At 37.4% G+C, this 230,686-nt stretch carries 234 protein-coding genes, 2 tRNA genes, 1 other RNA gene, 3 pseudogenes and 3 riboswitches; of the genes and pseudogenes, 112 read left to right on the top strand and 128 right to left on the bottom strand.

Features of this window, described 5'->3' with window-relative positions; all coding sequences use genetic code 11:
• Window position 1 precedes the first annotated feature (1 nt).
• Window positions 2-967, top strand: coding sequence for a metal ABC transporter solute-binding protein, Zn/Mn family (locus IEX29_RS10135; protein ID WP_188734336.1), 966 nt, complete (start codon window positions 2-4; stop codon window positions 965-967).
• Window positions 968-1,077: 110 nt separating this feature from the next.
• Here the strand turns inward: IEX29_RS10135 and IEX29_RS10130 are convergent, their stop codons facing one another.
• A complete protein-coding gene (locus IEX29_RS10130) occupies window positions 1,078-3,081 on the bottom strand; it encodes a S9 family peptidase (protein ID WP_188734335.1) in 2,004 nt (667 codons plus the stop codon).
• 422 nt (window positions 3,082-3,503) lie between these two features.
• Between IEX29_RS10130 and IEX29_RS10125 the strand changes: the two genes are divergently transcribed.
• Window positions 3,504-4,220, top strand: a complete 717-nt coding sequence (locus IEX29_RS10125; RefSeq protein ID WP_188734334.1) for a dihydropteridine reductase — start codon at window positions 3,504-3,506, stop codon at window positions 4,218-4,220.
• 166 nt (window positions 4,221-4,386) lie between these two features.
• Here the strand turns inward: IEX29_RS10125 and IEX29_RS10120 are convergent, their stop codons facing one another.
• Window positions 4,387-4,986 (bottom strand): TetR/AcrR family transcriptional regulator C-terminal domain-containing protein, encoded by a 600-nt coding sequence (locus tag IEX29_RS10120; protein WP_188734333.1) that lies wholly within the window; start codon window positions 4,984-4,986, stop codon window positions 4,387-4,389.
• Window positions 4,987-5,104: 118 nt separating this feature from the next.
• On the opposite strand from IEX29_RS10120, the gene IEX29_RS10115 reads away from it, so the two are divergent.
• From IEX29_RS10115 to IEX29_RS10095, 5 genes are all read left to right on the top strand, one after another.
• Window positions 5,105-6,073: a quinone oxidoreductase family protein gene (locus tag IEX29_RS10115; RefSeq protein ID WP_188734332.1), complete on the top strand. Its 969-nt coding sequence runs from the start codon at window positions 5,105-5,107 to the stop codon at window positions 6,071-6,073.
• A 203-nt stretch (window positions 6,074-6,276) separates the two neighbouring features.
• Entirely contained in the window at window positions 6,277-7,581 is a 1,305-nt protein-coding gene (locus IEX29_RS10110) for a Y-family DNA polymerase (RefSeq protein ID WP_229720161.1), read from the top strand.
• Between the two features lies 1 nt (window position 7,582).
• Window positions 7,583-7,987, top strand: coding sequence for a hypothetical protein (locus IEX29_RS10105; protein ID WP_188734331.1), 405 nt, complete (start codon window positions 7,583-7,585; stop codon window positions 7,985-7,987).
• Between the two features lie 237 nt (window positions 7,988-8,224).
• Window positions 8,225-9,769 carry a multicopper oxidase family protein gene (locus IEX29_RS10100; protein ID WP_188734330.1) on the top strand — a complete coding sequence of 515 codons (1,545 nt, stop codon included), beginning with the start codon at window positions 8,225-8,227 and terminating at the stop codon, window positions 9,767-9,769.
• Between the two features lie 214 nt (window positions 9,770-9,983).
• Entirely contained in the window at window positions 9,984-10,187 is a 204-nt protein-coding gene (locus tag IEX29_RS10095) for a hypothetical protein (RefSeq protein ID WP_188734329.1), read from the top strand.
• Between the two features lie 154 nt (window positions 10,188-10,341).
• Here the strand turns inward: IEX29_RS10095 and IEX29_RS10090 are convergent, their stop codons facing one another.
• Window positions 10,342-11,217, bottom strand: coding sequence for a LysR family transcriptional regulator (locus tag IEX29_RS10090; RefSeq protein WP_188734328.1), 876 nt, complete (start codon window positions 11,215-11,217; stop codon window positions 10,342-10,344).
• A gap of 229 nt (window positions 11,218-11,446) precedes the next feature.
• On the opposite strand from IEX29_RS10090, the gene IEX29_RS10085 reads away from it, so the two are divergent.
• From IEX29_RS10085 to IEX29_RS10055, 7 genes are all read left to right on the top strand, one after another.
• Complete coding sequence (locus tag IEX29_RS10085) at window positions 11,447-12,037, top strand: ankyrin repeat domain-containing protein (protein WP_188734440.1); 591 nt, start codon at window positions 11,447-11,449, stop codon at window positions 12,035-12,037.
• Between the two features lie 37 nt (window positions 12,038-12,074).
• Entirely contained in the window at window positions 12,075-12,470 is a 396-nt protein-coding gene (locus IEX29_RS10080; RefSeq protein WP_188734327.1) for a nucleoside deaminase, read from the top strand.
• Window positions 12,471-12,598: 128 nt separating this feature from the next.
• A complete protein-coding gene (locus IEX29_RS10075; protein ID WP_188734326.1) occupies window positions 12,599-13,075 on the top strand; it encodes a nucleoside deaminase in 477 nt (158 codons plus the stop codon).
• Between the two features lie 25 nt (window positions 13,076-13,100).
• Window positions 13,101-14,330, top strand: a complete 1,230-nt coding sequence (locus IEX29_RS10070; protein ID WP_188734325.1) for an amidohydrolase — start codon at window positions 13,101-13,103, stop codon at window positions 14,328-14,330.
• Between the two features lie 480 nt (window positions 14,331-14,810).
• Window positions 14,811-16,247, top strand: a complete 1,437-nt coding sequence (locus IEX29_RS10065; RefSeq protein ID WP_188734324.1) for a DHA2 family efflux MFS transporter permease subunit — start codon at window positions 14,811-14,813, stop codon at window positions 16,245-16,247.
• A gap of 90 nt (window positions 16,248-16,337) precedes the next feature.
• Window positions 16,338-17,585, top strand: a complete 1,248-nt coding sequence (locus tag IEX29_RS10060; protein ID WP_188734323.1) for an amidohydrolase — start codon at window positions 16,338-16,340, stop codon at window positions 17,583-17,585.
• Window positions 17,582-18,796, top strand: coding sequence for an amidohydrolase (locus IEX29_RS10055; protein ID WP_188734322.1), 1,215 nt, complete (start codon window positions 17,582-17,584; stop codon window positions 18,794-18,796). The genes IEX29_RS10060 and IEX29_RS10055 overlap by 4 nt, the downstream gene beginning before the upstream one ends.
• 218 nt (window positions 18,797-19,014) lie before the next feature.
• On the opposite strand, the gene IEX29_RS10050 is transcribed toward IEX29_RS10055, so the two are convergent.
• The gene (locus IEX29_RS10050; RefSeq protein WP_188734321.1) at window positions 19,015-20,694 is read right to left on the bottom strand and encodes a PucR family transcriptional regulator; all 1,680 of its coding nucleotides are present in this window, start codon (window positions 20,692-20,694) and stop codon (window positions 19,015-19,017) included.
• Between the two features lie 140 nt (window positions 20,695-20,834).
• Here IEX29_RS10050 and IEX29_RS26645 point away from each other — a divergent pair, with 140 nt between their 5' ends.
• The 9 genes from IEX29_RS26645 (at window position 20,835) to IEX29_RS10005 (ending at window position 30,000) form a co-directional block, all read left to right on the top strand.
• Window positions 20,835-21,677, top strand: a complete 843-nt coding sequence (locus IEX29_RS26645; RefSeq protein WP_204799042.1) for an oxamate carbamoyltransferase subunit AllH family protein — start codon at window positions 20,835-20,837, stop codon at window positions 21,675-21,677.
• A complete protein-coding gene (gene fdrA / locus IEX29_RS10040; protein ID WP_188734320.1) occupies window positions 21,667-23,214 on the top strand; it encodes an acyl-CoA synthetase FdrA in 1,548 nt (515 codons plus the stop codon). The genes IEX29_RS26645 and fdrA overlap by 11 nt, the downstream gene beginning before the upstream one ends.
• 4 nt (window positions 23,215-23,218) lie before the next feature.
• Window positions 23,219-24,649, top strand: coding sequence for a YlbE family protein (locus IEX29_RS10035; RefSeq protein WP_188734319.1), 1,431 nt, complete (start codon window positions 23,219-23,221; stop codon window positions 24,647-24,649).
• Between the two features lie 57 nt (window positions 24,650-24,706).
• Window positions 24,707-25,876 (top strand): hypothetical protein, encoded by a 1,170-nt coding sequence (locus IEX29_RS10030; protein WP_188734318.1) that lies wholly within the window; start codon window positions 24,707-24,709, stop codon window positions 25,874-25,876.
• Window positions 25,877-25,918: 42 nt separating this feature from the next.
• Entirely contained in the window at window positions 25,919-26,863 is a 945-nt protein-coding gene (arcC, locus tag IEX29_RS10025) for a carbamate kinase (protein ID WP_188734317.1), read from the top strand.
• Window positions 26,864-27,447: 584 nt separating this feature from the next.
• Window positions 27,448-27,927, top strand: coding sequence for a PaaI family thioesterase (locus tag IEX29_RS10020; RefSeq protein ID WP_188734438.1), 480 nt, complete (start codon window positions 27,448-27,450; stop codon window positions 27,925-27,927).
• Between the two features lie 99 nt (window positions 27,928-28,026).
• The gene (locus IEX29_RS10015) at window positions 28,027-28,362 is read left to right on the top strand and encodes a hypothetical protein (protein WP_373290669.1); all 336 of its coding nucleotides are present in this window, start codon (window positions 28,027-28,029) and stop codon (window positions 28,360-28,362) included.
• A 239-nt stretch (window positions 28,363-28,601) separates the two neighbouring features.
• On the top strand, window positions 28,602-29,189 hold the full coding sequence (locus IEX29_RS10010) for a TetR/AcrR family transcriptional regulator (RefSeq protein ID WP_188734315.1): 588 nt from the start codon (window positions 28,602-28,604) through the stop codon (window positions 29,187-29,189).
• Window positions 29,190-29,364: 175 nt separating this feature from the next.
• Window positions 29,365-30,000 (top strand): NAD(P)-dependent oxidoreductase, encoded by a 636-nt coding sequence (locus tag IEX29_RS10005; protein WP_188734314.1) that lies wholly within the window; start codon window positions 29,365-29,367, stop codon window positions 29,998-30,000.
• 179 nt (window positions 30,001-30,179) lie between these two features.
• On the opposite strand, the gene IEX29_RS10000 is transcribed toward IEX29_RS10005, so the two are convergent.
• Complete coding sequence (locus IEX29_RS10000) at window positions 30,180-31,442, bottom strand: SLC13 family permease (protein WP_188734313.1); 1,263 nt, start codon at window positions 31,440-31,442, stop codon at window positions 30,180-30,182.
• Between the two features lie 571 nt (window positions 31,443-32,013).
• Between IEX29_RS10000 and IEX29_RS09995 the strand changes: the two genes are divergently transcribed.
• The 7 genes from IEX29_RS09995 to IEX29_RS09965 all read left to right on the top strand — a co-directional run bounded on the left by IEX29_RS09995 (window position 32,014) and on the right by IEX29_RS09965 (window position 39,336).
• On the top strand, window positions 32,014-32,889 hold the full coding sequence (locus tag IEX29_RS09995) for an ABC transporter ATP-binding protein (protein WP_188734312.1): 876 nt from the start codon (window positions 32,014-32,016) through the stop codon (window positions 32,887-32,889).
• Entirely contained in the window at window positions 32,886-35,066 is a 2,181-nt protein-coding gene (locus tag IEX29_RS09990; RefSeq protein WP_188734311.1) for an ABC transporter permease, read from the top strand. Before IEX29_RS09995 ends, IEX29_RS09990 begins: the two co-directional genes overlap by 4 nt.
• Window positions 35,063-35,752 (top strand): hypothetical protein, encoded by a 690-nt coding sequence (locus IEX29_RS09985; protein ID WP_188734310.1) that lies wholly within the window; start codon window positions 35,063-35,065, stop codon window positions 35,750-35,752. The genes IEX29_RS09990 and IEX29_RS09985 overlap by 4 nt, the downstream gene beginning before the upstream one ends.
• A 14-nt stretch (window positions 35,753-35,766) precedes the next feature.
• A complete protein-coding gene (locus IEX29_RS09980; protein ID WP_188734309.1) occupies window positions 35,767-36,318 on the top strand; it encodes an RNA polymerase sigma factor in 552 nt (183 codons plus the stop codon).
• Window positions 36,311-37,108, top strand: a complete 798-nt coding sequence (locus tag IEX29_RS09975; RefSeq protein WP_188734308.1) for a hypothetical protein — start codon at window positions 36,311-36,313, stop codon at window positions 37,106-37,108. The genes IEX29_RS09980 and IEX29_RS09975 overlap by 8 nt, the downstream gene beginning before the upstream one ends.
• Window positions 37,105-37,812 (top strand): ATP-binding cassette domain-containing protein, encoded by a 708-nt coding sequence (locus IEX29_RS09970; RefSeq protein ID WP_188734307.1) that lies wholly within the window; start codon window positions 37,105-37,107, stop codon window positions 37,810-37,812. Before IEX29_RS09975 ends, IEX29_RS09970 begins: the two co-directional genes overlap by 4 nt.
• Window positions 37,813-38,010: 198 nt before the next feature.
• Window positions 38,011-39,336 carry an MFS transporter gene (locus tag IEX29_RS09965; RefSeq protein WP_373290663.1) on the top strand — a complete coding sequence of 442 codons (1,326 nt, stop codon included), beginning with the start codon at window positions 38,011-38,013 and terminating at the stop codon, window positions 39,334-39,336.
• A 96-nt stretch (window positions 39,337-39,432) separates the two neighbouring features.
• On the opposite strand, the gene IEX29_RS09960 is transcribed toward IEX29_RS09965, so the two are convergent.
• Complete coding sequence (locus IEX29_RS09960; RefSeq protein ID WP_188734306.1) at window positions 39,433-40,821, bottom strand: aminotransferase-like domain-containing protein; 1,389 nt, start codon at window positions 40,819-40,821, stop codon at window positions 39,433-39,435.
• A 274-nt stretch (window positions 40,822-41,095) separates the two neighbouring features.
• On the opposite strand from IEX29_RS09960, the gene IEX29_RS09955 reads away from it, so the two are divergent.
• The 13 genes from IEX29_RS09955 to IEX29_RS09900 all read left to right on the top strand — a co-directional run bounded on the left by IEX29_RS09955 (window position 41,096) and on the right by IEX29_RS09900 (window position 54,543).
• On the top strand, window positions 41,096-41,494 hold the full coding sequence (locus IEX29_RS09955; protein ID WP_188734305.1) for a VOC family protein: 399 nt from the start codon (window positions 41,096-41,098) through the stop codon (window positions 41,492-41,494).
• A gap of 305 nt (window positions 41,495-41,799) precedes the next feature.
• The gene (locus IEX29_RS09950) at window positions 41,800-42,216 is read left to right on the top strand and encodes an ester cyclase (RefSeq protein WP_188734304.1); all 417 of its coding nucleotides are present in this window, start codon (window positions 41,800-41,802) and stop codon (window positions 42,214-42,216) included.
• 84 nt (window positions 42,217-42,300) lie between these two features.
• Window positions 42,301-42,621 (top strand): DUF1697 domain-containing protein, encoded by a 321-nt coding sequence (locus tag IEX29_RS09945; RefSeq protein ID WP_188734303.1) that lies wholly within the window; start codon window positions 42,301-42,303, stop codon window positions 42,619-42,621.
• Between the two features lie 30 nt (window positions 42,622-42,651).
• The gene (locus IEX29_RS26640) at window positions 42,652-42,840 is read left to right on the top strand and encodes a hypothetical protein (RefSeq protein WP_229720159.1); all 189 of its coding nucleotides are present in this window, start codon (window positions 42,652-42,654) and stop codon (window positions 42,838-42,840) included.
• Window positions 42,841-42,903: 63 nt separating this feature from the next.
• Window positions 42,904-43,006: riboswitch (TPP riboswitch) on the top strand.
• A gap of 257 nt (window positions 43,007-43,263) precedes the next feature.
• Window positions 43,264-44,985: a SulP family inorganic anion transporter gene (locus tag IEX29_RS09940; RefSeq protein WP_188734302.1), complete on the top strand. Its 1,722-nt coding sequence runs from the start codon at window positions 43,264-43,266 to the stop codon at window positions 44,983-44,985.
• Between the two features lie 127 nt (window positions 44,986-45,112).
• Window positions 45,113-45,212, top strand: a riboswitch (TPP riboswitch).
• Window positions 45,213-45,317: 105 nt separating this feature from the next.
• A riboswitch (TPP riboswitch) is annotated at window positions 45,318-45,427 on the top strand.
• Window positions 45,428-45,565: 138 nt separating this feature from the next.
• Window positions 45,566-46,339, top strand: a complete 774-nt coding sequence (locus tag IEX29_RS09935; protein ID WP_188734301.1) for an ABC transporter ATP-binding protein — start codon at window positions 45,566-45,568, stop codon at window positions 46,337-46,339.
• Between the two features lie 3 nt (window positions 46,340-46,342).
• Complete coding sequence (locus tag IEX29_RS09930) at window positions 46,343-47,083, top strand: ABC transporter permease (protein ID WP_188734300.1); 741 nt, start codon at window positions 46,343-46,345, stop codon at window positions 47,081-47,083.
• Window position 47,084: 1 nt separating this feature from the next.
• Window positions 47,085-48,086 (top strand): ABC transporter substrate-binding protein, encoded by a 1,002-nt coding sequence (locus IEX29_RS09925; protein ID WP_188734299.1) that lies wholly within the window; start codon window positions 47,085-47,087, stop codon window positions 48,084-48,086.
• Window positions 48,087-48,271: 185 nt separating this feature from the next.
• Window positions 48,272-48,592: an antibiotic biosynthesis monooxygenase gene (locus IEX29_RS09920; RefSeq protein ID WP_188734298.1), complete on the top strand. Its 321-nt coding sequence runs from the start codon at window positions 48,272-48,274 to the stop codon at window positions 48,590-48,592.
• A gap of 608 nt (window positions 48,593-49,200) precedes the next feature.
• On the top strand, window positions 49,201-49,695 hold the full coding sequence (locus tag IEX29_RS09915) for a LysM peptidoglycan-binding domain-containing protein (RefSeq protein WP_188734297.1): 495 nt from the start codon (window positions 49,201-49,203) through the stop codon (window positions 49,693-49,695).
• A gap of 337 nt (window positions 49,696-50,032) precedes the next feature.
• Complete coding sequence (locus IEX29_RS09910) at window positions 50,033-51,097, top strand: mandelate racemase/muconate lactonizing enzyme family protein (protein WP_188734296.1); 1,065 nt, start codon at window positions 50,033-50,035, stop codon at window positions 51,095-51,097.
• Window positions 51,098-51,254: 157 nt separating this feature from the next.
• On the top strand, window positions 51,255-52,424 hold the full coding sequence (locus tag IEX29_RS09905) for a DUF819 family protein (protein WP_188734295.1): 1,170 nt from the start codon (window positions 51,255-51,257) through the stop codon (window positions 52,422-52,424).
• A gap of 10 nt (window positions 52,425-52,434) precedes the next feature.
• Complete coding sequence (locus tag IEX29_RS09900) at window positions 52,435-54,543, top strand: CocE/NonD family hydrolase (protein ID WP_188734294.1); 2,109 nt, start codon at window positions 52,435-52,437, stop codon at window positions 54,541-54,543.
• A 156-nt stretch (window positions 54,544-54,699) separates the two neighbouring features.
• Here the strand turns inward: IEX29_RS09900 and IEX29_RS09895 are convergent, their stop codons facing one another.
• Entirely contained in the window at window positions 54,700-55,308 is a 609-nt protein-coding gene (locus tag IEX29_RS09895) for a class I SAM-dependent methyltransferase (protein ID WP_188734293.1), read from the bottom strand.
• A gap of 25 nt (window positions 55,309-55,333) precedes the next feature.
• Window positions 55,334-55,759: a MerR family transcriptional regulator gene (locus tag IEX29_RS09890; RefSeq protein ID WP_188734292.1), complete on the bottom strand. Its 426-nt coding sequence runs from the start codon at window positions 55,757-55,759 to the stop codon at window positions 55,334-55,336.
• A 103-nt stretch (window positions 55,760-55,862) separates the two neighbouring features.
• Here IEX29_RS09890 and IEX29_RS09885 point away from each other — a divergent pair, with 103 nt between their 5' ends.
• From IEX29_RS09885 to IEX29_RS09880, 3 genes are all read left to right on the top strand, one after another.
• Entirely contained in the window at window positions 55,863-56,873 is a 1,011-nt protein-coding gene (locus IEX29_RS09885) for an aldo/keto reductase (RefSeq protein WP_188734291.1), read from the top strand.
• Between the two features lie 24 nt (window positions 56,874-56,897).
• Window positions 56,898-57,068, top strand: coding sequence for a hypothetical protein (locus tag IEX29_RS26635; protein WP_229720158.1), 171 nt, complete (start codon window positions 56,898-56,900; stop codon window positions 57,066-57,068).
• Between the two features lie 182 nt (window positions 57,069-57,250).
• Entirely contained in the window at window positions 57,251-58,261 is a 1,011-nt protein-coding gene (locus tag IEX29_RS09880; protein WP_188734290.1) for a quinone oxidoreductase family protein, read from the top strand.
• Window positions 58,262-58,615: 354 nt separating this feature from the next.
• Here the strand turns inward: IEX29_RS09880 and IEX29_RS09875 are convergent, their stop codons facing one another.
• Window positions 58,616-59,011 (bottom strand): MerR family transcriptional regulator, encoded by a 396-nt coding sequence (locus IEX29_RS09875; RefSeq protein ID WP_188734289.1) that lies wholly within the window; start codon window positions 59,009-59,011, stop codon window positions 58,616-58,618.
• 236 nt (window positions 59,012-59,247) lie between these two features.
• On the opposite strand from IEX29_RS09875, the gene IEX29_RS09870 reads away from it, so the two are divergent.
• A complete protein-coding gene (locus tag IEX29_RS09870; protein WP_188734288.1) occupies window positions 59,248-59,970 on the top strand; it encodes a RibD family protein in 723 nt (240 codons plus the stop codon).
• A gap of 242 nt (window positions 59,971-60,212) precedes the next feature.
• Window positions 60,213-60,866 carry a helix-turn-helix transcriptional regulator gene (locus IEX29_RS09865; protein ID WP_188734287.1) on the top strand — a complete coding sequence of 218 codons (654 nt, stop codon included), beginning with the start codon at window positions 60,213-60,215 and terminating at the stop codon, window positions 60,864-60,866.
• A gap of 92 nt (window positions 60,867-60,958) precedes the next feature.
• Here the strand turns inward: IEX29_RS09865 and IEX29_RS09860 are convergent, their stop codons facing one another.
• The 3 genes from IEX29_RS09860 to IEX29_RS09850 all read right to left on the bottom strand — a co-directional run bounded on the left by IEX29_RS09860 (window position 60,959) and on the right by IEX29_RS09850 (window position 62,952).
• Window positions 60,959-61,516 carry an NADPH-dependent FMN reductase gene (locus tag IEX29_RS09860; RefSeq protein WP_188734286.1) on the bottom strand — a complete coding sequence of 186 codons (558 nt, stop codon included), beginning with the start codon at window positions 61,514-61,516 and terminating at the stop codon, window positions 60,959-60,961.
• A 124-nt stretch (window positions 61,517-61,640) separates the two neighbouring features.
• A complete protein-coding gene (locus IEX29_RS09855; protein WP_188734285.1) occupies window positions 61,641-61,880 on the bottom strand; it encodes a ferredoxin family protein in 240 nt (79 codons plus the stop codon).
• 88 nt (window positions 61,881-61,968) lie between these two features.
• A complete protein-coding gene (locus IEX29_RS09850; RefSeq protein WP_188734284.1) occupies window positions 61,969-62,952 on the bottom strand; it encodes an NAD(P)/FAD-dependent oxidoreductase in 984 nt (327 codons plus the stop codon).
• Between the two features lie 424 nt (window positions 62,953-63,376).
• Here IEX29_RS09850 and sodA point away from each other — a divergent pair, with 424 nt between their 5' ends.
• From sodA to IEX29_RS09835, 3 genes are all read left to right on the top strand, one after another.
• Window positions 63,377-63,988, top strand: coding sequence for a superoxide dismutase SodA (gene sodA / locus IEX29_RS09845; protein WP_188734283.1), 612 nt, complete (start codon window positions 63,377-63,379; stop codon window positions 63,986-63,988).
• Between the two features lie 428 nt (window positions 63,989-64,416).
• Window positions 64,417-64,938, top strand: coding sequence for a VOC family protein (locus tag IEX29_RS09840; RefSeq protein ID WP_188734282.1), 522 nt, complete (start codon window positions 64,417-64,419; stop codon window positions 64,936-64,938).
• Window positions 64,939-65,097: 159 nt separating this feature from the next.
• On the top strand, window positions 65,098-65,481 hold the full coding sequence (locus tag IEX29_RS09835) for a Rid family hydrolase (RefSeq protein WP_188734281.1): 384 nt from the start codon (window positions 65,098-65,100) through the stop codon (window positions 65,479-65,481).
• A 154-nt stretch (window positions 65,482-65,635) separates the two neighbouring features.
• Here the strand turns inward: IEX29_RS09835 and ku are convergent, their stop codons facing one another.
• Window positions 65,636-66,508, bottom strand: a complete 873-nt coding sequence (gene ku / locus IEX29_RS09830) for a non-homologous end joining protein Ku (RefSeq protein WP_188734280.1) — start codon at window positions 66,506-66,508, stop codon at window positions 65,636-65,638.
• 104 nt (window positions 66,509-66,612) lie between these two features.
• Here ku and IEX29_RS09825 point away from each other — a divergent pair, with 104 nt between their 5' ends.
• From IEX29_RS09825 to IEX29_RS09810, 5 genes are all read left to right on the top strand, one after another.
• Window positions 66,613-68,403 carry a DNA ligase D gene (locus IEX29_RS09825; protein WP_188734279.1) on the top strand — a complete coding sequence of 597 codons (1,791 nt, stop codon included), beginning with the start codon at window positions 66,613-66,615 and terminating at the stop codon, window positions 68,401-68,403.
• Window positions 68,404-68,825: 422 nt separating this feature from the next.
• On the top strand, window positions 68,826-69,050 hold the full coding sequence (locus IEX29_RS09820) for a DUF6199 family natural product biosynthesis protein (RefSeq protein WP_188734278.1): 225 nt from the start codon (window positions 68,826-68,828) through the stop codon (window positions 69,048-69,050).
• 183 nt (window positions 69,051-69,233) lie between these two features.
• Window positions 69,234-69,923: a LysE family translocator gene (locus IEX29_RS09815; RefSeq protein WP_229720157.1), complete on the top strand. Its 690-nt coding sequence runs from the start codon at window positions 69,234-69,236 to the stop codon at window positions 69,921-69,923.
• A 313-nt stretch (window positions 69,924-70,236) separates the two neighbouring features.
• Window positions 70,237-70,374, top strand: coding sequence for an RAxF-45 family protein (locus IEX29_RS27120; protein ID WP_308423638.1), 138 nt, complete (start codon window positions 70,237-70,239; stop codon window positions 70,372-70,374).
• Between the two features lie 207 nt (window positions 70,375-70,581).
• Entirely contained in the window at window positions 70,582-72,024 is a 1,443-nt protein-coding gene (locus IEX29_RS09810; protein ID WP_188734276.1) for an MDR family MFS transporter, read from the top strand.
• Between the two features lie 121 nt (window positions 72,025-72,145).
• Here the strand turns inward: IEX29_RS09810 and IEX29_RS09805 are convergent, their stop codons facing one another.
• Window positions 72,146-73,015 carry a LysR family transcriptional regulator gene (locus IEX29_RS09805; protein WP_188734275.1) on the bottom strand — a complete coding sequence of 290 codons (870 nt, stop codon included), beginning with the start codon at window positions 73,013-73,015 and terminating at the stop codon, window positions 72,146-72,148.
• Window positions 73,016-73,115: 100 nt separating this feature from the next.
• Here IEX29_RS09805 and IEX29_RS09800 point away from each other — a divergent pair, with 100 nt between their 5' ends.
• The 11 genes from IEX29_RS09800 (at window position 73,116) to IEX29_RS09755 (ending at window position 80,202) form a co-directional block, all read left to right on the top strand.
• A complete protein-coding gene (locus IEX29_RS09800; protein ID WP_188734274.1) occupies window positions 73,116-74,297 on the top strand; it encodes an MFS transporter in 1,182 nt (393 codons plus the stop codon).
• 146 nt (window positions 74,298-74,443) lie between these two features.
• Window positions 74,444-75,190 (top strand): SDR family oxidoreductase, encoded by a 747-nt coding sequence (locus IEX29_RS09795; RefSeq protein WP_188734273.1) that lies wholly within the window; start codon window positions 74,444-74,446, stop codon window positions 75,188-75,190.
• Window positions 75,191-75,301: 111 nt separating this feature from the next.
• The gene (locus IEX29_RS09790; protein WP_188734272.1) at window positions 75,302-75,697 is read left to right on the top strand and encodes a MerR family transcriptional regulator; all 396 of its coding nucleotides are present in this window, start codon (window positions 75,302-75,304) and stop codon (window positions 75,695-75,697) included.
• Window positions 75,698-75,725: 28 nt separating this feature from the next.
• The gene (locus IEX29_RS09785) at window positions 75,726-75,941 is read left to right on the top strand and encodes a hypothetical protein (protein ID WP_188734271.1); all 216 of its coding nucleotides are present in this window, start codon (window positions 75,726-75,728) and stop codon (window positions 75,939-75,941) included.
• A 99-nt stretch (window positions 75,942-76,040) separates the two neighbouring features.
• Window positions 76,041-76,169 carry a hypothetical protein gene (locus tag IEX29_RS26995; protein WP_268239037.1) on the top strand — a complete coding sequence of 43 codons (129 nt, stop codon included), beginning with the start codon at window positions 76,041-76,043 and terminating at the stop codon, window positions 76,167-76,169.
• A gap of 280 nt (window positions 76,170-76,449) precedes the next feature.
• Window positions 76,450-77,649 (top strand): alpha/beta hydrolase fold domain-containing protein, encoded by a 1,200-nt coding sequence (locus IEX29_RS09780; RefSeq protein ID WP_188734270.1) that lies wholly within the window; start codon window positions 76,450-76,452, stop codon window positions 77,647-77,649.
• A 272-nt stretch (window positions 77,650-77,921) separates the two neighbouring features.
• Window positions 77,922-78,356, top strand: coding sequence for an SdpI family protein (locus tag IEX29_RS09775; protein ID WP_188734269.1), 435 nt, complete (start codon window positions 77,922-77,924; stop codon window positions 78,354-78,356).
• Between the two features lie 2 nt (window positions 78,357-78,358).
• Window positions 78,359-78,610, top strand: coding sequence for a hypothetical protein (locus IEX29_RS09770; protein WP_188734268.1), 252 nt, complete (start codon window positions 78,359-78,361; stop codon window positions 78,608-78,610).
• Window positions 78,611-78,926: 316 nt separating this feature from the next.
• Window positions 78,927-79,052 carry a hypothetical protein gene (locus IEX29_RS26990; RefSeq protein ID WP_268239036.1) on the top strand — a complete coding sequence of 42 codons (126 nt, stop codon included), beginning with the start codon at window positions 78,927-78,929 and terminating at the stop codon, window positions 79,050-79,052.
• 119 nt (window positions 79,053-79,171) lie between these two features.
• Window positions 79,172-79,756 (top strand): TetR/AcrR family transcriptional regulator, encoded by a 585-nt coding sequence (locus IEX29_RS09760; RefSeq protein WP_188734266.1) that lies wholly within the window; start codon window positions 79,172-79,174, stop codon window positions 79,754-79,756.
• A gap of 128 nt (window positions 79,757-79,884) precedes the next feature.
• Window positions 79,885-80,202: a hypothetical protein gene (locus IEX29_RS09755; protein WP_188734265.1), complete on the top strand. Its 318-nt coding sequence runs from the start codon at window positions 79,885-79,887 to the stop codon at window positions 80,200-80,202.
• A gap of 182 nt (window positions 80,203-80,384) precedes the next feature.
• Here the strand turns inward: IEX29_RS09755 and IEX29_RS09750 are convergent.
• Window positions 80,385-80,555, bottom strand: a pseudogene (locus IEX29_RS09750) (helix-turn-helix domain-containing protein); the annotation flags it as partial.
• 333 nt (window positions 80,556-80,888) lie between these two features.
• Between IEX29_RS09750 and tnpA the strand changes: the two are divergent.
• Window positions 80,889-81,289 (top strand): annotated as a pseudogene (gene tnpA, locus IEX29_RS09745) (IS200/IS605 family transposase).
• 171 nt (window positions 81,290-81,460) lie between these two features.
• On the opposite strand, the gene IEX29_RS09740 reads toward tnpA, so the two are convergent.
• The 3 genes from IEX29_RS09740 to IEX29_RS09730 are packed head-to-tail and all read right to left on the bottom strand — an operon-like array spanning window position 81,461 to window position 83,149.
• Complete coding sequence (locus tag IEX29_RS09740) at window positions 81,461-81,817, bottom strand: DUF6220 domain-containing protein (RefSeq protein ID WP_188734264.1); 357 nt, start codon at window positions 81,815-81,817, stop codon at window positions 81,461-81,463.
• A gap of 17 nt (window positions 81,818-81,834) precedes the next feature.
• Window positions 81,835-82,659 carry an alpha/beta fold hydrolase gene (locus IEX29_RS09735; RefSeq protein ID WP_188734263.1) on the bottom strand — a complete coding sequence of 275 codons (825 nt, stop codon included), beginning with the start codon at window positions 82,657-82,659 and terminating at the stop codon, window positions 81,835-81,837.
• Between the two features lie 10 nt (window positions 82,660-82,669).
• Window positions 82,670-83,149 carry a MarR family transcriptional regulator gene (locus IEX29_RS09730; RefSeq protein WP_188734262.1) on the bottom strand — a complete coding sequence of 160 codons (480 nt, stop codon included), beginning with the start codon at window positions 83,147-83,149 and terminating at the stop codon, window positions 82,670-82,672.
• A 197-nt stretch (window positions 83,150-83,346) separates the two neighbouring features.
• On the opposite strand from IEX29_RS09730, the gene IEX29_RS09725 reads away from it, so the two are divergent.
• On the top strand, window positions 83,347-83,898 hold the full coding sequence (locus tag IEX29_RS09725) for a cupin domain-containing protein (protein WP_188734261.1): 552 nt from the start codon (window positions 83,347-83,349) through the stop codon (window positions 83,896-83,898).
• A 185-nt stretch (window positions 83,899-84,083) separates the two neighbouring features.
• On the opposite strand, the pseudogene IEX29_RS09720 reads toward IEX29_RS09725, so the two are convergent.
• From IEX29_RS09720 to IEX29_RS09710, 3 genes and pseudogenes are all read right to left on the bottom strand, one after another.
• Window positions 84,084-85,199, bottom strand: a pseudogene (locus IEX29_RS09720) (IS4 family transposase).
• A 190-nt stretch (window positions 85,200-85,389) separates the two neighbouring features.
• On the bottom strand, window positions 85,390-86,136 hold the full coding sequence (locus tag IEX29_RS09715; RefSeq protein WP_188734260.1) for a metallophosphoesterase family protein: 747 nt from the start codon (window positions 86,134-86,136) through the stop codon (window positions 85,390-85,392).
• A gap of 418 nt (window positions 86,137-86,554) precedes the next feature.
• The gene (locus IEX29_RS09710) at window positions 86,555-87,346 is read right to left on the bottom strand and encodes an alpha/beta hydrolase (RefSeq protein ID WP_188734259.1); all 792 of its coding nucleotides are present in this window, start codon (window positions 87,344-87,346) and stop codon (window positions 86,555-86,557) included.
• Between the two features lie 184 nt (window positions 87,347-87,530).
• Between IEX29_RS09710 and IEX29_RS09705 the strand changes: the two genes are divergently transcribed.
• From IEX29_RS09705 to IEX29_RS09655, 11 genes are all read left to right on the top strand, one after another.
• On the top strand, window positions 87,531-88,565 hold the full coding sequence (locus IEX29_RS09705; protein ID WP_204799041.1) for a FecCD family ABC transporter permease: 1,035 nt from the start codon (window positions 87,531-87,533) through the stop codon (window positions 88,563-88,565).
• A 14-nt stretch (window positions 88,566-88,579) separates the two neighbouring features.
• Window positions 88,580-89,344, top strand: coding sequence for an ABC transporter ATP-binding protein (locus IEX29_RS09700; protein WP_188734258.1), 765 nt, complete (start codon window positions 88,580-88,582; stop codon window positions 89,342-89,344).
• Window positions 89,345-89,362: 18 nt separating this feature from the next.
• Window positions 89,363-90,409: an ABC transporter substrate-binding protein gene (locus IEX29_RS09695; protein ID WP_188734257.1), complete on the top strand. Its 1,047-nt coding sequence runs from the start codon at window positions 89,363-89,365 to the stop codon at window positions 90,407-90,409.
• Window positions 90,410-91,412: 1,003 nt separating this feature from the next.
• Window positions 91,413-91,598 (top strand): hypothetical protein, encoded by a 186-nt coding sequence (locus IEX29_RS09690; RefSeq protein WP_188734256.1) that lies wholly within the window; start codon window positions 91,413-91,415, stop codon window positions 91,596-91,598.
• Window positions 91,595-91,963 carry a hypothetical protein gene (locus IEX29_RS09685; RefSeq protein ID WP_188734255.1) on the top strand — a complete coding sequence of 123 codons (369 nt, stop codon included), beginning with the start codon at window positions 91,595-91,597 and terminating at the stop codon, window positions 91,961-91,963. Before IEX29_RS09690 ends, IEX29_RS09685 begins: the two co-directional genes overlap by 4 nt.
• A gap of 367 nt (window positions 91,964-92,330) precedes the next feature.
• Window positions 92,331-93,002: a response regulator transcription factor gene (locus IEX29_RS09680; RefSeq protein WP_229720156.1), complete on the top strand. Its 672-nt coding sequence runs from the start codon at window positions 92,331-92,333 to the stop codon at window positions 93,000-93,002.
• A 1-nt stretch (window position 93,003) separates the two neighbouring features.
• Window positions 93,004-93,993 (top strand): sensor histidine kinase, encoded by a 990-nt coding sequence (locus tag IEX29_RS09675; protein ID WP_188734254.1) that lies wholly within the window; start codon window positions 93,004-93,006, stop codon window positions 93,991-93,993.
• Between the two features lie 117 nt (window positions 93,994-94,110).
• Window positions 94,111-94,878 carry an ABC transporter ATP-binding protein gene (locus IEX29_RS09670; protein ID WP_188734435.1) on the top strand — a complete coding sequence of 256 codons (768 nt, stop codon included), beginning with the start codon at window positions 94,111-94,113 and terminating at the stop codon, window positions 94,876-94,878.
• A complete protein-coding gene (locus tag IEX29_RS09665) occupies window positions 94,871-96,892 on the top strand; it encodes an ABC transporter permease (protein WP_188734253.1) in 2,022 nt (673 codons plus the stop codon). Before IEX29_RS09670 ends, IEX29_RS09665 begins: the two co-directional genes overlap by 8 nt.
• Window positions 96,893-97,292: 400 nt before the next feature.
• The gene (locus IEX29_RS09660; RefSeq protein ID WP_188734252.1) at window positions 97,293-97,787 is read left to right on the top strand and encodes a hypothetical protein; all 495 of its coding nucleotides are present in this window, start codon (window positions 97,293-97,295) and stop codon (window positions 97,785-97,787) included.
• A gap of 204 nt (window positions 97,788-97,991) precedes the next feature.
• Window positions 97,992-98,153, top strand: coding sequence for a hypothetical protein (locus IEX29_RS09655; protein ID WP_175297063.1), 162 nt, complete (start codon window positions 97,992-97,994; stop codon window positions 98,151-98,153).
• A gap of 80 nt (window positions 98,154-98,233) precedes the next feature.
• Here the strand turns inward: IEX29_RS09655 and ppdK are convergent, their stop codons facing one another.
• Window positions 98,234-100,840 carry a pyruvate, phosphate dikinase gene (ppdK, locus tag IEX29_RS09650; protein WP_188734251.1) on the bottom strand — a complete coding sequence of 869 codons (2,607 nt, stop codon included), beginning with the start codon at window positions 100,838-100,840 and terminating at the stop codon, window positions 98,234-98,236.
• Between the two features lie 184 nt (window positions 100,841-101,024).
• On the opposite strand from ppdK, the gene IEX29_RS09645 reads away from it, so the two are divergent.
• Together IEX29_RS09645 and IEX29_RS09640 are read left to right on the top strand one after the other, a co-directional pair.
• On the top strand, window positions 101,025-101,654 hold the full coding sequence (locus IEX29_RS09645) for a CBS domain-containing protein (protein ID WP_188734250.1): 630 nt from the start codon (window positions 101,025-101,027) through the stop codon (window positions 101,652-101,654).
• An 18-nt stretch (window positions 101,655-101,672) separates the two neighbouring features.
• The gene (locus IEX29_RS09640) at window positions 101,673-102,491 is read left to right on the top strand and encodes a pyruvate, water dikinase regulatory protein (RefSeq protein WP_188734249.1); all 819 of its coding nucleotides are present in this window, start codon (window positions 101,673-101,675) and stop codon (window positions 102,489-102,491) included.
• 117 nt (window positions 102,492-102,608) lie between these two features.
• Here the strand turns inward: IEX29_RS09640 and IEX29_RS09635 are convergent, their stop codons facing one another.
• Window positions 102,609-103,295, bottom strand: a complete 687-nt coding sequence (locus IEX29_RS09635) for an ArsR/SmtB family transcription factor (protein WP_188734248.1) — start codon at window positions 103,293-103,295, stop codon at window positions 102,609-102,611.
• Between the two features lie 117 nt (window positions 103,296-103,412).
• Between IEX29_RS09635 and IEX29_RS09630 the strand changes: the two genes are divergently transcribed.
• The 16 genes from IEX29_RS09630 (at window position 103,413) to IEX29_RS09555 (ending at window position 120,005) form a co-directional block, all read left to right on the top strand.
• Window positions 103,413-104,780: an MFS transporter gene (locus IEX29_RS09630; protein ID WP_188734247.1), complete on the top strand. Its 1,368-nt coding sequence runs from the start codon at window positions 103,413-103,415 to the stop codon at window positions 104,778-104,780.
• A gap of 204 nt (window positions 104,781-104,984) precedes the next feature.
• On the top strand, window positions 104,985-105,236 hold the full coding sequence (locus IEX29_RS09625) for a hypothetical protein (protein WP_188734246.1): 252 nt from the start codon (window positions 104,985-104,987) through the stop codon (window positions 105,234-105,236).
• Window positions 105,237-106,348: 1,112 nt separating this feature from the next.
• Window positions 106,349-106,424 (top strand) — tRNA-Thr (locus IEX29_RS09620).
• A gap of 6 nt (window positions 106,425-106,430) precedes the next feature.
• Window positions 106,431-106,520, top strand: a tRNA-Ser gene (locus tag IEX29_RS09615).
• A gap of 810 nt (window positions 106,521-107,330) precedes the next feature.
• Entirely contained in the window at window positions 107,331-108,392 is a 1,062-nt protein-coding gene (locus IEX29_RS09610) for an iron-siderophore ABC transporter substrate-binding protein (protein ID WP_229720155.1), read from the top strand.
• Window positions 108,385-109,425 carry a FecCD family ABC transporter permease gene (locus IEX29_RS09605; RefSeq protein WP_188734245.1) on the top strand — a complete coding sequence of 347 codons (1,041 nt, stop codon included), beginning with the start codon at window positions 108,385-108,387 and terminating at the stop codon, window positions 109,423-109,425. Before IEX29_RS09610 ends, IEX29_RS09605 begins: the two co-directional genes overlap by 8 nt.
• Window positions 109,422-110,453 (top strand): FecCD family ABC transporter permease, encoded by a 1,032-nt coding sequence (locus tag IEX29_RS09600; protein ID WP_188734244.1) that lies wholly within the window; start codon window positions 109,422-109,424, stop codon window positions 110,451-110,453. Before IEX29_RS09605 ends, IEX29_RS09600 begins: the two co-directional genes overlap by 4 nt.
• Window positions 110,453-111,259: an ABC transporter ATP-binding protein gene (locus IEX29_RS09595; RefSeq protein WP_188734243.1), complete on the top strand. Its 807-nt coding sequence runs from the start codon at window positions 110,453-110,455 to the stop codon at window positions 111,257-111,259. Before IEX29_RS09600 ends, IEX29_RS09595 begins: the two co-directional genes overlap by 1 nt.
• 51 nt (window positions 111,260-111,310) lie before the next feature.
• Window positions 111,311-112,231, top strand: a complete 921-nt coding sequence (locus tag IEX29_RS09590) for an alpha/beta hydrolase (protein ID WP_188734242.1) — start codon at window positions 111,311-111,313, stop codon at window positions 112,229-112,231.
• A 176-nt stretch (window positions 112,232-112,407) separates the two neighbouring features.
• Window positions 112,408-113,460, top strand: coding sequence for an NAD(P)/FAD-dependent oxidoreductase (locus tag IEX29_RS09585; RefSeq protein WP_188734241.1), 1,053 nt, complete (start codon window positions 112,408-112,410; stop codon window positions 113,458-113,460).
• A gap of 345 nt (window positions 113,461-113,805) precedes the next feature.
• Window positions 113,806-114,564: a methyltransferase domain-containing protein gene (locus IEX29_RS09580; protein WP_188734240.1), complete on the top strand. Its 759-nt coding sequence runs from the start codon at window positions 113,806-113,808 to the stop codon at window positions 114,562-114,564.
• Between the two features lie 226 nt (window positions 114,565-114,790).
• Window positions 114,791-115,408, top strand: coding sequence for a TetR/AcrR family transcriptional regulator (locus tag IEX29_RS09575; RefSeq protein WP_188734239.1), 618 nt, complete (start codon window positions 114,791-114,793; stop codon window positions 115,406-115,408).
• 28 nt (window positions 115,409-115,436) lie between these two features.
• A complete protein-coding gene (locus tag IEX29_RS09570) occupies window positions 115,437-116,630 on the top strand; it encodes an alpha/beta hydrolase family protein (protein WP_188734238.1) in 1,194 nt (397 codons plus the stop codon).
• A gap of 86 nt (window positions 116,631-116,716) precedes the next feature.
• Window positions 116,717-117,232, top strand: coding sequence for a DinB family protein (locus tag IEX29_RS09565; protein WP_188734237.1), 516 nt, complete (start codon window positions 116,717-116,719; stop codon window positions 117,230-117,232).
• A gap of 424 nt (window positions 117,233-117,656) precedes the next feature.
• Window positions 117,657-118,742 (top strand): tyrosine recombinase XerS, encoded by a 1,086-nt coding sequence (xerS, locus tag IEX29_RS09560; protein WP_188734236.1) that lies wholly within the window; start codon window positions 117,657-117,659, stop codon window positions 118,740-118,742.
• Window positions 118,743-119,129: 387 nt separating this feature from the next.
• The gene (locus IEX29_RS09555) at window positions 119,130-120,005 is read left to right on the top strand and encodes a MurR/RpiR family transcriptional regulator (RefSeq protein ID WP_188734235.1); all 876 of its coding nucleotides are present in this window, start codon (window positions 119,130-119,132) and stop codon (window positions 120,003-120,005) included.
• A 4-nt stretch (window positions 120,006-120,009) separates the two neighbouring features.
• Here IEX29_RS09555 and IEX29_RS09550 read toward each other — a convergent pair whose 3' ends face one another.
• Window positions 120,010-120,963: an NAD-dependent epimerase/dehydratase family protein gene (locus tag IEX29_RS09550; RefSeq protein WP_188734234.1), complete on the bottom strand. Its 954-nt coding sequence runs from the start codon at window positions 120,961-120,963 to the stop codon at window positions 120,010-120,012.
• Window positions 120,964-121,193: 230 nt separating this feature from the next.
• Between IEX29_RS09550 and IEX29_RS09545 the strand changes: the two genes are divergently transcribed.
• Entirely contained in the window at window positions 121,194-121,469 is a 276-nt protein-coding gene (locus IEX29_RS09545) for an acylphosphatase (protein ID WP_188734233.1), read from the top strand.
• A gap of 49 nt (window positions 121,470-121,518) precedes the next feature.
• Here the strand turns inward: IEX29_RS09545 and cls are convergent, their stop codons facing one another.
• The 12 genes from cls to IEX29_RS09485 all read right to left on the bottom strand — a co-directional run bounded on the left by cls (window position 121,519) and on the right by IEX29_RS09485 (window position 130,357).
• On the bottom strand, window positions 121,519-122,982 hold the full coding sequence (cls, locus tag IEX29_RS09540) for a cardiolipin synthase (RefSeq protein ID WP_229720154.1): 1,464 nt from the start codon (window positions 122,980-122,982) through the stop codon (window positions 121,519-121,521).
• A gap of 152 nt (window positions 122,983-123,134) precedes the next feature.
• Window positions 123,135-124,652 carry an FAD-dependent oxidoreductase gene (locus IEX29_RS09535; protein ID WP_188734232.1) on the bottom strand — a complete coding sequence of 506 codons (1,518 nt, stop codon included), beginning with the start codon at window positions 124,650-124,652 and terminating at the stop codon, window positions 123,135-123,137.
• A 138-nt stretch (window positions 124,653-124,790) separates the two neighbouring features.
• On the bottom strand, window positions 124,791-125,030 hold the full coding sequence (locus IEX29_RS09530) for a ferredoxin family protein (protein ID WP_040981312.1): 240 nt from the start codon (window positions 125,028-125,030) through the stop codon (window positions 124,791-124,793).
• Between the two features lie 189 nt (window positions 125,031-125,219).
• Window positions 125,220-125,423 carry a DUF6501 family protein gene (locus IEX29_RS09525; RefSeq protein ID WP_147207742.1) on the bottom strand — a complete coding sequence of 68 codons (204 nt, stop codon included), beginning with the start codon at window positions 125,421-125,423 and terminating at the stop codon, window positions 125,220-125,222.
• 42 nt (window positions 125,424-125,465) lie between these two features.
• Entirely contained in the window at window positions 125,466-126,425 is a 960-nt protein-coding gene (msrB, locus tag IEX29_RS09520; RefSeq protein WP_188734231.1) for a peptide-methionine (R)-S-oxide reductase MsrB, read from the bottom strand.
• A gap of 120 nt (window positions 126,426-126,545) precedes the next feature.
• Window positions 126,546-127,043, bottom strand: a complete 498-nt coding sequence (gene vrrA, locus IEX29_RS09515) for a VrrA/YqfQ family protein (RefSeq protein WP_229720153.1) — start codon at window positions 127,041-127,043, stop codon at window positions 126,546-126,548.
• A gap of 283 nt (window positions 127,044-127,326) precedes the next feature.
• Window positions 127,327-127,551: a YozE family protein gene (locus tag IEX29_RS09510; protein ID WP_188734230.1), complete on the bottom strand. Its 225-nt coding sequence runs from the start codon at window positions 127,549-127,551 to the stop codon at window positions 127,327-127,329.
• Between the two features lie 12 nt (window positions 127,552-127,563).
• Window positions 127,564-128,319: a twin-arginine translocase subunit TatC gene (tatC, locus tag IEX29_RS09505; RefSeq protein WP_188734229.1), complete on the bottom strand. Its 756-nt coding sequence runs from the start codon at window positions 128,317-128,319 to the stop codon at window positions 127,564-127,566.
• 71 nt (window positions 128,320-128,390) lie between these two features.
• Window positions 128,391-128,561: a twin-arginine translocase TatA/TatE family subunit gene (locus tag IEX29_RS09500; protein ID WP_188734431.1), complete on the bottom strand. Its 171-nt coding sequence runs from the start codon at window positions 128,559-128,561 to the stop codon at window positions 128,391-128,393.
• 30 nt (window positions 128,562-128,591) lie between these two features.
• Window positions 128,592-128,798, bottom strand: coding sequence for a twin-arginine translocase TatA/TatE family subunit (locus IEX29_RS09495; RefSeq protein ID WP_188734228.1), 207 nt, complete (start codon window positions 128,796-128,798; stop codon window positions 128,592-128,594).
• A 76-nt stretch (window positions 128,799-128,874) separates the two neighbouring features.
• On the bottom strand, window positions 128,875-129,309 hold the full coding sequence (locus IEX29_RS09490) for a dihydrofolate reductase (protein WP_373290668.1): 435 nt from the start codon (window positions 129,307-129,309) through the stop codon (window positions 128,875-128,877).
• Between the two features lie 94 nt (window positions 129,310-129,403).
• Window positions 129,404-130,357, bottom strand: coding sequence for a thymidylate synthase (locus tag IEX29_RS09485; protein ID WP_188734226.1), 954 nt, complete (start codon window positions 130,355-130,357; stop codon window positions 129,404-129,406).
• Between the two features lie 405 nt (window positions 130,358-130,762).
• Here IEX29_RS09485 and IEX29_RS09480 point away from each other — a divergent pair, with 405 nt between their 5' ends.
• The 5 genes from IEX29_RS09480 to IEX29_RS26985 all read left to right on the top strand — a co-directional run bounded on the left by IEX29_RS09480 (window position 130,763) and on the right by IEX29_RS26985 (window position 133,812).
• Entirely contained in the window at window positions 130,763-130,963 is a 201-nt protein-coding gene (locus IEX29_RS09480) for a cold-shock protein (protein WP_077602992.1), read from the top strand.
• 312 nt (window positions 130,964-131,275) lie between these two features.
• The gene (locus IEX29_RS09475) at window positions 131,276-131,386 is read left to right on the top strand and encodes a cytochrome c oxidase subunit 2A (protein WP_147207749.1); all 111 of its coding nucleotides are present in this window, start codon (window positions 131,276-131,278) and stop codon (window positions 131,384-131,386) included.
• 18 nt (window positions 131,387-131,404) lie between these two features.
• Complete coding sequence (locus tag IEX29_RS09470) at window positions 131,405-131,941, top strand: cytochrome c oxidase subunit II (RefSeq protein ID WP_188734225.1); 537 nt, start codon at window positions 131,405-131,407, stop codon at window positions 131,939-131,941.
• Complete coding sequence (locus IEX29_RS09465; RefSeq protein WP_229720173.1) at window positions 131,919-133,595, top strand: b(o/a)3-type cytochrome-c oxidase subunit 1; 1,677 nt, start codon at window positions 131,919-131,921, stop codon at window positions 133,593-133,595. Before IEX29_RS09470 ends, IEX29_RS09465 begins: the two co-directional genes overlap by 23 nt.
• A gap of 82 nt (window positions 133,596-133,677) precedes the next feature.
• Window positions 133,678-133,812 (top strand): hypothetical protein, encoded by a 135-nt coding sequence (locus tag IEX29_RS26985; protein WP_268239035.1) that lies wholly within the window; start codon window positions 133,678-133,680, stop codon window positions 133,810-133,812.
• 127 nt (window positions 133,813-133,939) lie between these two features.
• Here IEX29_RS26985 and IEX29_RS09460 read toward each other — a convergent pair whose 3' ends face one another.
• The 6 genes from IEX29_RS09460 to IEX29_RS09435 form a co-directional block, all read right to left on the bottom strand.
• Complete coding sequence (locus tag IEX29_RS09460) at window positions 133,940-135,070, bottom strand: THUMP domain-containing class I SAM-dependent RNA methyltransferase (RefSeq protein ID WP_188734223.1); 1,131 nt, start codon at window positions 135,068-135,070, stop codon at window positions 133,940-133,942.
• A gap of 134 nt (window positions 135,071-135,204) precedes the next feature.
• Window positions 135,205-135,588: RNase P RNA component class B (gene rnpB / locus IEX29_RS09455), an RNA gene on the bottom strand.
• A 57-nt stretch (window positions 135,589-135,645) separates the two neighbouring features.
• Window positions 135,646-135,957 (bottom strand): cell division regulator GpsB, encoded by a 312-nt coding sequence (gene gpsB, locus IEX29_RS09450; protein ID WP_188734222.1) that lies wholly within the window; start codon window positions 135,955-135,957, stop codon window positions 135,646-135,648.
• Window positions 135,958-136,129: 172 nt separating this feature from the next.
• The gene (locus IEX29_RS09445; RefSeq protein ID WP_188734221.1) at window positions 136,130-136,522 is read right to left on the bottom strand and encodes a cytidine deaminase; all 393 of its coding nucleotides are present in this window, start codon (window positions 136,520-136,522) and stop codon (window positions 136,130-136,132) included.
• Window positions 136,523-136,561: 39 nt separating this feature from the next.
• Window positions 136,562-136,918, bottom strand: a complete 357-nt coding sequence (locus IEX29_RS09440) for a YppE family protein (protein WP_188734220.1) — start codon at window positions 136,916-136,918, stop codon at window positions 136,562-136,564.
• A gap of 145 nt (window positions 136,919-137,063) precedes the next feature.
• Window positions 137,064-137,279: a hypothetical protein gene (locus IEX29_RS09435; RefSeq protein WP_077603002.1), complete on the bottom strand. Its 216-nt coding sequence runs from the start codon at window positions 137,277-137,279 to the stop codon at window positions 137,064-137,066.
• A 930-nt stretch (window positions 137,280-138,209) separates the two neighbouring features.
• On the opposite strand from IEX29_RS09435, the gene recU reads away from it, so the two are divergent.
• Both recU and IEX29_RS09425 read left to right on the top strand, forming a co-directional pair.
• The gene (gene recU / locus IEX29_RS09430) at window positions 138,210-138,788 is read left to right on the top strand and encodes a Holliday junction resolvase RecU (protein WP_188734219.1); all 579 of its coding nucleotides are present in this window, start codon (window positions 138,210-138,212) and stop codon (window positions 138,786-138,788) included.
• A gap of 17 nt (window positions 138,789-138,805) precedes the next feature.
• Window positions 138,806-141,706, top strand: coding sequence for a penicillin-binding protein 1A (locus tag IEX29_RS09425; protein ID WP_188734218.1), 2,901 nt, complete (start codon window positions 138,806-138,808; stop codon window positions 141,704-141,706).
• Window positions 141,707-141,776: 70 nt separating this feature from the next.
• On the opposite strand, the gene nth is transcribed toward IEX29_RS09425, so the two are convergent.
• From nth to IEX29_RS09370, 11 genes are all read right to left on the bottom strand, one after another.
• Window positions 141,777-142,427, bottom strand: coding sequence for an endonuclease III (nth, locus tag IEX29_RS09420; protein WP_188734217.1), 651 nt, complete (start codon window positions 142,425-142,427; stop codon window positions 141,777-141,779).
• 4 nt (window positions 142,428-142,431) lie between these two features.
• Window positions 142,432-143,127, bottom strand: a complete 696-nt coding sequence (locus tag IEX29_RS09415; protein ID WP_188734216.1) for a DnaD domain-containing protein — start codon at window positions 143,125-143,127, stop codon at window positions 142,432-142,434.
• 196 nt (window positions 143,128-143,323) lie between these two features.
• Window positions 143,324-144,616, bottom strand: a complete 1,293-nt coding sequence (gene asnS / locus IEX29_RS09410; RefSeq protein WP_188734215.1) for an asparagine--tRNA ligase — start codon at window positions 144,614-144,616, stop codon at window positions 143,324-143,326.
• 145 nt (window positions 144,617-144,761) lie between these two features.
• Window positions 144,762-145,277 (bottom strand): hypothetical protein, encoded by a 516-nt coding sequence (locus IEX29_RS09405; RefSeq protein WP_188734214.1) that lies wholly within the window; start codon window positions 145,275-145,277, stop codon window positions 144,762-144,764.
• Between the two features lie 587 nt (window positions 145,278-145,864).
• Entirely contained in the window at window positions 145,865-148,657 is a 2,793-nt protein-coding gene (dinG, locus tag IEX29_RS09400; protein WP_229720172.1) for an ATP-dependent DNA helicase DinG, read from the bottom strand.
• 45 nt (window positions 148,658-148,702) lie between these two features.
• The gene (locus IEX29_RS09395) at window positions 148,703-149,683 is read right to left on the bottom strand and encodes a biotin--[acetyl-CoA-carboxylase] ligase (protein ID WP_188734213.1); all 981 of its coding nucleotides are present in this window, start codon (window positions 149,681-149,683) and stop codon (window positions 148,703-148,705) included.
• Window positions 149,659-150,846 (bottom strand): CCA tRNA nucleotidyltransferase, encoded by a 1,188-nt coding sequence (locus IEX29_RS09390; protein WP_188734212.1) that lies wholly within the window; start codon window positions 150,844-150,846, stop codon window positions 149,659-149,661. The genes IEX29_RS09395 and IEX29_RS09390 overlap by 25 nt, the downstream gene beginning before the upstream one ends.
• A 6-nt stretch (window positions 150,847-150,852) precedes the next feature.
• The gene (gene bshA, locus IEX29_RS09385) at window positions 150,853-151,989 is read right to left on the bottom strand and encodes an N-acetyl-alpha-D-glucosaminyl L-malate synthase BshA (RefSeq protein WP_188734211.1); all 1,137 of its coding nucleotides are present in this window, start codon (window positions 151,987-151,989) and stop codon (window positions 150,853-150,855) included.
• Entirely contained in the window at window positions 151,986-152,396 is a 411-nt protein-coding gene (gene mgsA, locus IEX29_RS09380; RefSeq protein ID WP_188734210.1) for a methylglyoxal synthase, read from the bottom strand. Before mgsA ends, bshA begins: the two co-directional genes overlap by 4 nt.
• A gap of 29 nt (window positions 152,397-152,425) precedes the next feature.
• The gene (dapB, locus tag IEX29_RS09375; protein WP_188734209.1) at window positions 152,426-153,223 is read right to left on the bottom strand and encodes a 4-hydroxy-tetrahydrodipicolinate reductase; all 798 of its coding nucleotides are present in this window, start codon (window positions 153,221-153,223) and stop codon (window positions 152,426-152,428) included.
• A complete protein-coding gene (locus tag IEX29_RS09370) occupies window positions 153,213-153,629 on the bottom strand; it encodes a nucleotide pyrophosphohydrolase (protein ID WP_373290661.1) in 417 nt (138 codons plus the stop codon). Before IEX29_RS09370 ends, dapB begins: the two co-directional genes overlap by 11 nt.
• A 153-nt stretch (window positions 153,630-153,782) precedes the next feature.
• Between IEX29_RS09370 and IEX29_RS09365 the strand changes: the two genes are divergently transcribed.
• Window positions 153,783-154,649 carry a YitT family protein gene (locus IEX29_RS09365; RefSeq protein WP_229720152.1) on the top strand — a complete coding sequence of 289 codons (867 nt, stop codon included), beginning with the start codon at window positions 153,783-153,785 and terminating at the stop codon, window positions 154,647-154,649.
• A 1,062-nt stretch (window positions 154,650-155,711) separates the two neighbouring features.
• On the opposite strand, the gene IEX29_RS09360 is transcribed toward IEX29_RS09365, so the two are convergent.
• The 7 genes from IEX29_RS09360 to IEX29_RS09330 form a co-directional block, all read right to left on the bottom strand.
• Entirely contained in the window at window positions 155,712-156,386 is a 675-nt protein-coding gene (locus IEX29_RS09360; protein WP_077603017.1) for a zinc metallopeptidase, read from the bottom strand.
• A 55-nt stretch (window positions 156,387-156,441) separates the two neighbouring features.
• Window positions 156,442-156,696: a sporulation protein YpjB gene (locus IEX29_RS09355; RefSeq protein ID WP_188734207.1), complete on the bottom strand. Its 255-nt coding sequence runs from the start codon at window positions 156,694-156,696 to the stop codon at window positions 156,442-156,444.
• Between the two features lie 101 nt (window positions 156,697-156,797).
• Window positions 156,798-157,385, bottom strand: a complete 588-nt coding sequence (gene lhaT, locus IEX29_RS09350; RefSeq protein WP_188734206.1) for a lipoprotein heptaprenylglyceryl N-acetyltransferase LhaT — start codon at window positions 157,383-157,385, stop codon at window positions 156,798-156,800.
• Between the two features lie 95 nt (window positions 157,386-157,480).
• Entirely contained in the window at window positions 157,481-158,257 is a 777-nt protein-coding gene (locus tag IEX29_RS09345) for a menaquinol-cytochrome c reductase cytochrome b/c subunit (protein WP_188734205.1), read from the bottom strand.
• A 15-nt stretch (window positions 158,258-158,272) separates the two neighbouring features.
• The gene (gene qcrB / locus IEX29_RS09340) at window positions 158,273-158,947 is read right to left on the bottom strand and encodes a menaquinol-cytochrome c reductase cytochrome b subunit (protein ID WP_077603021.1); all 675 of its coding nucleotides are present in this window, start codon (window positions 158,945-158,947) and stop codon (window positions 158,273-158,275) included.
• Between the two features lie 5 nt (window positions 158,948-158,952).
• Complete coding sequence (locus IEX29_RS09335; protein WP_077603022.1) at window positions 158,953-159,465, bottom strand: QcrA and Rieske domain-containing protein; 513 nt, start codon at window positions 159,463-159,465, stop codon at window positions 158,953-158,955.
• Between the two features lie 863 nt (window positions 159,466-160,328).
• Entirely contained in the window at window positions 160,329-160,787 is a 459-nt protein-coding gene (locus IEX29_RS09330) for a DUF2487 family protein (protein ID WP_188734204.1), read from the bottom strand.
• Window positions 160,788-161,177: 390 nt separating this feature from the next.
• Here IEX29_RS09330 and IEX29_RS09325 point away from each other — a divergent pair, with 390 nt between their 5' ends.
• A complete protein-coding gene (locus tag IEX29_RS09325; RefSeq protein ID WP_188734203.1) occupies window positions 161,178-162,212 on the top strand; it encodes a hypothetical protein in 1,035 nt (344 codons plus the stop codon).
• 173 nt (window positions 162,213-162,385) lie between these two features.
• On the opposite strand, the gene IEX29_RS09320 is transcribed toward IEX29_RS09325, so the two are convergent.
• The 28 genes from IEX29_RS09320 to sleB form a co-directional block, all read right to left on the bottom strand.
• Window positions 162,386-162,934, bottom strand: a complete 549-nt coding sequence (locus IEX29_RS09320) for a ReoY family proteolytic degradation factor (RefSeq protein WP_077603025.1) — start codon at window positions 162,932-162,934, stop codon at window positions 162,386-162,388.
• Between the two features lie 33 nt (window positions 162,935-162,967).
• Window positions 162,968-164,227, bottom strand: a complete 1,260-nt coding sequence (locus IEX29_RS09315) for a tetratricopeptide repeat protein (protein WP_188734202.1) — start codon at window positions 164,225-164,227, stop codon at window positions 162,968-162,970.
• 676 nt (window positions 164,228-164,903) lie between these two features.
• A complete protein-coding gene (gene aroA / locus IEX29_RS09310; RefSeq protein WP_188734201.1) occupies window positions 164,904-166,193 on the bottom strand; it encodes a 3-phosphoshikimate 1-carboxyvinyltransferase in 1,290 nt (429 codons plus the stop codon).
• Between the two features lie 19 nt (window positions 166,194-166,212).
• Window positions 166,213-167,316 (bottom strand): prephenate dehydrogenase, encoded by a 1,104-nt coding sequence (locus tag IEX29_RS09305; RefSeq protein ID WP_188734200.1) that lies wholly within the window; start codon window positions 167,314-167,316, stop codon window positions 166,213-166,215.
• Window positions 167,317-167,329: 13 nt separating this feature from the next.
• Entirely contained in the window at window positions 167,330-168,424 is a 1,095-nt protein-coding gene (hisC, locus tag IEX29_RS09300; protein WP_188734199.1) for a histidinol-phosphate transaminase, read from the bottom strand.
• A 3-nt stretch (window positions 168,425-168,427) separates the two neighbouring features.
• Window positions 168,428-168,802 (bottom strand): chorismate mutase, encoded by a 375-nt coding sequence (gene aroH, locus IEX29_RS09295; RefSeq protein WP_188734198.1) that lies wholly within the window; start codon window positions 168,800-168,802, stop codon window positions 168,428-168,430.
• A complete protein-coding gene (gene aroB, locus IEX29_RS09290) occupies window positions 168,799-169,875 on the bottom strand; it encodes a 3-dehydroquinate synthase (RefSeq protein ID WP_188734197.1) in 1,077 nt (358 codons plus the stop codon). Before aroB ends, aroH begins: the two co-directional genes overlap by 4 nt.
• The gene (aroC, locus tag IEX29_RS09285; RefSeq protein WP_188734196.1) at window positions 169,876-171,045 is read right to left on the bottom strand and encodes a chorismate synthase; all 1,170 of its coding nucleotides are present in this window, start codon (window positions 171,043-171,045) and stop codon (window positions 169,876-169,878) included.
• Between the two features lie 187 nt (window positions 171,046-171,232).
• Window positions 171,233-172,006 carry a CheR family methyltransferase gene (locus tag IEX29_RS09280; protein WP_373290667.1) on the bottom strand — a complete coding sequence of 258 codons (774 nt, stop codon included), beginning with the start codon at window positions 172,004-172,006 and terminating at the stop codon, window positions 171,233-171,235.
• A gap of 70 nt (window positions 172,007-172,076) precedes the next feature.
• Complete coding sequence (ndk, locus tag IEX29_RS09275; protein WP_188734195.1) at window positions 172,077-172,523, bottom strand: nucleoside-diphosphate kinase; 447 nt, start codon at window positions 172,521-172,523, stop codon at window positions 172,077-172,079.
• A 95-nt stretch (window positions 172,524-172,618) separates the two neighbouring features.
• Window positions 172,619-173,590: a heptaprenyl diphosphate synthase component II gene (gene hepT / locus IEX29_RS09270; RefSeq protein ID WP_188734194.1), complete on the bottom strand. Its 972-nt coding sequence runs from the start codon at window positions 173,588-173,590 to the stop codon at window positions 172,619-172,621.
• Window positions 173,591-173,628: 38 nt separating this feature from the next.
• On the bottom strand, window positions 173,629-174,336 hold the full coding sequence (menG, locus tag IEX29_RS09265; protein ID WP_188734193.1) for a demethylmenaquinone methyltransferase: 708 nt from the start codon (window positions 174,334-174,336) through the stop codon (window positions 173,629-173,631).
• An 18-nt stretch (window positions 174,337-174,354) separates the two neighbouring features.
• Window positions 174,355-175,125 carry a heptaprenyl diphosphate synthase component 1 gene (locus IEX29_RS09260; RefSeq protein ID WP_229720151.1) on the bottom strand — a complete coding sequence of 257 codons (771 nt, stop codon included), beginning with the start codon at window positions 175,123-175,125 and terminating at the stop codon, window positions 174,355-174,357.
• 379 nt (window positions 175,126-175,504) lie between these two features.
• Window positions 175,505-175,726 carry a trp RNA-binding attenuation protein MtrB gene (gene mtrB, locus IEX29_RS09255; RefSeq protein WP_147207790.1) on the bottom strand — a complete coding sequence of 74 codons (222 nt, stop codon included), beginning with the start codon at window positions 175,724-175,726 and terminating at the stop codon, window positions 175,505-175,507.
• A 168-nt stretch (window positions 175,727-175,894) separates the two neighbouring features.
• The gene (hbs, locus tag IEX29_RS09250) at window positions 175,895-176,167 is read right to left on the bottom strand and encodes a non-specific DNA-binding protein Hbs (protein ID WP_147207791.1); all 273 of its coding nucleotides are present in this window, start codon (window positions 176,165-176,167) and stop codon (window positions 175,895-175,897) included.
• A 562-nt stretch (window positions 176,168-176,729) separates the two neighbouring features.
• Complete coding sequence (gene spoIVA / locus IEX29_RS09245; RefSeq protein ID WP_188734191.1) at window positions 176,730-178,208, bottom strand: stage IV sporulation protein A; 1,479 nt, start codon at window positions 178,206-178,208, stop codon at window positions 176,730-176,732.
• Window positions 178,209-178,671: 463 nt separating this feature from the next.
• Window positions 178,672-179,391 carry a YphF family lipoprotein gene (locus tag IEX29_RS09240; protein ID WP_188734190.1) on the bottom strand — a complete coding sequence of 240 codons (720 nt, stop codon included), beginning with the start codon at window positions 179,389-179,391 and terminating at the stop codon, window positions 178,672-178,674.
• A gap of 16 nt (window positions 179,392-179,407) precedes the next feature.
• Window positions 179,408-179,614: a DUF2768 domain-containing protein gene (locus IEX29_RS09235; RefSeq protein ID WP_308423640.1), complete on the bottom strand. Its 207-nt coding sequence runs from the start codon at window positions 179,612-179,614 to the stop codon at window positions 179,408-179,410.
• A gap of 290 nt (window positions 179,615-179,904) precedes the next feature.
• A complete protein-coding gene (locus IEX29_RS09230; protein ID WP_077603042.1) occupies window positions 179,905-180,165 on the bottom strand; it encodes a stage VI sporulation protein F in 261 nt (86 codons plus the stop codon).
• Window positions 180,166-180,222: 57 nt separating this feature from the next.
• Entirely contained in the window at window positions 180,223-181,263 is a 1,041-nt protein-coding gene (locus tag IEX29_RS09225; RefSeq protein ID WP_188734188.1) for an NAD(P)H-dependent glycerol-3-phosphate dehydrogenase, read from the bottom strand.
• Between the two features lie 14 nt (window positions 181,264-181,277).
• The gene (gene der, locus IEX29_RS09220; protein WP_188734187.1) at window positions 181,278-182,588 is read right to left on the bottom strand and encodes a ribosome biogenesis GTPase Der; all 1,311 of its coding nucleotides are present in this window, start codon (window positions 182,586-182,588) and stop codon (window positions 181,278-181,280) included.
• 349 nt (window positions 182,589-182,937) lie between these two features.
• Window positions 182,938-183,123: a capping complex subunit for YIEGIA gene (locus IEX29_RS09215; RefSeq protein WP_188734186.1), complete on the bottom strand. Its 186-nt coding sequence runs from the start codon at window positions 183,121-183,123 to the stop codon at window positions 182,938-182,940.
• A complete protein-coding gene (locus IEX29_RS09210; protein WP_188734185.1) occupies window positions 183,124-184,020 on the bottom strand; it encodes a YIEGIA family protein in 897 nt (298 codons plus the stop codon).
• 112 nt (window positions 184,021-184,132) lie between these two features.
• Window positions 184,133-185,266: a 30S ribosomal protein S1 gene (gene rpsA / locus IEX29_RS09205; RefSeq protein WP_188734184.1), complete on the bottom strand. Its 1,134-nt coding sequence runs from the start codon at window positions 185,264-185,266 to the stop codon at window positions 184,133-184,135.
• A 115-nt stretch (window positions 185,267-185,381) separates the two neighbouring features.
• The gene (locus IEX29_RS09200) at window positions 185,382-185,963 is read right to left on the bottom strand and encodes a lysophospholipid acyltransferase family protein (protein WP_188734183.1); all 582 of its coding nucleotides are present in this window, start codon (window positions 185,961-185,963) and stop codon (window positions 185,382-185,384) included.
• Between the two features lie 99 nt (window positions 185,964-186,062).
• Window positions 186,063-186,749, bottom strand: a complete 687-nt coding sequence (gene cmk / locus IEX29_RS09195; protein WP_373290660.1) for a (d)CMP kinase — start codon at window positions 186,747-186,749, stop codon at window positions 186,063-186,065.
• A 191-nt stretch (window positions 186,750-186,940) separates the two neighbouring features.
• Window positions 186,941-188,290: a germination protein YpeB gene (ypeB, locus tag IEX29_RS09190; protein WP_188734182.1), complete on the bottom strand. Its 1,350-nt coding sequence runs from the start codon at window positions 188,288-188,290 to the stop codon at window positions 186,941-186,943.
• A 16-nt stretch (window positions 188,291-188,306) separates the two neighbouring features.
• Window positions 188,307-189,065, bottom strand: a complete 759-nt coding sequence (gene sleB / locus IEX29_RS09185; RefSeq protein ID WP_373290666.1) for a spore cortex-lytic enzyme — start codon at window positions 189,063-189,065, stop codon at window positions 188,307-188,309.
• 201 nt (window positions 189,066-189,266) lie between these two features.
• Here sleB and IEX29_RS26980 point away from each other — a divergent pair, with 201 nt between their 5' ends.
• A complete protein-coding gene (locus IEX29_RS26980; RefSeq protein ID WP_268239032.1) occupies window positions 189,267-189,398 on the top strand; it encodes a hypothetical protein in 132 nt (43 codons plus the stop codon).
• 191 nt (window positions 189,399-189,589) lie between these two features.
• Here IEX29_RS26980 and prsW read toward each other — a convergent pair whose 3' ends face one another.
• The 23 genes from prsW to IEX29_RS09070 all read right to left on the bottom strand — a co-directional run bounded on the left by prsW (window position 189,590) and on the right by IEX29_RS09070 (window position 212,528).
• Entirely contained in the window at window positions 189,590-190,261 is a 672-nt protein-coding gene (gene prsW / locus IEX29_RS09180; RefSeq protein WP_188734180.1) for a glutamic-type intramembrane protease PrsW, read from the bottom strand.
• Between the two features lie 34 nt (window positions 190,262-190,295).
• Window positions 190,296-191,261 (bottom strand): asparaginase, encoded by a 966-nt coding sequence (locus tag IEX29_RS09175; protein ID WP_188734179.1) that lies wholly within the window; start codon window positions 191,259-191,261, stop codon window positions 190,296-190,298.
• Window positions 191,262-191,483: 222 nt separating this feature from the next.
• Entirely contained in the window at window positions 191,484-192,458 is a 975-nt protein-coding gene (locus IEX29_RS09170; RefSeq protein WP_188734178.1) for a YpdA family putative bacillithiol disulfide reductase, read from the bottom strand.
• A 346-nt stretch (window positions 192,459-192,804) separates the two neighbouring features.
• Window positions 192,805-194,085 carry a Glu/Leu/Phe/Val family dehydrogenase gene (locus IEX29_RS09165; RefSeq protein WP_188734177.1) on the bottom strand — a complete coding sequence of 427 codons (1,281 nt, stop codon included), beginning with the start codon at window positions 194,083-194,085 and terminating at the stop codon, window positions 192,805-192,807.
• Between the two features lie 306 nt (window positions 194,086-194,391).
• On the bottom strand, window positions 194,392-194,979 hold the full coding sequence (locus IEX29_RS09160; RefSeq protein ID WP_188734176.1) for a genetic competence negative regulator: 588 nt from the start codon (window positions 194,977-194,979) through the stop codon (window positions 194,392-194,394).
• A 561-nt stretch (window positions 194,980-195,540) separates the two neighbouring features.
• Window positions 195,541-195,816, bottom strand: a complete 276-nt coding sequence (locus IEX29_RS09155; RefSeq protein ID WP_188734175.1) for a hypothetical protein — start codon at window positions 195,814-195,816, stop codon at window positions 195,541-195,543.
• 10 nt (window positions 195,817-195,826) lie between these two features.
• Window positions 195,827-196,393, bottom strand: coding sequence for a CPBP family intramembrane glutamic endopeptidase (locus IEX29_RS09150; RefSeq protein WP_188734174.1), 567 nt, complete (start codon window positions 196,391-196,393; stop codon window positions 195,827-195,829).
• Between the two features lies 1 nt (window position 196,394).
• Window positions 196,395-197,933 carry a RecQ family ATP-dependent DNA helicase gene (locus IEX29_RS09145; protein ID WP_188734173.1) on the bottom strand — a complete coding sequence of 513 codons (1,539 nt, stop codon included), beginning with the start codon at window positions 197,931-197,933 and terminating at the stop codon, window positions 196,395-196,397.
• A 3-nt stretch (window positions 197,934-197,936) separates the two neighbouring features.
• On the bottom strand, window positions 197,937-198,953 hold the full coding sequence (locus IEX29_RS09140) for a YpbB family protein (protein ID WP_188734172.1): 1,017 nt from the start codon (window positions 198,951-198,953) through the stop codon (window positions 197,937-197,939).
• Complete coding sequence (locus IEX29_RS09135; protein ID WP_188734171.1) at window positions 198,932-199,087, bottom strand: hypothetical protein; 156 nt, start codon at window positions 199,085-199,087, stop codon at window positions 198,932-198,934. The genes IEX29_RS09140 and IEX29_RS09135 overlap by 22 nt, the downstream gene beginning before the upstream one ends.
• Window positions 199,088-200,272: 1,185 nt before the next feature.
• Window positions 200,273-200,782, bottom strand: coding sequence for an ECF transporter S component (locus IEX29_RS09130; RefSeq protein ID WP_188734170.1), 510 nt, complete (start codon window positions 200,780-200,782; stop codon window positions 200,273-200,275).
• A gap of 2 nt (window positions 200,783-200,784) precedes the next feature.
• Complete coding sequence (locus tag IEX29_RS09125; protein ID WP_188734169.1) at window positions 200,785-201,216, bottom strand: DUF4430 domain-containing protein; 432 nt, start codon at window positions 201,214-201,216, stop codon at window positions 200,785-200,787.
• A 289-nt stretch (window positions 201,217-201,505) separates the two neighbouring features.
• Complete coding sequence (locus tag IEX29_RS09120; protein ID WP_188734168.1) at window positions 201,506-203,260, bottom strand: ATP-binding protein; 1,755 nt, start codon at window positions 203,258-203,260, stop codon at window positions 201,506-201,508.
• Window positions 203,260-203,976 (bottom strand): response regulator transcription factor, encoded by a 717-nt coding sequence (locus tag IEX29_RS09115; protein ID WP_188734167.1) that lies wholly within the window; start codon window positions 203,974-203,976, stop codon window positions 203,260-203,262. Before IEX29_RS09115 ends, IEX29_RS09120 begins: the two co-directional genes overlap by 1 nt.
• A gap of 194 nt (window positions 203,977-204,170) precedes the next feature.
• Entirely contained in the window at window positions 204,171-205,361 is a 1,191-nt protein-coding gene (gene ccsA / locus IEX29_RS09110; RefSeq protein WP_188734166.1) for a cytochrome c biogenesis protein CcsA, read from the bottom strand.
• Window positions 205,362-205,403: 42 nt separating this feature from the next.
• Entirely contained in the window at window positions 205,404-207,047 is a 1,644-nt protein-coding gene (gene resB / locus IEX29_RS09105; protein ID WP_188734165.1) for a cytochrome c biogenesis protein ResB, read from the bottom strand.
• A 25-nt stretch (window positions 207,048-207,072) separates the two neighbouring features.
• Complete coding sequence (gene resA, locus IEX29_RS09100) at window positions 207,073-207,651, bottom strand: thiol-disulfide oxidoreductase ResA (RefSeq protein WP_188734164.1); 579 nt, start codon at window positions 207,649-207,651, stop codon at window positions 207,073-207,075.
• Window positions 207,652-207,715: 64 nt separating this feature from the next.
• Window positions 207,716-208,450, bottom strand: coding sequence for a pseudouridine synthase (locus IEX29_RS09095; RefSeq protein ID WP_188734163.1), 735 nt, complete (start codon window positions 208,448-208,450; stop codon window positions 207,716-207,718).
• A gap of 323 nt (window positions 208,451-208,773) precedes the next feature.
• Window positions 208,774-209,304 carry a spore maturation protein gene (locus IEX29_RS09090; RefSeq protein WP_188734162.1) on the bottom strand — a complete coding sequence of 177 codons (531 nt, stop codon included), beginning with the start codon at window positions 209,302-209,304 and terminating at the stop codon, window positions 208,774-208,776.
• Window positions 209,304-209,894 carry a nucleoside recognition domain-containing protein gene (locus tag IEX29_RS09085; RefSeq protein ID WP_188734161.1) on the bottom strand — a complete coding sequence of 197 codons (591 nt, stop codon included), beginning with the start codon at window positions 209,892-209,894 and terminating at the stop codon, window positions 209,304-209,306. The genes IEX29_RS09090 and IEX29_RS09085 overlap by 1 nt, the downstream gene beginning before the upstream one ends.
• Window positions 209,887-210,927, bottom strand: a complete 1,041-nt coding sequence (locus IEX29_RS09080) for a D-alanyl-D-alanine carboxypeptidase family protein (RefSeq protein ID WP_188734160.1) — start codon at window positions 210,925-210,927, stop codon at window positions 209,887-209,889. Before IEX29_RS09080 ends, IEX29_RS09085 begins: the two co-directional genes overlap by 8 nt.
• Window positions 210,928-211,206: 279 nt before the next feature.
• Window positions 211,207-211,782 (bottom strand): SMC-Scp complex subunit ScpB, encoded by a 576-nt coding sequence (gene scpB / locus IEX29_RS09075; protein WP_188734159.1) that lies wholly within the window; start codon window positions 211,780-211,782, stop codon window positions 211,207-211,209.
• 2 nt (window positions 211,783-211,784) lie between these two features.
• A complete protein-coding gene (locus IEX29_RS09070) occupies window positions 211,785-212,528 on the bottom strand; it encodes a segregation/condensation protein A (protein ID WP_188734158.1) in 744 nt (247 codons plus the stop codon).
• 221 nt (window positions 212,529-212,749) lie between these two features.
• On the opposite strand from IEX29_RS09070, the gene IEX29_RS09065 reads away from it, so the two are divergent.
• Window positions 212,750-212,842 carry a YjcZ family sporulation protein gene (locus IEX29_RS09065; RefSeq protein ID WP_077603073.1) on the top strand — a complete coding sequence of 31 codons (93 nt, stop codon included), beginning with the start codon at window positions 212,750-212,752 and terminating at the stop codon, window positions 212,840-212,842.
• Between the two features lie 98 nt (window positions 212,843-212,940).
• Here the strand turns inward: IEX29_RS09065 and IEX29_RS09060 are convergent, their stop codons facing one another.
• The 10 genes from IEX29_RS09060 to IEX29_RS09015 all read right to left on the bottom strand — a co-directional run bounded on the left by IEX29_RS09060 (window position 212,941) and on the right by IEX29_RS09015 (window position 222,010).
• Complete coding sequence (locus IEX29_RS09060; protein WP_188734157.1) at window positions 212,941-213,297, bottom strand: GNAT family N-acetyltransferase; 357 nt, start codon at window positions 213,295-213,297, stop codon at window positions 212,941-212,943.
• Window positions 213,298-213,556: 259 nt separating this feature from the next.
• The gene (locus IEX29_RS09055) at window positions 213,557-213,988 is read right to left on the bottom strand and encodes a peptidylprolyl isomerase (protein WP_188734156.1); all 432 of its coding nucleotides are present in this window, start codon (window positions 213,986-213,988) and stop codon (window positions 213,557-213,559) included.
• Between the two features lie 100 nt (window positions 213,989-214,088).
• Complete coding sequence (gene lysA, locus IEX29_RS09050) at window positions 214,089-215,423, bottom strand: diaminopimelate decarboxylase (RefSeq protein WP_188734155.1); 1,335 nt, start codon at window positions 215,421-215,423, stop codon at window positions 214,089-214,091.
• Window positions 215,424-216,338: 915 nt separating this feature from the next.
• Complete coding sequence (locus IEX29_RS09045; RefSeq protein ID WP_188734154.1) at window positions 216,339-217,811, bottom strand: spore germination protein; 1,473 nt, start codon at window positions 217,809-217,811, stop codon at window positions 216,339-216,341.
• A 114-nt stretch (window positions 217,812-217,925) separates the two neighbouring features.
• Window positions 217,926-218,354, bottom strand: a complete 429-nt coding sequence (locus IEX29_RS09040) for a stage V sporulation protein AB (RefSeq protein ID WP_188734153.1) — start codon at window positions 218,352-218,354, stop codon at window positions 217,926-217,928.
• Window positions 218,332-218,949: a stage V sporulation protein AA gene (locus IEX29_RS09035; RefSeq protein ID WP_188734152.1), complete on the bottom strand. Its 618-nt coding sequence runs from the start codon at window positions 218,947-218,949 to the stop codon at window positions 218,332-218,334. Before IEX29_RS09035 ends, IEX29_RS09040 begins: the two co-directional genes overlap by 23 nt.
• A gap of 147 nt (window positions 218,950-219,096) precedes the next feature.
• Window positions 219,097-219,852 (bottom strand): RNA polymerase sporulation sigma factor SigF, encoded by a 756-nt coding sequence (gene sigF / locus IEX29_RS09030; protein WP_188734151.1) that lies wholly within the window; start codon window positions 219,850-219,852, stop codon window positions 219,097-219,099.
• Window positions 219,853-219,859: 7 nt separating this feature from the next.
• Window positions 219,860-220,300 (bottom strand): anti-sigma F factor, encoded by a 441-nt coding sequence (gene spoIIAB, locus IEX29_RS09025; RefSeq protein ID WP_188734150.1) that lies wholly within the window; start codon window positions 220,298-220,300, stop codon window positions 219,860-219,862.
• Window positions 220,297-220,650, bottom strand: a complete 354-nt coding sequence (spoIIAA, locus tag IEX29_RS09020; RefSeq protein ID WP_147207832.1) for an anti-sigma F factor antagonist — start codon at window positions 220,648-220,650, stop codon at window positions 220,297-220,299. Before spoIIAA ends, spoIIAB begins: the two co-directional genes overlap by 4 nt.
• Window positions 220,651-220,831: 181 nt before the next feature.
• Window positions 220,832-222,010: a D-alanyl-D-alanine carboxypeptidase family protein gene (locus IEX29_RS09015; RefSeq protein ID WP_188734149.1), complete on the bottom strand. Its 1,179-nt coding sequence runs from the start codon at window positions 222,008-222,010 to the stop codon at window positions 220,832-220,834.
• A gap of 162 nt (window positions 222,011-222,172) precedes the next feature.
• On the opposite strand from IEX29_RS09015, the gene IEX29_RS09010 reads away from it, so the two are divergent.
• Window positions 222,173-222,895, top strand: coding sequence for a 3-ketoacyl-ACP reductase (locus IEX29_RS09010; RefSeq protein WP_188734148.1), 723 nt, complete (start codon window positions 222,173-222,175; stop codon window positions 222,893-222,895).
• Between the two features lie 59 nt (window positions 222,896-222,954).
• Here IEX29_RS09010 and IEX29_RS09005 read toward each other — a convergent pair whose 3' ends face one another.
• The 4 genes from IEX29_RS09005 to IEX29_RS08990 form a co-directional block, all read right to left on the bottom strand.
• Window positions 222,955-224,247, bottom strand: coding sequence for a pyrimidine-nucleoside phosphorylase (locus IEX29_RS09005; protein ID WP_188734147.1), 1,293 nt, complete (start codon window positions 224,245-224,247; stop codon window positions 222,955-222,957).
• Between the two features lie 39 nt (window positions 224,248-224,286).
• Entirely contained in the window at window positions 224,287-225,468 is a 1,182-nt protein-coding gene (gene deoB, locus IEX29_RS09000; RefSeq protein WP_188734146.1) for a phosphopentomutase, read from the bottom strand.
• 151 nt (window positions 225,469-225,619) lie between these two features.
• Window positions 225,620-226,510 (bottom strand): site-specific tyrosine recombinase XerD, encoded by an 891-nt coding sequence (xerD, locus tag IEX29_RS08995; RefSeq protein ID WP_188734145.1) that lies wholly within the window; start codon window positions 226,508-226,510, stop codon window positions 225,620-225,622.
• A gap of 2 nt (window positions 226,511-226,512) precedes the next feature.
• Window positions 226,513-226,710, bottom strand: a complete 198-nt coding sequence (locus IEX29_RS08990) for a DUF4227 family protein (RefSeq protein ID WP_188734144.1) — start codon at window positions 226,708-226,710, stop codon at window positions 226,513-226,515.
• Window positions 226,711-226,946: 236 nt separating this feature from the next.
• Here IEX29_RS08990 and IEX29_RS08985 point away from each other — a divergent pair, with 236 nt between their 5' ends.
• Window positions 226,947-227,810 (top strand): fructosamine kinase family protein, encoded by an 864-nt coding sequence (locus tag IEX29_RS08985; protein ID WP_308423636.1) that lies wholly within the window; start codon window positions 226,947-226,949, stop codon window positions 227,808-227,810.
• Window positions 227,811-227,949: 139 nt separating this feature from the next.
• Here the strand turns inward: IEX29_RS08985 and fur are convergent, their stop codons facing one another.
• From fur to IEX29_RS08970, 3 genes are all read right to left on the bottom strand, one after another.
• Window positions 227,950-228,423: a ferric iron uptake transcriptional regulator gene (gene fur / locus IEX29_RS08980; RefSeq protein WP_188734143.1), complete on the bottom strand. Its 474-nt coding sequence runs from the start codon at window positions 228,421-228,423 to the stop codon at window positions 227,950-227,952.
• Window positions 228,424-228,604: 181 nt separating this feature from the next.
• Window positions 228,605-229,249, bottom strand: coding sequence for a stage II sporulation protein M (spoIIM, locus tag IEX29_RS08975; protein ID WP_188734142.1), 645 nt, complete (start codon window positions 229,247-229,249; stop codon window positions 228,605-228,607).
• Between the two features lie 112 nt (window positions 229,250-229,361).
• Window positions 229,362-229,904 (bottom strand): NUDIX hydrolase, encoded by a 543-nt coding sequence (locus IEX29_RS08970; RefSeq protein ID WP_188734141.1) that lies wholly within the window; start codon window positions 229,902-229,904, stop codon window positions 229,362-229,364.
• Window positions 229,905-230,686: the final 782 nt, after the last annotated feature.

The following is a 230,686-nucleotide window of genomic DNA, read 5'->3' as shown; positions in this document are numbered from 1 at the left end:
AATGAGATTGAAAAAATTTTTAACATTACTTTTGACAGGCATTATGGCAACAGTTCTATTAACCGCTTGCGGCAGTAGTGGAGACAAGGATAATGAAACAGCTGACAATGATGGAAAGCTTCAAGTCGTTGGCGATTTTACCATTGTGTCTGATATTGCTGAAAAGGTAGGCGGAGACCGCGTGGATGTTTATAATGTGATTCCAAAAGGGAAAGAGCCCCATGGGTGGGACCCGTCCCCTAAAGACACGAAAAGTACGGCCGATGCAGATGTTTTTTTCTACTTTGGATGGAATCTGGAGGGCTTAGATGGTGAAAAAAATAACTGGGTCTATAAGATGCTGTATGCAGCTGATAAAGATAAAGACGACGAAAATGTCTTTGCACTCTCCGATGGAATAGAACAGTTAAAGCTTAGCACAAAGGCCTTTGCAGGAACACCTAACCCTCATGGTTTTAATACACCGAAGAATGGTATTAAAATGGTGGAAAATGCCCGGGATGCCTATATAGAAATTGATCCAGAATATAAGGATGTCTATGAAGAAAATGCGGAAAAGCTATTGAATGAGCTGAGAGACCTTGATCAGCAATATGAAGAAGAAATCGGCAGCATCCCGGAAGATGATCGTATCCTGATGAGCAGTGAAAGATCCTTTCAATATATAGCAGATCAATACGGATTAAAGGAAGGGTTTATCTGGGAGCGTGATGGGGAAAGTGAAGGTACTCCAGAGCAGATTATCAATGCTATCAATTTCGTGGAAGAAAATAAACCGAAAGCTTTGTTTGTTGAGTACACAAGTGATAAGAGACCAATGAATACGGTGTCGGATGAAACTGGAGTTCCTATTGCCGGTTCACTTTACTCAGAAGATTTGGGCGAGGAAGATAGCTATGTTGATTATCTGCGACACAACCTGATGACCATCGTGGACGGACTTAACCCAAATCATAAAGATGATTAGTTTCATCCATTCTAATAAATATTGCCAAATCAAAAACCCGGTATAAATTTCTGTGCCGGGTTTTTGACTTGGTTTATAGGTTCCTCGTCTGCTTTATGTGGAATGAAAATCTAATATATGCGATCTTCATCCGGCTGTTCATCTAAAATATGATGCGCAAACCAATCCAGATTTTGTTTAAGAATAGCACGATGAATTCCCGGCTTGTCCGCCCCATGCAGCATGTCTTTGAAAATGACCAGTTCTGTTTCTACACCGACATCCATCAAGCCGCGGTAGAGTTCATAGGCATTCGGAACAGGAACCCGGGGATCCTTTTCACCATGCTGAATCAAGGTCGGTGTGGAAGCATTATTAATATAAGTCATAGGTGATGTCTTTCGATAGATTTCCTCGTCATTCCATGGCGTATCTCCTAAATAATAGCGTGTAAAATGAGTAATATCCGTATTGACATAATAGGTCATCCAGTTGGAAATACCGGCCCCGACCGAAATAGCCTTAAACCGGTCGCTGTATGTTGCACAAAAGGCAGATATATAGCCGCCCTGGCTCCAGCCCAGAATGCCGACTTTTTCTGAATCTGCTATTTTGCTGTCAACTAAAAAGTCGACTCCGGAAATAATATCTTCATAGTCTCCCAGCCCCAGTTTTCGGAAATTTGCCGAGCGGAAGGCTTCTCCATAGCCTGCGCTGCCCCTGTAATTAGGCTCCAGAACAAGAAACCCTTTCTCTACAAATTGTTCAATTGGCTGATACCTGTTTGTAGTCGGGGTGGCTAATGATATGCCGGTAGGGCCCCCATGAACGGCAAGTACAAGCGGGTAGGTCTTCGATTCATCGTAATCTGCCGGTTTTGATAATATGCCTTCAATTTCCAGTCCATCTTCTGTTTGCCAGGAAATGATTTCTTTTTTACTTTTTGTTTTTCCTTCGTAAAGCTTATATTGTTTGGTCAGCTGGTGATTATCAAGAAATACTTCAGCAGCAGCTTGTGATGTTGCCTTCACATATGCAGTATGTTTGCCATCCGATGTAATAGCCGGGTAAGTAATCACTATGTCAGACGAATCAAAAAGCGGCGTTAATGCACCATCTTCTGTGATAAGTCCGGTAATATAATTGGTCCGTTCCAGCCAGGAAATGTGAATGCCATTTTTAGTCCAGCGAATAGGAAAAACATTTTCATCAATGTCCAGTGCAGGCTGTTTAATCAGTTTTGTTTTTAAATCATAGATTTCCAGCATGACATTTGCGTATATTTTTTTCTGCGTAAGACGAGTATAGCAAATTTTTGATCCGTCATCGGAAAATAGAACAGGTCCTGATTGTAAAGGATGAATATCTAGTTTCTCCCATTCATTTGTTTCCAGATCCAGCAAATGGGTTTCCTGATTTAACAGGTCAATAAATCTGGGAGTAGGTGCAGAGTTAAAAACAATTTTCCGGCTGTCTGGTGAAATATCAAAATAATAAATATACCTCTCCAGTGATTCCGTCAATAGCGTACTTGCCTTATCCTTGCTATCTTCGTCATTTTCAGAGGCAGTTTCCCTTAAATCTTTTGGCAGCTTGCTAAGCTCTTTGGCGTGTTGTTTCCCTTTATCAAGATCCAGAAAGTACAATGCGTTATAATGAAAATCCTGATCCACATAGGTAAATTCGCCATACATTTCACTGCGGTCTCTCAATTTATCCGGTTCAGGGAGCTTTGCAGTGTAAAAGAGGCCTTTTCCGTTTGGAGCCCACTTAAAATGTTCGATACTATGATCGGCTTGAGAAATTTGTATTGCTGCTGTATCTTCTTCAGTTTGGATAAAAATCTGCTTTGTTTTTTTGTCGCCTTCACCAGCTGTGCTGAGAAATGCAAGGGCTTGTCCATCCGGCGACCAGCTGGGATGTGTGCTTTCATTTTCACCTATTGTTAAGGGATAATTTTTATCGGTATGTTTATCATAAATCCAGATATGCTTCGGATATGTATTGTTGTCCCAGTCCGTTGTGCTTTTTACATAAGCCACACGCTGTCCATCCTCGCTGATGGCAACATCCTGAAATGTGGGTAAGGCTATTATTTCTTCTATTGATAAATAATTTGTCTGATGATTGGACATAAATATACTCCTTTCTGATTATCGTTTAATAGATTTCATTTTGAACGGATCATTCTCTGCGAATGAAGTTTGCTGTAAAAGATTTTTGGTGATTTCCCATGAATATACAGATAACTGACCAATTTTGGAAGGGTTTTCAATATATTAATAATAATCCTGTTTTTTTACAATTACAAGTATTTTAAAAATATAGACGGTTATTTTGATTCGAATATTTTATTGTCAGTTCAGTGATGAGAGAATTTTTTGCCGGAAAACCGGACTGCCAGGATATTTACTAACTCAAAATTAATCTCCGACTCATTAGTAAATTTAAATTGCATAAATTTACTAAAATAATCAATTCATTTAATTGAGAATTATTATCACTTGTTGTATAGTAGATAATAACGATAAATAATATAGAGTAAGGAGAATATGTAATGAAAATATACTGGACTAAAATAAATGAGATTATAGAGGAAACGCCAGAGGTTAAAACATATATGCTTGAATGTCCGGAAGATTATACATGGGAAGAGGGTTCACATATTCATCTCGCACTGGAAGGTTTTAATGCAGGAGAGAAACCGAACCGCAGTCTGATTCGCCATATGTCGATTTCCACTTTACCGCATGAAAATTTAATCGGTATCACAACACGTATCAAAGAGCAGTGCTCTGAATTTAAATCGATTTTAAGAAATATGGAAGTCGGCCAGGAAGTTGCTGTATTTAAAACACATACGAATGTACCGCTTAAAAGAGAAGATAAAAATGTATATCTGCTGTCAGCAGGGGTAGGACTGGCAACCTTCAGACCGCTTGTGCTTGATTATTTCGAGCGTGCAGACAATGTCAACCAAATTCATTCTCTGAACGTCGATTCATCAAGAGATTTCCTGTTCACTAATATTTTTGAACCGGCACCTGACAAGAAATTCACATCACAGTTCGTAGATAACCGTAAAGATTATTACGAAGAAGTGAAAAATCTTGCCAAAGATAAGGATGGACTCTTTTACGTTGTCGGCAGTGACGAATTTCTTGTGCAGAATATTGAAGTATTGCGTGAGCAGGGCATCAAACCGGAACAGATTATGCTCGACAAGCATGAAGGTCAGCGGGCTGAATTTTTACCATCTGATGTGTCTATTTAAGCGTAATAATTATTTTCTTGGCCAACACTAAATAAATGATCCATAAATTATAAAAACGCTGCGTTTAGTATAATACTGAATTCAGCGTTTTTTTCTGTAATTAGAAAGAAGATAGACGTTTTCTTTTTCGATAATACACACAGTATCACCATCTAAATCAAATCGATTAATCAATAATCATTCGCAATCCATCATTAAAAAGGTCATCAACTGTCTTTCCTGCTGAAAAATATTCTTCAATGCCTGCTGTCAGTGTAGGATGCTCCTGATTAAATGATTCCATGTGAAGCTCCTGCATCTCCTGTTCAGTGATCCTTGTTTGCTCTTCAATAACATGGCCGAAAGTAAAGCGGGTTGCGGTTAAAACAATCAAACGTGATCGGCGCAGGTCTACACCTGCATTCACCAGAGCTTTCATTGCAGTCTCGGATAAATCAGCCATTGTTAACGAAAGATGTGCTCCTGCAACGACACGTCCTCCATCGGTATACGCGAGCATTGCTTTGCGTAAATGATTAAACATATGAAGCAGCCAATCTTGCCAGGACTCTGCCTTTTCCCGCTCTTTCAGATCATGAAACTCCCTCTGCAGAATAGCTTCAGCCATTTCATTTACCAAAGCATGTTTATTTTTAAAATGCCAGTATAATGCAGGAGCTTGGATATCTAATCTGCTTGCCAGTTTTCTCAGCGTGACTCCTTCAAGCCCGCTTTCATTAAGCAGCTCTAAAGCTTCTGTTATAATTTGTTGTTTTTTTAGTGCCATGATGCGCTCCTTTCTTTAACAGTATATACTCTTGACAGTATATCATAAAAGGAGTATAAGTTTACTTAACACCGTTAAATTTAACGGTGTTAAGTAAACTTATACAGGAGGTTTTATCATGAAAGCAGCCGTATTACACAAATTTGGAGAAACTCCGCGTTATGAAGATTTCGCAGATCCGTCTCCAGGCAAAGATGAAGTTTTAATCCATGTAAAAGCTGTAGCATTTGAAAATGTCGATCAGATGATAGCAAGAGGGGAGCATTTTGCGAGCCGTCAATTTCTTTCCGAATTACCGGCTGTCGTCGGACTCAGAGGTGTGGGCGAGCGTCCCGACGGAAAACTGGTTGGATTTTCAGGTGCAAGATCTCCATATGGTGCTTTGGCTGAAAAAGCAGTTGTCCCAAAAGAATCTACAGTCCTGATTCCTGATGGAGTCAGCGCCGAAGAAGCAGTTGCTCTTCCGCCTGCTGCATTGACTTCACTTTTTCCGCTTAAATGGGGAGTAAAGATGAAACCTGGCGAGACCGTTCTTATAAACGGTGCTACCGGGATTGCAGGTAAGCTTGCTGTTCAAATCGCAAAACTACTTGGTGCAGGCCGTGTCATCGGTACCGGCCGGAACGAAGAATCTTTGCAGCGGATCAAGGAATTGGGTGCAGATACAGTTTTGAATCTTAAACAGTCTGAAGATAGTTTATTTGCATCCTTTCAAAAGGAGGTAGATGAGGGGATAGATATTATTTTGGATTTTTTATGGGGATATCCAACAGAAATACTCATAAAATCGATTGTACCAAAAGAAATAAGCTTAAGTGGACACCGTACTCACCTTATTCAAATAGGGGAAAAGGCAGGATCGGATCTCAAGCTTCCCGCAAGTGCTTTACGGACCTCTGGCCTTGAAATTTCTGGAGGTGCTGCAGGTATAACTCCAGCATTCATACAAGAGGGGACGAATCTGATATGGAAGTGGCTAAAAGAAGATAAACTTCATATGGACATGGAAAGAGTTTTGCTTCAAGATATTGAAAATGTCTGGAACCGTTCGGATTTTCAAGGAAAAAGGATTGTAATTAACCCTTAAGAGTTATATTAATGAGTGAGAAATAAGGAGCAAAAATACGTATTTAATTATACCAAACAGGCATATTTATTTTAGAGGCTAAAAGCATCCTTTTTTACTTTCCATATATTAACACACCTATTTCATCGTATTCATCTTGACTATACGAATATAAGTTCGTATACTTTGATTACAAACATATATTCGCATCAGGGGGGGATACGATGAAAAATATTATGATGATGGATTACTCTAATGAACCGCGCCGGGATATTATGTGCATTGATGTCAAATCTTTTTTTGCAAGCGCAGAAGCTGCTGAACGTAAGCAACACCCTTTAAAAGCACGGATTGCGGTTGTATCAAAACCGGATAATCAGGGCGGTTTAGTTTTAGCCTCATCCCCTCTGATAAAAAAAGAATATGGCGTTAAAACCGGGACCAGGATTTACGAGATCCCGCTTCACGCAAACATAGAAATTGTTGAGCCGCGTATGGCATTGTATTTGGAAAAGAACTTAGAAATATTACGTATTTTTAAACGTTACGTAGCAAAAGAAGATTTACTGGTTTATTCGATCGATGAGTCATTTCTTGATGTGACGAAATCACGTAAGCTTTTCGGCAGCACACATGAGATAGCGGAGAAAATTCAAGCCGATGTATGGAGAGAATTAGGTTTAGTGCTGACAGTGGGGATAGGAGATAATCCTCTTCTAGCAAAACTAGCACTTGATCATCAGGCAAAACATGATGAAAAACGTGGTTTTATTGGGGAGTGGCGTTACGAGGATGTGCCTCATAAAGTATGGAAAATAGAACCATTAGCTGATTTCTGGGGAATCGGGCAGAAAACAGAAGCAAATTTAAATCGGATAGGTATCCGAAATATTTATGATTTGTCACAATACAGTATTGATAAATTAAAGGAAAGATTCGGAGTCATTGGAGAACAGCTTTTTTTCCATGCACATGGGATCGACCGGTCGCTATTATCAGATAGTTACAAACCTAAAAGTACATCATTTAGCAGAAATCAGATATTAAACAGAGACTATCTGATTAAACATGATGTGGAGACGGTTATACGGGAAATGACAGACGAGAATGCAGCAAGATTAAGGAAATACAATCTAATGACCGGTGTAATAAAGCTGTCTATTGGCTATTCCAGAGATGTAGCACAGGGGGGATTTAATCATCAGATGAAGATTGAGGCGACCGATTCCTCAAAAAAATTGAAAGAGTATATGCTGCTTATCTTTCATAAGTATTATAAAGAAAACACACCTGTAAGGACTGTTAACGTTACCTTTGGAAAGTTTCAACCGAAGCAATTGTTGCAGCTGGATTTATTTGAACCGGCAGAAGAAGCGGTAGAAAATGAAGAGCTGGACAGAACGATTGATTTCGTCAGAGAAAAGTATGGTTATACTTCGTTGTTGCATGCTTCCAGCTTACTTGACGGCGGAATGGCGAGATACCGTGCTAAATTGCTTGGCGGTCACCGATCTGGAGAGGAAGAGTGATATGGAGCAGATATCGATAACACGCATCACACCTGAACAACTTGGCTATAAAGACAGAGGTATTATGAAATGGTTAGGGATGATGCTATCAGACCATTCGGAAGCACTGAAAAAAGAAGAAGCGGATGATCAGCTTATAGAAGTAAAAGCAAAAGAAAAGATGGAGGAAGAAGAAATAGCCAGTGTGCTGTATCAAGCTTTTGTCACCGATTCTCCTGTCTGCATTCAAGCAAATATTATTAGAAATGGAAACTACTATAAAGATTTAGAATGTAAGATATCCGGGTATGTTGAGAATCGGATCTATTTATTTCTAAAAGATGGGCGAGTGACCAGCTGTACACTCGAGGAAATAAGAAATGTGGAGATGATGAATCTGCTTGATTGGTACCGGAAAAGAAGATAACAAACAAAACAGAACACACTCATCTTTTGATTTAGCTTTATATCATTGCAGGAGCAGAGGTTTCATATCAACAACTAGAAATGATAACCATTTTTGTTATATTCACCCTAATTAATTTAGCTTATTAGGTACACCAGCCTTTCCTTTTTTGCATATAGTTACATTTACTACTCTTAGAGGAGGTTCAACTGGCCTTTTTGAACATGCATTCTCAGGAAAGAAATGAGGTGAATATAAATGCGTCGCAAACTAGAAAAATTTGTTGATCCGCTTCCAGAAATACGGCTTCTAAAGCCTTATAAAAAAACGAAGGATGGGGCTCATTATGAAATTACGATGAAGCAATTCAGGAAGAAGGTTCATCGGGATTTACCGCCAACGACCTTATGGGGATATAATGGTCAATTTCCGGGACCAATGATTGAAGCAAATCGGGATGAACCCGTTCACGTAACATGGCTGAATCAATTGCCAAATAAACATCTGCTTCCTGTTGATGTATCCATTCATGGACTTGATCAGCTGCCCGCTGTACGCACTGTGGTGCATCTGCATGGTGTTGAGACAAAACCAGACAGCGACGGGCATCCGGAAGCATGGTATACAAATAATTTCCGGGAAACCGGGCCTGCCTTTTCAAGAAAAACATTCACGTATCCAAACCATCAGCGTGGAAGCTTGCTTTGGTATCATGATCATGCGATGGGAATCACACGATTAAATGTATATGCGGGACTTGCAGGAATGTATATTCTGCGTGATAAACAGGAGGAAGCTTTAAACCTGCCGGCGGGGGACTATGAGATTCCACTTATGATTACAGACCGGAGCTTTAACGACGATGGTTCATTATTATATCCATCACAGCCTGATGATGCAGCCGATAATCTGCCAAACCCATCTATTTTGCCTGCCTTCAATGGAGATACGATATTAGTTAATGGAAAGATATGGCCTTACTTGGAGGTTGAACCGAGAAAATACCGTTTCCGGATTTTGAACGGTTCGAATACAAGGTCTTATCGATTACAGCTTGATTCCGAAACATTATTCCAACAAATCGGTTCTGATGGCGGTCTGCTTAGAAGCACAGTCGAAATAGAGGAAATCAGTTTTCAGCCGGCAGAACGAATTGATGTCATTATTGATTTTTCGAAAGCAGCCGGTCAATCCATCACCTTAAAAAATGATTTAGGAGAAGGTGCTGATCCAAATGACGAAACTGGGGAGATCATGCAATTTCGCGTTACGAAACCATTAAAAAATAAAGACAGCAGTCATTTGCCTTCCGCTTTATCTGTTATTCCTTCATTAAAACAAAATGACATTTCTGCCATCCGCTATTTAAAATTAGTCGGTTCTTCTGACGAATTTGACCGCCCGTTATTGCTTTTAAACAATAAACATTGGCATGATCCGGTTACAGAAAATCCGCGTCTTGGATCAACAGAGATGTGGGGTTTCATAAATACAACAAACTTTTCTCATCCGATTCACATGCATCTTGTTCAATTCCAGGTGTTGGAGCATCAGCCATTCGATCTGGACCAATATAATATAGACGGAAAAATAATATTTACAGGACCGCCCAGGCCCCCGGCAGCAAATAACCGCGGCTGGAAAGATACTATCGAGGCGCCGGCAGCTAATATTACCAGAGTAATTGCTAAATTTGCACCATATAGCGGAGAGTTTGTGTGGCACTGCCATATTTTGGAGCATGAGGATTATGATATGATGCGGCCTTATATTGTAGTAGATGAGGATGAATATGACGAGTAGTAATGCTGAATGTATAGAGAAACAAAGGTTTGAATCGCACAAGGTAACGTATATTGTTTATAGCAGGCAGAGAAATAATAAAAAGTATGTATGATCAATTTAATTATGCCGGGCTACGTATATTCAGTATAAAAACTAATAGAAGAGACTAATTAATCGTATTGCAGGAGCCGTTGTTTGTATAGGTCTAATTCTTCTAATTATTAGTGCCTTCATGTTATGGAAAGTAAGAAAGCCAAAAGGCTCTATTGGAGCACTGCTTCGTACGAAAGATAAAACAATTAGTCGTTCCGTCTTAGTGATGATGTTCATTTTAGGAATTTTGATGCCGCTTGTCGGTATTTCTATTATAGCTATGCTTTTAATCGACCGTATTATATTGGCAACGATGAAAATAAAAAGTGATACAAGGTCATAAAACAAAGGGCGCTCAACTTAGAAAGTTGAGCGTCCTTCAAAGTATCTTAACGCTTCAAAAGCTTTTGCTATAAACTTTTAAAAAAGGCATTTAAACAGAATCAAATATAAGGTATAAACGCCTATATAAAAAAACACTGTAGAAGAGAAAGCTTTTATACTTTTTGTATCATTTCAATAAAATTTTGAGCAGCTTTGGACAAGCTATGATCTTTAAGCCAAATTAATCCGACTGATCCATTCAATTCGTTTTTGCTTGATATACGATAAGCATTTATAGGATATCCTCTATATCGTTTCAATAGAGTTTCCGGAACAATAGATGCAGCAAAGTCAGAGGCAACAAGATCCATTAAAAGACTGATGTCAGAACACTCTCCGACCATATTAGGGTGCGTTTTAGATCGGGAAAACGCCTCTAATATCAAGTAGTGTACACCTAAACCCTCTGTGCTTGGAATCAGAAGCGGGTAATGTTTGATTTCATCAAGTGTTACTTCTGTATCAAATGATGTATGTTCCTTAGATGTGATGAAATAAAAAGGATCGTTACAGAGATGAAGTATAGAAAAATCGTTTAAATCCAGTGGCATGCGTATAATTGCCAGCTCTACAATTCGGTCCCTGACTAATTGAAGAAGATAGGCTGATTCATTTTGCTGAATTCTATACGTAATCTTCGGAAATTGTTTTTGAAATTGCTCGAGCGTATCGGGTAACCCGCTAACTGAAAAAGTGTTGACTCCAATTGAGAGTCTTCCGTTTACTCCTTCACCAACTTCCTTCACCTCTGCTTTTGTTTCTTCCATTAATTTAGTTATTTGTAGAGCATTTAAATAGAGAGATTTTCCCGCCTCCGTCACCTCTAAAAATTTACCACTTCTCTCGACTAATATTGAACCGAGCTCCTCTTCCATGGCTTTCAATTGCTGACTTAAGGGGGGCTGGGACATATGAAGTCTTTTAGCGGCGACAGAAATTTTCCCTTCTTCTACAATAGCAATAAAATAACGTAACTGCCTAATATCCACCTTGAACATCCTTTCTGTTGTATATGAAAAAGATAAGTAAATATAATAAAATTAATATTTTTCATATGATTATTCCCATGATAACATATTTATATCGGGGGTGCAGATCAATATGAAGCTGAAAGGAATTTTTATAAGCTTGTTTGTAATTATGCTTGCTGCGTGCAGTACAATTACAGAAACTGATGAAGGTTCTTCTACACAGCCGGAAAAAAAGGAGGAGACAAATTTGGAACAAAAGTTAATTTCTGCAGCAGCAGAAGGAGATACAAAAACTGTTTTAGAATTATTAGAAGATGGAGCAGATATTGATGCGACAGATGATTATGGAGTAACAGCAGTAATGGCTGCTTCGCAAAGAAACGATGCAGATACTGTCAAGACACTCATCGAACAGGGAGCGGACATAAACATCCGCGATAATAACCAAGATAATGTGCTTTTATATGCTGGAGCAGAAGGATTTCTGAAAATCGTAAAACTTGCTGTTGAAAATGGGGCAGATACATCATTAACAAATCGATTTGGTGGTACGGCGCTTATTCCTGCTTCAGAACGAGGGCATGTTGATGTGGTGGAGGAGCTTTTAACTAACTCTGATATAGACGTGGATCATATTAATGATTTACACTGGACGGCACTATTGGAAGCAATAATTTTAGGGAATGGCGGGGAAAACCACCAGAAGATTGTACAACTGTTGGCAGACCATGGTGCTGATGTCAACATTGGTGATAGAGATGGGGTAACCCCTTTAGAACATGCAGAGCGCCTTAATTTCAAAGAAATTGAACGTATTTTGAAAGAATCTGGAGCGTAATGGCCAAATTTGAACGTAATAAAGGAGTGAACAGCACATGATAAAAAAGGAATGGATGAAAAAAGCAATCATATTAGCTAATGAAAATGAACAGAAGCATCAAGGTGCCCCTTTTGGAGCAGTAGTTGTTAAATCAGGAAAAGTAATTGGTACCGGCGTTAACCAAGTATCAGTGATAAATGATCCAACTGCCCATGCAGAAATTCAAGCTATTCGCGAAGCCTGTCAAACCTTAAACACAACGAATCTTAAGGACTGTGAAATTTATACCAGCACAGAGCCATGTCCGATGTGTTTAAGCGCTATTTATTATACGCAAATAGACACCGTATATTTTTCTAATCTCAGTAATCCCAGCCAAGACTATGTATACAATCAGCTTTCTTTGCCGCATGATGAAAGAGACATTCATATGGTCCGTTTAAAAGAGTGATTAAAAATATAGTAGTAATTTAAAAAACATTATGGCTTTTTTCTGTATACAACGGGAAGGCTATTTGTAAACAAAGATGATATTTCTAAATAAATCAAGATAACTTAATTTAAATGAGGTGGATTGGAATGGATTTTATAAAACGAACAATCGAATTAGCGCGTGAAAATGTAGAAGCAGGAGGCCGGCCATTTGCTACGGTCATTGTGCGTGATGGGAAAATTATTGCTGAAAGCCCGAATTTGGTAGCGCAAACGAACGATCCAACTGCTCACGCTGAAATAGTCGCTATTAGAGAGGCATGTAAAAAGCTTCAAACCGAGCATTTAACCGATTGTGATATTTATATTCTTACTACACCTTGTCCAATGTGTTTAGGTGCACTTTATTATTGCAGCCCTAGAAAGGTAATTTATATTACAACCCGTGAGGAGTATGCTCCTTATTATAAAGATGACCGGAAGTATTTTGAACTGGAAACGTTTTATGATGAATATAACAAACCAGTTGAGGAACGCCGATTACCTATGGTCCAGCATTCAGATGAAGATAGTATTAAGGTGTACCAACGATGGAGTGAATTAAATCCGAAGGGAATACTTTAATAAATGATGAAAAGGAATGGTTTATATGAATTCTATTTATTGGTTAACAAATGTACGTTTAGAGACAAGCTACCAAATCAATAATGGTATAACGACAGGTACCAATACGGAATGTTTTCATTTATTGATTGAAGATGAAAAGATTGCAAAGGTGATACCGTCTTCTGAGAAGATAACAGATAACCTGCAAAAAAAAGATGCAAAACAACTGCTGGCACTTCCATCTTTTATTGAAAAACATTGTCATTTGGACAAAACATTGCTTGGTGATCGCTGGCGTCCGGTGACACCTGTTCTTAATATTTTCGAGCGTTTTGACATTGAAAAAGAGGTTCTTCCTTCTCTGAAGACCTCCACACAGGAGCGTGCGGAGCTATTGCTTGAAAAATATGTGAAACTGGGCATTACTCATGTACGTACACATGTAGATATTTATCCAGAGGTTGGATTGAAGAACTTAGAAGATGTGCAAAAAGCATTACAGACATTTGATGGGAAATTAACGTATGAAATTGTTGCCTTTCCTCAGCATGGCCTATTGCGTACAGATTCAAGGCAATTAGTAAAAGAAGCATTGCAAAAAGGAGCAAGTTTTGTAGGAGGCGTTGATCCAGCTACTGTTGACGGAGATGTAAATGCATCACTAAAAACAATGGTTGAACTAGCTGTGGAAGGAAACGCTGGAATTGACTTGCATTTACATGATCCGAATCATTTGGGGATTTTCACAATAAAGAAACTAGCCGAGTTAACAAAAGAAGCCGGCTTGCAGGGGAAAGTAGCGATTAGTCATGCTTTTGGTCTCGGAGATATTCCATTATCTCAAGCAGAAGAAATGGCAGAATTACTTGTTGATGCGGGAATCACCATTATTTCTAGTGTACCAATTGATCGGAAATTCCCACCAATGGGTTTATTGCGTGAAAAAGGTGTGCCTGTTGCTGTTGGGTGTGATAATATTTTTGATGTTTGGTCTCCTTTTGGCAACGGAGATATCTTGGAACGAGCAGGACGATTAGCTGAAATCTCCAAGTGGGTGGATGAACGTTCACTGGCACAAGCTCTTCATTATATTACTGGTGGTAAGACGCCTCTTAACCAAGAAGGAAAGCAAGTGTGGCCGAAAGCTGGTGATGAAGCAAATATTGTTTTGGTTGAAGCATCTTGTTCTGCGGAAGCTGTTGCACGAAGAGCCAAACGGGCGGCTACAATGTTCAGAGGAAAGATAGTATCAAGTTCACTTGAATCATATTAAGAGCAAGTAATTTATCCGCATTTATTTAAAAAGAGATAAATTTATCAGGAAATGGCGGAGAATAGATTGTAAAACAGGATAACTATTGAATTTGTGGAGGTCTGTCATTCATAATGCTGATTGTTGTCTTTGGATTCCAGTTATTCAACGCTAACTTTCTGTAAAAAGCTGGCCGTCAAATTATAACTAAAAATAAACAGTTGAATCATTTTGTTCTTCTCGAAAGGTTACAAGCCAAAACGTCAATAGATTAGATTGCTCACAGAATGCTTGCAAAGTTATTTGAAATAATCATTCTGTGAGCTTATTTAATCTGCCTCATTATATAAAAAAAGTAAGTGTAATTAACTTTTAAAATATTTTCTATACAATTATGCCAATGATAGACTTTATTTATAATTAATTTTGTATAAATAAAAAGATTAACAGGATAATGGAATTTTGCTCGTCAATAATCAAAGGAGTTGTATATGATAAATAATGTCTAACAATCAAAGTCAAGTGAAAATTGCACCACTAATGATCTCTTTACTCATTTGTGGTTTTATGGGCATGTTTAGTGAAACAGCTCTCAATATAGCCTTACATCGTTTAATGATAGAATTTGATGTTTCTGCTGCTACTGTACAGTGGCTAACAACTAGTTATTTACTTGTATTAGCGACCCTTATTCCTATTTCAGGTTTGTTGATTAAACGTTTTAAAACGAAAAAAATCTTTATTACCGCTCTGTTTTTTTCGATTACTGGTTTAGTACTTGCTGCCTTTTCCCCAAACTTTATTGTACTGCTGCTTGGCCGAATTATCCAAGCATGCGGAACTGGGTTAGCAACACCGATTTTATTTAATACTATTTTAGTTATTTTTCCACCACATAGGCGCGGGGTCGCCATGGGTATGGTTAGTTTAGTTATGATGTTTGCACCGGCAACTGGTCCGGCAGTATCCGGATTTATTATGGAATACCTCAGCTGGCATTGGGTATTTTTATTGCCTATTCCATTTTTATTATTTTCTTTATGCTTAGGAATGGTTTATTTAATTGATTTGTCTATCGAAAACAAACCAGCAATTGATTATGTCTCTATTGTTTTATCAACCCTAGGGTTTAGCGGAATTGTGATGGGGTTCAGTCTTGCCGGAGAGACACAGTCTATTTTACCCGTTTTACTTGCACTTTTCATCGGTGGGGGGTCCTTAATTCTGTTTGGACGGCGTCAATTAACGCTTGATGAACCAATCCTTAACATTCGTGTTTTTAAACATCCAATGTTTATGATGGGGATAGGGTTAACAATTTTAAGTAATTTCATCATCTTTTCCAGTAACTTACTATTACCAATGTATATCCAAGGAGGATTGGGTTTAACTTCGGCTGATGCAGGATTGTTGTTATTGCCTGGAGGGATTATTAATGGAATCATGGCGCTTGTTACTGGACATTTATTTGATAAATTTGGTCCAAGGCTGGTAGTCATCCCGGGCTTTGTATTAGGTGTCATTTCGGTGTTATTCTTTTCACAATTATCTGCCGCTACCCACGGGTTAATGATTATGATTTTTTATACCTCGTTAATGGTGGGGATGTCCATGATAACAACGCCATCACAAACAAATGGATTAAATCAATTGGAAAGGAGTAATTATCCTGATGGAACGGCTATAGTTAATACTACCATTCAAACCTCTGGTGCAATTGGTACGGCGATAGCGGTCAGCATACTAAATAGAAGTCAAAATGCCTTTTTAGAACGGGGAACTAATACCGGAAATGCTGATGTTCAGATAGAGGCGCTGGTTTATGGAATTCAGCATGCATATACTTTTGCTGTTATCACAGCTATTATTGGTTTAATTTGTTCCTTATTTATAAAACGTGTGCCGGTTAGCAGGTTGACACTGAAAAAGTTTTCTTGAAAAAATGAATATTCTGGGTCTAATCTTAATTAATTTTTGATATTTGTTGAATTTTGATCCTTAAAAAATTTTATAAAAGGAGAGGTTCTTTTGACTTTGTTATTAAGGAATGTGCGTTTGGAAACAGGGTATTTGTATGATCAAACATTTATCGAAGCTGCAAAAACGGAAATATTTGATGTTTTAATTGAAAATGGAAAATTTATTAAAATAGCTTCAATGATTGAAGCTGGAAATGCAAAAGTACTAGATGCTAAAATGCAACTACTTGTTCCATCATTTAAAGAAATGCATACACATATCGATAAAACTTATTTTGGCGGTGAATGGAAAGCACCGGTTCCAGCTATAGAAGGAATTGTTTCCCGTTTAAAAGAAGAAGCGATTCTATTACCCAAACAATTAGATGTAGCCGAAGAGAGAGCACATGCCATGGTTCGCCATTATATAAGAAAAGGACATACGCACATTCGTACGCATGTGAATGTTGATCTGCAAATAGAGACCAGACATATAAAAATAGCCAAGCGTGTTTTAGAAAGTTACAAGGATCAAATTACGTATGAAATTGTTGCATTTCCGCAGCATGGTATATTACGTAATGGCCCTTCTTTTTTACCAATCCTTGAAAAATCATTACAAATGGGCGGTACGCATATTGGAGGGGTGGATCCTTCTTTATTAGATCGAAACAGTGGAGAAGTTTTAAAAACAATTTTTCAATTAGCGGAAAAATATGGTGTAGGAATTGATATTCATCTACATGAACAAAATACATTGGGAGAATTTGAAATTCAACGAATTCTGAATGAAATCGACCAACGTTCTTTTAACAAAGAAGTAACTATCAGTCATGCGTACGCATTGGCAGACTTACCTCAAAAATCATTAGACAAGCTGATAGATCAAATTGCTGTAAACAAAATCAACTTGACAACAACGGTTCCAATTGGAGCTGGTCAAATTACAATTCCAGTGAAATATTTATACGACAAGGGTGTAAAAGTTGCTTTTGGACATGATAGTCTTGTTGATCACTGGTCTCCTTTTGGAAGTGGCGACATGATTCGAAAAATAAATCAATTTATAGAACGTTTCGGATACATTGATGAATGGCATATTGGACAATCCATGAAGTATGCGACAGGTGGATTAACACCATTAAATGAGATGGGAGAACAACAGTGGCCCAAAATTGGGGATACAGCCGATGGGTTACTGGTAGATGCAGTGAGTTCTGCACACCTTATTGCCAGACAATGCCCAATTTCGACAGTGATTTCAAAAGGGAAAATAATTCATGAAGAAGAAATAGAGCTAAAGGGGGAATTTCGATGAGTGCATGGCTTCGAAATGTTCGGCTGGAAACGGGCGAGATAACGCATGGAGATGGCAGTATACAAACAAAAACCGATTTGTTTCATATTAAAATTGCAAAAGAAGGAATAATCCAAACGATTGTTCCTGCATCTGATTATATATCGGATGCCGATACAATTGATATGAAAGGAAAACTAGCACTTCCTGCATTCAAGGAAATGCACAATCATTTAGATAAAACCTATCTTTCATCAGGATGGAAGGCGTGTCGTCCCGTAAATAATTTATCAGAAAGACTAGCTGTCGAAGCAGCTGAATTGGAAGAACTTTCAGAATCAGTGACAAAACGGGCTTCTACTATGATCGAGTTACACTTGAATAACGGTGTAAATCATATCCGAACACATGTCAATATTGACCCTTTTATCAGATTAAAAAATCTAGAAGGAGTAAAAAAAGCACTGCAAGCCTATAAACAGTATTTAACCTATGAAATTGTTGCCTTTCCTCAACATGGCTTACTTGCGCATGAAGAAATGCCTGGATTATTAAGACAAGCATTGGAGTCTGGCGCAACAATTTTAGGTGCACTAGATCCAGCGGGTATCGATAAAGATGTTGAACAATCTTTACAAGTCACAATGGATATAGCTAAGGAATACGAGGTAGATGTAGATATGCATCTGCATGATAGAGGGCACGCAGGTTTCTATACGATGGAAAAATGGCTGGACATGGTGAAGGAACAAGATTATAAAAGGCATACTGCATTTAGCCATGCGTTTGGTTTAAGTAAATTGTCATCTCGTGCACAAAAGCAATTTGCGAAAAAATTAAACGATTACGATGCAGAAATTATGTCTACTATTCCAATTTCCATCAATCATCAGCTGATCCCTATTGATATATTGGAAACAGAAGGTGTAAAAGTAGCCTTGGGCTGCGATGGTTTTTACGATTCTTGGAGTCCTTATTTTTCAGGAGATATTTTGGAAAAAGTGCATAATTTTTGTGATTATACCGGGAAATCAGACGAACGTTCGTTACGTCAGAGTTTAAGTTTAATCACGCAAGGAGTGACTCCATTGAATGAAAAGGGTAAACAAGAATGGCCTGCGGTTGGGGCGGAAGCAAGTTTTGTATTTGTGGATGCCAGTTGTAGTGCAGAAACAGTTGCCAGACTGCCAAAAAACAGATTATTGATGCACAAAGGGAAGTTATACAATTGAAATAAAGAAAATATCGAGACTTAATACTGGAAAGTTGATTCAATCAGTAGAAAACAATGATATATAATTAACCTAATTAACTCTTGAAGTCCTTAATTGATAAGGACTTCAAGAGTTTTTACTTTGATGATTCCATCAATATCATTTTTTCACTACTTGAAAGTAACGGGATTTGCTTCAAAGACCAAACATCTGATAGTTGAAAATTACTTAGCTAATTATGTAGGTAAATTATTTTGTAAATAATGAAAGAGTGCCAAGGTAAATTCTAATTGAAGATTATTCTTCGGATTCTCTAAATTAATATTTAATAATTCTTCAATTTTTTTTAATCGGTGAATCATAGTGTTTCGATGTATATACAAGGATTTTGCTGCTTTTGTAATGTTACGGTTCATTAAATAATAAGATTGTAATGTACTTAAAAGAACCAGTCTTTCTTCCTTGTCCAATTCAAGAATAGGGAAAATAATCCGCTTCAACAGCAGATCTTGTCCTTCTTTTGAAAAATGAGTAAGTATCGTTTTTTGAAAGAAAATATCGTCGTAAGACAAAATCTGGTGGTTATGAGTTTTATATTCATTTGTATTATACATATAAACTATTTCTAATGCTTGTTGATAAGATAAATGCAATTCGTTCAAATGGGACACAATTGGACCTATTGCAATGATACTGTTTATCTCTGTTTTTGTACTTTTTATTTGATTTTGAATGGATTTGGCAATCCTTTTTGTCTCCTCTAAATAGCCTTCATTCTCCTTAGGGGGCTCTTCCAATAATAAAATAAAGAAATGTCCATATTCAATGCTTATAATTTTTTGTTTATACCCGCTGAGTATTTGATTCAAATAATTACTTAAATATGTCATCGGAGTATTTTCTATATTGGGTTCTGAATCAAGAGACAAAATCAAAACGGAATAATAAGCATCTTTTTTTAGTTGATAATAATCAATAAATTGTTGAAGCAATTCAGGGTTTTTAGTCTGATTTGTTATCAAATTAAAAAAGAGTTCATTCTTTTGTTTGTATTCTTCAAATTTTCTAGAGTATTCCAGTTGTAATTGGAGCAATAAATATCTTGCAGCAATTTTTATTTGAATCAGATCAGTCGGTTGTAAGTCTGATAATAGATTAAAAACGACCAGATAGGATAAAATAATATTTTTCTTTTTAATGGGGAAAATTCGGACTGAAACTGTATGGGAACGGATGTCTATATCTATTTTAGCTGGTTCTTGGTAAAAACGTAAAAGCGAATCTGTTTTCTTTAAAAGCTGTTTTTCAAACAATTGCTTTTGTGTATCATTTTGAAAAATGCTTGAGATTCGGAAAGGATTTTTGGGTAAGTCATAAAAATTTAAAAAATGAAAGTTTTCATCAAGTAACAAAACAGGATTTTGGATACTTTCAGCTAATTGTTGAAGAAGATGTTCACTACCATTTCCTGCTTCTAAAACTTGGTACATTTTATTGTGCATATAAAGCTCCTGATTGTCCATAACCCCGCGATTGTGCGTCAACATTTCGTTTACGGTAAAGATAATATGTGAGAATGTGTAATTATAAGGAATAGATAAAACAGGCAGATTCATTTCATCCGCTATCTTGATTAATTCTTCCGGAACCTCGTCAAAATATCGTTGTATTTTAAAACCGAGTGCAGCGCAATTCATTTTGGACAACTCTCGAATAACTTGTTTTTGCACCCCCTTATTATCTTTAAATGCAAATCCGGTCGTCAATAAAAACTCACCAGGAATAAGCCAATCTAGCGTATCCGGATTTTCCAGGATATTTACATTGAATATCAGATTGTCCTTTTTTTTACTTCCTGCGACAAACGTTATCCCTTCCAATCCATCAGCATTTAATAAATCTGCTACTTTCAGCATTCAATAACCTCCTCTTTATTTTCTGGTTCATTGTCAAAATTGCCTACGATAATTCATTTTTTATTGTAGGAAATAGCAATTGATGTTCCTCCAGTGTAGTTTATGATTTAACTATAGAGAGAAAGCAGTAGAGATGGGGGATGAACATCAAAGTATTTACTTATGACGAGGCTATTTTTTCGGATTTAATGGAGCAACAGCTTTTTTGTCTGCAACGTTTTAATCACACTATAAACTTTGGCGTGAACAATGAAATCCTATTGACGTTAACAACCAATAAAAACGCCTTTGCTCCATACACCATTATACTAGATCAAAATAATTTAAGCTATTTTTCGGATACATCGCTTTTCGTTCATAAAGACCGCAGAATAGCGTTCGAAAATCAAGACAATATCTATTTGGAAAAAGAAAGAGGTCAACATTGTTATCCGATTGTGCATTTGGAGAAAAATGAAAGCGTTGTATTTTTTGTGGAACTTATTGAAAGTAAGATAACTGCAGAAAAAAACGATACTGGTTGTCAACCACTTGAGATCTATTCTAAACAGCGAATAAAAGAGAAAATGAACTGCTTTAAACAAGCTTGGGAAAAAGAAGATATGGATATGGCTTTAGAACAACTTACACAGATTTTAGGATTAGGCGTTGGATTAACGCCGACCGGAGATGATTTTATTACTGGACTATTTGCTAGTCTATATGCAAAATCTGCTTTTCCTGCCCATTTTTCTCAATTAGCTTGTATAGCAAAGGAAAAAACAAATCCGGTTAGCTATGCAGAAATTCGAGAAGCAATTAAAGGACGTTTTGCACAGCTTATTCAAAATATTTTTATCACTATTTTAAGGGGGAATGTCCATGAGATGTTAATAGAAATAGAACAATTGAAGGCCTTAGGGTCAACATCTGGAAAAGATATTTTATGGGGCATTGTTTTTGGATTAAACCTATTTAGAAAGGAGCCTGATTATGGCAATTAAAACAGTAATCAAAAAAAATACCTATTTTGATTCAGTTACTTTGATGACTATTTCAACACGTGCAAATGAATTGGAATCGGTGAAAACAGCAATGATTGGTATGGGGACAGATATGAATATCGAGGTAATTCGTGATGTTGGCCTTTATACAAGCGAGTTAGATGATATTACAACAGGGGACTTAATGATTGTTTTGGACATTAAAGAAGAAGAGGACACCGAGACAGTTTTAGCAGAGGTAGAGGAACTCTTCACGAAAAAGAATCAGTCCGGGACAACGGAAATCAGCTACAAAACACTTGATAGCGCTTTAAATGATAATCAGGAATCAAATATAGTAGTCATTTCTGTGAATGGTAATTTTGCTTATCGTGAGGTAAATAAAGCGCTCGATAATGATAAACATGTCATGTTATTTAGTGATAATGTGACAATTGAAGAAGAATTGGCTTTAAAACAAAAAGCACATGAAAAAGAATTATTTATGATGGGACCAGATTGTGGAACAGCGATTATCAATGGCGTTGGATTATGTTTTGCAAATGAAGTGCGTGCAGGAGATATTGGTATTGTCGGGGCTTCAGGTACTGGAAGTCAAGAGGTTAGTGTTCAAATCCACAAACATGGTTATGGTGTTTCACAATTAATCGGTACAGGAGGGAGGGACTTATCTCTCGAAATTGGCGGAATTATGATGCTAGATGGTTTGGATGCGCTTTTAAAGGATGAACAAACCGAAGCAATCCTGCTAATTTCTAAGCCGCCAGCTAAAGAAGTGGAAGAGAAAATTATAGAAAAACTGAAAAATGCAACTAAACAGATTGTTATTTACTTTATCGGAAGTGAACGGGCTGGTTCTAATTCAGAAATCGCTAATGTCACCTTTGCAAACAATTCTTTACAAGCAGTGGAACAAGTGATTCAGTATAGCCGAATGATGCCTGCCGAAACAATGTTAAATAAGAATTTAACTATAGAAGAATTGAATCATATCTCAACAAAACTAAAAGACTCGCAAAAATATATACGTGGTCTATTTTGTGGTGGAACATTATGTGATGAACTATTGTATTCACTAATGGAATTTTCGGACGAGGTCTATAGTAATATTCATAAGTCCAAAGATCGTCAATTAACAAATCCGAATAGCAGTAAAGCACATACCGTTATTGATTTTGGCGACGATAAATTCACAGAAGGCAGGCCACATCCAATGATTGATCCAACTTCACGTATTCCAAGAATTCTTCAAGAAGCAAGAGATCCAGAGGTTGCGGTAATAGCACTGGATTTTGAGTTAGGCTATGGTTCACATGAGGATCCAGCAGGTGTATTAGAAGATGTGATTAGAGAGGCAAAAGATATTGCAGAAAATGAAGGAAGAGAATTAGTTATCGTAGGGTATGTACTTGGCACAGAAATAGATCCGCAAGATGTGAACAGTCAACGTGAAAAACTAGAAAATCTAGGTGTGCTTGTTGTTGATAGTAATCATCAATTGTGTGAAGTAGCAAAATCATTCATTAAAGGAGCCTGAAAATATGAGAAAAAGAAATGAACTCTTTCATACAAATTTAAATGCGATTAATGTCGGGATTGAATTTATTAATGAGGATTTAAAAAAACAAGGAATAAAATCTCATCAAGTAAATTGGGCGCCTCCTGCAGGTGGAAACATAGAGTTATTAAAAGTGCTTGATCGTTTAAAAGAGCCTGAAATACAAGAAAAAATTGCACGGGCAAATCAAGAAGCTGCGACCCGTATTACACAGTCAAAACCTATATTGATTGGATATGATCAAGCGATTAATGTCATGCCGAATATGACGAAAAAAACAATTCTTCATGCAGGTCCTCCTATTGCTTATGAAGATATGAGCGGCCCGATGCAGGGGGCTGTACAAGGAGCTTTGGTATTTGAGGAGTTGGCAACAGATATAGATGAAGCAGATAGATTAGCCCGATCTGGCGAAATTACTTTTTCTCCATGTCATGAACATGATGCTGTCGGATCGATGGCCGGGGTCACTTCTCCAAGTATGTATGTGCACATCATCAAAAATGAAACTTATGGCAATATTGCCTATACAAACTTGAGTGAGCAGCTTGCTAAAGTGTTACGCTTTGGGGCAAACGACCAAACAGTTATCAATCGTTTACGTTGGATTCGGGATGTCATGGGGCCGATGCTGCATGATGCTATGGAGCTTTGCCCAAATGGTATTGATTTACGTTTAATGCTTTCACAGGCGCTTCATATGGGAGATGAATGTCATAATCGGAATGTTGCCGGATCAACACTGCTCATTCAAGCATTAACCCCTTATATAATACGGACAAATTTCAGCAAAGAACAAATGGAAGAAGTCTTTGAATTTACCGCTAGTTCTGACTACTTCTCGGGACCAACTTGGATGGGTGTTGCAAAATGTGCACTTGATGCTGGTCATAATGTTGAAAATAGTACAATTGTAACTACCATGTGCCGTAATGGAGTTGAATTTGGAATCCGGGTAAGTGGAATTGGCGGTAATAATTGGTTTACTGGTCCAGCACAAAGAGTTATTGGTCCCATGTTTGCCGGTTATACACAAGATGATGCAGGTCTGGATATAGGAGATAGTGCAATTACTGAAACTTATGGTATTGGTGGTTTCGCGATGGCGGCCGCTCCGGCAATTGTACCTTTGGTTGGTGGAACAGTGGAAGAAGCGTTAAATTACTCAACAGAAATGAAAGAAATTACAACGATGCCCAACCCGAATGTGACAATTCCGGTATTAGACTTTATGGGAATTCCATCAGGCATTGATGTGTTGAAAGTGATGGAAACAGGGATGTTGCCAATTATTAATACAGCTATTGCACATAAAAATCCCGGTATAGGAATGATTGGCGCAGGACTTACGAATCCTCCAGTAAATGTCTTTAACGATGCATTGATGGCTTTGTCAGAAAAAATAGTTCACTAGATTAAAGACGATCATTTGGGAACGCCACCTTTAATGGTCCATATTTGGAGAGAATAAATGGATATTAAAAAAACAAAAATCGCCCCATTTGTTGCATTTGCTGTTAAAATCACTGCGAGTCTTTTGCTTTATTTTACAATGGTTAATATTAGGAACGAGAGCACTTTTTTTCCATATAATGACGTCGTATTGAAAACAAACGAAAGTCTCTTTTATAAGACTATTTACTTTATGATGAATTTCACGGAAGGAGAATTTTATGGTGGCCTTCTTACTTCAATAATGCTAATTATTGGCGCTTTTATTGCGTGGAATCTTTATAAGAATAACTCGAAATGGCAGGGCTTTGCTATTTCTGGCGGTTCTGGTGTCTGGCCATGGGTGTTTGCTTCACAGATCATTTCCTTATTTTTAACAATATATGTATTTGATTTTGTTAAATTCTTTTCAGATGATGTTTTATGGCTGCCTACATTCATTGTGGTTGTTGGAACACCTCCGGCATTAACACTTGTTTATGGACCCGGTTTGAAAAAACTTCTGACTATTTCAGTATTAAGTGCATTATTTACGTTTCCATTTGTTCATTGGCTTAATCAGTACATCATGCCTTTACTGCATATTCCCAGTATGGTATCAAATGTAGCAACTATGGCATTTGTAGGTTTGATTGTGTCAGCGATTTGTCACCAACTGCCATGGATGAAGCGTGAAACTTCCAAAATAGCATTGGAACGGGCAAATACAACAGTCACGCAAAATACAGAAACGTTCTTTTGGTCAATCCGGCGAACATTAGCAGACTTTTCTGAAGCTTGGTTTTACGGTAATGAGCTTGTTGGTGTCTTTGTAATTGTTGGGGTTATGTTGGATTGGCTTATAAATATTGAACACATCACAAATGGTTCTGGACTTGTTCCAGAAATACTGATGGGCCAAATAGTAGCATCTTCAGTAGGCGTGTTACTTTATCGTAAACGTTTTGAAGAGCAGGGCTGGCAACCAACCTTTATGCCATTGGTAAGTACCGTTCCCGGGGTCATTTTAATGATGGGTGGAGGTATTGGAATCGCATTAATATCAGCTGTTTTATCCGGGATAATGTCTGCACCAGTTGGTGATTATATATCCAAACGATTACCAGATTATGTTCCTGGAGCAGTAGGGTTTGTTTCAGGTATGACTATTGTAACGATTCTAGTTTCTGCCGTAATGCATACTCTTTGACACTTTTAAAATAAAACGTTTTTTAGAAAGAAGGAAATAGACATGGAGAAAAAAACAATTGTTGTCGCTTTGGGAGGAAATGCCATCTTAACTGATAATCCGACAGCAGATGCACAAAAAGAGGCTATCAAAAATACCTGCGAACAATTAGTCAGCCTTTTTAAAGCTGGTCATAAGATTATTATTACGCACGGTAATGGCCCGCAAGTCGGAAATTTACTATTGCAGCAAAGTGCTGCAGATTCTGAAAAGAATTCAGCTTTACCACTTGATTCTTGTGTAGCGATGACACAAGGAAGTATCGGTTTTTGGCTTCAAAATGCATTAAGAGATACTCTCAAAAGGGAGGGGATTGAAAAAGAAGTGGTTTCACTCGTTACACAAGTGGAAGTGTCTCCAAAAGATGAGGCTTTTGAACATCCAACAAAGCCAATTGGACCATTTTTATCCCAAGAAAAAGCGGAAGAAGAGAGTCGCTCTTTAATTGATCAGTATGTTGAAGATGCTGGAAGGGGCTGGCGAAAAGTTGTTCCAAGCCCCAGACCAATTTCAATTGTCGAACATAACATCATCAAACAATTGGTGGATAATGACATATCCGTGATTGCTTGTGGAGGCGGAGGCGTACCAACCATCCAATCGGAGAAAGAGTTAGAAGGTGTGGAAGCAGTTATTGACAAAGACTTTGCAGCAGCTAAATTGGCAGAGTTAGTTCATGCGGATTATCTTGTCATTTTGACAGGTGTGGATTATGTTTATGTTGATTTTAATAAACCGACTCAACGGAGATTGGAAGAAATAACAATCGATGAACTTAAGCAATTTATGAGGGAAAACCAATTTGCAGGTGGAAGTATGTTGCCAAAAATTGAAGCGGCAATTCAATTTATGGAGGCCACTGAAAACGGAAAAACAATTATTACCTCGCTGAAAAACGCAAAAAATTTGTTTAACTCAAAATCTGTAACAACTGTTTTAATGAATTAACATTAGAAAAAAGCGATGACTAGATTGATTGCGGATTAAGAATTTTATTGAGTGGTTTAAAAATAAGTTTTCCTCATTTGTATGTATTGATAGAACAGGTGAGGGAAACTATGCTTTATTTCGATGCCAATTTTAAAGCATAGAAACTAATTTCTTATTTATTCACTAACCGAGTTTGTGACAACACGCTCAATGTTTCTTCTTGTCCTGGATTTTCTTTTATTTTCTTAACAAAAAATTTAAAGGCACTAGTTCTAGCGAAACGAATTTCAGCACCTGAATTCGTTTCTTTTACTGTATATAAAGGTAAGTAATTATATAGACATATGCTCCGTCACTACCTCATCAAATAACAATATAATTTCTCTCTGTAATCAGTTTCCTTACATCTCAAAAATTCAAATTAGAAGATAAAACTCTCTCTTGGTCAGTTGAAAAATCATTTTACAACTACTGCTTTGTTGATAATATAAAATTCAATTATAATAAAATAAAAATAGTTAAATTATTTTAAAAATTTGATTGCAGAAGAAATTTATATTACATTGGGTTTACTAAAGCTGATTATGCAAGGAGGATGAATGATGGAAGAAAAAATTGAAAAAGCGATACAGGATATCTACCCCGACGATTTCGCCTGGTGCTATGGATGCGGCAGATTGAATAAAGATGGACATCACCTGCGAACCGGGTGGCAGGGAGATAAAACGGTTACAATCTTTACACCTGAGTCAAAGTATATGGGAATTCCGGGTTTTATTTATGGAGGACTGATAGCCTCATTAATGGATTGTCATGGTTCAGGATCTGCTGCACTTGCTTTACACCGCAAGAATGGACATGAAATTGGGGATGGAACTGTTCCGCCCCGGTTTGTTACTGCGTCTCTTAACATGGAATTTCTTAAACCGACGCCGCAGGAGGTTCCATTGAAAGCAATTGGAACGGTGGAAGAAATCCATCCCAAAAGATGGAAGGTACATACAGAGATATTTGCAGATGATGTTCTCTGTGCCCGCGGTGAGGTAGAACTTGTTGTTATGCCCAGTACATTTTTAAAATAATATACTTGAAGATTGTTGGAGTCTAAGAGAGGAAGAATTATTTTGGCACAAGAGATACTTACACAGCTTAATAAACTATATCCAATTCATTTCACGAAGATGGAAGCAGTAACAGATGAGATGTTTCGATGCGTAGCTGAAGAAGAGAATTACTTTGCAAGGATTACAAACTATAAAAGCTTTGATGAACAGCTGGAGGAAGTTAATTATACGGATTTCCTATATAAGAAAGGATTGGGGGTGTCACCAGCAATATCTTCTTTCAATGGGAAGGCAGTAGAAAAACTGCCTTTATTTTTTAAATTAAAAGAGGTATTTGAATATAGCTTAATGCACATGTATTGGGATAAAGAAAGGCTGACCGAAGACCAGATAAGAATAATGAATCATTTTCGAATGCGGATTGAACAAAAGTCTTCTTTTTTTGAAATGTAATACTGCTATGGAAGCGGGAGATTAGTTAATAGAGCAGGTTGGTCGAACGGTAATGATCCAAAAAAGCAGGGGAAAGAATCCTTCATGTTAATGCTGATTGAAACATTACCGAAAACAACTGGCTTATAACTAACTTCAAATTAATACATTGACTTTATCTGCTGGGAAAGATAAAATAATAATCAATAAAATGTTAGTTGCTAATAACATACATTTTTTCAAAAAATGGAGGTGGCGTTATGCCGAAGAATAAATTAAGTACATCGGACCGGATATTACAATCCGCGCTTCAATTAATGAAGGAAAAAGGATTTCAGCTAGTGACTATTAAGGAAATTGCAGAGGCAGCTCATGTAAGTGAAATGACGGTTTTTCGCCACTTTGAAACAAAAAAAGGTGTCCTGGAGGCAGCGATTGAAAGAAATACGGTTGTTCCCGGATTCAAGCAGACACTGGATAAGGATCTTGTTTTCGATTTAGAAAAAGATTTGCTGCAGATAGCTCATTTATACCTTGATCTTATGAAGCGTTATGAATCTATTTGTTTAATTGCTGTTCAAGAAAGGGCATCGATGCCTGAATTAGTAGATTTGGTGTCTGACAACACAGAGCAATTAAAAGGATATATCACAGCATATTTTAATACCATGCAGGAGGAAGGGAAGATGAAACAAACAGATTCCTATACGCAGGCATCTATATTTTTAGCGACCTTGTTCAGTTACTTTATTTCTACTGCATTATGGAAAGAAAAATTTATCACTGTAGCAAAGGAGAAGTTTATAAAAAATAGTGTACAAACATTTTGTTATGGACTTCAACCGTAAAGGAGGTTTTTAAAATTGGCGGATTCCAATAATTCTGTTTTGGCTCTGCTTGCTTATTTTAAAACAAGTTAGCAGAGTATAGCGATAGGGAAGCCACATGAATTGTTCAACAAAAAATTTTTATAACATATGTTAGTTGTTACTAACTAACATATGTTGTTGGAAGGTGTTTAATATGAAAGTTGTAGTTTTTGGAGCCACTGGTGATACAGGAATTCCATTAGTGAAGCAATTACTTCTGAAAGGTCATGAAGTAACAGCTATCGTACGTAATCCGGAAAAGTTAGAATTATCGGGAGCACGTCTGGAAATTGTAAAAGGGGATGTTTTAAATTCAGCTTCAATAGAAGGAAAGCTGACTGGAAAAGATGCTGTTTTATCCGTCCTTGGCGGAAATCATCGTCGACCGACAACAGTTTACTCGGAAGGTATGGAAAATATAATAAAAGAAATGAAGAAGTCAGGAGTTAACCGGCTGATTTGCTTATCAGCTGAAACACTTAAATCAAAGGAAGAGTCTTCGTTTACAGAGCGTATCCTTGTTAAAGTCTTATGGAGAATATTTCACAATTTATATCGTGATATGCAGCGTATGGAAGAAGAAATTTATCAAAGTACAGTTGATTGGACTATTATTCGGCCGCCTTATTTGACGAATAGTGCTCCAAAAGGGAGTTATCAAATAAGCTTTGATAAACCTGTTAAGAAAGGAAAGGGGCGTATAACCCGGGCGGATTTGGCTAGATCGATAGCAGACCAATTGGAAAATCCAGATTCTATTCGCAGTGTTGCTTATGTGTGCACTAAATAAAATATATTTTCATTCATTTAAAAAGAAGCAAATGTGCATGAATTGGCTGCTGATTTCAAAGTATATTAATACAATCAACAGCCAATTCATGCACATGGTAAACTATATTGTCTTATTTAAGAAACACTTTATTTCAATGGTTAAAAATAAATGTCTTGGCATCTTAATATCGCCAATCCCTAATTAAATAAATTAAAAACGCCGGTAATAGCGAGTATAGAATTAATCAAAACCATAACAATCGAGAAAACAAAAAGAGACACAAATAATTTACTGGAATTGAATTCCTTGCCGTATTGATGGTCACCGATTATAGTAGACAAAATTAATCCACCAGCACTGGAAGCAGGGCTGAACGCTGCAGAGCTGGAGCCTACAATGATGGCACTTAATAAGCCGGTTTCACTTGTATTATTCCCAATAACATTAGCCAAGTCGCTAACTGTTGGAGCTAAAGTAGGAATAACTACTCCTAATGTAGATGAGAACCAAGACATAAAACCACCAATGAAGGAGCTCATACCCATAATGGTTGCATAATTGGAAAAACCTCCAATAGCTCCTACTAAAATATCAATGCCTCCTGTCTCACTAATAATATTCATAAGCACACCTACACCTGTAACCATCAAGATGGTATTCCAAGGTATGCTTTTGAATGCCTTTTTTTCATCCGAAATGCCTAATATAAGTAATAACATTGCTACAGAAATAGCCACGAGTCCTGCATCTAATCCTAGGACAATTACACAAAAAATAAAAATTAACACGCCCGCTAAGGCCACCCAATGATTTTTAGTCAGATGCTCTTTATCAACAACATCATTAGATGATTCGGGCTTCTGTATCTTATAACCTTTGAAGTAAATAAACGCGGCGATAGATAGAATAATCATACCGATGGTTACATTTAAAGTTAATGGTGTTAAAATACCTTCTATTCCTTGCTCAGACATAATATTAGAAACTACAATACCGTCTGGTGTAATTAGTGTAAAACGTCCTGATTGGCCTCCTGCAACACCAATAATCATTAGGAGTGCAGGGTTGTACCCGGAATTACGCGAAAGGGGCATAGATATCGAAATGACAAACACTAGTGCAGCGACTGCACCTGCTAATGCAGCAACAAACCATCCGACAATAAATATAAGAATGGGGATAAACCAAACTTTTTTGCCAAAACTCCTAACAATATTATTTATCAACACATCCAAACATCTATTATTGTTAATTATTCCAAATAAGAATGTCACACCGAGCAGCGTGATAAATAAAGAAGCGCCAAACCCCTCCAATATTTGTTCCGTTGTAAATTCTCCTGATGCATAGCCGATCACAACTGCAATTGCAATTGCTAACAATCCAATATTGAGCTTTTTCACAAACCCAATCATAATAACCAAAACGAGTGCAAGCAATGCAATAATACCCATATTCATGAAAAACTCATTCCTCTCTCTATCTTTAACTCACTTACATTTAAATTTCTACTAAGATGTTGGTATTTTCTATTTAGGAAAATCCTTGTCAGCATAGAACCAATCTAAGTATTCATTATGTAACATAACTATATTCGTAAAAAAATTGATAAGGCCCATTCATTCCTGCTTGCTTTAATCATTAAAAACGTACCCCTTTCATAATGTTAAGATAATTAAGACCCAATGTTATCATAATTTACGAAAAAAGTATTCATTTATTATTAGACTTTCTTATAATATAGCTGAAAATAATAGAAGGCGGCCAAAAATTATATGGAGAAGAAAAAATGGATGCAGCTACCCTGACATGAACTCATGTTAGAGAACAATGTGAAGAAGAGGAGGTTTGTAAAAATTATTAAATGAGTGAATTTCATAATTCTTAACCCTTGTGTCTCAATAAGTTCAAGATACAAAAAAAGAAGTACCTGCCCAAAAATATAATTATGAAATTCATTTATTTTTGAAACAATTCTACTCCTTTATTCGTGTTAAGAGCAGCAACATGATGATAGGGGGAAAACCATCAATGTACACAGTAAAAATAGAAAATGTCAGTAAATCATATCGTAAGTTTCAAGCATTACATCACATTGATTTACAAATTGAAAAGGGATTATATGGTTTACTGGGACCAAATGGTGCAGGGAAATCCACATTAATGAATATTATCAGTACGATTTTAACATGGGATGAAGGACGGATCTCCGTGTATGGCTATGATTTAAAAAAAGATAGTCACAAGGTACGTGAGCTATTAGGTTATTTACCACAGCATTTCCAGGCACCGGGGCAATTTACAGGCGAAGAATTCTTGCATTATGTGGCATCGATGAAAGGAATGAATAATCGCCAGAAACGAACGATAGAAGTTCAGCGCTTATTAGAACAGGTAAATTTAACAGAGCATACACATAAAAAAATAAAAGGATATTCGGGAGGGATGAAACGCCGTTTAGGCATTGCCCAAGCATTAATTGGCCAGCCAAAGCTAATTATTCTGGATGAGCCGACAGCAGGACTTGATCCATCGGAGCGAATCCGTTTCCGAAATGTTATGGAACGTTTAGGAAAGGAATATACGATTATTTTATCCACTCATATTCTAAGTGATATTGAAACAAGCTGTGAGCATGTCGGGGTTATTAATAAGGGAGAGCTGCTTTATCAGGGAGAGACGGAGAAGCTTGCATCTTTAGCCGAAGGGACAGTGTGGGAAATAAGCGTGCCCATTTCTCACTATGATGAAGTAGAACAAGCGTATACCGTACTTTCGAGCAGACGTGAGCAGGAGCAAATGGTATTTCATGTTCTGTCGAAAGCTGAGCCAAAACACAGGGCTACATGTGTGAAACCAACATTAGAAGATGGCTATATGGCATTAATTAATGGAGTGATTACATGAAGCAGCTCAAAAATAACTTTCAATACGAATGGCTTCTGCTGATTCGTAATAAATTTTTGGCTATTCCTATTGTCATTAATATCATTGCTTGGGTATATGTGCTTTATGAAAAAAGCTTACTTGGGAGTGGGACAACAGTTGAAAACCAATTTTACACATATTTTATTTGGATTCTTTTATTGAATTTATTTCTCATTGGAATTATTGCAGTTTATATCGTCAATCGGGATCGGGATTCAAAGTTTGAGCAGCTGGCAATGACCTACCAGGTGAAAAACTGGCAATGGCTGACAGGTAAATGGTTGATAGCGCAAGTATACGGGCAGATTCTAACCGTTTTAACAGTAATGATTCAAATTATCTGGTTTTTTACAGCACCCATGACTGCTGCTGAAGTGTTGAAGCAATCTATTTACACATTTGCGCAAATGGGCGGGGCATTTTTAATTATTGTTTCATTTGGCTTTCTCTGTGCAGTGCTTATTCCGAATATATTCAGTTATTTAGCGATTCCTGCGTTGATTATTGTGTCCGTATTTTTGCCATTTGATTACACGGGGATGGCATTGGAATTTGATAACCCGCGTCTTCATCTGCTGACTCCTTTTGATTTTATGTTCGTGGGAAAGCCGTATGAGGGGATATGGGGAATTGAACGAGTGTTTCAGAGTACACTTATCCACCAAATGGCTGTAATTGTTATAGCGATATTGGTTTTTGCTTTTATTTTATTTATTTTTAAAAGAAATCGCCGCAGTAAAGGAGAAAAGCAATTATTGCTTGCTCTTTTATCTATAACAACGGCAATGGCTATTGTCATTAGTTTTATTCGGTTTACAGACTATAATCAAGGGTTTAAGCAATATGTAGAAACAGGAAATTTTTATATAGACACATTACTTTCGGATTACAAGCGGGGAACAGAAGAGGAATATTACGAGGATATTAATAAGTATTATGATGAAATGCAGGATGATGAGCATTATGATTTTTCCATTGAAATATCTGATTTAGATATTTTATTAAAAGAAGATCATCAGTTAGAGGCAACAAATCAGTTGACAATAAAAAATAATGGTGAAGAAGCAGCTGATGAGGTGCTTCTTACATTAAATCATCAGCTTAATATAACAGCATGTCATAGTGAACGGGAATTAAGCTGTTCGGCAGATGGGGACTTTATTACACTTACGCTTGCGCAACCGATTCAGCCAAATGAGGAATTTGAAATGAAGCTTACCTATGGAGGGGAGATTTTACAGTACTTTGATGAAGGGAGCGGGGAGTCGGCATTTATTGATAAGCGGCGCGTATTTTTACCTAAATCCGCCGGCTGGTATCCGTTAATTGGTAAGCGTACCTTATTTCAAGTGCTGGAGGATGAACAGCTATATGTAAAATTCCAAATACGAAATACAAGATTAGTAGAGGATTTTCCAACACAGTATAATGTATCACTTCAAAGTGAAGGTGTGGAAGTGCCGTTATTGATGTCGATTCCTAAGACTGAAAATGGAAAATTTACGGGAACTACAAAGCATGGCTTAGAATTGATCGGCGGAAATATGGTAGAGCAGGAGGTAGCAGGTATCCGTGTAATTAGTCATCCGCAATTACAGGAAAGCATGTCTTCCATAGTCAATAAATATCATCAAGCCTGGGCAGGGCTGAAGGAATGGTTTGATTTAGATTTAATGCCAAAAACGATTGCCGTTTTGCCAAACAATCAATATTATAATCAGGTACAAAATATGACAGAGGATTTTTATTTATTGAATGAAGATACAGTATATGGAGAAGGGATAGAGGAGTATATTGTCAATGATTTGTACCTTCAAGTGCTGCGGTCTGGTATACCTCATCCTGAAACATTCTCTGATGGGGGCAGTTCGGAGGAAGCAGATTTCTATGATCGAATTATTTTCGATGAATTATTTAATTGGAGTATTTATTACCAAATGGAGAAAGAATCCTTCACAAAATATAACACCGATCAAGACTGGGGAACCAAGTATGATCAAAAGATAGAACGGATTAAAGAAATGGAAAAACAAGGTGATGAATACTTACTTGCATTTACACGCTATTTATATGATGCCAGCAATAAATTAGGAAATAGCAAGGAATTTAATATTGAGAGGCTTGCCGATGCATTTGAGAAGGAGATGAAGGAATGAGTGGAATGTTTTTTCGTTGCCGGCTCTTTTTCAAAAAATGGGTAAGCTCGATTTATGGAATTGCCTTACTGGCAGCTATTCCAATAGCTGCAATAATCCTTTATCATGATTTTTACTATGAAGAAACAGGAAAATTATTAAGCTTAATTTTTGAACAATTAGCACCGATTTGGCTGATACTTATTCTGCAGCGTTATTTTTCCATTGAATTTGATTCTGGCTTTTTTACACAGGTTGTCACATATCCAATTGCCAGATATAAATTTTTACTGGAACGTTTTTTATTTGCCTGCATGTTGTTTTTCATTATGCTGGGTATTATTGCATTGGTGCTTACATCAATATTCGGTGCTATTATATGGAAGGCATTCCTTTATACCCTGCCGCTTTACTTTTTTTATAGTGCAGTGATGCTTATCGGGCTTGTAATTAGTAAACGTTCACTCGGTGCTTTACTTGGAGGTATTTTTCTTTTTTTGCTTAGCTTCATTGGTGCACCATTGTTAGGGCAGGCTTTGCAAATGATTATGTTAAAGTATGGCAGTGTCATCTATTTCTTAGAGGGAAAGACTGGCTACGCCTTTGCAGATAATGATTTATATTACTATAATCGACTTATGTATATGGGATTTGGTATCATTCTATTTATTTTAGCACTTATCAAGTTTCAGAGAAAACCGGTATAGGAAGGGGAAAGAAAATGCTAGATGAACAATATATGGAAGAGTTAGCAAGTGGAAATGATTCAGCATTTGATTCCCTGGTTTTCCGCTATCATAAACCTCTTTTCGGTTATCTCTACCGCTTATTACACGATGAAAAGCAAGTGGAGGATGTTGTGCAGGAGACATTTTTGAAAATTTACCAGGAAGGAAAAAGGGGGTTTATTCCGAAGCAATTTAAGCCCTGGATGTATAAAATTGCAACGAATTGTTGTAAAGATTACTGGAAAAAAGCATCGACGAAAAGAGAGTTTGCCACAAAGGATTTATATGAAAACCCAAGCCAGATATACCATATTATCGATCATCAGATAGAAAGAAAATGGATGATGGAATCATTGAATCAGCTTTCTCTGGATTATCGGACAGCGCTCTATTTGCGCTTTTATCAGGATTTAAAATATGAGGAAATCGCTATGACGTTGGATATTCCTTTAAATACAGTTAAAACTCGTATTTCACGCGGTTTGAATCAGCTTGAAAAGATTTTGCTGGAAAACGAAGGGAAGGAGGAAAGGGAATATGAGTGAGAATAAGGAATTATATGAACTTGAGAAGGAATGGAAGAGCCGAATGGAACGCTTTACTGCACCAGAGCCTACACGAGAGCAGACATTTACATTACTGGAAAATATCCGAAACCAGGCAGCTGAAGAACAGCCGCAAAATATGCGTACTGAACTCGAACAATTACAGAAATCGCGTACCCCTTTTGAACAAATGGTTGATCTGCTAGCCTCACAATGGACATTTTATGGTATGCGCAGCTGGATTTCAACTGCAATTGTGATGCTTATATTAACTATTTCCGTATATGGAAATGATCCAGGAGAATCAAGTTTTTCAATATGGTTAAAAGGGATGAGTTTCCTGATGATTGTTCTTATCGCTTACGCATTCCGCCCGAGAAATGAAGGAAACGCTGCGCTTGAAGAGCTTAGTTATTATCCGCTCATTCAACAAATGTTTGCCCGCTTTGTGATTGTAATGGGTGTACAGCTTACTCTTGCCTTGCCATTGAGCTTTTTCTTATTAGGGTCAGCAAGTACAGCAGCCTATTTTTTCGGCACCTTTACCCCATTGTTTTTCTTTGGAACAGTTGGCTTTGTCAGCACATTTTGGCTGGGCGGAAGAGCTGGAACAATCATTACAGCCTTTCTTTGGTTCGTGCAAATGCTGTTAGATAGTCAAGTACAGGCATTATCCTTGTTCCGCTTGCCCGAAAGTGATTGGTTTGTATCAGCGAATGTATTACTTATGCTCATCTCTATTTTACTGCTTGGCTCCATTATTCTTAAACGGGAGAAGGGTGCACAATGAGATTAGCATTAAATAATGTGACTTATGAAATAAAAGGGCAACGCATATTAGACCAGCTATCATGTGAAATCACTACAGGCATCACCTATATTATCGGCAAAAATGGTTCCGGGAAAAGCACATTGCTGAAGATGTGTGCAACTGCACTTCAGCCAACAGCAGGAACGATTGAATATACAAAGCTGGTAGAGAATCAGCAAACAGTCTTTCAGCGTAAAAGTTTAACGACGGAGGAAATAAGAAGAACAATTGGCTATATGCCCCAGGAATTTACAGGTTATGCAGAGCTGTCCATTGAACGGTATTTGCAATATATGGCAACTCATAAAGGGATTCCACGACGGCATGTAAAGAACATAGTACACAAATGGTTAGAAGAAACAAACTTGTACCCGATTCGCAGAAAAGCTTTGTTTACCTTATCAGGTGGACAATTAAAAAAGGTGGGCTTGATTCAAGCATTAATTAATCAGCCGCAAATTTGTATTTTAGACGAACCGTTTGAAGCATTAGATCAGATGGAAAGATATTATTTTGACCGCTTTCTGCGCAGATATGCTTTTCATAGTATCATTCTTATCAGCACAAACATTGTTGAGGAAATGCAGGAAGGGGATGTGCTTTATTTAGATAGAGGATGGGTTCGATTATTTACTGGCTTGGAGGAAGAGTCCTATCAGCAGGTGAAGGAATGGATTGAATGAAGCAATGATTCGGGCAATCATATGACGATATATGATTTAATTTTAAACTAGAAACGATTAATCTCTAATATAAAAAATAAAAATATTGTTCGCCATACAATTAATATGTTGTGTGGCTTTTTTATTCGTGATAAGATATCTAAATATTATGATTGTTATTAAAAAAGTACTGGTTTTAGGACAAAGGTGGGGAAAGTGTTGGGAGAAAATGAAATAAAAACCGGAGATAACGAATCTTGGCTGCAGCCTTACATTGATTCTCCGGAAAAACAAAAACAGTTATATAAGAAAACATTAATTGTCGTTATTATGTCTCAAATATTCGGAGGAGCAGGACTCGCAGCAGGAATTACAGTTGGAGCACTTCTGGCTCAGGATATGCTGGGTACAGACAGTGTGACAGGAGTACCTACTGCGTTATTTACATTAGGCTCTGCCGGGTCTGCATTACTGGTAGGACGGTTTTCTCAGCGTTTTGGCAGGCGTTTTGGGCTTTCGGCAGGTTTTTTAACTGGAGGAATTGGTGCGATTGGGGTAGTTATTTCCGCATTAATGGGCAGTATTGTGCTGCTATTTATTTCACTGTTTATTTATGGTGCGGGATCAGCTACCAATTTACAGGCACGATATGCCGGGACAGATTTGGCAAATTCTAACCAAAGAGCCAAAGCAGTGAGTATGGCAATGGTTTCTACGACATTTGGTGCTGTAGCTGGACCGAATTTAGTAGAAGTTATGGGGGGGTTCGCGGATCTTTTAGGCATACCAGCTTTAGCTGGACCATTTATTTTAGCAGCTGCAGCATACATACTTGCAGGATTAGTTCTCTTATTTTATCTTCGCCCTGATCCTCTTCTTGTAGCCGAAGGAATATTAAGGGCAAAGAGAAGGGCTAATAATATACACTCAGAACAAGATACTGAATTATTGCCAAAAAACAAACGTGGTATATTGGCAGGAGCTGCAGTTATGATTTTGACTCAGTTTGTTATGATTGCCATTATGACAATGACTCCAATACATATGGGACATCACGGTCATGATTTGCAAGCAGTCGGGCTGGTTATCGGCTTTCACGTTGGGGCGATGTATCTTCCATCTCTGATTACAGGCAGCCTTGTTGATAGAGTGGGGCGGGGGACGATGGCAGCAGCCTCTGCTGTTACACTTCTAGCTTCAGGTGTTTTAGCAGCTTTTGGACCTGCAGATTCAATGACAGCACTTATCGGGGCACTAGTTTTACTTGGACTGGGATGGAATTTCGGTTTAATAAGTGGAACAGCGATTCTTGTAGATTCTACTTCCCTAGATAATAGAGCAAAAACGCAGGGGACAGTGGATGTCTGGATTGCTTTATCTGGAGCACTGGGCGGAGGAATATCCGGTCTGATTGTGGCAAATTCCAGCTATGCCTTTCTTTCCATAGGCGGAGCTATCCTCTCGTTGCTCTTAATCCCTGTAATTATATGGGCGGATATTAATAAGCAGCAGAAACCTGATGAAGTTAATAGAAAATCAGTATGAAGGATAGAAAACTTAAAAAAATAGTAATTTTTATTAATAAATTAATGCCTGAATCTTGTTATGTTAATAGATTCAGGCGTATTTCAATTATTTAAATCAGTGAATACTTTTTAGTAACCCCTCAAGGATTATTAATCCCCGCTCGAGCTCTTCCATTGTTTCTGGTGCACAAACAGCCACCCTTACAGCTCTATCCGGGCAGCTATTTCCTACCACAAAACGTTCAGCTGCATATACCTGCACCCCTTGATGGGCAGCAAGCAATTCAAATTTGGCGCCTGTCATTCCTTCAGGCAAAAGCAGCCAGCGGAAAATTCCTATTTCAGCTCCTAAGCATGTATAATCAGCAAGATAGTAATCTACCATTTTATTTCTGCGAACAGCCTCTGCACGATGAGCTTTAATTAAACCTTCGAACTGATTGGAAACAATAGTGCGTGCCGCTAATTCTGCAAGCAAGGAAGAGACAGATATATTTAAATTATACAGTGCTTTTGAAATCTTCTCCTTGAATTGGTTTGGCACGGCTATATAAGCTAAACGTAATCCCGGGGCAATGGACTTTGATAAACTTGCAATATAGATGGTCTGCTCAGGTGCAAATGATGCAATCGCCGGCAATGGGTCAATATGATGAAGATTATATGTAGCATCTTCAATAATTATTTTATTATGCTTTTTGGCAATATCTGCGATTTCTTTTCGAGTTTCAACCGGCATACAGCAAGCTGTTGGATTATGATAATCAGGGACTAAGTAGATACCTTTTATATGTTCGTTTTTACACGCATCCTCAAAGGCAGATGGACTCATCACATGATTCTCAGCTTTTATTGGTACAATCTGTATCCCAAACATCGCTGCAACTGTTTTTAACCCGGGATAAGTATGGGAATCAGCGCCAATACGATCACCAGATTTATAGAGACTTGCCAGCGTAGCCGTAATTGCATTCTGACCGCCATTTGCAAATAGAATATGATCAACAGTAGTTTCAAAGCCGCCTCTTTTTATAAATTTTACAGCTGCATCTTTTTGCCAAAGGCTGTCACCTGCACGGCCATAACCGAACCATTTTTCAAAATCGTTTTCCTGCACCATGTTTTTCAACTGAAGCTGCAGTAATCGATACGAATCATTATCTGGCAGTGTAGCTCCCATTTCTATTAAATGCTTCGGTTTCGTATCCTCCAGTAAATAGGCATTTGACATAGCATCATACGCTACAAATGTTCCGCTGCCGACAGATGAACTTAACAAGCCTTTTAATCCGCACATTTTAAAAGCCTTCGATATGGTGCTTAAGTTTAAATTTAAATAATCAGCCAGCTCCCGTTGAGGAGGCAGCTTCGTTCCTGGCAGTAAGACGCCGTTTAAAATATCGTCCTCTAACTGTTTGGCGAGCGCCTGATAAATTGGTTTTTTATTTTTATCAATCGATGGCGTCCAAGTCATTGGATAGTCTTCAAAAGAATTAATAGTCATAAAAATCATCCTTTTTATATTTCTTCTATTATACAACAGATTTTATTTTGGTTTCCGGGGATTTGGATTGAAATTCAGCAAATACCATCTCATTATGCAATAGGAGGTTTTGATGAAATGACAAAAATAATACGGCTACCTTGATGTGAATACATGCTAGAGAAGAATGTGAAAAGGAGGTTTGTAGAATAAAAAAATAATTAAATATAAGCAATCGAGAAGAAACTATTAAAATTCGTTTATAGTAAAATGTTAAAAAAAGGAGGCTTTTTTAATGAGTACAATGATTTTTGTTAACTTTCCAGTCAAGAATGTAGCAGATGCCACTGATTTTTACGAAAAACTTGGATTTAAGAAGAACGATGACTTCTCTGATGTTCATGCAAGCTGTATGGTTTGGGACGAAAATTTTTATATCATGCTGTTAGAGCATTCTTTTTATCAACAGTTTCTTAGAGGTAAAAAGATTGCTGATACACAGAAAGAAAATGCTGCCTTAATCTGTTTCAGCCTGGAAAACGCAGAAGCCGTTAAAGAATTCGGACGATTAGCGAAGGAAAATGGCGGCGATGCTTACCGTGTTGAGACGGGAGTGCCGGAAGAGCAAATGTATGGCTTGGAAGTATCTGATATTGATGGAAATATGCTGGAACCGATGTGGATGAAGCAATAGATAGAAGAAATAAGGTGGGATACCGGACTGAATTTAAGAAATGGATAGTAATAAAGATAGGTAACGCCTGATACGGATATTTTAATCCTCCCCTTAGAGCAGACACGAAAAAACTGTTTTAAGGGGAGTTTATGTTTAAACGAAGACCCAGATAGATAAAGCTTCCCGTACATAAGATTTGATATTTTTTATTTCTAATAAAGTGGATTATTAATAGTATAACTTGAATACTGCTGAATAGTCAGTTAAATTAAATACAAGTATCAAAAATCTATTATATAAAAGTAAGAAAGGTGTTCTTTTTTATGAGCGGAAAAGAAATTTATCAAATCTGGATGATGGCCTGGAACAAGGATGTATCTTTTCTTAATGATATTACAGATGAGGATTGCGTCGTTCATCAATCCAGAATAGATGGGAAAGATTCAGAAAGCACAAAGGGGCTTGCTGCTTTGAAAGATGTTGTGGAATCAGCTAAAGTTTATTTTGATGATGTAGAAATGTCACTTATAGTTGGACCTATAGAAGATCGAAATTATGTCTCGGCGCGCTGGAATTTTAAGGGTGTTTATAAAGGTAAAATGGAAGGCGCAAAAGTTGAAAAGGGCAAGCTTGTTTCTTTTGATGGTACCGATATTTTCTTTATTGAAAATCATAAAATAAAAGATTATTGGGTTTCTTCAGACGTTATAGATTTTATGAACCAGCTGAAAGTATTTTAGCAATATTTTTATTTGAATTTACCTGCAAATGCTCCAAATATACGGTATTACAAACGAAGTATGTCGAATCTGGAGGTGTTATTCATGTCGCAATTACATGCAGCTTTTTATCGAAATCTTAATCTTGGCCATAAGGGGTCTCCCACAAGAGAAATATTGGAAACTGTATTGAAAGATTCAGGAGCCAAGCGGGTAAAATCGTTCCAGACAAATGGTACAGTTCTTCTATTTGCACAAGAGCCGGAAAAAGTCGTAGAAAAAGCGGCAATAATTCTTGAAGAAAAAGTGCGTTACAGCGATGCTGTATTTATAAAACCCTTTGAAGAACTGATCACGATTCTGGACAGTGACCCATTTCAAAATCAAGGAGATGAGGACCTACCGGAAAACCTTTACGTTTTTTGAAGCAGAAAAACAGTTTTCTATGGATTTGCCGTGGACCAATATAAAGATGATGTTGATATTTTTCAAATTATATCTGCTACAGCGCTAGGAATTACCCGCAAGCCAAAGAGCAGCCCAGGTAATCCGACTGCTGAAATAGAAAAAAATACAGGAGGCAAAGCTACCACGAGAACGCTCGGTACGATGGAACGACTAGTAAAACCCGGACAGGTATGGTAATGGCCCAAAGGCTTGACTAAAAAATTTGTTCTGCTAGCATAAGAGTCAATTGAATAAATCAAAATTTTCTACTGGGGGCGCCGCAACGGCTGAGATAAATGTATATTTAGCACCCTTAGAACCTGATCTGGTTAGGACCGGCGGAGGGAAGTAGAATAAGCAAATAAACGATGCGCTGTTTTTATGCGTGTATGTTTTAGTATGCGGACATTTCCTTCTATGAGTCTTTAGAAAAAGATTGAAGGAGGATTTTTTTATGAATTTTACTGGTGAAATGCGAATTGTAACAAAGGAAAGTTGGGAGCAATGAGGGCTTTTTACCGTGCAAAATAATAAACTCTTTCCTGAATTGGAAAGGTTTTTATTCTTATTATAGTAACATGCCTTATGATGAAAACAGTATAAAAAGGAGCTGAACTTAGATTGTTCAAAGATAATCGGTTCAATAGGTTAACCGCCAACGATTTGAAGCGAGATTTGGTTGCGGGTATCACAGTAGGAATTGTAGCAATACCGCTTGGAATGGCTTTTGCGATTGCTTCTGGAGTGAAACCCGAATATGGGCTTTATACAACAATTATTGCAGGGATTCTCGTTGCCCTTTTCGGTGGTTCCCGTTACCAGATTGCCGGCCCTACGGGAGCTTTTATACCCATTTTGCTTGCAATTGTTTTAGAATTCGGATACGAAGATTTGTTAATTGCAGGATTTATGGCTGGAATAATGCTCATATTGATGGGCGTTTTTAAGTTGGGAGGACTTATCAAGTTTATTCCCCGTTCTGTAACAATTGGTTTTACGGCCGGGATTGCAATCATTATATTTACCGGGCAAATTGAAAATTTTCTCGGTCTGGAAAATATGGAGAAAAAAGAATATTTCCATGAAAATATCATTCAAATTATCCAAAATTTTTCAACACTGAACTTATATAGTATCTTCGTTGCGGCACTTGGAGTTCTCATTCTTATTTTTGTTCCAAAACTTTTCCCGAGAGCACCTATATTATTAGTTGCCTTAATGGTTCCATCGATTGTTGCATACTTATTTTTCCCTGGAAAAGTGGACACCATCCATACTGCATTTGGCAGCATTTCACAAAGTCTGCCTAGTTTCCAATTTCCTGAATTAAGCTGGAATAAAATAGTGACACTTTTACAGCCTGCTTTTGTAATTGCCATGCTTGGAGGTATTGAGTCTTTATTATCTGCAGTTGTGGCGGATGGTATGACCGGGAAAAAGCATAACTCCAATAGAGAGCTTGTTGGCCAAGGTATTGCCAACCTTGTTACTCCTCTTTTTGGAGGAATTCCGGCAACAGGTGCCATTGCCAGGACAGCTACAAATATTAAAAGTGGGGCTGTGAGTCCTTTCTCCGGGATTTTTCAAGGAGCATTTGTATTAATTACTATTCTCCTGCTTGCACCTTTTGCTTCACATATTCCACTCGCAAGTATGGCACCTATATTAATGCGTGTTGCTTTAAATATGAGCGAATATAAGTCATTTACTCATATTATTAAGCTGAAATCCAGTGACTCACTGGTACTTGCGGTAACCTTTCTATTAACTGTTTTTGTTAACTTGGCAATTGCCGTTCAAATTGGATTGCTGCTGGCTATGTTCTCCTTTGTGAAACGGATGAGTGAAGTATTAGGAATTGAAAAAGTCGTTCCTGATCAGTTAAAAGAAGAAATAAATGGGAGCAAAAGCTTGGAAACGAAATGCCCACAGCTTGTCTTTTTTACAATTGATGGACCATTATTTTTCGGTGCTGCTGACCGTTTTCAATCAATGATTACGTATTCTATTAATCGGAAACCAGCCGTACTTATTTTAAAAATGAAACATGTCTCCTTTATTGATACGACAGGAGGAGCTAACTTTGCCTCACTGATTACAGATTTTAAAAAACAAGGCGGTACAATCCTGCTTGCTGAATTGAATAATGAGATATTAGATATGATAAAAGCTGAAGGTTTATATGATAAATTAGGAGCTCAGCATATTTTCAAAGATTCAAAAGAAGCCGTAGATTATGGTTTGAATTTAATCAATGTCAAGAAATGTCCACTTTGTTCAAAAGCTGAAACAAACGCTTGTCAAGTTTTTCAACAGAGTAAAGAAATGAAGAAGATTGGATAGACAGATTTGCATTTTCAAATAATTCATGCTTAAATAAGCCTTAAGTATTTACTTCTTCTTTACAGCGTAGTGTAAAGTATTTGTTTTGCAGTGCCAGGTAATCTATTAATTCAAAATTTCATATTTCTATAATCACTAGGGGAGCGATTTTATCGCTGAGAAAGGAAACTTGACCCTTGGAACCTGATTTAGTTAATACTGACGTAGGGAAGTGAGACTTGCATATGCAGATAATAATCGGCTTATGTATTCATTTCCCATTCATCCATATTTGTTGAGTGGGTTTTTTTAATGCTCTTACAATAGATTCAAACAGTAAGAGATACAATTTAATGAGAGTGTAGGGGGACCAGTGTTGCTGGTTGAGATAATATCCGTAAGATACAGACCCTTAGAACCTGATCTGGTTGAGACCAGCGTAGGGAACATGCAAAGTAATTTCTATCATAAGGAAATGTGTGTACCCTGGGCTTCGTGTCCGGGGTATTTTTATTGGAAGGAGGCTTGCGTATTCAATCTATTAACGAGTGCTGCCAGAACATGATAATACATTTTTATCAAAAGAGGGTGAAAACGAAGAATGAGAGAACAAAATCAAAAATTAGCACTTCAATTTAAAAATGTCGATTTCCATTATAAAAATGATGCAGGGGGAATTCCTATTTTAAAAAATATGAATCTCTCGGTTGCAGATGGTGAATTTGTAAGCATTATCGGTGCAAGTGGCTCAGGAAAATCAACCATCTTCCGTCTTATTGTCGGGCTGGAGGAACAGACTGGCGGATCTATCTATTTAAATGAAAAACGAGTAACAGACCGTTCAGGAAAAGTTGGGTATATGCCGCAACAGGATTTACTGATGCCGTGGCGGACAGTTCAACAAAATGCTGCTCTTCCGTTAGAGCTGCACAAAGAAAGTCGTCTTGGCAGAAGGGCTGTTCCCGATTTACTGGAGGCATTTGGTTTAAAAGGATATGAGGATAAATATCCGCATGAATTATCCGGCGGGATGCGCCAGCGCGTTTCCTTTCTAAGAGCCACTTTATCGGGTTCTAACGTATTATTGCTGGATGAACCTTTTTCAGCTCTGGATGCAATGACCAGGTTATTTATGCAGGAATGGCTATTAGAACAATGGGAAGAGCAGCAATCTACTATTCTATTTATCACACACGATATTTCAGAAGCATTATTTTTGTCTGATCGCATTTTTGTCATTACAGATACGCCTTTTACAACATTAAAAGAGATCGAAGTACCATTGGAACGTCCAAGAAGGCAACAGGATTCAGATAAAAAAGAAGTCATGAAGCTGAAAAATAATTTATTGGAGCAATTTCGAATGAGGGTGTAATCGATGAAAAATTATCTTTATTCCATTATTTTAATCACGGTATTTTTAATGATATGGGAGGCAGGTGCGAGGTTTGTTCATGCATCATTTATTTTACCGGCACCAACTGAAATTGCCATAAAGCTATGGGAACTAAAAGCAGAGCTCCTGCTGTATCATCTTCCTGTTACCCTTGCTGTTATTGCAATCGGACTCGGGATTTCATTGGTACTTGGCGTTATCCTGGCAATCAGCATGAATATATCGGAAACGTTAGAGAAAGCCATTTATCCTATTTTAATTACATCACAAACTATTCCGATTATTGCACTGGCGCCTATTTTTGTACTTTGGTTTGGATATTCTATCTGGAGCAAAGTTATCGTTACAATTATCATTACCTTTTTTCCTATTACCGTGAGTACATTTGATGGTTTTCGATCAACAAGTAAAGAGCTGAAGGAGTTATTTCAAACACTTGGCGCATCTAAAAGACAGCTTTTTTTCAAGTTAGAGGTTCCTTCTGCACTGCCTTCTTTCTTTTCAGGACTAAAAGTAGCGGTACCAATGAGTGTAATTGGAGCTGCAATTGGAGAGTGGCTTGGTGCACAGGCTGGCTTAGGTTATTTTAGCCGGCGGATGATGACACAATTTAATGGAGCGGGTGTCTTTGCGCCTATTGTTGTTCTCTCTTTGATTGGAATTTTATTATTTATTACCGTTGTTTTATTAGAAAAATATATATTGAAATGGAGAAGATCTTAATATGAAAAAATTAACAGTTATAGCTAGTATTCTAATAAGCTTTGTTGTTCTAAGTGCTTGTGGAAGTGACAATGAGGAATCGAAAGCGGAGAAGAAAGAAACAAATACCGTTTCTATTATGCTTGATTGGTATCCGAATGCCGTACATAGTTATCTGTACGTTGCAGAAGAGATGGGTTATTTTGAGGAAGAAGGAATCGATGTGGATATTCAATTCCCAGCAAACCCAACGGACCCTCTGACGCTTGCAGCTTCAGGCAAAGTGACAATTGGATTATATTACCAGCCTGATGTGATCGCAGCAAGAGCAAATGAAGATATTCCAGTCAAGTCCGTGGCTGCTATTGTTCGTGAGCCGTTAAACCGGATTGTTTACCGTTCCGATGACCCGATAAATTCACCGAAAGAATTAGAAGGGAGGCAGGTAGGTTACCCTGGAATTCCTGTAAATGAGGCAATTGTTAAAACAATGGTCGAGCATGACGACGGAGATTATGAAAAAGTAGATATGATAAATGTAGAATTTGAATTAGGTTCTTCGCTTATTTCCGAACAGGTCGATGCAGTGAGCGGCATGTATGTGAATCATGAAGTGCCAGTCTTACAGAGTGAAGGCCATGAAATTGATTTTATAAATCCCGTAGATTACGGGGTACCTGATTTTTACGAAATAGTCGCTGTAACCAGTGATGAAACATGGGATGCCGAGCAGGAAAATATAGAAGCATTCTGGAGAGCTGCGCGTAAAGGATATGATTTTATGGTTGAAAATGAGGAAGAAGCAGTGCAAATCCTGCTGGACTATCAGGATGAAGTAAACTTTCCTCTGGAAAAGGAGATAGAAACAGAGAGCTTATCGATTTTATTACCCAAAATGGAATCAGAGCAGGGGTTTGGTACACAGGACAGAGCTTCATGGGAAGAAACAGCAAATTGGTTAAAAGAATATGGAGTGATTAAAGAAATTCCAGACATTGACGATATATTTGTCAATATTGAATAATAATTTCTATTAAACTGCGTATTGATTGTTCAAAGTATTGTTGAAAATCAGCCAAGTGCGCTTCAAGCAAGGGTTTCTCGTGGTATGCAGCTTTTTGGGCACACTGGAATAGGTGGAAAACAGGCGGAAGTGGTATTAGAATATAAATATAGATTTTTTATCTAAAACATAGGAGGCTGTGCACGATGATTAAAGTCGTTAACGCATTACGTGTCAAAAAAGGGAAAGTAAATGAGGTCGCAGCATTATTCCAAAAGGCTAAGGCCGTACACACATTTGATGGATTTGTATTCATGGAAGTTCTTATAAAAGAAAATACAGAAGAGTATGATGAACTGCAGGTTTGCACAACATGGGAAGATCACGCTTCTTTTGAGGTTTGGAGAGAAAGCAGGGAAACAAGAAAAGCTCATGAATCACAGAATAAAGAAGAAAAAGAAGATAGTCCAATCCTTGGGACTGAATTATCTACATTTGAAGTTTTTGTACAGCATCATCCAGCATAGTATCCTTTTATCTCCGCTTTATTACACTATAATTATTTACAGCATGCCGTCTTCAATGATTAAGAAGACGGCATTTTTATAAACAGATTTATGCAAATTTCCTTAAACATTCATACAAGAATCAATTAGTGAACGAATCGATTTGCTTATTAAAATAAATAATATTGCGATTAGGTATTGACAACTAATATGATAATGATTATCATTATCATTACAGAAAGGGGTTTCTCTATCAAATTATTCTGTGGATTAATCAGATCACTCATTGTGTTACCCCCCAACCAACATATAAGAGACTTGATAGAGATTCCTTCTCTTTTGTAATAGGTCATAAGAAATCCTGTAATTTTACAGATGGATTTCTTACTTTATATACGGAAAATAATAAATAAAGGAAAGAAAAATCTAAGTTTCCGGGTTACCGGGAAGATTTTTCTTTCCTTTATTTTTTTAATAATATTTCATTTTTTTCATTTTCTTTACAATTAAATTAAAAATGTTCAGATAGATAGAATCCGAGTTTACGAGCTGAAAAGAAGGGTAAGTAGTAGTTATTACATAGAAAGGGAGTTGTTATTATCAAGTATATTTCTTTAATCATTTTTTCTTTGGCTGGATTCGTACTCTTTGCAGGGACAGCAGCTGCTGAGAAGAATTATGAGGTACAACCGGGAGACAATGTATATCGTATTGCACAAAATTATCAGGTAGATGTCAATGCTGTTATCGCAGCAAATCCATCCATATCGGATTCTGCTCATATTCAAGCAGGGCAAACAATAAAAATACCAGATCAAACCGGAGCTACTTTTACAGTGACAGCTTATACAGCCGGACCTGAATCTACCGGGAAAGAACCTGGGGACCCTGCCTACGGTATAACGGCATCTGGTGAAGAGGTAGAGGAAGGAAAAACAATAGCATGCCCGCAACCTCTTCCTTTTGGGACGAAAATACATATCCCGGATCTGGATGAAACTTACGTGTGTGAAGATCGGGGAAGCGCCATTACAAATGGTCATTTGGATATTTACATGGAAGATTTAGATGATGCACTTGAGTTTGGGGTACAAGAACTTCAAGCTAAAGTGTGGACATATTAACTCTGAGAATGAAATGATATATTTATTACCACAGAAAGCTGCCAGCCTATGGACTGCATTTAGGTTGGCGGCTTTTCCTAGTATGGGGCAGATCCTTAAAAAAGAGATAGAAACATTGATTTTTCAGCATGAAACGAAACAGAAATAATGCTTTAATAATTCGGATGAGAAAGAAATATCCAATTATTTTACTTAAGTATGGTTGATATTTCTCAGAAATAGGTGTAGCATATTTTTATAAAATATTTACATTTGTCGAATTTTGTCGACTTTTTAACCAATTGTAAAATTGAAAAGTCTAAATTATTAGATAATTAAAAGAGAAGGGGTTATACGGATGAAAATAACAAATATTAAAGTAGAAAAACTGAAATTAGAATTATTTAAACCTTTGACAGTTGCTTTAGGGACAATAGACAATGTAGAAACATTGCTTGTGAAGGTAGAAACTGATGAAGGAATATACGGTATTGGAGAAGGATCGCCTTTCACCTATGTGACGGGAGAAACATTGGAATCAGCTTTAATAACAGCAAAAATGTTAACGAAGCATCTGATAGGAGAGAATCCGCTCCATATTGAAAAGATTCATCATATCATGGATAGTGAAATTGTTAACAATACTGCTGCAAAGGCAGCCATTGATATCGCTCTTTACGATATTAAAGGAAAGAAAATGAACGCTCCACTCTATCAAGTACTTGGTGGGTTCAGTAACCAGCTTGAAACAGATGTGACGATTGGCATTGATACGCCGGAAAATATGGCGGCAGAGGCAAAGGAAAGAGTAGAGCAAGGGTTTACTATTTTGAAAATTAAAGCAGGAATTGATTCCAGACAGGATATTGAAGCTATCCGAATGATTAGAGAAGCAGTTGGCAGTAAGATTCCTTTACGCATCGACGCGAATCAGGGCTGGACGAAAAGTGAAGCTGTCCAGACGATAAAGGCAATGGAAGCGTATCATATTGAAGCGGTTGAACAACCTCTGCCGTATTGGGACATTGATGGGATGGCATATGTAAGAAGAAAAGTAGACACCGGCATTATGGCAGATGAAAGTGTACATTCTCCTATTGATGCAGCGAAAGTTGTAAAACAAGAAGCGGCAGATGTTTTAAATATTAAATTAATGAAGTCTTCAGGGCTATATCCTGCATTAAAAATCAATGCAATTGCGGAAGCATCGGGATTCCATTGCATGGTAGGCTGTATGCTGGAAAGCAAGATCGCTATTTCCGCCGGCGCCAGCTTAGCAGCTGCGAAAAAGAATATTACAAAAGTAGACGTGGACAGTTTCCTTTATGTGAAGGATACAGGGATTACAGATGGATTCACAATAGATAATGGGATAATAACTTTATCAGAAAAACCAGGCTTAGGTATAGAATTAAATATCTGACTATTGGGCTTTTATAGCATGAAGTATAAAAGTTTTAATTTTGCTTTTCTCTGCGGGATAATACGAAAATCCCGCAGAAGGAAATCCTGTTTTAGGAGGTAACTTCATAGTAATCTTATAATAATTAAATGAAATATACATATAAGGAGATTTAATAATGGATGCAATATTTTCAAATACAGCTAGTTTATTAGCTATTATGGCTATAACAGTAGCATTGGGTTTTTATTTACAACGTTTCAAAGGATTTAAACTTCTTGGACCAGCTTTAATTGTAATTATTATCAGCGTCGTCCTGGCTAATCTGAAAATTGTTCCTTTTGAAGCGGATGTATATGGGGTGGTAGCAGAATATGCTATTCCGTTATCGATTTCGATGATGCTTTTAAGTGTGGATATTAAGGAGATGCTAAAGCTTTCCAAAAAACCGCTGATAGCTATGGGAATAGCTGCCCTCAGTGTAGGATTAGTAACATTAGTGGCAGGAATTATCTTTGCGCCGCTAATTTTTGAAGGATGGAAAATAGCAGGTATGTTTATCGGCACCTACACCGGCGGCAGCTCCAATCTTACTGCTATTGGTTATGGTTTAGATGCGTCACCGGTAACCTTTGCAGCAGCAAACGCTGCTGATTATGTTATCGGCGTTCCGACGCTGATTATTATGTTTGCTTTTCCAAGTATTGCGGCCAGATCAAAATGGTTCAAGAAAATATGGCCATATTCTCTCTCAACAAATGAACTTGAAGGGGGAGAGAAAGAACAGGAAGATGCCTTTTTGGAGAAGAAACAATGGAGTATTCAGGATATTGCCTGGAGCTTTGCAATTGCATTTGCCATTACAGGAATAGCAACATTTTTGTCTGGATACGCTCCAGAGTCATTCCAGAGTGCTGCCAGAATTTTATTAATTACAACGCTTGCTGTCGTTGTCGCGCAGCTCAAGCCAATAAAAAAAATTAAAGGAAACATGGATTTAGGTTTATTTATGGCTTTATTCTTCCTGACAACTATCGGGTATATGGTGAACATTAAAGAATTTGTTGGAGCAACCCTGGCGATTGCACTGTTTTGCTTTGTTGTTGTTTTGGGTTCATTAATTGTTCACGCATTAATATGCCGCTTATTCAAAATCGAATATCAATATGTTTTGATTTCTATTATTGCTTCTATTGCAGACGGATCGACCTCAGCATTAGTAGCTGCTTCAGCTAAGTGGAAGGCACTTATCAGCCTGGCCATTATTTTAGGAGTTATTGGTACAGTTCTGGGAAATTACATTGGAATCGGAACAGCCTACCTTATCAAATTTATCATTGGTGCTTAGGAGGGGTTAGATGGAAACTTTTCAACTATACCGATCAGGAATTCTTGAGATGGTATTTCAATTTGATTCAGGACAAGTAGTTTATCAGGAAAAAGACTGTACAAACAATCAGTGGAGTAACGCAATTGAATTAACAGATGAAAAAAACGGGGAATTAGAGAGATACTATCATATAAACCCTGCTATTATTTTGGAGCATCTGCCAGAATATACCTCTATTTTTCATACAGATAAGAAGCAGGCTGTCACGCCCTGGGGAGATATTTATCAAAAAGGCCAGAGCAATACCTGGGTACAGCGGGAGAAGCAGTTTCCACTAGATATTGTCATGAGGGATGAGACTCCTGTTGCGTTTATCAGTACTTCCCGGGAAAACTGCTCCGTTCTGGTCAAGGAAGGATATGAAGCATATACTCCGGTTAACCTTTGGAAAAATGGAAGTGTATCCGCCCCGACATTCGCTGTAGAATATGGCGGGAATTATATGGTGCCAATGCGTGATGGTATCAAGCTGGCTACCGATGTTTGGCTGCCCAAGAATAGCACATCGCCATTACCTGCTATTTTTGTACGGACACCATACGGAAAGAAGCTGTTCGCTAAGTCTCATTCTCATTTTGTCCAAAGAGGCTATGCCTTAATTATTCAGGATACAAGAGGAAGACAGGATTCAGAAGGAGAATGGATCCCGATGTATTCAGAAATGACAGATGGAGACGACACGTTGAACTGGATTGCGGAACAATCATGGTGTAATGGAAATATCGGTATGATAGGCGCTTCCTATGGCGGCTATGTTCAGTGGGCAGCAGCTGCCAGCGGGAATCCGAATTTAAAAGCGCTTGTAAGTATGGTTACAGCAGGCAGTCCATTTCTCGATATCCCAAGAAAAGGCGGAGCGTTGATTTCCGGGATGCTTGCATGGGCATTCGCCATGTCCGAAAAAGAATTTAAACCGGAAAACATGCTGCGCTCTGACTGGGATGATGTATTAAAGATACGTCCGCTGCGGGATATTCCTAAAAAGGCATTAGGAAAAGATGTAGACTTTTGGGAGAAGTGGTTATCACATCCTGTCAATGATGCTTTTTGGAAAATTCAAGATTGGCATCAGCATCACGCAAATATTCATGTGCCCGCCCTGATTGTATCTGGATGGTATGATGATAACGGAATGGGAACAACCGAAGCGCTGGAGACGGTCGCTGACTATGGACCCCATGATAAAAAGATTTTGCTTGGTCCTTGGATGCATAATGCAAATACTGCCAGAGATTTGCAGGGGGTGCCATTGGGAAATAACGCACTGCGATATGACCTTGATTTTTCTTATCTCCAATGGTTTGATAGAAAACTGAAAGGAATCGATAACGGGATTGATTGCGCTGCTCCTGTTGAATACTATATCACTGGGGAAAATAAATGGGCTTCTGCCAATCAATGGCCTCCGGAAAATATCCAATGGCAGCATGCCTATTTAAGCAGTAACGGAAATGCAAATACATCAGCAGGGGACGGAGCGTTATTATTTAATAAGAATGTCATCAATGGAAGTGACAAATATATCTATGATCCAATGGATCCTGCTCCCCACTTAATCGATGTTTCAGAGAACGAAATTGGCGTTCCTGCTAATTATAAAGAGGTGGAAAAAAGGGAAGATATACTCGTTTACGATTCGGAGTCATTGGAGAGCCCTTTAACGATTGCAGGAGATATTCGGGTATGTTTATATGCCTCGAGCTCTGCAAAGGACACAGATTGGGTGGTGCGTATAACAGATGTCGATCCAGCAGGTAATTCGGTGAAACTCGTCGATGGCGTGCTTCGCGCCCGTTATCGCAATGGATTTGAAAAAGAAGAATTGTTAGAGCCGAACCAGATTGAAAAATACGTGATCCGAACTTCTAAAATCGCCAATACCTTTAAGAAAGGGCACCGGATACGCTTGACGATTACATCGAGTGCCGAGAATTTTATTTTTCCTAATACAAATACAGGAGAAGACCCGGCAACAGATGTAAAAACGATAGAAGCGATACAGCAGATATATCATAAGCCTGGGACCCTTTCTTATATTCAAATTCCGGTGCTGTCTGAAGAGAAAAAAGATTATTGATATGCAGAAACTATGATTAATTCGCTTTACCATGTTTATAGATAAAATCACAAAGACGGCAAGATTCCAGTTCTTATTTGTACACGCAATAAGATGAAGAATTTTGCCGTCTTGTTATTTATTTAAAAAGTAAACTAAATAATTGCGGTCGTTAATTCACTTCGGTTTATAGGCTGCAAGCTGGATGACATGCCCAAGGCCATTGTGTGATTTACCTTCAAAACGCTCCACTTCACCATAATAAAAATGCTTGATTTTCCAGTCTGTAAAAATATTAAGTACTTCATATGGCGAGTATAATAGACTGGTATCTTTTCCGCCATCCGTCCGATACGGAAGCTGACGGTCGGAACGAACCTCCATAATATAGAGTCCACCCGGGCGAAGTGTTCTTTTGATTCCTTTCATTAAACGTTGACGGACAGAAGCATCTCCTATGTGCCCAAAAACATTTAATACGATATCCCATTGGTTCTCTCTAAAAGGGATATCTTGAGTTAAATCCACTAGCTCTGTATTCACCTTTACACTTCTTTCAATAGCAAGCCGCTGTACTTTATCCAAGGCGATGGAGGAATAATCCCAGGCAGTAACATGGTGTCCCAATTCAGCTGCATAGACTGCATTACGTCCTTCTCCCTCTGCCAGACTCAGTACATCGGAAGAAGGATAATCAGATAACATCGATTGAACAAAGACATTTGGGGCTTTTCCATATCGATACTCCTGATTATTGTATAGTTCGTCCCATTTATTATTTGTCATTTATAGACTCCTTTCAATTCTGCTTTTACTTTAGTTCTGGTTTTTCTTTTTCTAATTTATTCCATTTATTCGGGTTGGTATCATCAGGAATTTTTTTCGAAACGATTTCTTCATAATGCTTGACTTTATTTTCAAGGAATTGTACCCGATTCTGCGTTTCTTCTAACTGATCATAGGCAATATCTTTTAAATGCAAGAAAATTTGATAGCGCTCATCTATCGTTGAATCTCCTTGAAGACTTAGAGCGACATAGTGCTTAATATCTTTAATGGACATACCACATTCTTTTAAACGTTTTATGCCGATTAACCAATTCATTGATTCCTGGTTAAACAATCGTTGATTATTTTTATCTCGAATTAAAGTGGGGATTAGCTGACAATCCGTATAATACCGGATAGTGTGTTCACTCATTTCAAGGAGCTCTGCAGCTTCTTTTACAGTATACATTTTTATTTCTCCTTTAAAAGTATTGACTTAGAGCAACTCTAAGCTGATACAGTAATTGTATCATATTAATTTATGAGCAAAAATTTTGAGGAGGTCATTCAACATGAACACACGAAAAATCGGAAACTTAGAAGTCTCACCTATTGGGATGGGGTGCATGGGATTTTCTCACGGTTATGGAAAAGTTCCAGATGAAGATTATAGTATTGAAGCAATACGAAAGGCTTATGAATTTGGCTGTACATTTTTTGATACAGCAGAAGCTTACGGAAAAGAAATGTTTTACCCCGGTCATAATGAACAGCTGGTTGGAAAAGCTGTCAAACCTTTTAGGGAAAACATTATTCTAGCAACCAAGTTCCATGTTGGCGAAGAAAATCCTGAAGATGGGGCGGAATTATACGATGTTGTCAGGAAACATTTGGATGCCTCATTAAAAAATTTAAAAACTGACTATATTGATCTTTACTACCTGCACAGAATTAATGAGCAAATTCCAGTAGAACAGATTGCAGTAGTGATGGGACAGCTAATCGAAGAAGGATTGATTAGAGGGTGGGGCTTATCCCAGGTTTCTGTCGATACGCTGTCAAAAGCTCATCATGTTACCCCGGTATCAGCTGTGCAGAACCTTTATTCTATGATGGAAAGAGATTGTGAGAAAGAGATATTTCCATATTGTCTCGAAAATAATATTAGTGTTGTTCCATTTTCACCAATTGCGAGCGGTTTTTTATCTGGAAAAGTAACCACAGAGACAAAGTTTGAAGGGGATGATGTACGGAAATTCGTACCGCAGCTTTCGAAAGAAAATATTGTGGCAAATCAACCCGTATTGAATATTCTTGATAAATTTTCGAAAGAGAAGAATGCCAGTAATGCACAAATCTCTCTTGCCTGGATGCTTCATAAATACCCGAATGTTATTCCGATTCCAGGATCAAAGAATCAAGAACGAATATTAGAAAACCTGGGCGCATGGCATGTAGATTTGGCAGATGATGAATTTGATGCAATTGAATCTGCACTTGATAAAATTACTGTCCATGGGCATAGGGGACATGTAGAGTCGGAGAACACAAGTTTCGGAAAGAATTGGGAAAATGAAGAATAAGGTGTTTTATGATTATCTGCTGATTTGAAAGAAGAAACTATCCGGTGGATTATGATGCTGGTTTATAAAGTGGAAAACAAAGGTGAATTTCAAATGGTGTTAATCTCGGCGGTGATGAGGACAATTTTATTGGGAACTACATCTATAGAATTAACGGTTCAAAGATGGGTTACACTGTTTGAAAGAAGGGTATAGAACATTCAAAAGTTAATAATCCGCGTAACTCTGTTGGTTCAGCCCAAAATATAGTTTTTATAATAATGTGTGTTGTAAACTAAAATTATAGACTGTTTCTAAGTAAAGATTGGAAGTTTGTTTTAATTGAGAATTACTATATTTAGAAATTATCGGGAGACGAAGGGAATGAATTCAATCATATGAAAGCAATGATGTTAAGAGAAATAGGGGAAACTAGTCAACTGAAGCTGGAAGAAGTAGAAACACCTAAACCTGATTCAGGAGAGGTCGTCATAAAATTAAAAGCGGCAGCTCTTAATCGTCGGGATTTAATGGTTTTACATGGACAATATCCTGGAATCAAGCTGCCTGCCATTCCCGGCTCTGATGGTGCAGGAGAAATTGTTGCAGTTGGAAATGAAATCAATAATATATCAACTGGTGATAAGGTAATCATTAATCCCGGTCTGAATTGGGGTAATGATATGAATAAAAAACGTGCTGATTTCACCATTCTTGGTGTTCCTTCTAATGGGACTTATGCTCAATATGTGAAGGTACCAGCAGAAAATGTTTATCCAAAACCGTCTCATTTATCTTGGGAAGAAGCGGCAGCTCTCCCTCTTGCAGGATTGACAGCATATCGCGCGATGGTGACAAAAGGAAAAGTAACGAAAGGAGAAAATGTTCTCATCCCTGGCGTTGGGGGAGGCGTAGCCACTTATCTTGTACAGTTTGCAAGCGCACTTGGAGCTAACGTTTACGTGACTTCCAGTAAAGAAGAAAAGATAAATAAAGCAAAAGATTTTGGCGCAACAGAAGGTGTAAACTATACAGCAGAAAACTGGACAGAGGAATTAGAGAATTTAACAGGCGGTATTGATCTATCGGTTGACAGTATTGCTGGAGAAATGTTCAAAACATTAATTTCACTTGGTAAAATAGGCAGCCGGATTGTCAGCTTTGGAGCAACAAGAGGCCCTGTGCCGAATCTTATTCTACCAACAATGACGGTGAAAGAAATCTCAGTGATTGGCTCAACGATGGGAAGCCCGCAGGATTTTGCTGATATGGTTGATTTTGTGGAGAAACATGAGATTCATCCCATTTTGGATAAAACCTATTCACTTGAAGAAGCACCTGAAGCACTTGCCAGAATGGAAAAAGGAGAAAATTTTGGGAAAATTGTTTTGTCTATACCGCAAGATTAAATTGAAATATTAATTATCCTCTTTTGGGGATTACAATAGAAATTCTTTATTTAGGATAGCATGTTGTAATTTTCATGCTTTCCTATTTTTCCTGATGTTAATTACATTATAACTGACAGTACGTTGCCATTCATTTTGGGAAAACGGGCGATATATTCAATAATATTGCACTAATTAATATTTAGTCCTGATTTTTTTCAGTGAATAAGCAAGATCACTACTGTCATTCTATTAAGTGGTGATGACCCTTTTTATAAGCTTAATAAAATATACAGTGTTGAATTATAGACAAGATGCTATGTAATATCAACTACATCATGTACAGATGATTCTACTAATCAAAAACCGTATTACCTATTTTTTTTTATTCTTATGAATATCCTCTGTTCCTGCTTCCAGGGCTACCTGATAATAATGACATTTATGCTCGATTAGCTGAAGGGTCTTATTTAACTCCTCCATTTGTTTTTCCACAACTGCTTTTTGTTTCATGAATAAGTCAAATCTTTGTTGTAAAGTGGAGTCTCCATCAGAACACCATTCAATAAAAATTTTAATATCTTTAATTGCCATTCCGCTGGATTTCAAACACTGAATAATTTTTAATAATTCTATATCAGATTCCTGAAATACTCTGGTTCCATTTGTGGTGCGCTCTACAAAAGGCATTAATCCTTCTCTGTCGTAATACCGCAAAGTGGGTACAGAAAGGTTGAATTTTTTAGCAACTTCTCCAATAGAATACGTCATTTTAAACTCCTCTTTTCCAAATTAAACCTAAAGTTAACTTAATAGTTTTAGAAATTTTATCACAGTATTTTGCAGCCGTCAAAATGAATTATTAAATTGAGATATAAATTGCTTGCCCTAAAGTTAGCTTTATCGGGTAACATCATTTCTAAGAAGAGAGGGGAGGATAAATGATCTCATTGGAATCAATACAATAAAACCTAAATTAATGAAAATACTGAAAAGGAGAATGTGACATGAATAGACCTTATATTTTTTGCCATATGATTACTTCCATAGATGGAAAAATTGATGGAACACATAAACAGATTCCAGAGAGAGGGTTAAATGCAAAGGACTTCTATCATATAGCGTTTGGAGAAAACAGTTATTACCAAGTCGATGCCTGGCTGTCCGGCCGTGCGACTTCAGAGGCTGGTTTTACAAAGGGCAAAACACCGAGTGTAGATGAAAATGCAGCACTGGTTCCAGAAGGGGATTATATCGCAGAAACAGATTTGTCTAAGTATTATGTTTCGGTAGATCCATCTGGAAAACTTGGCTGGGAAAGCAGCAATCTGCAATATCGCGATACGCAGGCTCATATTATTGAAGTACTGACAGAAAAAGCGAACAACGGGTATAAAGCTTTGCTTCGGGAATTAAACATTTCCTATATTATTGCCGGGAAAGAAACACTAGATTATGAGCTATTGATGGAGAAACTGAAAAACACATTCCATATTGAGACTTTAATGCTTGGAGGAGGCGGTGTACTTAACTGGTCCTTTATCCAGGCTGGTCTTTGTGATGAAGTAAGTATCCTGATGGCGCCGTTTGCGGATGGTTCTGCTTCCACGCATGCATTATTCCAAACAAAAGAAGGTTTATCAGAAGACATTCCCGTTACGTTTGATTTAGAGCATGTAGAAAAAAGAGATAATGGCGGGGTATGGCTGCGCTATAAAGTGAAGAAATAAATACGATATACTCTTTTATAATAAAGAATGCAGCCTGAATTTGTTCATTATGAACTGCTTAGGCTGCATTCTTTATTTTCTTCTTTAAATTTATAATCGAAAAACCAGGAATATAGATATAGTTTTATAAATTGTCCGTTGTGTAGTATAATTAACAATCAAAATATGAATTCTTAAAAAGGATAATAGAATTAATAAAGAATTGATTGTTATTCTTTACACAGGAATGAGGTATTCATGATATGAATATAACACAAAAAACAACGAAAGATAAGATACTTGATTATTTGAAGAAGGAAAGATCACTAACAGTCAGTGATCTAACTGATTTATTAGATATGACGCATATGGCCATAAGAAAACATCTTAATATATTAGAAAGAGATGGTTTAATTATAAGTAAAGAAGTGAAGCAGCCTGTTGGAAGACCATCACAAATGTATTCATTGACGGAAAGAGGGGAGAGACTCTTCCCTAAAAATTATGAGGGAATCAGTGTGGAGTTTCTTCACGATATTAAAGAGATGTATGGAGAAGAAGCTATTCGCACTCTTTTCAAGAGAAGAGAACAACGATTAACAAAAGAATATATTAAAAGAATTGAGCAAAAATCGAATCATGATAAAATAAATGAGCTTTCAAAAATTCAAACGGAAAAAGGGTATATGACCAATTTATCTCAAATAGATGAAAACTCGTATGAGCTAATTGAGTACAATTGTCCGATTCTGGCAGTAGCAAGTGACTTTAAAGCGGCCTGCACCTGTGAAACACAAATGTTTAAAAATGTATTAGAAACAGACAATGTAAAGAGAGTTTGCTGTAAGAGTGACGGGGATAATTATTGTAAGTTTATGGTTGATTTTAATAAAACACTCAGTCAGGCACATAAATAGAGAGGCTTCGGTATTTCTATACAGAACAGTTTTTGCTCAAAGAAAATCCCTTTCATTTTTAATTCAGCATAAAGATGAAAGGGATTTTCTTGTTAGATAAAAGGGGTAGCATCAGTATGTTTTTGTACAACATCAACATAGTAAATTAACTCATCAGACAATTTATTTATGCGTTCAATCACATTAGGATTTGTTACAATATAATTTGTATAATCCTTTTCTTCAATAAATACATATTTAGGAAGCACCCAGGCATGCATATAATGGAGAACCGGTTTTAAATGCTGCTCCGGAACCAAATAATGCTTCGCTGTACCAGCTGTTGTTACAATGCCGACAATTTTATTTCGAAAAGCATCCATAGGCAGTAAATCAAAAACATTTTTAAGTACTCCTGGAATAGACGCTTGAAAAACAGGGGCCCCAATTAAAAATCCATCTGCCTCCATGATTTTCTTTATTAATCTACTTGTATCTCCGGTGTATTCTTGAAATGGACGGCCATCGCTAAATACAATATTGTAATCTTTTAAATCAACCAATTCTATATCAATCTCAGCATATTCTTTTTGAATATAATGTAAAGCCTCTTCAACTGCAATTTTTGTCTTTGATCCGATAGTTGTACCTGAAATCCCAATTATTTTCATAGATCGGCCTCCCCTAAATCACCAATTATTAATTAAACATCGTAGCTATTGATAAAACCGTTTACTATCTGTTTATCCTGTCATGTCAATGTCTATATGTAATCAATGCTTTTCTAAACACCCTCTAATTATTGGCGAAAAATTCTTCAGCTTCCTGCAGATATTTCTCCTGACTGGGTGTCAAATCATATTCTTCCTCAATAGCAGATACTGGGCATACCGCTTTGCACGCTCCACAATCAATACAAATATCTGGATCAATATAAAATTGCTTCACACCTTCTTCGATACAGTCAACAGGGCAGACGCTGACACATTCACCTGATTTTTCACCTCTGCATGGATCAAGAATAACAAAAGCCATGGAATAACCTCCTAATTCGATATAACCTGTTTCTTTTTATTTCATTATTTTATATATCAAAATATAGCGAAAAGAATTTATAAATAAATTAAAACATTGCTGTGGAATGCTTTGGCTGAACTCTAGCCTTTGGATCAATATAACTTTTGGCATTATTTACAGCTGTCGGTCCTTCACCAAATCCTGTAGCAATTAATTTTACTTTTCCATCATAGGTGCAAATATCGCCGGCTGCGTAGATTCCGGGAATATTTGTTTCCATTTTAGAATTCACAACAATACTGTTTCGTTCAATTTCCAATCCCCAGTTTTTAATTGGACCAAGGCTCGATATAAAGCCATAATTACAAATAATATCATCTATCTCCAGTTCAATCAGTTCTTCTCCCTTGATTTCCTGTAAAATCAGTTTTTCAATTCGATCCTTTGCAATGATTGCTGTTGGGGCAAAAGGCGTAAGCTTTTCTACTGCAGATTCATGTAATTGATTGACACTATGTTCATGGGCACGGAATTGGTCTCTTCGATGGATCAATGTAACCTTCGCGGCAATCTTTTCTATCATTAGTGCCCAATCTACTGCGGAATCTCCACCGCCTAAAATAGCAACGTGTTTATCTTTATATTTGTTCATATCCTGGACATAGTAATGTAAGTTAGTACCTTCAAATGCCTCGCTATCGCCAACATTTAATCTTCTTGGTTGAAACGCACCATTGCCGGCTGTAATAATCAGTGTTTTAGTTAAATGTTCTTCTCCTGTATTTGAGATGAGCCGGAATGTATTGTCATCTAAACGTTCTATTGTTTCAATAGATTGTCCAAGCACAATTTCAGGATCAAACATTCTTGCTTGTTCTTCTAATTGATTGACAAGCTCCTGTGCCTGTATTTTCGGAAATCCAGCTACATCATAGATATATTTCTCCGGATAAAGCGCTGTTAACTGCCCTCCAATATGGGGCAGGCTTTCTATTATCTTCACGCTGGCTTGGCGCATCCCGCCGTAAAAGGCGGTAAATAATCCGGTTGGACCAGCTCCAATAATGGTTACGTCTAAAACTTTTTTCATAGAATACCTCTTTTCTTCAAACGCTATTTGGCTTTAAATTTTATTACATAACTTACATTTCAATTTAGGTCGATACACAGATAAAATATACATTGCGACATATGGTGAATCATTTCATAATTCCTTATTGAAAGAAGGGCAAATGTGATTTTTCACTTTGGATAATATAATCATCTTTTTAATTTCTATTATGTAAAAAAACTCCATATATCGCGAAGAATGATATTTTGTTATTACACTTTTTATACCTTAAAGTATAATAATAGTGAATTATAAAGTCAAGATACATAATTAATGCGATTAAGAACTGAAAAGTTAGCTTTAAAAATTAATAAAGTAATATATTTTTATACTTATAGGTTGAAAAAGTATATAAAATAATATAAACTGAAAATTGTTAAAAACTTTCGAGGAGGAGTTATACATGGCAAAATTTGAATTACCAGAATTACCTTATGCATATGATGCACTGGAACCAACTATCGATAAAGAAACAATGAACATTCACCACACGAAGCATCATAATACTTATGTTACAAAATTAAATGATGCATTAGAAGGGCACGAAGACCTTCAAAATAAATCTATTGATGAACTTGTAGCAGATTTGAATGCGGTTCCAGAAAGTATCCGTACAGCCGTACGCAATAATGGTGGCGGACACGCTAACCACAGCTTCTTCTGGAAGTTATTATCTCCAAATGGCGGAGGAGAACCAGCTGGGGAGCTGGCTGATAAAATCAACAGCAAATTCGGTTCTTTAGACAAATTTAAAGAAGAATTTGCAGCTGCAGCAGCAGGCCGCTTTGGTTCAGGATGGGCATGGCTGGTATTAAACAATGGTGAGCTTGAAATTACAAGTACACCAAACCAGGATTCTCCATTATCAGAAGGTAAAACACCATTATTAGGACTGGATGTATGGGAGCATGCATACTATCTTAACTATCAAAACAGACGTCCTGACTATATTTCAGCGTTTTGGAATGTAGTAAACTGGGATCAAGTAGCAAGTAATTATGAAGCTGCGAAATAAATAATAAGATAAAAGCTTGCAGAAAGTAATGTTTCTGCAAGCTTTTTCTAATTATAAATTATTTTGGAAGTGATTAAAAAAATAATTTGTTGATATTAAGAATAGTTAGTGTTTGTTTAGATAATATTCAATCAAACTTCTAGTTTTTGGATAATGGCTGAGAACACAAATTTATATATTCTACATTTGATTTTCTTATTTTTTCGACAGATAACTGATTAGCTATTATCATAAGAATCAAAATCAATTTATTCTTAAAACAATTGTTGATCTCCCAAGTTGAAATACTTATTCTTCATCAAATAAATAATCTCCCCACACTTTATCACTTGACTGTGAAATAGCAGGCATTTAATATGTATGCACTCGCAAAAACTATAAGTTAATATGAAGATATTAATTCATTTAGTAAAAGGAGTGATTTTATCATGGCCAATGTAACACGTGGTATTGATCATGTCGGAATTACAGTTCCAGATATTGAAGAAGCTACTACATTTTTCAAAAAAGCTTTTCACGCAAAAATTTCTTACGACAATAAGGAATTGGGTGATGAACCGCAGCAGGGAGAACATGTTGAAAAAACATTAGGTCTTAAAATAGGGGCAAAGGTTATTCATATCCGTATTCTTTCTTTTAATAATGGCTCCGGCTTAGAGCTTTTTAATTTTAAAAATACAAAACAAAGAGAGCCGGTTATTGCCTCTGACCTTGGAGTACAGCATTTTGCATTTTATGTTGATGATATCCAGCAAGCAGCTGAGTATTTTGTTGAAGCAGGCGGGGAACTATTAACAGAACCAGGCGAGCTATTAGGAGATGTAGAAAATGGAGCAGGGAAATTTGTTTATGGACGTGCTCCATGGGGCATGCTGATTGAGTTAATAAGCTATAATCCAAATAAATTAGATTACCCTGAATATAGTGAAGCAAAAAGATTTACACCGTAAAATGTATGTCTATGTCCATTTGTCATTTTAATCGTTGCTAAAGACATCTTAAGAAGCTTTTTAATGAAATTTTAATTTAAAATATTATAAAAGGTTATTACATCTTGCTTATCAAACCACAGAAAATATTTTAAAAATACCAGAAAGAGGGTGTAACAAATGAAAAATGTAAAATTCTTTACTCAAAAACAGGATGATGTTTACGCTCAAGCAGTTCGTATCGGTGATCGAGTTGAAATCTCAGGTCAGGGAGGATGGGATGATGCGTTTAATTTCCCATCTGATTTAAGAGATGAGATCAAACAGGCTTTTGAAAATGTGGCAAATATTCTTGGGAAAATGAATTCTGACTGGGATCATGTTATCCATGTTAATTCATATCATGTTGGTCTTGCAGGTCATCAGGATGAAATGAATGAAACAATGGGAGCGTTATTCAAAGAGTACATGCCAAATCATAAACCAGTATGGACTAATGTCGGCGTTACTGCATTAGGACATCCTAAAATGAGAGTTGAAGTACGGGTAACAGCAATCGACTGAAGTAAGAATCAAAACCACCAGTGTGAAGGTGGTTTTGATTTAAGAAATGACGAATGGTTTACTGATGAATCAGATAGCCGTACAAAACCATAATTTTTGTTGACTAATATTAAAACGGATAAAAGCCTCTCGCATGGACGCCAGACGCTCCATTTTATGATGTGGCTTTTTTCTTTTTCACAGGCGACTTGGTTTTGGCAGTTTTTTTGCCAGTCGTTTTGTTTTTTGGCTTTGTAGATTTTGGCTTATCACTTTTCGCCCGATTCAAAGATTCTTGGAGGGCATCCATAAGGTTCACCACATTATCTGGCTTCTCCTTATTCTCCTTGCCAACCTCAACTTCTTCGTTGTTTTTCTTAGCCTCAATCAATTCCATGAGTGCTGTTCGATAATCATCCTTATACTTTTCAGGCTCAAATTTTGTAGTCAATTGGTCAATAAGCAGCTTCGCAGTGTCTAATTCTTTTTGGCCGACCGCCTCTTGGTCCGGCACATTAGGAACATCACTAACAGCTCTAACTTCATCAGGATAGTGTATGGTCTCAACGACTATGGCTTCTTTATAAACACGTATAACTGCAAGCTGTTCCTTGGAGCGAATCATCATTTTTGCGATTCCTATTTTCCCGGAATCCGTTAATGCTTCCCTCAATAGTGCATATGCTTTTGAACCGCCATCATTAGGCGATAAGTAGTAGCTTTTTTCAAAATAAACAGGATCAATTTCCTCAAGTTGAACAAAATCAATTATTTCAACAGCTTTGTCTTCTTGTTCTTTCTTCAGTGCCTCAAGCTCTTCATCATCTAATATTACAAATTTATTTTTAGCATATTCATATGCTTTTACGATATCTTCACTTTTTACGTCTTCATCGCAATTTGGACAAGTCTTTTCGTATTTTATAGGTGTTTTACATTTTTTATGCAGCTGCCGCAATTTAATATCTTTATTTTCGGTTGCAGCATGCATCTTTACAGGGATGTTGACCAGACCAAAACTAATGGTTCCTTTCCACATTGTGTGCATTACCCGACACTCCTTTTTCATTTATTTTGCTGATTTGAATATTTTTTATTCAAATGTAGTAAATCAAATAAAAATAGACAACCTATTATTAGAGGTGATGATGTATGGACTGGATGAAACCAATAGAGATAAAAGACGTTCCCAAAGGCGATGAATGGCTTTATGAGGTTAAATATGATGGTTTTCGCTGCCAATTAAGAATATCCGGGAATAAAGAAATTGCTTTAATTAGTAAAAGCTGCCTTGATATCTCAAATAAATTTCCTGAGATTATCAAATGGTGTGAAGAAAATTATGATTACTTTAAAAATAAGCTGCCGATAAATATAGACGGTGAGCTTGTTATCTTAAATCATCGTTATCAAGCTAATTTTGCTCAAGTACAAACCCGTGGGAGAATGCGAAGCAGTAAAAGGATAGACGAGCAGTCAAAAAGGAGACCAGCAACATTAATGGCATTCGATATCACGGAAATAAAGGGGAGAAAGCTGCATCAAGATCATTTGCATTTGCGAAAAGAGGTGCTTTATCAATTTTTGCAGCCAATTTCCGATAACAAAATTTTAAAATATGTAGAAGTATTTACCTCTATTGAAGAGATCCAAAAAGTTGTTTCAGCATCTAAGTGTGAAGGAATCATTGCCAAGCGGAAAGATAGCACTTATCAAAAGGGAAAAAAACATCATGATTGGTTTAAGATAAAAAATTGGAGCGTGATTCAAGGGATATTAACAGAATATGATCCGAGCAATGGTTATTTTTTAGTAAATGTACTGGATAACAATAATCTGATAAAAATTGGTAAGTGCAAGAACGGACTGTCAAAAGATTCAGCAGAAACCGTGCAGAAGCTTTTTAGAACGCAAGGAAATCTTATTAAGGGAGTATATCATCTGCCGCCTGCTATAACAAGTTCCATTAATACATTGGATTTATTTGAAAAAGAATTAAGAGAACCAAATTTTAAGCGTATCGCACCCGATACCTCCTACACAGAATGTACACTGGATAATTTGCAGCTGAATATGGCTCAATTGCCAATAGAAGTCTCAAATACGAATAAGTACTTATGGCCTGATATTTACAGGAAGAAAGATCTCTTAATTTATATAAGAGAAATATCGCCCTGGATGCTTCCGTTTTTAAAACAAAAGGCTTTAACAATTATTCGCTGCCCGGACGGGATAGATAAAGATTCGTTTTTTCAAAAAAGTATTCCCGAATATGCACCGGAATTTTTATCTTCAGCTGACACCACAGATGACTATATAGTATGTAATAATGTAGAGGGATTAGTATGGTTAGCAAACCATGGCACAATCGAATACCATGTGCCATTTCAAAAAATGGGTAATACGACCCCTTCAGAAATAGTCTTCGATCTCGACCCGCCAAGTCAGGAATACTTTTTTCTTGCAGTAAAGGCAGCGAATTTACTGAAACAATTATTAGATGACTTAGAACTTATTTCTTTCGTAAAAACTTCAGGAAGGAAAGGCTTGCAAATTTACATTCCTATAAGAGAAGCAAGCATGACCTATGAAGAAACCTTTATATTTACTGAAGCTATTGCAAAAACTTTGGCGCGTTTATACCCAAATGATTTCACTATCGAAAGATTAAAGAAAAACAGAAAAGGACGTTTATACATTGACTATGTCCAGCACGCAAAAGACAAAACATTAATTGCTCCCTATTCTCCAAGAATTACAAGGGAAGGTACAGTCTCTACGCCACTTTATTGGCACGAAGTAAATAAAGATCTGGATCCGGCAGCATTCACAATTGGGAACGCTGTGGACAGAGTACGAGAAATAGGCTGCCCGTTTTCTGATTATCAATATGTAAGTGAAAATCAAAATATAGAAAAGGTGTTAAAGTATGTGAGGGCGTAAGGTGAAATATATGGAAGTTACCTCTTTAAAGCTTCGATGAAAAGAAGATACACTCATATTTGCCTTCAATTTTGAAAACGCTCGTATAATGATGCGTGATATTTTAATTACATTATCGATCTGTTAGGCCTGATCTTTCTTTTATTGCTAATTGTTTCAGCATGTCTCCGTGATTTCCTTGCAGCACACTGTAGATAACTCTCTTTGAGTCATGTTGTTACAGATTGTATCTGCTTAATTATAGCAGTTGTTACTTTTATAAAAAATCAGCAGACAGCGAATACGCAAACACACAATATGCAGAATTGTTTGTAAACAGAAATAAGGGGTATTAACTAAAGAAATAGTATATATAAATTAAAGTATAATTCCTAATTTATATATTCATTATGGAATTTTGTTCTAGAGAGGTGGTGAAATCCATGGGTCTCCCACAAATTCTTATTACAATAGTGCTTATAATATTAATTATTTACGGTTTAATTAGTATTTTTTCACCCAGAACAGCCTGGTGGTTATCATTAGGATGGCAATTAAAAAACTCTGAACCATCTCACGCCGCTTTAATAGCGAACCGGGTTGGCGGGGTTTTTATGGTTATTGTTGCGGCTATAATGATCTATTGGGTAGTCAATGGCATATTGTAAAGCATTCAAAAATTGTATCGAGAAGTGAAGGTACTTTGCTTTATAAGGATGCAAAAGGTTATATATACAGCAGAATTTTGGAGCATGCTGTATACAAAGGATTGATGCAAGAATATACCGGCTTATTCTAGCTGGATTATATACATTAACTTTGGAAGGGAAAGAAGAACAGTGAAGCTAAAATTGTCTTTAATTATTGGTCTTTTTGTGTTATCTTCAACGATACTAATATTGTTCTTTCATGTTCCGAATTTAAACGATATTACGTGGAAAACCTTTGTTACAGCCTCCATGGTCATAGCTATCACTCCCGGCGCAAATCAACTTTTATCATTAAGGAATGGCTATCATCGAGGGGTAAAAGTAGCGGTTAGTGCTGTAAGTGGCCGATTTAGTGCCTTTTTTTTAATGGTTACAGCGGTCGCCTTAGGCTTAGGTGCATTATTAGCTACATCATCGGTATTTTTTCAGATCGTAAAATGGGCTGGTGTAGTGTACCTAATCTATTTAGGTATACAAATGCTTCGGAAAAGTAGTGTGGTGAAAGATGGTGCGGAAATTCACTCCATTAAAAAAGCGATTAAACAAGAATTTATGGTAGCTATGTCTAATCCTAAAGCCTATATATTATTTGCCGTATTTTTACCACAGTTTATTAGTACTCAAGCTAGTAATATTCCTATATTAATCTTAATTACAGGTATTTCTTATATCTTTATTGAATTTTTTTGTGCCTGTATTTACGCATTTACTGGTTGGTTTCTTTCCAAGATGGTGGACTCTTTCAATGGAGATAAACGAATCAATCAATTATCTGGATTAACAATGATTGGGCTGGAAGCATGGCTTGCAACAGAGAAAATCCCGCAATAACCATTAATCATAGTAAAGAATAAGCAAAAGCAGCGAAGATAAAAAATAAAACTGTATTATACTAAATATCACTGGTATCCAGCTGCAGACCACAACTTAGGAAAATTATAAATGAGGCCAGCATTAGAGTATTTAAAGTAGTATGATGAATAACGAAAGGCTGGTTAAGTACTCAACTTAAAATCAAAGATTTCCAGGGGAATCAAAGTCTAAATTATAATATGAATTATTAAAATAGTATTTATGTCTTGAAAAATTATTTTGAAACTTTTACACTATAAAATAGAATATACGGAAAAGGAGGTGGAAAGAGATGTTAAATCTCACTGTTTTTACGCATGAATTTTGGACGGAATATCTGTTTTTAAATCGTGCAAAGTTTGTTGCTTCAGTTGTTAATGGGATACGTGTGTCCTTTTTTAACAACTTGATAGGGGAACAAAAACAGTGAAAACACCTCTTATCCATCATGATATAAATTTGGTTTAAGAAGAGCTTTTCATGCTCTTCTTTTTGCTTGCTAAATTTGAAATGAAGCTATGGGGAGTATATTTCCTCATGGCTTTTTTGTTGATTAAAAGGTCATACGTCATAAAACACAATTTTTAGAGTTGACAACACGATTTGAAAATATATTGTGACAAAAAGGTTGGTTTATATGACAAAAAATATTTCTAAAGAGATACCAAAAGAAAAAAGATTTTTAATCATGATTATTCTATTAACTGGAGTGTTCTTCACCCTTTTAAATGAAACACTTTTAAATTTAGCGATTCCTGTACTCGTACACGAGATGGATGCTGCACCTTCGACTGTCCAATGGGTGGTTACAGGATATATGTTGATCATGGGAGTATTTATTCCTGTGTCTTCTCTGATGATTCAGTGGTTTACAACAAGACAATTATTTATTGGATCTCTTGTTGTATTTTCTCTAGGAAGTCTTGTTTCTGGTTTAGCTGCTGCTTTGCCATATTTATTTATTGGGAGATTCTTTCAGGCTATGGGTACTGCTCTGTTACTTCCATTAATGATGCACACCTTGCTTATGCTCTATCCTGTGAAAAAAAGAGGTACGGTTATGGGATTTATTGGCTTAGTCATCATGGTTGCCCCAGCTGTAGGACCGCCACTCTCAGGAGTCATATTAGAGTTTTTGAACTGGAGATGGCTCTTTTTCATGATGCTGCCACTTATCTTGCCTGTATTGATTGCCTCCATATTCGTATTAGATAACGTGACAACTGTTACAAAGCCAAAAATAGATATTCTTTCTATTCTTCTTTCCATTATCGGGTTTGGCGGCATTGTTTTTGGACTTAGTTTTGCCGGTGACGAATCTGTAAGCTGGCTGCATCCAAGTGTATATATTTCACTTTGTGTTGGTCTTGTAAGTCTTTCAGGTTTTGTATGGAGACAATTAAAATCAGTGACGCCCATGCTTGAGATGCGGACGTTTAGACATCCTATGTTTTCATTGGCTTCTCTTCTCCTATTTATCGGCATGATGACACAATTTTCAACGATCATTTTACTTCCGTTCCTTTTCGAGACTGCACTTGGTATCAGTGCAGTTGCTGCCGGTCTTATTTTATTGCCGGGTGCTATTATAAATGGTGCTATCTCTCCATTTATAGGTCGGATATTTGATACATTCGGTCCGAGAATATTAGTGATACCAGGAATGATTTTGTTAGTGATTGGTTTACAATTATTCACCAAAGTAAACACTGCAACTTCGACACTTATGTTTATACTGCTCTACACGTTAGTGATGATTGCTATTGCCATGATTATCATGCCGGCACAGACAAATGGATTAAATCAGCTGCCTGCTAAATATTATTCACACGGTACTGCTATTTTCAATACATTACAGCAGATTGCAGGTGCGACTGGTATAGCCTTTTATGTAACAATAATGAATGCAGGGCAAAACCTTCACTTAAGGGGAGCGAACAGTTTTGGATTCGCCGTGGGGCAGGCAGATACAGTTGTTGCCGGGATACAGTTTGCTTTTAAAGTGGGTAGTTGTATTGCTTTAGCGGGTTTGATATTTTCACTATTTATAAGACGAGCTATACCGCTTAATGAGGAGTAAGTAATTAATTCGCAACAATAGTCTTTCTCCAGCGAGATAAAAGAAGCTATCTTCATTTCCATTTGAAGGTAGCTTCTTTTTGTGTTTATACCATTCCATAAATATCAAAAACATTTTGTCTTCATTCAAAAACATCTTTCGCTACACGCAAGAATTCCTTTACTGCAGGTGAAGCATTTTCAATAGATTGGCAGGCAAGTGTAACCTCACGTGTGTTTTTAATATTCAAGCTGTTGATTTTTATATTCTGCTGTGTCTTTAAAAATAATTCTGGACCAATCGTAATACCGAGCCCTTCCTGTACCATATTAGCGATCGTTGTACAATCATGTACTTCAAATCGGATAGGAGGTTTTATTTGTGCTTCTTCAAACAACTCTTCTACATGAGATTGATACATTCCTGTTGGCATAATAAAAGGCTGGTTTGCTAAATCATTCATATCTACTATTTCTTTTGAGCGGAAGGGGTGTTCCGGATGATAAGCCACTACCATATTGTCTTTTATCAAAGGAACCAAATCAAAATCTGTATGTGACTTTCCTTTTACAACAAAGCCGATGTCGATAATTCCTGAACGCAACCAATCGATAATTTCTTCATAGGTTCCTTCATAAAACGTAAATTCTATTTTAGGATGTTTTTTCTGAAACTTTGCGAGCAATTTTGGCAACAAACAGGAAGAAGCACTTGCAAAAGTACCGACACGAATCATTCCAGTTTCTAAATTGGCTGCTAATGCAACTTCCTGATGGATGCTTTCCATCCTTTTTAATATTTCTCTAATATGAGGAAGAACTTTTTGACCAGCCTCTGTAAGCGTAATTCCTCTTCTACGGTCACGGATTAACAAAGAAGCGCCCAATTCAGACTCCAGACTGGCTACAGCGTGGCTTACTGCTGATTGCGTCATATTTAGTTTTTCTGCAGTGGCTGTAAAGCTTCCCAGCTCAACTACCTTTGCAATGATTTCAAAGCGAACAATGCTCATGAGTTATTACTCATCTCCTTCATTAAAAAATCGAGTTTTACTTATGTTAACACGAGACTTACAATAAAAACAATGTTCAAAGAAGGGAGAAACTTACAAAATGAAAAACAGGAAGAATCAATTTACAATTATACTTTTAGCTTTGGGAGCATTTGTAACAGGAACAGGAGAGTTTGTTGTTTCTGGAATACTAGAACTGATTTCTTCTGATTTAGACGTGTCTATTTCAACAGCCGGTCAGTTGATTACGATTTATTCTCTATCTTATGCCATCGGAGCCTTGGTATTGGTCATGTTAACTTCTAAATTTGACCGTAAAAAAGTACTTTTATTTGCCATTTTTACGGTTATTCTAGGGAATCTGCTGGCATTTTTCAGCTATAACTTTATCGTTCTTATGGTAGCCAGAGTGATTCAGGCAATGAGTGGGGGGCTATTTATTGTTGTAGCTACCAACTATGCGGCTCAAATTGCAGCTCCTAAAAGAAAGGGAAGCGCCATGGCAACCGTTCTTACCGGATTTACAATTTCCTTGGTACTTGGCGTGCCAATAGGAACATTTTTAGCCGGTTATGTTGATTGGCATTACGTTTTTCTTATTATTGCACTTGGTACAGTTCTTCTGTTAGCAGGACTTTATAAGTTATTGCCAGCTATCAAAGGGAACCCATCACTGCCGTTTAAGCAACAGCTGCAAATTATTAAAGACAAGCGGGTTCTTACTGGATTAATGACCACGATTTTTTGGATCTTAGGATATACCATGGTGTTCGCGTACATCGCTCCATTATTAAGTAATACAGCTGGTTTTTCTATAAGAATGACAAGTATCGCCTTATTTGTTTTAGGCACCTTTGCTTTTATCGGATCACGTTTTGGAGGATATGCAGTAGACAAGTGGGGGCCAAATCGAACCATATCTTTAAGTTTATGTATTCATATTGCTGCTTTATTTGTACTGGCGTTCACCCAATACTCAACAGTAGGTGTATTTATCACCTTAGCTGTTTGGGGAGTAGCAACTTGGACAACAACACCGGCAAAACAGTTTTATTTAGTTTCCTTAAAGCCGCAATCATCTGAAACAGTACTCAGTTTTAATACTGCATTAATGAATGTGGGAATGATGTTTGGTTCTGCTTTAGGAGGAATTATTATTCAGTATATGGACATTGTGAATTTAAGCTGGATTGCCGGGTTGTTTGTGGTTGTTGCACTTATTTTTATTAGACGGTCTTTTTATTTAGATAAAACAATAAGAGACCAAGTTTCATTAAAATAATACGAATCAAATATAAACTTAGCTATCAATTCATTTTGAGATATCAGTCATTTCACAAAAATCTCTTGCCTTCAGGTTCACTTGAAGGTTTATACTCCAATCTATAGCTTTGATATACAAGCTAATACTAAGGAGGATGAATCTTCATGGAAAATATCCAAGACAAAGTAGTTATCATAACCGGTACCAGCAGCGGAATCGGGGAAAGTACAGCTAAATTACTGGCAAAGCACGGTGCCAAGGTAGTTTTAGGAGCCAGACGTGAAGAAAGGTTAAGTAGTATAAAACAGGCAATTGAAGAAGCAGGAGGCACAGCTTTTTACAAAATAACGGATGTTACTTCAAGGAAACAAGTGCAGGAATTAGCTCAGTTAGCTTTAGACGAATTTGGGACGATTGATGTTCTTATTAACAATGCAGGTATTATGCCAGTTTCTCCATTACATGCACGGAAAGTGGATGAATGGGATCAAATGATCGATATTAATATCAAAGGAGTTTTGTATGGTATATCCGCCGTTCTTCCAACTATGAGGGAGAATAAAAAAGGGCAGATTATTAATGTTGCTTCTGCGTTAGCGCATGTTGTCGTGGAGAATGCAGCAGTCTATGCTGGAACTAAATTTGCTGTGAAAGCTATTACAGAGGGGCTTAGACAGGAAGAATGTGAAAATAATATTCGTACCACGATTATTTCTCCTGGTGCAGTTCAATCAGAAATAACAAATGGAATAACCCATGCAGAAACAAAGGATGCTGTAAAAGGAATGGTGAGTAAAGTGTGGCTGCAGCCAGAGAGTATCGCAAAAGCCATTGCTTATTCTGTAAATGAACCGGCTGAAGTTTCTACGAATGAAATCATCGTCAGACCTACGATTCAAAAAGCTTTTTAATTTCTCCTGTTACTAAGTGGAAGTATCAAATGATTGTATCTTAGGCATGGATGGTCTAAGATACAATCAAAGAATATGACGCTAAAATGATAAATAAAGGGAGAAGATAGCATGACCTATACTATAAAAGAGGCAGCTGCAAAGGCAAAGCTTGCTCCGCATACTTTACGTTATTACGAAGAAGAGAAACTTTTACCTTATGTGAAGCGGGATACAAATGGTTATCGAATTTATAATGATGAAGATTTGTCATGGATTGAAGTGATTTCCTGCTTACGTGACACAAATGTTTCCATCGCTGACTTGAAAGAAATGATGAACTTATCAAAAGGAGATAAAGAGGTCTTATCCGAACGGATTGATATTTTAGAAGCACACCAGAAAAAGCTTCAGGAGCAACAGAAAGAATTAAAGAAAACAGAGGAAATGGTAGCCATTAAAATTAACCATTTAAAACAGCTTGAGAATATGGATCTCACAAGTTTAAATAAACAAAAACTTTGTTAGTTATTTTAAAGTGGAAGGGGTATATTATTTGGAAAATATAGTATTTCGTAAAGCAATGGAAAAAGATCTACCCCAAATTTTAGATTTGCAGACAAAAATATTTAATGGGGAACAAAAAATACCCTCAGAAGCCATATCAGAATTTTTGGCAAAAAAACCACAATGTTGGTGTGCTGTGTTCAATGATATGGTTATAGGTGCTGTTGCTGCATGGGAAGAGGATAATGTTGTACACTGGGGGTGATTTGTTACAGATCCTGATTACAGAGGAAATCGTATTGGCAGTAGAATAGCACAATTATCCTTTGATGATTTGTTTACCCATGGAATCGATGAAATCTACATGGAGGCAAGAGAAGTAACGGCAAATATAGTATGTAAAATGGGCGGGGAGATAGTCGGTGAGCCTCAGTCATTCTATGTTGGAACAGTTACCCCAGTAATTCTGCGGAAAAAGAACTATCGCCGTTAAATTTCAATTTGTATTCACAACTAGCTATTTAATACAAATAATTTTATGCAGTTCAAACTTAGACAAGTTGACTGCATTTTTTGTGTTTTATCTGCAAAATATATTTTCCTGTGATGTTAATGCAAAAGGTAAATAATCTTACCAGACAAAAATCACAACTTAGCACAACTAAAAAGTGAACATTAGCGTATTTAAAGTGGTTTGGGGGACAGGTATTAGTTTCAAAAAACTCTATTCGGGGTATTGCTATCCAGATAAACGAATGAAAGAGAGAATCGAAATGACACTTACAAAATTTAAATCTATCTTCAACAAAATTAGTATCCTTGCTAGTCTACTAGTACTAACAGGCACCATTGTTTTACTTTGGCGTTCCTTTTCTGCTAGTGGATATGGTACCTATTCAGGGCAGATCGCATTTTATTTGCTTACATTCCCTTTAGCATTATTCATTTTAGGTGTAGCGGCTTTTATTATTTTCCTCCTTCTTATTTGGAAGAAATCCGCATTATTTTTAAAAATAATTTGGGCGGTCGTCTGTATTTCATTTTTAGGAATAGCACTTCTTTCCGGGCTTCAAAACCAACATTATGCAGGCCGCATTGACACAGAAACGGCGTTTATGGATAACTATACATTCAATTTTTCTGGTACAGATACGCATTCCGATTTAGAAGAAGATGTTGTTTATAAAACTTCGGAAGATGAAAATTTATTACTGGATGTATGGGATACGAAGGTTAATAATAAACAGCGTCCTGTTATCGTAAATATTCATGGCGGCGGATGGAGCGGTGGAGATAAAAGTGAGGTTTCCTCATGGAGTAAGTGGTTTAATTCGAAAGGGTATGTTGTATTTAATATAGAATACAGTCAAAATGGGCCCGGCATGTGGCAAACACAAATTTCAGATACACATGCAGCGTTAGACTGGATTGTCGAACATGCAGATGAGTATCAGCTAGATGTAGACAGAATTAATTTAATCGGATCTTCTGCCGGGGGCCATCTCGCATTATTAACGGGGTATACGGAATTAAAGGGAAACAGCCTTATTCCCAGAGAAACGGATTCTGATTCCACAGTGGAGATAAATTCTATTATTAATCTATATGGGCCATCGGATTTATTACGACTCTATGATGAAAATAGCAGTAAAGAATTTGTTCATCCGCTGCTTGAACAACTCTTGGATGAGCCGCCGAAAACAGAAGAAATCAAACAGCGTTATCAGCAAATGTCTCCTGTTCAGTATGTAAATGAAACGTCTGCACCAACCATTTCTTTTGTCGGTCAAAAAGACAAAGTGGTTCCTGAAGAACAGATCGAGATATTGCATGAAAAACTTGATGAAAATAAGGTAGACAATCAAGCTTACTATTTTCCATTTTCTGATCATAGTTATGACACTAACTGGAAGGGTATAGCTACGCAAGCAACAAAACAAAAAATAGAAGAATTTTTAAATAAATATAACTAGTATTTATTGGGAAAGGGAAAGCTACAAACTAGTGATAAAAGTAACTAAGTGAAGGAGTTATACAAATTCTTTCAATTGAATGAATTTCATAATTGCTCTTTTTAAAAAATAAAAAAAGTGTAAAAATCAGATTATCCGTATAAACACTGGATTTACAAATGTTATTCAAATATTAGTTAACCCATCTTACCACTAATTTACTACGTTTGGATGAGTCTTGATACGACGAAATATCCTAGAAAAGGGAAGAACAATAAAAGATAATTTTAATTTTGGCAGCTGCCATCGTTAGCCTATGGGCTTATCCAAAATTACCAGTTCGTTTAGAATCATATAGTGATGTAGATTGGGTATCTCAAAAAGGAGTGATTGTGGTTATTATTCCAACCCTTATGTTATTTATTTTTTGCATGTTTCAATTGGCTTCTTTAGTCGGACGCAAGTATTTAGATGTACAACGATTAAAAAGTGTCTTAAATGTATTACTTATATTTATAATATTTCTTTTGTTAGCATTGCATACTTTTATGTTGTTAATGCCATTAGATTTAGATGTTTCTTTAGATGTAACGAGTTTTGTCGCTATTGTATTGGGTATTTATTTCATTATCTTAGGAAATTATTTTCCACGTATTCAGCGGAGTAAGATTCAAAAAGAAGCCCCACATGATAAAGAAAAACCAAAAGAAGTTATTTTTCAGCATTAAAAATGAAATTATTAGGTTTAAACTTCTTATCAGAACTATATTTGCTCGGTATAGGAACAAGTAGTGAAAACTCACGTTTGCAAAAGGAAATGGGCTCTTTCGTATCTCGTATTCTTATTTTTGGCGGGATAGCTATTGGATTAACTGCTTTTCTTCCAGATATTTATTCGATTGTTGGAATGATAATCATTGTGCTGGTTTTAGCTATAATTTCATTTATTGTGGTTACTCGCTTAAAGAAAAATATAATATAATTAATTAAGATGTTAATGAGAGGCTTGTAATTCAAATGAAGATATGTAGTTCATTTAATGAAATTCAGGAGGTATATGATGAATTCCATAATATAAGAAGTGCAAGCTGTTGATTGGCGTATCGTTTTACCCATGATTATTCCATTTATTGTAGTGAGTATGGTTCTTGAACTAATTGCATTTAATGATATGTATAGACAGCGAGAATAACGGGAGAATAAAATAATTAGGATTATCATTATGTTTTCACATAAAAGGACCAGTATTATATTTAACGCTTGACAGAAAGGTTGGTTGATAACAAATGGAATTAGTGATGAAAAGTATTAAAAAAAGGTTTAAGAAAAAGGATGTCATTCATGATTTTTCTTTCGACATTCGTGCAGGAGAGTGTATAGGTTTAATTGGTCCCAAGGTAGAGCGGTATGGCATCATTTCATAAAGTGAGCAACCCACTATATTTTGGTGAAAGTGAATAAAATATTTGACAATTCATTTTATGTGATATATAATTTTGAATGAATAAAAAATAAATTCATTCACAAATAAGAGGTGCAATAGATGGAACAGTTGGATAAACGACAACGTCTTTTTGAATCTGCTCGTAACCTGTTTTTGGAGCAAGGATTTAAAAAGACAAACGTAGCTGCAATTACAGAACGCGCTGAAGTAGCGGTTGGTACATTTTATAAATATTTTGCATCTAAGGAACAAATTTTTTTTGAAGTGTATCAGGCTGAAAATGAAAGGGCGAAACGTTTGATTGTCTCGCAAATTAATCTTGATCAATCTCCCAAGGAGGTGATTAATCAATTTCTAAAATCCATGATTCAAACAAGTGAAGAGAATCCAATTTTATCTGAATGGTATCGGAATACGGAAATCAGCCAGATCATTATGGAACATATTCAAGAGCCTGATATTTGGCAGAATAGTTATGTGTACAGTTTTCTAATCGAGAACATTAAGCGTTGGAGAGAAACTGGTCAATTTCGAAAGGATATTGAACTGGACACCATTATTGCATTGTTTAATGCATTGGTCGTCGTCGACAACCGTAAAGAAGATATTGGAAGTCAGCATTATCCGCAAGTGTTGGAACTATTGGCTGAAATGATTGTTGATGGTTTAAGCACGGAAACATAAACACCACTTTATTTAGTGGTGTACTTTTACTATAAATGAATGAATTATAAAAATATTCATTCACTAAAGGAGGAAAAATAATGAGTAATCAATCTGAAAAAATAACTCAACAGAAAGGTGGTCGTACAATGGGTTTACAAATTCTAGGCTGGTCTTTTGTGGTTATAGGTGTTGTTATTATACTTTGGGGGCTCTTTGAGTTTCCGATGAACCAATGGTTAGGACTTGATTTTCTAAGTTTTGCAGCGAGTGGAATGGTGGCGATTGCTATTGGATTGGCTATATGCAAAGCAGCTGCCTTTCTAATTATAGCAGCTATTCTTGTTACAGCCTTGCTGTTGATCCTCTATATTTGGCAAGCAGCAATGGGGATGGGAATGTCTATTATCAGTTATGTAGTTACGGCTGCTCTTGTAACATGGTTAATCAGTCTTGTTCTTAAATGATGAAGGCTAATAGAAGTATAAAAAATGAGGTGAGGGATTTGTTAAGAAACAAACCATCCATATCTTCTGCAGAATTGGTTATTGAAGCCACAGACCTTGTGGAAAAATTCAGAAAAATATGTATCGTGGATAATGTGAATCTAAGGATTCCAAAGGGAACCATATACGGCTTCCTTGTTCCTAAGCACCTGTAAACTTTGGTGCTGCCCCTTATTCTCAATATTCGTTAAATATCGTGGGTCAATCTCTATCATTGTTCCTACTTGTTCTCGGGTTAAACCTTGTTTTATACGGGCTTCTTTTATCGCAAGTCCGAACGGTCTAAAGTCATATTTATCCTCTTTTTTCCGCATAATAAACCATCTCTATACATTTTACTGTTCCTATTAAATGAGAAACAGGAATAGAAAAATGTACTATGTGGTTAATAAATTCATATTATGAATGTTATTTAAAGAAAAGTTACTTATAGATTATAATTAAAAACCGTTATCTGATAGTATCCTTTTCATGAGTTAAAATGTTCTTTTCTTTTTCAGATGACGGTTTAAATGAAAAACTTAATCCCAGCTATGCTGGGGGAGAATTGAGTAAGCAGTAGTGATACACCGAACAAAAAAAGCCTCCTATGCTAGACTGATAATGGTGTCGCAAGCCAATATCAGTCTAGCATAGGAGGCGGTAATATTAATAGTTCAAGCTTATCACATACAAAATGGAAATGCCAATATCACATTGTATTTATCCCGAAGTACAGGAGAAAGATAATGTACGGTCAAGTAAGAAATGATGTGAGAGAAATATTAAAAAAATATGTGCGTATAAAAATATCGAAATCGTAGCAGGAGCAGTATGTTCAGATCATGTTCATTTGTGTGTAGGTACCCCACCAAAACAAAGTGTATCTGAATTTGTAGGCTACTTAAAAGGAAAAAGCGCTTTGATGATATTTGATAAACATCCACAGTTTGGAAGTAAGTGGGCAAGAGGATATTATGTTTCGACAGTAGGAAATATCACAGAAGAAGCAATTAAAGAATATATCCAAGAGCAACAAGAGGAAGATAAAAAGACAGAACAAAGATAAAAGAAACCTCTTTTAGAGGTACGCTGGTAAGAGTGCTTGCAATACCCGCCTTTAAGGCGTAGCAGGTAAAATGCTCTTATAGGGCTGTTGTCAAACCACCATTTCAAATGGTGGTTGCTGACTTATCCCTTAATAAAACATCTTTTTCATGAAATAAAAATTTATTAAGAATTACTTTCTTTTTACAAGTTTTAAAGTATTTCTTATTATGATGAAATTCAAGCTGAAAATGACAAAAGGCAGAATAACATGGAAAGAAGCAAGGAATCCATGAGCAGTGTAATATTGTAGATTAGCAACAGCAAATAAAATGAGTGCGTACCAAGTAAGACTTTTTGGCATTTTTCCTAATAGCCCTACAATAAACATAGCAAGATAAATATATTTAAATAATGAAAAGGCTTTGTGGATATTCCAATACGTATAATCCTGAAACAAAGCAATCCCTGCAAAATATACTTGAATCAAGATACAAAGAAATGCTAAGCAAGCTAATCCTAAGTACAGGTTTTGACAGATATTTTTCATAATAACAATCCTTCCTTTTAATCGAGTAAAGTTTGCTTTAATTTGTTGCCCCATAGTTCGGTTTGGTCCAAAAAAGACAGATGATGACCTGGGAATACAATAAAAGGGCATTTTAGATTTTTTGCTATGATTGGTGAAGTAACACCGTAATATTTCTTTTTTTTCATTGTTCTTTTTCCTGATGCTAAATAGATATCGACATTATGGTCCATGATTTTTTTGTAATCAGGTACGTATCGGGAAAGTCCTAATAACTCTATGAAAATCAACTGCTCGTTATTTTTATATTGAGTCATTCTTTCCTGGAAATCTTTAGGTATATGTTTAAATACACTAAAGGGTAGCGATAACGAGAAATTAAACCAGTTACTAGCGAGATTGCTGCCATACCGTAAGCCTATATTGTAAGTTTTTGTCATAAGGCGAAGATACTTTTTTCTATTTTGTAAAACATTTACGACGGGAGGTTCATGAATAATTACTTTTTTAATAATCTCCGGCATACGTACAGCTGTTTCTAAAGCTATAATGGCCCCAGCACTGTTACCTACAATGCAGGCACGTTCATAGCCGTTCGCATGCAGTACGGCTTTAATATCCGCAACGTGATCTTGAATGTTAAAATTATTTGCTTGCGGTCTTGTGCTTCTTGAATAACCACGCCGATCATAAGTGATTACAGTGAATGAATCCTTTAAATAATTTGCCAATTTAGTAAAAAAGCCAGCGTCGCCTCCACCGCCAGATACACATATTAATGGTTCACCATGACCTCTTGTCTCGTAATACAACTCTACTCCATTATTTTCAGCAAAACCTTGAATAACTTCAGATTCTGTCATACTTTCACTCCTAAATATAATCTTCCAAATCTAATTCCTTTAATTTTTTTGCGATTTTTTTGTAGATTTTCTCCAAAATAGGTTTTAACATTTCTTTCTCTTCTGGTGATAAATCAGCAAAATAGTGTATATCTCTTTCTAGTCTTTTTTCATGCATATTCATATGCTGTTTGTGAATTTCATATCCTTTGGCAGCAAGCCTGTAATAAATTTCTTTCTTATTAGACTCCATTTGATATTTCTCTATACAATTGTTTTGTATTAGTTTTTTTGTGATTTTACTGATTGCTCCTCGTGTCAAATTCATCTTTTCAGCTAATTTTGATACATTCATTGGCTCTTTAGAAAGCTCAATCAATTCTATTACACGAACTTCTGAATACGTATTTTCTTGCATGAACGGGTAATTCATCTCAATCGTTTTATTTATAATAGTATGACGTTCTATAACACGATCAAAAATAAAGCTTAAATCTTTATCAGAATGCAATGATATCTCTCCTTTTAGTCATATTGTTTCCTTGGTAAACAATAATACTATAGATTGTTTCCTGATTCAACAAAAAATGTTATAATAATAAAAATCATTTTTTATGGTAAAGCAATAGTTATTTTGACATTTAATACGTTTGCAGACAGCCATTGCTTTCTTGTGTCCAACCAATCAAAAATAGGAGGGAAAGGAAAATGGAACAACAATTTAAAGTCAAAGACACTGTTGAAATTGGTAAGGAATTAGTTCATCAGGATGGAAGAACGGTTACTTTTTTGGAAGAAGGGCAAGATGAGGATGGAGAATATATTACATTGAAGCACCAAATGACACAGCAAGGAACAGTCAATGGACCGCACTCTCATCCGAAGCTGAAAGAAACGTTTAAAATTCTGGAAGGAAATATGCGTTTTGTAGTAGACGGTCAAGAATTAATGCTTGTGGAAGGCGAAGAAATTACGGTTTATCCCAATCAAGTTCATCAATTTTGGAATGTAAGCCAAGGAAATCTTGTGGTCATTCACGAAATTCGACCCCCAGGACTGCATTGGAAAATGTTCGTCCTGATGCACAAATTGGAGAGTGAAGGGAAGTTAACTAAAAAAGGGATCCCGCGTAATCCGCTTTGGCTTGGAGTAGCTTGGGAATGTATTGACGGTTATCTTGAGGGTCCGCCACGATTTATCCAGAAATATATACTTGGAGGATTAGCTAAAACAGCTGGAAGACTGGGTTATAAAATATGAAGAAATATTATTATTAATAAGTATAGTTACACTAGCGTTGCATAAATATAATAAGAATATTCAGTAAATTATTTTATAGTAATTTTCGCCAAAAAATCAACGACCTAATAAAGGTGATACTGTCCATTTGGGAAATATATACATTTATACCAATATTCCTGTGATTCCCTGTTCCCTTCTCTTTATCAAGGGACGGTTTTCTTTTCAAAACGACGCAGCCATAGATAAGCTGGTTTCCATAAAGCTGCCTTGAACCAGCGAACGATACGAAGTAATTTCTTTTCGCTCTGTGTTTCTAATTGAATGAGTACATGTAAGCAATAGGTGATAAGTGCCAGATAGATTTGGTTTTGTAAAGCTGTTTCACTCATTCCATAAAAATGCTTGATTTTGACGTGCTGTTTCAACCATTTGAAAAAAAGTTCAATCGCCCAGCGTGACCGATAAATGTTGCTTATTTCCTCCGGTTCTAAATCAAACCGATTGGTGATTAATTGTAATAGATTTCCTTTCGTATCGGTTACTTCGAGGAGACGAAACACATTTTCACAACGCTTTTGTGTGGATCCGATATAAACCATTTGATCGGATAACACGTTGGATTTTGGAGGAACGGAAAAAGTGTGAACTTCTCGTGTGACCGAATTTTTCTTGAGTCTGGATACGAAAAAGTAACCATCGTCTGTCATTCGGTCAAAACGTTCATAATCCATATAGCCACGATCAAAGACGTACACGGCTTCCTTATCATCCACCAGTACTTCCTAGTTGATTACGGTCATGTTCCTTCGCTGGTGTTATCATAGCTTTTTCTGGATATACCGTATCCTTGTTCATAAAAACCAAACGCAAGTGTAACTTGACTCCTGCTTTGGTTTTACGGAATTTTGCCCACTTATAACGGGTCAGGTTGAGAGGCAATGTACTGGAATCAATAATCTTTAAAGGAAGTCCTTTCACAGCTTTGTTTTCATAGCTTTTGATCTGGTAAACCAAATCTAAAAATAGCGTCGCTAAGATAGAAGGATTGATTTCATTATTTTTGCGTGAAAGCTGGGAAGCACTAATGCTTTCGATTCCACTCGCTTTCTGGAAATCAGCATCCAAAAGCGCATCACTTAGAGCTTGGAGTCCTTCTGTTTCATGTACCTGAGCATAAAGCATCAACTTCAAATAGGCTTCTGTCGTCAGTTTTTTTGTATAGGTATCTTGTTGATGAATCGTTACTTGTTCAGAAAGTTTTTTAAATTTATTGGTGCAAACCATTTACCAAATGCATTTTTTCGTGTATGCTTGTCCATAAGTGTTTCCTTTATATTGGATTTGGACAGAAATTCACCTGACCAATTCATTATAAAGGATTTTTTTATGGCTTAAAACAGTAAAAATCGAAAATTGGGATTATTTTGTATTATTAGACATGATTAATGCAACGCTAGTGATATATTTTCAATTAATAAAAGAGTTCAACCGGAAAGCCGTTAAGTCATATTAACGCTGTTCTAATATTTTTGCTGCCTCCAAAGCTGTCGGAATTTCAATAACGTTCTTTTCAGCGAATTCATGAGCCTGTGGATCACCACTTGCTTTTATTTCTTGAGCTGCCATTTCAAAATTGTAGGATGTATAGCGAAATTCAATTCCTTTTGGGCTCAGTAAAAGCCAATATGCACCTGGTTTATCAGCAAAAGGCATTCCTACGCTGCCGGCATTATAAATATGTGTATTTTCTAAACTTCTTTCAAATAGCATATGCGTATGCCCGCAGATGACAAACCTTTGCTGGATATCTGAAAAAAGATGATTAAGTCGTTCAGGTGGAGTGAGAGGTGTAAATATTTCTTCATCACTTCTTGGTGTAGCATGACAAAAAAGAACATCACCTAATCCATCAACAGGAATAGAAATGGATGCTGGTAATTCAGATAGAAAATCCCTTTGATATTGAGTTAACTGCTCAGCCACCCATTTCGTTTTTTCTCTCCCTTTTTCTGACATAGCGAAGGGGAGTTCTTTACCATCAAAAGCCATGACGACCTCTCTGTCCCCATTTCCACGTATGAAATCCACTTTACCATCTAATGACAAAAGTCGTTCCAAGGTTTCTCCTGGCATCGGTCCGGAAACAATATCTCCTCCAATAATAATAGTATCCGGATTGATCTCTTCAAGTTCTTCTAATACTGCATTCAACGCTGGTAAATTACCATGAATATCATAAATTGCTGCAATGACCATTTTCAAACCTCCATTTCAGTATGTTTATTTCAATAATATATACGAAAAATTCAAATGAAAAGATATGGGTTAGCGGAAATTCTTAGAAAGCGAAATTTCGATTTTGAATTTATCCCAATGATATTTGTTTTCTCTACTTTTTATTAACACTGTTGTACAGAGCATCTTTTACAAAGTTTATCAAATTGTAATGTTTTTTATGGAATGTTTATTAATTCAAATGCAGCAGTTTATTTTTTCTACTTATACTTGAAGATACACGTAAAATGGCTGGTTACCTGCTGTTACTTTTTTTGATTACAGGGCGATTTTGTTAAAACACAATAGGAGTCTTTATTCCTTCCTTGCATTAGCAATCAGGCATACCCCAGTCCAATGTTCTTTTGCAGCATCGCAAACAACTCCGGCATAATAAAGATTATTCAAAACTAGCAGGTCTGATTTTCTTATCACCATAAAGCCAGCGGAGCGCACGGATAAAATGAGGACTAAAGAAATATACATCATGTGTGCCTTCCGGATGAGTTTCAAATAATAAATTTGAATCTGAGAAACCTTCCTTTTTTAGCTCACCATATGCTTTTTTCGTATAATCCACCATATGCTTTTGGGCACTCTCTCGATAAATCCCCTCTATTTCACCAACATATAGATACATCTGATGGTTCTCCCGATTGATAACTGGTTTTTGATAGCTTTTTCCCTGACGGACGACTTCTTCCCCTTGCAAGTATTGTATGAAGCCATCATACCAGAACGAGGCAGATAAAATAATATAGTCATGAAATATCTTTGGATAATAATAGGACGCAAAGATAGATACAAGACCTCCAAATGAGCAGCCAGCAATTGCAGTATGGTCAGGTGAAGCGTTTGTTGCATAATTCATATCAATAAATGGTTTGATTTCATGAACAAGCACATGTAAATATTCTTTTGCCTGCCCACCTAAATTGGGCTGATTTGGTAAAAGGGAAGAGGTTACCCATGGTGTGTAATCATTGTTTCGGTCAATCGGCACAACACCGACAAGGATCATCGGTTCAATTTGTTCGGTAATAATAAGATGATCAATATAATTCATTGCTTGTGTCGCTGCATTTCCGCCATCATGCATATAAATGGTGCGATATGTTTTTTCGGAATCATAACCTGTGGGTAAGACGACAGTCACTTGATAATCATGAATTTTTTCAGATTTAATTTGCATTAATTGAATTCCTCCATTGTTTCAATTTTAAATTTCATCTTGATAATGATAGACTTCCTCTTGTATAATTGAAATTAATAATCATTCTCAATTAGGATTATAATATACTAAAAGGAAAAAATAAAGAAAGGAATGAGATAAATCATGGAATAATCGAGTTCCAATGATTTCTAGGGACAATAGTATGAATAAAATAAATGTTTATATTGTATTAATTGGTTTAACGGTTTTACTATTATTCACTGTCATATTAGGAATTAGTGTAGGTACATTGAAAATACCGATAAGTCAGACCTATGCCATTTTCATGGAAAAAATATTGAATTTGGAACCGTCAAACGAAACTTATTCTGGGGTATTTTGGACAATTCGAATGCCAAGAGTTCTTATGGGCTTAATTATTGGAGCAGGGTTATCTCTTTGCGGAATAATTATGCAAGCAGTTGTTCAAAACCCCTTAGCAGAACCATTTTTATTAGGAATCTCAGCAGGCGGATATTTAGGTGCAACCATTTTTATTATTTTAGGAAGCGGAGTACTGGGAGCATTCAGCGGGCTTGGTCTTGCTTTTACTGCATTTATAGGTGCACTGAGCGCAGCTGTTTCAGTTCTTTTTCTTGCCTCTTATAAAAGTAGTATTACAACAACGAAGCTTATTTTATCAGGGACAATTATTAACGCACTATTTACTGCGATTGCGAATTTCGTCATTGTATTTTCTGGTACAGATAATACAATATCTCGAGTTACATATTGGACAATGGGTTCGCTGTCCTCAGCAAAGTGGGACAATCTGCTCTTACCAACGATTGCAGTTTGTGCAGCTACAATCTATTTTCTAACGCAGTATCGCACTTTAAATGCCATGTTGCAGGGAGAAGAAACAGCAATTACATTAGGAGTTCGTTTAAATTTCTATCGGAAACTGTACATTATGCTGGTTGCACTCCTAACCGGCATTTTAGTCGCAGCTTGCGGAATCATTGGCTTCGTTGGGTTGATTATCCCTCACATTGCCAGAGCTTTGGCAGGACCTGATCATCGCAGATTAATTCCTGTTGCCGTTTTAATAGGCAGTACGTTTTTAGTAGCTGTTGATATTTTAGCTCGTACAATGATTGAAAATATTGAACTGCCAATTGGTATTTTCACTGCAATTGTTGGTGCGCCATTTTTTGCGTTTATTATGATTCAAAAAAATTATCAATTTAGAGATTAATGGGGAGTATAGTGATGAACTTAACAGTTGAAAATGTAGATATATTTTTAGGTGCAAAGAAAATTGTGAAAGGAATCGATTTGCATGTAGCCAATCACTCATTTGCTGCTTTACTAGGTCCAAATGGGAGTGGCAAATCTACGTTACTAAAGTCTATTTACCGAGTTTTAGAACCCCGGAGCGGGACCATTTATTTAGATGATTTAAAAATGAAGAATATTCCGGTCAAAGAAATTGCACAACATATCTCGGTTGTCTCTCAATTTCAAAGTAATAGTTTCGATTTCACAGTGAAAGAAATTGTTTTAATGGGGAGAACACCGCATTTACGAGCTTTGGAGAGGGAAAGTTCTGCTGATTATCAATTAGTGGATGAAGCTTTGCATAAGACAGGCTTATATGAGTTAAAAGATCGTTCCATTTCTAAGCTTTCAGGTGGAGAGAAGCAGAGAGTTGTACTTGCACGGGCAATTGTTCAGAGCCCTACATTAATGATTTTAGACGAGCCCAGTAATCATTTAGATATTAAATATCAGCTGGAAATTCTCCATATCATCAAAAAATTAGGTATCAATGCTTTGGCAGCACTACATGATATTTCTTTAGCTGCTCAATTTTGTGATTATATTTATTTTATCAAAGAGGGAGAAATCAAACACCATGGTAAACCTAAGGAGGTGATCACAAAGGAAATTTTGAAAGAAATTTATGAAGTAGAATGTGAAGTTTATGAGGATTCACGAACAAACAATATATCGATAAGCTATTACTCAATTTAAATAAGGGAGAAGAAAAAAATGAATAAGCGATTAATACGTTTTATGACAGCTATATTTACTGTATTTGTTTTGTTAACAGCTTGCAGCGCAGAGGAAGAAAGAGAAGAAGGGGATGCAGAAGAAGCTTCTACTGCTGAAGAGAAAGTAAATGATGAAAATGAAACAGTATATCCTTTAGAAATTGAAGTGACAGATGCGAAGGGAAATACATATACGCAAACATTTGAACAGGCTCCAGAGCGTATCATCACAAATAATTTATCCTCTATTGAGGTTTTGTTAGAGCTTGGCTTAAAGGATAAAATTGTTGGAACGACCCAACCGGATAATGAGGTAACAGGAGAGTTTGCAGATGATGTAAATGATATCCCTGTAATTGGTGACAAGATGACTGTATCAAAGGAAACTGTTGCAGAGTATACACCTGAAATTGTTGTCGGTCGAGAGATGTCATTTAACGATGAATCCATGGGATCTGTTTCGACCTTAAATGATTTAGGGATTCAAACATATATCCAAACAGCGAGTAATATGACGTCTAATCCGCCATTAACCGCTGTTATTGACGATGTATTAACATTAGGACAAATCTTTGATGTGAATGAACGAGCTGAAGAGTATGCAAAAGAATTAGAGGAACGTTATCAAGCAGTTATAGATCAAGCCGAGAAAAATAAAGATGAGGAAGAATTGACCTTAATGCCAATCGTTGCTTACGATTCATCAAACTCCTCTTTTGCAATCTTTAATATTTCTGGAGGACTGCAAGGAGACTTATTGAACCAATTAAATGTAGTGCCCGCTATCGAGGGGAGCAGCGCAGATCCATCTTTAGAGACAATTATTAGTACGAATCCTGATATTATTGTTTATGTAGAAGCAGACCGAAATGCAGAATTAGATGCAAATGCTGTAGAAAGTATTATGAATGAACCATTACTCCAAGAGGTAAATGCCGTTAAAGAAAACAGAGTATATACAACGACATATGATGACTTTATGGACTATGGCCCTCGTATTTTTAATACATTTGAGATGCTGGGAGACAATCTTTATGGAAACTAATCTGCAATAATAATTTTATAGATCCTTACATTAAGTTAGTCGGAATAACGCTTGTTAAATACGATGTAAATAGATGCTAATATTTTCAGACGTTCAAAGAAAAGGAACCTTTATTTCCTCTTGCTACACGATTTATTTAAAAAGTATAATTAAAAAAATCGAAAGGATAATCTTACTATTATTCGCTAAAAATGGTACCCTTCAAGTCGAAGTGTACCATTGATTTTTTATGGGATACTTTATAGAGTCTTATAAACTACAAGTGCCGTTGCTGAACTACCAATTTTTTAATTGTAAGTTATTTGGAACATAACTATGGAATTCGATTAGATCATATAGTGTTGAAAGAAAAAGTTATTGAGTGCAGCATTCTTGTTCAATTAAAAACTAATAGATTATATACCATCCTCTGTATTGCTACTATTAAAATGTATAGGTTGAAATGGAAATACTACCATCGAATGTACTGAAACTAACAAACTATTTAACATCAAATTTTATCTTCATAAAGCGTGTGTAACATGGCTTCCACATCTTCAGTTATAGTAAACCCGGGTTAAGGAGAATATCATCTTTTCTCAGTTTTTTAGGTGCTCATCCTCAGTCTGGAAGGTATTTTGAAGGTAAAAAGGAAATGAAAACTTCTCCTCTTTCCTATATAACAAAGAGAATCATAAAAATCTATGGAATGTAAGTGTAGAGCTGTTACAACTTCAAAAAAAGATGAATCGATTTTACTTTAGAGGCTGCTTACGATTTCAATGCGTTTTTCTTCTCGTTCTGAAAAATCAGATTTCTGTGTTATCATACTAGATAATTTTGAAATGTATATGGTTTTCTTGTATGGAAGTCAAAGGAGCAGATTTAATAAAAATAACTGTAATTGGAAGTGGTATTGCGGGGTTAATGATAGCATCCCTTATGATCATGTATCTGCTAATTGTATTCAATTTTGGTATAATATTTATACCAACTGTTATATTGCAGAATGGAGGTAATCAAAATGAACCAGAAAGTAGAAGAGATTTTTAATCGAAAAGAAATTAAAATTTTACCATATTTAGGTGAATTTGCGGCAATTAAAGCAAAGGCATATAACACACCAATTGTATATATGGAAAACGGGAAAATTGTACATGAATATCCAGATGGAACCAAAAAATATGATCAAGAAATAAACGAAAAATGAGTATCTTTTATATATTTGCCGGAAACAATGGGTCTGGGAAAAGTTCTTTTAGGCAGCAGGCATTAGATGGATTTTATTCAGAAGTGGTTATGTACTACTTACTTGTAAGCGATGTGAAATTAAATATTAACCGGGTAAAATATAGACATCAGCAAGGTGGGCACTTTATCCCGACGGAAGATATAATAAGAAGGCATAAGCGATCCAGAGATAACTTACTAAAAATAAAAAATGAGATAGACCAGTTATTTATTATTGATAACTCGCAAAGAGAAAGTCATTTGATTGCTACTTTAGAAAAGGGAACAATCATATATACAGATGATAATTATACTGATTTATTACAAAGTAATCTTAAACTTTAATAGCACAAGGTGTAGAAAAAGTGAACAAATAGTTGTTATGGCCATCGTTGATATGAATGGCAGCTCTTTTATTATTTATTACTCAGTAATTTATGTATGGTTTTGATTCGAGCCATGGTATAGCCGAAATGTTTACCATGGTTAAGTGAGATAGTTATTGTATAATAAAAGTTCACAAAAGAAAAAAATGCAAGAGTTTTTGTATTCCCTCGAATTGTCTGTCATACTGTTGCTAATATTACTTAGTTCCCCTTCCATTTTACAGAAAACAAACCTTTTAATTGTTCTTTCAACTAATATTCTTAAAATAATTGATTATAAAGAGATATGTAGCGAAAGTGAAAACTACATAGAAGGGACTGATAAGTTGAAAATATTTATCGTGGAAGATGACTCAGTCATATCTAAAAAAATAAAAGAACACATAGAAAAATGGGGCTATGAAGGAGCGATAGCAGGAGACTTTCAGAATGTTCTCTCTGAAATGATTGCTTTTGATCCGCAATTGGTGCTGATGGATATTTCACTTCCATTTTTTAATGGGTATTACTGGTGTGGGGAAATACGAAAAGTATCGAAAATCCCCATTATTTTTATTTCTTCCGCTTCAGATAATTTAAATATTGTCCGTGCTGTAGAAATGGGGGCGGATGATTATATAGCCAAACCTTTTGATTTAGAAGTATTGATGGCAAAAATTCATGCTATTCTACGCCGGGCCTATGATTTTAGTGGAGCCAGCAATCTAATCGAGCATCAAGGATTAATTTTTAATGTGAATAATTTTACGATTTCTTTTGAGAATAAGACAGCAGAATTAACGAAGAATGAAGCTAAAATTTTTCAAAAACTTCTTGAAAATAGAGGGAAAATCATTAAACGGGATGAATTAATGATGACCTTGTGGGAATCAGACAGCTTTGTTGATGATAGTGCGTTATATACAAATGTGAACCGTTTAAGAAAGAAATTGGATCAAATGAGCCTGGAGAATTTCATTACGACAAAAAAAGGCGAAGGATATATCATCGAGGGATAATATGAAAATCTTTTTAACGTATTTAAACAATTATAAAGTACCGATGGCATTATGGATTCTGTTTGGCTTGATAAACATCATTATTGGTTATTTGTATCAGGTTCCGTTAGAGCGCTCTCTCCTTTGGCTGGCAATATGCGGGTTTATTGGAATTGCAGCCGCAGCTTTTCATTTTTATAACTATTACAAAAGCCACAAGGAGCTGACATTTCATCAAAGGCAAACGCATGTGGAAATAGAACAATTACCGCCGCCGGCCAATCTGATAGAAAACGACTATCAAGCTTTATTGGAAAAATTGAATGCAGCATTTTCCGAGCTGGAAAATACAAAAACACAAAATGAGCAGGAGATCTTAGATTATTTCACCATGTGGGTACACCAAATCAAGATACCAATTTCTGCTCTTCATTTAATTCTTCAAGATGAAGACAATGATGAAGTGTCTGAAGAAATGAAAGAACAGCTATTCAAAATTGAACAATATGTAGAATTGATCTTACAGTATGTACGGTTAGGAAGTGCTTCGACAGATTATCATTTTCAAAAGGTGGACCTGGATGTGATTGTCTGTGAAACAATAAAGAAATACGCTTCTATCTTTATTCGAAAAAAACTGCCTGTTCATTACGAGAGGATAAATCAGCGTATCATCACGGATTCAAAATGGCTGAGTTTTGTGTTGGAGCAAATTTTATCCAATGCGTTGAAATATACGAATGAAGGCTCTATCTCTATTTACTTGGAAGAAAATGCTATCGTAATCGAGGATACAGGTATCGGTATTCAACCGGAGGATATTCCTCGTGTAGGGGAAAGGAATTTCACAGGATTTACAGGCCGCCGGCATAAAAGCGCCAGTGGAATTGGACTTCATCTTTCCAAACAAATCCTGGCGAAGTTGGGGCATCGAATAAAAATAGAGTCAGAGCCTAAAAAAGGAACGAAGGTTTTTATTGTGTTTGATCCTAAACAAATAACAACAAAATAGCTAATCTAACAAAAATGTTAGAAACAAAGGAGAAATGTCAGATGGAACTGTGGAATGGCATTTCTCTTTTTTGCTATCGTATAAGTATCAACAAGAAAGTTGAGAAAGGAGATTATGATGACACTATTACAAGTTCAACATGTCATGAAAGTCTATACAACGAGGTTTGGAGGAAATCAGGTAGAAGCACTATCTGACGTCTCTTTCAGCGTAGACTCAGGAGATTATATAGCAATTATGGGTGAATCAGGATCTGGTAAAACGACGTTATTAAATATTCTTGCGGCATTAGATAAGCCGACACGCGGAAGTGTATTGCTGAATCGTAAGAATATTGTCCAAATACCTGAAAAAGAAATTTCTGCATTCCGGCGTAATAATCTGGGATTTGTGTTCCAGGACTTCAATCTATTGGATACTTTCTCTATCCAGGATAATATCTTTGTTCCATTAGTATTATCAGGGAAAAAACATAAGGAGATGGAACAAAAATTAAAGCCGATAGCAGAGAAGCTTGGTATTGAGCATATCTTAACCAAATTTCCGTATGAAATATCTGGAGGACAAAAGCAAAGAGCAGCGGTTGCCAGAGCATTGATTGCCGATCCAGAATTAGTATTGGCAGATGAACCGACCGGTGCACTGGATTCAAAATCCTCCGATGATCTTTTGCAGCATTTTGATTATATTAATGCAGAAGGACAGACAATTCTGATGGTTACACATAGCATTAAAGCTGCAAGTCATGCCAAGAGGGTATTGTTTATTAAAGATGGAAATATTTTTCATGAGTTGTATAAAGGGGAAATGTCAAATGAAGAAATGTTTCAAAAAATCTCCAATACACTTGCCATATTAGCTGCAGGGGAGGATGGAAATGCGTAATAGTTTTTATTGGAAAATGGCAGCAGACAGTATTCGTAAAAATTGGAAAATGTATTTCCCGTTTATCATTTCCTGTATTAGTACGATTATGATGACATATATCATCCAGGCATTGTCCACCAACCCGGGTCTTTCGGAAATTCCGGGCGGGGAGAACTTAAAAACGATTCTTTCTATGGGATATTTTGTATTGATTCTTTTTTCTACTATTTTCCTGTTTTATATGAACAGCTTTTTAATGAAAAACAGGAAAAGGGAATTCGGTGTATACAACATCTTGGGTATGGACAAAAAGCATATCATGAAAATGCTTGCTTTCGAAACATTTTATATTGCTGTATGCAGCATGATAATAGGGTTAATTGCAGGAACGATTCTTAATAAAGTATGTGTATTATTGATTCGCCAAATGATGGGAGCGGATGTAGCTCTTGGTTTTGAGTTTTCTTCTGAAGCGGTTGTATGGACACTCAGTTTTTTTATTATCATTTTCCTGTTGATTTTATTGGGCAACATCTCTCAAATCCGTTTAGCCAATCCGATTGATCTATTAAAAAGCGGAAATGTAGGTGAACAAGAGCCAAAAACGAAATGGGTTCTTTCGATTGTAGGTGTTCTATTAACAGGATGGGGATATTATATTGCGTTAACATTACAATCTCCGATTAGCGGCATGCCTTATGCCTTTCTTTCAGCCGTATTGATTATTGCCGGTACGTACCTGTTATTTACTACTGGTAGTATTGCTGTACTCAAAATCTTAAAAAACAATAAAAAATATTACTATCAGACCAGCCATTTTATCCCTGTTTCGGGCATGCTTTACCGGATGAAAAAGAATGCGGTAGGCCTTGGGAATATTACCGTTTTATCTGTTGGTGTGATTCTATTACTTTCTATTGCTGTTTCCTTATATATCGTATCTGGCAATAAAGAAGCTGATTCACAATATGCAGGTAACGTCATTTCAGAAGTCAGGCTACCAGAGGATGCAGATGAAACAGGGGAAGAAATCAAAGCAAAATTAAGGGAGCTGATTGATCAGACAGCTTCTGAGACCAACAATACAGTGACTGATGTATCCTCTTATACGTATCTTAATTTAGTGACACTTGCTGCGGACGATGGTTTTGAAGTCACAAAAGATGCCTATTCAATGTTAGCAAAACAGAGTCCGGCCAGTTTATATTTGACCGATCAGGAAAGTTATAATCAGTTAACCAGCGATAATGTATCGCTTGATGAAAATGAAGTCTATGTGCATGGAACAGATGACGAATATACAAAGGATACCCTTTCGCTGATGGATTTTCAATTTTCCGTCAATGTCATGGAGGATATGGAAGAATTCTCTTTAGACAATGAGACGACGAGTTTAATTAGCGATACCTATTACATTATCGTGGAAGATATCGAAACACTTCGTCAGATAGAACAGCAGCAAAAAGAAATAGTAGAGGACTATGCTGCAAGTACGAACGTATCTACACAAATCAGTTTAGAACAAGGTGCAGATGAACAGCAGGAAATAGAGTTTGGAGAGCAGCTGCGATCACACATGGAACAGGAAGGTATGGAAATTGTTGTCGTAGATAGCCGGACAGAAGCAGCGAGTGACTTACAAGCTCTCCGGAGCGGTGTCTTGTTCATCGTCTTGAATTTAGCAGTCTTACTATTGTTAATGACAGTACTGATTATTTACTATAAACAGACTTCCGAGGCGTATGATGATAAAGAGCGTTTTTCCATCCTGCAAAAAATTGGTCTGAATCAATCGGAAATAAAAAAAGCCATTAAATCTCAGATTTTAACCGTCTTTTTTCTACCGGTCATCGTAACAGGAATTCATATCTTAGCGATTTTCCTGCTAATGAGAAAATTGATGATTCTGGTTATGATCAATCAGGTAAATTTATTTCCAATCAGTGTACTTATCGCTTTCCTTGTTTTCCTGATTGTTTACGTGATTATTTACCGGATTACAGCACGCGTTTATTACAAGATTGTCCATTAAAATTATTATATGAAAGAGGTAAATCTTTATGCATTTAAGTCTATTTGAATTATTACTTGTCTTTGTTGGCGGGATTTTAATTTTAGGGATACAGTTTTTTCTTTCAACCAGGAAGAATCGATTCATGGGGCTTCTTTTTCCAATCGTGTCTCTGGGATATACCATATATATGTTTTTAAATTCAGAATTCTTTTCTGATATGGCCTTAAACATGAAGGCCTATATGTTCATTGCTCAAAATATCCCAACGATTGTTTTATTGGTGATTTACTTTATTTGCCGTTGGAACATGAATAGACGCAGGGAGAAATGAAGGGAAAGAGCTTTAAACACTGCAGTACTTGAATAAGCAATTTTCTTTTAGATTAAAATGAAGCCAAAGAAATAAGGAGCAGTACAAATGAAAAAATATTTACTAATCTTGATAGCTTTAACAACCACTTTTATTTTACTTGTTGGCTGCAGTTCTTCCAGCTCAAATGATGATGAAAATTTATTTAGTGAAACTATAGAAAAAGCCGGAAATAAAATTACCAGCTTTTTTGGTAAACCTTCATTAACAAAAGACAAATCATTAAAAGGAGAAAGAGCCCATGGAGACAATGATTATACAGGAACATATGAAGCGGTATATCAACAATTCTCTGGCAGAGAAAATCTGTTTGGCGGCGCATCACTTGATGGAAGTGAAGGAAAGACGATTCAGGTCACCTATAACGCTGACATCGAAAGCGGAGAAGCAAAAGTATTCTGGAATACCGCTGATTCAGACAAGCAATTATTATTTGAAGGTCAGGGAGAACAAACAGAAAACATTGACTTACAAGGGGGCTGGGAATATCTCAGCTTGGAAGGGGATGAACTGAAAGGAGATATACAGATAAAGATTGAATAAATAAGGTGATTAAATCATAGAAAAATTCTTTTTTTGATTCGTTACGGGGTTTATTATTTGATTTTTCAGAAATAATAAACCCTGATGATTTACTGAAAAAGGATGAATATCAAAGCCAGAAGTACCACCAGCCTTATTTGGAAGTATTTATCACAAGTCAATGACATTGTTTTGTACATACTAAAAAATAAGGAGGTGTCAGCAATGAGTAAAAAAAATAAAAACAAGAAAAATCAATTGTTTGAAGATAACAAAGGTGTCCAGGCAGTGCAAAATCAATTGAATGAAAGTTATCAAAGTGGAGTAGTGGAAGACCAATTAGAAAACAATAGGGGAATCCACCATTTTAATAACAAGAGCAGATAAAACGAAGATTTGATGGTAAAGCCACTACTGCCTGATTAGCCAATGTAATCAAGCAGTAATGGCTTTACATACATTTTATTCTATCCTAATACTGCTTGCGCTACAGCTAAACGGGCTGCCGGAATACGATATGGAGAACAAGATACATAATCAATACCGATCTGTTGGAAGAACCCGATCGATTCAGGATTACCGCCAACTTCACCGCAAATACCAATCATCATATTTTCTTTTGTTTGTCTGGCTTTGCTGACAGCAAGCTTTATCAATTCGCCTACACCGCTTTGGTCCAGAACTTGGAAAGGATCTTGCTGCATAATCTGTTTTTCTTTATAGACATTAATAAATTTACCAATATCATCCCGAGAGAATCCAAAAGTCATTTGAGTTAAATCATTGGTGCCAAAGCTGAAGAAATCGGCATTTTCTGCTAATTGATCAGCGATGATGCAGGCACGCGGTAATTCGATCATCGTCCCGATTTCATAAGGTAATGGCTCTATTTGATGCTCTTTAAATGTTGCTTCAATGGTTTCGGTTAAAAAGTTTTTAATGTAGTCCAGCTCTTCTTTTTCTGAAATCAAAGGAACCATGATTTCTGGACAAACGGTCAAGCCTTCTTCTGCCAATTGAATGGCGCTATTGAAAATCGCTTTGACCTGCATTTGATAAATGAGCGGTTCCGTGATTCCTAAACGGCAGCCACGATGGCCCAGCATTGGATTGGTTTCTTGTAATTGTTCAATTTGTTTTTCAACGCCAGACGGGTGTCTGTTTAGCTGTTCAGCCAATGACTTGATCTCATTGGTATCATGCGGTAAAAATTCATGCATCGGCGGATCAAGTAATCGAATCACCATTGGTTTATCTTGAACGGTTTTTAACATTTGATAGAAATCTTCTTGCTGGAAGCCTAATAATTTATTTAAAGCAAACTGAACTTCCTGTTCATCTTTAGCCAGAATTAAACGGCGCATTTCCAGCACACGTTCTTCGCCAAAAAACATATGCTCTGTTCGGGCTAAACCAATTCCTGTCGCGCCGAAATCAATCGCTGTTTGTAAGTCTTGTAATGTCTCAGCGTTCGCACGAACCTTTAACTCAGCGCATTCGTCAGCCCAGGTAAGTAATTGCTGTAAGCTCTGATCATTTTCAGGAACAATTGTAGGAATTTCCCCTAAATATAAGCTTCCTGTACTGCCATCAACAGAAATTGTATCGCCTTCTGTTAGCGTATGGCTGCCGCATAATACGGTTTTAGAGGTTTCATTGACTGATAATGCTTCACAGCCAGTGACACAGCAGGTTCCCATTCCTCTGGCAACCACTGCTGCATGCGAAGTCATCCCGCCTCGGCTGGTAACAATTGCTTCACTGACCACCATACCTTCAATATCTTCTGGAGAGGTTTCCTGACGGACCAAAATCACTTTTTTTCCTAAAGCAGTGTATTCTTTTGCTTTCTCAGCTGTAAAGACGATTACCCCTGTTGCCGCGCCCGGACTGGCAGGTAAACCAGCTGCAAAAGCTTCTGCTGTTATCAGTTTTTCTGTATCAAAGACCGGATGAATCAATTGATCGATTACCTCAGGAGAAACGCGCATAATTGCTTCTTTTTTGGAAATCAAACCTTCAGCTGCTAAATCCAAAGCAATTTTCAAGGTAGCTTTAGCGGTGCGTTTTCCGTTCCTGGTCTGCAAAATATACAGTTTGCCATTTTCGACTGTAAATTCGATATCCTGCATATCTTTATAATGCTGTTCCAGCTTATTCGAATATTTAATAAAATCATTATAAGCTTCTGGCAAGATGGTTTGTAAGGATTCGATTGGCTCAGGTGTACGAATCCCTGCAACCACATCTTCTCCTTGTGCATTGATTAGAAATTCCCCAAATAATTTATTGTCACCGATGGAGGGGTTGCGAGTGAAGACCACTCCTGTTCCGCTTTCCTCACCACTGTTACCAAAGACCATCGACTGGACATTAACTGCCGTACCTAAATGATGGGGAATATGATGCAGATCGCGATATACTTTCGCCCTTTGGTTATTCCAGGATTTGAAAACAGCCTTCGTTGCTTCAAATAATTGCTCCATTGGATCCTGTGGAAAGGCTACTTTATTTTTAAGGAATAAATTCTTGTACAGCTCGATGACATCGACATGCTCCGCTTCGTTAAAATCAGCTGCTTTTTTATTTAAACGGCTTTCTGTTTGATGCAGCAGCACATTGAATTGTTCTTTATGAATTCCGTAAACAACGTCCCCGAACATTTGTAAGAGACGGCGGTAGCAGTCAAAGGCAAAGTTCACATTGGTCAATTTTGCAAAAGCCTGCACTCTAAGGTCGTTTAAGCCAAGATTTAAAATGGTGTCCATCATACCAGGCATGGAAAAGGCAGCGCCGCTTCTCACAGAAACTAATAAAATATTTTCATCGGATATAAAAGATTTTCCCGTTTCTGATTCTAAACTTTGAATCGCTTTCAAAACTTCTGCTTTTAACTGTTCATCGAAAAAGGCTGCATCCGCTAAATAATTCATACAACATTCTGTGGTAATCGTAAACCCTTGGGGGACAGGTAAGCCTAAATGAGTCATTTCAGCGAGATTGGCGCCCTTGCCGCCTAACAAATCTTTGTTCTCACTTCGTCCTTCATGAAACGTATAGATTAATTTTTCCATGATTATACCTCCTACGATTTAATATGTGTCACATTTATTTAATAATCATCATATATGGAGTAAATATGTTTGTCAATACAGAATTATGCGATTATTCATTTGAATAATTCGTAAATATATGTATAATAAACTCATAATAAGCAAGAAAATGGTTTTAAAGCTTTCTTTTTTGGAGGTCCAGGCAATGAAATTAAGTGAAAGACAGGAACAAATCATTCAATTAGTAAAAGATTACCAACCAGTTAGTGGTGAAAAAATATCGGAGTTATTAGATGTTTCCAGGGCCACTTTACGTTCAGATTTATCTTTTTTAACATTAGCAGGTATTTTACAAGCCACACCAAAAATCGGCTACACGTATGCAGGTTCGGATTTAGAAACCTTTTTCTTTTTTAAGACCTTTGATACAAAAATCAATGAAATTATGATTCCACCCTTATTGATTAATCAAAACACATCAATTCGGGATGCAATCACCAATTTGTTTATTTATGATGTGGGTTCCTTGTATGTAGTGGACGAGGAAAAACTGCTGTTAGGTGTTTTATCCAGAAAGGACTTATTGAGGGCGTCACTAAATTCAGATATCGACAATACGCCCGTTGTGGTGTGTATGACACGAATACCACATATTAAAGTCTGTGAAAAAAACATCAATATACTGGAAGCTGCCACGATTTTACAAGACTTTGAAGTCGATTCACTTCCAGTCGTTGAAGAGGAAAATCACAAAAAAGTGATTGGTAAAATTACGAAGTCACGATTGCTCAATTATATTACGCAGCAAGCCAGAAATGCAGAATTAAACAAATAAAGGGGATGTCAATATATTATGGAAAATGAAATCATCGTCTATTCCATTTCAGATTCACTGGGAGAAACATCACAAAAGCTGCTAACAGCCGTCAGTGCACAATATCCAGATTTGAATTTTAATAAAAGCTACCGCTTTCCATTGGTAAATAGGGAAGAGGAGTTATTGGAAATTTTGGGTGATGCTTTAAAGGATAAAGCGATTGTTATAAGTACCTTAGTAAATCGTCAGCTGGCAAAAACTGCCCGAAATTTCAGCAAGCAAACCGGTCTGTTATATTTGGATTTGATGCATCCATTTTTTGAAATGATTCAAGAAAGAACCGGCTCGGAACCAATCGAAGAACCTGGAACGGTGCATAAATTAGATACGGAATACTTTAACCGCATAGCAGCTATTGAATTTGCGGTTAAATATGATGACGGTAAGAATCCGCAGGGTTTTGTAGACTCGGATCTGGTTTTGCTGGGCGTATCACGCACTTCAAAGACACCATTAAGTATGTATTTAGCTAATAAAGGATATAAGGTTTCCAATTTACCGCTGATTCCTGAGGTTCCATTACCGCAGATTTTGGAAAATGTAGATCCGCAGAAGCTGGTGGGGTTAGTTTGCCAGCCGGACAGTTTATCCAGAATTAGAAGTAATCGCTTAGATTCCTTAGGTTTAAGCCATTCAACCAGTTATACTGATTTAGAAAAAATCTATAATGAGCTCGAATACTCCCAACAGGTTTTTAAACGATTTGGTGTGTATACGATTGATGTGACAGACAAATCGATTGAAGAAACAGCTTATTTGATCGAAGAACATTTTAAAAATAGAATAATGGAATAATACCATACTCTCTCTATTGTATATGTATTTATACGGTGGAGAGAGTTTTTATGAGAGACAAAAAAAGACTGTATGAGGTAATGGAATGTAGTCTGGTGATTTATGAAAAATCCATTATCATGACAATGGATCAAAGCCAAATTCTTTCGTTATTTCCGAATGCCCAAGGTCTGTTATCTGAATAGAGCGATGCACTTTCCCATGTTTTATCCAACCCAATTCTAATAATCGATTCGTGATTGCCAGCGCAAAAGGGCCTGCAATATGAAATTTTCTCGCCGTCCAGTCAACATGGTATGGAATAACCGTATTGTCCATTTTTCTGGATGGATTGATGCCAAAGTGTTTCATCCATTCCAGTCCATTCTCTGTTAACAGACATCCATCCTTCAAATCTTTTACATAGCCAAGATGAATAAGTGCTTGTGTCAATTTAATTCCGATTTCTCCAGCTAAATGACCATAACAAGTCCTCCCGGCATAAAGTGCTTTTTTCTCCGTAGATTCTTTGAGTGATTTCACCTGAGAAGGGGGAGAAAGAATGGCAATTGCTTCAACTGCTTCTGCCACCTTAGAACTTGTTAGCATGTAATACCGATGCTTGCCTGACTTTTTTAAGACAATTAACGATCCTTCCATCAACTTTGCTAAATGGGCGCTCGCCGTTTGTGGAGATATCCCAGCCATAGAAGCAAGCTCTCCAGCAGGTAAAGCACGGCCATCCAGTAAAGCTATCAGCATTGTCATACGTACAGGATTTCCAATAAGTTTTGCGGTAGAAGAAATATTATCATATACAGACATGTTGCTTTACCTCCTATTGAAGCATTTGATGAAAGTATATCATCTAATTATTTCGACGGCACACGAAATATTCTGTTGCTATAATGCTTCTATCTTAAAAAATGGGAGTGTTGGGTAATGGATAAATGGACAAATCAACTGATTATATTCACAGCAGGTACGGGGATGTTTTTATCAACGTTGGATACTGGAATTATTAATGTAGCTTTACCGACGCTGGTTCGTTCTTTCAATTCATCCATGTCTATGATGACTTGGACAATCACTTTGTATACACTGGGCCTTGTTTCTACAATTATTATTTTTGGCCGTATAGGGGATAAATTTGGCCGCTTAAGAATCTATACTTTAGGTTTAATTGTCTTTTTGATCGCATCCATTGCTTGCGGTTTGGCAGTTTCTCCAACAATGCTTATTTTATCCCGTGCATTACAAGGAGTTGGAGCAGCTTTGCTACAAAGTACTGCAGCAGCGATTATTTCTACATCCCTTCCAAAAAAAGAGCAGGGGGCTGCTTTCGGGACGTTAGGTATGTTGATCGGCTTAGGCCCTGTTCTCGGACCGGCTATCGGAGGATTGCTTCTTTCTACCGGTTCATGGAGATGGATCTTCTGGATAAACATACCTTTTATTATTTTCGGTCTGCTTGGATGCAGATATATCGCAAATCTTATTCAAGAAACGAAAAATTCTATTTCTATTAATTGGATAGGGAATATTTTATTAGCTTTGACCAGTTTTTCGCTTTTGTGGAGCATTTCTACACTTCCGGAAAAGGGATTTTGGAGCACATCTGTGATAGGAGCGTTTTTGTTCTTTATATTATTTCTGCTTGGATTTTTAGTTTGGGAAAGAAAAGCGGCACAGCCAATTTTAGATTTAAAACAGTGGAAGAAATCAGCTTTTATTTTACCTGTTGCAGGAATATTTGTCCTTGGCGGCAGCACATCACTTGGTTTTATTATTCCGCCATATTTTTTAGAGGAAGTCATTCACCTGTTACCATGGCAGATTGGTTTGTTTAATTTATCCGCTCCTTTAGGACTGATGGTGTTTTCCAATATTTCTGGAGGATTGATAGATAAAAAGGGGACCTGCCGTCTGATGGTATATGGATTAGTTCTGATGGCAAGCTCTTATACTATTTTAACAATGATGCAGGCTTCATGGTCTTTATTGTACCTTGTTGTACTATTATTCGTATTTGGGGCAGGAGCCGGCATTTTTATGCCGGCAAATACTTCCGCCATTATGAATGCAGCAAGTATGGAAATCCAGGGTGTTGCCGGAGCAATTCAACGTATGGTGCAAAATCTTGGTATTGCCATCTATGCAGCGGTTGCCTCCGCGTTTATTTCCGGTTATTCAGAAAGAGATATAGCCGGGTTAATGAGTGGAATTAGAGGTGCCTGGGCGTTCGCAGCTGTCTCGTTATTAGTTGTCTTTATTGTCTTTTTGTATGGACATAGATCCAGAAAGTATTGAAAAATCATTTTATTGATACCAACCTAAAAATGTATAGTATTTCTCATTAGAGAAGTAACAATGAATGACTTGATTATTAAAGGGAATTTAGTATAGGATTCAGAAACTTATGATACTCTTAGGTTAACTAAATTTGCTGTAAAACACTGAGAACCTTTCGTTTTCTAATTCGTATATGTCGCAAGGATAGGTGGGAATTTATTTATGAAGAAAGTGTTTGATGTTACATATGAAGGACACCATATTCAAGTAGTTAATACCTGGTTTAATGGTGAAAAGTTATACATTGATGGTAAATTACAGGATGAAAATTTAGGTATCGCATTGAGAGCAACTTTGAGAGGAATTCTAAAAAAGAATGATCAAATTACAAAAAATATTAAAGTAAGCCTCGGTGGTATTTTTGCAATAAAATGCAAGATTTTTGCAGATAATGTTTTGGTTTTCAGTAAATAGATAGCCTTTTATGCTTCTTAAACTAAAGGGGCTTTAGTGGAATAGAACATTATTACCAAATAGAACTCCCAGAAAAAGGGAAGTTCTAATTTTTTTACCTTATATCAACAATAAACTTTAACATAGCCTTTTAGTAAAATGGATTCTTGTATATTTGCAGTAATATACAAGTTTTGAGGTGATGATACAAGTTTGGTTCCTTTTAAACCACATTACTTTAAAGATTTTGGGATTAATCGTATATTACATTTTCAACTTTCGCACCTTAAAAAATAACTTGCTTATCACTGGGACGTGTGTTGGTCGTTCCTTCCATCTATCTCTTGACAAAGCGTATACTCTCTCCAGAAGAAAGAAGGTAACGTGTAAGGCCACCGCTGCGGCGAACCGTTTTGCTTTCCTAGGGGCATGCTCTTCAGCTAACTTTTGCCAAGAAGAGCACTTGGCAAAAGTGGATCTTCAGATGATGCTAATCCCTCAGGAGTCAAAACGGTCCGCCTCCGCTAGAAAGGGATTCTATACCTTTTAATACAACGGGGCCAATAGAAATTAGATAGTAAAAAACATATTTTTCGTGGTGCATATAAAAATGTTCCATTACGATTACTTTCTTTTCATAAAAACTATTCCCGATATTTACTATTCATGCTGTGTGGTGTGTCATCATTTAAATTGCCAAATCAACCATTTGAAACACTAAAATGATCTTTTCATCAGGCAAAAAGCAATGATTTCATCCAACTCCATCAGGCTATGATTCCTTTCATTCGCTGCAGAAGCCTAACTGAGCGCAGACCAACCACGTAGACTCCTATGGGAACAGGGCGAGCTGAAGATCCGCTTGAAAAGCGGTTTTCTTTTCAAGTTAGCTGAAGCCGTCCCCATGGAAAGCGTAGTGGTTGGTCGGAGCGGAACTATGCACAATCTTAATTTCAATAAAAAGATGACAAAATGCAGGCAGGATAATGAAGAACATGCTTATCTTGTATGGTAAGGTATAGATGTCTATTCTCAGGTTCGAAAGTTGAGTTACATTGTAAATTTGCTTAATCGTATTTTTATTGAAATCCCCGAAAAAAAGTATTATTATTTAATATGTTACAGGTTTTTATGCTGGCGTAGCACAGTTGGCAGTGCGCATCACTCGTAATGATGAGGTCGGAGGTTCGAACCCTCTCGCCAGCACCATTCCATGGAGAAGTACCCAAGCCCGGCTGAAGGGGACGCACTCGAAATGCGTTAGGATAGGCAACTGTCGCGTGGGTTCGAATCCCACCTTCTCCGTTTTTAGAAAACTAATGTACTCTTCTTAGGTGAACTAGCTTCCATTAAAGCCAGAGCATTCGATACACCGATCGCTTATATAGAGGACGGTAAAATTGTTCATGAGTATCCAGATGAAAAAAAAGTATACGTTAATTAATGACATGATTTAGCAGATAAATCTGTGCCAGCTTTGCTATTGCTCACGAAGAAACAGCAAAGAGCGCACAGCGAACCACTCATTAATAGACGAGTTTATTAAAAGCAGTAAAAAAATAATATATAATTATAAGAACCATCACCTTTTAGAATAGGGATGGTTCTTTTTATCTTATAAATACTTCTAGAAATGTTTTAACTGACAATGCTCTAATAAAACATTTAAATTATGATTGCTGCATGGTAGAGATATCACTTTAAATTAATCATTAAAAGGCATTGCATAATGTAGATCACTACTATGCAGTGCCTTTTTTCATTCGGCTGATAGCCCGTTACTGGAACATTCATTATACCAAAAACAGACAAACTATTTAACTTCAAAGATATGGAACATACTAGTGAATGACAAGCGGCATCTATCAAACAGCATTTTGTTAATAAGCATATTGACAACCCGTCATTTTTGGGATAAACTTACTAATTGATAATGATTATCAATACCAATTAGTATTGGTCTATTGTACTGCTAATAGAATTTTATATAAAAGTTTAGTTGTTATCAACGATATATAACAGAAAGGAGCCTACTAATTTTAATTTAGCTAATCAGTGATGTAGTTGATTCATATGGGATACATAAAAAATAATGGAAGAGGGAAGGACATACAAATGAAAACATACAAAAAAATGCAAATAGGAGCATTGCTCATTTTATTTATATGCATGATTGCACTGGCTGCATGTTCATCGGATTCGAAATCTACAAAGGACGAAGAAGACACTGAATCAAATAGCGGCTCTGAAGAAGCAGGGGAATATCCAATCACTATAGAACACGCTTTTGGAGAAACGGAAATTGAAAGCAAGCCCGAACGCGTGGTTACCATTCAATGGGGAAATCAAGATGTTGCGTTGGCACTTGGCGTTGTACCAGTAGGGTTTTCAGAAGCGAATTTTGGGGTTCAACAAGATGATAATGGTTTACTGCCTTGGACGGCAGAAAAACTTGAAGAGCTTGATGCCACAGATCCGAATGTATTCCAAGATACAGATGGGCTTGATTTTGAGGCAATTTCAGATGCGCAGCCAGATGTTATTCTTGCAGCTTACTCTGGTATTACACAGGAAGATTACGATTTGCTAAGTGAAATTGCACCGGTTGTGGCATACCCAACCTCTCCTTGGACAACTACATGGCGTGAGCAGGTGCTTTATAATGCAAAAGGCATGGGGATGGAAGCAGAGGGAGAACAGCTTATTACAGATGTAGAAGATACAATCGATGAAAAATTGAAGGAATATCCCGAAATTGAAGGAAAGAAAGTAGTATGGGTCAATTTTTCAGCGGAAGATACGTCTCAATTGCACATCTATACACCGATTGATTCTCGCGGGGCTTTCTTATATGAATTAGGACTGGAATATCCAGAAAGCATAACTGAAATGATTGAAGATGAAGATAGTTATTCCTTGAATTTAAGTGCTGAAAATGCCGGAGCGTTAAATGATGCAGATATCATTGTCGGTTATGGTAATGAAGCATTATTAGAAACGCTTCAAGATGATCCATTGCTTGGCAAAATTCCTGCAATTGAAAGAGGTTCTGTTGCTTTTATTGATAGTGATACACCTTTAGTAGCTGCTGGAACTCCAACTCCGCTTTCCATTACTTATACAATTGATGAATACTTGGAATTAATTGGAGGAGCTGTTGAAAATATAAATGAATAGATTTTCGGGTACAAAATTAAAACAGGTAAACCCGCACATTCCAAAATATTTTGTAATCGTTCTGATAGTTAGTTTTATCTTACTTGTAGTATGTGTGATTGTTTCTCTGGTGTTTGGATCAAAAATGGTTGGTTTTGATGAAGTAATAGATGGGTTATTTCACCCAAATACAACATCTTATGATGCAAATATTGTTCGTAATAGGATCCCCCGAACTATTTTTAGTCTATTATGCGGTGTAGCGCTCGGGGTTTCGGGAGCTCTTATGCAATCCGTTACCCGTAACCCGCTTGCAGATCCAAGTATACTTGGAGTGAATACAGGGGCATCATTATTTGTGGTTATTGGCATTGCTTTCTTCAATATCAGTAGTGCGAATCAATATATTTGGCTTGCTTTAGTTGGTGCTGCATTTACTACAGTTATTGTTTTTGGAATTGGCTCGCTGGGGCGTAACGGTGCTACACCCATTAAGCTTGTTTTGGCGGGGACAGCTACAAGTGCAGCTTTATCTTCGTTTGTCACTGCGATTTTGATTCCACGCTCTCACACCATGGAGCAATTTCGATTTTGGCAAGTAGGGAGTGTCGGTTCAGGATCGTGGGATAGTATCACTACATTTGCTCCTTTTCTGGTCACTGGGGTACTAATAGCAATTCTTACAGCTCCTGCATTAAATGCGATGGCATTAGGCGATGAAGCTGCTACGGGTTTAGGTGTGCGAACAGGGATTCTCCGGTTCGCTTCTTCCCTTGGGGCTGTTCTTTTATGTGGAGCTGCTACTGCTTTAGCAGGCCCAATCGGCTTTATTGGTTTATTATCAACGCATGTCATGCGCCTTGTACTCGGACCTGATTTGCGATTTGTGATCCCGATGTCAGCAATCTCTGGAGCGATTATTTTAACATTGTCAGACGTAGCCGGCAGACTAATTGGCAGTCCGGGTGAGTTGGAAGTTGGTGTGGTGACTGCATTTATAGGAGCACCATTATTAATTACATTAGCTATTAGATCGAAAGTGAGTTCATTATGAGAAATAATTCTGTTACATACATTATGGAAGGCAGACAGCAAAGGCGCCGCCGCTGGATTATCGTGACAAGTATTCTTACAGCTTTAGCATGTATTCTATGTCTTCTTATGTTATTACTGGGGAACACGATTTATCCAATAAAGGATGTTATCCGGACGCTTACAGGGGAGCAAATTCAAGGTGTTTCTTTTGCGGTTAATGTAATACGGCTGCCGAGAATGCTGGCAGGCTTATTTGCAGGATTTGCATTCGGTATTGCCGGAACTATTTTTCAAACGTTGTTTCGTAATCCCTTAGCAAATCCTAACGTGCTTGGTATCACAAGTGGTTCAAGTGCCACAGCGGTGTTTTGTATCGTTATTTTGCAGGCGGGTAATGCTGTTATTTCTATTGCATCGTTGATTGCAGGTCTCATTACCGTCATTGTAATTTATGGATTATCTGGAATAAGAGGGTTTTCAATTGGAAGGTTAATTCTGATTGGTATTGGCGTCCAGGCAATGTTTGATGCCCTTATATCTTATTTGATGCTCGTCAGTGCTGAACAAAACCTCCCTGCAGCACTTAGATGGCTTAACGGCAGCCTGAACGGTTCGCAAATGCATGATTTACCGCCTCTGATAATATCTGTTTTCATCTTAGTTCCTATCATTATTCTTTTAACAAAACATTTAAGTATACTGGAGCTTGGAGAGCAATCAGCCATTTCCCTTGGAGTGAATACAGATATAACCAGGATGATGCTTATTTTAAGTTCTGTAATCATGATTGCTTTGGCAACCTCAACAACAGGACCAATTGCATTTATTACCTTCCTTGCGGGACCAATTGCTAAAAGACTGGTAGGGGCGGGATTTTCAACGATCATTCCTGCTGGTCTTGTAGGTGCGAATATTGTTTTAGCCTCTGATTTAATTGGACAATTTGCCTTTGATGTCAGATTTCCAGTCGGTGTCATAACGGGAATCATTGGAGCGCCATACTTGATTTACTTACTGATTCGAATGAATCAAAGGGGAGAATTATAATGAAACCGGAACATGTTTTTGAAGTGGACCAAATAGTAGCTGGCTATGATCATAAAACGATTATTAAAGAAGTGAATCTTGTTATTCCTAATAATAAAATAAGTGTCATTATTGGACCAAATGCATGTGGTAAGTCTACCCTGCTTAAAACGATGGCCAGATTATTAAAACCTGCTTCAGGAGAGGTTGTACTTGATGGGAAGTCCATTGAAAAAATACCCTCTAAAAAATTAGCCCGGACACTTGGACTTTTACCGCAATCTCCTATTGTTCCAGAGGGAATCTCGGTTGCAGATTTAGTGGGGAGAGGGAGATTTCCGCATCAATCCTTACTCAGTGGATGGTCAAAGAAGGATTATGAAGCAGTAGCTGAGGCAATGGACATTATGAATATTACCAAACTGGCCAATTATCATATAGATGAACTTTCAGGTGGACAAAGACAACGGGTCTGGATTGCAATGGCTCTGGCCCAACAAACTGATATCCTATTTCTTGATGAGCCTACAACCTTTTTAGATATTACGTATCAGGTTGAAATTTTAGATTTACTTACGGATCTTAACCATAAATATGGAACAACAATTGTGATGGTTCTTCATGATATTAATCTATCTGCACGCTATGCACACAATATTTTTGCGATGCACAGTGGAAAATTAATGGCAGAAGGTAAGCCATCCGAAGTGATTACAAGTACGTTGATTAAGGATATATTTGGATTAAATTGTCAGGTGATAGAGGACCCGGTTTCAGGATCACCTTCTGTAGTCCCCATTGGACGACATCATATCAATTATTCTTAAACTTATTTAATGACTGTTATTAGATAAATCGATATTTGGAGGTTTATGAATATGCTTTCATTACAATATCATTATACAATGGCTGTACTTAAATTAATAAATAATAAGCGAAATATGGCTAAAAAGGGTGAAGCTTTTGATGAAATGATGCGTAATTTGCCTGAAAAGCAACGTTTTAAATTTCCTGAAAACAAATTTAAAAATTATCATGTCGAAAAAACGGCGGTTCATAATAGAGATTGTTATCGAATAAAGAAAAAAGGTAAAACACCATCTAAAGCAGTCATTTATTTCTTTGGTGGAGGATTTATTGCACCGCCATCAGGAAATGATTTTAAACAGGTTATAAAAATAATAAATCATCTGGATGTAGAAATCATTATTCCGTTTTATCCATTGCTGCCAAATGTAAACTTCTCAAAAATTTGTGAAGCAGGGTTACAAACATATGAACTTGCATTAGAAGATTACGAGGCAAAATATATACAAATCATTGGTTTTTCTGCAGGCGCTTCTTTATGTTTATATATCTTTTCTTATATGAAAAAGACCAATCGAAATTTACCGTATCCAAACCATATGATGCTCTGTTCACCAGCAGCGGATGTACCACCTAAAGAAAAAGAACTCAGACATATGTATCGCTTAAATAAATATGATAGAATAATGCATCCAGCTTTTATGGTTGAATTGACACGTTATATGAATGAAGAAGAATTTAAAGGGCTGTCAACGACCATCAACTTTGATATGACAGGTTTATGTCCTTTTACAATAATGCTTGGCACCCGTGAAATATTTTATGCTTATTTAGAAAGGTTTATTGACGTAGAAAAGCAATACAATTTAAATATTAATTATATTATTGGAGAAAAAATGTGCCATTGTTGGCCACTGTTTGGCAACACTAAAGAAGGTAAGCAAGGATTTAATCAAATGATTAAAGAAATGCAATATCACTTTAAGTCATAATGTTCAAAAAAATAATTAAAGAGGGATACTGGCAGAACGGCAAACCGTTATAAAACAAAATGTAGAGTTGGCATCAAGCGTTGCTCAAATACTACCTATACTGTCATTAGAACGGCATAGAAATAATAGCGGAGGGTGTCGAACTGGTTAAATTTCCAATTAGGGAGGGTTGTTAAATGACGACAGAATGCAAGGATGTAACAATTATTGGTGGCGGCTCAGCAGGTTTATATGCGGCCTTCTATTGTGGAATGCGGGATTTATCCGCCCGCATTATCGAATTTAAACCTGAGCTTGGAGGCAAGGTTCATGTCTATCCAGAAAAAATGATTTGGGATGTAGGAGGTATAACGCCGATTACCGGCGCTCAATTGATAGAGCAGATGAAAGAGCAGGCGTGTACATTTGATCCGGAAATTATTTTAAAGGAAAAAGTGGAAAAGTTGGAAAAGAATCAAGAGGAGCTTTTTGTGGTAACTACTCATACAGGACACGAATACGTGAGCAGAACAGTTATTCTGGCAACTGGGGGAGGAATCTTTGAACCAATTAAATTAGATATAGAAGGAGCGGATCGTTTTGAAGCCAGCAATCTTCATTATACGGTTCAGAGTCTTGAGGAATTTAAAGATAAAAAAATAGTCATTTCCGGTGGTGGAGATACGGCCATTGACTGGGTCAACGAACTGGAGCCCATCGCAGAAAAAGTATCATTGATTTATCGCGGGGAGGAATTCAAAGCGATGGAAGCACACATCGCTCATCTGGAAGCCTCCTCTGCCAGTATCTATAAAAATACGAAGATAGAGAAGCTGATTGCTGATGAGGACGGCCATCGTATCAAAGAAATCCTGACAAAAAATCAAAAAACCGGTGAAGAGGTCCAATTTGAAGCGGATGACTTAATCATTAATTATGGTTATGACAGGGAACTGAAATTTATTAAAGAAAGTCCATTACAAATAGAGCTGGAACGTGACTTTTTCGTGAAAGGATCTGGTAAAGCTGAAACAAACATAGACGGTTTATATGCTGCTGGTGATATTCTTTCATTTGATGGCAAAGTACGATTAATCGCTGGAGCATATAATGATGCGGCAAATGCAGTAAACCAGGCAAAATTATATATGAAGCCTGACTCAAATAAAGAGATTTATATTTCTTCTCATAACTCTAAATTTGATGCGAAAAACAGAGAGCTGCTTCCGCATTTATATACTAAAAAGTAAAAGAAATTTATAAGCGCTGCATAGTAATCATCTACACTATGCAGCGCTGCTTTTTCTTATTCGGCTAATCTGTAATAAAGTTTGAAATTCCTTTAGTTACTCGTCGTCAACAAAATAAGCTTTTTAATAATGAAAAAGTTTGGTATATTTAAATTAATCCGTGAAATTTACAATTACAATTATTTGGGCAGAGTCTAGTATATGGAGGGAGTTCATTAATATGAAACGAATTAATTACTCGATACAGTTAGTAAATCTGATGGAGCCTGTATCGAGGTTAACCTAAGTCTATCTATCAGTTAACTGTATCGTCCACATAATAAAAAAAGTGGAGGGTTAGTTATTATGAATATAAATGCGCTAAAAACCGAATGGACAAAATATGAAGAAGTGAAATTTGAAGGTTGGGATTTTTCTTATATAATGGATGATTGGGAAAATGAAGCTCTTCCATGGAATTATGCTGGAATCGTAAACAAGTACTTGTCTCCAGCTTTAGAATTACTCGATATGGGTACAGGAGGCGGAGAGTTTCTTCTATCTTTAAACCATCCTTATGGAAAAACATCGGTAACAGAAGGCTGGCAGCCAAATATTGAGCTTTTAAAAAGAAAATTAGTTCCTTTAGGGATAAATCTAGCTTCAATTGATAACGATGACATCATTGATTATGATGATAATAGTTTTGATATCATTATGAATAGACATGAATCATTTAATGTTAATGAAGTAAAAAGAGTATTAAGACCAAATGGTGTGTTTATCACTCAACAGGTTGGCGGAAAAAATGGAAACCGATTATCAAATATGCTTATTCCTGATTTTCAACCTAAATTTAGAACCTTAAATTTGAGAAATACTCAACACGAACTAAAGGAAAGTAATTTTGAGATTGTGTTTGCTAATGAATATTTTCCTTACCAAAAATTTTTTAATATGAAAGCTCTAATTTACTATGCAAAGGTTATTGAGTGGGAATTTCCGGCATTTAATGTAAAGGATAACTTTGAACAGCTGTTGAATGCCTATAAAGAATTAACATTAAATGGCTATATTTTAAACTATGAACATCGATTTATAATAGTTGCTTATAATCATAAATAAATCTTATAAAACGATAAAAAACCCGTCTTGAATAAATGCTCAAGACGGGTTTTTTATCTAAGGACCAAAGAACATTTTTGTTTTTGACAGCTTGGATTTTCACCAACTGATTTATATGTCTCTAAAAAGTAGGACTAGATATATTTTTAAACATAAAAGCAGTTGACATCGCCTTATTATTTATGATACGATTCGTATCGTAATGTAAAAGGTGGGTATTTAAATAATGAAGGAAATTTCAGATTACACACAAAAAAATGCAGGGCGTCCACGTAGTCAAAAGGCACATCAAGCAATATTATCTGCAACGCGATCACTTATGCTAGAGACAGGTATTTCAAAACTACGAATTGAAAAAGTTGCAGAAAAAGCTGGCGTAGGAAAAACGACTATTTATAGGAGGTGGAAAACAAAGGAAGATTTAGTTTCGGAGGCATTCGGTTCCATTGCTGATAAAGTTCAAATCCCGAATACCGGCAACAAAATTGAAGATCTTCTCAAAATTGCAAAGGGAATGATTGAATCAGTTAGCCAGTCATTTGGAGTTTCGGTACAAAAAGTAACACCTATTATTTTAGAAATAATCAGTAACCCGGAACTAATGAGAATGTATCGAGAGCAATACATTCTACCACGTCGACAGATATTTACCCATATACTAGAAGAGAGTATCGAAAGTGGACAAATTCGTTCGGATGTAGATATTGATCTTGTTATTGACCAGTTAATAGGCACTTACTTTTATTTTGCGTTAATGGGAGAGGATATTTCAACATTGGACAATCGGTTTCGAAAAGCTGCCCACCAGTTAGTTGAAGGAATAGGAACTAAAGATTTTCATTAATAATACACAAAAGGTTGGAGGAGATTTAATGAGTTTCGAAGAAGGAAGAAGTGGCGTTCGTCCCTATTTGTTTCAAGACCAGGAAATGGACTTTCAATTAATGCGTACTTTGGCAACAATGAGCGAAGGAGGGGCAGAAATAGGAGAAATTTTACAGGTTGTTCAAAATACAGAAGATGGGAACATATATAGTTTTGCGAGTGCTTGGTCAGAAATCGCAGGAATCGTAGAGCATATTGCAAAACAACAAGAAAAAAATAGACGATCTGGTGGATTTTTATACCTGCGGGCTGCCAGTTATTATCGTTCTGCTATGGGAATATTATCTCCAAAACATCCAGATCACCAACGGTATTGGGAGCAGTCTTACATAATGTTTGAAAAAGCATGCGACCTATTAGATGAACCTTTTGTAAAACTGGATGTCTCGTATAAAGAAGGCATTCTTCCTTGTTACCTATTTACACCACAGAGTGAAAAATCGTCCAACCCTACACTCATTGTAGCTACCGGAGGAGAAGGAACTGCGATGGAAATGTACTTGTGGATTGGAAGAGAATGTCTTCGCCGCGGATACAATGTGCTACTTTTTGAAGGGCCGCATAACCCGGGAGCGAATTATCTGTCAGGATTATCGATGGAAGAACCAGAGGATTGTGAAAAGTCCGTTTCTTCAGCGATTAATCAATTAGAAGCAATTGATCAAATTAACCCTAAAAAAATAGCCATAACAGGATATAGCTTTGGAGGATTTGTTGCGATTCGTGCCGCAGCTAATGATAATCGAATTCAAGCATTAATTCCAAATTCACCTTTACGCAGTTTGCATGACCTATTGCGCACTGTTTTAACAGAAGAAGTGCAGCAATTACCGCCTGAAAAACTTGATCAAATGATGTCTGATGGTGAAAAAGCAATTATAGACGTGGCAATGAGGTCTTTTGGTGCTCAAACATTACATGAATTAATGACCAAACTGGATCATTTCCGTGTTAATGGATTGGAGGAAAAAATCGAATGTCCTACTTTATCATTAACTGGTGAAGAAGATGGAGAGGAGATCATCAATCAAGCACAGCAATTCCATGTAAATATATCTTCTTCTAAAAAACTTTTGAAGGTTTTTTCAGTCAAAGAAGGCGCCGCTGCTCATTGTCAAGTAAATAATTTAAGTCGTATGCGTCAAGTTACTTTTGAATTTCTGGACGATGTGTTCAAATAGATTGATTTTTTTAATCCACCTTTTCTGGAACACTGCTCATTTTTTGTCAGATGAGTTTATATAATAACCAATTGGAGGCAGCAGCGATGTTAAAATTATTTCAATACAACTGGCAAGTTCGTGATGATTGGTTTACATGGTGCGAAGATATACCAGATAAAGAATTATTAAAGAATCGAGTCGGCGGGTTCGGCAGTATTCTGCATACGCTATTTCATATAGTAGATGTAGAATATATGTGGATCATGGGTTTGAGTGGTGAACCAGTGCCAGAGGAGCCTTTATTTAAGGATTATGCCAGCTTACAAAAAGTGAAAAATCTTTCAGCTCAATATCATAAGAAAGTGAAGCCATTTGTAAATTCCTGGACAAATGAAATGGATTCTCGGAAACTTTCAGAAAATGATTTCAATGAAGAACCGATTAGCTCTAGAGATATGCCGATTAGACGTCGAGTTATTGAATGTACACACGGAGAGATTATACGTCATGTCATTGTCCACGAAATCCATCATATTGGTCAGTTATCAATATGGGCACGTGAAATAGGGAAGGAGCCTGTTTCTGCCAACCTCAGAGGAAGAGGGCTATTCAATAATTGAAGGGAAAAAGGAAGCTTTATAGAAAACTTCTTCGAATAAAACTCAAGAATCTACCTTGGTTAACTTATTTAAGGATAGACTCTTGAGTTTTATTTATTAAATTATTTCAGTCGGAAACATATCCCTAAAAATGATTTAACTCCGCTAAATCAAGACGCAAAAGTACGGGACATTCAAACCGAGGAAGTAAGTAAAACATTATTCACATATGTAGTCTGGAGTAATGAACTAATCAATAAACAAATTACATAGAACAATGAAGGGGAAAATAATTTAGACTTTTTGTCTTTGAACAAAAGAAGGCGGAAGGAAGTTATGTGAAAGAAATATTATTAGAATACATTATTACGTAAAATATAAATTTGACGTAATAAATTGCAATTTTAATTAAATTCATATAAAATATATCTATGAGGTGATCTAATTGACAAATCATTCAAAACAGCAACTATATAATAAACTTCAAACTTTACTTAAAGAACTTCCTTGGTATGTTGAGGAATTTATTAATTATAAAGAAAGAAAATTATCAGCAGCTTCCTTGCTGAATTATGCGCATGATTATAAAATCTTTTTCAATTGGCTCGTTACTGAAAATTATTATTCCGGTGAATTAAAAGATTTGCCGCTTGAGTTACTTGAATCACTTACTGTTCAGGAAGCTGAGCGATTTTTGTCCTTTCTTAAATATGAATTACATAACAAAGAACTTACGATTAACCGTAAATTATCAGCTTTAAAATCTCTTTTCAACTACTTGCAAAATATTGCCGAAACACGTGATTTACAACCATATCTAAAGCGTAATGTGATGGCAAAGCTTGAATTCAATGATATAAAAGAAAGTATGGAAACAACTGCAAACAAAATGGAAGGAAAAATCCTAATGGGTGATGAATATGAACGATTTCGCCAATTCATTGCCTATGACTACGGTGAGCTTTATAAAGATAATAAAAAACTCGTAAACTTCCACCTTCTGAACCGCGAACGTGACACAGCGATTGTTTCGCTTATTTTAGGTTCCGGATTACGGCTTTCAGAAGTTGTGAATCTGGATTTAGATGATATTGATCACAGCAAATATACTGCACGTGTGATTCGCAAAGGAAACAAAGAACAATATGTTTATTTCAGCAAGCAAGCGATGGATGATTTAGACGAATATTTACAAATTAGATCGGAACGCTATCATGTTGAGAAAGCAAATAAAGCTTTATTCATTGCTGCTGCAATGGGACCAAAAGGAACACCAAGGCGACTTACCGCACGCTCTATTGAAAAATTAATCGAAAAATATGCCAATGCTTTTGGTAAGCCATCATTATCCGTCCACAAATTAAGACATTCCTTTGCAACAAGGTATCATAATGAAATTAATGATGTACCGAAATTAAGGCGCCAGCTCGGCCATTCATCGATACAAACGACGATGATTTATACGCATATTAACAATGATGATTTGAAAAATGCTGTAGATAAGATGGATATTCCTAAAGGTGATGACTGAGTACCCTAGTATTATATAAGCCACTTTAAATTTTTAAAAAAATCCTAAGAGAAGAATCTATACACATATGATGTTATAGAGCCATAGTATACATTTTATTGATTGAAAGGTTGTAATAAGCAACCTCTTTTCTTTTTAATTTTTCCGAGTAGACATAATATCTATTATGAGAAACTATAAAAAACATCTGAATATCACGTCTCAAATTAAAGTATACTTTGGATAGTGAGATATGATTGAATTTTTACATCATTTGCAAGAAAATGCATTCAATGTTCTAAATAACTACTCAACTATGTTTGATTGCGCTGTAAATTATTTATTTAATCCCATCCATTTGTTGCAAAGCTCTCTACTTTTTATTACGATCATAAGGAGGTGAATGAAATGTTACTACAAGAAAAAATGAAAATGATAAAATTCTCTCCAAACGAAAAAATTGTTATCAAATTTATTTTAGAAAAACAAGAACTTATTGCTAATTACTCAACAATAATGATTGCCGACGAAACATATACCTCCCCCTCTATCTTGATTAGGATAGCCAAAAAGCTGAATTTTAGGGGCTGGATCGAATTTAAAACAGCGTTTTTAGAGGAAACCGCTTATTTACGAACAAATTTTCAAGACATCGACGCTAATGCCCCATTTTCAAAAAGTGATTCGTTTGTAAATATAGCAAGTAAAATCGCTCAGCTTAAAATGGAAAGTGCAAAAGATACACTCTCCCTTGTTCAGCGCGAATCTCTGCAAAAAGCAATCAGTATTATGAAAAATCATGATGAAATTAAAGTATTTGGTCTCTCCAATGTTATCTTTTTAGGAGAAGAATTTGTTTATAAATTACGTCATATTCAAAAGAAAGCAGAGATTTTTCCTATTCAAAATACGATGTTTCAAGAAGCTGTAATGACTACATCAAAAGCTTGTGCCATCTGTATTTCTTATACTGGAGAATCGGAACCATTACTTGAAACCATCCGTCTCCTGAAGCAAAACGGAGTTCCGATTATTGCTGTCACAAGTATTGGTGATAATAGTCTGACACGATTAGCAGAAGTCACTTTGCACATTACAACAAGAGAAAAATCATTCACAAAAATTGCGGGGTTCTCATCCCTCGAATCTATTTCATTAGTGCTTGATATCTTATATTCCTGCTACTTTGCTACGGAGTATGATAAACACTATGATTATAAAATTAATTTAGCGCGAATGACCGAATCGCGCCAAATTAATAACCAGATTATTCGTGATGATTAGTTTTTTATTCTATTGTAATAACGTTTCTTTCAATATAATTTTTCATGCTTTCTTCTACTACTTCCTGCGTAGAATACTTTGGTGAATAATCGATCAATTTTTTAGCATTATCAATACTATATTGCCCGCTCCTTGCAATATGATAATAAGTTTTATCAATATCATCTTCATTTTTTACATATTCACACCATTTTTCCCAAGGTAAGAACTTGATATTTGGTTCTTGTCCAAAAAATTGGAACATCCTTGTGGCATAGCCGTATAGTGTCATAGATTCTTCTGCAACAGCATGGAAGCTCTCTCCCAATGCTTGATTTCTATGAGTGATGGCATTCACAAACATTTGGGCAACATCATTGGCATGAACATGATGCAATGTTTCCATGCCCAAATTAGGTAAACAAATTTCTTCTCCATCAGCAATTTGTTGGAAGACGTTATTATTTAGATTTCCTAATGGATTAATAATGGTCCATCCGGGGCCCGAAATCTGCCCAGGCATAATGACTGTAGCCGGGAAACCGTTGTTAAGGTATTCTTCCTTTAAATATTTTTCACTTTCATACTTTTGAATGCCGTAATCATCTAACGGATGTTTTAGACTATTCGGGTCTGCAGGAAGCATCTCTGCTCTTCCGTGTGCCCATATAGAAGAGCAGAATAAATAATGCGAAAGTTTGGTTTCTTTTAAAGCCTGTACCATCTTTTCTGTTTCGTTTAGACTAAAATTAATTAAATCAATAATAATATCTCCATTTAGCGAGGCAACTTTGTGCGCGAATTTTTCCTCTTGGTCTCGATCCAATAAAAGATGTTCCACTTTATTCCAAGCATTATCTTCTACATACGGACGGCTTTTCCCTCTACTGATTACAGTAACTTCATAACCGGTCTTCACCAGCTTAGGTACCAGATACGAGCCGATATGACCTTGACCGCCAATAACAATGACTTTCATTTCTATTCCCTCCTTCAGTTTGAAGTTAATACTACCACCTTCCCCCGCCAGAATAAATAGACTTGTAAAGATTTAGAAAGCTTTTCTAAAAATAAGCTTCTTTTCCCCTCTTATTTGTAAAAATTAATACATAACAAACTTCCAGTCATACATATTGATTTCAGTTATATCACTTTACTGTAAATTGATAAATGAATTATGCTATCATATCTACTAAGAGGTGATTATCTATGAAATATGTATCTGCCAGAGTCCAGGGACGCGTACAAGGTGTTGGCTTCCGCTACTTCACACAGCATGCTGCGATGAGTCATAACATTACCGGATGGGTAAAAAATGAAGATGACGGCGCTGTTTCTTTAGAGGCATATGGAGAAGATAACCATATTGACCGTTTCCTTGAAGAAATAAAAAAAGGCCCTACCCGCTTTGCAAAAGTAAGTGAGATGGATGTCAATAAGCTTTCCGGAGATCCTGAGTATACCTCTTTTGATGTTAAATATTAAAAATAAATAGACCTGATACAGTACGAAATAAACTGTATCAGGTCTATTTTTATAGAATTGGTGATAGTAATCGGGAAATACCTTCTTTGAATTTAATCCATAAGGAGCGTTTGCTATAGCGTTCTGGTGTTAATTCAGAACATAGCTTACAATCTTCTTCAAAGATACGATATAATTCTTCAGAAACACTCTCATCATACGTAGCTGCACTTACTTCAAAATTTAATCGGAAGCTTCGGGAATCAATGTTCATGGTTCCTACACATGCAATTTTCTTATCTACTACAATAGTTTTGGCGTGTAGAAAACCATTATCATAGAGTAATATTTTTGCGCCGTAGTCCAGCAAATCCCCGGCATATGCCCAGGTTGCCCAATAAACGAATGGATGATCCGGTTTGCAGGGAATCATAATCCGTATATCCACTCCGGATAAGAGTGCCATTTTACAAGCATCCATAAAGCTGGTATCCGGTATAAAATATGGTGTTTGGATACAGACGCTTTCCTTGGCGGAGAGTATCATTTTAATATACATATTCTTTAGATGCTCTGTTTCCGAGTTTGGACCGCTGGAAACAACCTGTACCGGGCTTTTTCCATGGTGTTTCTCCAAATGGAAGCAAAAATCCTTATAGTCATCGTGCTGCTTGTCTTTCCCGGCCTGATGCCAATCCATGATATACCTGGTTTGAATATCATTGACTGCATTTCCGTATATTTTAAAATGTGTATCACGCCAATAACCGAATTTTTTATCCTCCCCGAGATATTCGTCACCTACATTAAAGCCGCCCACATAGGCAAGCGCACCGTCAATAATGACCAGTTTTCTGTGATTCCGGTTATTAATCCGAAAATTAATCAGCTTTAAAAAAGATGGGAAGAAAACACGGACCAGCCCGCCGGCCTTTTTTAAATCATCAAAGAACCTGGAGGGCAATTTTTTTGAGCCGACTTCGTCATATAAAACACGGACCTTTACGCCCTCTTTTGCTTTGGTTATCAGAGCGTCCCGGAGCCTTCTTCCAAGATTATCCGGCTGAATAATGTAATATTGAATATTAATCTCTTGTTTTGCAGCTGCAATATCTTCAAACAGCGCATCAAATTTCTTATGGCCATCATTAAATATGACCATTTCATTATCCTCGGATAATCTTGCATGAGAGGACCGCAAATTCATTGTGATAAGCTCCTCGTATTGTGTTATCCAAGGTATATCGGTCCGTTTCTCTTCATCAATTAGCTTTAATTGTGTATCAACTTCTTCTTTCAGCAGTTTTTGTTCTTCGTTTGTTAATCTATAGAAATTATTCTGTTTTAAACTGCGTCCTAAAAAGATATAAATTAAGAATCCGACAATAGGCAGGAAAAATAAAACCAACAGCCATGCCCAAGTGTAGCCGGGATCACGTTTCTCAAAAAACAATACACCCAGTGCCAATAATAAATTAATAAAAATTGTAATGGAAGCAATTGCTGTAATAATATTTGCTATTTCTGTCTCCAATATAAAACACCTTCTTTTTCTAAATCGATCATTTTTATAATTTATTTGATTTATACATAGTACACTAAATGTAATAAAAAGTTAAGTCAATTATTGCTGCAGATATAAATAAATAAAAGGAACACTGTTACATAAAGTGCTCCTTTTATTTGTCAATCATCAAGGGTTACTTTTCTTAAAGGCTCTTTCGCAGGACCTGCCATGACTTCTCCGTCATAATTGTAACGGGATCCATGGCAAGGACAATCCCAAGTCCTGTCTGCACTGTTCCAGTTTACTTCACAGCCCAAATGGGTACATGTTGTATCCAGCACATGTAATTGATCTTCCTTATCTTTATAAATACCAACCCGTCCGCCTTTAACAGTTGTAATTGCTGCCTCGCCTGCCTTTAATTCATCTATATCCTTAGAAGCAGGGAAATCAAGCTTGCCTTTTATAAGTTCTGTCGCAACCTCCATGTTAAAGCTGAATAAATTCTTTAACATCGGCTTGGAGGAGAAGCGCGCCGGAGAAAATAATTCTTTATACGGATTTTCATCATTTCCAGTGATGGTATCCGCAATAATATTCGCGGCTAATGTCCCGTTTGTCATTCCCCATTTTCTAAAGCCTGTCGCAACAAATATAGATGGATCTCCCTTCGTTATCGGGCCGATATACGGCATTTTATCCAATGTGGTAAAATCCTGTGCAGACCATTGATAAGAAATATCGTTGATCTCAAACTGCTCTTTCGCAAAGGCCTTTAGATTCTCATAACATAATTTTTCGTCCATGCTTACCCCCGAACGATGATTTTCACCACCGACAAGGAGATAGCTGTCTTTATTATTTAATTTGGCTGTCCGGATGGAACGGGTCGGGTTCTCTACATTAATATACATCCCGCCCGGGTACTCTCCTGTCCATTTGCCAGATACAATATAAGATTGCTCCGCATACATTTTGGCAAAATAGAGACCCTGATGGTCAATATAAGGAAATTGGGTAGCCGCTATTAGATAATCACAGGTAACACGATGTTCATCCTTTGTAATTACAGTGTTTTTTCTATTGTATTCCAGCTTCATAGCGACGGTTTGCTCATAAACCTCTGTTCCATTATTAACAGCTTCCTCAAGCATAAATTGTAAATACTTCAAAGGGTGGAATTGAGCCTGTCCCGGCATTTTTAATGCTTGTTTAGATGGAATCTGCAGAGGCATCTCTGAGATAAGCTCTCCTGGAATATCCAGTTCCTTATATGCTTCCGCTTCTTTTTCTAATTGTGATAAATAAGCATCATCATTTGTATATAGAAAAGCATCCTGCTCTTCATAATTACAATCAATCCGGTTCTGTGTGACTTCCTTTTTAATAAAATCCATCGTTTCCTGCATGACCTGGTAATATTGTTTTGCTTTTTCCTTACCCATTGTTTCAATCAGTTCTGAATAAATGACTCCATGCTGGGCGGTTATTTTTGCTGAAGTTTGTCCAGTAACACCGCTAAGCACTTGATCTGCCTCCAATAAAACAACCTTCATTCCTTTTTTAGAAAGTAAATAGGCAGCAGTAATTCCTGTTAATCCAGCTCCAACAATGCAGACTTCGGTTTGCTTTGCTTCCTGAAGCTTAGGGAATTCTTTCAATGCAGTATCTGCTTGCCAAATTGATTTTGAACTCATATTTATTGCACCTCACATTTGCTTGTTTCCTTTAGTATCTCCTTTTCAGGTACAGTTACTCAAAAGAATTAAAAGCAATGATGAGGACACAGAAAAAGGCTGCTTCTATATTCAATAAGCAGCCTTTGTATAATATAATTAACGGTTTTCAAAAAACAGCCGATTCAATGAAATATATTCATTTTCCTCATCCGGCACTTCGTCTTCCATATAGATTGCTTCTACTGGACAAACTGCCTCACATGCACCGCAATCGATGCAAATATCAGGGTCGATATAGAACATATCTTCGCCCTCTTCTATACAATCAACAGGACATACTTCTACGCATTCCCCTGCTTTTTCTGTTTTACATGGTGAAGTAATAATAAAAGCCAACGAGATTCTCCTCCTCTTTATCAATGTTTTTCATGTATTAAGTAATTATAACGCATTTTAAAATAAATGAAAACTTGATTTTGTTTTCATACACCTTTATACGGCTTTGGTTTATCAAATAAGATGAAATATGTAAGAAGGAGATAAGGCGTCTTTTAAAGTAACCCTATCTCCTGTCAAATTATCTGATTAACATTCTTCAAAGTAATCTTTTCTGAAGCCGCCAATGCGATCACTGTTATCGATGATAAAATAAAACTCTTCTGTTTCATTTTTCACATCATAAACTTTCCCCGGAGTCAATTTGCGGTCAACAATAAATTTCTTAGCATCAGCATGTACGCATTTAATTTGTTTTTCAGTCTCTCTATTTTCCCAATTCTTATGAATCATTCTTTTGTTCTCCTTCTCTTGTTTACATAATAATATTATTAACTACTTAAATAAATATAAATAGTTAGCATATCCTTCATCTTCCATCTTGTCCTTTGGAATAAAGCGCATCGCTGCTGAATTCATACAATAACGTAATCCTCCCGCTTCTTTCGGACCGTCTTCAAAAACATGTCCCAGATGAGAATCTGATTGTTTGCTGCGAACCTCTGTCCGAATCATTCCATGAGATGTGTCTGTAACATCTGTGACTTGCTGGCGGTCAACCGGTTTGGTAAAGCTTGGCCATCCACAGCCGGCATCGTATTGATCCTTGGATGAAAAAAGTACTTTTCCAGAAATGATATCTACATAAATACCTTCTTCTTTATTATTCCAATACTCATTATCAAATGGCCGCTCTGTTCCATTTTCTTGTGTGACATGGTACTGCAGCGGTGTCAGCTTCTCTTTTAATTCTTTTTCAGAAGGCTTGTTTTGCCAGTTTTCTTTAATAAATGCTTCTCGGCCAGAGCCTTTTTTATACATTTTGTAATGAAAAGAACGTTTTTTATAATAGTCCTGATGCTCTTCTTCTGCCTGGTAAAAAGGTTTTGCTGGAAGAATCGGCGTCACAATATCCTTCTTAAACTTTCCGCTTTGCTGCAGCAATTCCTTTGAATGCTCTGCTATTTCTTTCTGCTCTTCACTATGATAGAAAATAGCTGTCTGATAGGATTCACCACGGTCATTAAATTGGCCGCCTGCGTCTGTCGGGTCTATTTGCTGCCAAAAGGTTTCAACAAGCTCTTTGTATGGCATAATACTTGGATCAAATTCTATTTGAACAGCTTCAACATGCCCTGTTGTATCTGAACAAACCTGTCTATATGTTGGATTTTCAACATGGCCGCCAGTATATCCGGAATGGATGCTGATAACACCTGGGCGCTCATCAAATGGTTCCACCATGCACCAAAAGCATCCTCCCGCGAAAGTGGCGAGTTCTTTTTGTTGTGACATACTTATATCCTCCCATCACTATTTCTATTATTTATTCTCTCCCTATTCTTCCTTTTTTATAAAAAAAAATCAAGCAGAAGGCTTTTATAATTCATAATAGAGACAGCCCTCTCCCTGATTTTAAACATACAGCTTCGGTGTGGAAACACCCTTTGCTTTTATTTCCTCGGATACTTCTTCCTTTTGCGGCTTCTCCTGCTGCTGATTTACAGCAATTTTTGAATCCTTACTTTCATTCAGCGTTGTATCCGTCGGAGCTTCTTCACTATCCTCTTTGCCAAATGTTTTAAAAGCTTTCACCATCCTGTACATAGTAGGTATATTCTTAATCATCGGCCCATACTCTTGAATTAATGGTGCTGTTGATTGCACAACACCCAAAACCTGCTGTACTCCTCCGAGTGTTTTTGAAAGTGTAGAAATTCCTCCTGATTGCGCTAACCCTTGACCGGCTCCTCCAGACAATAAACTTGATAAACCTCTTGATCCGCCTTTTGCACCTGCTGCTCCGCTTGTATTTCTTATTTCTTTTGGAATCCCCCTCAAATTATTATGATTGTTATTACGAAAAGGGGGACGCGGCGAACGAGGCATTTGATTTCTAGATGGGAAAACCATCACTATCTACCCCTTATTCATCTATTTCATTTCACTTTCTGTCCTCTTATAAAGTATGCGGAAGCAATTCAACTGTGTAGACATTTCCCCGTATTCATATAATCATTTCCCGGGAAACCGCAGGAATCAACAAATAATCAATGATATTTATAAAGGTTGTCGAAAAGTTTCTATATTTGTCAGATACTAATTAATCAAACGTTTGTTTAATTGTTTATTCCAATACCGTTAATAAACAAGCAGATGACTGCCATTATTTATCCATGAAAAAAAGCAGCCTGTTTCAGCTGCTGTATTTCCATTCATATTCTGTCCAAAGCTCATCAAAGGCTTTGAGTGCTTCTGGAAAAGGACTATTCCATTCCAGATAATCACTGATCTCATCGTAGCTGGATGCATACTGCGGGAAATGGTGATCGTAAAAAGCCCAATCAGCTAATTTAGAGTAATCATCCTGCTGTAACTTCCCGCGGTGCGTTAATAAGAATTGATAAAAAGATTGATGCATTGTTCCCCTCCCCTACTCATTCATATATGCTTCATGCTGAGCTTGTTTCTTTTTGTAAACACCCTTACACAGCTGAATACTGATTTCATAAATAATAATCAGCGGAATTGCTACAACAATTTGCAGAACAAAATCAGGCGGTGTAATAAGAACTCCGATAACAATTAGAACAAAATAGGCATACTTCCGGTTTTTTGTCATAAATGCCGGTGTCAGGATACCCAGGCTGGTCAAAAACATTGTAACGATTGGAAGCTCAAATAAAAAGGCAAATGGCGTTGTTATCTTTAACAAAAATCCAAAATAACGCTCTACCGTAAACATGACATTAAACATACCATCATTCAATGATAATAGAAAAGGAAAAATTAACTTAATGAATACAACATATCCAAAGACAAGTCCTAATACAAATAATATCAGTGAAGCGGGTATATAAACTAATGATACACGCTTTTCCTTTGGTGTTAAAGCCGGGCTGACGAATGCCCAGAGCTGGTAGGCGATAATTGGTATCGTTGCGGCCAAAGCAATTAATCCAGCCATTGAAAAGTAAATCCAGACAATTTCAGCAGGGCTTATTACAGTCAGCTGCATATCAATATCATTTACAAAAAAAGTATAGATGCTTTTCACGTTTAGAAAGCCGACAATAAAAAATAATACAAAAACAATCGCTGTAACGATTAAACGATTCCGGAGCTCTGTTAAATGTCCCCCAAAATTCATTTCTTTTTCTCCGTTTATATGTTCTTCTGATTCTGGCATAGTTCAACCCACCCCCTAAGCTGATGACACAAAAGAGATGCAAGGAATACTCCCTACACCTCTGCAATAAGTTACTGTTTCTTTTTAGGTTTGTCGTTCATGATGTCCTGGCTTGCGTTTTTAAATTCTCTTAATGTTTCACCAAGTGCTTTTCCGATTTCGGGAAGCTTGTTTGGACCAAAGACAATCAAGGCGGCAATGACTATCAAAACTACTCCGGGAAATCCGATATTTGAAAATATACTCATTTTCCATCAACTCCGTACATGAGTTTAACTCATTTTTTCTTCTTTGATAATGGATTTAACCTCATCTGTTTCGTCTTTAACATCCTGTGTTAAAGCCCGTGTAGAATTTTTAAATTCCTTCAGTGACTGCCCTGCAGCTTTCCCTATTTGCGGCAGCTTATTCGGGCCAAAGATAATAAGAGCTAATATCACAATCAGTACAAGTCCTGGAACGCCTATGTTTGCAAACATCTATTGACACCTTCTTTACGTATAGAACATTATCTTTCTTCCCATATCATAGCATGATTAGAAAACATTAGACAAGTTAATTTTTACGGTCATATTGCAAAAAATAATAGTCGTAAGGATTTTTATCGTTCTTTATTCCTTTTTCCTTTTTTGTAAGCTTCCACTCTGCCTCAGTAAATGCCGGAGCAAATGTATCACCGGGAAACTCCTCATCAATTCTTGTAATATACATCCGGTCAGCAATAGGCACTGCTTGTTCATAAATTGCTCCGCCGCCAATGATGAAATATTCGATTTCCGGATGTTCCTTGTTCCAACGCTCCACGGTAGATAAATCATGAATTATTTCTACATTTCCAATTTCCAGATCTTTATTTCTGGTCAGTACGACATTACGCCGGTTCGGCAAAGGTCCATTCATCGATTCTAATGTTTTTCTTCCCATAATAATCGTATTTCCGGTTGTCTTTTCTTTGAAAAACTTCAAATCCTGCGGTAAATGCCAGGGCATCTTATTTTGATAACCGATAACATTATTTCTGCTTGCGGCAAATAGTAATGAAATCACGCTTTAGCCTCCATTCCGAGTTGTTTTCTTACAGCATTTAAACAGCAATTGGTGCTTTGATAGCAGGGTGTGGATTGTAATTTTCGATTTTCAAATCGGAAATATCGATATCAAAAACTGATTTTCCGTCTGCATTTATTTTTAATACCGGCAGCTCCCGGATATCTCTTTCTAATTGCAGATTCACTTGATCTATATGGTTGGAATAGATATGCGCATCTCCAAAGGTATGAACAAACTCGCCTACTTCTAAATCACATTCATGAGCAATTAAATGTGTTAACAGTGCATAGCTTGCAATATTAAAAGGTACACCAATAAATACATCAGCACTGCGCTGGTATAGCTGACAGGATAATTTTCCATCCGCTACATAAAACTGAAATAGTGTGTGACACGGCGGCAAAGCCATAGATGGAACATCCTCGGGGTTCCATGCAGATACAATATGACGTCTGGAATTGGGGTTATTTTTAATAGCTTCAATAGTCTCTTTCAATTGATCAATCGATTCGCCTTTTGAAGTTTCCCACTTTCTCCACTGTTTTCCATATACGGATCCTAAATCCCCGTATTTTTTGGCAAAAGCATCATCATTTAATATTTTCTTTTTAAACAGCTCCATCTGCTGCTCATATTCTTCTTTAAACGCTGTATCCTTCTGACTGCGTATACCAAAGTCTGTCATATCCGGACCTGTATATTCCGGGCTTTTAATCCATTTTTCAAATGCCCATTCATTCCAGATATTATTATTATGCTCAAGTAAATAGCGGATGTTCGTATCCCCTTTAATAAACCATAATAACTCTGTAGCAATTAAACGGAATGGAACCTTTTTCGTAGTTAATAATGGAAACCCTTTTTGTAAATCAAATCGAATCTGATGCCCGAAAATCGAATATGTTCCCGTATTTGTACGATCATCGCGATTAAGCCCTTCATCTAATATCTTCCGGCACAGCTCTAAATAACCTTGTTCTCCCTGCATAGATAATCCTCCTCTATATTTTGACTCCTAATATGTAGGAACTTCTTTTGCTTATATAATTTAACCTTTAAACAATCATTATTATAACAGAAATTTGTCCTCTGTATATTTCCCAACTTTAAAATATACAAATTCAATGAAGAGAAAACAGGTATAAATTCAAAACCTTTTGATTATTTTATTAAAATAGCCAGGATTTCTTGACTGTATAAAAAAATTAAGCTAATATGGGTACAAGCAAAGAAGATGGTACGGAATCATTAGAATGTAAAGGCAGCTTCGCTAGACAGAAGTGGATGATCATGATCCCGTTTCTTCTATCGGAAGCTGCCTTTATTCATATTTCGTTCTTCTGCTTTGTAATCACACGCGTTTTACGTGGAAGTATTTAGGAGGAAATTTAACATGGAAAACGGAGTAGTAAAATGGTTTAATGCAGAAAAAGGTTACGGGTTTATTCAATTAGAAGAAGGGAATGATATTTTCGTACATTATTCTGCTATTCAAGAAGAAGGATTTAAAACTTTAGAAGAAGGACAGGAAGTTTCCTTTGACGTCGTTGAAGGTGAACGCGGTCCACAAGCTGCAAATGTTGTAAAAAGATAAAATATCATAGATTAAAAGCAGAATCCTAAAATGGGGTTCTGCTTTTTTACTGCCCATCCTGCGTACTATCCTCTCTCTTCTTTATAATTGCACAAATCCAGATTTTAAAATATAGTATCTTGTCAATGATTTCATTGTTTCGTTCACGAAAAAGTCATAAACTTTTCAAACCAAAAAGTTTGTAAAATGATTAAATCAGTATACTTGTGAATATTTGAACAAAATGTGAAAAGTCAGTAATGACACTGTATACAGGCCTTCTTTTCGATATGATAGTCATATAGGCAAGAAGTTACAGAAGGGGTGAATCACATGAAAAAATCTGATCCTAATTTAAAAGGTACACTTTTTTCAGTAATCACTATAGGAGCTATTATTCTTATCAGCTGGTTTGCAGTATTTTTATTATTTCTGTCGCGATAAAGAAGGAGGAGAAAGAGCATGCATTTACACAAATACGAGAAGATTTGGCTTATCTTCGGCGGGGCATCCCTTGTATTGTTTCTGGCGATACTTGGATTTGGAGCATTTTATTTAGGAACACATCCTCAAAGCCACGGAGTAACGATCGATCCTGAAAACGTGGAAGCCAACGAAGCATTTCAAAGAGAAAATCTGGGGATTACACAGGTAGATGATGATAAATATATTGTCAATGTTGTTGCCAGTGCATTCAACTATGACTTAGGAAGTGATGAAGATGGCAATGCAGTTTCTCATTTAGAAATTCCAAAAGGATCCACTGTTTTATTCCAGGTAGTATCAACAGATGTTGTTCATGGATTTAATGTAGCAGGCACGAATGTCAATATGATGGTAGAGCCTGGATATATCAGCAGTATGGAAGTTCAGCTTAATAAAGCTGGGGAATACACATTATTATGTAATGAATACTGTGGTGTAGGGCATCACATGATGCATGCAACAGTGGAGGTGGTTGACGATGAGTCTGGCAATGAAACAGCAGCAGCAGAATGAAGAAATTAATTTGACACCCTTAAGTATCGCAAAACCGGAAGCGAAATTATATCTTTCCTTTATGTACGTTGCATTTATATCATTATTTATCGGCGGATTAATGGGGTTATTACAGGTACTGGTACGTTCAGGAGATTTTGAACTTCCGCTTGGCATCGGGTATTATCAAATACTTACTTTACACGGCGTTATCCTGGCATTAGTACTGACAACCTTTTTCATTATTGGATTTCAATATTCTTTATTAGGTAAAACAGTCGGAATGTCTGCTAAGCAACGGAAGCTGGGCTGGTTATCTTTTTGGACGATGACGGTTGGTACAGCTTTGACTGCAACAGCCATTTTACTTGGGAAGGCAAATGTTTTATATACGTTCTATGCACCGCTAAAAGCACATCCTATCTTTTATATCGGTCTTGCACTTGTCGTCGTTGGAACATGGATTGCTGCTCTTGTTAACTGGCATCAGGTTTATGTTTGGAAAAAAGCACATCCAAATCAGAAAACACCGCTTCTCGCTTTTATGGTTACAATTAATATGATTATGTGGGTTATCTGTTCTCTCGGAGTGGCTGTAACTGTTCTCGTACAGTTTATTCCTTGGTCCTTAGGATATACGGAAACAATCAATGTTTTATTAAGCCGTACGCTATTCTGGTATTTTGGCCATCCGCTCGTATATTTCTGGTTATTACCTGCTTATATGGCATGGTATGCAATTATCCCTAAAATCATTGGCGGAAAAATATTCAGTGACTCTTTAGCAAGGCTTTCCTTTATCTTATTCTTATTTTTCTCTATTCCGGTTGGTTTTCACCACCAGCTTACAGAACCGGGTATTGATCCAACATGGAAGTTTATTCAGGTAGTTCTTACCTTTATGGTTATTATACCAAGTTTAATGACAGCATTTTCGATGTTTGCCATGTTTGAGACTACTGGCAGAAAACAAGGCGCAACCGGGCTGTTTGACTGGTTTAAGAAATTGCCCTGGAAGGATGTCCGGTTTGTCGCACCTTTCGTCGGAATGCTTGCATTTATCCCTGGAGGAGCAGGCGGTATTATTAACGCATCTCATCAACTGAACACACTTGTTCATAATACGATTTGGGTAACGGGACATTTTCATTTAACCATTGCAACAACTGTTCTGCTTACGTTCTTTGGAATTGCCTACTGGCTCATTCCTCATTTAACCGGCAGAAAGCTTACTCCGAAGATTCATAAGCTGGGTATTTATCAGACTATTATTTGGGCTGTTGGTATGCTGATTATGTCCGGAGCAATGCATATTCAAGGGCTTTTAGGTGGGCCAAGAAGATCCTCTTTCTCTGAATACGGCGGCACAGAGCAGGCTGCTGAATGGGCTGGTTATCAGGCGGCACAGGCTGTTGGAGGCGCCCTTCTGTTTATCGGTATTGTCCTGATGATATATATCTTTATGGATTTATTAGCTTTTGCTCCCAAAGGCGAAGAAGAATATCCTATTGCAGAAGAAGAGGAGGATGCACAGCCTACACCGTCATGGATGGAAAATTGGAAGCTCTGGATAGGTATCACGATTGCTTTAATTTTATTTGCATATACGATTCCAATGATAGATATTATCCAAAATGCACCACCGGGCTCTCCTCCATTCGATAATATTTTATAAAAGCGGATATTTAAAAGCATACACTCTGCAAACCAGATTGGATTGTTGAGCATAAATAGGAGGAAAGTAATTCAATATAATTATGAATAAAAATATATACGAAAACCTTGAAAGTGATTTTAAATACAAACTGAATCGGGAATTGACACAGGCTGAGAAAGAATTCTTTAGATGGTTGGCACGAAAATATATGTCTGAGCAAGGAAAAGAAGAGTAATTTAGATTCTCTTTCCAGTTATCATGGTAAATTTAGTTTCAAATTTTATAAAAATCCTCAAAAAAATCATCCGTTTTGAAAAAGATTAATCAAAGCGGATGATTTTATTTAATTTAAAATGAAGTTTTTATTTTTCTTTCTTTCCAAAGTATTGATAATAATTCGTCTGAATAAAACCATTAAACAGCTTGCGTTTCTTGGTAGCTGCTTTTCCAAATGCTTTTTCAAATTGTTCATAGGCTGTAATGATATATGTGCTCCAGGATGGATGATTTTGCATAATATCGCCCAGATCCTGATACATCTTTTCTACCTCTTCTTTATCGCTTAACCGTTGTCCATATGGCGGATTACTGATAAGATAGCCGTCTTTTTGTTTAATAGTGAGATCACTGACCTGCATCTGCTTCCACTGAATTAAATCTCCAAGCCCTGCTTCCAGCGCATTTGCCTGGGCAGTTTCAATCATTTGGTGACTGATATCTGATCCCACGATAGATAATGGCTGGTCATAGTTAGCAAGCTCTTCAGCTTCCCCAAAAGCTGCATCCCAATGTCTCTGTTTTACTAAACTCCATTCCTCAGATGCAAATTCCCGATTAAAACCAGGTGCAATATTTTGGCCAATCAAGGCTGCTTCAATTAAAATAGTTCCCGACCCGCAGAATGGATCAATTAAAGGCTGATCAGGCTTCCAGTTTGTCAATAGAACTAATGCTGCAGCAAGGGTTTCTTTTAAAGGAGCCTCCCCCTGTCCGACACGGTATCCGCGTTTATGTAAGCCGACCCCTGAAGTATCAATAGTCAAGGTTGCCTCATCTTTCAAAAGAGCAATCTCTGTTTTATAGAGCGCACCTGATTCTTCCAGCTTATTGATCAGGCCATATTTTAATTTCATCCGTTCTACAATCGCTTTTTTTACAATTGCCTGACAATCCGGCACACTGTATAAAGTGGATTTAATGGATTTCCCGGATACGGGAATTTGACCGGTTTCATCGATATAGCTTTCCCAGGGAAGTGCTTTTGTCTGCTCAAACAATTCATCAAATGTTTTGGCCTGAAACTTGCCGACAAGAATTTTGACGCGGTCAGCTGTTCTTAACCATAGGTTACATCTGGGGATTGCAGAAATAGGTGCATCAAAAATAACTTTCCCGTTTTCTACTGCGGCCTCATATCCAAGGTCTCTTACTTCTTGTGCAACAATTGATTCAAGTCCCATCGCTGCTGTAGCAATTAAAGTTACTTGTTTCATTTTTAATATCCTCTCGGTTATCGTTTAGTATAGTCTTTTCCATAAAAGGGCTTTTTGAACATCCTTTAAAAAGAAAAAGATTCTATTTCATTTAATTGGAAATAGAATCTGTTCGTTGGTGCGACCTTTAAATGCCCGGTAAGCCATGTTCTGTTCCATTGTACTGCGAACGGTGGTCAAACCTCGTACGCCGGTTGTAATCATCTATCTACAGCTATTGCTGTCCCTTGTTCAGTTCTATTCCCTACTGAAGGATGCCCCTACCATTATTTGGGTTGCTCACTCGCGGGGTTTACCTCGTTCCACCTGGTATGTTTCCACACCAGCTACGTCACTGTGGCACTTTCAAGACAGCTGACATATCACTATAAGTGACTTAGTACAGCTTGTCTGCCGTTAGTTTATACAAACTACCTTGACTTATGACTTCATCAAGCACGAACACTACAGGCATCACAGCCTGTGTGAGCATGGACTTTCCTCTACATCCAAAATGGACATAGCGATTACATAGGCATTTAAGTAACCTAAGATATTTTAGCAGAATTTTAGAGATAAATCAATTATCGTTTTGTTTATTCTTCAGAATCCGCGTATCTTTTCCCAAATACTGCTTTTTCCAGATTAGATAAGCGTTTTAAAACATCATAATTCACCTGTGAGTTCGGCTGTGTTGAACGTGCTCTCGGTGTTTCCGCCGGACGGTTATTTTTCAATTTCTCAATTTCTTCATTCAAATGGTCAATTTCCTGTTTGAAATTATCGTAATCCTGAATAATAATATCTAAAAATTCATCTACTTCTTCCTGAGAATACCCTCTGATCCCTGTTTTAAAGTCCTTTTCTAAAATTTTCTTTCCATTTAGTTGAATACGGTCAATACTCATTTCAAAATCACCTCTGCAATATACTATACGTATCTTTATTTTATCATATGTTTTCATTTTACCATTATTTAATGAATATTAAAGTTATTATAACATAAAAAAGGAAACTGAATATCAGTCTCCTTCTAAAATTTAAAAATCTCTTAAACGATAGCGTTTGAAATAGTCTTTTTTAGTTCATATCTTCCTTCTGAAAAGAAAAAGGTAATAATTGATCTGTCGTCAATGTTTGAACGTCTTTGTTTAAGTTCGTTAAGTGAATAACCATATCAGGTGCAAAAAATTCACTCATTACCTGCCTGCAGGTTCCACAAGGAGGTACAGGGCGTTTTGTATCAGCCGCAACAGCCATTTCTTCAAATTCCGTTTCCCCGTCTGAAATGGCTTTAAAAATTGCAACACGTTCGGCGCAGCAGGTAGATGGATAAGCAGCATTTTCTATGTTGCAGCCAGTATAGATTTTACCGGAGCTTGTTAATAATGCGGCACCTACAGGAAATTGAGAATATGGCACATAAGCTCTTGATCTGATTTGAATTGCTTCTTCCAGTAATTTTTCTTTCATATGAAAATCCCCCTACAAACAAAGCTGTCTATTTGTTTATTAACTTTCTTCAAGTGTATCCAATAATAAATCAAAAACATATCGGATAGATGTATATAATTCCATATACCGCTTTCTTCTGGCATCCAGATAATAGCTATGCATCAACAGCAATTCCATATTTTCCTGTGTTGATTGAATCTGACTCGGATGAACAGATGCTTTTCTTTCCTTCACTACAGCCAGAGCATCTGTTTCCCAGCTTTCTAATAAATTATAGATAGGCGTTGTCTCTTCTTTTACCATATTAAAAAATACGCGATCCTTCCGATCACTTGGAGCTTCACCATTTTCGAATCTTTCCCGCAGTGCTTCTAAATATTGATTTAATTCCTCTGTTTGTTCACTTAGATTCATTATTCGTCATCCTTCAATTTCAAACTGCATGTTCACCTAAGAATGTAGCATGTTTTTATATAAGCTCTTTAGATGAATTTTATCATATAATAGATAGAAAAGTCATGAACAACACACTAAATAGCCTGTTTATTACTATAAAATACTATAAAAGCTGCTTTAATCTCTGAAATTCCAGCTCTGTTTGTTTTAAACTATTTGTTTTTGTTTGAAATTGCACCCATACCTCACTGTCTACGTTCGCTTTTAATTTGAGGTGAATGAGGGCAAGCTGTTCCTGAATCTGTTCTATTTGTTTCTCCATATCCGCTTTGCTGTATCCCCCGTTTTCCTCAGGAATGATTGATTTTGAAAGAAGCATATTTTATTCTCCTCCTGTTTTTTAAGATAGCAAGAAAATCATACTATTTAAAACCTGATGTGCTATGTATTCCACATGAAAATAATAACCTCCTTCCCATTCGACAAAACTAGAATAATCAAAACAAAACTAGTGCAAATCTGTAATGATTTACACAAAATTAGACAAGCTATATAGTGAAACTTCATTTCGCCTGAGGTTTTCCAATCTCCTCAGACGTTTAAAATTAGAAAAGGAGGTTATTTCCATGAAACCATCAAAAGCACAGCAAAAAACAAATGCTTCAAACAAAAGAAATAATAATGAAAAAACAAGAGATAAAAAAGTGGCTGGCCCTAACCGCCCTTCCACGTAACTTTTAGAAGTATGTCTAATTGGATAACCTGATTGTATTCCCCGGGCATATACTGCTCTGGGAATAATTAGGTTTTTTAACATCATCAAAAATATAAAATTCAAGTTAAGCTTTATTTGGTCAGGTTATGATAGTATCCAAATCTATACACCAGCGAAAATGAGCTTTCCGCTTTTCTCTTTGTTGACCCTAAAGAATATTTGTTTACTGCCGTAAATTTATGAATGGTAAAAGTAAAGGAGGGCATTCAAAAGGCTTAATAAAAATAACGCAGCAGGAAAAATTAGAGAGCTCCCGAATCATGCGGATTGTAAAGGCGCCGTATCCAGTAAAGGACTGTTGACTTGCTTCTTCATCGGACTTTTAGAATACGTACTAAAAATGCAGCAGGATGGTTTTATTTCTCCATATTTTGTACATAACTTTAAAGATTTTCATACGCTCTGATTAGTTTCCTTCTTAAATTTGTACTATAATATAGGATGTACTGGTTTTATATTTATCCTTCTTCAAACAGTAATGTTTTCATATTGCTGTTTTTCGTTTAGGATATACGTGTTAGGAGGCAAGAAAACATGAATTACCCAAATGGTCAGCGGAAATCACTAACTATAAAACCAAAGCAAACTAGTTTTAGCAGGAGAGGAATGACACTTGAAGAAGAAATAAATGAGACCACAGATTATTATCGCATGCAGGGTCAGGCAATCATTCATAAAAAACCGACACCTGTGCAGATTGTCAATGTTCATTACCCGAGGCGGAGTGCCGCGGTAATCACAGAAGCCTATTTTAAGCAGGCATCAACCACTGATTACAATGGGGTCTATAAAGGAAAGTATATTGATTTTGAGGCAAAGGAAACAAAAAACAAGACTTCCTTCCCCCTTGCAAACATTCATGAACATCAGGTTCATCATATGCAGCAAATAATTGAGCATGGAGGAATCAGTTTTATTATTTTACGTTTTAGAGCTTACGAAGAAACTTATCTATTCGATGCAAAGGATTTATTTGTTTGCTGGCAGGAGCAATTTAATGGTGGTAAGAAATCAATTTCTTATGAACATATCAAACAATCGGGATATGAAATCCCTTTTCACTATCAGAAAAAGGTTGATTTTTTATCAGTAGTTGATAAGCTCTACCTATAGATATGGAGGTATAAAAAATGGCCGATCAAAATAGCCAATCAAGAGCTGCCAGAAGAAAGCAGCAAGGTAAAAAAACGAAGAAGAAAAAGAAACAGCCTATTTGGAAGAAAATTATAAAGGTAGCCCTTTTATTATTTCTGATTTTATTTTTAGGCGGTGCTGCTGTCGGTGCGTATTGGATTACTACAGCACCTAAAATTGAGGAAGACAAGCTGAACATTCCTTTTTCATCTGCTCTTTTTGATGAAAATGGTGATCAATTTGGAGATTTTAGTTCAGATGAAAAAAGGACGAAGGTAAAATTTGAGGAGCTTCCGGATTTACTTATTGATGCCGTTACAGCTACGGAAGACGTCCGATTTTTTGATCATAACGGAATAGACCTCAAGCGTATCGGCGGTGCAATACAGGGCAACTTTACCGGCGGTTTTGGTTCCCAGGGTGCAAGTACAATCACGCAGCAGGTTGTCGAGCGTGCATTTTTAAGCAACGAGAAAAAGATAAGCATTAAAGTCCAGGAAATGTGGATGGCTATGAAGCTGGAAAGAGAATACAGCAAAGAAGAAATCATGGAAATGTACTTAAACAGTATTTTCTACGGCTCGAATTCTTACGGAGTTGCTCAAGCAGCGAAAACATATTTTGGAAAAGAAGATTTAAATGATCTTACCTTGCCGGAGGCCGCAATTTTAGCCGGGTTACCGCAGCGTCCAACAGCCTATAATCCATTTGAAAATCCGGAACTGACGGAAGAACGGATGAATACGGTATTAAACCTGATGGTACGTCACGGAAAAATTACCGAGGCAGAGGCTGATGAAGCAAGAAGTGTTGACGTTGCTTCCCTATTAAATGAAAGTCGTCCTGATCCGACGCCGTATGATGCTTTTGTTAACCAGGTCCGCAGTGAAATTGAGGAAAAGCTGGATGATGTTAATCTTGATTCAGACGGGTTAAAAGTATATACAACACTTGATCAGGATGCACAGCCATATGTGGAAAGCATGCTTTCAGAGGAAGAATCACCAATCAGTTATCCAGATAATACGCAGGCAGCAATGGTTGTTCTGGATACACAAACAGGAGCCATTAAGGCAATTGGCGGCAACCTGAATAATGAAGTCGGTTTTAATTATGCGATAAATGGAAATCCGCAAGCCGGTTCTACAGTAAAACCATTTATGTCTTATGGTCCAGCTATTGAGTATAATCAGATGTCCACCTACCATCAGCTCGATGATGACGGTCCTTATGAGATTGAAGGCTCCAATCCAATCAGAAATGCCGGCAGAAGCTATAACGGCTGGGTAACAGCCCGATATGCATTACAGCAATCACTCAACGTTCCGGCAGTCAAATTAATGGAAGAAGTCGGCCGGGAAAACTCGAAGGAGTTTGCTGAGAGGCTGGGAATTCAATTTGATTCAGATACTTTGGATGCCCGTGATGCAATCGGCGGAACAAGTGCACAGGTTAGCCCGCTGCAAATGGCTGGTGCGTACAGAGCGTTCGGTAATGAAGGTGAATATGCAGAGCCATACGCAGTAACAAAAGTAGAATTTCCTGATGGCAGGGTAGTTGATTTAACGCCAGATTCAGAAAAAGTCATGGAAGATTATACTGCTTATATGGTAACTGACATGCTGAAATCAGTTGTAAGCTCTGGTACTGGTACCAACGCAGCTGTACCAGGTTTAGATGTTGCCGGAAAAACAGGAACAACTACAATGGATAAACAGGAAGGAAACCCGGATTCCTGGTTTGTCGGCTATACAACAAATTACACAGTAGCAGCTTGGACTGGAGGCTATGAAGTCTACCAGGACCCTGACACCGGAAAGGATAAAACAAGGCGTGTTCCATTGCAGGATACTAGCCTTTCCCAGCAAATGTTCCGCAACACGATGGGGCATTTATCTGAAGGAATTGAGACTGCAGACTTTAACCGTCCTGACTCTGTTGTAGATGTTACCGTAGAGAAAGGAACCAACCCGGCTGCTTTAGCCAGTGACAGTACTCCAAGTGAAAATAAAATTACGGAGCTATTTGTTAAAGGAACGGAGCCTACGAAGGTTTCTGAACGCTATGAAGAATTAGATGCTGTAAGTGGTCTGTCTGCAAGCTATAATGAAGATGATAATTCCATTGAAGTATCCTGGGATTATGATACTGATTCAGATGAAGATGTCAACTTTGACATAAGTGCCGGTATTGATGGAGGCAGTATGCAGTCCCTCTCTTCTACAAGTGACACATCCATGGAGATTTCAGATGTTGAAGAAGGTGCTGAATATACCATTCAGGTGGTTGCTGAAAGAGGATCATTAACCAGTGAGCCTGCTACAACAACGGTTAAGGTTCCTGGAGAAGATGAAGAAGAAGATGAAGAGATACCTGGCGTTTCCGGCCTTTCTGCTGAATATGATGGCGATGATACAATTAATGTTTCATGGAGCTATGATGGGCCATCGGCCAGCTTTGAAGTAAGCGTGAATGGTGAAACAGAAAATGTTGGATCGGAAAACATCAGCGTAAGCGGAGTTACTCCGGGAGATTATAATATTACTGTGACACCAATCAGCGAGGAAGACAGTGATATTCGAGGTCCTTCATCGTCGACGAGTGTGACCGTCTCTGAAGCCGAAGAGGAAGAAGAATCTGAGGAGGAAGAGCCTCCAGAGGAAGAGGAATCAGATGGTGATGAATCCGATTCTGACTCCGATTCGGATTCCGAAGAGACAGATCAAAACAATGATTTAACGGAAGAAAGCAACAATAATGATTCCGAGAACAATGACAGCGAAACTCAAGAACAAAATGAAACGGAGCAGGAAGAAGAAGATAATTCAAATTCCGAAGAAGAAGCTCCTGCCGACTCTCCTGATCAGAGTGAAGGCGAAGATTCAAATAATGAATAACAAAAAAAACAATCCTGCCTCTATATGGGGCGGGATTGTTTTTTTGTTAAAATAATATCACAAAACATATTTATCCTATTTTCTTCATCCGTTTTTTACCTTCGCGGCAGATATCCAATAAAGGACACTCTGGGCAATTTGGGTTTCTTGCTTTACAATGATAGCGCCCAAAGAAAATCATCCGATGATGCGTTACACTCCATTCATCTCTCGGTACTTTACGCATCAGGGTATCTTCTACTTCTATGACACTGTCCTTCCATCTGCATATTCCCAACCGCTTGGATACACGTTCAACATGGGTATCAACAGCAATTGCCGGCTCATTAAACGCAACAGAAGCCACAACATTGGCTGTTTTCCTGCCAACCCCGGCCAATTTAACTAACTCTTCCTTCGTTTGTGGAACCTCCCCGTTATAGTCATCAATTAACGTACGGCAAAGCTTTTGAATGTTTTTTGCTTTTGAGCGGTATAAACCGATAGAACGAATATCATTTTCCACTTCTTCTAAAGGAACAGCCAGATAATCCTCCGGGGTTTTGTACTTTTTAAATAGATTGGCTGTTACTTTATTAACCAGCTTATCTGTGCATTGTGCAGACAGCAGAACAGCAATTACTAATTCAAATGGATTGGAATGGACAAGCTCTCCCTCTGCATCCGGAAACATTTCCGCCATAACATCTAGACAATGTCTGATTTGTGTATTGTTCAGCATAATCTTAATCTCCTTCCAGCCAATTGTAATAAAAGGATGTATCTCTTTTAGGGCGTGTGTTTTCAGTATTCGTACTATTATCATTTGCTCTGCCCTGATGAAATTGCTGGCTTGCTTTTCTGGCATCCTGCACCGTATGAATCCCTTTTTTCTTCCATTCTCTTAAAATACGATCGATGTATTTAAAGTTCAATTTGCCCATAAGTACAGATTCACGCAGCCCCGCTTTTATCAGTGAAGGTTCTAAACTGTCCTGATCTAACCAGCTGTTAATGGTTTCTATTTCAAATGGTGACAAAGGTCTGCCAAATTCCTGTTCAAATAAGATAAAGATATTACCTATATTTTCTTCGTCCCTTGTTATCACAGAAACATCCTCATCGTACAGCTTTTCCAGCAAAGGCTCCAGGGAATAGGATTCACTGATAGGTGTTTGTTCGGAATCATTCTTTTCAATAGACAGGAATCCTTTTTGCACTAGTTTTCGCAGCATACTGGCTGCCTGTTCTTCGGAAAAGCTTCCGGACTGTGCCAACTCAAAAGGAGTAGGAAAATAATTCCCTTCATCTGCAAAGCGGGAAAGCTGTAAAAGTAAAATAAGTTCTGTTTCATGAAGACCTAACTTGTAATAAGTAGTAAGCAGTTTTTTGGAGACGGGCATTTGATCCTGAATAATATCTTGATAATTTTTTTTAGTCATTTCTAGCACCTCAGATAACAGTATAGCATTTTTTCTTAACTACGAAAGGAAACCCCCGCTTAAAAAGCAAGGGATTTTAGAGAAAATCATGAAATAATATAAACACGCTATATTGATAACTGTTTATCAGAAAAGCTCCAAACGTTGAAAATAAAAGGCTTGGAGCTGTCATTCTTTAAATACGTTACATCTTTCCTTAAGGATATAAACGATTTAGCAGTCTTGGGAACGGGATAGTCTCACGAACATGCTCCACCCCTGATAACCAGGCTACCGTTCTTTCCAGTCCTAATCCAAATCCGCTGTGAGGAACACTGCCGTATTTACGCAGCTCCAGATACCATTCATAAGCTGGCCCGGTAAGTCCATGCTCTTTATAACGCTGCTCCATTAATTCTAAATCATCGATTCGTTGTGATCCGCCAATAATCTCTCCATAGCCTTCCGGAGCAATCAAATCAGCACAAAGAACAACATCAGAACGTTCAGGATCCGGCTTCATATAAAATGCTTTGATGTCTTTCGGATAATTTGTTATGAAAACAGGCTTTTCAAAGCTTTCAGCAATTGCTGTCTCATGTGGTGCACCGAAATCTTCTCCCCACTCAATATCATCGAAGCCCTTTTCTTTTAAGAATTCTACAGCTTTATCATAGCTGATTCGCGGGAATGGAGCCTTGATATTTTCAAGCTTGGATGTATCTCTTTCTAATGCTTTAAGCTCTAAAGCACAATTCTCTAATACAGATTGAATGATGTAGCTTACATAGTTTTCCTGTACCTTTAAGCTGTCCTCATGGTCCATAAATGCCATCTCCGGTTCAATCATCCAGAACTCAATAAGGTGTCTCCTTGTTTTGGATTTTTCAGCACGGAAAGTAGGACCGAATGAGAATACTTTTCCTAATGCCATTGCTGCAGCTTCCATATAAAGCTGTCCGCTTTGAGACAGATATGCTTCTTCATCGAAATATTTCGTATGGAAAAGCTCGGTTGTTCCTTCAGCAGATGCACCGGTTAAAATTGGCGGGTCTACCTTTACAAAACCATTTGTATTAAAGAATTCATACGTAGCACGAATAATTTCATTACGAATTTTCATAACAGCATGCTGTTTTTTAGACCGGAGCCACAGGTGGCGGTGATCCATCAAAAATTCTGTACCATGATTTTTGGGCGTAATCGGATAATCTGTTGCAACATGAATTACTTCCAGGTTACTTACCTGCATTTCATAGCCGAAATCAGACCGTGTATCCTCTACGATTTTTCCGGTAACATATAGAGATGTTTCTTGAGTCAGGTTTTTAGCTTCTGAAAATACTTCCTCAGAAACATCACTTTTCACAACAACTCCTTGCATAAATCCAGTACCATCACGAAGCTGTAAGAAGGCAATTTTACCGCTTGAGCGCTTGTTTGCCAGCCAGCCGCCGATTGTTACCTCCTCGTTCACATGTTTCGCTGCTTCTTGAATTGTTATCTTCATCTTTAAATCCTCCACTTATTATTAATACTTTTCTACAAAACGTTGTGTTCTTTTAGCTGCTTCAAGAAATATAGCTAAAAATTGATGATGGTTTTAATATGAGTAATCTTTTTAACTAATTCCTTTGGTATAAGTCTCTCTCTGCTTATGGAAACATTTTATTGTATGTGTATCTTTCCTCTAAACTCTGTCCATCAATAGAATAGTAATCCATGACAAACCTGTTATCTTTATCATGGTACGTAATTTCCCACAAGGCCTGTCCGTCTTCATAAGCAGGGCTGATATCAGCAAACTTACATGAATCGCAGCTGGATGACCAGGCGTCTAAGATAGCTTCTTCACTCATCATATCCTCTGTATTAATAGCAATTAATTCGCGTTCTTCGCCTTCTAAAGGCAGAAAGATTAACCGTTCCTCATTGTCATCATTACTTGCATAGAATACATGGTAGTTATTCTCTCCATAATAGCCCTGTATTGAATGAACATTATGATAAGAGGTCTGATTTTCTATCTGATTTTTTGTGTCATCAAATCCTGCGTTGCGGCTATCGTTGATTACTTGATATAAATAAATACTATAGCCTATTCCTGCAAGCAAGAGGAGAGTAATGATGATAAGCGTCCATAATACCCATCTATTATTTGATTCCCTCATTTCATTCCATCCGTTTCTTATTAGATTATCTTTCTTTCATCATTTACTATACCTAGATGTATGGTTTCTGTAAACAAATACCGTGAAAATTATAATGTCTAATCAGAAAAGCTCCGGGACACTGGCCACGATTACTTATGGTTTCAGGGTAATCACAGCCACTCCGGAAAAACAAGGCGACAGCTAGTTTTATTACTACTACAACTTTCGCACTAAGAATAAACATACTAACCTTGCTGTTCCAGGATGTACATTGCCTCTATTAACATGCTTGCTTTTAGTTAACTCATCTTTTTATTTTTTTAACTGTTTATTGTGTATAGCTCCGCTCCGGCCAACCACTCCGCTTTCCATGGGGACGGCTTCAGCTAACTTTTGCCAAGTGCTCTTCTTGGCAAAAGTTAGCTGAAGAGCGTGCCCCTAGGAAAGCAAAACGGTCCACCGTAGCGGTCGCCTTTACACTTTACCTTCTATCTTTTATATGGAAAAAAATGATCAACCCCTGTTCCTGTAGATAGGTAATGACTTTTTAAAGTGTGAAAGTTGAGTTACCGCCTAATCTAATTTTTAATTCATTTCATTAACCTTCACTGTTGATGAAACCAGTTTTCTGCGTGACTCATCAAATAGCGTGTTGTTTCATAGTGAACAGGCACCTCTGGGATAGACTCTAAAAAGTATTTTCCATATTTGGCCGTTTTGATTCGTCCATCACAAATAAATACGATACCTCTATCATTTGAGGAACGGATCAGCCGTCCAAATCCCTGTTTAAATTTAATAACCGCCTGTGGTAGGGATAAATCCATAAACGGGTTTTTCCCCTCTTCCTTCAGCTGGTGCGACTTCGCTTCAAATACAGGATGATTCGGCGGCTGAAATGGCAATCTGACCATTACAAGTGCTGATAAATCTTCTCCAGGTATGTCTACCCCTTCCCAGAAGGAGCTTGTTCCCAGAAGTATTGCTCGATCATAAGATTGGAAATTCTTTTTCAACCTGCTGCGGCTGCCGCTGGTCACACCCTGAGCAATGATGACGTATTGCTGCTCAGTCATCATTTCCTTTAATAAATCATTTGCCTTCCTCAGCATATCGTAAGAAGTAAATAAGACGAGCATTCTGCCTGAAGTTACCTCTGCTAACGATAGTATTGCCTCACAAACTGCATAGACAAAATCATCAATATTTCCATATCTAATATTGGGAAAGTCTGTCGGTATTAATAGCTGCACCTGTTTATCATAATGGAAGGGTGAAGCTATCTGCTCTGTTAACAGATTTTGTTCAGACACTCCCAGTCTTTCTTTGATAAATTTAAATGAACTTCCCATTGTTAATGTTGCACTTGTGAAAATAACACTTTCCTTTTTAGAGAAGAAATCATCAGCCAATATTGGTGCAATATTAGACGGCTCACTGTAAAGAAATACACTGTGGTGCTTTCCTTTTAAATCTACCTCTATCCATTTAATCAGCTCTACTTCATTTTGCTCCTGAAACATCACTTTTAAATCATCTATATATTTTTCCAATACGTCCTGCATTTGTCCAATATCTTCAAGAAATTGTTTTTCATCTCCAATATCAAGGGAATACTCATCCACTAACCGGGACAGAATATCCAAAAGCTTCCGGAAATGCATCCGCAGGCGTGCTGCAATATCCTGGGCCAGCTGCCAGGTGTCCTGCTGATAGGTTTCTGCTTTGATACGGTATTGTACTCTTCCTAAATCACTTGTTGCTTTATCTGTCTTCTGCTGTGCTTTGACAAATCGTTCAATAAGCTGAAAAAGCTCGTCAATATCATATTTGGCTTCTTTGATAGCTGCATTCCACTTATTAATTAATTCCCCTTTTTGACTCATATCAGATGCTTTCAGGACTTTATTGAATTGTTTGTCCTCGTCGGCAGTTCCTAAATAGTTGCATGTAAATTGCATCTGTATGTAATCAAGTTTTAGCCCATAATGATGCGAAGCCGTTTCTTCAAAATGATGCGCTTCATCAATAATAACCTTTTGATATCCTGGTAAAAAAGCATAGTCATTAAACATATCTGTACATAGTAATGCATGATTTGTAATGATAATATCTGCTTTTTGAGCTCTTCGTCTGGCTAATTGATAATAGGAATGATGGAACCAGGGAGATTTTGGATTAATTGTCTTTTCTACATCTGCAGAAACCTTTTGAAAGAAAATATAACCCCCTGCCGGTAATTGAATTTCATCAATATCTCCGGTCTCTGTTTCCGTAATCCATACGAGTAATATCGCTTTTGTTAGGACAAAATCGTAATTATCCTTTGATCCATAATCGAGCTCATAAAGAAACTTTTCCAGATTTAAATAATGATTTTTACCCTTCATTAATGCTACTGGAAGAGGAATGTCAATCACCTTTTTCAATAAAGGGATCTCCTCCTCCAGCAGCTGGCTTTGCAATTGTGTTGTATACGTGCTGATAATTAGGCGCTCCTTATTGGTAACAGCCTGATAAACAGCTGGCAATAAATAAGCTAAGGATTTACCTGTTCCGGTACCTGCCTCAATAAAAGCATGCTTTCCAGCAGAAAAAGCATCATAAATCGTTTCAGACATTTGCCGCTGTCCTTCTCTGGGCTCATAGGAAGAAAAAGCTTTCGAAAGTGCACCCTGCTCCTGATAAATATCGTCTAAGTATTCCCCGAACGATTTATCTATCCGGGACAAAGCTTTTGTCTTTTTTTCAGACATACGGAATGCAAGACCCTGGTAATGTTTTATTTGATTATCCGGATGCTCCCGGAATGCTAATTCTTCCAGGCGGTTATCAAGTATAACTGCTAAATCTGATTGTAATTTCTCTTCCAGGTTCTTCAGCTTATACAACGTTTCATACGGGAGATGGTCTAATTTCTCTTTTAACTTAAAAAATAACTTTGCTGTTACGTAAGCATCAGATAAAGCACGATGCGGGTCATCATGATGCAGATCAAAATGCTCTGCTAAGTGGCTTAATTTATAACTCGATATAGTCGGGAATAATATTCTGGACAGCTCCACTGTATCCAGAACCGGATTTTTTAATTCAGGGTAACCATTGGCTGCTAACTCCATATTAAGGAAACCGACATCAAAGTTTGCGTTATGTGCAATAATATAACTGTCTTGTAAAATATGGATAATTTCCTCTGCTTTATCAATAAATAATGGAGCATCCTTTACTTCTTCATTATCAATTCCTGTTAAGTTAGAAATAAATGGAGGTATCGGCTGATTCGGATTAAGCAAAGTTGTTTTCGTTTCTTTTATCTCATCATTTTCAATCACAACTATACCTATTTCAATAATTTTTCCTGACTTTGCCGGGGAATTCCCGGTTGTTTCTAAATCAATGACAACATATCTCAGAAGACCACCTCCATTCTTATTGTGATTTTTCTATCTGTCAAACCATGAAATCTCTGCGGAGTAAAGCGTTACAGGGTTGCCATCAGCTGCTTCTGCGATTAAAGCTCCTTCGTCTGAAATCCCTAAAAAACGTCCTGTCCATTCATCATGAAATGTTTTGATTTTAATATTTTCACCTATTTTAAAAGCATTCTCTTCCCATTTGGATTTAATGCCTTCAAATCCATTCTTTAAATACATTTCATATGTATCTTCAAAATACGTTAATATTGTTTGAATGACTTCTTTCTTCTCCCAGTCTTTCCCTGATTCTATTTTTAATGAGGTTGCAATATTCCGAATGGATGTATCCCAGCTTGTCTCATCCTGATTCACATTTAAACCGAAGCCGATTAAAACATAATTAATCCGGTCCTGCTCTCCTTGCATTTCTGTTAAAATGCCGCAGAGCTTCTTATCTCCAATTAATAAATCATTAGGCCATTTAATACCAATAGACAAATCTGTCAACTGATTTAATGCATCCCTTAACGCTACTGCAGTTAACAGCGTCAGCTCTGAAGCTTTATTCGGAGGAATGGGCGGACGGAGCAGAATTGTCGTCCAAAGCCCTTCTTTATCAGAAAACCAGTTCTTTTTCATTCTTCCTCTGCCGGCTGTCTGTTCTTCAGCAATTATTATTGTACCATCAGGAGCGTTTTCACGGGCTGCTTCATGTCCAATTAATTGTGTTGATGGCGTTGAATCTTTGTGAATAATATGATGTCCCAGCCATTTTGTTTCCAGTCCCCAGCGTATCGTGTTACTGCTGACTTTATCCGGAAATGAAATGATCCGGTATCCTTTGCTCCGTATGGCGTCAATCGTATAACCGTCACTTTCTAAATCCTTCATATGCTTCCAAATCGCATTCCGGGAAATTCCTAATTGCTCAGAGAGCGCTTGACCGGAGATATAGCCAGCTTTATTTTCGGATAAAAGCTCTATCAATCTTGATCGGGTTGATTCCATTGTATCCAATCCTTTACTTTCGATTTTTCATTCGCCAGCTTAGAGGTAACAATTTGATATTCTACTTCATCTAATAGTTCCTTTATCCATTTTCCTTTAGTGCGTTCCGGGAACCATCGCATTAAATCATGTCCATTCAAGCACAGTTCTTTTTTAGATAAAATAGGCAGCTGCCCTTTGATAGTACAGAGCGTTTGTATGTTTATTATTTCTTTATCCGCCTGTTTTACTAAGTATACAAAAAAATCCCATTGCTCTTCAGGCAGCTGATAAACAAACCATGCGTCTATTCCATGCTGCTTATAGCGGTGATAGGCATTTACAAGAATATTAGCCTGTTGTTTTAAATAATTCGAACATTTATAAGCTTTCACACAATCTGCTGCAGAAATGGAGGAGCTCTTCAGCTCAACAAATGCAAAAACAGGCGCAAGAGAAGAAACTGGCTCTATTTGTTTTAAGAGCAATGGTACGTCTTTAAAAATTGGCAAATAGTGATAAAGCTCTAATTCAAAGATGTAATCAACTGCTTTTGTATAAAAAACACCTGCACACAGCTTTTCTAATTCAACGGTTAATCGTTCCACCGCCAGCTTATCTATCAATGCTTTATATTTTTCCATAGCTTCTTTTGTGGCTTTTTCAATAGAAAATCCTAACTGGCTGGAAAAACGCAGCGCGCGGATAATTCGTAAAGCATCCTCTTTGAAACGGTCTGCAGCTTCCCCGACAGTTTGAATCCTTTTTTGGGAAATATCTTTTCTTCCTGCAAAAGGGTCAAGAATTTCTCCCTTTGCATTCATAGCAATCGCATTCATGGTAAAATCCCTGCGATTGAGATCCTCCTTGATATTCCGGACAAACTGAACCTTATCCGGCCGGCGGTGGTCGGTATACGTTCCATCTGTCCGATAAGTAGTCACTTCAAAGGATTCCTGCTGATGTCTGACGATAACTGTACCATGCTCCAATCCCACTGGAATTACTTTTGGAAAGATTTCCTGAATTTCTGCAGGAGTAGCAGACGTTGCAATATCTACATCGTGAATGGGACGGTCTATAATATAATCACGTACACAGCCGCCGACAAAGTATGCCTCGTATTGATGTTTTTCTATGATAGATATAACTTCTGCCGCCTTTTGAAATACTAATGGTAGCATAACTTTTTAGTCCCTCTTTCCCTCTTCAAGAACCCTGTTGTATAAGTTTTCATATTGATTCACGATTTTATCAGACGCAAAACAATCACGTACATGCTCTATTGCTGCTTTAGAAAACTGTTCCTGTTTTTCTGTATTAGACAGTAATTGTACAGCATAATCCGCTGCCTGCTGAACATCTCCAAGCTCGACGATATATCCTGTCTCATCATGAGTCAATACTTCCGGGATGCCTCCTACATTAGTACCGATTCCAGGTACTCCACAAGCCATCGCCTCTAATAATACTAACCCGAAGCTCTCTTTTTCAGACATAAGCAGCATTAAATCAGCCATGGATAAAATATCACTGACATTATTTTGCTTCCCGAGAAATTGAACTTCTTTCTCTAATCCTAACTCATTAACATGGAGTGACATATCCGAAAATTCGGGACCGTCGCCTATTAATAATAATTTGGAAGGGATGCTCTCATTGACTATTTTAAAAGTATCAATAACATCCTGTACCCGTTTCACCTTTCGGAAATTAGAAATATGAATCATAATTTTATCAGATTCATTTATCTGAAATTCATTACGCAGCTCCGTTACCTTCCTCGGATAATATTCATTTTCATTGATAAAGTTATAAATAACATCCATTTCTTTCTTTATATCCAGCATTTCAACAGTTTGCTTCCGGAGACTTTCTGAAACAGCAGTAACTGCATCAGATTGCTCAATACCATGGCGGATAATGGGCTTTAACGTGTTATCGATGCCCAGGATTGTAATATCTGTACCATGCAGGGTTGTCACAATTTTTACTGGATGCTTTGCCATATCTCTCGCTAAAATGCCGCAAATGGCATGTGGCATGGCATAATGGACATGAAGGATATCGAGCTTCTCACGGTCAATCACCTCTGCCATTTTCGCTGCTAAAGCTAAGTCATAGGGCGGGTATTGAAATACCGGATAATGACTTATCTCCACCTGATGATAATAAACATTGACATACACTTTTTCTAAACGAAAAGGCATGCTGGAGGTAATGAAGTGTATTTCATGCCCCCGCTCCGCTAATTTCTTTCCCAGCTCTGTTGCTATTACCCCCGAACCGCCAATCGTCGGATAGCATGTAATTCCTATTTTTTTCACAGTTCCCCTTCTTCCTTCACAATTTCTCTCCAGTGAAAATCGCCGCGGTTTAATCCGTGCATAAAGATTTCTCCTCCGGCAATATTTGTCGCTAAAGGAATTTGATAAACATCACATAAACGCATTAAAGCGCTGATATCCGGTTCATGCGGCTGTGCAGTTAATGGATCGCGGAAGAAAATAACCATATCCATTTTATTTTCAGCAATCATGCTGCCAATTTGCTGATCACCGCCAAGCGGCCCCGACTGGAAGCGATGAACCGGAAGTCCTGTCGCTTCCATAATCCGGCTTCCTGTTGTTCCTGTAGCAAATAATTGATGATCCTTCAATACATGCGCATAAGCTGTTGTGAACTGTACCATATCTTCTTTTTTCTTATCGTGTGCAATTAAAGCGACATTCATGATGCTTCTCTCCCTCTATACATGTTTCTCTATAAGACGTTTTCTAAACCATAGATAAGCTCATCTAAATCCATCACCTGATAGACGCATTCTTTAATGCCGTCCATAAAGGATGCGCGATTCATAGAATCATGCTGTATCGTTAATGTTTGACCGGGACCGCCAAAAACAACCTCCTGGTGTGCTACCAGACCTGGAAGCCGCATACTGTGAATCCGCATGCCGTCGAAATCTCCCCCGCGAACACCCTGGATTGTCTCTTCCTCATCTGGATGGCCTTGTTTTTTCGATTTTCTGGCCTCCTGAATAAGTTCTGCCGTTTTCTTCGCAGTGCCGGATGGAGCATCCAGCTTTTGATCATGATGCTTTTCAATAATTTCTACATCCGGGAAGTATGCAGCTGCCATTTTTGCAAATTTCATCATTAAAACAGCGCCGATGGCAAAATTGGGTGCAATGATACAGCCGGTTTTTTTATCTTTTGCCAATTGCTTCAATTCCTCTAATTGTTCATTGGTATATCCGGTTGTTCCCACTACCGGACGAATTCCATGATTCAGTGCCGCTTTCGTATGTTTATAGCCGAATTCAGGTGTCGTTAAATCGACAAATACATCCGCCTGCTGCTCTGTAAAGCACTTTTCGATATCTGTGTAGACCGGTGCATTAAAATCATCCTGAAACCCTTCTAAATCACTTAAGTTTTTTCCATCATTTTTATGATCTAAACAGGCAGTCAATTCAAAATCGTTTACTCCATAAATCATTTGAACAGCTTCTTTACCCATTCTGCCTCTTGGGCCTGCTACAATAATTTTAATTGCCATGACTATCATCCTCCTCTTTTCTTGTCCAGCGGTTTTTATCTCTTGTTTCAAATTTTTGCATCGATTTCTCAAAGGAGTCCGATAAATCGAATTCCAGTGCATTAGCTAAACAGGCTAATACAAAAATCATATCGCCGACTTCTTCTTCCACTGTATTTTCTTTTTCAGTAGCTTTCTTCGGTTTTTCGCCATGATAGTGATTAATTTCTCTGGCCAATTCTCCTGTTTCCTCAGATATTCTTGCCATTAATGCAAGCGGAGAAAAGTATCCTTCTTTAAATTGAGATATGTATTGATCAACCCGTTTTTGGACATCTTTTAATGTATGGCTGGTATTCTCCATTTCCAACACCTCTTTATCTTTTTTCTCTTCTCTAATGTTAGCTAAAAGCAAGGGTTTTGACAACTAATTGGTACGGTATGTGGATTGTTACTTTATTTTAAATTGTCTATAATAGATATTGGTTGAAATCAGATTGTAAATACTTGGAACTAAATAGACTTTTTAAGCTTTATTTTCAGAGTATCTTTCCATCTGTACATAAGGAGGAATCGCAAATTGAACATTCGGGTTAAAAATATCGTATTTATTTTATTGGGAGCAGCCATATTTTCCTTTGGTCTCGTACATTTTAATATGCAGCATAACCTTGGAGAAGGGGGCTTTACAGGGATTACGCTGCTACTTTTCTTCTTATGGAATTTGGATCCGGCGATAACGAATATTGTGCTTAATATCCCGGTATTCTTTATTGGCTGGAAAATACTAGGCAAGAATGCGTTTATCTATACGATGGTTGGAACCTTATCTGTTTCCCTTTTTCTATGGGTTTTTCAAATATACCAAATCCCTATCGGACTAGAGCATGATATGACACTGGTTGCTTTATTTGCAGGGGTATTTATCGGCGTAGGATTAGGAATCATATTCCGCTTTGGCGGTACAACAGGCGGTGTGGATATTATAGCCCGCATTATTAATAAATACACTTCCTGGAGTATGGGACGGGCTATGTTTGCATTTGACTTCCTGGTAATTTTAACTTCCATTTTTACTTTTTTAAATTTGGCTCAAGGAATGTATACACTGGTAGCAGTATTTATTGGTGCAAGGGTGATTGATTTTATCCAGGAAGGGGCATATGCTGCCAAAGGGGCTTTTATTATCTCCAATCACAGTGAAGAAATTGCGGATCAGATTATGAAGAAGATGGATCGTGGTGTGACTGTTCTAAATGGCCAGGGGAGCTTCTCCAAGGAGAAAAGAAATGTTCTTTATTGTGTGGTAGCACGAAACGAAATTGTACGTATGAAGAATATTATTAACCAGACAGACCCTTCTGCCTTCGTCTCTCTGACGACAGTTCACGAGGTTATGGGAGAAGGCTTCACACTGGACGAAAATAAAAAGCCGTTAAATGATTAAAACTGTTAAAAGAGCTTAAGACATCACTTAAGCTCTTTTCATTATGTCACTAATAATTTTGTTGCTGCATGCATAACCGGTATTCTCTTTCCGAATTATTTTAATTGTTTCTAACTCAACTTTCGCATCTGAGAATAAACATATAAACCTTACTGTTCCAGGATGTACATGGTTTCAATTATCATGCTTGCTACTCATCTTTTTATTTTTTGAACAGGTTATTGTGTATAGCTTCCGCTCCGGCCAACCACTCCGCTTTCCATGGGGACGGCTTCAGCTAACTTGAAAAGAAACCCGCTTTTCAAGTGGATCTTCAGCTCGCCCTGTTCCCATGGGAGTCTACGTGGTTGGCCTGCGCTCTAATAGGATTCTACAGCGCATGGAAGAAATAATATCCTGATGAAGTTAGATGAAATCATCGTTTTTTAGCCTAAATAAGCAATCATGCTGATGTTTCAAATGATTTTTAGCAGTTCAAATCATGACAACATGAATAATTCATATCAAGAATAGCTTTCATGCACCCAAAATAAGGATTGCCGAGCATGTTTACCTTTACCATGCAACACGAAAATTCGTTCTGTCAGATCTGCCTTTTATTTGTTCAATTATTTCAGTATAGAATATCCTGCTAGCGGAGGCGGACCGTTTTGACTCCTGAAGGGAAAGCGGAAAGCGTCGGTTAAAAACGTAACAACTGGACCGAAGCAACTGAGATAAAGGAATCACCGTGAGTTTACGAACGGATGATGACTTATCGTAGGGCGCTGTCGGGAAGTTGTCTAGTTTTTGACGCTTGTAGCTGGACAGGGATTAGCACCATCTGAAGATCCACTTTTGCCAAGTGCTCTTCTTGGCAAAAGTTAGCTGAAGAGCGTGCCCCTAGGAAAGCAAAACGGTCCGCCGTAGCGGTCGCTTTACACTGTACCTTCTATATTTGTCAACAGATATATAGAAGAAATGATCAACCCTTGTTCCTGTGGATAGGAAGTTACTTTTTAATGTGCGAAAGTTGAGTTTCCAAGAAAAAAAGATGACTCAATTTGAATCATCTTTTTAGTATTAGTCTCTATTAGCTGCAAAGATAAGAATAAAGCGGATAAGCTCTGCAACGGCTACTAATGCTGCAGCAACGTATGTCATTGCGGCGGCGTTTAATACTTTTTTCGTTTCCCGTTCTTCATCATTACGGATAATTCCGGTAGAAACCAGCTGTGTCATCGCCCTGTTTGAAGCATCAAATTCAACTGGGAGTGTAACCAGTTGGAAAAGTACTGCAGCGGCGAAGAAGATAATTCCAAAAAGCAGCATATTTGTTGAACTCATAATTATACCTGCAATAATTAAGAACATGGAAATGTTGGATCCGAAGTTTGCTACTGGAACTAAGGCCGTTCTGAAACGTAAGAAGGCATAATCTTCCTGATCCTGAATCGCATGGCCAACTTCATGAGCAGCAACTGCCGATGATGCCATTGATCTTCCACGATAATTGTTTTCAGAAAGGTTCACTTGCTTTTTACGAGGATCATAATGGTCTGTTAATTCCCCTTTTACCATTCCAATCTGTACATCATGTAAACCATTGTCATCCAAAATTTTTCTGGCTACATCCGCACCGGTCATGCCCGAAGATGTTTGTTTTTTTGAGTACTTCGTATACGTGCTTTTTACTTTGCCTGATGCAATCATTGGTACAATCATTAGTAAAATAAAATAAATCAAATAAGCGACCATTTCTCAATTCCCCCATTACTGTATCTTAAGGTCAATTTTAGTCAGTATTTTAGTTTTAGTCAACTGATTTGTCGTTTTTACGAACCGACTTATTACCTACCTGCTCTCCTTTGTATTTTTTCCAACTTACATAAGATAATGTAATAATTATGCAACCGCCTACAATAATAACTCCTAAAATAAATGGAGATGGCACTAAACTATTTTGGTATATATCCATTGACGAAATCGAGGCTGCATGAATAACATTAACATGGCAAAACATCCCTAGGATTCCGATTGTCATCACACGAAGCAGTTTCTCACCCATAGAGATCACCTCTGATCTTTTAGTGTATAGTTTAAGTTTATGTCCAGAGGTGAATGGGTATGACGGTCAGCTTCTTTGTGAAGGAAGAAATTTCAGCATAATTAATGGTTATTTATATTTTGATTCTTTCTATAAATCGTTAAGTAATAAGCAAGAAGAATAGATACTACACTTAACCAGAATGTAAAGTAACCAATTTCATTCATATATTTTGTTAAATCCCCATAAATAGGCATTTGTTTAAAGACATAGTCAATAATATCATTATGTAACACAACAATACCCGCAACCGTTAAATGCCGCAATTTTATTTTATAATACGGTGCGTAGAGTAAGCCTTGGATCGCCATGCCTAAATGTGAGGCAATCAGCATATAACCTGCCGCGCCGATATCTCCGGCAACAACTAATGTTAATAAGTTCATAACGACGGCCCAAATACCATATTTAAATAAAGAAACAATTCCCAATGCCTCAATGTACGGAACGCTTTTACCAAATATAAAAAACAATAAAAAAATAGTAAAGAACAGGCTGGCTGTCGGGCTATCCGGTACAAACGGAATAAATATCGGCGGGGTTATTTCCAGCTGCCAGCCATACCAGTAATATCCATAAATGGTGCCCAGGAAATTAATAATGAAAAGTATAATCAGAAATTTTTTATCTTGCAATATGTATGGTAACATGTTTATCTCCTCAGATTTTCCTTCATAATTATTCAAAAGTATAGAGAAAGCACCTTTGCCTTATTGTGGTCAAAGGTGCTTCTGTTTATTCTTACTTACTCTGCTGCTGCTTCATTGGTTTCGATGATAAAGTCTGCTAATTGTTCCAGTTCTTCATCAGTTCCCTGGAACTGATCAGCAGGCATAGCACCAGTACCGTTTACAGCAATGTCCATTATTTCTTCTTTTGTGTGCTCTGTTCCTATTAATGTAGGACCGGCTCCACCTTCTAATTCCCCGCCATGACAGCTTAAACAGCTGTTTTCATAGGCTGCATAACCAGGATGATCCTGGTCAACAACCGATTCACCTGGAGGAATCGGTTTATTTTGTTCAGCACGTGTTTCCCAGTCAACATGCTCTGCAGAAGTGTATGTCAGCCAAATGCAGGAAACCAGTGCTAAAAGCATCATACCGACTGCAACCGGACGTTGACGCGGACGGCGTCCTGGACCATTGTCCAAAAATGGAGCAAGTATTAACGATCCAAATGCAATTCCCGGAATAACAAGAATTCCAAGAATTATCCAATTTCCACTTGCAAATTGATACTTCAATAGTTCATACAAGAACAAGAAATACCAGTCTGGTAGAGGGATATATGCCGCATCTGTGGGATCAGCCATTCCTTCAAGCGGAGATGGATGAGCCAGCACAAGGCATAAAAATCCGACAAGGAAAACTGCCCCAGCCAACCATTCTTTTAATAAAAAGTTAGGCCAAAACGCTTCTGTTCTACCAGGATATTCAGAATAATCTTTTGGTATTTTTGATGTTTTTTCCGCTGAGATCCGGGAATCGCCAACGAATTTCATACCTTTACCCTTATGCATTAGTTGCCCTCCTTTTTATAGTGGTCCGGAAATACCTTGTCTACGGATTAAGATAAAGTGAACTGCCAATAACGCAAACAATGCTCCTGGTAAGAAGAAGACATGGATTGCAAAGAATCTTGTCAGAGTTTGTGCACCAACAATGGTAGCATCTCCGGCCAGAAGCGTTTTCAATGCTTCTCCGATAAATGGCACCTGTTCAGCAATTTCTAAACCAACCTGAGTTGCAAAGTATGCTTTGTTGTCCCATGGAAGCAGATAACCTGTAAAACCAAGGCCCAGCATAACAAAGAAGATAAGAACTCCTACCATCCAGTTAAGCTCACGAGGTTTCTTATATGCCCCTTGGAAAAATACCCGTAAAGTATGTAATAATAGCATTACGATAACGACACTTGCGCCCCAGTGATGCATACCGCGTACAATTTGTGCATGTGCTACCTCTGTCTGTAAATAGTATACAGACTGCCAGGCGTTTTCAATATCTGGTACATAGTACATTGTCAGAAACATACCAGAAAGAATTTGGATTACTACAACAAAGAATGTTAATCCGCCAAAACAGTATACAAATGCTGAAAAATGGTGTGCCGGATTAACGTGCTCAGGAACCTCATGATCGGCAATATCCCGCCAAATCGGCGTAATATCAATGCGATCATCGATCCAATCATAAATCTTTTGTAACATTGTTTTTACGCCTCCTCATGTGGTTGGATTTTACCCAGGAATAACATGCCATCCCTTTCTTCCTGTTCATAAACATCAAGCGGTTGCAATGGCGGCGTTCCAGGAACATTTACTCCATTCTTGTAGTAACGGCCGTCATGACAAGGACAATAATATTGATCTGGATAGTCGTCATTTCCTTCCCATGAAACAACACAGCCTAAATGTTTACAAATTGGGGAAAAGGCTACAATTTCATCATCATCATTTCGATATACCCAGGCAGAGCGAGTTACTTCTGACTCGTACCATCCATCAACCTGATCAATGGTCCAGTCAATGCGCTGCGGATCAGCAGTGATATCATCAATTGCTATACCGGCATTTGCAAAGTCACCGCCTTCATCATGCTTCAAAACAGGATCGATTGCCATCCGGACAGGCGATATTAGCAAACCGGCAGCCATAAAGCCGCCTACACCCGTAAGCGTATAATTCAAAAACTGTCTACGGGATACTTGCCGTTTTTCATCACTCATTTTTTTCCCCCCTCTTTTTTCAAATAGTCACGGACATTACTAAAAATAAATCAGATTACTAGGACAATAATAATGATAGCGTAAACTATTGGTTCGGTCAATATATATCCAATGGTTAACGACAAATGTTTTGATAATGATGATAATTTCGTCATGAATACTCCCGAAGCTTCATTTTCTAACTCAACTTTCGCACCTTAAAAATAACTTGCTTATCATAGGGACAAGTGTTGATCGTTCCTTCCATCTATCTCTTGACAAAGCATAAACTCTAGCTGGAAAGAAGGTGTCATGTAAGGCCACCGCTGCGGCGGACCGTTTTGCTTTCCTAGGGGCACGCTCTTCAGCTAACTTTTGCCAAGAAGAGCACTTGGCAAAAGTGGATCTTCAGATGGTGCTAATCCCTCAGGAGTCAAAACGGTCCGCCTCCGCTAGAATGGGGCTCTATACTGTTTAATACAACTGAGCAAATAAAAATTAGATCAGTGAAGAACGCATCTTTTTAGTGGTACATATAAAAATGTCCCATCACGATTACTTTCTGTTAAAGCTATTTTTACTATCCCATGATGTGTCATCTTTTAAATTGCCAAATCAACCATTTGCAACGCTAAAATAATCTATTCATCAAACAAAAAACGATTATTTCATTCAACTCCATCAGGCTATGATTTCTTTCATTCGCTGTAGAAGCCTAACTGAGCGCAGGCCAACCACGTAGACTCCTATGGGAACAGGGCGAGCTGAAGATCCACTTGAAAAGCGGGTTTCTTTTCAAGTTAGCTGAAGCCGTCCCCATGGAAAGCGGAGTGGTTGGTCGGAGCGGCGCTATACACAATCTGCATTTCATATAGAAGGATGATTTACCAAAATGATTTAATCAATTCTACAGTCTGCATAGTCTGGTCTCTTATTATTCCTTTCACTGCAGCCGGTTCGGCACCCTTTAAAGAAGCAGTCGGCAGCCAGATAAATTCACCTTCTAAATCATTAGCTATTTTTCGCCAGGATGGATCAAAGCTGATATAGAGCACTTGTTTAAAAGGCTGTTTTTTAAAATGATCTGTCCAGCTGTTTAATCTCTTTACTTCTTCGGATTTCTCTGCTGTAACTATATATGTATAAGTCGGTGCCAGCATTATTCTGCCCATCAGTTCTTTTTCCAGCTCTCTTGCAAAAAGCGTTAAAATATCATACTGATCTGCATTTTTTGCGGAAGCTTCCAAAGCACCGATTTGGAAAGGTGCTAACGGTACAATTACTGTATCTATGTACTCCTTTGCCTGATTGTATTTCTGCAAGTCAACACTTGTCCATTTCATAAATAGTCCTCCCTTTACATGACCTCTTCAAATACTTTCCTATATTGTAACAATTTTTTATCTTCCCTGAAAGAACTAAATCTGAACTCATATATTGTTTTTAGAAAGGATTTGAAATTCGCATAGCTTTGAATGAAAAGTGCAAAACGCCCATTTAAGATCTTAGAGATTGCCCCCAGATATTGAAGGAGGCTCTATGGTAATCACCTCACCATTTTTTACATAGACTACAGGAGTTACGTTCTTGGGGCTTTTGAATTTGTCGTATTTTTTTCTGAGTTTGCTATTATTGTTGCATGATACATTCACTAAAATAAGAAATGGGCATAAATTAATTAAATAAAGGTCCTTCACCAAACAAAAATTTTAAATCAAAAAGGAAGTGTCTCTTTGAGAAATTATTATTATGTAACGGCAAATACAGCGGAAGGATTTATGAATTTACTGCCTACTAATATAAATCATCTACAGCAAATCATTAGTTTAAACCACCCTTCCCAAACGGTAAAAACCAAAATTTTAAAAGATATAATCACGAAATATGAATCTACCTGTGAAGTAGAAGTGTTAAAAAGTGCATTAGGTGATCGCTATTTAGATGGTGTTGTTGTTCGTGAAAAGGGCCTCGCTGTTTTAAATCATTCCATTGTTCCAAATGATATGAGTGAGATAACTGAACTGGATTTGAGCCAATACACACAAGACACCCCAGTTAAAAATGCTGAGCTGGAGGAAAAATTCATCCACCACACAGAAAATGCACATAAACATTTGCAAACAGGTTTGCGCATACATGATGGCCTGGAAGATATCTATATTAGAGAAATGGATTTTAAAAAAGCCGATGCAATTGCCGATTCGTTTATTCAAAGCGTCTTACATGGGCAATCGAAGAAAAATCGAGATGGTCACGAATACCATCGCTTTTTTGGCACTACAACCGTGGATGGCCCTGTCAATGTCGTCCCACATATTACCGAAAAACTTTCACGTGTTTTTTATATAAAAGGGCGTGCCGGAACCGGCAAGTCAACATTTATGAAAAAAGTAGCAAATACTTGTATTGAATATGGTTTTGATACGGAAATTCATCATTGTAGTTTCGATCCCAATAGTATTGATATGGTATTAGTTCCAGCTCTGGATTTTTGTATGTTTGACAGTACTGATCCCCATGAATTTTTCCCAACTAGAGAAGGGGAAGAAATAATTGATTTATATAAAGAGACCGTTACCCCCGGGACAGATGAAAAATTTACTGACGAAATCAACAAAGTAAATGCCCATTACAAATCTTATATGAAAGAAAGCGTTATCGAGTTAAAAAAAGCTGGAGAATACATGGAAGCTTTGGAGCAACAGTTTTCCTATACTAAACAAGAACAGAAAGAAATCAACAATTTGATCGAGCGACAGATTCAATAAGAGCGTTCCTGGGTTAAGAGCCTCCCTTACATTTTTGAAAAACAAAAGCAGCCAATTAATGACTGCTTTTTTATCGAATATAGAACTTTCTCTCCCTTTTCTATTACATCTACAATTGTTTTACTTAACGGTTGTAATTTTATCAATCAGCGGTAAGCTTCCATTATAAAAGCTTATGATTTATTCATCAGTTTTTCCAATTCCTTTGTTAACTCCAAAAATTTCGTTTGATTTCCAGCATCCAGAGCCAGGTCAATCTCCTCACGCAGCTGTTCCTGTTTCTGATTGACCAAAAGTCGGTCCAGTAAATCAACAGTTGTCTGTTTATCATCCTTTGTCACATAATAATCGTCCGGCAAGAATGGATTTTCTTCCAGTACAGCAGCATAATAGGCGCTTTGATTTGCCTGGTGGAAATTCAGCTGGATAAATAAAGATTCCTGTTTGTTCAAACGGATATCATGAAAGGTTTTCTCAGCATCTGTAGTTACCAGGTGATTTTTGTAAAAACGAAACGGGATTTTGTCTGAACAACGACTTGAAATCATTACTCCTCTTGGACAATACTTCACATCTCTTACAAAATGCACGTGTTCTAAAATATCCATATGATTCACTAAATAATTAAGTATCCACACGCTTTCTCTTTTTTTCAAGCGATAATGATTTAAAAACCACTGGATGAATTTTTTCTTGTCTTTTGCAGTTACAGACGATAGCATTCCACTCTCCCCTCTCTGAAGCAGGTTATTCCGTTACATTAAATCCTGTTCTAAGCGTTCTACATGCTCACGCACATCCTCATCAATAGGCTGCTGGTCAAGATAAGCTTTCAGGATTGGAATGGCTTCTTGTATTCTTCCTTCTTCTGTCAGGAAATAGCCATACTCTTTTAAAAAGTCACTGTCGTGTTGTAAACTAGTATATGCTTGCTGGTAACTATTTAATGCCTCATCAAACGATTCTATTTCCACATTTGCTTTAGCGAGCTCCCAATCATAGAGAGCATCCTCTGCGCCAGTGTTTTTAATACTGTGAATCAATTCAATAATCCCATCAAATGCTTCTTTTTCTTTTAGTAATTCAATTAAAAATAATACTGCTTCTTTATAATCCGGTTCCAACGCAATTGCTTGTCTTACATGCTCTTCACTTTCATCATTTTTTCCTAATTGATGCGCGATATCTGCAGCTAAGAAAAAGAGTTCTTTTTGATAGGAGTCTCTTTCTAAACCTTGCTGGACAGTCTTATAAGCCTCCTCAAGCATACCCTGTTCTTTATACACGTTAGCCAGCTGTGTATAAGCAGCATAATAGTCCTGATCAATTTCCAATACGTGCTCCCATGCTTTCATAGCAATGTCATCACGGGCAGCCTGATATGCAGTGATCCCATGCCTGAACAGTTTATCAGGGTCCGGCTCTTCTTCCTCTTTGTAGAATTCAAGTGCTTTTTCATATTCACCGGCAGCAGCATAGGCTTCCCCTAACCGGTCTTCAATAGAAATATGCCCTATTTCTTTTGTTTTCGCATAGACACGCTCATAGTAATTAATTGCCTTTATATACTCGCCGATAGAGAAGAATAACTCTCCCAGGGCAAAATCTATAACATGCTCTTGGGGATCAATATGCTTTGCTTCCAGCAGCTTTTGCTCGGAAACTTCAAATAACCCTTGAGCCTGATACAAATCAGCCAGTTGGATTAAGGCTTGCACATAGCCCTCATCACCTTCTGGAATTTCATTTAATATCGTAATCGCCAGCTCATCTTCTTCTGATTCGATAAAAATATCAGATAGTGTAAGCTTTAACGCTGTTTCTTCAGGATATTTTTCAATTAATTGTTCGAGAATGGTTCTTGACTCGATCAAAAATCCCCATTGCAGGTAAAGTTCAGCTATTTGAAACAAGGAATCGTCATCAGCATTTTTTTGATAGTCACTTAATAATGCCAACGCTTTTTCTGTTTCATTTTTTTCAGCTAATTCTATTGCTTCTTGAATGGTGTTCATCTAAAAGAACCCCTCTCTCTTTTGTGTTTCTTGTGCTTCCAACTTATCATACAAAAAAGACAGCTACAGTTCAAATATCAAGAACTGTAGCCAAAAATAATATATATGTAATGAAAGATATAAACTGTTTTCATTTAAATTGCCTAAACAACCATTTGAAACATTAAAATGATCTTTTCATCAAGCAAAAGCGATTATTTTATCCAACTCCATCAGGATATGATTTCTTTCTTTCGTTGTAGAAGCCTAATTGAGCGCAGACCAACCACGTAGACTCCTAAGTGGTTCGCAGGCTAAACCCGTGACTCCTGGGGCCTAAGATTACTCACCCCATCGAAAAGCGTTGTCACAACGCCTGCACTTGCACGTCCTGGGACTGCGGTTACTCGTCCCACCGAAGAGCTTTTGCGATTACTCGCCCCATCGAAAACATTTGTGCATCCCAGGGCGAGCTGAAGATCCACTTGAAAAGCGGGTTTCTTTTCAAGTTAGCTGAAGCCGTCCCCATGGAAAGCGGAGTGGTTGGTTGAAGGCGCTATACACAATCTCCATTTCAATAAAAAGATGACAAAATGCAAGCGGGATAATAAAGAACATGTTCATCTTGAAATAGGAAGGTACAAATGCTTATTCTCAGGTGCGAAAGTGAGTTAAGAAATAATAATACTACTTATTTTCACTGCAAAATTTCTTCCAGATTATCGAAAAATGTCGGATAGGATATATTAATGCTGTCTTTTTCGTCCATTTCTACCGGCCCTTCGGATATAAGAGCGGAAATAACTCCCATCATCGCAATCCGGTGATCCATATAAGATGAAATAGAGCCGCCTGTCAGCTTTGTCGGTCCCTCAATTACCATGCCATCCTCGGTTGGGGTAATATTGGCTCCAAGTGCCTGCAGGTTTTGGCAGACTGCTTCAATACGGTCTGTTTCTTTTACCTTTAGTTCCTCGGCATCCTTAATCACTGTTTTTCCCTCTGCCTGTGTAGCCAGCAATGCAAGTATCGGAATTTCATCAATAAGGCGCGGAATAACATCCCCTTCGATTGCCGTACCTTTTAACGGTGTATGCTGAATCGTCAAATCACCAATTTTCTCGCCGCCTGTGATACGTTCGTTGGAAATAGTGATTGCTGCTCCCATTTGCTCTAATACATCTAAAATACCAGTGCGGGACTCATTTAAACCAACATTTTTTAATGTAATAGTACTTCCCGGTACGATAGCCCCTGCGACTAAGAAGAAAGCGGCAGATGAAATATCGCCGGGTACTTCAACATCACACGCTTGCAAATCCCCTTTATTTGTAATGATAATGCCTTCTTCATTTTGCTTTAAATCAGCTCCAAAGGCTTGAAGCATAACCTCAGTGTGATTTCTTGTTTCGGTATCCTCTTGTACAACAGTTTCTCCTTCGGCAAGCAATCCAGCTAATAAAACAGCAGATTTCACTTGAGCGCTCTTCACAGGGAGACGATAGGTAATTCCTTTTAATACACCGCCATGAACTGTGATCGGAAGATATTTTCCTCCTTCTTCTCCTTCAATCACTGCTCCCATTTCTCTTAATGGGGCAGTAACCCGGTCCATCGGCCGCTTTGTAAGGGATGCATCCCCAAATATATTTGTTTCAAACGGCAGACCAGACAAAAGGCCAAGCATTAACCTCGTTGTTGTACCTGAATTCCCGAAATCCAATGCTTTTGCCGGTTTTTTAAGTCCTTCCAGACCGTTTCCATGAACCAGTACAGAATTTCCTTCTTTTTCAATCTGGACGCCCATTTCCCGAAAGGCATCAATGGTTCTGAGACAATCCTCCCCATCAAGGAAGTTCGTTACTTTTGTAATCCCGTGTGAAATACTGCCAAAAATGATGGAGCGATGTGATATCGACTTATCTCCAGGGACGATAACTTCTCCTTCCAGTCTTGGTGAAGTATATTCAAATTGAACTCGTGACACTGTCTTCCCCTCCTTGTTATTAAGATTGAATCATTGTTTCAAATCCGCGCTGTTTTAATACCTTTTGACCTGCAACCTGAGCTTCTTTTGTGTAGAAGCTTAAGCGCAGTGCACCTGTAATCCCTTCCCGGACTTCCAAAATTTCGATGTTTTTAATACTTAATGACGCATTCGCCAAAATAAGTGCCACCTCAGCGATAGCACCGGGCTGATCTGGAATATCAACATATACATCATAAAATGCAGGTATTGCACCGCGATCGCCTTCATTTAAACCATCTCTGTAATTTTTGGCACTATTTAAGTAGGTAATGACTTCTTCTCTTTCATTATCTTCAAGCAGTTTTTTTAAGTGCTCCATCTCAATAATCCAATCGGCAAGCATAGCGGACATTTTTGATTGATTATGATAGAAAATATCCTGCCACATAACAGGGTTACTGGAGGCAATCCGGGTAATATCCCGGAACCCGCCTGCTGCAAGCTTGGGAAGAAAGGAATGTTTTTTCTCCCATTTTCTCGCCTGATGGACGAGGGACGATGCAATCAGGTGGGGAAAGTGTGAAATAACTCCGGTCATCTCATCGTGCTCGTCCGATTGCAACACAACAAAATTGCTTTTCGTTGCAGATAAAACCTCTCTCAATGTACCTACATTTTTCTCCGTAGCATTATCAAGCGGGGACAGGACATAGATAGCATTCTCAAATAAATGTGCTTTTGCTGCTTCAATCCCTTTCTTGTGGGAGCCCGCCATCGGATGTCCGCCTATAAAGCGAATCGATTTATTTGTTAAATCATTAGCGGCAATAAGCACAGAACCTTTTACGGATGCTGTATCTGAGACAATAACCTCCTTCGTGAACGGCAGGCTGTCAAGCTGGGAGATAAGCTGTATTGTCTCGGAAATCGGTGCCGAAATAATAATAATATCCGCTTTCAATGCCGCCTCATCTAAATTTGTGGAGGATTCATCAATAATACCTTGATTCAAAGCAAATTGAAGCGTATTTTCGCTTATATCAAAACCGATTATGTAATGTTCGGACTCTTTTTTGATTGCTTTAGCAATGGACCCGCCAATAAGGCCGAGTCCAGCTATTAATACCTGTTGCTTTTCCATATGTTCACCTTACCTAATTTAATTGTTCTTGATATTCTCTTAAAACGTTCTCCATTACCTTCATATCTTCTGCTTTTCCGATTGTGACACGAATAGTATTAGGAATCCCCAATAGTTCTCCGGGGCGTACAATAAAACCGTTTTTGATTAAATAATCAAATGCATCCATTCCGCTTTTTGGAGTTTTCACAAGCAGAAAATTTGCTTCTGATTCATAATAGTCCCAGCCGATGGAATTCAGGAAAGCTTGAAACTGCTTTAATACTTTTTTGTTTTCCTGATACGTATGCTGAATAAAATCCTGATCAGAAAAAGCAATAACCGCTGCCTGCTGTGCTGCAGATGTTGTATTAAACGGACCGCGGACTTTATCTAATGTTTCCACAATCAAGGGATCCGCTATCCCATAACCGATTCTGAGACCCGCCAGGCCGTATGCTTTTGAAAATGTACGTAAAACAATCAGATTCGGATATTTCTTCAACAATTCCAGAGCGTTTATATCCTTTTCAGGCTGTAAAAATTCAAAATATGCTTCGTCTAAAACAACTAAAACATCTGAAGGACATTTGCTTAAAAATCTTTCCAGTTCTTCTTTAGCAAGTGCAGTACCTGTTGGGTTATTCGGTGTACAGATCCAGATAATTTTTGTATTATCCTGTACAGAACCAAGCATCTTATCAAGCGGGTGACTGCCATCTCCATTAACCGGATGCTCAATAATCTCCGCACCCTCAATCAAAGCATAATGCTTATACTGCGGAAATGTAGGAGTTGCCATGATAACCTGATCACCTACAGTAAGATAAGAACGGCACAGCATCTGAATAATTTCTTCCGAACCGCTCCCGAAAATAAGCGATTCCGGTCTCACATTTAATTTTTCACTGATCAAATGGCGAAGTTCGGATGTATAACCATCCGGATAAATATTAAATGCAGGTTCATTTGTCAGAAATAATTCCTTCACTTTATCTGAAAAACCATAAGGGTTCTCATTAGAAGCTAATTTAACAATATAATCAAGTCCAAATTCTTCCTGAATATCCTTTGTCTGCTTCCCTTGTTTATATGGACTGAGCTGTTTTAATACTTCTTTACTTTTCATTGCTTAACTATCCTTTCTTTCTAAAAGGTCCGGACGAAGCTTTACCGCTTCCCTCTGAAAAGTATGCTCCACCTCTGCCTGCTGTTTATCCGTATTAACAACCATCATAATTCGAATACATTTGGGCAGGCTGCCGGGAACAGCTATTTCCTGCATACACATTACCGGAACATATTTCCAGCCGTTAATTTCACGTAATGCTTTTGCCGGAAATGCTGCATCTATATCTTTTGTTACCGAAATAAAAGCATGGGACACATCTTCCGGTTTAATATTATTCTTCTCTGCCATTTCCAGTACTAAAGTTCTGGTATGCTCAATGATTTCACCGGCTTCATTATTTTCTACGGTTGTAGCACCCCGCACGCCTCTTGTCATAGCTTCTTCATCCTCTCTATATATGTTCTGATATAAGCCTCCACAGAGGAATCATCTAAGTTTTCGACAGCCGGCTCACCGACTTTATTTAATAACACCATTTGAATGTGGCCTGATACTGACTTTTTATCCGACTTCATACTTTTAATAAGCTTGGCAATACGCTCTTCTTCTATGTCGACAATAGGATACTCATTTATTTTCATCCAATTGTACAGCTTATTAAAAGGAAGCTCCACACCCTTCACATCTTCACTTACATGAAGCGCAAATAACATACCGTTTGCTACAGCTTCTCCATGTGTTATCTTTCCATAGCCAAGTGTAGCCTCCAACGCATGTCCAAGCGTATGGCCAAGATTCAAATATTTACGGACTCCGGACTCTTTTTCATCTTCTTCCACAATATTCGCTTTTACTTTTATACCAGCCTCTAAATGATTTTCCAATTGGTCAGAGGAGAGCTGCTTTAAAGAAAAAGCCAATAATTCTTCTGACAGACGATTATCTGAAATAAGCCCTTCTTTGAGAATTTCAGCATAACCGCTCCGGACTTCACGATAAGGTAAAGATTCCAGTGTTTCCGTATCATATAAAACAGCTGCGGGAGGATAAAAACAGCCAATCAGGTTTTTTCCTGATTCATGATTAATGGCTACTTTTCCCCCGACACTGCTGTCATGTGCTAAAATAGTTGTCGGCATTTGAATATAATCGATCCCGCGCATAAAGGTCGCTGCAACAAATCCTCCCAGATCACCTATTACACCACCGCCTAAGGCAATGATGAGCGATTTACGGTCTAAACCGCTCCCGATTGCCTTGGTCTGTAATTTATAATATTGCTCTATACTTTTAGAAGCTTCGCCGGAAGGGACAATGCAGGAATAAATCTGTTCATTATCCAGACTTCCTGCAACATCCTGCAGGTATTTATCAGCTATCTGATCGTCCGTTATAATCAAAATTGAGCTGTATTTCTTGTTTAACCACTTTTTTACATGAAACCTTAATCCAGCTTCCATCACAATGGGATAGTTACGCTGGCTGGACTGGATCGTCAGCTGTTTCATTTAGAAGCACCTGATTTCTTCTCTGTATTGATCAATTGCCTGTTTTAACTGCGGAAAACGATCACTTGAAAATTGCTCAGTAATGGCTTTTGCAACTTCAAAAGCGACAACATGCTCCATAACTACAGAAGCAGCAGGAACTGCACAGGCATCGGATCTTTCTACAGTTGCTTTGAAAGGTTCCTTTGTTTCTATATCGACACTTTGCAGCGGACGCTTCATCAAGGTAGGAATAGGTTTCATGACACCGCGGACAACGATTGGCATTCCGGTCGTCATTCCGCCTTCAAAACCACCCAGACGATTCGTTGTTCGGTAGTATCCCTTTTCTTCATTCCAGGCAATTTCGTCATGTACCTCACTGCCATTTAAACGGGCCGCTTCAAATCCAATTCCAAATTCTACCCCTTTAAAGGCATTGATGCTGATTACGCTTGCTGCAATCTTGCTATCCAGCTTTCTATCATAATGGACATATGAACCGATTCCGGCCGGCAGTCCTTCTACAAAAACCTCACAGACGCCGCCGATAGAATCACCAATACTTTTTGCTTCATCAATTGCTTCAATCATCGGCTGTTCCACATTTGAGTCTAATACCATTACTGGAGAATTCCCGGAAATTTTGGCACGTTCTTTCGCAGTTAAATTGTTTTTTTCTTCTGCACGGATTCCGGCAATTTCTTTTACATATCCGGTCACATAAATTCCTAACTGTTCTAAAAGAGATTTAGCCACTGCACCTGCTGCAACTCTTGCGCCGGTTTCTCTTGCTGAGGAACGCTCTAAAACATTTCGCATATCCCGATGACCGTATTTAAGACCGCCATTTAAATCAGCATGCCCTGGACGGGGTTTTGTGACCACTCTGCGCAGCTTGGATCCTTCTTCTAAAGGAGCTTCCCCCATAATATCGGTCCAATGCTTAAAATCATCATTATGTATAACAAGAGAAACAGGAGATCCAAGTGTATATCCATGTCGTACGCCGCTCGTAATATCCACTGTATCCTTTTCTATTTGCATTCTCTTCCCTCTGCCGTGCCCGCCTTGTCTTCTGCGCAGACTTTCATTAATATCTTCGGCTTTTAATTCCATCTGTGAAGGCAGACCCTCAATAATTGTCGTTAATTGTTTTCCATGTGACTCTCCAGCTGTTAAGTAACGCACTACACATTCTCCTTTACCTTATGAAGCTATTAAAATTGAGTAAGTATAGCCTGTTGACATCAAAACTTTTTTACTAAAATAACATGTCATATTTTTTTGATAATATCGAATATACTTTACCCATTTAAATAGTTGAAAGTTTTCTAATTACTATATCATATAATCGTGTATTTCGGGTAGTGTAAATTTATTGTTTTCGATAAAAAAAGCTGTCTTCCAGATAAAAGCCATAGCGTTCTGCATTAAATATCTGTTCTGTGCTGCCGACAAACAAGCAGCCATCTTGGGCTAATGCCTTATTAAAATTTTGGAATATAGTATTCTTAGCTTCATCCGTAAAATAGATTAATACATTTCTGCAGACGATTAAATCGACATCTTTCGGATAAGAATCTTCTAATAAATTATGGCGTTCAAAACGGATATGCTTTCTTAAAGACGGACTGACCTGGAATATGGTGCCCTGCGATGTGAAATATTTCTTTTTTAATGCAGCTGGTAATTCTTTTAATGAGCGCTCCTGATAATTTCCCTGCTTTGCCGCCGTTAAGACAGCCTGATCAAAGTCTGTAGCACGGATCTGATAGTTTAAGGCCGGGAAATACTCTTCTAACATCATTGCAAGACTATAAGGCTCTTCGCCTGTTGAGCACGCTGCGCTCCATATGGATATCTTTCTTTTATTTTTTGTTAGTTCAGGAATTATTTTTTTCTGTAAAACATCCCAGCGGTTAGGATTCCTGTAAAATTCAGAGACATTAATCGTTAATTTTTCTGTGAATTCCTCCAGCAATTCAGCATCCTTCCGGCAAGCTGCAAAATAATCCACATAGCTTGTAAATTTATGTTTATCTCTTAATGTTGTAATCCGGCGTTTCATCTGTGCTTCTTTATATAAGCTTAAATTCAGCTTAAGTGATTGATGCACTTTTTGTTTCATCAAATCATAGTCATCTTTCAATTGATTATCCTCCTCTGCTCTTACACAAAAACCCCCGCTTTTAACGGGGGTTTTCGGCAACGCTTTCACTTTAATAGATCCAAGCTTCAGTTTGTTTTTCATAAGAATTCAATTCCTTCTCATCAAAAAAGAGCCCAATTTCTCTTGAAGCGCTTTCCAGGGAGTCAGAACCATGAATAATGTTCTTTCCGACACTAATACCATAATCTCCCCGGATTGTACCTGGAAGTGCTTCAGATGGATTTGTTTTCCCCATCATCGTACGGGCTGAAGCTACGACATTTTCACCTTCCCATACCATGGCAAATACTGGTCCGGAAGTAATGAATTCAACCAGTTCCCCAAAGAATGGGCGCTCCTTATGCTCACTATAGTGTGTTTCAGCTAAATCGGCAGATATTGTCATTAATTTAGCTCCGACTAATTTAAACCCCTTTTGCTCAAATCGTGCAACAATATCTCCAATTAAGTTGCGCTGCACGCCATCTGGTTTCACCATTAAAAAAGTTGACTCCATTAAAATCACCCTATCCTTATGTAATTATAAAAAGTGAAAAATGTAACCTCTAAAATAGTAACAAATTACCTGGTAAATAACAATATCTATTTTTGCTAGGAACGCCTTTTTCCGATAAATGTCGCAATATCCTGTAAGCTTTTCTTTGCCCTGGACGCTTGCAGACCATCTAAAGATTTCAATGCCTTTTGTAAATACAGATCGCTTACTGCATAGCTTTTCTTAATTGCATCCGTATTTTTCAATGAAGCAATCAGTTTTTGCATCGCTTTGGGGTCAATGTCCTGATTGCTGTTTATCAATGTCATGAATTGTTCTCTTAATTCTTTATTGTCCATGGCATAAAGAACCGGAAGTGTAATATTACCCTGTAATAAATCATTTCCTGCAGGCTTGCCAAGTTCTTTTGCAGTGGAAGTGAAATCAAGAATATCATCTATAATTTGATAGGACATACCTACATTATAACCATAACGATACAATTTATTAGCATCCTGATCACTCAATCCGCCGACTAATGCACCTAATTTACAGCTGCATGCAATTAACACAGCAGTCTTTCTCTTTATTCGCCGAAGATAATCGCGGAAGTTCTGATTCCACTGGTATTTGAATTCTATTTGTTCAATCTCCCCAACAGATACCTCTATGAGCGTTTTTGATAATAAAGCATGTATTCTTGGATCTTTTATTTTTGTTATCTCTTCCAAAGCCCTTGCAAGAATGAAATCTCCCGTATACATTGCAATTCGATTTCCATATTGGGAAGCCGTTGTCGGTTTTCCGCGGCGGAGCTCTGCTTCGTCAATGACATCATCATGAACAAGAGTTGCCATGTGAATAAGCTCTAATGTCACAGCAACTTTTTGTACCTTCTCAAAATCATAATCGCCTAAATGGCACGAAAGCAAAACAAAAACAGGACGAATACGTTTCCCTCCTGCTTTTAATAATGCCGTAGAAGCGTCTCGAAGTATGGGATGTTCAGCCTGAATGCTCTTCTGTAGTGTTTTTTCTATAGTGTCCATATCTTTCGTTAAAAAGCCATAAATCTTTGGTAGTTTCATGTAAGTCACCTTATTTTACTAGTAAATTCATTTTGTTTTTAAGATTTATGTCCTATGTGCATGGCAGCACCACCACCGGCATAAGTCTTAACGTCAACAAACTTGAAGCCTGCATCAAAGAACATTTGCTTCAGCTGATCCTTATCTGGAAAATCTTTCGCAGATTCTTGTAACCAGGAATATTCCTGATAGCTTTTCGCTATAATTTTTCCTAATAATGGCATGATAAATTGAAAATAAAAATAATATAATTGCCTGTAGCCAATTAATGTAGGCTGTGATGTTTCCAGACAAACAACCATTCCGCCCGGTTTTACAACCCGGTACATTTCTTTTAACACAGTCATATAATCAGGAACATTGCGTAAGCCGAATCCGATAGTTACATAATCAAATTGATTGTCTTCAAAAGGAAGTTCCATCGCATTGCCATGTATCCATTCAATCTTACTTGACTTCTCTTTTTCTCCTTTTTCCTTCGCGATGGACAGCATGTTTTCACTGAAATCAAGTCCAATCACCTTCCCGTCAGCTCCGACAGCCTTTGCTAAGGAAATAGACCAGTCTCCTGTGCCGCAACATACATCCAATGCGCTGTCTCCTGGTGAAACATGCATCCGTTTCATGACGTCATTACGCCATAATGTATGCTGTTTAAAAGAAATCACAGAATTCATCGAGTCGTAGTTTTCATATATTTTTTCAAACACATGATGAACACGCTCTTCTTTTGATGAATAGCTCATAATTAATTACACTTCCTTTTAAAGTCTTGACGTTCTCATTTCATTCGTTTCCTGGGAATAAATAAATTGTTCCATGAACAAATTTGAACCGGACAGATTAGAAATAGCACGATATACTGCTTTTTCGTAGTTCCGGATTAATTTCCCGTTTATCAATGGCACGGAAGCTGCTGCATTATCATTACGTGCTTCCCACTCTGTAAGTAATAACGACTGTCCATAATTTGCTTCTTCCGTGTCTATTCGACGATACATAAGCCAATTTTGAATAATCGATTCTAATTCAGGGTTGTACAAATGCTTTGCAACATGCACAAACAATGAAGCATTCAATTTCATTTTTATATTCAGCCATGTTTCAAACGGTAATTGCTCTTCATAGTATAAAGTAACTTTCAGTTCATTTATTTCCCGAATGGCGTTCGCCAGTATCTGGATAAACTGGATTTCTCCTGCTTCAGCGAGCAGTAAATAATATAATCCGCTGTAATAATCTCCTGAAAGAACCTGCAGCTGTTTTTTAACTATTTCACTTTCTGTATCAGCCTTTTGTTTAATTGGAACAAAATCATGTGTATCCAGGGCAATTTGAACAAGCATTGTTGAAATAATATACTTTTCACGCTGTACAGGAGTTAAAGCGTTATGCTGTTCAACGAGAAATAGTAATAATTTCCACTTTTCTTCATCAATAACCGGATAACGTATATGCTTATAAATGTATGAGTCATACAATTTATTTTCCAGTATTTTTCTATAACCTTTATCTGTTGTCATAAATGTAGTCACCACTATCACCCGGATCCTTTCAGCCTTTCCATTGCTCTAGTTATTATAGCACATTTTACATTTTATAAAAACGAAAGAATTCATTCTGTTATTGGCCTGTCCGAAAAAAATAAAAATCTCTTATTTGTAAGAAGATAATACCTTTAAGGCCAAAGAACAGTATGCTTTGTAAGAGTGGATATTTCAAGCATCTTGGCAAGGTGATAAATGGAATTATCTATAACGAATCTTGTCACTCTATCAAAAAGAATACATAACGAGGCAGAGAGTTACCGGCAGAACCCGGCTCATTCCACTCGATATATTCACTTATGATGAACGTTTTTGTTGAGGAAATTAGTCACTCTGTAAAGCACTCGGGGAATAAAGCTTCGTTTTATTAATTTTCCATTTCTCCATGGCTTGTCTGAATAAGTGCTTTGCCGCGAACTTTAATAGCAGAAGTATGTTCTGTGAATTGAGCAATCATAATTTCACCCTCATCCAGTTTTTCAGAGTGATGGAACTTTGTATTGCTTCCGCGGGTCAGCCCGATAACATGTACTCCATCTTCTAATGCTTTGATAACAAAATAATCCGCTTTGAAGTTTTGATCATTCATCAATTACCCCTCCTGTGTATGTAAATCTCTATCTCACTAAATTCTATTTTAAGAAAAAAACAAAAAATCACTTAGTCTTTTAAAAAATAATTTTTATTCATAAACAAAGGAGAGGAGCACGTTCAAGAACGCGCTCCTCTCTTTTGTACACTCCGGATATGTAAAATATTATTTTACACTATCCTTAAGAGCTTTACCTGGTTTGAAAGCAGGTACTTTGCTTGCAGGAATTTCGATTTCTTCTCCTGTTTGTGGATTACGTCCTTTACGTGCAGAACGTTCACGAACTTCAAAGTTACCAAAACCGATTAATTGTACTTTTTCACCATTTTTTAGTGAATCCATGACTGCTTCAAATACTGCATCCACAGCTTTTGTTGCGTCCTTTTTAGAAAGATCACTTTTTTCAGCCACAGCATTTACTAAATCTGTTTTATTCATGACATTCACCTCCTCCCAGGATGTTCATTAGACAAATAGACTAGTTCGTCAGTCTATTCATGGTCTTGTTTCATTAAAGCCACCCTAATATGTGATGACAAGGCTTATAATAAACGAGTTTGAGATAAAATTCAACAAAAACTATCGATTTTTCTAGAATTTATTGAGATTTTACATAAAATTTCCTTTTTCTTAAGAGAAATAGGCTAAACTCTTATTAAACAAGCATTGTCACCTTTCCATAAATCTATACGGTGTTTACAAGATTTTTTTGCCGTTCGCCGTAAAAAATTTTTAAAAAGAGTACCGAAAGTATAAAAAAGAGAATGAAGATAGACTCCCTGACAATTTCTTGGGATGGAAAAACGCAACTCGAAGAGAATACACCCCATTCCAAAAAATATCTTTTTTCCAGGGGGACTGTCCGTTCAATCGAAGTGCTTTTAAGATTACTTGTCCCGTAAAAAAATATTAGAACGGACATCTCACATGCAAGAACGTCCAATTTTTAAGATTAGGTGGTTTTCTTCGCAAAAAAATAAGCAGCTATAGATTTAGCTGCTTAAAGTATAATGGCGATTAAACCGCCTGACCCTTCGTTGATAATTCTTTCTAAAGTATCTTTTAACTTATATCTTGCATTTTCGGGCATGAGAGAAATTTTGGCCTGAATACCTTCTCTGACAATGGAGCTGAGCGATCTGCCAAAAATATCGGATTCCCAGATAGATAACGGGTCTTCTTCAAAATCCTGCATCAGATAGCGAACCAATTCTTCACTCTGCTTCTCAGTCCCGATAATTGGAGAGAATTCAGATTCTACCTCGACACGGATCATATGAATAGATGGCGCGACTGCTTTTAACCGGACACCGAACCTCGATCCCTGGCGGATGATTTCCGGCTCATCCAGCTGCATGTCTTCCAGAGTTGGTGCAGCAATTCCATAGCCGGTTTGTTTTACCATCTGTAATGCTCCTGAAACCTGATCATATTCTCTTTTCGCATAGGCAAAGTCCTGCATCAGCTCTAATAAATGATCCTTGCCCCTGATTTCTTCCCCTACAATTTCTTTTAGTACGTGGTCATATAATTGGTCAGGTGCATGTAAATCAATTTCAGCGATACCTTCGCCCATTTCCATTCCTGCCAGGTTTGCCCCTTCAATATATTCAAAATCTCTGAAATGACCGACAATATGATCTACATCACGCAAGCGTTTTATATCTTTTACCGTATCTTGAATTGCTTCTTGATAATTTTGACGAAGCCAGTGATCTTCTTTTAAAACCATAACCCAGCTTGGCAGATTCACATTTACTTCGAGTACAGGAAATTCAAATAATGCCTCCCGCAGTACACTGTAAACATCAAGCTCTGTCATTGATTCTACACTCATCGCTAACACAGGAATATCATGCTGCTCCGTCAGCTCTTCCCGAAGCAGGGTAGTTTTTTGACTATGCGGGTCTGTTGAATTAATAACCATAATAAATGGCTTGCCAACTTCTTTTAATTCCTCTATCACCCTTGTTTCGGCTTCAATATAGTCTTCTCTGGCTATTTCACCGATGGTACCGTCTGTTGTCACTACAACTCCAATTGTGGAATGCTCCTGGATCACTTTACGGGTTCCGATTTCTGCCGCATCATGAAATGGGATAGGATCCTCATACCATGGCGTATGAATCATACGCGGACCGTTTTCATCCTCAAACCCTTTTGCACCCTCTACAGCATACCCGACGCAGTCAACGAGGCGGACATTGACCTCTAACCCATCCTCTACATTCACTTGAACAGCCTGATTTGGAACAAACTTCGGTTCTGTTGTCATAATTGTTTTCCCGGCAGCACTTTGCGGTAATTCATCGTGCGCTCTTGCCCTCTCACTTTCACTTTCAATATTAGGAAGTACAACTAACTCCATGAATTTCTTAATAAAGGTGGACTTTCCTGTACGGACTGCTCCGACGATTCCAAGATATATGTCGCCATTTGTACGTTTCGATATATCCTTAAAAATATCTGTTTTTTCCAAAAGATCCCCTCCCGATCTCCGTACTTTGATATACATCACCCGTAATAGTTGGACACTAACAGTCTATGACGTTGTCCCATTAGTTTATGACTAAGTTTCACATATTTCTATCACACGTCCATCAGATTTAGATGAAGTAAGGTAACATTTCATTTTCTAAGTGCTTCCTAAACAAGTTAGAGAAGTTAATTTAGAAAAATTGAACACTTAAAAACAAACTTTATATCTCATGTATATGAGGAAGGCATCTTTTTATTCTATTTTCGTATATATCTTTTTTTCGAGGAGATGATCTCAGGGCTCACGGAAAGCGTAGTGTATTTCTGGGGCCTAAGATTACTCACCCCATGAAAACCGTTGGAACGGCTATCTCCAGTATCTTATATACTTTCCTGCACTTTGAAAACAAGATTTTGAGATAAAAAAACCATACAGTCAATAATAAACTGTATGGCTTCACTATTTATTCTTCTTCCATAAACACGGCTTGTCCGTCTTTTACTGTATATGGCTGTGAATATGCAGGCACAAATGGAGAGTTCTCTACTAAAAGATAGCGGATGTCATCGCCCTCTTTATAATCGTTATCATTCTCTTCCAATGCCTGATTCAGATCATAAGAATAATCAATATATAAATTTCCATTTAAGTCCATAATAACCGGCAAATCAGCTTGAGAAAAAGGACTCTTTACAGTCGGCTCTTTATCTAAGCCGAGCTTTTCATAATCGACTGTATATAGCTTATCTGTTATTTTTTCTCCATAAGCCGGATAAGTATGTTCCTGTCTGTATACGTCTAATCGGACATTTACGCTTCGTATCTTCTCTGTCGTCTGTAAATCAATAAGCCGGACAAGCAAATCTCCTTCCGGATCAATAATTGTATACTGATATATACCGCCCTCTTCAAAGGAATTTCCAGGTATTTCTGATAGGTAACCTTTTTCCAGCATCTGTCTGAAATCGATTAGATACTTCTCAAAAATATGTGTATCACTATCTTTTGTTTGTATTGGTACTAATCCGCCTTCTTCTTCTCTGTAAGTCTCAACTGCCTGCTGTACAATAGCTAACTGCTCTTCATTAGGAATCTGGTTTTCTGACCGTTCACTTTGAGGATACATGCAGCCGCTTAAAAGTAGAAAAATGAAAGGCATTGCAAGTAAATATGTATATTTCATAATGAGACTCCTTTTCCTATCTTGTTGGTCCACTAAATGTAACGTATAAAATAATCAAAGCTCCGCTTACAAGACATAAATAAGCTAAAAATGTAATAATACCGCTAAACCAGCCCCGCAGCCTCGTTCTGCTCCAAACAATCAAGCCCATCGCTAAGATTAATAAAAACATCCCGACAAAGGATATATACATCATTAACATGGATATCGACAAAACCTTCACCCCTATTTCACTCAAAATACATTTTAACAGGTGTTATTATAACATAACTCCTGATCGATGTGCCTCTTGATAACTGACGAAACGTTGAACTTTAAAAGCAATTATCAGAGCTTTCAGGAGTACGCCTTTAAAAAGCGCTTTTTCTATGCATGTAAAAACCTATGGCAAAGGGGGCATCTTCACCATAGGTTGACTAAATAAAATCCTCAGCAACTCTATTCCTTGAATGCTGGTGCGATTTATCTTATGCAATATCTTGTAAATCTGTATCCTCAATTGCCTATAAAATGCTATTTTTTAAACATATTATTTAGAGTGTTGACATCTCCAGGCATTTTATTTTTGACAATGGATTGTACAATTTTATCTTCTTTTTCCTTTGAAAGGGGTTTGTTAGCCATCTGCGAAAGCTGCCGCACGAGATTACGAACAGTTTTTTCATCAGAAAAATTCGCGTTCTTTACTGAATCAGCTACCTTATAGACTTCCTCAGGACGGATGTTTGTGTTCTTTTGAATTTTATCAAACATACCTTTTTGAAAATTATTCACATCATTTCCTCCTTGCAGTTCATTCGTCACATTATATGCAAGAAGTAAATTTATGTGTTATTTATCCGAGTAACGTTCTATTAAAACACCGCTGATATCATCTATTTCCTGACGTTTGTTCCGGCTCATGAGTTCATCTACAACATCTTTAGGATTCTTATCTTCAAAAAGTATTTGATAAATCCCTTGGGTAATCGGCATTTCAACACCCTGTTCTTTGGCAAATTGATGTGCTGCTTTCACAGTCCTGACCCCTTCTACAACCATTCCCATTTCCTCTAAAACCTGATCTAAGTTATTTCCTTTTCCCAGCAGGTTTCCAGCTCTCCAATTTCTGCTGTGGACGCTTGTACAGGTAACAATTAAATCACCTACACCAGATAACCCGAGAAAACTTAGCGGGTTTGCCCCCAGTGATGTACCAAGACGGGCAATTTCTGCTAAGCCGCGTGTAATCAGAGCTGCTTTCGCATTATCCCCATAGCCGAGGCCATCTGAGATACCGGCTCCCAAAGCAATAATGTTTTTCAGCGCTCCGCCTACTTCAATTCCCAAAATATCATCACTTGTATAAACGCGTAAATTTTCACTGTTAAATAAATCCTGGGCCTGGCGTGCTCTGTCCAGATTGACAGCTGATACAGCAACTGTTGTCGGGTGACGGAGTGCCACTTCTTCAGCATGACTCGGTCCGGATAAAACAACAATGTTCTCATAAGGAAAATCTGGCATCTCCTCAGAAATCATTTCCGATACACGCTTTAACGTACCAGGCTCAATTCCCTTTGTAGCATGAATAATCTGTGTACTTGGAGAAATATAATTTTTCAGCTGCTGACATACTTCACGAATAGCCTTTGTTGGTACAACGACAATAACTGCCTCTGTGTCTTTTACAGCTTCCTCCATATTATGAAACGCCTTAATGGAATCAGGAATTTCTACGTCCAGATATTTTTCATTTCGGTGTGTTTGATTTATTTCCTCTGCATGTTCTTTCCGGTGTGCCCACAAGCGTACCTCATGTCCATTATCAGCTAAAACAATGGCAAGTGCTGTTCCCCAGCTTCCTGCACCAAGTACTGCAATTTTACTCATATCATATCTCCCCTTTACTGTCTTCGGCGTGCAAATAATTTTATTGGAGTTCCCGTAAAATCAAAGGCATCCCTGATTTTATTTTCTAAAAATCTTTCATAAGAGAAATGCATCAGCTCCGGATCATTGACAAAAACTACAAAACTAGGTGGTTTAACAGCTACTTGTGTAGCATATAACACTTTCAGCCTTCTTCCTTTAAGCGTTGGTGTCGGATTCATGGCAATAGCATCCATAATGACATCATTAAGGACATTTGTCTGGATACGCTTCGCATGATTTTCACTTGCTAATTGAACCATCGGGATTAATGTATGAAGCCGTTTTTTTGTTTTCGCAGACAAAAATACAATTGGTGCATAATCTAAATATTGAAAATGTGCCCGGATTTTTGTTTCAAAATCTTTCATGGCTTTTTCATCGCTGTCGATTGTATCCCATTTATTCACGACGATAACGATCGCACGTCCTGCTTCATGGGCATACCCGGCAATCTTCTTATCCTGCTCTCTGATGCCTGTTTCTGCGTCAATCAATACTAAGACCACATCAGAGCGTTCAATCGCCCGTAACGCCCTCAGAACGCTGTATTTCTCTGTGCTTTCATAAACTTTACCGCGTTTACGCATACCGGCTGTATCAATAATTACAAAATCCTGATCATCTTTGCGTAATTTTGTATCAATGGCATCTCTTGTTGTGCCCTCTATTTCACTTACGATGACACGATTCTCATTTAATAAAGCATTTACAAGAGATGACTTTCCTACATTTGGGCGGCCGATTAAGCTGAAGTAAATGGTATCATCATCTTTTTCATCCTCTTCATTGCTCGGAAAATGGTTGACAACCTCATCAAGCATATCCCCGAGTCCAAGACCATGTGTACCGGAAATAGGAAAGGGCTGTCCAAAACCTAAAGCATAAAATTCATAAATCATTTCATGCATATCCGGGTTGTCCATTTTATTAACGGCTAATACAACAGGTTTATTTGACTTGAATAAAAGCTTCGCAACCTCTTCATCAGCTGCTGTAATGCCTTCTCTGCCGTTAAGCATAAAAATAATGACATCCGCTTCATCAATAGCAATTTCTGCCTGCTGTCTCATTTGATTTAATAATGGCTCATCGACCATTTCAATACCGCCAGTATCTATTATGTTAAATGTTTGATTTAACCATTCGGCTTTAGAATAAATACGATCGCGGGTAACACCAGGTGTATCTTCCACAATGGAAATTCTTTCTCCAACTAATCGATTAAAGATAGTTGACTTACCAACATTTGGTCTCCCAACAATCGCTACTACAGATTTCCTCACGTAAGGAACATCCTCTCTTTTTCAAAATTCCTTCTAATATATCAGCAGGTTATGCAATGCAGCATACACTCTCTCTAACTGCATCTCAGTCTTTATTCTAGCAAAAGTAGGGAAGTTCCACAACGAAATTTATCACAGGGTTACCGGCTGTAGGGCTCCCGCTTCAAGAATAGAGAAAAATTGAAAGTTCTAAGTGAGGAAGAACACAGTAACAGCCCGATTGGTTCAGACCTGCAAGATGCAGATCAATCAATTGTTCCGGCAACTTTTTTGATAGAGCCAGTAAATGCGAAAACTTCACTGAATAAAGTTTTCTTTTCAGCAATCATTTTAAAAAATCTTCTTATAGTTAGTGTTTTACAATAATATAGACATCATCACTTAAACGATGGGCAATGCCATCCAAAATCGCTTCCAGGTTCGTTGAAAATAATTGAAGGTCTTCATTCGACGTGCAGATAAAAATAGGAGCTCCTCCCCCTACTTGCTCTTCTTTTGTAGTAATGATAGCTAAAATTGCTTTTTCGACAACCATTTACTTTTTACCCCCTTTTAAAAACGTGGCTTCGGTAGGCATTTTAATCGCATTTTCTAATACAGGAACGGAGCCGATTACTTTTTTAGCCAGTTCCGGGTCCCGGACAAGCGGCAAAATAAAAACACCAAGTCTGCCATCATCTAAATCACGCTTTATCAAAGGTGTCAGCGCAGGCGTTCCCGAATCTTTATAAACTCCTAAAGTAGCAGATACGTCATGTAAAATGGCCTGCTGCTGCCCCAGGTTACTTATCGTAGTGATAACATTTATGTTTTTGGGCTTCAGAATAAAACCCATTCCATACTTTAAAGTTTCTTCCTGTCTCTCTTCTATCCCGATATTCATGATATAAATATTATCGACATACAGACCAGCTCCATCGTAGGAGATATCCGATTCTTCGATTTCGACAATATCCCTTAATGCAGATCCGCTCATAAAGCTAAGCGCTGCAACAATTGTTAATACACCAACAACAGTGGAAGGAAACCATCCCCATGTAATATAAGCAAGCGTTGTTAAAAAGGCTGCAAACATGACAAGGTAATTTCTTCCTTCAAAAGAAATGGCAATTCCTTCAATATACGTACTCCCTCTGGGTACTAATTCAAATTGATCAAGCTCCGTTAATGTATTTCTTTCCATATTTCGTACGTCTCTAAATTGAGTTGCAGCTACTGTCAAGAAGGTTACTGCTGTAAATTCCATTTCCAGTAAAGCAGGAATAGCCAATGCTCCAAGTGACGCTGCAATAAACCCTAATGACAAGTGAATAATTCTGCCATGCAGATAAGTGGGATACTGCCTGTAATCACTTCGTAATGTAATTAATCTGGCCAGTGTCCCTGCAACAACTCCAAATAAAATTGCCTGTAAGTAAGATTCAATTCCCATACAAACCACCTCTTTTTCTTAAGTGTTAGTATGGCTTTGTTTCAATGGATTATTAGAAAAAATCTACAGAAAAAAGCTGCACATGGGCATGTACAGCTTTTACTCATTTCAATTATTGTTTATATTTGTCCAATTGATCACCGATCACATCACCAAGCTGGAAGCCTGGCTGATCATCAGATTTTTCATATTGCTTATATTCCTTTTCCTCTTGTTCCTGCTCCAGCTCTTTAATGCTTAGAGATATGCGCTGTTCTTCTTCATTGACATCCAATACTTTAACAGTAACAGTCTGTCCAATTTCAAGCACTTCCTGAGGCGTGCCGATATGACGGTTAGCGATTTGGGAAATATGAACAAGTCCTTCAACGCCAGGAAGCAGTTCAACAAATGCGCCAAAGCTGACTAATCTCTTTACAACACCTTCTACAGTTGAACCCGGCTTAATTTTTTCGCTTACTTCGGCCCAAGGTCCCGGCAGCGTATTTTTATGAGATAAAGAGATGCGCTCACTGTCTAAATCTACAGAAATAACTTCTACTTTAATTTTATCTCCTTCAGAAACAACATCTGAGGCCTTTTCAACATGTTCATGTGCTAATTGTGAGATATGAACAAGTCCATCGACTCCTCCTAAATCAACAAATACACCGAAATTTGTAATCCGTTGCACGACCCCTTCAATCACATCACCAGGATTCAATGATTGCAGAACTTTTTCCTTTCGATCTTTTTCCTCATCTTCAACAATAGCCCGATGAGATAAAATAACACGGTTCTGTGTCCGGTCAATATCAGTAATTCTTACTTTTAGTGTACGATCCAGATAATCACTGAAATCCTCCACATAATATGTTTCAACTAATGATGCCGGAATAAAACCGCGTACTCCTACATCAACAACAAGTCCACCTTTAACAACTTCTTTTACTGTTGTCTCAAAAGCTTCGCCCTGTTCATATTTTCTTTCCAATTCTTCCCATGACTGTTCCGCATCTACAGCTTTTTTCGATAATACAACTTCATCATCATCAATCTTCTTGACTTTTAAAGTAACCTCTTCCCCCTCTGATAACACGTCAGTTGTGGATTCTACATGAAGTGTGGAAAGCTCACTTATCGGCAAAATTCCTTCTGTTTTATATCCGATATCAACAAGAACTTGTTTTTCTTCTAATTTTACAACTGTCCCTGTCACCGTTGCACCAACTTCTAATACATGAAGGTCTTTATTTTCTTCACTCATATCCTTAGCCTCCTAGTTACAGTTCACCTATTCAAACAATCGAATAGAAAAAAGATTATTCATTTACTCTACTTATAACTTCTAATAATTAGTTTTATTTGTCAAGTAAAGTCAATTAATTTTTATGAATTTCGTATAAATTTCTGATTTCTTCCATAATTCCCTCTGACATTTCTTTCGCAGAAGCTTTATTTTTTCGAAATGATTCTGCATCCATCGGTTTTCCATAAATAACCTTGGTACGACGAAATAATTTATATTCACTGATTATAACACAAGGAATGACTTCTGCCTGAGATCTGAGCGCAAAAAAGCCGACTCCCGGCAAGGGTTTTCCAGGCTTGCCATCCTTACTTCTTGTTCCCTCCGGAAATAAACCAAGCGTTTCTCCCTCTTCTAAAATCTTCAATCCTCCTCTAAGAGCGTTCCGGTCAGCCAATCCTCTTTTGACTGGAAAAGCATGCACTCTCCTTAATAATCCGCCTAAGAATTTCCCTTTAAAAAGCTCTTCCTTTGCCATAAAATGGACTGTTCTGGAGGCTGTTGTTCCTACCACAGGAGGATCAAGGTTAGAAGTATGATTGGTACAAATAATGACCGGTCCTTCTTTCGGTATATGATGCTTTCCTGTCACTTTCATCCGGTACATCGGGTAAAAAAGAATAGTAAAAATAAATTTTGCAAAATTGTACAGCATGGAGATACACCTCTTGGTTCTTGACACATTTTCTTTAGCAAATGGAAATGATAAGCATCTCAGCCAATGAAAACGCAGCTTAATCAATTACCCATTAACTTAGCGAATATCAAGTTTTTTAATAAACGGCTGGCATATTTCGAGAATTTTTTCAGTAACATCATCAATGGATAGGGAAGTAGTATCCAGTTCAATAGCATCCTCTGCTTTTACCAATGGAGATGCTTCACGAGTGGAATCAAGTTCATCCCGTTTCTCTATTTCTTTTTCCAGTGTATGTAAGTCAGCAGGTATGCCCTTTTGTTTATTTTCCTCAAAGCGGCGTTTTGCCCGTTCAGCTACAGAAGCAATAAGAAAAATTTTCACGTCAGCATCAGGTAATACCTGAGAGCCTATATCACGTCCGTCCATTACAACGCTGTGATCCTTTGCAAGGTCCTGCTGGGCGGATACCATATTTTTACGTACTGCAGGATGCTTTGCAATTGCAGAAACAGATGCAGTAACATCTGGATACCGGATTACTTCAGTTACATCCCTGCCATCAATTAATACATGCTGACCGTCTTCCTGTTGAACAAGCTGAATATCAATCTTATTTAAAATTTCCATTACTGCCTTTTCATCTTCAGGATCAATATTCTCTTGAAGCACTTGAAAAGTAAGTGCTCTATACATCGCTCCTGTGTCAATATAAATAATCCCTAACTTTTTTGCAATCTGCTTTGCAACGGTACTCTTTCCAGCTGCAGCCGGTCCGTCGATTGCAATTGAAATACTATCCATTATTTTCACTCCTGCCATTAAAAAGCCTGACTTTTGCCAAGCGAGTTCTATACTATACAATCATAACATATTCCGAAATTATTTATCACGTTGCAAATGTTACTAATGCAAATTGCCTTCGAAAATTAGACGATAATCTTTTTTTCGAAGGCAGCTTATTCTATTTATTACATTGGGACTTCATTTTTATTTTAAATAACAGAATTGTAATTAATCTCGGCATCTGTCATTTTTTCAATTTTTTCTTCGGCACCAGTTTCTGCGTTAATAAATATTCGGTAAGTTGCATCGTCTCTTGTACCCAAAAATTCATAAGTCAAAATCTCTTTTCCTTGGCTATCATCAATAATCGCCAGATGGTTTTCTTGAATAGTTACATTTTGATTTACGGCATCGCGGGCTTCTTCTTCAGAAATAGCAGGGTTCGGGATATCGCGCTTAACATGATTTTTAAAGTAATTGTTTGCTGTCAATCCTGTAATATCCCCATTATCTAAGGCTACTTTTACCTCTACAGCATCAGAGAAAACCCGGACACCATCATCTTCATATACGAAGGAGTAAATACCAACCTTATCATATTCACTGCTTTGGAAAAGCTGCATTTCATCAAATCCGAGCTCTGAAAGATAATCAGATGCAATTTCAAATCCTTCATTCAAACTTAATTGTTTCCCGTCTATTTCTCTGGAAATTAGTAAATTAAGCGGATGGCCGCCTTTCACTGTTAAATCTGCATAGCCCCGTTCCCCGTTCTCATCATAGGAGACACTGTACATAGGTGTTAATGCTCCATCGCCAGATTTTGTAATCGTCCATTCAGTTCCATCTTCCCTGCCAAAAATCTTTTCGGCTTTCTTCAATGCTTCTTCTTCCGTTAGATCGTTACCAGTTACATTTTTATAAGAATGTTCTTCTGTGTCTGTACTGGTGGTACTTTCTTCCGTCGTCTCCTCCGTAGAGGCGTTAAAAGAATCCTCTACTGCCTGGAAGCTGTTAACCATATCATTATCTTTTTTGCCATCTGTATCTGTATTTAATAGAGCTTGTTCCACATCCATCCATTTTGATCCGTTGCTTAAAGAAAGATGCTGTGCTTCTCTAAGCTCATCTCTTATTTCTCCAGATTGCTTATAAAATTTTTCCAGTTGTTCTGTTTCTTCATCTGTTAATGGATCATCATCCAAATTACGAATGGCAGTCTGATACGTAAAATCCCCTAAATCTGATAGAAATTCCTCCGTTTTATGAATCGGCAGTAACCCCATTGGCAGCTGCCCTGTATTTGCATGAGCATTTGAGCTGATCCGCCAAATATCAACAAACTGTGGTGATAATTTGTCTGGTGAATTCATTGCTAATGAGGTTCCTATCTGATCATTTAGCACATCCATATTGTATGTGAGTTCATGGAAGGACCTTTGATATTCATTCTCTGCCTGAACATATAAATCATTCTTTTGTTTATTTGAATGGTAGCCCCAAATCGATACGGAAATAAGAGCTACTGTCAACAATGTAATTGTAATCCAACGATACATTCGTTTTCACACCTTTCTAACTGCAGAATATATGTTTTCCAATTGTTTTAATCTGTGGTCTGGACCAGATCCAGCCTGAAGTAGCCGTATCCGGATTAAAATAATAAAGTGCATTTCCTGAAGGGTCCCAGCCATTGATAGCATCGAGCACAGCTTCTCTTGCCTGTTCGTTCGGCTCAAGCCATATTTGTCCATCTGCAACTGCTGTAAATGCTCTGGGCTCAAAGATAACGCCAGATACCGTATCCGGGAATAATGGACTGTTTACCCGATTAAGGATAACCGCCGCTACAGCTACCTGGCCTTCATAGGGCTCTCCTCTGGATTCACCATATACTGCATTTGCCATTAGCTGAATATCGTTATTGGAATATCCTTGCGGGACATTTGTAGAGCTGACAGGTGCACTTTCCCCGCCTTCATTATTTCCTCCTGATGGAGCTGTGCCGGTGCCATACATTTCCTGTTTCACTTTTTCTTTATCATAATTTGTTGTCTGCACGAGCTTATCTTTTGCTGTCTGTCCGGCAAGTCCGTCGATTTCCATTCCGAATTCATATTGAAAATTTCTTAAAGCCCAATATGTCCCCCATCCAAATACTCCGTCAATTTTGCCATTATAAAAACCAATATGCTTTAATCTGGCTTGCAGTTCAATAACGTCCTCCCCAACAGCCCCTTGTTGAATGACTTGATCACTAAATGCACTTGTTTGTTCCGGCTTAGCGAAAATAAATACAGATAGGAATACAAAGAGTGTTAAGCTAAAAATCATAGGTTTGTGAACTCTGTTCATATTTAAGCCTCCATTTTCTTCTCTTAAGCTTTTCTTTCATAACACTAACTGCCATCCTATAACCTTTTAGAAAGCAGTTTGAAGAAAGATTGCCTAAAGAGAAATTTTAATCACGGATAACCGTCCTTAAATCTCCAGCCTAAAAGCCTCCAGCACTTTTGGTGAGGCGGCTCTTCGCAAATGTTTACGGCGGAACAATCAATCGCAGTCCCGGACCCGGCACCAGTCTCACTTATTAGTCAAAGGGGCACTTTACAAGCTATAAAAATGCTTGTATTCTTTTTGGCGCAGGCTGAAGATCAGGTAAGCTGATTTCCTGATTCACTCAACTGACATCCTGTATAAGGGATCTTACAGAATGGAGTTTCGTTTTATCTAAGCCTATTTTTTGTGCAATTCTTCTTTTTATTCATAAACATTTAAAATCAATCCGATTACTGGTAGATAACAGTTCTTTCTTTACAGATAAAAAAGCTGACGAAACGATTCGTCAGCTTTTTTATCTATTTGTTTATAAATTTATCAGGGAGAAAACGAATATCATACGTTCTGGCATGTTTTAAACGGTAAATGGCAAAAATCCATACACCAGCTAAAAAGATCGATAAAATAATAATAAATTGATTTAATCCGAGTAATATGTAATTGTATACACCATGTAACAAAAATGGCAGCACAAATGCGGTAGTTAAATACCTGCCTTTGTATTTCGAATTCATTTTTGCCTTTCCTAAATAATATCCCATAATAATCCCAAACAGGGCATGGGACGAAACAGGATATAGTGCACGCATCCATGCAAATTCAATTCCATTTGATAACAAATAGAATACATTTTCAAGCGATGCAAATCCTAAGCTGATTGCACTGGCATATACGATTCCATCATAGTGGTTATCAAATTCATCATGCTGATAAATCAAGAACATAAACATAAACCACTTAAAAAACTCTTCCAAAAAAGCACTGAACAGAAATGCTTCTACAATAATCGGGATATTATTCAGCTCCGCATGAATACCATATTGAATAAACATAATTGGCAGCACAATTAAAGCCCCCGTAACAAACATGCGGGCTATCAGCCAAATCGGTTCTGTGATGCGGTCACGTAAATAAATAAAAGTCATAAAAGCTACAGCAGGGGCGATACCAGCAGATAGAGCAGCTATCATTAATTCTTACTCCTCTTCTCTATTCGATTAAAAATTATATGTCAAATAAATGTTCCAGTTCCACGTTACTTGCCAGACCAACAAGAAGCTTTATTCTTGCCTTTTTACTATCATAGTCTTTTCCAAGGAGAACACCATTCTCCATCAAATCATAAGTGCTTCCCTCATAATCGTAAGTAGGATAGACCTCTCCTTCAACAGCTGAGGTTGTAATTACTACCGCTATTCCCTGTTTGATACACTCTTTAACAACAGGCATCATCGTCCGTGATACCTGTCCTCTTCCGACCCCTTCAAGAATCAGACCTTTTACACCGCTATCTATTGCTGCTTGTATATATTTGCCGTCAGCATCCATGTATACTTTAATAATATCAACTGCAGGCAGCTCTCTTTTCAATTCCAAATACTCCCGGTAAGTCGGCTTTTGGAATACACGTACATTATTATTATCGATAATGCCCAAATAACCATAACCAAAAGCATTAAAGCCTTGAATATTAGAAGCATGTTCTTTCCGGACATAGCGGGAGTGAAAAATACGCTCATTGAATACAACAGTTACGCCGACGTCTTTTAAATCCTCACTGCAGGCAGCAAGTATCGCATTTTTAATATTGATAAAAGAGTCTGTACCTACTTCCTGTGGAGAACGCTGTGATCCGGTAAATACGATTGGAATATTGTAATTTGAAATTAGATGCATGAAATAAGAAGCTTCTTCCAACGTGTCTGTCCCTTGTGTAATAACAATGCCGTCAAAAGCTTCTTCGTTTAAATAGTTGTCCAATTCTTCTTTAATCTTGATTAAATCAGAAAAATTTAAATGCATACTTGCTTTTTGAAAAAAGGAATCAACCTTTACTTCTATATCGACTGGAATATCACATTTTTCAATAATTTCTTCTCCAGTTAAGACACCAGAAGCTAATTTGCCGCTTTCCTCATTTGTATCACTTGCAATTGTGCCGCCCGTTGCAATCATCAAGACTTTTTTCATGTAATTACCTTCTTTTTATGTTTATTATGTAAATCCTTTGATATCTGCACTTTGCTGCAGGAAGAAAATAAACCCTGCCCGGCATCATCTCTTTTATAATAAAATAAAACTTCAATCAGCGGGAACCTGCTCTCTCACATCCCGCTGATTGCGAGTTGTGTTTATGTGCTTCCATAAAATTATCAGAGTGTAATAAGTCAGTCCTAATATCAAAAAAAAGAATTATGAAGAGAAGATAGACGCAGCTATCAATTCTCCATGGAAACGGCCATTTTCAATAAACACTTTATTATTATCATATCCAGCGGCAACTACTCCTGCAATAAACAGATTTTTCACATTGGTTTCCATAGTATTCTCATCATGTACCGGTTTGCCATTCTCCAGATTAATCTTTACACCTGCTTGTTTTAACAAGCGATAATCTGGACGATAACCTGTCATAGCGAAGACGAAGTCATTTTCAATGGTGACCTCTTGACCGTTTTTTTGATAGTTGAGATGTGTATCTGTTATTTCTGTCACAGATGCTCCAAAAACCATATCTACTTTCCCGTTTCGGACAAGTGATTCAAACTCTGGTAAAATCCATGGTTTTATACTCTCTGAATATACATCTCCACGGTAAATAACCGTAACATGTGCTCCCGCTTTATACAGCTCAAGCGTGGCATCAACAGAAGAGTTTTTGCCGCCGATAACAGCAACCTTCTGATTAAAGTATTCATGAGCTTCTTTAAAATAATGAGTCACCTTTGGCAAATCTTCTCCCGGGATCTCCAGATAGTTTGGCTGATCATAATATCCTGTTGCCATAATAACTTTTTCAGCACGATAACTAACCTCATCACCATTACTTTTAACAGTTTTTAAGGCAAAATTTACTCCATCTTTTTCAAGAGACACTAATTTTTCAAAGGCATTCACACGCAAATTATTCCGCTCGGCAACTTCTCGATAATAGACCATTGCCTGGTTCCGCACTGGTTTTTTATTTTCAGAAATAAAAGGGACATCGCCAATTTCTAAACGCTCACTTGAGCTGAAGAATGTTTGGTGTGTCGGGAAATTACTAATAGTTTGCACTACATTTCCTTTTTCAATTAATAAAGGATTTTGGCCTTTTTTCTGAAGCTCTAATGCACATGCCATCCCACATGGCCCAGCTCCAATAATAATGATTTTTTCGTCTAGCATTTCGTATCCTTCCTTCATCCATCGCTTAGAAAAACGGTTAATTCGCTGCTGTTTGGTGAATCAACCGCTTTTTTATCTTTAATTTTCAAATGAAATTTTCATTACCTATCGTACAACGAAGCAGACGGCATGGCAAATAGAAAAGATTATCCTTACAAACAAATAAAAAACTCTTGTTGTGAAAGAGTTTTTTATTTGTATCATTTAGAACATTAAATTTCTGAACGGTTTCTTTTCATAAATTGACACATTCCGTTTTTTTTGAGGATGTTCAAAAGAGCCAATAAAAAATGACGCGTCGAATTTCCTGGTCCTATTTATCAGATTTTTGAACACGCATTTTTAATTAAACCCAGCCTCTGAAACGGGAAGCTTCAGCCATTTTCCGTACGCCTATCATATAAGCTGCCAGCCGCATATCAATTTTTCTTGTTTTCGCCATATTGTATATACTATTGAAAGACTTAATCATAATTTCATGTAATCTTTTGTCGATTTCTTCTTCTGTCCAATAAAAGCCCTGGTTATTTTGTACCCATTCAAAGTAAGATACAGTTACTCCGCCGGCAGATGCCAGAACATCAGGAACAATCAGGACATCTCTATCCGTAAGAATTTTTGTTGCTTCCATTGTTGTTGGACCATTTGCTGCTTCTACAATAATAGAAGCCTTGATATTATGTGCATTGTCTCTGGTAATTTGATTTTCAACTGCTGCGGGAACAATAATATCACAATCCAGCTCAAATAATTCTTTATTCGTAATTGTTTTGTCAAAAAGCTTCGTAACAGTTCCGAAACTATCACGGCGATCCAGCAGGTAATCAATATCTAAACCGTTCGGGTCGTGCAATGCTCCATACGCATCAGAAATTGCGACAACTTTCGCACCGGCATCATGAAGAAATTTAGAAAGGAAACTTCCGGCATTACCAAAACCTTGAATAACAACGCGGGCCCCCTTGATATCAATTCCTTTCTTTTTCGCCGCTTCATTTAAAGCAATCGTTACCCCTTTAGCTGTTGCAGATTCTCTGCCGTGAGAACCGCCAAGAACGATTGGCTTTCCAGTTATGAAGCCGGGGTTATTTAATTTATCAATTTTGCTATACTCATCCATCATCCAAGCCATAATTTGCGAATTTGTAAATACGTCTGGAGCTGGAATATCTTTTGTTGGACCAACAATCTGACTAACAGCCCGGACATATCCGCGGCTTAAAGCCTCCAGCTCTCTAAAGGACATTTCTCTCGGATCACAGATGATTCCGCCTTTTGCTCCTCCATATGGTAAATCGACAATTCCGGCTTTTAAGCTCATCCAAATTGAAAGTGCTTTCACTTCTGTTTCTGTAACATCCGGGTGAAAACGAATCCCGCCTTTTGTTGGACCGACAGCATCATTATGTTGTGCCCTGTATCCTGTGAAGACTTTAACCTTTCCATCATCCATACGGACTGGAATACGAACAGTCAGCATACGCAAAGGTTCTTTTAGTAAATCAAACACTTCCTCAGGGTAACCAAGTTTGCTTAATGCGGTTTCTACAATAGACAATGTAGAATTTAACACATCAGTATTCTCTTGATTTTCTTTGGAAGTATCTCCTGCTTTATCGGCTACCATTAATATTTACCCCCTACTATTATATCAATGTTTTACTCACTCCAAGTTTAGTATACACTTTCATACGGATTATGCAATAAAAGAGATGAACGTCTTATTTATAAGAATTAAAGTGATAGAGATGTATATATTTTTCCGGCATTTCTAACCCTTTCTATCAAGATATAGCAGAGATTATGAATCATAAATCCCGGCTTCCTTCAAGCAAAAAAATCAGATTTGTCAAATACTTATATCTATAGCCTATCCTTTTATCAGCGGCCTCATTTAAAGAGGGGGCTACCCCTCTTTAAATGAAGTTTCACTCTATGAAGCAAAATAATGATTTATTTTAGATATGGCATCTTTTTCAAAAATAACTTTTCCATACTCTTTTATCCGATGGGAGGTTAAAATACTCGGGTGAGCAAATTCAGACATGAGACCAATAATATTTTCCTTATGACTGACTGTTTGCGCATAAGGATCTAACAGCATAAAATAACGATTTTCCATAAAATATACGTTGGATTCCTTGATATCCATATTCGTTAAACACCCTGCCACGGAAATGACATCTTCAAAATCATCAAAGGAGAAAATAAGCTCTTTGCTTTCGTCAAGGGTCACCTTCATCTCGATGTATTCATCATCTAACTCTATATCAATATCATCATATTGATGCGTAACAAAAATATGCATTCCCTGGGCTTGCATAAGATGTACCTGTACAAGTAACATTCCTTCAAATTCCATTCCAAGCTCACTGCTTGCTTCGTACATCATGTCACTGAACAGAGTACGAACATTAGATGCATCATGCCATAAGTCCTCACGGGTAAACCCTCTTTCTATAAGATCATCGAACGTAAGAAAAATTTTAAACTGATCTGTTGAAATTCGTTCGATTCGCATACTGCATCCCCCTTTTACTCTTAACTTCGTAACAAGTATTTATATTACTATATGCACCATTTTCAAATGATGAACATAACCTGCTTGTATCGTTTTAAAAATGGGTATTTCCAGCTTTATCAGGTATGATTTTTGTCATCCGCTGTAGAAGCCTAACTAAGCGCAGACCAACCACGTAGACTCCTATGGGAACAGGGCGAGCTGAAGATCCACTTGAAAAGCGGGTTTCTTTTCAAGTTAGCTGAAGCCGTCCCCATGGAAAGCGTAGTGGTTGGTCGGAGCGGCGCTATACACAATCTCCATTTCAATAAAAAGGTGACAAAATGTAAGCAGGATAATGAAGAACATGCTTATCCTTGTAAGGTATAGATGTTTATTCTCAGATGCGAAAGTTGAGTTATAAAGATGTTCAAAAAATAAACAAATATCACATCGCCAAATTTTTTATCAGCAATTCACGAGCTTTTTGAGTACCTTACAAATTAATTTATTCTTTATATACTTGTACACCAATTATAACATTTTATGTGTTCGTTTAATTATATTATGCTTAATTCAAAATCAAATAAACCAGACAATAATTCCTGCAAGAGCGAGAAGTAATACAACAATAAAAAGGAAGCGTAATAAAGAAAGATTGACTTTGAAACGTATTTTACTGCTGTCTTTATGTACCTCATTTCTTGGCGGTAAATTTAATATATCTATTTCAACAGATGTCTGCTCCTTTTGTTCATCCTGATCCAGAACAGCTTCCTCTGTTTCTGTTTTATTTTCTGTTACATCCTGAATAGCCTGTCTTAACGCTTCTGCTTGATCGTTTTGCTTGGAGCTCAATGCCATCACCTCATTTCTTTAACCGTATAACTAACCCAAGTAGAAAGTCAATAAAAAAATGCATGACAATGGGAATAATTAAATTAGCAGTATGTTCATAAACCCAGCCGATATAAAAACTGAGGACCAGTGCTGCAAAAAATAGTACAGGCTTCTTTAAATATCTTATATGGGCCAATGCAAAAAGAATACTTGCAAATAAGTATCCAAAAGTGGTTTGAATGGCCCCTCTAAATAAAAACTCTTCACAAATTGCTACTGTCAGTGTAAATACAAATATAAAACTTATCGGCTGATTTTGAAATATAAGTTCATTTATTCCGCCATCATCCCAGTGTTTTTCAGGTGTTACGTACATTAAAGCAATCTCAATGCAAACGATGATAACAGCAGATAAAAACCCGAAGAAAATGATTTCCTTCAAATCCCATCTGAAAAGATTCAACCAATCAAAAAACGAATCAAACAGGAAAAAACTTAATATCATTGCCAACAGGAAAAATAATCCTTGAGAGAAAAATAACTGAATCCTTAGTTCTTTTTTTGACATTTGTTTTATCAGGTCATACTGTTTCATCTTATACCTCTTCCATATTCAGGACCTTTTGAAGCTTTTTGCGCCAATTTATTGGAGAAGAAGCTTCTGGTATTTTAAAAAGTGATTCAGGTACCCATTTATTCCAGTCAAAACCGCAGTTGCTGCAGCATTGATCGGTTGGTTCCCCAAATCCATCCTGAAAAGGCTGATAAAGTGTTTTCCGCAAACAATCCCCAGTCTGAACCCACCGGTATAACTCATTTAATTTATCATTTTTGTATAACTGCCGTTTTTCCAAGTATTGAACGATACTTTCTCTAACCTGTTTCCATTTCTTTTCATCAATAAACCATTCATTATCCTGAATAAGCCCATATTTTTGCAATTGTCTCTGGATAAACCGGGCTGCACCTTCATTAATATCGAGCAGTATATGCAGTTGTTCAGGAGATGGCAAATCAACTTGAGTACTTTGACAGGTCAAGATTGTCGTGATAAGGCGATCAATAACCTCCATTGACGGCAGTTCATTTTTAACCATATTTGCCGATAGACGAAAATCTCCCTTATGATAAAGAATTACGCCGACACTTGATTCTCCGTCTCTTCCGGCTCTGCCTACCTCTTGAATATAAGATTCAATCTGGAGCGGAAGATGATAGTGAACCACCAATCGGATATCTGATTTATTAATTCCCATTCCAAAAGCGCTTGTACAGCAAATAATATCAATTTGATTATTCATGAACTGCTGCTGAATTCGCAAGCGTTCAGATGCTTCCATTCCGCCATGATAATAAGCAATATTTCGTTTTGGAAGTTTGACGGATAAAGACAGAGCTGTTTCTTCTGCAATTTGTCTGCTTGTAAAATAAATTAATACAGGAACGAAATATGACTTTGTCATTTCTATAATGCGGTCCAATTTTTCTTGATCATTCTCCACTTCTTCCACACAAAAAGCAATATTGTTCCGATCCATCGGATAAATATGCCTTTTCATGTCCGGCTTGTTCAAGCTATGGATAATATCGGTCTGGACATCTGGTGTTGCTGTAGCACTCAACGCCAATACCGGAGGATGATTTAATGCTTCAATCACTTCATGCAGACGCTGATAGTCTGGACGAAACTCATGCCCCCATTGGGATATACAATGCGCTTCATCCACTACAAAAAGTTTAATCGGCAGCTGCTTTAAATAATTTTGATGCTTTCTTTTTTGAAGCCACTCCGGGGAAACATAAATAAGCCGGTATGAATCTAAATTATTTAAAGCTCTCTGTTGTTCCATAAAAGGCAAAAAACTGTTTAAAGCAATAACATCTTTAAAGCCGGTAGCCTTTAGCTCCTTAACCTGATCAATCATCAAAGAAATTAACGGAGATACAACAATAGTAATGCCGTCTAACAGCTTTGCAGGAAGCTGATAGCAAATAGATTTACCGGACCCTGTCGGCAATACGCCAAGGGCATCCTTCCCGCAGAGGACATCAGAAATGATTTCCTTCTGTCCCTGCCGAAAAAAATCATAATTAAAATGACGATACAATGCTTCTTCTAAATGAATTATTCTCACCCTCTACTTATTGTATAAAACCAGTGCTAAACGAATTTGAAAATAACTGATATCCGGATTCACATTATTTTTAATTTCTTTTAAACGATAGGTCTGCTTTGAATGTACGACTTCTTTAATCTCTTCATAAATCGTGGAATTCAAGTAATCAAAAAAAGGAAACTCCATCTCATGCATAGCAATCTCCACCAAGTGGTCCTGTATCGTATTTGCTTTTAAACGACGGATTTGCACAATTTCTTTAAAAGAATGCTTCTTTTGAAGTAAACGGAGTGTATGCTGGGCTGTTTGACTTAAGGGTGTATCAGAAATATATAAGTTTTTTGTAAAGTGCTTGAGCATCGGATAATCATTATCATGCTCCTGAACCCTTAACAGGCGATAAAAACCTTTTTGCAGAATTAAAAAACAATCCTGAATAGAAAGCTGATAATCCTGCGAAAGCTGCTGCAAACTGCTGCCGTAAGAGTAGTAACTGGTTATACGATCAACAAACATCGATGCTTCGAGGTCTGTCAGGCCGGATAAAGCTTTTTCTAATTCTTTATATAGTTGTTGTAATACCTCTTTTGAACGCTGCTTATACTGCTTATAAAAACCTTTAACAAATTGTTCAGCTTCATGGTTATCTGAAATGGGAATAAAAAGATATTGTTTTTTAGAAGTGTTGGTAATGGTTTGAATAAAAAGCAGCAATCGCTGCTTGAATGTCTCCATCACATTTGCATATTTCGCACCCGCAAATCCGTCAAGATTTGTTTTACATGATGCAAGCCAGGACTTTCCTTTTTTTGTGATTTGTATTTTTTTCTCATTATCTTCCCTCAAATAATCAAGTTCTATTAACTGGTTAAGCTGTATCCTGTAATCGTCTTTAGCCAAGCCGGGGTAGATACCGTAGTAATCAGCGATATGATAGAACCTGGCATCCTGTATAGTTTGGATAGCTTTTTTTCCGATTAAAAGATTATACACACTGGAAGATGTACGTTCTTGATTTATTTTTTGAAAACAATCCATAAGTATTCCCTGAAAAAGCATCCTGACACCACCATCCAAACTATTTCATCAAAATGTTCTTGCTTCATTTGATATTTTTTATTAATTTCCTCGCATTTCTGCAGAATTTCATCGTAGGTTAAAAACTTAGGCATTTACCGGACCCCTATTTTGTACATGATGAAAAGGCTATCATGCAGTAATGATTCAATTATTAATATAGAAAATTATATCACGAATGAATATATGTTTATATATTTTACTCAACTTTCACATCTGAGAATAAGCATCTATACCTTCCTATTCCAGGATGAACATGTTCTTCATTATCCTGGTTACATTTTGTCAAATCATACTTCTGCGGAAATGGAGATTGTGTATAGCTCCGCTACGCCCAACCACTACGCTTTCCTTGGGGACGGCTTCAGCTAACTTGAAAAGAAAACCGCTTTTCAAGTGGATCTTCAGCTCGCCCTGCGATGCACAAATGTTTTCGATGGGGCGAGTAATCGCAAAAGCTCTTCGGTGGGACGAGTAATCGCAGTCCCAGTCCCAGGACGTGCAAGTGCAGGCGTTGTGACAGGAGTCACGGGTTTAGCCTGCGAACCACTTAGGAGTCTACGTGGTTGGTCTGCGCTCAGTTAGGCTTCTACAGCGAATGACAGAAATCATATCCTATTGGAGTTGGATGAAATAATCGCTTTTTGCTCGATGAAAAGATCCTTTTAGTGTTTCAAATAATTGATTTGGCAATTTAAATGATGACAAAGCACGGGATAGTAAATATCGGGAATAGCTTTTATGAACAGAAAGTAATCATGACGGGACATTTTTATATCTACCACGAAAAATATGTTCTTTGCTGGTCTAATTTCTATTGATTCAGTTGTATTAAACAGTATAGAACACCCTGCTAGCGGAGGCGGATCGTTTTGACTCCTAAGGGATTAGCACCATCTGAAGATCCACTTTTGCCAAGTGATCTTCTTGGCAAAAGTTAGCTGAAGAGCGTGCCCCCAGGCAGGCTAAGGTCGCAACGTCCTGTTGCAACGCCTGCATTAGTACGTCCTGTACGTCGAAAGCAAAACGGTCCGCCGCAGCGGTGCCTTACACGTTGCCTTCTTTCTAGCTAGAGTTTATGCTTTATCAAGAGATAGGTGAAAGGAACGACCAACACCTGTCTCTATGATAAGAAAGTTATTCTTTTAGGTGCGAAAGTTGAGCATTTTATACTCAGAATAACTTCTAGCCAAGGGACACAAGCAGATAAAATAATTCCTCAGTATACGTAACAAAAGAGAAAGCCGCTCATGAGCAGCCTTCTCTTTTGTTATGAATAGTTAATTTGTCATTCGAAATCTATTTTTCGAATATCTTTTAAACAAACCGTGAAGCAATGGATATAATAAAAGGATAAATACCCCATTGCCAATAGCATGTGCTGTATCAAAAGGAAGCCCGGCTAAATAATACGGCCAGAAATGTCCTGTAATTTGATACGTCGTTAAAGAAATAATAAAACCATAAAAATAACCGCTGAATACTGCAAAAAGGATAATAAAAAGGAAGGGAACCTTTTTCCAGGTAATGCCGATAATTCCTGCGGTTAAACCGATTAAACACCATGAGATAATCTGCCAAATGGTCCAAATTCCCATGCCGAGCAGCATGTTCGAGAGAAATACCACTAATATACTTAAAATAACAGACGATACTGGACCAAGGAAAATTCCTGTTAAAATAATAATTGCTGTAATAGGCTGTACATTCGGAAGAAATTGAAAGGCATATCTGCCTACTACAGCCAGGGCTGCTAACAGTGCAATTAATGTCAGCTTGTATGTGTTCATGTTTACTCTATTGACTGCAGATCAAATATGATTTCCTCGCCGCCATTCAGCTCATATTCTCCTGCTCCAACCGGAGAAGGCTCTCCGTCTACATAATACATCCAGTACTTTCCTTCGTCTTCATCATCTGATACCCGTTCAATGGAAGTGATAAATCCATTATCTTCTTCTACATAGAAGGCATCCTCCAGTACATTTAAAAGGATATCCCCCTCTTCCACTTGAACAACTTCTTCTGATACATACTGATTCCCGTCATCAATCGTTATCGTTATTCGCACCTCATCTTCGGCCGGTTCCTGCTCTTTACCGCTTGATTCATTGGTGCTGACTGAAGTATTAGAGCTTTCATTCTCTTCCCCGTTATTACCGCATGCTGCAAGCAGAACGAAGGATAATAACATAATACCCAAAAACTTCAACCACCTATTCATCTTCCTATCTCCTTTCGTTATCAACTCTAAATTTATCCATAAGGAAAGCCTGTTTCGTTAACAGGCTGAAGATGGAACAATATATATACTACTCCGTTCAATCCAGCTGCTATCCTTTGATGCTTGGAGTTGTTGGGAAGAGAGATACTGCTTTTAACAAGCTCTATTTAACAACTAACCTAAAGGAGTATAAATAGAACTGTGAATACAGCAACAGCTTTCACTGATTATCTCTCATTCCTAAATTACTATTTTGTATATATCGCTATCTTAGCATATCTCTTTATTCTCAGGATTGTTTCATAGGTATTTCAAAACTAAATGTTGTACCGAGATCCAGCTTACTTCTAACCTGAATTTTCCCATGATGTGCTTCAATAATATTTCTGGCAATGGCTAGTCCTAAACCTGTTCCCTGTTTCTCTTTCTTCACTCTGGACTTATCCGCTTTGTAGAAACGTTCAAAAACAAATGGCAGATCCTCTTCCGGGATGCCGCTGCCATTATCCTCTACTTCTACGTGAAGGAAATCTGAGTTGCTAAGCGCGTGCACCTCTACTTTTCCGCCCTTTTCAGAGTGGCGGAGGGCATTATCAATTAAATTGGTTAATACTTGTTCGACCCGATCTGGATCCATTTCTCCAATCTGTTCATTCATGTCTAAGCTTAATGAAAGTTCTACTTCACTTTCTTGGGCAAGCCCCTGAAATTTATGCACAATCCGCTCAACAAATGCCTGAACAGCAACAGGCTCAACATGAAGCTGAATTTGCCCGGCTTCCATTCTCGCTAAGTCGAGTAATTCATTTACAAGCCTTCCCATTCTGAGAGATTCCTCATATATAATTTTAGCTAATTCATTCTTATCTTCTTTTGTTTCGGCAATATCATCAACAATTGCTTCACTATATCCCTGAAGCATAGAAATAGGTGTACGCAATTCATGCGAAACATTTGCGATGAAATCTTTACGAAGCTTATCAAGACGCCGTTCTTCGGTCATATCACGGATAACGGCAACACAGCCCCGAACGTGGGATTCATCATACAATGGAGTGACAAGCATTACATAGTTCCGCCCCTGGACAACTGATTCTTTTAAAACGGCTCTCTCTTCAGCGATTACTTCATTAAGGGCATCTTTAAGCTCTGTTGGAAGCTGTTTTTCTTTATCTTCTTTCTGATTATGCTCGTAATTCCAGTTATCTAAATATGCCTGTGCCGGAGGATTTATAACAATAATTTCCCCGTCTCTATTAAGCGTGAATACACCGTCAGCCATTGAGCTCACAATACTGGATAATTGCTCTTTTTCCTGTCTTAAAGCCTGAATATGATAATTGAGCTGATTGCCCATACGATTAAATTCAATGGCTAAATCACCAATCTCATCCCGGGTTAATACAGGTACTTTTGTATTGAATTCACCGCGAGTCAAATTATAGGCTGCTTCCCTCATTTTAATTAATGGTGCCGTAACACGGGATGATAAAAATACAGCAAAAAACGTTGTCAGCAAAATAGCAATACCCGCACTCAGCAAAATCAGTTTGGTTGTCTGATCTTTAGTTTCATTAATCATATCCAAGGATTTAAAAACAAACACAGCTCCCCCATTTTCCAAAGGCGAGCCTACTGAAATAATTTCATTCTCATCCTCAATCAGCCCTTGAGAGCTCTGTGCAGTAACTTGATCAAGCAATTCACGGGCTTCCGGGTCATGTAACATCCATGATTCATTAATAAAATTCAAATCTGTATCCTCAGAATCAGAAATCCATGGTTCACCATCTGCATTGTAAATGACAATCCGGCTGGAAGGATCTCTCAGCATCTCCGTAGCATCCTCAATAAAGTCCAAATCATACTCAGAATCAACCAATGAAGAAATTTTTGCAGCCATTTGCGTCATATCATTTTCAGCTTCCTGAATATGATAAGTTTCAAAAAACTGCATTAAAAAGAACGTTAATACACTTAAAACAAAGGACACTAATAATAATATCGTTAATGATAGTTTACCTACAACGCTCTTCCAAAACATCAGTCTTGTTCAACCTCGAATTTATAGCCGATGCCCCATACAGTTACAATCATTTTCGCAGCCTGCGGGGAAACAGAATTCAATTTTTCACGTAACCGCTTAACGTGCGTGTCGACTGTCCGAAGATCGCCAAAAAATTCATATTGCCAAACTTCTTTTAATAATTGCTCACGATTAAATACTTTATCCGGTGAATTTGCTAAAAAGCAAAGCAGCTCATATTCTTTAGGTGTCAGGCTGACTTCCTGATTATCTGCAGTAACCCGGTGCCCATCATGATCAATGGTCAAGTGTGGAAATACTAATAAATTTTTTGCAGTAGTATCGGACTGCTGATAATTTACATTAGACACTCTTCGGAGGATAGCCTTTACCCGCAGTACAGCTTCTCTCGGGCTGAATGGTTTAACAATGTAATCATCGGCCCCTACCTCAAAGCCTTGCACACGATTAGATTCTTCCCCTCTGGCTGTTAACATAATGACTGGTGTATCCTTTTCTTTTTTCAGCTCTTCACAAACCTGAATTCCATCCATCTCAGGCATCATAATATCTAAGATAATCGCATTGTAATTATTTTGCAAAGCCATCTCCAGTGCAGTTTTTCCATCTGCTGCTTCATCTATTTCAAAATCTTCTTTTTCTAAGTACATTTTTATTAAACGTCGAATTCTTTCTTCATCGTCTACCACTAATAACTTTTGTGCTTCACTCATTTACAATTCACTCCTCATTTCAACTCTAATTAGCATTATAAACGAACCTGTTTGAAAAGTTAAGGGATTAAGAGAATCCTTGTATTCTTAACCGCGCAGCAGGCGTTTAATCTTTTCTCATCTAAAAAGAGAATTGTCATCAAATGATTGATAACAATTCCCTTTTCTTATCTGTAATCTCCTGACAGGCAGTGTTATGCGTAGGAGTGCAAGCTCGCCAGTATAAGATTTACTACAATCAGGTTGAACATGATAATCGCAAAACCAACTACTGCCAGCCAGCCTGATTTTTCTCCATGCCAGCCTCTGGAGAGCCGTAAATGCAGGAATGCTGCATAGAAGAACCAGGTAATTAATGCCCAGACTTCCTTTGGATCCCAGCCCCAGAATCTCCCCCAAGCCAGCTGTGCCCAGATAGCTGCGAAGATTAACCCGCCTAAAGTAAAGACCGGAAAACCGATAGCAACAGAACGATACATAATTTCATCCAGCATATCCGGTTTCACACCCTTAACAAGCGGATGAAGCCTTTTACCAATCCGTTTACGGGAAATTAAAAAGGCAATTCCATAAATTATCGTACCTGCAAAGAATGACCAGATCACGGTATTTAATTTTCTGCCTGCTTCATCACCCTGCATCCACGCTGGTGCCTCAAACCATGGATTCATTACGTTTTCAGATAATAAAGTGCTGTCTTTAGGTGCAGCAATCGGTGGAAGCTGATATTCAGCTGTGACAGCCTGTCCATCCATTTCCACTTCAAAGGTTGCCTGGTAGGAAAGTGCGTTAAATATTGATGTAATAGCAATAAATCCAATAAATAAAAAGATACAATAAATAACAACCTCAAGCATCGCATTGCGGAAAGTCAGCTTTGTCTGATCAATTTGTCGAATTAAATACATTAATCCGGCCACAAAGCTGATAAATAAAATTCCCTGTCCTAACGCAACTGTCGTCACATGGACGTGCAGCCAATTACTTTGTAAAGACGGTACCAGCGGCGCCGCACCAGTTGAAAACATGCTTGCGTAAGCGATAATAATTGTTGCCAAAGGAAGAGCAAATACCCCTAAAAAGGCCGTTTTATAGTAGATGTAAATAATAATAAATGCAAAAATCATTGACATCCCTAAAAAGGTTGTAAACTCAAAAAGATTACTTACAGGCGCATGGCCAGTTAACATCCACCTTGTAATAAAATAAACTAATTGAGATGCAAAACCTATTATTGTTATAACTAAACCGATGGTCCCTGCTTTTGTTTTCTGATGGCGTTCGCTTTTATTTTGCCGGATCGCCCCTCCAAAGAAAAAAGTCGCAACTAAATATAAAATAAAAGCAATAAGCAAGGCCCCGCTACTAACACTGTATAAATCCATTCGCTTACCTCCAATCCTGTCTTAACCATTTCGTTTTAATGTTTAATCATCTAATTCCTGCTGGTCTTTTACCATTGTAACATTTGTATCTTCTATAGCTTTTTCAATATCTCGTTTGATTCCGTGCCAGTTTTTATTTGTATGAGCTGCTACAAGAAGAGAATTGTCATTTTGTTTATTAATCCAGACTCTGCGGTGCTGCCAATACATCCCCTGGCTAACACCAATCATAAAGATGATGGCGCCGATCAAAAAGTAAGGAAGCGTCCGGTCAGAGCTTATTGCAATACCGCTGACATCCCGGAATTCAGCATTATCAATAGCTACCTTGTATTGGTTTTCTCCGGTAGCATCGATGTTCCTGCCGACCCCCAGAAAACTGACTTCTCCTTCTTCTGAATCGGGAGGATACACTGTCACAACAAAGGCTGGATTTCTAGGAAAATCTGTTTCCGAAGCAGGGTTTCCGTTTTCTGTCATGATATAATCCGGATAATAATTTGTTAATTCTACGCGGAAACCGCTGTCTAATTCATAAACTGACTCCGGGTTTGATAAATCAATAGTAAAATCTCCAAGGGATTTTTCTTCTGAATCATCTGCCTCGTGTATATGGAAGCTCATATTTTCAAATTCATTTAACTGATATCCCTGCTGATAAAGTGTGTATCTATCAAATTTTGCCGGGTTATTCATTTGAATTGAATGCTCCAAAATTGGCTCCAGTTCCGGCTCGGCACCAACAACATCGGCATTCTTTGCTTCGTAAACGACAACATCTGTCTGGAAATTACTCGCAATTTCCTCTTCCTTCAGAAAAGCCTCCTGAAAACGCTCATCGTTTCGATCATGTGTTTCCAATATAAAGTCTTTATTCTCTATGTAATACTGATTGTTTGTACCGGGAATTACTCTCTGCTCCCCTTCACGAACCCACATATACTCTTCAGTAAACATGATTGGTGTTGTACGTAAGATAGCTGCAATCAATATAATAATAAGTCCAATATGATTTACATAAGGTCCCCATCTGGAAAAGCGGCCTTTCTCTGCAAGTATTTGACCATCTTCTTCTGTGATTTTATATCTGGAATTCTTTAATCCCTGAACCAGCTTGTCAACATCTGAATCATCTACATTTATTGACTCGCTGTACAGACGCTGTCTGGATAAAAACTTTTTATGCTTTTTTGGTTTCTGGTTTCTTAATGCTCTAAAAAGCGGAACGAACCGGTCTAAACTGCAAATAACCAATGATATACCAATTAAAGCAATTAAGGTAATAAACCAATAAGAGCTGTACATATGATGAAATCCGAGCTGATAATACATTAAGCCCCAAATACCATAACGATCTTCATAGAAAATTGCCGGATCTCTTGATACCGCCTCCTGCGGTATAAATTGCTCCTGCGGGAAAATCGTTCCAAATATGGACGCAATTAATGCTAAAATAATAAGCCAGACTCCTACTTTTACGGAGGAGAAAAAACTCCAAATTTTATCTATGATTGATTTTCGATACGTTTGTGAACGGCGGGCACTGCCATCATAGCGCATATTTAAGAGTTTTTTTTCGTCATTACCGTCAATATGCTGATTTTCTTCTATAGGTTTTCCGCATGCCTCACATAAAACGGTACCCTCCGGATTAATATGACCGCATTCACATTTAATTTTATTCATTGTCTACCTCCATTCTCATGGATTATCATGATGCATCTGGTGTAATCGCATCTAAATTTCCTTCTAATTTATCTAATGTCAGCGACCCCTGGACAATTTCATTTATCGTTCCATCAGGATTAATAAAGAACGTTGTAGGCATTGGTCTGATTCGATATAAATCTCTGACCTCAGCGTTAGCATCATGTGGAATGGCAAACGTTAAGCCATACTCATCAATAAAGTTATCAACTACTAATTTTGTACTGTCCAGACTGACAGCAACAATTTCGACCCCTTTTTCTTTATACTCAGGGTACAATTCCTGCATATACGGCATCTCCTGTTTACATGGTCCGCACCAGGTTGCCCAGAAATTCAGCATAACCCCTTTTCCTTCTAAATCACTGAGCTGTGTAACATCAGCATCAAAATCCCCGTTGATTTGACTTAATTTAAAGTCTGGAGCGGCATCACCTGCACGGTATATTGTATCTTCATCTTTCGAATTTGAAAATAGCACAAATATTACTGCAGCAACTAATACAGCCAAGATAGAAGAGCGAAAAATAAGACGGTTGCGTTTCTTTTTCTGTTTATCTATATTTCTTTCTTCTTTATTCAACAGCACTCCTCCCCTTTCCAACTGATTATACCATTGACTGCAGCTTATAAATTTGAATATTATCTTACAATTTTGTGGACGTGTTCCGTAACTGGTTGACTTCTTTTGGAGTTAGTGATCTATACTCGCCTGCATTTAATCCCTGTAAAGTCAAAAAGCTATATTGTTCCCGCTTCAGCTTCATCACCGGAAACCCAATTGCCTCAAGCATTCTGCGTACTTGTCTGTTTTTTCCTTCATGCAATGTTAATTCAATAATAGACGTTTTCTTTTCTTTATCACTTGACAGCATGTTAACATAGACTGCTTTCAACTTTTCATTATCAGATATAACACCTTTCCGTAATTTTAATAACTCTTTCTTATGAGGTATACCTTTTACTTTAGCTACATATACTTTATTAACTTCTTTGCTTGGGTGCATCAGCTGATTTGCAAATTCACCATCATTTGTTAAAAGCAATATTCCTGATGTATCATAATCCAGTCTGCCGACAGGAAAAACTCTTTCACTTACTTCCGGAAGAAAATCTGTAACTACTTTTCTGCCTTTATCATCCTTCACGCTGGAGATAACACCTCTGGGCTTGTACAACAGATAATATACGGACTCTTCTTTTTCAAGCGGGACACCATCTACTTCTACCTTATCATCAGAGGTAACCTTTACCCCCATCTCTGTAACTGTTTTATTATTTACTTTTACTTTTCCATCAAGAATTAATTGCTCAGCCTTTCTTCTGGATGTCAGTCCGCTTTGAGCAATAACCTTCTGTAATCTTTCTTCATGCTTTGACATATAAATCCCCAATCTTTTTTAACTGTAATTGCTTCCTTTATCATACATTCAGCACCTGTCATACGGAAAGGGGGCTGATAACTCTTGTATAGCAAGAAAGCCTATGATGAAATATATTTTTCACATATCTTCATCATAGCCTTATTTTACAAGATAGGAAAGCATAAATTTCACCGGCGTTTTTTTGCAGGATCATTGATTATATCATTACGGCAGTATTTGAGTACAGCAATAATTTTAATATACCAGGTTTTAATAGTAAAATACGCATTTTCCAAGATGCCGATCCATGCAGTTTTTCAATAGTTATTACTGGCTTTTATTTATCCAAACATCATTGTAACAAGAAATACAGCTGCAAGTATAGCAATTAAATCCGCTAATAATCCAGCCTGTAAGGCATAGCGGATTTTCTTAATTCCAATGGCGCCAAAATAAATTGTGAGAACATATAAGGTGGTATCCGTACTTCCCTGCATAACAGAAGCAAGGGTTCCGATAAATGAATCCGGGCCATAGGTCGCGATTAATTCCGTAGTCATGCCTAATGCTGCTGTTCCAGATATTGGACGAATCAGGGCGAGAGGCAACACTTCTGCAGGAAAACCGATAAATTCCAGTACAGGAGCTAATAACTCTATGAAAGCATCCAAAGCGCCCGAGCTTCGCAGGATTGAAATAGCAGTAATCATTCCCACTAAAAAAGGAAGTAAAGAAACAGCAGTCTTTACGCCTTCCTTTCCTCCCTCTACAAAAAGATTATATGCAGGTAATTTTCGGATACTTGCTGCAATCATAATTATTAAAATAAAGCAAGGTATCATCCAAATACTGATTAAGCTGATAAACCCCATTATGATTTCCTCCAAGTACTTTTGTAATAAAAGATCCGGTCAATAATCAGTCCGGCAATCGTTCCTATACATGTAACCAGCAAGGTAACACCGACAATTTGTGTAGGAGAAACAGATTCATATTGCATTCTGATTCCGATAACTGTTGTAGGAATCAGCGTTAATCCAGTTGTGTTCAAGATAAGAAAAGTGATCATAGAACGTGATGCCGTATCAGAATTATTATTAAGTTTCTTCATTTCCTCCATTGCTTTAATTCCTAAAGGAGTTGCAGCGTTCCCCAATCCAAACATATTTGCTGTTAAATTAGATAAAATATAACCTAATGCCGGATGATCCTTCGGTATGTCCGGAAATATTCTTGATACGATTGGACGAAACAGCCTTGCAAGACCTCGTAAAATACCTGCTTCCTCCGCTATCCGCATCATACCTAACCAAAATACTAAAATACTGATCAATCCAATAGCTAAGGTTACTGCCTGAGCAGCACTGGTAAATATAGCCTCATTAACTGCTTCCATATTTCCTGAAAACATTGCATAGATAATTCCAATGGCAGCCATACAAATCCAGATCCAATTAATCATTTGTATCCCACCTTAGAATAGAATGAAATACATAAGCGACATTATCCATATAACGACCTTTTTCATTTCCATGTTTCTGTTCTAACACTGTATTGCTTGCCTGACAGGATAATCCTTCTCCTTTCAAATAAACCTCTTTTGCCCAGGTATCATTTTCATGCTTATAAAGTGGTAAAGTGATAGTGTCTTCTGATAAATCCTTTTTGTCTGTTACAATTTCTCCATTCTGGTCAACTTCCTTCATTTCAAACTGTTCAAACCCCCATTCATACATGGCCATATGATCTTGCCAATCATCAGGGTCATCTAATGTTACAGCAATTAATTTCATTCCGTCCTTCTCGGCTGTAGTCAGCAGTGTCCGCCCTGTCTGCTTTGTATATCCGGTTTTTCCTCCTGTGCAATATTCATAAAAAATAGTCAGAAGCTTGTTTTTATTTTGCCAATAGTAAGATCTGTTTTCGGACATATATCTTTTCGAACCACTTATCTCTTGAAAAATAGGGTTTTCCATCGCATACTGCATTAAAATTGCCATATCATGAGCACTCGAATAATGTGTTTCTGAATCCAGACCATGTGGATTATCAAAATGCGTATTTTTCATTCCAAGCCATTTAGCCTTCTCATTCATTAAATAAACAAAGCCTTCTTCACTCCCGCCAACATGCTCAGCGATAGCAACAGCAGCATCATTTCCTGAACGAAGCATTAAGCCGTATACTAAATCTGTCAGAGGTATTTCTTCCCCTTGCTCCAAATAAATAGAAGATCCTTCTGTATAAATAGCATTTCTGGAAACAGTAGCTTTTTCATTCATTTTTCCAGATTCAATCGCAATAATTGCGGTCATTACCTTCGTAATACTTGCAATAGAAGCCTGTTCATCAGCGTCTTTTGCAAATAATACCCTGCCTGATGATTGCTCGATTAAAACAGCCTGCTGGGCCGAAACATCCGGTGCAGCATGTCCATGAATTGGAAAAGATATGAAGCTAATGATAAAAATGACCATCCATATAAAAAAACGCATCAGGTTGGTTCCCCCTCATAAAACACAGCTTTATGTCCAGAACTTCGTCAAATTCTTTCCCTGACGATGAACTTGATAAATATTTCTAATTTATTTATATGCGTGGAACAAGCTGTTATGATTAAAATGAATGAAGGAAAGGTATGGAAATTGCAAGAAATAGAGACAGCACCTGTCACTGAAAGCAGGACAACTGCACGCTGACTAATATTTCTATTCATATAAAAAACCTTATAGATAAGTATTCATTACTCATCAATAAGGTCCTCTAATCTTTATTTATTCATCCTGAAAACGGTCAAAAAATAAATCGACATCCGATGTATCTGTTTCTGAATCCAGCGTACTTTCCAATTCAGGCAGCTCTTCTATGTTGGACAGACCAAAAAAAGTAAGAAATTCCTTTGTTGTCCGAAAAAGTATTGGTCTGCCTACGGTTTCTTTTCTGCCGCACTCCTCTATTAACATCCGTGAGATTAATGTTTGCAGTGGCCTTTCACTGCGAACACCTCGTATTTCGTCAATTTCGGCCCTCGTTATCGGCTGCTGGTAAGCAATGATTGCCAATGTTTCTAACGCTGCCTGAGACATTCTATTGGGCTTTGGCTGGATAACCCATTTCTTAAAATACCCGTTATGATCGGGTTTTGTTGTTAGGCTGAGCATTCCATTAGCATTCAGAATCATCAGACCCCGGCTCTGCTTTTTATAATCCGTTTGAAGTTCATCAATGATCTGGCGAACCTCATCTAAGGAAGTATCAAGGATGCTGCTAAGTTCACTTACTGTTATTCCCTCATCCCCGCCGGCAAACAGCAGACCTTCTGCAACTCCTTTTAAATGCTCTCGTTCCACGACTATTCCTCCATTTTATAAACATATAATTCTTTAAAATGCTGTTCTTGCATCGCATATACTTGTCTTTTTTTCATTAATTCTAAAATAGCTACAAATGTTGTTACGATATATGATTTGGTCGGAACAGGAAACAAGGCATGAAACGATATGCCATCTTTACTATTTATAACCTGCTGTAACACTTCTTCCATCCGCTTTTCGATCGGAATATCCACTCGTTGTATAACTGTATCCTGCGGCTCTTTCCATTGATTTCTCTGCATCATTTTTTTCAGTGCATTAATCATATCAAATACAGATACATTACCAGTATTCACGTTTTCAACTGGTACATCTTTAAATTCAAAAACAACCGGCGAACGTGTATAAACCTGCTGCTCGGCTGCTTCTTTTTCCTTTAATGCTTCAGCGGCTTCTTTATATTTCCGGTATTCAATTAAACGCTGCATCAATTCTTCGCGTGGATCGTCCATATATGCTTCATCCATCTCATCCTCTTCAAACTCCTGTTTTGGAAGAAGCATCTGACTTTTTATTGCAAGCAGTGTAGATGCCATCACCAGATATTCACTGGCAACGTTTAGTTCCATATACTGCATGGTGTGAATATAATCCATATACTGCTGTGTAATTTGGGCAACGGGAATATCATAAATATCGATTTCGTATTGATTTATCAAATGAAGCAATAAATCCAAAGGGCCCTCAAATGTTTCCAGTTTAACTTCATATCCTTGAATCATCGCTGTAATTCCTCTCAAGTGTAGTAAAACAATGTGTTAGAAGCTGATTAAAAATCAGCTTTATAGAGCTTTTTAAACGTCCTTTCGGTCACTTAACCTAAAAAAATGACTAAAATATTTGCAAAAGCCCATACACTCTTTGCTTAGCTTACATAAGTTATAACGTAATATAAATGTTAGCACAAAACATTTATGGATTGAACTAAAAAGGAGGAAATAAAATGAGTGGATATTCAGGTGGTTACGCAGGCGGATTTGCTTTAATCGTTGTTCTATTTATTTTATTAGTAATTGTTGGAGCTGCTTGGTTCTAAAAATAAAGTGAAATAAATAAAAGTAGCAACGAATGAAAAGCCAACCCTTATAAGGGTTGGCTTTTCTGCATTCAACTTTAAACAAGTAAAACTCCATCTTACAATCCATCTAACGATTTCTCATAAAAAGCTTTGACACTTTCAGCAGGTACAATATCGTATTTATCCGAATAAATACGATGAATTTCTGCAATCATTCGTGACCCTATCCCTTGATCCCTATGTGAAGGATTCACTGTGAGATGCTTAATAACCAACTGATTGTCATTCGTAATTTGTACTCCTATTGCTCCAAGAACGTCATCGTCTTCTTTCCATAAATGCAAATGCCAACCATCATTTTCTTCATATTCCCGAATGGTTTCCTGCAATTTCTTCACATCTTTTTCCTCGGGCATAAATGATAATAAACCCATAGCAATCTTCTCTAAGTTTCTTTTAAAGCGAATTAACATAATTACCCCTCATTAAAATTTCTTGTATGGTAATCCTCGTAAATTCCAATCAATATTTACTCTGAAAGTATAACTCATTTCCAGTATAATGAAAAGTACCATTTTTATTTTACATAAAATGGAAGTCAATATTCAAAAAGAGATGCAGCCTTGAAAAATAGATTACCGGACTAATTCATTCCCCTCTCTAAAAAAGACAACATTAGCACGTTTGCTTGCTATTTTCCTCTTAAGACCATCATCTCTCTGCAAATCTTTATTATCCTTCTACGCGAATTTCTTTCATTACATCGCCATTTGACATTGCTTTTGCTAACTCAATGCCAGATGTTACTTTTCCAAATACAGTATGGACCCCATTTAAATGAGGCTGCGGCTCATGCACAATGAAAAATTGAGAGCTTCCTGTATCTTTTCCGGCATGTGCCATAGATAGAGAACCTTCCTCGTGCTTATGCGGATTTCCCTCTGTTTCACACTTAATTGTATATCCTGCAGAGCCTGTACCATTACCTACTGGGCAGCCGCCCTGGCTGACAAAACCGGGAATTACACGGTGAAAAGTTAACCCATCATAAAATTTTTCATTTGCTAATTTTTCAAAGTTAGCTACTGTTCCTGGTGCTTCATTTGGATATAATTCAAATTCAATTTTATTACCATTTTCCATTTCAATATAACCTTTTTTCATTTGGGCAAATCTCCTTCTAAAAATATATGTTCAAAAAATACGTGTCATTTTGATTGGACTTTTTGAACTTCTTTAAAACAATTATACTTTATTTTACCACTTATTTGGCTGAAGTAAAGCTCTTTATTCCCTCATAAGATAAGTCATTTTTGACAATATCCTCATAGGTTTCTCTCTTGACGACAAGATAATCCTGCCCGCCTTCAATAAATACAACTGCCGGTTTTGTTAAACGATTATAGTGGCTGGCCATGGAGTAGTTATAGGCGCCGGTCGAGAAAACAGCCAGAATATCTTTATCTTGAATTTGCGGTACTGGTAAATCCCAAATAAGCATATCACCGGACTCACAGCATTTTCCCGCGATAGAGACTTCTTTCTCAGGGCTTGCTTCAGGCCGATTAGCAATAACTGCATCATATTTTGACTGATACAATGCGGGTCGGATATTGTCTGTCATACCGCCATCAACGGAATAATATTCTCTGACACCGGGGATGTTCTTATTAGCACCTATCGTATACAGCGTAATTCCTGCATCACCTACAATAGATCTTCCCGGCTCAATCCAAATCTCTGGAGATTTCATATTATATTTATGACAATTTTGTCCGACGCTTTGAATCATATCTTTTACATACTCTGCCAACGGAAGCGGTGTGTCACTTTCTGTATAACGGATCCCGAAACCGCCGCCTAAATTAAGAACCTCTGATTCAAATTGGTATTTTTCTTTCCATGCTGCTAATTTAACAAAAAGGATATCTGCTGCCACGCGGAATCCATCTGTCTCAAATATTTGTGAACCAATATGGCAGTGCAGTCCTTTTAAATTAATTCTGGGATGTCCCAAGAGCTTTTTTAAAGCGTCCTCTGCCTGCCCATTTTGAAGATCAAAACCGAATTTTGAATCTTCATTTCCAGTCATTATATACTTATGTGTTTTCGATTCTACCCCCGGCGTTACCCGAATTAACACATTCATTGTTTTCTCCTGCTTCATAAGCTCCAGATCCAACAAATCAATATCATGAAAATTATCAATAACGATACATCCTATTTCGTGTTCCACCCCCATAGCAATTTCCTTTTCATTCTTATTATTGCCATGCATATGAATTTTTTCAGTTGGAAAGTCTGCTTGAAGCGCTGTATATAATTCACCTTCAGAAATAACATCTAAGCATAATCCTTCCTGCTTTGCCACCTGAAGCATAGCAATTGTAGAAAAAGCCTTGCTGGCATAGGCGACTTTTCCATGAACCCCAGCATCACGAAATGCTTGAACAAAAGCTCTGGCATGATTCCGGATCATTTCCACATCATAGACGTATAAGGGTGTCCCGTATTTTTCCGCTAATTGGATGGTATCAACACCACCAATTTCTAAATGTCCCTTTGTATTTACGTTAAAGGGGTGTGCATCAAGTATCATTCTTTTTCCCCCATTATTTCAAATAATAAAATACTTTATCACAATACAGTGAATAATGAAAGCCTAAATGAAGAGAAATCATTTAGTTCAACGTATATAAATAACTCAACTTTCGCACCTGAGAATAAACATCTATACCTTACCATACCAGGAGAAGCATGTTCTTCATTATCTGCATGTTGTGAAATCATCTTTTTATTGAATGGAGATTGTGTATGGCTCCGCTCCGACCAACCACTCCGCTTTCCATGGGGACGGCTTCAGCTAACTTGAAAAGAAACCCGCTTTTCAAGTGGATCTTCAGCTCGCCCTGTTCCCATAGGAGTCTACGTGGTTGGTCTGCGCTCAGTTAGGCTTCTATAGTGAATGAAAGAAATCATAGCCTGATGGGGTTGGATGCAATGCTTTTTGCTTGTTGAAAAGATTATTTTAGTGTTTTAAATGGTTGATTTGGCAATTTAAATGATAATATGGCATGGATAGTAAATATCAGGAATAGCTTTCTTGGATAGAAAGTAATCGTGACCTGACATTTTTATTTATGCGCAGAAAAATATGTTTTTAACTGATCTAATTTCTATTGGCTCCGTTGTATTAAACAGTATAAAATCCCCTTCCAGCCGAGGCGGACCGTTTTGACTCCTGAGGGAATAGCATCATCTGAAGATCCACTTTTGCCAAATGCTCTTCTTGGCAAAAGTTAGCTGAAGAGCATGCCCCTAGGAAAGCAAAACGGTCCGCCGCAGCGGTGGCCTCACACATTACCTTCTTTCTAGCTAGAGTTTATGCTTTGTCAAGAGATAGGTGGAAGGAACGATCAACACATGTCTCCATGATAAGCAAGTTATTTTTTAAGGTGCAAAAGTTGAGTAAATATAAAAATTTTATTTTAAAAGTAATGTCCGCTATGCTTTCTTAAGGGCGCCGGTAATTATTACGCGGATGTACAATACTGGGACGATGCTTTGTGTATGGAACCGGCATACGGAGTATAATATGCGTCATTGCTTTAAAATTAAAGGGAAGTAAAGGCCACATATATGGTGTCCTTAGCGATCTTATTTGAACGATAAATAAAATGTAAAGCGTGATTCCAATCATATATCCTGGTAATCCAAATAAGCCCACGGCAAGCACGAGAGATACCGTAATAACTTTATTCGCAACACTTAGCTCATAGCTTGGCGTTACATAGTTCCCAATAGCAGCCGTTGAAATGTATAGAATAACCTCCGGCGAAAACAACCCGACTTCAATAGCTATTTCTCCAATTAAAACAGCTGCAATTAACCCCATCGCTGTCGATAGAGGTGTCGGGGTATGTATCGCTGCCATTCTTAAGAATTCAATCCCTATTGTTGCAATGATAATCTGAACAGTTATCGGTACGTTTCCTTCGTCATTAGGACCGATAAAGCTTAATTTCTCCGGCAGTAAGGATGGTTCAACAGCAAATAACAGCCAGGTTGGTAATAGAAATAAAGCCGCCAGCACAGCGAGGAACCGGATAAATCGGATACATGTACCAATTGCAGGTACTTGCCGGTATTCTTCTGCGTGCTGCATATGATGAAAAAAAGTTGTCGGAACAATAATAGCACTGGGAGAAGTGTCAACAAAAATAATGACATGACCTTCCAATAAATGGCTTGTCGCTACGTCTGGTCTTTCTGTATATCGAACTAAAGGGTAAATATTCCATTTTTTCACTAACATAAATTCTTCCAATGATTTATCAGACATAGATAAACCATCTACTTCAATTTTTTCAATCAGATCTTTTAAATACTTTACTAAGTTTGGGTTAGCTACATCTTCAATATAAGTGAGACAAACGTCTGTTTTTGAGCGTTCCCCAACTTTCAACATAACATTCCGCAGCTTTTCGTCACGCAGACGTCTTCTGGTAAGTGCTGTGTTTTCCACAATGTTTTCTGTGTATCCGTCTCTTGAGCCGCGAATGACTTTCTCTGTATCCGGTTCTTCGGGCGTTCTTCCTGGATAATTACGCACATCAATAATTTGTGCGTAATCCTTTCCATCAATAAATACAGCAATGAGTCCGCTTAATACCTCATCAACAGCTTCATCCATCGTAGTAACATGCTCGACTTGCTGATGGACTAATCTATTCTCAATGATTTCTCCAATCTTGTCACTTTCTGATTCATTATCATTGACTTCCACCATTACTTTTAAAATTTCCTGTACAACGGATGTATCCGTTAAACCATTTACATAATACATCTGTATACGTCGATTCAGGACCACTGTTTCTCTATATCCTAAATCATACGATTCTTTTAAACCGACCCTTTTTTCCATATAGGCATACGTATCTTCAATATGAGGAGAAATGGACATCTTCTTTTCCTTGCTTGTCTGCATACTATCACCTTCTGAATGTTATCTCGAATTAATCTCACACTTATAATTTCATTGTTCTAAAACCTTGAATTAGATGGTTATATCCCAATCAGGAAGTTATTAATTTTTCTGCCTTTAGCGGACAAAATAAATCCATTGAAATAATGAGCCGAACACCTTGCCCAGCATCAGTGCCATCATGAATAAGATTACATAGCTTCCCATCCCTATTCTCCGCGTGAGAATAGGGAAAACATTTAATACTTCTGTTAATGCTGCAGCCAGCATCCCGTTAAAAATGCCATGAAGCAACCCCCACAGTATTAGAGCAAAAACAGACTGTGATGTAGAAATAGGGACAAATGAGAAATAAGCTCCGATTAACATTCCTATTACCACTGCCGCTCCATAGGCTTTTATATACTTTTCTGTCTTACTCAATTGAATAAGCCTTGGGATAATCCCTAACACCGTAATAAAAGCAACAAATCCCGCACCAACAGCAATACCGCCACTGAATCCAATAAAAATTTGCAGGATATTAAGAAGAATTTCTTGGATCATTTAACTCATTTTCCATCGTATTAATATATTGCTGTAAATCCTGCTGGTACTTGAAAATCTCTACTTCCAGCGGGCTTGGCTCTTCATTAAAACGTTTTTTAAACCAGTGGTTAAAAAAAAGAATCGTTCCCACGCCAAGACCTATTGAGTAGGGAATTTGAATCCATAAAGGATATTTATTTTCTATACCGGTCAGGATAAAATGCAGTTTCTGCTGAACGGGCTGCATACTTACATCGTAATGAAAGTTCATAATGGTCATTGCCGAGCCTACAAACAGAAGGAGCCATACAAATGTAATAATCAATGGATGGGCCGGCTTTTTACGCGGTTCAATTTTTATGAGAGTCTGTTCCGGTCCTAGCAGCTGGAATTCAAAATTTGCATATTTTTTTGTAAGGTGGTCAATGATTAAAAAGCTGTCAATCACTAAAATACTTTTATCTTTTTCGGATAGCCGGTAAATAGGTGTGTTTTCCAGTAATTCTTTCTTATCCGAATGCGTGGATATATAAGCTATTTCTTTTAATTTGAGCTCTTGCCACTGCTCCAGTACTACTTTCTTCCGCATCCTTATATAGACAAGCTCTGTCATAATCAAAGTTCCCCCCTTTAATATGATTGATTTCTTTAACAACTAGTATTTGTTAAAAGAAAGCAAATTATAAGCCTTAAACTCAAATCGTTTCACAACAAAAAAGCTTATCTGTGTGCGTTACACAAATAAGCTTTATATACCCTGTCATCCGGCATCCATATTTTTTTTCATATCTTCTAAAATCTTTTTCTCCAGCCTGGAGACTTGTACCTGTGAAATTCCAAGTCTTTCCGCTACCTCTGTCTGTGTCTGATCTTTGTAATAGCGTAAGTAAATAATTAGTCTTTCCCGTTCGGTAAGCGAACGAACAGCTTCTTGAATGGATAATTTTTCAAACCATTGGGAATCCTGCTCGGCGATTTGATCTAATAAAGTAATGGAGTCCCCATCACTTTCGTAGACCGTTTCATGAATGGACTGAGGTGATTTTGCAGCCTCCTGTGCATGCACAATTTCCTCCGGTTCCAGCTCTAAAGCTTCTGCAAGTTCATTAATAGATGGAGAACGTCCTAAATTTTTCGACATTTCTTCCCGTTTACGGCGAATTTTATTCCCCATCTCCTTTAAAGACCGGCTGACCTTTACACTGCCGTCATCACGAATAAAACGCTGTATCTCGCCAATAATCATGGGAACGGCATAGGTAGAAAATTTCACGTTATAGGACAGATCAAATTTATCCACCGCTTTGATCAGTCCTATACTTCCAATTTGAAATAAGTCATCTGGATCATATCCGCGATTTACAAACCGTTGAACAACTGACCAGACAAGCCGGACATTTCGACGGATAAGCTCTTCCCTTGCTTCATTGTCACCAGACTGGCTTAATTGAATCATTTTCTTTACCTGTTCATTGGAAAGCTGCTCTCTTTCCTCCGTTTTATGAATATTCACCATTGATTTTTTAGTTATATACCGTTTTTGATTTTGATAATTGCTTCTTCATATAAACGGAAGTCCCTTTTTCAGGAGCAGAAATGACTTCCACGGTATCCATGAAATTTTCAATAATTGTAAAACCCATGCCGGATCGTTCCATTTCTGGCTTTGATGTAAATAAAGGTTCCCTTGCTTCATCAATATTCAAAATGCCCTGTCCTTCATCGCGAATGGTCAGCTCTATTTCCCCATCATACAGCACGCAATCAATATAAACCTGATGATGCGGTTCGCTTCCATAGCCATGGATAATAGCATTGGTCACCGCCTCAGATACCACCGTTTTAATTTCGGTTAATTCCTCCATCGTCGGGTCCAATTGTGTGATAAAGGATGCAACAGCAACTCTGGCAAACGCCTCATTTTCACTTACACTTGAAAAAGAAATAGACATTTCATTTTTCATGATGTCACCCCCAAGCCTTGAAGTGCACGTTCTTCATCTTCCTCTAAACGAATAATTTTGAAAAAGCCTGACATATCAAAAAGACGGTGTAAGGAAGGAGCTACAGAGCACAGAACCATCTCTCCCCCTAATTGAACAATCTCTTTGTAACGCCCTAAAACAACGCCTAATCCAGAGCTGTCCATAAAGCTTACTCCCTTTAGGTTTAAGATGATATGTTTAATGGAATGCATATAAATCCAATCCTTCCACGTATCTCTTAACCCCTCTGCCTCATGATGATCCAATTCACCTTGCATACGTACAATCAGCACATCGCCTTTTACTTCAAATTCAGTCTGTAATCCCATGTGCAATGCTCCTCCTCTTTGTTGTGAAATAGTTAGCCTTTGCTTGAAATACCTGTTCAAAAAATCTGGAAATCATTTTCCATATATTGTTTTTGACAGACTCTTTGAACATCCTTATATAAGGAATTCTCTATACAAATGACTATTTCCTGCTACTCGACAAAAGAAGTGGAAATACGTATTAATCGGCTGCTTTCACCATTTTTTGCAGTGTCCGTTTTGTTAATTCAGGAATAGATGCCTGTGTAATATCTTCATTAACGATCAGCGGTGTGGTATATAATGGCTTATCATTTTCTTTGACAATAAGCTCCCCGACAACAGTTCCTTTTTTAATCGGAAATTTCCAATCATCCTGAATAGAAATTTCTGTTGTTACAGCTGGTTCTTCTTCCCCTTTTTTATGGAGGCTGTGAACATCCTGCTTGGTAACAATATCAAAGCTGTAAGGCTTTGCTTTTATTTGGTTCAGTTCCATCACAGTTTCTTCTTTGGCAAAAAGCTGCTTTGTATGATAACTTTGGAAGCCATAGTCCAGTAATCCAGAAACCATTTTATTACGCTCTTTAGGTGTTTCTGCACCCATAACAACTGCAATCACCCGCATATCATCCCGCTTCGCTGTAGCAGTCAGGCAATACTTTGCTTCATTAGTAAATCCTGTTTTCATGCCATCTGCACCTGGATAAGAACGAATCAGCTTATTTGTATTCACAAGCCAGAACTCATTTTCTTCCCCTTGGCGTAAATAATCCTCATAGACAGACGTATAGTTCGTAATATCTTCATATTGTAATAATGCTCTTGTCATGACTGCCATATCATAAGCACTGCTGTAATGATTATCTGCCGGAAGCCCGGTGGTATTTTCAAAATGGGTATCCTTAAGCCCCAGTTCTTCTGCTTTTTTATTCATTTTACTGACAAATTCCTCTTCTGTTCCTGCAATAGTCTCTGCCATTGCGACACTGGCATCATTACCAGAAGCAATTGCTATTCCTTTTATTAAATCATCTACGGACATTTCTTCCCCAGCCTCCAGGAATACTTGGGATCCTCCCATAGAAGCGGCATATTCACTAACGACAACAATATCCTCTTTTGAAATTTTGTCTTTTTCCAAGGCTTCCATAATTAAAAGCAGGGTCATTATTTTTGTCATACTGGCCGGCGGTAATTGTTCATGTGCATCCTTGTCAAACAGTACTGTACCGGTATTCTGTTCAATTAAAACTCCTGATAAAGCATCCTCGGCTAAACTTGTTTTTTCTTTATTTTCTTCATTCGCTAAAACAGTTGAATAGTTGAAAAATGTCGTTCCGATAAGTAATCCAATCATCAATACGATTAGTCGCTTCATACTGCTTCCCTCCAAATCACAATAATACTTTTAGGATTTCCATTTTGACTTTATTTCATACTATTTTTAATTTGAAATATATAAATAGAAGCATCTTTTTTGTTGTTCGATAAACTCTACCCTATACTGAAACTAGATTAGATAAAGAAGGGAGATTTATAAATGGGACAGGACATCAGCGGTAAAATTGCATATATTACAGGGGGAAGCAGCGGAATTGGCAGAGCAGCCGCACATCAATTTGCAAAAGAAGGCGTTCACCTCGGTTTAATTGCCAGAAGAAAAGAAAATCTTGAAAAAGTGCAGCAAGAGCTGGAAACATATGGAGTGAATATTGCTATCTGCAGTGCAGATATTTCTAAGCATGACCAAGTGAAAACAGCTGTTCAGCAGTTTGAACAGGAATTAGGGAAAGCTGATATTTTAATTAATAATGCAGCAATAAGTGATTACGGCAATTTTCAAGATATGGAGGAGGAAGTCTGGAAACATATTTTTGAAGTGAATGTTTTTGGCACATACCATGTCTTAAAAGAAGTTCTCCCACATCTTGTCAGTAAACAAAAAGGAGATATTATTAATATTTCATCCAGCAATGGGTTAAAAGCAACTGCAGGATCAACTGCTTACAGTGCGTCCAAATTTGCTATTCAGGGTATGTCAGAAGCTCTGATGCAGGAGGTGCGCAAAGAAAACATCCGCGTATTTACTATGAATCCAAGCTTAGTTGCAACCGAGCTGGCATTTGGAGATAAGCTGGAAGAGAAAAATGAAGATAAGTTTATGCAGCCAGAGGATATTGCGGAATATATGGTAGCTCAATTAAAATTAAATCAGCGTATTTTTATTAAACAATCCGCACAATGGGCGACTAATCCGTTTTAATTAAAATAGAGATTTAGAAGATATTATCTTCTAAATCTCTATTTTTAATGAAACTATTTTCAATTAACAATACCGATAACACTTGGTTTTACCTGAACAGGATTTTCCGATAATGTAATAGCATCCTTTATTTTCTTAATGACAGTATCATTATCTTCCATATTCGTGTGGATTGTTGCCAGCTTAGCGCCTGTCTGCAGCTTATCACCTGTTTTCACATGAAAAGTGATTCCTACCTGATGATCGATTTGATCATCCTTAGTTTTTCTGCCGGCACCGAGAAGCATAGCAGCTTCCCCTATTTGCTGTGTTTCTATAGAAGCAATATATCCCGCTTGTTCCGCAGTTACATCAATAGATTGTTTAGCCTCAATTTCATGAATGCTGTCCATTTTACCATCCTGTGCTTCAATAAAGGTTACAAATTTTTCATAAGCCTCTCCACTTTGAATCACTTCTTCAACAAGCTTTCTGGCTTGTTCTTCGGTAGTTGCTTTTCCGGCTAAGAAAACCATTTGTGCTGCTATTTCTATGGATACATCATATAAGTCTTGACTATACTCCTGATCTCGCAATAATTTTACTGCTTCCAACACTTCATTTCCATTACCGATCTCTGTTCCGAGAGGCTGATCCATATTGGTTAACACAGCCACTGTTTCCCGATTTAATTTTTTACCGATAGCGACCATTGTTTCAGCCAGCTTCTTTGCCTCTTCTTCTGTTTTCATAAAAGCACCGTTGCCGACTTTAATATCCAGGACAATTGCATCTGCACCGGAAGCAATCTTCTTACTCATTATCGAGCTGGCTATTAAAGGAATTGAATCCACAGTTCCTGTCACATCTCTTAACGCATAAATCTTCTTATCTGCCGGCACTAAATTTCCGGATTGGCCGACTAATGCAATTCCAAGCTCTTTCACCTGGTCTTTAAATCGTTGTAACGGAAGCTCCGTATGAAATCCTTTAATTGATTCCAGCTTGTCTACTGTACCGCCGGTATGCCCCAGTCCTCGTCCACTCATTTTCGCAAAAGGGATTCCTAAAGAAGTAGTTATCGGCGCTACAATTAAACTTACCTTATCCCCTACACCGCCAGTAGAGTGTTTGTCTACAACAGTTGTATTCAAAAAGGATAAATCAATTGTTTCTCCCGACTTAACCATTAAGTCTGTGAGTGCGGAGGTTTCATCACTGTTTAACCCTTGAAAATAAACAGCCATAAGCCAGCTTGAGATTTGATAATCCGGTATGGAATCATTAACATATCCATTTACAATATACTCGATTTCTTCATAGGATAATTCTTTACCATATTTTTTCTTATTAATAATTTCTATGGTATTCATGCTAACCATCCTTTCTGTATTATAATAAATATTCCTCTTTTAGTTTTTTACATCATCTAAAAAGCTTGTACCATGCTCCGGTAAAGGAATATTAAAATTATCTGCAATTGTTGCACCAATATCAGCAAAAGTTGTCCGTACAGGGAGTTCTTTTCCTTCTTCGATGTTTGTATGATAAACAACAAGCGGTACATATTCCCGTGTATGATCCGTTCCGTGGTGGATCGGATCATTACCATGATCGGCTGTAATAATTAACAAATCATCCTCCTGTAACTGTTCGAGTATTTCCGGAAGCTGCTTGTCATAAGTTTCCAGCGCCTGTCCATAGCCAATAGGATCTCTGCGGTGGCCGTATTTCGCGTCAAAATCAACAAGGTTAAGGAAGCTTAGGCCAGTGAAATCTTTTTTCATGGAGTCACTTAATTTTACCATGCCATCATCATTATCCTTTGTACGAACAGCCTCTGTAATGCCTTCTCCATCATAAATATCAGAAATTTTACCAAGCGCAATGACATCAATTCCTGCATCCTTTAATCCATTCATTACAGTACGTCCAAAAGGCTTTAATGCATAATCATGGCGGTTGGACGTACGTTCAAAAGCACCGGGCTCTCCAACAAAAGGCCGGGCAATAACACGTCCTACCATATATCGTTCATCTAATGTCAGCTCTCTGGCAATTTCGCAAATCCGATATAATTCATCAATTGGAACAATATCTTCATGTGCTGCAATTTGCAATACAGAATCTGCCGACGTATAGACAATCAGACTGCCGGTTTCCATATGCTCTTTTCCGAGCTCTACTAATATTTCTGTACCGGAGGCCGGCTTGTTGCCAATTACTTTTCTGCCTGTTTTTTCTTCCAGCTCTTGAATAAGCTCATCCGGGAAACCATCCGGGAATGTCCGGAAAGGCTGATCGATGCGGAGTCCCATAATCTCCCAATGGCCGGTCATTGTATCTTTGCCATTAGAAGCCTCCTGCATTTTTGTATAATGCGCTTTCGGCTTGTCTGCCGGAGCAATTCCTTCGATTTCGCGGATATTACTCAGACCTAAGCTGCCCATAGTCGGCATATCCAGCCCATTCATCTCTTTTGCGATATGCCCTAATGTATCTGATCCTAAATCATTAAACTTTTCTGCATCAGGGGCTTCTCCGATTCCAACTGAATCCATGACAATTAAAAATACCCTCTTAAATTGTTTCATTTGTATCTACCTCCTATGTACTATATTCCCGAAACCAATGCTCAGTATGATAATTATTACAGACGTTAGATGTCTGACAACACAAGGATAAAGGAATATCTCTTATTTGAAAAGCTTTTCGATATTTAACGCCTTAATCATTAACCGGAAATTATGCTCTGGGGTGATATGTTTGATAAATATCCTTTAATCTTGCTTTCGTTACATGTGTATAAATTTGTGTAGTGGATATATCTGCATGTCCCAGCATTTCCTGCACGATTCTTAAATCAGCGCCATTTTCCAATAAATGCGTTGCAAAAGAATGTCTTAATGTATGCGGCGTGATGGTTTTATGTATGCCGGCTTCCATCGCAAGCCCTTTTAAAATCTTCCAGAAGCCTTGTCTGCTTAAAGGCCGGCCATGCTGATTTACAAAAAGTGCATTTTCCTGCTTGTTTTTCTTCACAAGCTCTTTTCTTGCGGTTTGCATATACTCCTCTAAAACATTTTTGGCTGTATCTCCCAAAGGAACAATCCTTTCTTTTGAACCTTTCCCCATACATTGCACAAAACCCATCGTTAAATGTAAATCTTCCAATTTTAAACCTATCATTTCAGATACACGTAATCCCGTAGCATATAATAATTCTAACATAGCTTTATTACGCAACGACAGTGGTGTTGTTGTCTCAATGCTCAATAGCTTCTCTACTTCCTCCTGAGAAAGGGTATCCGGCAGCTTCCGCTCTTTTTTCGGAGTCTCAATGTGAAGACTGGGATCTGTATCAGCAATTCTTTCCCGTATTAAAAACTGATGAAAGGATCTAATTGAAGAAATATGCCTGGAAATTGTAGCAGTTGACTTTCCGCTGTCTTTTAATTCATATAAAAAACGCATAATATCATTACGGCTGATGTCATTCCATTCGTTATATCCTATTTTTGTCAATTGTTTTTCATAAGAAGCAAGATCTCTTTGATAAGAGGTCATCGTGTTATCAGACAGGCCTCTTTCTACCCGTAGAAAATGATAGAAATCTTCTAAAGCATATTTCAACATATCTATTCTCCTTTCAAAATATCAAATGGAAACCAGTCAGCTCCCTCATTCGTCACCTTAACCGAAGGTCCTTCCGGTAAATCATAACGATGTATTTCTTGAAATTCTTTATATATATAATGTAAACATACCGTAAAAAAGCAGGCGCCTATCATAAACAAAATAAATATTTTAACAGCCTCTTTAAAATGTTTCTCCATATTCTGACCTCCCTGTATCTAAATGCTCGTTATTACTTTGTATTGTAATCAAACACTTATACAGTTAGAATATGCAAAAAACAATTTTAAAAATACTAGAAAAAGCTGAAGTGATAAAAAAACAAGACAACTTCTTCTGTTAATATTATACAATGGTTGGAACCAGAGTTAAACTACAAACACTTTTACATTGTTTATCTCTATGACATAATAAAATAAAAAAGGAGCTCATACAGATGATGGAAGAAAAATTAAAACTAATTGATGATAACTCGTCTATTCAAACAATGACTCCAGTTTCCGGCGGCGATATTAACCGGGCTTATTATATAAAAACTGAAAAACAAGAATACTTTGTAAAAGCAAATCAGAATACTGCAGGTGATTTCTTTAAAGTGGAAGCTGACGGTCTTGAAAGAATACGCTCAACAAAAACAATTGCAGTTCCGGAAGTTTATTACTATGACAAATCCTCTGAAAATCAGGAGATGGTGCTGATAATGCAATGGATTCACGGGAAAAAGACAGCAACCACGGAGCAGCAATTGGGGGATCAGCTGGCTTTATTCCATTTAGCAGACGGGCCGGCTCAGTATGGGTTAGACCGGTCAACTTATATCGGAAAACTGCCTCAGCCAAATGGCTGGCACAGCGATTGGGTCGATTATTTTCGCGACCATCGTCTACAGCCGCAATTAGATTTATCTATACATCTTAATCGGATGAATCAAAAAAGACGCTTAAAACTGGAGAAATTGATACATGATTTAAATAAATATCTTCCAAACCAGCCACGGGTTTCTTTGTTGCACGGCGATTTATGGGGAGGCAATTGGATAACAGGGCATGCAGGCAAACCTTATCTCATTGATCCTTCTGTATTTTATGGAGATCACTTATTTGAGCTTGCTTTTACTGAGCTTTTTGGCGGTTTTTCAGATATTTTTTATACGCAGTATAAGAAAATCCTGCCGTTAGAGGATTATTATGAGGACGTGAAGCCGATTTACCAGCTTTACTACTTGCTTGTTCATTTAAATATGTTTGGAGAGGCTTATGGGACCAGTGTAGATACTATTTTAAAAAGATATATCCGGTAAATTAATCAGCTTTTTCCATATCGCTGAAACCGCTGCACTCTTAAGATAGTGCAAATAAGCCAGCTCCTATTCTTGTTCATGTATGTATTTTTCCCAATAAAAAAACCTTTCTCTCCATTCGAAAAAGGTTTTAATCTGATTATGGGGTTGCTTTTTGAACGTCTTCTTCTATAGCTGCTGCCTGACATTGGCGACAAATCCCATGAAAAGTTAACCGATGATCCTTCACCTCGAAGCCCCAATCATTTTCAACAATTTGTTCTACTTCACCTAATAAGTCATTCTCGATTTCTTCAACAGAGCCACATTCAATACAAACCAAATGATGGTGAAAGTGTTTTGCGCCTTCTTTGCGCAAATCATATCTTGATACACCATCGCCAAAATTAATTTTGTCTACTATTTTTAATTCAGATAATAATTCTAATGTACGATAAACGGTTGCCAGACCAATTTCCGGTGATTTCTCCTTTACAAGAAGATAAACATCCTCCGCGCTTAAGTGATCGTCTTCTCTTTCCAGAAGCACTCGAACCGTAGCTTCCCTCTGGGGAGTTAATTTGTAGCTATGCGAATGTAGCTGTTTTTTTATCTTTTCAATCCGGTGTTCCATGGATAGTCGCCTCCCTCACTTTACATCTTCATTATATGCATCTATCTCCCGTGTGTCAAAGAGTATTCTCAATTATTAATAATAATCATTACAAACTAATATTGGTTATTATATTATAAATGTAGTCTCTTAGCAAGATATAAGCAAATAAGGTAAAGTGATGGAAGAAGTCATTCAATCATTATCCATTATATCTTTTAATCCATTCTAACATTAAGGTGTTGGACAGGTAAGCTTCCATTAATGCTGCTAAAGCAGAAAATACTATTAAGATAGCGAATATAATAAGCAACCGGATAAAAGGCGGGAGAACCTCCTGGTGATGATGCTTTAAAAATAATTTCTGCCATAAGCCTATAGAAAATATCATCGATACACTCCCGGCAATAATGTAGATAGGAATAACTAATAGATTTTGAGGAGCGATGGATATTGCTGACAAAAGCAGCCCTTGACCTTGTAACTGGCTTACCATAAATCCGACTGAAAAACCGACTACAAATCCTTTCATAAATACCATAATCCAGATAATCGGAAGTCCAATCATACTCAGTGCCAGTAAAATCATAAAGGAGAGATACTTCACATGATAAAGAAGACTTCTGATAAAGATATCCTGCCGGCTGATCACTTCACCATCATTTGTCTGCTGCGTAAAAAAACGTTCTAAATAAAAGAATAAATTCTGTTTTTGTACAAAATCCATACTATTTACTAAGATAGCTCCAAATACGATACCTGTCAGAAATAGAATGATTGTAAATACATAAATCGTCGTATGGCGTTTTATATGCCCGATAATTAAATTATGAGAGGGATTATACATGTGGATCCTCCTGACTATAGTTCTTATACTACAATCTATGAGAACCCTACTTTAAACATACCTATTAATTTTTTCTTTTAATAGAGCTTATACATATTGGCCGTAAGTTGAGTTATTTATTTAAAGCATGTAAGTAAAGCACAGCGTAATTTGTTTTTGCATCTTGAATACGCCCTTCTTCTACGAGTTTTTTTGCCTCTTCCAAAGTCACTTCCATGATTTCTACAAATTCATCATCATCTCCCGCAGGCGGATTTTCCATTTTAATTAAGTCGTTGGTGATATAGACATATACCAGTTCATTAGCAAATCCAGGTGATGTATAAAATGATGTAACCTGTGATAGATTTGTTGTTGTATAACCTGTTTCTTCTTCCAGTTCACGAACTGCGGCAGTTAATGGATTCTCGTTCTCTTCCAGTTTCCCTGCCGGAATTTCTACTAAAGTTCTTTCTAATGGTTTGCGATATTGCTCTACAAGTACAATTTTATTATCTGCAGTAATTGGAATTACTGCTACTGCTCCAGGATGATATACAAGCTCTCTCTTAGCTGTTTCTCCATTTGGAAGCTTCACTTCATCCAGTTGAACATCTATAATGTTTCCTTCAAATATTTTCTTGGAAGTAATTGTTTTTTCTTCGAAACGATGCATGTCTCCATCTCCACCTTTTTATAAGTTATTACAGATATCCATTCAAAAAGCTTCCATGGAAGGAAGTTTCATTTTTGTCTATCCTCATATTCATTCTAATTCGCTATGCTCTATTGTAGCAAGTTCATACTAATTTTTCTTCTGATTCGTTTTATTTTTTCAAATGGTTGATTTAGCAATTTAAATGATGACACAAAATGGATAGTAAATATTAGGAATAACTTTCCTGAACAGAAAACAATTGTGGCTGAATATTTTACCATGTATCATGAAAAAATGTTTTATCTGGTCTAACTTCTATTTAGTCAGCTGTTTCAACCTGTATAGAACATCCTGCTAGCGGAGGGGGACCGTTTTGACTCCTGAAAGAAAAGCGGAAAGCGTCGGTTAAAAACGTAACAACTGGACCGAAGCAACTGAGATAAAGGAATCACCGTGAGTTTACGAACGGATGATGACTTTCACCCGCGGGGCATAAGCGCGACTTTAGCTCTGTCTGCGCCTGACGGCTTGCCAGTCGCTAAGTCTTCTTTATCGTAGGGCGCTGTCGGGAAGTTGTCTAGTTTTTGACGCTTGTAGCTGGACAGGAATTAGCATCATCTGAATATCCACTTTTGCCAAGTGCTCTTCTTGGAAAAAGTTAGCTGAAGAGCATGCCCCTAGGAAAGCAAAACGGCCCGCCGCAGCGGTGATATGCTCCCTTTATAGTAGACAGAGAAATAATAAAAATTCTCTCCTATGATGAAGGGAGTATTTCGTATGTCTAAAAGAGGAACGAGACA

Origin of the sequence: Oceanobacillus neutriphilus, assembly GCF_014645515.1 — a bacterium.
Taxonomy (GTDB): Bacteria; Bacillota; Bacilli; order Bacillales; family Amphibacillaceae; genus Oceanobacillus; species Oceanobacillus neutriphilus.
Note: the sequence above shows the minus strand (reverse complement) of the source record. Positions and strands in the feature narration are given on the sequence as shown.

Bases quoted from the DNA above. Each gene is read 5' to 3' on its own strand.
- ku (WP_188734280.1), bottom strand. From the start codon at position 66,508: ATGCACACAATGTGGAAAGGAACCATTAGTTTTGGTCTGGTCAACATC.
- IEX29_RS10115 (WP_188734332.1), top strand. From the start codon at position 5,105: ATGAAAGCAGCCGTATTACACAAATTTGGAGAAACTCCGCGTTATGAA.
- IEX29_RS09510 (WP_188734230.1), bottom strand. From the start codon at position 127,551: ATGCATCAATCTTTTTATCAATTCTTATTAACGCACCGCGGGAAGTTA.
- IEX29_RS09840 (WP_188734282.1), top strand. From the start codon at position 64,417: ATGGCCAATGTAACACGTGGTATTGATCATGTCGGAATTACAGTTCCA.
- IEX29_RS09910 (WP_188734296.1), top strand. From the start codon at position 50,033: ATGAAAATAACAAATATTAAAGTAGAAAAACTGAAATTAGAATTATTT.
- resB (WP_188734165.1), bottom strand. From the start codon at position 207,047: ATGAATAAAATTAAATGTGAATGCGGTCATATTAATCCGGAGGGTACC.
- rpsA (WP_188734184.1), bottom strand. From the start codon at position 185,266: ATGAGTGAAGAAAATAAAGACCTTCATGTATTAGAAGTTGGTGCAACG.
- IEX29_RS09460 (WP_188734223.1), bottom strand. From the start codon at position 135,070: ATGAAACAAGTAACTTTAATTGCTACAGCAGCGATGGGACTTGAATCA.
- hisC (WP_188734199.1), bottom strand. From the start codon at position 168,424: ATGAAAAGTAAAGAAGTATTAAAACAGCTCAGTCCATATAAACAAGGG.
- IEX29_RS09395 (WP_188734213.1), bottom strand. From the start codon at position 149,683: ATGGAATCAACCCGATCAAGATTGATAGAGCTTTTATCCGAAAATAAA.
- asnS (WP_188734215.1), bottom strand. From the start codon at position 144,616: ATGAAGATAACAATTCAAGAAGCAGCGAAACATGTGAACGAGGAGGTA.
- xerD (WP_188734145.1), bottom strand. From the start codon at position 226,510: ATGTTGAAATATGCTTTAGAAGATTTCTATCATTTTCTACGGGTAGAA.
- IEX29_RS09735 (WP_188734263.1), bottom strand. From the start codon at position 82,659: ATGACAGAATCTGAAGTTATTCAAGGTTTTGCTGAAAATAATGGAGTA.
- IEX29_RS09440 (WP_188734220.1), bottom strand. From the start codon at position 136,918: ATGAATCTAAGTGAACAAACAGAGGAATTAAATCAATATTTAGAAGCA.
- IEX29_RS09125 (WP_188734169.1), bottom strand. From the start codon at position 201,216: ATGAATAGGTGGTTGAAGTTTTTGGGTATTATGTTATTATCCTTCGTT.
- IEX29_RS09475 (WP_147207749.1), top strand. From the start codon at position 131,276: ATGAAAAAATCTGATCCTAATTTAAAAGGTACACTTTTTTCAGTAATC.
- ppdK (WP_188734251.1), bottom strand. From the start codon at position 100,840: ATGGAAAAATTAATCTATACGTTTCATGAAGGACGAAGTGAGAACAAA.
- IEX29_RS09990 (WP_188734311.1), top strand. From the start codon at position 32,886: ATGAAGCAGCTCAAAAATAACTTTCAATACGAATGGCTTCTGCTGATT.
- IEX29_RS09665 (WP_188734253.1), top strand. From the start codon at position 94,871: ATGCGTAATAGTTTTTATTGGAAAATGGCAGCAGACAGTATTCGTAAA.
- IEX29_RS09810 (WP_188734276.1), top strand. From the start codon at position 70,582: ATGACAAAAAATATTTCTAAAGAGATACCAAAAGAAAAAAGATTTTTA.
- IEX29_RS09345 (WP_188734205.1), bottom strand. From the start codon at position 158,257: ATGCATAAGGGTAAAGGTATGAAATTCGTTGGCGATTCCCGGATCTCA.
- IEX29_RS09960 (WP_188734306.1), bottom strand. From the start codon at position 40,821: ATGACTATTAATTCTTTTGAAGACTATCCAATGACTTGGACGCCATCG.
- IEX29_RS09865 (WP_188734287.1), top strand. From the start codon at position 60,213: ATGAATATAACACAAAAAACAACGAAAGATAAGATACTTGATTATTTG.
- IEX29_RS09950 (WP_188734304.1), top strand. From the start codon at position 41,800: ATGAGCGGAAAAGAAATTTATCAAATCTGGATGATGGCCTGGAACAAG.
- tatC (WP_188734229.1), bottom strand. From the start codon at position 128,319: ATGCCAGAATCAGAAGAACATATAAACGGAGAAAAAGAAATGAATTTT.
- IEX29_RS09085 (WP_188734161.1), bottom strand. From the start codon at position 209,894: ATGATTAATTGGATCTGGATTTGTATGGCTGCCATTGGAATTATCTAT.
- IEX29_RS09425 (WP_188734218.1), top strand. From the start codon at position 138,806: ATGGCCGATCAAAATAGCCAATCAAGAGCTGCCAGAAGAAAGCAGCAA.
- IEX29_RS26980 (WP_268239032.1), top strand. From the start codon at position 189,267: ATGTTTACGGCGGAACAATCAATCGCAGTCCCGGACCCGGCACCAGTC.
- IEX29_RS10080 (WP_188734327.1), top strand. From the start codon at position 12,075: ATGATAAAAAAGGAATGGATGAAAAAAGCAATCATATTAGCTAATGAA.
- IEX29_RS09015 (WP_188734149.1), bottom strand. From the start codon at position 222,010: ATGAAGCGACTAATCGTATTGATGATTGGATTACTTATCGGAACGACA.
- mgsA (WP_188734210.1), bottom strand. From the start codon at position 152,396: ATGAATGTCGCTTTAATTGCACACGATAAGAAAAAAGAAGATATGGTA.
- IEX29_RS10105 (WP_188734331.1), top strand. From the start codon at position 7,583: ATGGAGCAGATATCGATAACACGCATCACACCTGAACAACTTGGCTAT.
- IEX29_RS09855 (WP_188734285.1), bottom strand. From the start codon at position 61,880: ATGGCTTTTGTTATTCTTGATCCATGCAGAGGTGAAAAATCAGGTGAA.
- IEX29_RS09060 (WP_188734157.1), bottom strand. From the start codon at position 213,297: ATGTTAATTCGCTTTAAAAGAAACTTAGAGAAGATTGCTATGGGTTTA.
- IEX29_RS09880 (WP_188734290.1), top strand. From the start codon at position 57,251: ATGAAAGCAATGATGTTAAGAGAAATAGGGGAAACTAGTCAACTGAAG.
- spoIIAA (WP_147207832.1), bottom strand. From the start codon at position 220,650: ATGGGATTACAGACTGAATTTGAAGTAAAAGGCGATGTGCTGATTGTA.
- IEX29_RS08970 (WP_188734141.1), bottom strand. From the start codon at position 229,904: ATGCATCGTTTCGAAGAAAAAACAATTACTTCCAAGAAAATATTTGAA.
- IEX29_RS10095 (WP_188734329.1), top strand. From the start codon at position 9,984: ATGTTATGGAAAGTAAGAAAGCCAAAAGGCTCTATTGGAGCACTGCTT.
- IEX29_RS09465 (WP_229720173.1), top strand. From the start codon at position 131,919: ATGAAACAGCAGCAGCAGAATGAAGAAATTAATTTGACACCCTTAAGT.
- IEX29_RS09710 (WP_188734259.1), bottom strand. From the start codon at position 87,346: ATGCAAATTAAATCTGAAAAAATTCATGATTATCAAGTGACTGTCGTC.
- IEX29_RS26990 (WP_268239036.1), top strand. From the start codon at position 78,927: ATGAAAAGTATTAAAAAAAGGTTTAAGAAAAAGGATGTCATTCATGAT.
- IEX29_RS09660 (WP_188734252.1), top strand. From the start codon at position 97,293: ATGAAAAAATATTTACTAATCTTGATAGCTTTAACAACCACTTTTATT.
- fdrA (WP_188734320.1), top strand. From the start codon at position 21,667: ATGGCAATTAAAACAGTAATCAAAAAAAATACCTATTTTGATTCAGTT.
- IEX29_RS09330 (WP_188734204.1), bottom strand. From the start codon at position 160,787: ATGAAATGGACAAGTGTTGACTTGCAGAAATACAATCAGGCAAAGGAG.
- IEX29_RS09935 (WP_188734301.1), top strand. From the start codon at position 45,566: ATGAGAGAACAAAATCAAAAATTAGCACTTCAATTTAAAAATGTCGAT.
- IEX29_RS09305 (WP_188734200.1), bottom strand. From the start codon at position 167,316: ATGGAAAAGCAACAGGTATTAATAGCTGGACTCGGCCTTATTGGCGGG.
- IEX29_RS09040 (WP_188734153.1), bottom strand. From the start codon at position 218,354: ATGATCCAAGAAATTCTTCTTAATATCCTGCAAATTTTTATTGGATTC.
- hbs (WP_147207791.1), bottom strand. From the start codon at position 176,167: ATGAATAAAACAGATTTAGTAAATGCTGTGGCTGAAAAAAGTGATCTT.
- spoIIAB (WP_188734150.1), bottom strand. From the start codon at position 220,300: ATGAAAAATGAAATGTCTATTTCTTTTTCAAGTGTAAGTGAAAATGAG.
- IEX29_RS10130 (WP_188734335.1), bottom strand. From the start codon at position 3,081: ATGTCCAATCATCAGACAAATTATTTATCAATAGAAGAAATAATAGCC.
- IEX29_RS09065 (WP_077603073.1), top strand. From the start codon at position 212,750: ATGAGTGGATATTCAGGTGGTTACGCAGGCGGATTTGCTTTAATCGTT.
- dapB (WP_188734209.1), bottom strand. From the start codon at position 153,223: ATGGCAATTAAAATTATTGTAGCAGGCCCAAGAGGCAGAATGGGTAAA.
- IEX29_RS09930 (WP_188734300.1), top strand. From the start codon at position 46,343: ATGAAAAATTATCTTTATTCCATTATTTTAATCACGGTATTTTTAATG.
- IEX29_RS09715 (WP_188734260.1), bottom strand. From the start codon at position 86,136: ATGGTCATTGCAGCAATTTATGATATTCATGGTAATTTACCAGCGTTG.
- IEX29_RS09800 (WP_188734274.1), top strand. From the start codon at position 73,116: ATGAAAAACAGGAAGAATCAATTTACAATTATACTTTTAGCTTTGGGA.
- IEX29_RS10110 (WP_229720161.1), top strand. From the start codon at position 6,277: ATGAAAAATATTATGATGATGGATTACTCTAATGAACCGCGCCGGGAT.
- deoB (WP_188734146.1), bottom strand. From the start codon at position 225,468: ATGAAACAATTTAAGAGGGTATTTTTAATTGTCATGGATTCAGTTGGA.
- IEX29_RS10070 (WP_188734325.1), top strand. From the start codon at position 13,101: ATGAATTCTATTTATTGGTTAACAAATGTACGTTTAGAGACAAGCTAC.
- ndk (WP_188734195.1), bottom strand. From the start codon at position 172,523: ATGGAGTCAACTTTTTTAATGGTGAAACCAGATGGCGTGCAGCGCAAC.
- IEX29_RS09605 (WP_188734245.1), top strand. From the start codon at position 108,385: ATGAATAGATTTTCGGGTACAAAATTAAAACAGGTAAACCCGCACATT.
- IEX29_RS09755 (WP_188734265.1), top strand. From the start codon at position 79,885: ATGGGTTTACAAATTCTAGGCTGGTCTTTTGTGGTTATAGGTGTTGTT.
- IEX29_RS09095 (WP_188734163.1), bottom strand. From the start codon at position 208,450: ATGTCAAAGCATGAAGAAAGATTACAGAAGGTTATTGCTCAAAGCGGA.
- IEX29_RS09415 (WP_188734216.1), bottom strand. From the start codon at position 143,127: ATGACTAAAAAAAATTATCAAGATATTATTCAGGATCAAATGCCCGTC.
- sigF (WP_188734151.1), bottom strand. From the start codon at position 219,852: ATGGTGAATATTCATAAAACGGAGGAAAGAGAGCAGCTTTCCAATGAA.
- IEX29_RS09555 (WP_188734235.1), top strand. From the start codon at position 119,130: ATGTTACTACAAGAAAAAATGAAAATGATAAAATTCTCTCCAAACGAA.
- IEX29_RS09120 (WP_188734168.1), bottom strand. From the start codon at position 203,260: ATGTTTTGGAAGAGCGTTGTAGGTAAACTATCATTAACGATATTATTA.
- IEX29_RS09445 (WP_188734221.1), bottom strand. From the start codon at position 136,522: ATGAAAGAAAAATTACTGGAAGAAGCAATTCAAATCAGATCAAGAGCT.
- IEX29_RS09860 (WP_188734286.1), bottom strand. From the start codon at position 61,516: ATGAAAATAATTGGGATTTCAGGTACAACTATCGGATCAAAGACAAAA.
- IEX29_RS09390 (WP_188734212.1), bottom strand. From the start codon at position 150,846: ATGCTACCATTAGTATTTCAAAAGGCGGCAGAAGTTATATCTATCATA.
- IEX29_RS10000 (WP_188734313.1), bottom strand. From the start codon at position 31,442: ATGAATATGGGTATTATTGCATTGCTTGCACTCGTTTTGGTTATTATG.
- arcC (WP_188734317.1), top strand. From the start codon at position 25,919: ATGGAGAAAAAAACAATTGTTGTCGCTTTGGGAGGAAATGCCATCTTA.
- mtrB (WP_147207790.1), bottom strand. From the start codon at position 175,726: ATGAATGATCAAAACTTCAAAGCGGATTATTTTGTTATCAAAGCATTA.
- IEX29_RS09585 (WP_188734241.1), top strand. From the start codon at position 112,408: ATGACGACAGAATGCAAGGATGTAACAATTATTGGTGGCGGCTCAGCA.
- IEX29_RS09480 (WP_077602992.1), top strand. From the start codon at position 130,763: ATGGAAAACGGAGTAGTAAAATGGTTTAATGCAGAAAAAGGTTACGGG.
- IEX29_RS09645 (WP_188734250.1), top strand. From the start codon at position 101,025: ATGAAATTAAGTGAAAGACAGGAACAAATCATTCAATTAGTAAAAGAT.
- sodA (WP_188734283.1), top strand. From the start codon at position 63,377: ATGGCAAAATTTGAATTACCAGAATTACCTTATGCATATGATGCACTG.
- IEX29_RS26995 (WP_268239037.1), top strand. From the start codon at position 76,041: ATGGAGGCAAGAGAAGTAACGGCAAATATAGTATGTAAAATGGGCGGG.
- gpsB (WP_188734222.1), bottom strand. From the start codon at position 135,957: ATGAGTATTGACCGTATTCAACTAAATGGAAAGAAAATTTTAGAAAAG.
- IEX29_RS26645 (WP_204799042.1), top strand. From the start codon at position 20,835: ATGAACATCAAAGTATTTACTTATGACGAGGCTATTTTTTCGGATTTA.
- IEX29_RS09685 (WP_188734255.1), top strand. From the start codon at position 91,595: ATGAGTATCTTTTATATATTTGCCGGAAACAATGGGTCTGGGAAAAGT.
- IEX29_RS10035 (WP_188734319.1), top strand. From the start codon at position 23,219: ATGAGAAAAAGAAATGAACTCTTTCATACAAATTTAAATGCGATTAAT.
- aroB (WP_188734197.1), bottom strand. From the start codon at position 169,875: ATGAAACAGCTGACGATCCAGTCCAGCCAGCGTAACTATCCCATTGTG.
- IEX29_RS09740 (WP_188734264.1), bottom strand. From the start codon at position 81,817: ATGAAAAATATCTGTCAAAACCTGTACTTAGGATTAGCTTGCTTAGCA.
- IEX29_RS09160 (WP_188734176.1), bottom strand. From the start codon at position 194,979: ATGCGAATCGAACGAATTTCAACAGATCAGTTTAAAATTTTTCTTACG.
- IEX29_RS09115 (WP_188734167.1), bottom strand. From the start codon at position 203,976: ATGAGTGAAGCACAAAAGTTATTAGTGGTAGACGATGAAGAAAGAATT.
- IEX29_RS08990 (WP_188734144.1), bottom strand. From the start codon at position 226,710: ATGGAGAAACATTTTAAAGAGGCTGTTAAAATATTTATTTTGTTTATG.
- IEX29_RS09550 (WP_188734234.1), bottom strand. From the start codon at position 120,963: ATGAAAGTCATTGTTATTGGCGGTCAAGGTCATATCGGCTCGTATCTG.
- IEX29_RS09170 (WP_188734178.1), bottom strand. From the start codon at position 192,458: ATGCTAGACGAAAAAATCATTATTATTGGAGCTGGGCCATGTGGGATG.
- IEX29_RS10075 (WP_188734326.1), top strand. From the start codon at position 12,599: ATGGATTTTATAAAACGAACAATCGAATTAGCGCGTGAAAATGTAGAA.
- IEX29_RS10015 (WP_373290669.1), top strand. From the start codon at position 28,027: ATGGAAGCAGTAACAGATGAGATGTTTCGATGCGTAGCTGAAGAAGAG.
- IEX29_RS09630 (WP_188734247.1), top strand. From the start codon at position 103,413: ATGGATAAATGGACAAATCAACTGATTATATTCACAGCAGGTACGGGG.
- hepT (WP_188734194.1), bottom strand. From the start codon at position 173,590: ATGAAACTACCAAAGATTTATGGCTTTTTAACGAAAGATATGGACACT.
- fur (WP_188734143.1), bottom strand. From the start codon at position 228,423: ATGGAACACCGGATTGAAAAGATAAAAAAACAGCTACATTCGCATAGC.
- IEX29_RS09825 (WP_188734279.1), top strand. From the start codon at position 66,613: ATGGACTGGATGAAACCAATAGAGATAAAAGACGTTCCCAAAGGCGAT.
- IEX29_RS09435 (WP_077603002.1), bottom strand. From the start codon at position 137,279: ATGCTTCTTTCAAAATCAATCATTCCTGAGGAAAACGGGGGATACAGC.
- IEX29_RS09215 (WP_188734186.1), bottom strand. From the start codon at position 183,123: ATGGTTGTCGAAAAAGCAATTTTAGCTATCATTACTACAAAAGAAGAG.
- IEX29_RS09545 (WP_188734233.1), top strand. From the start codon at position 121,194: ATGAAATATGTATCTGCCAGAGTCCAGGGACGCGTACAAGGTGTTGGC.
- IEX29_RS09470 (WP_188734225.1), top strand. From the start codon at position 131,405: ATGCATTTACACAAATACGAGAAGATTTGGCTTATCTTCGGCGGGGCA.
- IEX29_RS26985 (WP_268239035.1), top strand. From the start codon at position 133,678: ATGAATAAAAATATATACGAAAACCTTGAAAGTGATTTTAAATACAAA.
- IEX29_RS09005 (WP_188734147.1), bottom strand. From the start codon at position 224,247: ATGAATACCATAGAAATTATTAATAAGAAAAAATATGGTAAAGAATTA.
- qcrB (WP_077603021.1), bottom strand. From the start codon at position 158,947: ATGTTACAAAAGATTTATGATTGGATCGATGATCGCATTGATATTACG.
- IEX29_RS10135 (WP_188734336.1), top strand. From the start codon at position 2: ATGAGATTGAAAAAATTTTTAACATTACTTTTGACAGGCATTATGGCA.
- IEX29_RS09210 (WP_188734185.1), bottom strand. From the start codon at position 184,020: ATGGGAATTGAATCTTACTTACAGGCAATTTTATTTGGAGTTGTTGCA.
- IEX29_RS27120 (WP_308423638.1), top strand. From the start codon at position 70,237: ATGTTAAATCTCACTGTTTTTACGCATGAATTTTGGACGGAATATCTG.
- IEX29_RS09790 (WP_188734272.1), top strand. From the start codon at position 75,302: ATGACCTATACTATAAAAGAGGCAGCTGCAAAGGCAAAGCTTGCTCCG.
- IEX29_RS09485 (WP_188734226.1), bottom strand. From the start codon at position 130,357: ATGCAGGGAGAACAAGGTTATTTAGAGCTGTGCCGGAAGATATTAGAT.
- IEX29_RS10100 (WP_188734330.1), top strand. From the start codon at position 8,225: ATGCGTCGCAAACTAGAAAAATTTGTTGATCCGCTTCCAGAAATACGG.
- IEX29_RS09945 (WP_188734303.1), top strand. From the start codon at position 42,301: ATGTCGCAATTACATGCAGCTTTTTATCGAAATCTTAATCTTGGCCAT.
- IEX29_RS09675 (WP_188734254.1), top strand. From the start codon at position 93,004: ATGAAAATCTTTTTAACGTATTTAAACAATTATAAAGTACCGATGGCA.
- IEX29_RS09565 (WP_188734237.1), top strand. From the start codon at position 116,717: ATGTTAAAATTATTTCAATACAACTGGCAAGTTCGTGATGATTGGTTT.
- IEX29_RS09150 (WP_188734174.1), bottom strand. From the start codon at position 196,393: ATGAAACAGTATGACCTGATAAAACAAATGTCAAAAAAAGAACTAAGG.
- IEX29_RS09225 (WP_188734188.1), bottom strand. From the start codon at position 181,263: ATGAGTAAAATTGCAGTACTTGGTGCAGGAAGCTGGGGAACAGCACTT.
- ypeB (WP_188734182.1), bottom strand. From the start codon at position 188,290: ATGTATCGTTGGATTACAATTACATTGTTGACAGTAGCTCTTATTTCC.
- IEX29_RS09080 (WP_188734160.1), bottom strand. From the start codon at position 210,927: ATGCGTTTTTTTATATGGATGGTCATTTTTATCATTAGCTTCATATCT.
- sleB (WP_373290666.1), bottom strand. From the start codon at position 189,065: ATGATTTTTAGCTTAACACTCTTTGTATTCCTATCTGTATTTATTTTC.
- IEX29_RS09980 (WP_188734309.1), top strand. From the start codon at position 35,767: ATGCTAGATGAACAATATATGGAAGAGTTAGCAAGTGGAAATGATTCA.
- spoIIM (WP_188734142.1), bottom strand. From the start codon at position 229,249: ATGTATAATCCCTCTCATAATTTAATTATCGGGCATATAAAACGCCAT.
- IEX29_RS09925 (WP_188734299.1), top strand. From the start codon at position 47,085: ATGAAAAAATTAACAGTTATAGCTAGTATTCTAATAAGCTTTGTTGTT.
- IEX29_RS10030 (WP_188734318.1), top strand. From the start codon at position 24,707: ATGGATATTAAAAAAACAAAAATCGCCCCATTTGTTGCATTTGCTGTT.
- IEX29_RS09890 (WP_188734292.1), bottom strand. From the start codon at position 55,759: ATGTATACTGTAAAAGAAGCTGCAGAGCTCCTTGAAATGAGTGAACAC.
- IEX29_RS09635 (WP_188734248.1), bottom strand. From the start codon at position 103,295: ATGTCTGTATATGATAATATTTCTTCTACCGCAAAACTTATTGGAAAT.
- IEX29_RS09575 (WP_188734239.1), top strand. From the start codon at position 114,791: ATGAAGGAAATTTCAGATTACACACAAAAAAATGCAGGGCGTCCACGT.
- IEX29_RS09850 (WP_188734284.1), bottom strand. From the start codon at position 62,952: ATGAAAAAAGTTTTAGACGTAACCATTATTGGAGCTGGTCCAACCGGA.
- IEX29_RS09165 (WP_188734177.1), bottom strand. From the start codon at position 194,085: ATGGTAGCCGATAAAGCAGGAGATACTTCCAAAGAAAATCAAGAGAAT.
- IEX29_RS09795 (WP_188734273.1), top strand. From the start codon at position 74,444: ATGGAAAATATCCAAGACAAAGTAGTTATCATAACCGGTACCAGCAGC.
- IEX29_RS10125 (WP_188734334.1), top strand. From the start codon at position 3,504: ATGAAAATATACTGGACTAAAATAAATGAGATTATAGAGGAAACGCCA.
- IEX29_RS09490 (WP_373290668.1), bottom strand. From the start codon at position 129,309: ATGCCCTGGCATTTACCGCAGGATTTGAAGTTTTTCAAAGAAAAGACA.
- IEX29_RS09655 (WP_175297063.1), top strand. From the start codon at position 97,992: ATGAGTAAAAAAAATAAAAACAAGAAAAATCAATTGTTTGAAGATAAC.
- IEX29_RS10005 (WP_188734314.1), top strand. From the start codon at position 29,365: ATGAAAGTTGTAGTTTTTGGAGCCACTGGTGATACAGGAATTCCATTA.
- IEX29_RS09725 (WP_188734261.1), top strand. From the start codon at position 83,347: ATGGAACAACAATTTAAAGTCAAAGACACTGTTGAAATTGGTAAGGAA.
- IEX29_RS09070 (WP_188734158.1), bottom strand. From the start codon at position 212,528: ATGATTCAAGGATATGAAGTTAAACTGGAAACATTTGAGGGCCCTTTG.
- IEX29_RS09705 (WP_204799041.1), top strand. From the start codon at position 87,531: ATGAATAAAATAAATGTTTATATTGTATTAATTGGTTTAACGGTTTTA.
- IEX29_RS09985 (WP_188734310.1), top strand. From the start codon at position 35,063: ATGAGTGGAATGTTTTTTCGTTGCCGGCTCTTTTTCAAAAAATGGGTA.
- IEX29_RS09610 (WP_229720155.1), top strand. From the start codon at position 107,331: ATGAAAACATACAAAAAAATGCAAATAGGAGCATTGCTCATTTTATTT.
- IEX29_RS10020 (WP_188734438.1), top strand. From the start codon at position 27,448: ATGGAAGAAAAAATTGAAAAAGCGATACAGGATATCTACCCCGACGAT.
- IEX29_RS09885 (WP_188734291.1), top strand. From the start codon at position 55,863: ATGAACACACGAAAAATCGGAAACTTAGAAGTCTCACCTATTGGGATG.
- ccsA (WP_188734166.1), bottom strand. From the start codon at position 205,361: ATGGATTTATACAGTGTTAGTAGCGGGGCCTTGCTTATTGCTTTTATT.
- IEX29_RS09600 (WP_188734244.1), top strand. From the start codon at position 109,422: ATGAGAAATAATTCTGTTACATACATTATGGAAGGCAGACAGCAAAGG.
- IEX29_RS09870 (WP_188734288.1), top strand. From the start codon at position 59,248: ATGAATAGACCTTATATTTTTTGCCATATGATTACTTCCATAGATGGA.
- IEX29_RS09580 (WP_188734240.1), top strand. From the start codon at position 113,806: ATGAATATAAATGCGCTAAAAACCGAATGGACAAAATATGAAGAAGTG.
- IEX29_RS09135 (WP_188734171.1), bottom strand. From the start codon at position 199,087: ATGCCTAAGTTTTTAACCTACGATGAAATTCTGCAGAAATGCGAGGAA.
- IEX29_RS09835 (WP_188734281.1), top strand. From the start codon at position 65,098: ATGAAAAATGTAAAATTCTTTACTCAAAAACAGGATGATGTTTACGCT.
- IEX29_RS09590 (WP_188734242.1), top strand. From the start codon at position 111,311: ATGCTTTCATTACAATATCATTATACAATGGCTGTACTTAAATTAATA.
- lhaT (WP_188734206.1), bottom strand. From the start codon at position 157,385: ATGTTACCATACATATTGCAAGATAAAAAATTTCTGATTATACTTTTC.
- IEX29_RS09955 (WP_188734305.1), top strand. From the start codon at position 41,096: ATGAGTACAATGATTTTTGTTAACTTTCCAGTCAAGAATGTAGCAGAT.
- IEX29_RS09570 (WP_188734238.1), top strand. From the start codon at position 115,437: ATGAGTTTCGAAGAAGGAAGAAGTGGCGTTCGTCCCTATTTGTTTCAA.
- IEX29_RS09995 (WP_188734312.1), top strand. From the start codon at position 32,014: ATGTACACAGTAAAAATAGAAAATGTCAGTAAATCATATCGTAAGTTT.
- IEX29_RS09970 (WP_188734307.1), top strand. From the start codon at position 37,105: ATGAGATTAGCATTAAATAATGTGACTTATGAAATAAAAGGGCAACGC.
- IEX29_RS09760 (WP_188734266.1), top strand. From the start codon at position 79,172: ATGGAACAGTTGGATAAACGACAACGTCTTTTTGAATCTGCTCGTAAC.
- IEX29_RS09495 (WP_188734228.1), bottom strand. From the start codon at position 128,798: ATGTTTGCAAACATAGGCGTTCCAGGACTTGTACTGATTGTGATATTA.
- IEX29_RS09355 (WP_188734207.1), bottom strand. From the start codon at position 156,696: ATGGGTGAGAAACTGCTTCGTGTGATGACAATCGGAATCCTAGGGATG.
- IEX29_RS09140 (WP_188734172.1), bottom strand. From the start codon at position 198,953: ATGGATTGTTTTCAAAAAATAAATCAAGAACGTACATCTTCCAGTGTG.
- IEX29_RS09975 (WP_188734308.1), top strand. From the start codon at position 36,311: ATGAGTGAGAATAAGGAATTATATGAACTTGAGAAGGAATGGAAGAGC.
- IEX29_RS09690 (WP_188734256.1), top strand. From the start codon at position 91,413: ATGAACCAGAAAGTAGAAGAGATTTTTAATCGAAAAGAAATTAAAATT.
- IEX29_RS09405 (WP_188734214.1), bottom strand. From the start codon at position 145,277: ATGAGGGAATCAAATAATAGATGGGTATTATGGACGCTTATCATCATT.
- IEX29_RS09130 (WP_188734170.1), bottom strand. From the start codon at position 200,782: ATGAACACATACAAGCTGACATTAATTGCACTGTTAGCAGCCCTGGCT.
- IEX29_RS09045 (WP_188734154.1), bottom strand. From the start codon at position 217,811: ATGCAGACAAGCAAGGAAAAGAAGATGTCCATTTCTCCTCATATTGAA.
- IEX29_RS10010 (WP_188734315.1), top strand. From the start codon at position 28,602: ATGCCGAAGAATAAATTAAGTACATCGGACCGGATATTACAATCCGCG.
- IEX29_RS09335 (WP_077603022.1), bottom strand. From the start codon at position 159,465: ATGAGTGATGAAAAACGGCAAGTATCCCGTAGACAGTTTTTGAATTAT.
- IEX29_RS10050 (WP_188734321.1), bottom strand. From the start codon at position 20,694: ATGCTGAAAGTAGCAGATTTATTAAATGCTGATGGATTGGAAGGGATA.
- IEX29_RS09010 (WP_188734148.1), top strand. From the start codon at position 222,173: ATGGGACAGGACATCAGCGGTAAAATTGCATATATTACAGGGGGAAGC.
- IEX29_RS09905 (WP_188734295.1), top strand. From the start codon at position 51,255: ATGGATGCAATATTTTCAAATACAGCTAGTTTATTAGCTATTATGGCT.
- IEX29_RS09805 (WP_188734275.1), bottom strand. From the start codon at position 73,015: ATGAGCATTGTTCGCTTTGAAATCATTGCAAAGGTAGTTGAGCTGGGA.
- aroH (WP_188734198.1), bottom strand. From the start codon at position 168,802: ATGACAAGAGGCGTGCGGGGTGCTACAACCGTAGAAAATAATGAAGCC.
- IEX29_RS09090 (WP_188734162.1), bottom strand. From the start codon at position 209,304: ATGGGGTTTATCAGCTTAATCAGTATTTGGATGATACCTTGCTTTATT.
- prsW (WP_188734180.1), bottom strand. From the start codon at position 190,261: ATGATAGCTGCTCTATCTGCTGGTATCGCCCCTGCTGTAGCTTTTATG.
- IEX29_RS09670 (WP_188734435.1), top strand. From the start codon at position 94,111: ATGACACTATTACAAGTTCAACATGTCATGAAAGTCTATACAACGAGG.
- IEX29_RS09055 (WP_188734156.1), bottom strand. From the start codon at position 213,988: ATGAAAAAAGGTTATATTGAAATGGAAAATGGTAATAAAATTGAATTT.
- lysA (WP_188734155.1), bottom strand. From the start codon at position 215,423: ATGATACTTGATGCACACCCCTTTAACGTAAATACAAAGGGACATTTA.
- IEX29_RS09770 (WP_188734268.1), top strand. From the start codon at position 78,359: ATGAAATTATTAGGTTTAAACTTCTTATCAGAACTATATTTGCTCGGT.
- msrB (WP_188734231.1), bottom strand. From the start codon at position 126,425: ATGTCACAACAAAAAGAACTCGCCACTTTCGCGGGAGGATGCTTTTGG.
- menG (WP_188734193.1), bottom strand. From the start codon at position 174,336: ATGAGCTATTCATCAAAAGAAGAGCGTGTTCATCATGTGTTTGAAAAA.
- IEX29_RS09920 (WP_188734298.1), top strand. From the start codon at position 48,272: ATGATTAAAGTCGTTAACGCATTACGTGTCAAAAAAGGGAAAGTAAAT.
- IEX29_RS09820 (WP_188734278.1), top strand. From the start codon at position 68,826: ATGGGTCTCCCACAAATTCTTATTACAATAGTGCTTATAATATTAATT.
- IEX29_RS09780 (WP_188734270.1), top strand. From the start codon at position 76,450: ATGACACTTACAAAATTTAAATCTATCTTCAACAAAATTAGTATCCTT.
- vrrA (WP_229720153.1), bottom strand. From the start codon at position 127,043: ATGGTTTTCCCATCTAGAAATCAAATGCCTCGTTCGCCGCGTCCCCCT.
- IEX29_RS10120 (WP_188734333.1), bottom strand. From the start codon at position 4,986: ATGGCACTAAAAAAACAACAAATTATAACAGAAGCTTTAGAGCTGCTT.
- IEX29_RS09625 (WP_188734246.1), top strand. From the start codon at position 104,985: ATGAAGAAAGTGTTTGATGTTACATATGAAGGACACCATATTCAAGTA.
- IEX29_RS09535 (WP_188734232.1), bottom strand. From the start codon at position 124,652: ATGAGTTCAAAATCAATTTGGCAAGCAGATACTGCATTGAAAGAATTC.
- IEX29_RS08985 (WP_308423636.1), top strand. From the start codon at position 226,947: ATGATGGAAGAAAAATTAAAACTAATTGATGATAACTCGTCTATTCAA.
- IEX29_RS09700 (WP_188734258.1), top strand. From the start codon at position 88,580: ATGAACTTAACAGTTGAAAATGTAGATATATTTTTAGGTGCAAAGAAA.
- recU (WP_188734219.1), top strand. From the start codon at position 138,210: ATGAATTACCCAAATGGTCAGCGGAAATCACTAACTATAAAACCAAAG.
- IEX29_RS09360 (WP_077603017.1), bottom strand. From the start codon at position 156,386: ATGGTCGCTTATTTGATTTATTTTATTTTACTAATGATTGTACCAATG.
- IEX29_RS09640 (WP_188734249.1), top strand. From the start codon at position 101,673: ATGGAAAATGAAATCATCGTCTATTCCATTTCAGATTCACTGGGAGAA.
- cmk (WP_373290660.1), bottom strand. From the start codon at position 186,749: ATGGATAGTATTTCAATTGCAATCGACGGACCGGCTGCAGCTGGAAAG.
- nth (WP_188734217.1), bottom strand. From the start codon at position 142,427: ATGCTGAACAATACACAAATCAGACATTGTCTAGATGTTATGGCGGAA.
- IEX29_RS10065 (WP_188734324.1), top strand. From the start codon at position 14,811: ATGTCTAACAATCAAAGTCAAGTGAAAATTGCACCACTAATGATCTCT.
- IEX29_RS09695 (WP_188734257.1), top strand. From the start codon at position 89,363: ATGAATAAGCGATTAATACGTTTTATGACAGCTATATTTACTGTATTT.
- IEX29_RS09035 (WP_188734152.1), bottom strand. From the start codon at position 218,949: ATGACAGAGCTTGTCTATATAAGGATGCGGAAGAAAGTAGTACTGGAG.
- IEX29_RS09900 (WP_188734294.1), top strand. From the start codon at position 52,435: ATGGAAACTTTTCAACTATACCGATCAGGAATTCTTGAGATGGTATTT.
- IEX29_RS09175 (WP_188734179.1), bottom strand. From the start codon at position 191,261: ATGAAAAAAGTCTTGATGATTGCAACGGGCGGCACAATTGCAAGTGAT.
- IEX29_RS09895 (WP_188734293.1), bottom strand. From the start codon at position 55,308: ATGACAAATAATAAATGGGACGAACTATACAATAATCAGGAGTATCGA.
- IEX29_RS09525 (WP_147207742.1), bottom strand. From the start codon at position 125,423: ATGATTCATAAGAATTGGGAAAATAGAGAGACTGAAAAACAAATTAAA.
- IEX29_RS09240 (WP_188734190.1), bottom strand. From the start codon at position 179,391: ATGAAATATACATATTTACTTGCAATGCCTTTCATTTTTCTACTTTTA.
- IEX29_RS09595 (WP_188734243.1), top strand. From the start codon at position 110,453: ATGAAACCGGAACATGTTTTTGAAGTGGACCAAATAGTAGCTGGCTAT.
- IEX29_RS09875 (WP_188734289.1), bottom strand. From the start codon at position 59,011: ATGACGTATTCTATTGGAGAAGTTGCTAAAAAATTCAACCTTTCTGTA.
- IEX29_RS09320 (WP_077603025.1), bottom strand. From the start codon at position 162,934: ATGCTATCGTCTGTAACTGCAAAAGACAAGAAAAAATTCATCCAGTGG.
- IEX29_RS09200 (WP_188734183.1), bottom strand. From the start codon at position 185,963: ATGCTGTACAATTTTGCAAAATTTATTTTTACTATTCTTTTTTACCCG.
- IEX29_RS10055 (WP_188734322.1), top strand. From the start codon at position 17,582: ATGAGTGCATGGCTTCGAAATGTTCGGCTGGAAACGGGCGAGATAACG.
- IEX29_RS09315 (WP_188734202.1), bottom strand. From the start codon at position 164,227: ATGAACACCATTCAAGAAGCAATAGAATTAGCTGAAAAAAATGAAACA.